At 48.3% G+C, this 230,686-nt stretch carries 202 protein-coding genes, 19 tRNA genes, 5 rRNA genes and 1 other RNA gene (2 of these 227 cut by a window edge); 83 read left to right on the forward strand and 144 right to left on the reverse strand.

Annotated features, from left to right (window positions below):
- The 9 genes from AB8599_RS12475 to AB8599_RS12515 form a co-directional block, all read right to left on the reverse strand.
- Positions 1-1,110: ribosomal RNA gene (locus AB8599_RS12475) — 23S ribosomal RNA — on the reverse strand; it reaches 1,783 nt to the left of the window's first position.
- Between the two features lie 420 nt (positions 1,111-1,530).
- Positions 1,531-1,606 (reverse strand) — tRNA-Val (locus tag AB8599_RS12480).
- Positions 1,607-1,636: 30 nt separating this feature from the next.
- A tRNA-Lys gene (locus tag AB8599_RS12485) sits at positions 1,637-1,712 on the reverse strand.
- Position 1,713: 1 nt separating this feature from the next.
- Positions 1,714-1,789, reverse strand: a tRNA-Glu gene (locus tag AB8599_RS12490).
- A gap of 90 nt (positions 1,790-1,879) precedes the next feature.
- Positions 1,880-3,424 (reverse strand): 16S ribosomal RNA (locus tag AB8599_RS12495).
- The 16S and 23S rRNA genes sit together here with 3 tRNA genes alongside, the layout of an rRNA operon.
- 611 nt (positions 3,425-4,035) lie before the next feature.
- Positions 4,036-4,476 carry a prepilin-type N-terminal cleavage/methylation domain-containing protein gene (locus tag AB8599_RS12500; protein ID WP_407331240.1) on the reverse strand — a complete coding sequence of 147 codons (441 nt, stop codon included), beginning with the start codon at positions 4,474-4,476 and terminating at the stop codon, positions 4,036-4,038.
- Positions 4,466-5,839, reverse strand: coding sequence for a hypothetical protein (locus tag AB8599_RS12505; RefSeq protein ID WP_407331241.1), 1,374 nt, complete (start codon positions 5,837-5,839; stop codon positions 4,466-4,468). The genes AB8599_RS12500 and AB8599_RS12505 overlap by 11 nt, the downstream gene beginning before the upstream one ends.
- A complete protein-coding gene (locus AB8599_RS12510) occupies positions 5,839-6,504 on the reverse strand; it encodes a prepilin-type N-terminal cleavage/methylation domain-containing protein (protein ID WP_407331242.1) in 666 nt (221 codons plus the stop codon). Before AB8599_RS12510 ends, AB8599_RS12505 begins: the two co-directional genes overlap by 1 nt.
- The gene (locus tag AB8599_RS12515; protein ID WP_407333218.1) at positions 6,501-6,995 is read right to left on the reverse strand and encodes a prepilin-type cleavage/methylation domain-containing protein; all 495 of its coding nucleotides are present in this window, start codon (positions 6,993-6,995) and stop codon (positions 6,501-6,503) included. Before AB8599_RS12515 ends, AB8599_RS12510 begins: the two co-directional genes overlap by 4 nt.
- Before the next feature lie 144 nt (positions 6,996-7,139).
- Between AB8599_RS12515 and AB8599_RS12520 the strand changes: the two genes are divergently transcribed.
- Entirely contained in the window at positions 7,140-7,583 is a 444-nt protein-coding gene (locus AB8599_RS12520; RefSeq protein ID WP_407331243.1) for a type IV pilin protein, read from the forward strand.
- Positions 7,584-7,628: 45 nt separating this feature from the next.
- On the opposite strand, the gene dnaJ is transcribed toward AB8599_RS12520, so the two are convergent.
- The 3 genes from dnaJ to grpE all read right to left on the reverse strand — a co-directional run bounded on the left by dnaJ (position 7,629) and on the right by grpE (position 11,616).
- The gene (dnaJ, locus tag AB8599_RS12525; RefSeq protein ID WP_407331244.1) at positions 7,629-8,780 is read right to left on the reverse strand and encodes a molecular chaperone DnaJ; all 1,152 of its coding nucleotides are present in this window, start codon (positions 8,778-8,780) and stop codon (positions 7,629-7,631) included.
- Between the two features lie 119 nt (positions 8,781-8,899).
- On the reverse strand, positions 8,900-10,813 hold the full coding sequence (dnaK, locus tag AB8599_RS12530) for a molecular chaperone DnaK (RefSeq protein ID WP_407331245.1): 1,914 nt from the start codon (positions 10,811-10,813) through the stop codon (positions 8,900-8,902).
- A gap of 197 nt (positions 10,814-11,010) precedes the next feature.
- The gene (gene grpE / locus AB8599_RS12535) at positions 11,011-11,616 is read right to left on the reverse strand and encodes a nucleotide exchange factor GrpE (protein ID WP_407331246.1); all 606 of its coding nucleotides are present in this window, start codon (positions 11,614-11,616) and stop codon (positions 11,011-11,013) included.
- Between the two features lie 306 nt (positions 11,617-11,922).
- Between grpE and nadK the strand changes: the two genes are divergently transcribed.
- The 3 genes from nadK (at position 11,923) to bamE (ending at position 15,126) form a co-directional block, all read left to right on the forward strand.
- Positions 11,923-12,804, forward strand: a complete 882-nt coding sequence (nadK, locus tag AB8599_RS12540; RefSeq protein WP_407331247.1) for an NAD(+) kinase — start codon at positions 11,923-11,925, stop codon at positions 12,802-12,804.
- 171 nt (positions 12,805-12,975) lie between these two features.
- Positions 12,976-14,643 carry a DNA repair protein RecN gene (gene recN, locus AB8599_RS12545; protein WP_407331248.1) on the forward strand — a complete coding sequence of 556 codons (1,668 nt, stop codon included), beginning with the start codon at positions 12,976-12,978 and terminating at the stop codon, positions 14,641-14,643.
- Between the two features lie 126 nt (positions 14,644-14,769).
- On the forward strand, positions 14,770-15,126 hold the full coding sequence (bamE, locus tag AB8599_RS12550; RefSeq protein ID WP_407331250.1) for an outer membrane protein assembly factor BamE: 357 nt from the start codon (positions 14,770-14,772) through the stop codon (positions 15,124-15,126).
- A 93-nt stretch (positions 15,127-15,219) separates the two neighbouring features.
- Here the strand turns inward: bamE and phoU are convergent, their stop codons facing one another.
- From phoU to AB8599_RS12570, 4 genes are read right to left on the reverse strand one after another with little or no spacing between them, the layout of a single operon-like run.
- Complete coding sequence (gene phoU, locus AB8599_RS12555; RefSeq protein WP_407331251.1) at positions 15,220-15,927, reverse strand: phosphate signaling complex protein PhoU; 708 nt, start codon at positions 15,925-15,927, stop codon at positions 15,220-15,222.
- A gap of 14 nt (positions 15,928-15,941) precedes the next feature.
- Positions 15,942-16,760, reverse strand: a complete 819-nt coding sequence (gene pstB / locus AB8599_RS12560) for a phosphate ABC transporter ATP-binding protein PstB (RefSeq protein WP_407331252.1) — start codon at positions 16,758-16,760, stop codon at positions 15,942-15,944.
- A gap of 25 nt (positions 16,761-16,785) precedes the next feature.
- Positions 16,786-18,432: a phosphate ABC transporter permease PstA gene (gene pstA, locus AB8599_RS12565; protein ID WP_407331253.1), complete on the reverse strand. Its 1,647-nt coding sequence runs from the start codon at positions 18,430-18,432 to the stop codon at positions 16,786-16,788.
- 56 nt (positions 18,433-18,488) lie between these two features.
- Positions 18,489-20,660 (reverse strand): phosphate ABC transporter permease, encoded by a 2,172-nt coding sequence (locus tag AB8599_RS12570; RefSeq protein ID WP_407331254.1) that lies wholly within the window; start codon positions 20,658-20,660, stop codon positions 18,489-18,491.
- 241 nt (positions 20,661-20,901) lie between these two features.
- Between AB8599_RS12570 and AB8599_RS12575 the strand changes: the two genes are divergently transcribed.
- Genes AB8599_RS12575 through ppx form a run of 3 tightly spaced genes read left to right on the forward strand, consistent with a single transcriptional unit; the run spans position 20,902 to position 25,027 of the window.
- Positions 20,902-21,414, forward strand: coding sequence for a glycine cleavage system protein R (locus AB8599_RS12575; RefSeq protein ID WP_407331255.1), 513 nt, complete (start codon positions 20,902-20,904; stop codon positions 21,412-21,414).
- Between the two features lie 15 nt (positions 21,415-21,429).
- Positions 21,430-23,526 carry a polyphosphate kinase 1 gene (ppk1, locus tag AB8599_RS12580; protein ID WP_407331256.1) on the forward strand — a complete coding sequence of 699 codons (2,097 nt, stop codon included), beginning with the start codon at positions 21,430-21,432 and terminating at the stop codon, positions 23,524-23,526.
- On the forward strand, positions 23,519-25,027 hold the full coding sequence (gene ppx, locus AB8599_RS12585) for an exopolyphosphatase (RefSeq protein ID WP_407331257.1): 1,509 nt from the start codon (positions 23,519-23,521) through the stop codon (positions 25,025-25,027). The genes ppk1 and ppx overlap by 8 nt, the downstream gene beginning before the upstream one ends.
- 135 nt (positions 25,028-25,162) lie before the next feature.
- On the opposite strand, the gene AB8599_RS12590 is transcribed toward ppx, so the two are convergent.
- The 5 genes from AB8599_RS12590 to sbcD form a co-directional block, all read right to left on the reverse strand.
- Positions 25,163-26,110 carry a PstS family phosphate ABC transporter substrate-binding protein gene (locus AB8599_RS12590; RefSeq protein WP_407331258.1) on the reverse strand — a complete coding sequence of 316 codons (948 nt, stop codon included), beginning with the start codon at positions 26,108-26,110 and terminating at the stop codon, positions 25,163-25,165.
- Positions 26,104-27,399 (reverse strand): phosphate regulon sensor histidine kinase PhoR, encoded by a 1,296-nt coding sequence (gene phoR, locus AB8599_RS12595; RefSeq protein WP_407331259.1) that lies wholly within the window; start codon positions 27,397-27,399, stop codon positions 26,104-26,106. The genes AB8599_RS12590 and phoR overlap by 7 nt, the downstream gene beginning before the upstream one ends.
- A 62-nt stretch (positions 27,400-27,461) precedes the next feature.
- Positions 27,462-28,151, reverse strand: a complete 690-nt coding sequence (gene phoB / locus AB8599_RS12600) for a phosphate regulon transcriptional regulator PhoB (RefSeq protein WP_016960564.1) — start codon at positions 28,149-28,151, stop codon at positions 27,462-27,464.
- A gap of 153 nt (positions 28,152-28,304) precedes the next feature.
- Positions 28,305-31,985, reverse strand: coding sequence for an AAA family ATPase (locus tag AB8599_RS12605; protein ID WP_407331260.1), 3,681 nt, complete (start codon positions 31,983-31,985; stop codon positions 28,305-28,307).
- Entirely contained in the window at positions 31,982-33,217 is a 1,236-nt protein-coding gene (sbcD, locus tag AB8599_RS12610) for an exonuclease subunit SbcD (RefSeq protein ID WP_407331261.1), read from the reverse strand. The genes AB8599_RS12605 and sbcD overlap by 4 nt, the downstream gene beginning before the upstream one ends.
- A 123-nt stretch (positions 33,218-33,340) precedes the next feature.
- Here sbcD and rdgC point away from each other — a divergent pair, with 123 nt between their 5' ends.
- The gene (gene rdgC / locus AB8599_RS12615) at positions 33,341-34,252 is read left to right on the forward strand and encodes a recombination-associated protein RdgC (protein ID WP_407333219.1); all 912 of its coding nucleotides are present in this window, start codon (positions 33,341-33,343) and stop codon (positions 34,250-34,252) included.
- 61 nt (positions 34,253-34,313) lie between these two features.
- Here the strand turns inward: rdgC and AB8599_RS12620 are convergent, their stop codons facing one another.
- On the reverse strand, positions 34,314-35,582 hold the full coding sequence (locus AB8599_RS12620; protein WP_407331262.1) for a peptidoglycan DD-metalloendopeptidase family protein: 1,269 nt from the start codon (positions 35,580-35,582) through the stop codon (positions 34,314-34,316).
- A gap of 269 nt (positions 35,583-35,851) precedes the next feature.
- Here AB8599_RS12620 and yegQ point away from each other — a divergent pair, with 269 nt between their 5' ends.
- Complete coding sequence (gene yegQ, locus AB8599_RS12625; RefSeq protein WP_407331263.1) at positions 35,852-37,249, forward strand: tRNA 5-hydroxyuridine modification protein YegQ; 1,398 nt, start codon at positions 35,852-35,854, stop codon at positions 37,247-37,249.
- Between the two features lie 3 nt (positions 37,250-37,252).
- Entirely contained in the window at positions 37,253-37,507 is a 255-nt protein-coding gene (locus AB8599_RS12630; protein ID WP_407331264.1) for a YfhL family 4Fe-4S dicluster ferredoxin, read from the forward strand.
- A gap of 29 nt (positions 37,508-37,536) precedes the next feature.
- Here the strand turns inward: AB8599_RS12630 and mepA are convergent, their stop codons facing one another.
- The 10 genes from mepA to rluD form a co-directional block, all read right to left on the reverse strand.
- Positions 37,537-38,379 carry a penicillin-insensitive murein endopeptidase gene (mepA, locus tag AB8599_RS12635; RefSeq protein WP_407331265.1) on the reverse strand — a complete coding sequence of 281 codons (843 nt, stop codon included), beginning with the start codon at positions 38,377-38,379 and terminating at the stop codon, positions 37,537-37,539.
- Positions 38,380-38,776: 397 nt separating this feature from the next.
- Positions 38,777-38,853, reverse strand: a tRNA-Asp gene (locus AB8599_RS12640).
- A gap of 105 nt (positions 38,854-38,958) precedes the next feature.
- Positions 38,959-39,074: ribosomal RNA gene (gene rrf, locus AB8599_RS12645) — 5S ribosomal RNA — on the reverse strand.
- A 248-nt stretch (positions 39,075-39,322) separates the two neighbouring features.
- A 23S ribosomal RNA gene (locus AB8599_RS12650) occupies positions 39,323-42,215 on the reverse strand.
- A 364-nt stretch (positions 42,216-42,579) separates the two neighbouring features.
- Positions 42,580-42,655, reverse strand: a tRNA-Ala gene (locus AB8599_RS12655).
- Between the two features lie 41 nt (positions 42,656-42,696).
- Positions 42,697-42,773, reverse strand: a tRNA-Ile gene (locus AB8599_RS12660).
- A 68-nt stretch (positions 42,774-42,841) separates the two neighbouring features.
- A 16S ribosomal RNA gene (locus AB8599_RS12665) occupies positions 42,842-44,386 on the reverse strand.
- 722 nt (positions 44,387-45,108) lie between these two features.
- Positions 45,109-47,682 carry an ATP-dependent chaperone ClpB gene (clpB, locus tag AB8599_RS12670; protein ID WP_407331266.1) on the reverse strand — a complete coding sequence of 858 codons (2,574 nt, stop codon included), beginning with the start codon at positions 47,680-47,682 and terminating at the stop codon, positions 45,109-45,111.
- An 83-nt stretch (positions 47,683-47,765) separates the two neighbouring features.
- The gene (pgeF, locus tag AB8599_RS12675) at positions 47,766-48,509 is read right to left on the reverse strand and encodes a peptidoglycan editing factor PgeF (protein WP_407331267.1); all 744 of its coding nucleotides are present in this window, start codon (positions 48,507-48,509) and stop codon (positions 47,766-47,768) included.
- Between the two features lie 2 nt (positions 48,510-48,511).
- The gene (rluD, locus tag AB8599_RS12680) at positions 48,512-49,489 is read right to left on the reverse strand and encodes a 23S rRNA pseudouridine(1911/1915/1917) synthase RluD (RefSeq protein ID WP_407331268.1); all 978 of its coding nucleotides are present in this window, start codon (positions 49,487-49,489) and stop codon (positions 48,512-48,514) included.
- Between the two features lie 195 nt (positions 49,490-49,684).
- On the opposite strand from rluD, the gene bamD reads away from it, so the two are divergent.
- The 3 genes from bamD to pheA all read left to right on the forward strand — a co-directional run bounded on the left by bamD (position 49,685) and on the right by pheA (position 52,584).
- Positions 49,685-50,416 (forward strand): outer membrane protein assembly factor BamD, encoded by a 732-nt coding sequence (gene bamD, locus AB8599_RS12685; protein ID WP_407331269.1) that lies wholly within the window; start codon positions 49,685-49,687, stop codon positions 50,414-50,416.
- Positions 50,417-50,797: 381 nt separating this feature from the next.
- Positions 50,798-51,139 (forward strand): ribosome hibernation-promoting factor, HPF/YfiA family, encoded by a 342-nt coding sequence (gene hpf / locus AB8599_RS12690; protein WP_407331270.1) that lies wholly within the window; start codon positions 50,798-50,800, stop codon positions 51,137-51,139.
- A 275-nt stretch (positions 51,140-51,414) separates the two neighbouring features.
- Positions 51,415-52,584, forward strand: a complete 1,170-nt coding sequence (gene pheA / locus AB8599_RS12695; RefSeq protein WP_407331271.1) for a prephenate dehydratase — start codon at positions 51,415-51,417, stop codon at positions 52,582-52,584.
- Positions 52,585-52,673: 89 nt separating this feature from the next.
- On the opposite strand, the gene tyrA is transcribed toward pheA, so the two are convergent.
- The 10 genes from tyrA to ffh form a co-directional block, all read right to left on the reverse strand.
- Complete coding sequence (gene tyrA / locus AB8599_RS12700) at positions 52,674-53,801, reverse strand: bifunctional chorismate mutase/prephenate dehydrogenase (RefSeq protein WP_407331272.1); 1,128 nt, start codon at positions 53,799-53,801, stop codon at positions 52,674-52,676.
- A gap of 5 nt (positions 53,802-53,806) precedes the next feature.
- A complete protein-coding gene (locus AB8599_RS12705) occupies positions 53,807-54,883 on the reverse strand; it encodes a 3-deoxy-7-phosphoheptulonate synthase (protein WP_407331273.1) in 1,077 nt (358 codons plus the stop codon).
- A gap of 274 nt (positions 54,884-55,157) precedes the next feature.
- Positions 55,158-55,541 (reverse strand): DUF2799 domain-containing protein, encoded by a 384-nt coding sequence (locus tag AB8599_RS12710; RefSeq protein WP_407331274.1) that lies wholly within the window; start codon positions 55,539-55,541, stop codon positions 55,158-55,160.
- A gap of 96 nt (positions 55,542-55,637) precedes the next feature.
- Positions 55,638-56,216: an HdeD family acid-resistance protein gene (locus AB8599_RS12715; protein ID WP_407331275.1), complete on the reverse strand. Its 579-nt coding sequence runs from the start codon at positions 56,214-56,216 to the stop codon at positions 55,638-55,640.
- A gap of 307 nt (positions 56,217-56,523) precedes the next feature.
- The gene (yjjG, locus tag AB8599_RS12720; protein WP_407331276.1) at positions 56,524-57,198 is read right to left on the reverse strand and encodes a pyrimidine 5'-nucleotidase; all 675 of its coding nucleotides are present in this window, start codon (positions 57,196-57,198) and stop codon (positions 56,524-56,526) included.
- A 187-nt stretch (positions 57,199-57,385) separates the two neighbouring features.
- The gene (gene rplS / locus AB8599_RS12725; RefSeq protein WP_407331277.1) at positions 57,386-57,739 is read right to left on the reverse strand and encodes a 50S ribosomal protein L19; all 354 of its coding nucleotides are present in this window, start codon (positions 57,737-57,739) and stop codon (positions 57,386-57,388) included.
- A 36-nt stretch (positions 57,740-57,775) separates the two neighbouring features.
- Entirely contained in the window at positions 57,776-58,522 is a 747-nt protein-coding gene (gene trmD / locus AB8599_RS12730) for a tRNA (guanosine(37)-N1)-methyltransferase TrmD (protein WP_407331278.1), read from the reverse strand.
- Between the two features lie 38 nt (positions 58,523-58,560).
- Complete coding sequence (gene rimM, locus AB8599_RS12735) at positions 58,561-59,088, reverse strand: ribosome maturation factor RimM (RefSeq protein ID WP_407331279.1); 528 nt, start codon at positions 59,086-59,088, stop codon at positions 58,561-58,563.
- A gap of 28 nt (positions 59,089-59,116) precedes the next feature.
- Positions 59,117-59,365: a 30S ribosomal protein S16 gene (rpsP, locus tag AB8599_RS12740; RefSeq protein WP_016958167.1), complete on the reverse strand. Its 249-nt coding sequence runs from the start codon at positions 59,363-59,365 to the stop codon at positions 59,117-59,119.
- Positions 59,366-59,589: 224 nt separating this feature from the next.
- Positions 59,590-60,966, reverse strand: a complete 1,377-nt coding sequence (gene ffh / locus AB8599_RS12745) for a signal recognition particle protein (protein WP_407331280.1) — start codon at positions 60,964-60,966, stop codon at positions 59,590-59,592.
- A 275-nt stretch (positions 60,967-61,241) separates the two neighbouring features.
- Between ffh and AB8599_RS12750 the strand changes: the two genes are divergently transcribed.
- Together AB8599_RS12750 and AB8599_RS12755 are read left to right on the forward strand one after the other, a co-directional pair.
- Positions 61,242-62,039: an inner membrane protein YpjD gene (locus AB8599_RS12750; protein WP_407331281.1), complete on the forward strand. Its 798-nt coding sequence runs from the start codon at positions 61,242-61,244 to the stop codon at positions 62,037-62,039.
- A 90-nt stretch (positions 62,040-62,129) separates the two neighbouring features.
- Positions 62,130-63,404: an HlyC/CorC family transporter gene (locus AB8599_RS12755; RefSeq protein ID WP_407331282.1), complete on the forward strand. Its 1,275-nt coding sequence runs from the start codon at positions 62,130-62,132 to the stop codon at positions 63,402-63,404.
- Positions 63,405-63,666: 262 nt separating this feature from the next.
- Here the strand turns inward: AB8599_RS12755 and AB8599_RS12760 are convergent, their stop codons facing one another.
- The 5 genes from AB8599_RS12760 to AB8599_RS12780 form a co-directional block, all read right to left on the reverse strand.
- Complete coding sequence (locus tag AB8599_RS12760; RefSeq protein WP_407331283.1) at positions 63,667-64,770, reverse strand: ABC transporter ATP-binding protein; 1,104 nt, start codon at positions 64,768-64,770, stop codon at positions 63,667-63,669.
- 4 nt (positions 64,771-64,774) lie between these two features.
- Positions 64,775-65,656: a carbohydrate ABC transporter permease gene (locus tag AB8599_RS12765; RefSeq protein ID WP_407331284.1), complete on the reverse strand. Its 882-nt coding sequence runs from the start codon at positions 65,654-65,656 to the stop codon at positions 64,775-64,777.
- A complete protein-coding gene (locus AB8599_RS12770) occupies positions 65,646-66,548 on the reverse strand; it encodes a carbohydrate ABC transporter permease (protein WP_407331285.1) in 903 nt (300 codons plus the stop codon). Before AB8599_RS12770 ends, AB8599_RS12765 begins: the two co-directional genes overlap by 11 nt.
- 136 nt (positions 66,549-66,684) lie before the next feature.
- Complete coding sequence (locus AB8599_RS12775) at positions 66,685-67,932, reverse strand: ABC transporter substrate-binding protein (protein ID WP_407331286.1); 1,248 nt, start codon at positions 67,930-67,932, stop codon at positions 66,685-66,687.
- Positions 67,933-68,011: 79 nt separating this feature from the next.
- On the reverse strand, positions 68,012-69,013 hold the full coding sequence (locus tag AB8599_RS12780) for a LacI family DNA-binding transcriptional regulator (protein ID WP_407333220.1): 1,002 nt from the start codon (positions 69,011-69,013) through the stop codon (positions 68,012-68,014).
- A 292-nt stretch (positions 69,014-69,305) separates the two neighbouring features.
- Between AB8599_RS12780 and AB8599_RS12785 the strand changes: the two genes are divergently transcribed.
- Entirely contained in the window at positions 69,306-70,541 is a 1,236-nt protein-coding gene (locus tag AB8599_RS12785) for a YbiU family protein (RefSeq protein WP_407331287.1), read from the forward strand.
- A 99-nt stretch (positions 70,542-70,640) separates the two neighbouring features.
- Here AB8599_RS12785 and AB8599_RS12790 read toward each other — a convergent pair whose 3' ends face one another.
- From AB8599_RS12790 to pncC, 21 genes are all read right to left on the reverse strand, one after another.
- Positions 70,641-71,249 (reverse strand): hypothetical protein, encoded by a 609-nt coding sequence (locus AB8599_RS12790; RefSeq protein WP_407331288.1) that lies wholly within the window; start codon positions 71,247-71,249, stop codon positions 70,641-70,643.
- Positions 71,250-71,400: 151 nt separating this feature from the next.
- Positions 71,401-72,954 carry a glutamate--cysteine ligase gene (gene gshA / locus AB8599_RS12795; RefSeq protein ID WP_407333221.1) on the reverse strand — a complete coding sequence of 518 codons (1,554 nt, stop codon included), beginning with the start codon at positions 72,952-72,954 and terminating at the stop codon, positions 71,401-71,403.
- Between the two features lie 133 nt (positions 72,955-73,087).
- Positions 73,088-75,925, reverse strand: a complete 2,838-nt coding sequence (locus AB8599_RS12800) for a M16 family metallopeptidase (protein WP_407331290.1) — start codon at positions 75,923-75,925, stop codon at positions 73,088-73,090.
- Between the two features lie 22 nt (positions 75,926-75,947).
- Complete coding sequence (locus tag AB8599_RS12805; protein ID WP_407333222.1) at positions 75,948-76,385, reverse strand: YqaA family protein; 438 nt, start codon at positions 76,383-76,385, stop codon at positions 75,948-75,950.
- Entirely contained in the window at positions 76,369-76,956 is a 588-nt protein-coding gene (locus tag AB8599_RS12810) for a beta-phosphoglucomutase family hydrolase (protein ID WP_407331291.1), read from the reverse strand. The genes AB8599_RS12805 and AB8599_RS12810 overlap by 17 nt, the downstream gene beginning before the upstream one ends.
- Positions 76,953-77,888, reverse strand: a complete 936-nt coding sequence (locus AB8599_RS12815; RefSeq protein WP_407331292.1) for an NADP-dependent oxidoreductase — start codon at positions 77,886-77,888, stop codon at positions 76,953-76,955. The genes AB8599_RS12810 and AB8599_RS12815 overlap by 4 nt, the downstream gene beginning before the upstream one ends.
- A gap of 155 nt (positions 77,889-78,043) precedes the next feature.
- Positions 78,044-79,342 (reverse strand): sodium ion-translocating decarboxylase subunit beta, encoded by a 1,299-nt coding sequence (locus AB8599_RS12820; RefSeq protein WP_407331293.1) that lies wholly within the window; start codon positions 79,340-79,342, stop codon positions 78,044-78,046.
- 16 nt (positions 79,343-79,358) lie between these two features.
- Complete coding sequence (gene oadA, locus AB8599_RS12825) at positions 79,359-81,143, reverse strand: sodium-extruding oxaloacetate decarboxylase subunit alpha (RefSeq protein ID WP_407331294.1); 1,785 nt, start codon at positions 81,141-81,143, stop codon at positions 79,359-79,361.
- A 37-nt stretch (positions 81,144-81,180) separates the two neighbouring features.
- Positions 81,181-81,426, reverse strand: a complete 246-nt coding sequence (locus AB8599_RS12830) for an oxaloacetate decarboxylase subunit gamma (RefSeq protein WP_407331295.1) — start codon at positions 81,424-81,426, stop codon at positions 81,181-81,183.
- 434 nt (positions 81,427-81,860) lie between these two features.
- Positions 81,861-81,937 (reverse strand) — tRNA-Arg (locus AB8599_RS12835).
- 46 nt (positions 81,938-81,983) lie between these two features.
- A tRNA-Arg gene (locus AB8599_RS12840) sits at positions 81,984-82,060 on the reverse strand.
- 46 nt (positions 82,061-82,106) lie between these two features.
- Positions 82,107-82,183 (reverse strand) — tRNA-Arg (locus tag AB8599_RS12845).
- A gap of 63 nt (positions 82,184-82,246) precedes the next feature.
- Positions 82,247-82,323: transfer RNA gene (locus tag AB8599_RS12850), tRNA-Arg, on the reverse strand.
- Between the two features lie 98 nt (positions 82,324-82,421).
- A tRNA-Ser gene (locus tag AB8599_RS12855) sits at positions 82,422-82,513 on the reverse strand.
- 46 nt (positions 82,514-82,559) lie between these two features.
- Positions 82,560-82,636: transfer RNA gene (locus AB8599_RS12860), tRNA-Arg, on the reverse strand.
- Positions 82,637-82,715: 79 nt separating this feature from the next.
- Positions 82,716-82,807, reverse strand: a tRNA-Ser gene (locus tag AB8599_RS12865).
- A gap of 212 nt (positions 82,808-83,019) precedes the next feature.
- Entirely contained in the window at positions 83,020-83,217 is a 198-nt protein-coding gene (gene csrA / locus AB8599_RS12870) for a carbon storage regulator CsrA (protein WP_016960259.1), read from the reverse strand.
- A gap of 481 nt (positions 83,218-83,698) precedes the next feature.
- Positions 83,699-86,281: an alanine--tRNA ligase gene (gene alaS, locus AB8599_RS12875; RefSeq protein ID WP_407331296.1), complete on the reverse strand. Its 2,583-nt coding sequence runs from the start codon at positions 86,279-86,281 to the stop codon at positions 83,699-83,701.
- A gap of 155 nt (positions 86,282-86,436) precedes the next feature.
- Positions 86,437-86,856: a regulatory protein RecX gene (locus AB8599_RS12880; RefSeq protein ID WP_407331297.1), complete on the reverse strand. Its 420-nt coding sequence runs from the start codon at positions 86,854-86,856 to the stop codon at positions 86,437-86,439.
- A gap of 29 nt (positions 86,857-86,885) precedes the next feature.
- Positions 86,886-87,932: a recombinase RecA gene (gene recA / locus AB8599_RS12885; protein ID WP_407331298.1), complete on the reverse strand. Its 1,047-nt coding sequence runs from the start codon at positions 87,930-87,932 to the stop codon at positions 86,886-86,888.
- 123 nt (positions 87,933-88,055) lie between these two features.
- Positions 88,056-88,544 (reverse strand): nicotinamide-nucleotide amidase, encoded by a 489-nt coding sequence (pncC, locus tag AB8599_RS12890; RefSeq protein ID WP_407331299.1) that lies wholly within the window; start codon positions 88,542-88,544, stop codon positions 88,056-88,058.
- A gap of 160 nt (positions 88,545-88,704) precedes the next feature.
- Here pncC and mutS point away from each other — a divergent pair, with 160 nt between their 5' ends.
- Positions 88,705-91,239, forward strand: coding sequence for a DNA mismatch repair protein MutS (gene mutS, locus AB8599_RS12895; protein ID WP_407333223.1), 2,535 nt, complete (start codon positions 88,705-88,707; stop codon positions 91,237-91,239).
- A 100-nt stretch (positions 91,240-91,339) separates the two neighbouring features.
- Here mutS and rpoS read toward each other — a convergent pair whose 3' ends face one another.
- The 10 genes from rpoS to AB8599_RS12945 all read right to left on the reverse strand — a co-directional run bounded on the left by rpoS (position 91,340) and on the right by AB8599_RS12945 (position 98,634).
- On the reverse strand, positions 91,340-92,326 hold the full coding sequence (gene rpoS, locus AB8599_RS12900) for an RNA polymerase sigma factor RpoS (RefSeq protein ID WP_407331300.1): 987 nt from the start codon (positions 92,324-92,326) through the stop codon (positions 91,340-91,342).
- A gap of 55 nt (positions 92,327-92,381) precedes the next feature.
- Positions 92,382-93,317, reverse strand: a complete 936-nt coding sequence (locus tag AB8599_RS12905; protein ID WP_407331301.1) for a peptidoglycan DD-metalloendopeptidase family protein — start codon at positions 93,315-93,317, stop codon at positions 92,382-92,384.
- 31 nt (positions 93,318-93,348) lie between these two features.
- The gene (locus tag AB8599_RS12910) at positions 93,349-93,969 is read right to left on the reverse strand and encodes a protein-L-isoaspartate(D-aspartate) O-methyltransferase (protein WP_407331302.1); all 621 of its coding nucleotides are present in this window, start codon (positions 93,967-93,969) and stop codon (positions 93,349-93,351) included.
- A gap of 12 nt (positions 93,970-93,981) precedes the next feature.
- Positions 93,982-94,731, reverse strand: a complete 750-nt coding sequence (gene surE / locus AB8599_RS12915; RefSeq protein ID WP_407331303.1) for a 5'/3'-nucleotidase SurE — start codon at positions 94,729-94,731, stop codon at positions 93,982-93,984.
- Complete coding sequence (gene truD / locus AB8599_RS12920; RefSeq protein ID WP_407331304.1) at positions 94,712-95,770, reverse strand: tRNA pseudouridine(13) synthase TruD; 1,059 nt, start codon at positions 95,768-95,770, stop codon at positions 94,712-94,714. The genes surE and truD overlap by 20 nt, the downstream gene beginning before the upstream one ends.
- Entirely contained in the window at positions 95,763-96,245 is a 483-nt protein-coding gene (gene ispF, locus AB8599_RS12925; protein WP_407333224.1) for a 2-C-methyl-D-erythritol 2,4-cyclodiphosphate synthase, read from the reverse strand. Before ispF ends, truD begins: the two co-directional genes overlap by 8 nt.
- Positions 96,246-96,275: 30 nt before the next feature.
- Complete coding sequence (gene ispD, locus AB8599_RS12930) at positions 96,276-97,001, reverse strand: 2-C-methyl-D-erythritol 4-phosphate cytidylyltransferase (RefSeq protein ID WP_407331305.1); 726 nt, start codon at positions 96,999-97,001, stop codon at positions 96,276-96,278.
- Positions 97,002-97,030: 29 nt separating this feature from the next.
- Positions 97,031-97,303 (reverse strand): cell division protein FtsB, encoded by a 273-nt coding sequence (gene ftsB / locus AB8599_RS12935; RefSeq protein ID WP_407331306.1) that lies wholly within the window; start codon positions 97,301-97,303, stop codon positions 97,031-97,033.
- Positions 97,304-97,495: 192 nt separating this feature from the next.
- The gene (locus AB8599_RS12940) at positions 97,496-97,999 is read right to left on the reverse strand and encodes a YbaK/EbsC family protein (RefSeq protein WP_407331307.1); all 504 of its coding nucleotides are present in this window, start codon (positions 97,997-97,999) and stop codon (positions 97,496-97,498) included.
- 8 nt (positions 98,000-98,007) lie between these two features.
- On the reverse strand, positions 98,008-98,634 hold the full coding sequence (locus AB8599_RS12945) for a LysE/ArgO family amino acid transporter (protein ID WP_407331308.1): 627 nt from the start codon (positions 98,632-98,634) through the stop codon (positions 98,008-98,010).
- Positions 98,635-98,756: 122 nt separating this feature from the next.
- Here AB8599_RS12945 and AB8599_RS12950 point away from each other — a divergent pair, with 122 nt between their 5' ends.
- On the forward strand, positions 98,757-99,650 hold the full coding sequence (locus AB8599_RS12950) for a LysR family transcriptional regulator ArgP (protein WP_407331310.1): 894 nt from the start codon (positions 98,757-98,759) through the stop codon (positions 99,648-99,650).
- 89 nt (positions 99,651-99,739) lie between these two features.
- Positions 99,740-100,438, forward strand: a complete 699-nt coding sequence (locus tag AB8599_RS12955) for an oxidative stress defense protein (protein WP_407331311.1) — start codon at positions 99,740-99,742, stop codon at positions 100,436-100,438.
- Between the two features lie 90 nt (positions 100,439-100,528).
- Here the strand turns inward: AB8599_RS12955 and serA are convergent, their stop codons facing one another.
- From serA to zapA, 5 genes are all read right to left on the reverse strand, one after another.
- On the reverse strand, positions 100,529-101,758 hold the full coding sequence (gene serA, locus AB8599_RS12960) for a phosphoglycerate dehydrogenase (protein ID WP_407331312.1): 1,230 nt from the start codon (positions 101,756-101,758) through the stop codon (positions 100,529-100,531).
- Between the two features lie 303 nt (positions 101,759-102,061).
- A complete protein-coding gene (gene rpiA, locus AB8599_RS12965) occupies positions 102,062-102,715 on the reverse strand; it encodes a ribose-5-phosphate isomerase RpiA (protein WP_407331313.1) in 654 nt (217 codons plus the stop codon).
- A gap of 116 nt (positions 102,716-102,831) precedes the next feature.
- Positions 102,832-103,434: a 5-formyltetrahydrofolate cyclo-ligase gene (locus AB8599_RS12970; protein ID WP_407331314.1), complete on the reverse strand. Its 603-nt coding sequence runs from the start codon at positions 103,432-103,434 to the stop codon at positions 102,832-102,834.
- Between the two features lie 38 nt (positions 103,435-103,472).
- Positions 103,473-103,656: non-coding RNA, 6S RNA (gene ssrS / locus AB8599_RS12975), on the reverse strand.
- A 13-nt stretch (positions 103,657-103,669) separates the two neighbouring features.
- Positions 103,670-103,978, reverse strand: coding sequence for a cell division protein ZapA (zapA, locus tag AB8599_RS12980; protein ID WP_407331315.1), 309 nt, complete (start codon positions 103,976-103,978; stop codon positions 103,670-103,672).
- A gap of 280 nt (positions 103,979-104,258) precedes the next feature.
- On the opposite strand from zapA, the gene AB8599_RS12985 reads away from it, so the two are divergent.
- The 3 genes from AB8599_RS12985 to AB8599_RS12995 all read left to right on the forward strand — a co-directional run bounded on the left by AB8599_RS12985 (position 104,259) and on the right by AB8599_RS12995 (position 107,324).
- Positions 104,259-104,834, forward strand: a complete 576-nt coding sequence (locus AB8599_RS12985; RefSeq protein WP_407331316.1) for a YecA family protein — start codon at positions 104,259-104,261, stop codon at positions 104,832-104,834.
- A gap of 73 nt (positions 104,835-104,907) precedes the next feature.
- Entirely contained in the window at positions 104,908-106,113 is a 1,206-nt protein-coding gene (gene ubiH / locus AB8599_RS12990; RefSeq protein ID WP_407331317.1) for a 2-octaprenyl-6-methoxyphenyl hydroxylase, read from the forward strand.
- Positions 106,113-107,324 carry an FAD-dependent 2-octaprenylphenol hydroxylase gene (locus tag AB8599_RS12995; RefSeq protein WP_407331318.1) on the forward strand — a complete coding sequence of 404 codons (1,212 nt, stop codon included), beginning with the start codon at positions 106,113-106,115 and terminating at the stop codon, positions 107,322-107,324. Before ubiH ends, AB8599_RS12995 begins: the two co-directional genes overlap by 1 nt.
- A gap of 205 nt (positions 107,325-107,529) precedes the next feature.
- Here AB8599_RS12995 and eno read toward each other — a convergent pair whose 3' ends face one another.
- The 5 genes from eno to rlmD form a co-directional block, all read right to left on the reverse strand.
- On the reverse strand, positions 107,530-108,831 hold the full coding sequence (eno, locus tag AB8599_RS13000; protein ID WP_407331319.1) for a phosphopyruvate hydratase: 1,302 nt from the start codon (positions 108,829-108,831) through the stop codon (positions 107,530-107,532).
- Positions 108,832-108,910: 79 nt separating this feature from the next.
- Entirely contained in the window at positions 108,911-110,545 is a 1,635-nt protein-coding gene (locus tag AB8599_RS13005; protein ID WP_407331320.1) for a CTP synthase, read from the reverse strand.
- Between the two features lie 139 nt (positions 110,546-110,684).
- The gene (gene mazG / locus AB8599_RS13010; RefSeq protein WP_407331321.1) at positions 110,685-111,503 is read right to left on the reverse strand and encodes a nucleoside triphosphate pyrophosphohydrolase; all 819 of its coding nucleotides are present in this window, start codon (positions 111,501-111,503) and stop codon (positions 110,685-110,687) included.
- An 86-nt stretch (positions 111,504-111,589) separates the two neighbouring features.
- The gene (gene relA, locus AB8599_RS13015) at positions 111,590-113,803 is read right to left on the reverse strand and encodes a GTP diphosphokinase (RefSeq protein WP_407331322.1); all 2,214 of its coding nucleotides are present in this window, start codon (positions 113,801-113,803) and stop codon (positions 111,590-111,592) included.
- Positions 113,804-113,864: 61 nt separating this feature from the next.
- Positions 113,865-115,181: a 23S rRNA (uracil(1939)-C(5))-methyltransferase RlmD gene (gene rlmD, locus AB8599_RS13020; protein WP_407331323.1), complete on the reverse strand. Its 1,317-nt coding sequence runs from the start codon at positions 115,179-115,181 to the stop codon at positions 113,865-113,867.
- A gap of 291 nt (positions 115,182-115,472) precedes the next feature.
- Here rlmD and barA point away from each other — a divergent pair, with 291 nt between their 5' ends.
- Positions 115,473-118,217: a two-component sensor histidine kinase BarA gene (barA, locus tag AB8599_RS13025; RefSeq protein ID WP_407331324.1), complete on the forward strand. Its 2,745-nt coding sequence runs from the start codon at positions 115,473-115,475 to the stop codon at positions 118,215-118,217.
- 58 nt (positions 118,218-118,275) lie between these two features.
- On the opposite strand, the gene AB8599_RS13030 is transcribed toward barA, so the two are convergent.
- From AB8599_RS13030 to AB8599_RS13040, 3 genes are all read right to left on the reverse strand, one after another.
- The gene (locus AB8599_RS13030) at positions 118,276-119,505 is read right to left on the reverse strand and encodes an NAD(P)/FAD-dependent oxidoreductase (protein WP_407331325.1); all 1,230 of its coding nucleotides are present in this window, start codon (positions 119,503-119,505) and stop codon (positions 118,276-118,278) included.
- A gap of 88 nt (positions 119,506-119,593) precedes the next feature.
- Positions 119,594-120,664: a methyltransferase gene (locus AB8599_RS13035; RefSeq protein WP_407331326.1), complete on the reverse strand. Its 1,071-nt coding sequence runs from the start codon at positions 120,662-120,664 to the stop codon at positions 119,594-119,596.
- 28 nt (positions 120,665-120,692) lie between these two features.
- A complete protein-coding gene (locus AB8599_RS13040; protein ID WP_407331327.1) occupies positions 120,693-121,088 on the reverse strand; it encodes a hypothetical protein in 396 nt (131 codons plus the stop codon).
- Positions 121,089-121,161: 73 nt separating this feature from the next.
- Between AB8599_RS13040 and AB8599_RS13045 the strand changes: the two genes are divergently transcribed.
- The 17 genes from AB8599_RS13045 to AB8599_RS13125 are packed head-to-tail and all read left to right on the forward strand — an operon-like array spanning position 121,162 to position 136,326.
- Entirely contained in the window at positions 121,162-121,974 is an 813-nt protein-coding gene (locus AB8599_RS13045; RefSeq protein WP_407331328.1) for a beta-ketoacyl synthase chain length factor, read from the forward strand.
- The gene (locus AB8599_RS13050; RefSeq protein WP_407331329.1) at positions 121,955-122,776 is read left to right on the forward strand and encodes a lysophospholipid acyltransferase family protein; all 822 of its coding nucleotides are present in this window, start codon (positions 121,955-121,957) and stop codon (positions 122,774-122,776) included. Before AB8599_RS13045 ends, AB8599_RS13050 begins: the two co-directional genes overlap by 20 nt.
- Complete coding sequence (locus AB8599_RS13055) at positions 122,757-123,014, forward strand: phosphopantetheine-binding protein (protein WP_407331330.1); 258 nt, start codon at positions 122,757-122,759, stop codon at positions 123,012-123,014. The genes AB8599_RS13050 and AB8599_RS13055 overlap by 20 nt, the downstream gene beginning before the upstream one ends.
- A 5-nt stretch (positions 123,015-123,019) precedes the next feature.
- Positions 123,020-123,277 carry an acyl carrier protein gene (locus AB8599_RS13060; RefSeq protein ID WP_407331331.1) on the forward strand — a complete coding sequence of 86 codons (258 nt, stop codon included), beginning with the start codon at positions 123,020-123,022 and terminating at the stop codon, positions 123,275-123,277.
- Positions 123,277-123,831, forward strand: a complete 555-nt coding sequence (locus AB8599_RS13065; RefSeq protein ID WP_407331332.1) for a hypothetical protein — start codon at positions 123,277-123,279, stop codon at positions 123,829-123,831. Before AB8599_RS13060 ends, AB8599_RS13065 begins: the two co-directional genes overlap by 1 nt.
- Entirely contained in the window at positions 123,831-125,198 is a 1,368-nt protein-coding gene (locus tag AB8599_RS13070; protein WP_407333225.1) for an AMP-binding protein, read from the forward strand. The genes AB8599_RS13065 and AB8599_RS13070 overlap by 1 nt, the downstream gene beginning before the upstream one ends.
- A 19-nt stretch (positions 125,199-125,217) precedes the next feature.
- Positions 125,218-125,571: a 3-hydroxyacyl-ACP dehydratase gene (locus tag AB8599_RS13075; RefSeq protein ID WP_407333226.1), complete on the forward strand. Its 354-nt coding sequence runs from the start codon at positions 125,218-125,220 to the stop codon at positions 125,569-125,571.
- Entirely contained in the window at positions 125,568-127,262 is a 1,695-nt protein-coding gene (locus tag AB8599_RS13080) for a glycosyltransferase (RefSeq protein ID WP_407331334.1), read from the forward strand. Before AB8599_RS13075 ends, AB8599_RS13080 begins: the two co-directional genes overlap by 4 nt.
- The gene (gene hutH, locus AB8599_RS13085) at positions 127,246-128,790 is read left to right on the forward strand and encodes a histidine ammonia-lyase (RefSeq protein ID WP_407331335.1); all 1,545 of its coding nucleotides are present in this window, start codon (positions 127,246-127,248) and stop codon (positions 128,788-128,790) included. Before AB8599_RS13080 ends, hutH begins: the two co-directional genes overlap by 17 nt.
- Positions 128,775-129,230 (forward strand): acyl-CoA thioesterase, encoded by a 456-nt coding sequence (locus AB8599_RS13090; protein ID WP_407331336.1) that lies wholly within the window; start codon positions 128,775-128,777, stop codon positions 129,228-129,230. Before hutH ends, AB8599_RS13090 begins: the two co-directional genes overlap by 16 nt.
- Positions 129,208-129,825, forward strand: coding sequence for an outer membrane lipoprotein carrier protein LolA (locus AB8599_RS13095; protein ID WP_407331337.1), 618 nt, complete (start codon positions 129,208-129,210; stop codon positions 129,823-129,825). The genes AB8599_RS13090 and AB8599_RS13095 overlap by 23 nt, the downstream gene beginning before the upstream one ends.
- On the forward strand, positions 129,809-132,103 hold the full coding sequence (locus AB8599_RS13100; protein ID WP_407331338.1) for an MMPL family transporter: 2,295 nt from the start codon (positions 129,809-129,811) through the stop codon (positions 132,101-132,103). The genes AB8599_RS13095 and AB8599_RS13100 overlap by 17 nt, the downstream gene beginning before the upstream one ends.
- Positions 132,100-132,681, forward strand: a complete 582-nt coding sequence (locus tag AB8599_RS13105) for a DUF3261 domain-containing protein (protein ID WP_407331339.1) — start codon at positions 132,100-132,102, stop codon at positions 132,679-132,681. The genes AB8599_RS13100 and AB8599_RS13105 overlap by 4 nt, the downstream gene beginning before the upstream one ends.
- A gap of 21 nt (positions 132,682-132,702) precedes the next feature.
- Complete coding sequence (locus AB8599_RS13110) at positions 132,703-133,911, forward strand: beta-ketoacyl-[acyl-carrier-protein] synthase family protein (RefSeq protein ID WP_407331340.1); 1,209 nt, start codon at positions 132,703-132,705, stop codon at positions 133,909-133,911.
- Positions 133,908-134,372: a hotdog family protein gene (locus AB8599_RS13115; RefSeq protein WP_407331341.1), complete on the forward strand. Its 465-nt coding sequence runs from the start codon at positions 133,908-133,910 to the stop codon at positions 134,370-134,372. The genes AB8599_RS13110 and AB8599_RS13115 overlap by 4 nt, the downstream gene beginning before the upstream one ends.
- A complete protein-coding gene (locus tag AB8599_RS13120; RefSeq protein ID WP_407331342.1) occupies positions 134,369-135,094 on the forward strand; it encodes a 3-ketoacyl-ACP reductase FabG2 in 726 nt (241 codons plus the stop codon). The genes AB8599_RS13115 and AB8599_RS13120 overlap by 4 nt, the downstream gene beginning before the upstream one ends.
- Entirely contained in the window at positions 135,091-136,326 is a 1,236-nt protein-coding gene (locus AB8599_RS13125) for a beta-ketoacyl-ACP synthase (RefSeq protein WP_407331343.1), read from the forward strand. Before AB8599_RS13120 ends, AB8599_RS13125 begins: the two co-directional genes overlap by 4 nt.
- A 76-nt stretch (positions 136,327-136,402) precedes the next feature.
- Here the strand turns inward: AB8599_RS13125 and acpS are convergent, their stop codons facing one another.
- From acpS to rpoE, 11 genes are all read right to left on the reverse strand, one after another.
- Entirely contained in the window at positions 136,403-136,783 is a 381-nt protein-coding gene (gene acpS, locus AB8599_RS13130; RefSeq protein ID WP_407331344.1) for a holo-ACP synthase, read from the reverse strand.
- Positions 136,783-137,514, reverse strand: coding sequence for a pyridoxine 5'-phosphate synthase (pdxJ, locus tag AB8599_RS13135; RefSeq protein WP_407331345.1), 732 nt, complete (start codon positions 137,512-137,514; stop codon positions 136,783-136,785). The genes acpS and pdxJ overlap by 1 nt, the downstream gene beginning before the upstream one ends.
- Entirely contained in the window at positions 137,511-138,224 is a 714-nt protein-coding gene (gene recO / locus AB8599_RS13140) for a DNA repair protein RecO (RefSeq protein WP_407331346.1), read from the reverse strand. Before recO ends, pdxJ begins: the two co-directional genes overlap by 4 nt.
- 27 nt (positions 138,225-138,251) lie before the next feature.
- On the reverse strand, positions 138,252-139,166 hold the full coding sequence (gene era / locus AB8599_RS13145) for a GTPase Era (RefSeq protein ID WP_407331347.1): 915 nt from the start codon (positions 139,164-139,166) through the stop codon (positions 138,252-138,254).
- Entirely contained in the window at positions 139,163-139,837 is a 675-nt protein-coding gene (gene rnc / locus AB8599_RS13150; RefSeq protein WP_407331348.1) for a ribonuclease III, read from the reverse strand. Before rnc ends, era begins: the two co-directional genes overlap by 4 nt.
- Before the next feature lie 11 nt (positions 139,838-139,848).
- Complete coding sequence (lepB, locus tag AB8599_RS13155) at positions 139,849-140,748, reverse strand: signal peptidase I (RefSeq protein ID WP_407331349.1); 900 nt, start codon at positions 140,746-140,748, stop codon at positions 139,849-139,851.
- A gap of 22 nt (positions 140,749-140,770) precedes the next feature.
- Positions 140,771-142,567, reverse strand: a complete 1,797-nt coding sequence (gene lepA / locus AB8599_RS13160) for a translation elongation factor 4 (protein WP_407331350.1) — start codon at positions 142,565-142,567, stop codon at positions 140,771-140,773.
- 76 nt (positions 142,568-142,643) lie between these two features.
- Positions 142,644-143,138 carry a SoxR reducing system RseC family protein gene (locus tag AB8599_RS13165; protein WP_407331351.1) on the reverse strand — a complete coding sequence of 165 codons (495 nt, stop codon included), beginning with the start codon at positions 143,136-143,138 and terminating at the stop codon, positions 142,644-142,646.
- The gene (gene rseB / locus AB8599_RS13170; protein ID WP_407331352.1) at positions 143,135-144,127 is read right to left on the reverse strand and encodes a sigma-E factor regulatory protein RseB; all 993 of its coding nucleotides are present in this window, start codon (positions 144,125-144,127) and stop codon (positions 143,135-143,137) included. The genes AB8599_RS13165 and rseB overlap by 4 nt, the downstream gene beginning before the upstream one ends.
- Before the next feature lie 5 nt (positions 144,128-144,132).
- Positions 144,133-144,753: an RseA family anti-sigma factor gene (locus AB8599_RS13175; RefSeq protein ID WP_407331353.1), complete on the reverse strand. Its 621-nt coding sequence runs from the start codon at positions 144,751-144,753 to the stop codon at positions 144,133-144,135.
- 30 nt (positions 144,754-144,783) lie between these two features.
- Positions 144,784-145,362, reverse strand: a complete 579-nt coding sequence (gene rpoE, locus AB8599_RS13180; RefSeq protein WP_016960308.1) for an RNA polymerase sigma factor RpoE — start codon at positions 145,360-145,362, stop codon at positions 144,784-144,786.
- 472 nt (positions 145,363-145,834) lie between these two features.
- Between rpoE and nadB the strand changes: the two genes are divergently transcribed.
- Positions 145,835-147,451: an L-aspartate oxidase gene (nadB, locus tag AB8599_RS13185; RefSeq protein ID WP_407331354.1), complete on the forward strand. Its 1,617-nt coding sequence runs from the start codon at positions 145,835-145,837 to the stop codon at positions 147,449-147,451.
- 103 nt (positions 147,452-147,554) lie between these two features.
- Here the strand turns inward: nadB and AB8599_RS13190 are convergent, their stop codons facing one another.
- From AB8599_RS13190 to AB8599_RS13200, 3 genes are all read right to left on the reverse strand, one after another.
- Complete coding sequence (locus AB8599_RS13190) at positions 147,555-149,363, reverse strand: methyl-accepting chemotaxis protein (RefSeq protein ID WP_407331355.1); 1,809 nt, start codon at positions 149,361-149,363, stop codon at positions 147,555-147,557.
- Positions 149,364-149,497: 134 nt separating this feature from the next.
- Positions 149,498-149,905 carry a protein YgfX gene (locus tag AB8599_RS13195; protein WP_407331356.1) on the reverse strand — a complete coding sequence of 136 codons (408 nt, stop codon included), beginning with the start codon at positions 149,903-149,905 and terminating at the stop codon, positions 149,498-149,500.
- Positions 149,877-150,137, reverse strand: a complete 261-nt coding sequence (locus tag AB8599_RS13200) for a succinate dehydrogenase assembly factor 2 (protein WP_407331357.1) — start codon at positions 150,135-150,137, stop codon at positions 149,877-149,879. The genes AB8599_RS13195 and AB8599_RS13200 overlap by 29 nt, the downstream gene beginning before the upstream one ends.
- Before the next feature lie 212 nt (positions 150,138-150,349).
- On the opposite strand from AB8599_RS13200, the gene ygfZ reads away from it, so the two are divergent.
- The 3 genes from ygfZ to AB8599_RS13215 all read left to right on the forward strand — a co-directional run bounded on the left by ygfZ (position 150,350) and on the right by AB8599_RS13215 (position 152,320).
- Positions 150,350-151,330 carry a tRNA-modifying protein YgfZ gene (ygfZ, locus tag AB8599_RS13205; RefSeq protein ID WP_407331358.1) on the forward strand — a complete coding sequence of 327 codons (981 nt, stop codon included), beginning with the start codon at positions 150,350-150,352 and terminating at the stop codon, positions 151,328-151,330.
- Complete coding sequence (locus AB8599_RS13210) at positions 151,320-151,796, forward strand: aminoacyl-tRNA deacylase (RefSeq protein ID WP_407331359.1); 477 nt, start codon at positions 151,320-151,322, stop codon at positions 151,794-151,796. The genes ygfZ and AB8599_RS13210 overlap by 11 nt, the downstream gene beginning before the upstream one ends.
- A gap of 320 nt (positions 151,797-152,116) precedes the next feature.
- Entirely contained in the window at positions 152,117-152,320 is a 204-nt protein-coding gene (locus tag AB8599_RS13215) for a DUF1107 family protein (protein WP_407331360.1), read from the forward strand.
- A gap of 130 nt (positions 152,321-152,450) precedes the next feature.
- Here AB8599_RS13215 and gcvH read toward each other — a convergent pair whose 3' ends face one another.
- The 7 genes from gcvH to tkt all read right to left on the reverse strand — a co-directional run bounded on the left by gcvH (position 152,451) and on the right by tkt (position 160,995).
- Complete coding sequence (gcvH, locus tag AB8599_RS13220) at positions 152,451-152,843, reverse strand: glycine cleavage system protein GcvH (RefSeq protein WP_407331361.1); 393 nt, start codon at positions 152,841-152,843, stop codon at positions 152,451-152,453.
- A 255-nt stretch (positions 152,844-153,098) separates the two neighbouring features.
- The gene (mscS, locus tag AB8599_RS13225) at positions 153,099-153,932 is read right to left on the reverse strand and encodes a small-conductance mechanosensitive channel MscS (RefSeq protein WP_407331362.1); all 834 of its coding nucleotides are present in this window, start codon (positions 153,930-153,932) and stop codon (positions 153,099-153,101) included.
- A 238-nt stretch (positions 153,933-154,170) separates the two neighbouring features.
- Positions 154,171-155,076: a small-conductance mechanosensitive channel MscS gene (gene mscS / locus AB8599_RS13230; protein WP_407331363.1), complete on the reverse strand. Its 906-nt coding sequence runs from the start codon at positions 155,074-155,076 to the stop codon at positions 154,171-154,173.
- Positions 155,077-155,247: 171 nt separating this feature from the next.
- Positions 155,248-156,324: a class II fructose-bisphosphate aldolase gene (gene fbaA, locus AB8599_RS13235; protein WP_407331364.1), complete on the reverse strand. Its 1,077-nt coding sequence runs from the start codon at positions 156,322-156,324 to the stop codon at positions 155,248-155,250.
- 226 nt (positions 156,325-156,550) lie between these two features.
- Complete coding sequence (locus AB8599_RS13240; RefSeq protein ID WP_407331365.1) at positions 156,551-157,714, reverse strand: phosphoglycerate kinase; 1,164 nt, start codon at positions 157,712-157,714, stop codon at positions 156,551-156,553.
- A 70-nt stretch (positions 157,715-157,784) separates the two neighbouring features.
- The gene (gene epd / locus AB8599_RS13245; RefSeq protein ID WP_407331366.1) at positions 157,785-158,813 is read right to left on the reverse strand and encodes an erythrose-4-phosphate dehydrogenase; all 1,029 of its coding nucleotides are present in this window, start codon (positions 158,811-158,813) and stop codon (positions 157,785-157,787) included.
- A 184-nt stretch (positions 158,814-158,997) separates the two neighbouring features.
- Positions 158,998-160,995 (reverse strand): transketolase, encoded by a 1,998-nt coding sequence (gene tkt, locus AB8599_RS13250; RefSeq protein ID WP_407331367.1) that lies wholly within the window; start codon positions 160,993-160,995, stop codon positions 158,998-159,000.
- Positions 160,996-161,395: 400 nt separating this feature from the next.
- Here tkt and metK point away from each other — a divergent pair, with 400 nt between their 5' ends.
- The 10 genes from metK (at position 161,396) to ruvX (ending at position 170,688) form a co-directional block, all read left to right on the forward strand.
- A complete protein-coding gene (gene metK, locus AB8599_RS13255; RefSeq protein WP_407331368.1) occupies positions 161,396-162,550 on the forward strand; it encodes a methionine adenosyltransferase in 1,155 nt (384 codons plus the stop codon).
- Between the two features lie 292 nt (positions 162,551-162,842).
- On the forward strand, positions 162,843-164,810 hold the full coding sequence (locus AB8599_RS13260; RefSeq protein ID WP_407331369.1) for a metal-dependent hydrolase: 1,968 nt from the start codon (positions 162,843-162,845) through the stop codon (positions 164,808-164,810).
- Positions 164,811-164,822: 12 nt separating this feature from the next.
- Positions 164,823-165,620, forward strand: a complete 798-nt coding sequence (locus tag AB8599_RS13265) for a metal-dependent hydrolase (RefSeq protein ID WP_407331370.1) — start codon at positions 164,823-164,825, stop codon at positions 165,618-165,620.
- Positions 165,586-166,428: an SDR family NAD(P)-dependent oxidoreductase gene (locus AB8599_RS13270; RefSeq protein WP_407331371.1), complete on the forward strand. Its 843-nt coding sequence runs from the start codon at positions 165,586-165,588 to the stop codon at positions 166,426-166,428. Before AB8599_RS13265 ends, AB8599_RS13270 begins: the two co-directional genes overlap by 35 nt.
- A gap of 22 nt (positions 166,429-166,450) precedes the next feature.
- Positions 166,451-166,939, forward strand: a complete 489-nt coding sequence (locus tag AB8599_RS13275; RefSeq protein WP_407331372.1) for a SprT family zinc-dependent metalloprotease — start codon at positions 166,451-166,453, stop codon at positions 166,937-166,939.
- Between the two features lie 124 nt (positions 166,940-167,063).
- Positions 167,064-167,759 (forward strand): deoxyribonuclease I, encoded by a 696-nt coding sequence (endA, locus tag AB8599_RS13280; RefSeq protein WP_407331373.1) that lies wholly within the window; start codon positions 167,064-167,066, stop codon positions 167,757-167,759.
- Between the two features lie 117 nt (positions 167,760-167,876).
- Positions 167,877-168,608 (forward strand): 16S rRNA (uracil(1498)-N(3))-methyltransferase, encoded by a 732-nt coding sequence (rsmE, locus tag AB8599_RS13285; protein ID WP_407331374.1) that lies wholly within the window; start codon positions 167,877-167,879, stop codon positions 168,606-168,608.
- A gap of 13 nt (positions 168,609-168,621) precedes the next feature.
- On the forward strand, positions 168,622-169,569 hold the full coding sequence (gshB, locus tag AB8599_RS13290) for a glutathione synthase (protein WP_407331375.1): 948 nt from the start codon (positions 168,622-168,624) through the stop codon (positions 169,567-169,569).
- 113 nt (positions 169,570-169,682) lie between these two features.
- The gene (locus AB8599_RS13295) at positions 169,683-170,246 is read left to right on the forward strand and encodes a YqgE/AlgH family protein (protein ID WP_407331376.1); all 564 of its coding nucleotides are present in this window, start codon (positions 169,683-169,685) and stop codon (positions 170,244-170,246) included.
- Positions 170,247-170,256: 10 nt separating this feature from the next.
- Positions 170,257-170,688 (forward strand): Holliday junction resolvase RuvX, encoded by a 432-nt coding sequence (gene ruvX, locus AB8599_RS13300; protein WP_407331377.1) that lies wholly within the window; start codon positions 170,257-170,259, stop codon positions 170,686-170,688.
- A 35-nt stretch (positions 170,689-170,723) separates the two neighbouring features.
- Here the strand turns inward: ruvX and AB8599_RS13305 are convergent, their stop codons facing one another.
- The 3 genes from AB8599_RS13305 to AB8599_RS13315 form a co-directional block, all read right to left on the reverse strand.
- Positions 170,724-171,479: an EAL domain-containing protein gene (locus tag AB8599_RS13305; protein WP_407331378.1), complete on the reverse strand. Its 756-nt coding sequence runs from the start codon at positions 171,477-171,479 to the stop codon at positions 170,724-170,726.
- A 116-nt stretch (positions 171,480-171,595) separates the two neighbouring features.
- Positions 171,596-172,717 carry a PilT/PilU family type 4a pilus ATPase gene (locus AB8599_RS13310; RefSeq protein ID WP_407331379.1) on the reverse strand — a complete coding sequence of 374 codons (1,122 nt, stop codon included), beginning with the start codon at positions 172,715-172,717 and terminating at the stop codon, positions 171,596-171,598.
- 2 nt (positions 172,718-172,719) lie between these two features.
- Positions 172,720-173,757, reverse strand: a complete 1,038-nt coding sequence (locus AB8599_RS13315; RefSeq protein ID WP_407331380.1) for a type IV pilus twitching motility protein PilT — start codon at positions 173,755-173,757, stop codon at positions 172,720-172,722.
- A gap of 26 nt (positions 173,758-173,783) precedes the next feature.
- Between AB8599_RS13315 and AB8599_RS13320 the strand changes: the two genes are divergently transcribed.
- The 8 genes from AB8599_RS13320 (at position 173,784) to AB8599_RS13355 (ending at position 180,674) form a co-directional block, all read left to right on the forward strand.
- Positions 173,784-174,491: a YggS family pyridoxal phosphate-dependent enzyme gene (locus AB8599_RS13320; protein ID WP_407331381.1), complete on the forward strand. Its 708-nt coding sequence runs from the start codon at positions 173,784-173,786 to the stop codon at positions 174,489-174,491.
- A gap of 68 nt (positions 174,492-174,559) precedes the next feature.
- Entirely contained in the window at positions 174,560-175,378 is an 819-nt protein-coding gene (proC, locus tag AB8599_RS13325; RefSeq protein WP_407331382.1) for a pyrroline-5-carboxylate reductase, read from the forward strand.
- A gap of 9 nt (positions 175,379-175,387) precedes the next feature.
- On the forward strand, positions 175,388-175,957 hold the full coding sequence (locus AB8599_RS13330) for a YggT family protein (RefSeq protein WP_407331383.1): 570 nt from the start codon (positions 175,388-175,390) through the stop codon (positions 175,955-175,957).
- Between the two features lie 3 nt (positions 175,958-175,960).
- A complete protein-coding gene (gene yggU / locus AB8599_RS13335) occupies positions 175,961-176,272 on the forward strand; it encodes a DUF167 family protein YggU (protein WP_407331384.1) in 312 nt (103 codons plus the stop codon).
- A gap of 64 nt (positions 176,273-176,336) precedes the next feature.
- Positions 176,337-176,774: a DUF4426 domain-containing protein gene (locus AB8599_RS13340; RefSeq protein WP_407331385.1), complete on the forward strand. Its 438-nt coding sequence runs from the start codon at positions 176,337-176,339 to the stop codon at positions 176,772-176,774.
- Positions 176,775-176,895: 121 nt separating this feature from the next.
- Entirely contained in the window at positions 176,896-177,495 is a 600-nt protein-coding gene (locus tag AB8599_RS13345; RefSeq protein ID WP_407331386.1) for an XTP/dITP diphosphatase, read from the forward strand.
- Positions 177,496-177,501: 6 nt separating this feature from the next.
- On the forward strand, positions 177,502-178,653 hold the full coding sequence (gene hemW / locus AB8599_RS13350; RefSeq protein WP_407331387.1) for a radical SAM family heme chaperone HemW: 1,152 nt from the start codon (positions 177,502-177,504) through the stop codon (positions 178,651-178,653).
- A 68-nt stretch (positions 178,654-178,721) separates the two neighbouring features.
- On the forward strand, positions 178,722-180,674 hold the full coding sequence (locus AB8599_RS13355) for a DUF3857 domain-containing transglutaminase family protein (protein WP_407331388.1): 1,953 nt from the start codon (positions 178,722-178,724) through the stop codon (positions 180,672-180,674).
- Between the two features lie 151 nt (positions 180,675-180,825).
- Here AB8599_RS13355 and AB8599_RS13360 read toward each other — a convergent pair whose 3' ends face one another.
- The 3 genes from AB8599_RS13360 to trmB all read right to left on the reverse strand — a co-directional run bounded on the left by AB8599_RS13360 (position 180,826) and on the right by trmB (position 183,391).
- Positions 180,826-181,587 carry a DUF2884 family protein gene (locus tag AB8599_RS13360; RefSeq protein WP_407331389.1) on the reverse strand — a complete coding sequence of 254 codons (762 nt, stop codon included), beginning with the start codon at positions 181,585-181,587 and terminating at the stop codon, positions 180,826-180,828.
- A gap of 67 nt (positions 181,588-181,654) precedes the next feature.
- Complete coding sequence (gene glsB / locus AB8599_RS13365; RefSeq protein WP_407331390.1) at positions 181,655-182,575, reverse strand: glutaminase B; 921 nt, start codon at positions 182,573-182,575, stop codon at positions 181,655-181,657.
- A gap of 99 nt (positions 182,576-182,674) precedes the next feature.
- Positions 182,675-183,391 carry a tRNA (guanosine(46)-N7)-methyltransferase TrmB gene (gene trmB / locus AB8599_RS13370; RefSeq protein ID WP_407331391.1) on the reverse strand — a complete coding sequence of 239 codons (717 nt, stop codon included), beginning with the start codon at positions 183,389-183,391 and terminating at the stop codon, positions 182,675-182,677.
- Between the two features lie 212 nt (positions 183,392-183,603).
- Here trmB and mutY point away from each other — a divergent pair, with 212 nt between their 5' ends.
- From mutY to AB8599_RS13405, 7 genes are all read left to right on the forward strand, one after another.
- Positions 183,604-184,695, forward strand: coding sequence for an A/G-specific adenine glycosylase (gene mutY, locus AB8599_RS13375; RefSeq protein WP_407331392.1), 1,092 nt, complete (start codon positions 183,604-183,606; stop codon positions 184,693-184,695).
- A 16-nt stretch (positions 184,696-184,711) separates the two neighbouring features.
- Positions 184,712-184,984 carry an oxidative damage protection protein gene (locus AB8599_RS13380; protein ID WP_407331393.1) on the forward strand — a complete coding sequence of 91 codons (273 nt, stop codon included), beginning with the start codon at positions 184,712-184,714 and terminating at the stop codon, positions 184,982-184,984.
- Between the two features lie 90 nt (positions 184,985-185,074).
- Positions 185,075-186,217: a membrane-bound lytic murein transglycosylase MltC gene (gene mltC / locus AB8599_RS13385; RefSeq protein ID WP_407331394.1), complete on the forward strand. Its 1,143-nt coding sequence runs from the start codon at positions 185,075-185,077 to the stop codon at positions 186,215-186,217.
- Between the two features lie 136 nt (positions 186,218-186,353).
- Positions 186,354-186,429: transfer RNA gene (locus AB8599_RS13390), tRNA-Phe, on the forward strand.
- 47 nt (positions 186,430-186,476) lie between these two features.
- Positions 186,477-186,552, forward strand: a tRNA-Thr gene (locus AB8599_RS13395).
- 36 nt (positions 186,553-186,588) lie between these two features.
- Positions 186,589-186,664, forward strand: a tRNA-Phe gene (locus tag AB8599_RS13400).
- 52 nt (positions 186,665-186,716) lie between these two features.
- Positions 186,717-186,792, forward strand: a tRNA-Asn gene (locus AB8599_RS13405).
- A gap of 149 nt (positions 186,793-186,941) precedes the next feature.
- Here AB8599_RS13405 and AB8599_RS13410 read toward each other — a convergent pair.
- Genes AB8599_RS13410 through AB8599_RS13465 form a run of 12 tightly spaced genes read right to left on the reverse strand, consistent with a single transcriptional unit; the run spans position 186,942 to position 198,864 of the window.
- Complete coding sequence (locus AB8599_RS13410; RefSeq protein WP_407331395.1) at positions 186,942-188,633, reverse strand: SpoIIE family protein phosphatase; 1,692 nt, start codon at positions 188,631-188,633, stop codon at positions 186,942-186,944.
- Between the two features lie 44 nt (positions 188,634-188,677).
- Entirely contained in the window at positions 188,678-188,977 is a 300-nt protein-coding gene (locus AB8599_RS13415; protein WP_407331396.1) for an STAS domain-containing protein, read from the reverse strand.
- 8 nt (positions 188,978-188,985) lie between these two features.
- A complete protein-coding gene (locus AB8599_RS13420) occupies positions 188,986-190,152 on the reverse strand; it encodes a methyl-accepting chemotaxis protein (RefSeq protein WP_407331398.1) in 1,167 nt (388 codons plus the stop codon).
- Positions 190,145-191,188 carry a chemotaxis response regulator protein-glutamate methylesterase gene (locus tag AB8599_RS13425; protein WP_407331399.1) on the reverse strand — a complete coding sequence of 348 codons (1,044 nt, stop codon included), beginning with the start codon at positions 191,186-191,188 and terminating at the stop codon, positions 190,145-190,147. Before AB8599_RS13425 ends, AB8599_RS13420 begins: the two co-directional genes overlap by 8 nt.
- Entirely contained in the window at positions 191,188-191,829 is a 642-nt protein-coding gene (locus AB8599_RS13430) for a chemotaxis protein CheD (RefSeq protein ID WP_407331400.1), read from the reverse strand. Before AB8599_RS13430 ends, AB8599_RS13425 begins: the two co-directional genes overlap by 1 nt.
- 43 nt (positions 191,830-191,872) lie before the next feature.
- The gene (locus AB8599_RS13435; RefSeq protein ID WP_407331401.1) at positions 191,873-192,724 is read right to left on the reverse strand and encodes a CheR family methyltransferase; all 852 of its coding nucleotides are present in this window, start codon (positions 192,722-192,724) and stop codon (positions 191,873-191,875) included.
- A gap of 2 nt (positions 192,725-192,726) precedes the next feature.
- Complete coding sequence (aer2, locus tag AB8599_RS13440) at positions 192,727-195,114, reverse strand: aerotaxis transducer Aer2 (RefSeq protein ID WP_407331402.1); 2,388 nt, start codon at positions 195,112-195,114, stop codon at positions 192,727-192,729.
- Between the two features lie 5 nt (positions 195,115-195,119).
- A complete protein-coding gene (locus AB8599_RS13445) occupies positions 195,120-195,593 on the reverse strand; it encodes a chemotaxis protein CheW (protein WP_407331403.1) in 474 nt (157 codons plus the stop codon).
- Between the two features lie 9 nt (positions 195,594-195,602).
- Positions 195,603-196,109 (reverse strand): chemotaxis protein CheW, encoded by a 507-nt coding sequence (locus tag AB8599_RS13450; RefSeq protein WP_407331404.1) that lies wholly within the window; start codon positions 196,107-196,109, stop codon positions 195,603-195,605.
- Positions 196,110-196,118: 9 nt separating this feature from the next.
- Positions 196,119-198,173, reverse strand: a complete 2,055-nt coding sequence (locus tag AB8599_RS13455) for a chemotaxis protein CheA (protein WP_407331406.1) — start codon at positions 198,171-198,173, stop codon at positions 196,119-196,121.
- Between the two features lie 22 nt (positions 198,174-198,195).
- Entirely contained in the window at positions 198,196-198,555 is a 360-nt protein-coding gene (locus AB8599_RS13460; protein WP_016959640.1) for a response regulator, read from the reverse strand.
- 30 nt (positions 198,556-198,585) lie between these two features.
- Positions 198,586-198,864: a lipid asymmetry maintenance protein MlaB gene (locus tag AB8599_RS13465; RefSeq protein WP_407331407.1), complete on the reverse strand. Its 279-nt coding sequence runs from the start codon at positions 198,862-198,864 to the stop codon at positions 198,586-198,588.
- Between the two features lie 370 nt (positions 198,865-199,234).
- Here AB8599_RS13465 and AB8599_RS13470 point away from each other — a divergent pair.
- Positions 199,235-199,310, forward strand: a tRNA-Phe gene (locus AB8599_RS13470).
- 57 nt (positions 199,311-199,367) lie between these two features.
- Positions 199,368-199,443 (forward strand) — tRNA-Thr (locus AB8599_RS13475).
- Positions 199,444-199,651: 208 nt separating this feature from the next.
- On the opposite strand, the gene mrcB is transcribed toward AB8599_RS13475, so the two are convergent.
- A complete protein-coding gene (mrcB, locus tag AB8599_RS13480; RefSeq protein ID WP_407331408.1) occupies positions 199,652-201,994 on the reverse strand; it encodes a penicillin-binding protein 1B in 2,343 nt (780 codons plus the stop codon).
- Between the two features lie 11 nt (positions 201,995-202,005).
- Complete coding sequence (gene hrpB / locus AB8599_RS13485) at positions 202,006-204,465, reverse strand: ATP-dependent helicase HrpB (protein ID WP_407331409.1); 2,460 nt, start codon at positions 204,463-204,465, stop codon at positions 202,006-202,008.
- A 183-nt stretch (positions 204,466-204,648) separates the two neighbouring features.
- On the opposite strand from hrpB, the gene sfsA reads away from it, so the two are divergent.
- From sfsA to panC, 7 genes are all read left to right on the forward strand, one after another.
- Positions 204,649-205,359: a DNA/RNA nuclease SfsA gene (gene sfsA / locus AB8599_RS13490; RefSeq protein WP_407331410.1), complete on the forward strand. Its 711-nt coding sequence runs from the start codon at positions 204,649-204,651 to the stop codon at positions 205,357-205,359.
- A gap of 131 nt (positions 205,360-205,490) precedes the next feature.
- Positions 205,491-205,940, forward strand: a complete 450-nt coding sequence (dksA, locus tag AB8599_RS13495) for an RNA polymerase-binding protein DksA (RefSeq protein WP_407331411.1) — start codon at positions 205,491-205,493, stop codon at positions 205,938-205,940.
- A gap of 78 nt (positions 205,941-206,018) precedes the next feature.
- A complete protein-coding gene (gene gluQRS, locus AB8599_RS13500; protein ID WP_407331412.1) occupies positions 206,019-206,891 on the forward strand; it encodes a tRNA glutamyl-Q(34) synthetase GluQRS in 873 nt (290 codons plus the stop codon).
- A 104-nt stretch (positions 206,892-206,995) separates the two neighbouring features.
- A complete protein-coding gene (pcnB, locus tag AB8599_RS13505) occupies positions 206,996-208,369 on the forward strand; it encodes a polynucleotide adenylyltransferase PcnB (RefSeq protein ID WP_407331413.1) in 1,374 nt (457 codons plus the stop codon).
- On the forward strand, positions 208,366-208,848 hold the full coding sequence (gene folK / locus AB8599_RS13510; RefSeq protein ID WP_407331414.1) for a 2-amino-4-hydroxy-6-hydroxymethyldihydropteridine diphosphokinase: 483 nt from the start codon (positions 208,366-208,368) through the stop codon (positions 208,846-208,848). The genes pcnB and folK overlap by 4 nt, the downstream gene beginning before the upstream one ends.
- A gap of 51 nt (positions 208,849-208,899) precedes the next feature.
- Positions 208,900-209,694, forward strand: a complete 795-nt coding sequence (gene panB / locus AB8599_RS13515; protein WP_407331415.1) for a 3-methyl-2-oxobutanoate hydroxymethyltransferase — start codon at positions 208,900-208,902, stop codon at positions 209,692-209,694.
- A 14-nt stretch (positions 209,695-209,708) separates the two neighbouring features.
- Entirely contained in the window at positions 209,709-210,587 is an 879-nt protein-coding gene (gene panC, locus AB8599_RS13520; RefSeq protein WP_407331416.1) for a pantoate--beta-alanine ligase, read from the forward strand.
- Positions 210,588-210,722: 135 nt separating this feature from the next.
- On the opposite strand, the gene AB8599_RS13525 is transcribed toward panC, so the two are convergent.
- Genes AB8599_RS13525 through AB8599_RS13535 form a run of 3 tightly spaced genes read right to left on the reverse strand, consistent with a single transcriptional unit; the run spans position 210,723 to position 214,084 of the window.
- Positions 210,723-211,493 carry an ABC transporter permease gene (locus AB8599_RS13525; RefSeq protein ID WP_407331417.1) on the reverse strand — a complete coding sequence of 257 codons (771 nt, stop codon included), beginning with the start codon at positions 211,491-211,493 and terminating at the stop codon, positions 210,723-210,725.
- Positions 211,490-212,413 (reverse strand): ABC transporter ATP-binding protein, encoded by a 924-nt coding sequence (locus AB8599_RS13530; protein WP_407331418.1) that lies wholly within the window; start codon positions 212,411-212,413, stop codon positions 211,490-211,492. The genes AB8599_RS13525 and AB8599_RS13530 overlap by 4 nt, the downstream gene beginning before the upstream one ends.
- Before the next feature lie 18 nt (positions 212,414-212,431).
- Positions 212,432-214,084, reverse strand: a complete 1,653-nt coding sequence (locus AB8599_RS13535) for a SulP family inorganic anion transporter (protein WP_407331419.1) — start codon at positions 214,082-214,084, stop codon at positions 212,432-212,434.
- A 207-nt stretch (positions 214,085-214,291) separates the two neighbouring features.
- Here AB8599_RS13535 and can point away from each other — a divergent pair, with 207 nt between their 5' ends.
- Positions 214,292-214,942 carry a carbonate dehydratase gene (gene can / locus AB8599_RS13540; RefSeq protein ID WP_407331420.1) on the forward strand — a complete coding sequence of 217 codons (651 nt, stop codon included), beginning with the start codon at positions 214,292-214,294 and terminating at the stop codon, positions 214,940-214,942.
- 60 nt (positions 214,943-215,002) lie between these two features.
- Here the strand turns inward: can and hpt are convergent, their stop codons facing one another.
- Positions 215,003-215,536 (reverse strand): hypoxanthine phosphoribosyltransferase, encoded by a 534-nt coding sequence (gene hpt, locus AB8599_RS13545; protein WP_407331421.1) that lies wholly within the window; start codon positions 215,534-215,536, stop codon positions 215,003-215,005.
- A gap of 245 nt (positions 215,537-215,781) precedes the next feature.
- Between hpt and AB8599_RS13550 the strand changes: the two genes are divergently transcribed.
- Positions 215,782-216,387, forward strand: coding sequence for a TetR/AcrR family transcriptional regulator (locus AB8599_RS13550; RefSeq protein WP_407331422.1), 606 nt, complete (start codon positions 215,782-215,784; stop codon positions 216,385-216,387).
- Positions 216,388-216,466: 79 nt separating this feature from the next.
- Here AB8599_RS13550 and AB8599_RS13555 read toward each other — a convergent pair whose 3' ends face one another.
- The 6 genes from AB8599_RS13555 to AB8599_RS13580 all read right to left on the reverse strand — a co-directional run bounded on the left by AB8599_RS13555 (position 216,467) and on the right by AB8599_RS13580 (position 222,626).
- Entirely contained in the window at positions 216,467-217,492 is a 1,026-nt protein-coding gene (locus AB8599_RS13555) for an ABC transporter ATP-binding protein (RefSeq protein ID WP_407331423.1), read from the reverse strand.
- Positions 217,489-219,120 (reverse strand): ABC transporter permease, encoded by a 1,632-nt coding sequence (locus AB8599_RS13560; protein WP_407331424.1) that lies wholly within the window; start codon positions 219,118-219,120, stop codon positions 217,489-217,491. The genes AB8599_RS13555 and AB8599_RS13560 overlap by 4 nt, the downstream gene beginning before the upstream one ends.
- A gap of 73 nt (positions 219,121-219,193) precedes the next feature.
- The gene (locus AB8599_RS13565; protein WP_407331425.1) at positions 219,194-220,210 is read right to left on the reverse strand and encodes a Fe(3+) ABC transporter substrate-binding protein; all 1,017 of its coding nucleotides are present in this window, start codon (positions 220,208-220,210) and stop codon (positions 219,194-219,196) included.
- A 166-nt stretch (positions 220,211-220,376) separates the two neighbouring features.
- Positions 220,377-221,606, reverse strand: coding sequence for an ammonium transporter (locus AB8599_RS13570; protein ID WP_407331426.1), 1,230 nt, complete (start codon positions 221,604-221,606; stop codon positions 220,377-220,379).
- A 20-nt stretch (positions 221,607-221,626) separates the two neighbouring features.
- On the reverse strand, positions 221,627-221,965 hold the full coding sequence (glnK, locus tag AB8599_RS13575; protein WP_002537421.1) for a P-II family nitrogen regulator: 339 nt from the start codon (positions 221,963-221,965) through the stop codon (positions 221,627-221,629).
- A 283-nt stretch (positions 221,966-222,248) separates the two neighbouring features.
- Positions 222,249-222,626, reverse strand: a complete 378-nt coding sequence (locus tag AB8599_RS13580; RefSeq protein WP_407331427.1) for a YacL family protein — start codon at positions 222,624-222,626, stop codon at positions 222,249-222,251.
- Between the two features lie 97 nt (positions 222,627-222,723).
- Between AB8599_RS13580 and AB8599_RS13585 the strand changes: the two genes are divergently transcribed.
- The 3 genes from AB8599_RS13585 (at position 222,724) to AB8599_RS13595 (ending at position 226,411) form a co-directional block, all read left to right on the forward strand.
- Positions 222,724-223,875: a sugar diacid recognition domain-containing protein gene (locus tag AB8599_RS13585; protein WP_407331428.1), complete on the forward strand. Its 1,152-nt coding sequence runs from the start codon at positions 222,724-222,726 to the stop codon at positions 223,873-223,875.
- A 124-nt stretch (positions 223,876-223,999) separates the two neighbouring features.
- Positions 224,000-225,265 (forward strand): GntP family permease, encoded by a 1,266-nt coding sequence (locus AB8599_RS13590; RefSeq protein ID WP_407331429.1) that lies wholly within the window; start codon positions 224,000-224,002, stop codon positions 225,263-225,265.
- A 12-nt stretch (positions 225,266-225,277) separates the two neighbouring features.
- Entirely contained in the window at positions 225,278-226,411 is a 1,134-nt protein-coding gene (locus AB8599_RS13595; RefSeq protein ID WP_407331430.1) for a glycerate kinase, read from the forward strand.
- Positions 226,412-226,579: 168 nt separating this feature from the next.
- Here the strand turns inward: AB8599_RS13595 and acnB are convergent, their stop codons facing one another.
- Together acnB and AB8599_RS13605 are read right to left on the reverse strand one after the other, a co-directional pair.
- On the reverse strand, positions 226,580-229,177 hold the full coding sequence (gene acnB / locus AB8599_RS13600) for a bifunctional aconitate hydratase 2/2-methylisocitrate dehydratase (RefSeq protein WP_407333227.1): 2,598 nt from the start codon (positions 229,175-229,177) through the stop codon (positions 226,580-226,582).
- 225 nt (positions 229,178-229,402) lie between these two features.
- Positions 229,403-230,686, reverse strand: partial view of a patatin-like phospholipase family protein gene (locus tag AB8599_RS13605; RefSeq protein WP_407331431.1) — the 3' portion only. It continues 987 nt past the right edge of the window; the window shows 1,284 of its 2,271 coding nt (coding positions 988-2,271); its start codon lies off the right edge, out of view; its stop codon occupies positions 229,403-229,405.

Here is a 230,686-nt window from a genome sequence, read left to right on the forward strand (position 1 = left end):
CGCAGGCCGACTCGACCAGTGAGCTATTACGCTTTCTTTAAATGATGGCTGCTTCTAAGCCAACATCCTGGCTGTCTGAGCCTTCCCACATCGTTTCCCACTTAGCGATAACTTTGGGACCTTAGCTGGCGGTCTGGGTTGTTTCCCTCTCCACGACGGACGTTAGCACCCGCCGTGTGTCTCCCGGATAGTACTTACTGGTATTCGGAGTTTGCAAAGGGTTGGTAAGTCGGGATGACCCCCTAGCCTTAACAGTGCTCTACCCCCAGTAGTATTCGTCCGAGGCGCTACCTAAATAGCTTTCGGGGAGAACCAGCTATCTCCGAGTTTGATTGGCCTTTCACCCCTAGCCACAAGTCATCCGCTAATTTTTCAACATTAGTCGGTTCGGTCCTCCAATTGATGTTACTCAATCTTCAACCTGCCCATGGCTAGATCACTCGGTTTCGGGTCTACTCCTAGCAACTCATTCGCCCAGTTAAGACTCGGTTTCCCTACGGCTCCCCTATTCGGTTAACCTTGCTACTAAAAGTAAGTCGCTGACCCATTATACAAAAGGTACGCAGTCACCCCACGAAGAGGCTCCCACTGCTTGTACGTACACGGTTTCAGGTTCTATTTCACTCCCCTCACAGGGGTTCTTTTCGCCTTTCCCTCACGGTACTGGTTCACTATCGGTCAGTCAGGAGTATTTAGCCTTGGAGGATGGTCCCCCCATGTTCAGACAGGATACCACGTGTCCCGTCCTACTCGTTTTCACGATAAAAGCATTGTCGTGTACGGGGCTATCACCCTGTATCGCTACCCTTTCCAGGGTATTCCACTAACACTTAAACCGCTTAAGGGCTAATCCGGGGTCGCTCGCCGCTACTGCCGGAATCTCAATTGATTTCTTTTCCTTCGGGTACTTAGATGTTTCAGTTCCCCGAGTTCGCCTCATACAGCTATGTATTCACTGCATGATACGTGCTTATGCACGTGGGTTTCCCCATTCGGAAATCGTAGACTCAAGTGGCTGTTACTGCCTTATCTACGCTTATCGCAAGTTACTACGTCCTTCATCGCCTCTGACTGCCAAGGCATCCACCGTGTACGCTTAGTCACTTAACCATACAACCCCAAGAGGTCTTTATGTATGGCAAACAACCAAGGTTGTTCCTAAGAACATGCTCAACTTACGTTGAACGGTTTTTCGCCGGACTCAAATATGTTCATCCCTCTCTAAGAGAAGAATGAAACCAAGAACACTTGAATGTGTTTGGTGTTAATTCCGAAGAATTAACGTTTTGAGAACTTTTGTTTCGTTACCTCTCGGGTAGAGAGATAAGAAACAGATTTCAATTTAATCCCTCTTTTTTCAAAGAAGCATTAAATCTACTAGTCAGCTTTCCAGATTTTTAAAGAGCATGTGTTTCTTCTCTCAAACAGAGAGTGGAACCACTTTCTAATGATTTTCGACGCAAAGATACGCACCCGATAACAAAACTTGTTTATTGGGCCTGCGATTCCGTGCAGAAAATTCTTAGAGAGTGGTGGGCGATACCGGGCTCGAACCAGTGACCCCCTCCTTGTAAGGGAGGTGCTCTCCCAACTGAGCTAATCGCCCACGATAGTTTTAATTCCCTCATGGAGAGAATGGTGGGTCGTGTAGGATTCGAACCTACGACCAATTGATTAAAAGTCAACTGCTCTACCAACTGAGCTAACGACCCGTGGCGTCCCATAGGGGAGTCGAACCCCTGTTACCGCCGTGAAAGGGCGGTGTCCTAGGCCTCTAGACGAATGGGACACTTTGCTTGTTTGGCATTTGGGATGCCAAACCACTCTTTACTTTTTTAACCTATACAATTTGTGTGGACACTTGCATCGATAGTATCGTTAAGGAGGTGATCCAGCCCCAGGTTCCCCTAGGGCTACCTTGTTACGACTTCACCCCAGTCATGAACCACACCGTGGTAAACGCCCTCCCGAAGGTTAAGCTATCTACTTCTGGTGCAGCCCACTCCCATGGTGTGACGGGCGGTGTGTACAAGGCCCGGGAACGTATTCACCGTGGCATTCTGATCCACGATTACTAGCGATTCCGACTTCACGGAGTCGAGTTGCAGACTCCGATCCGGACTACGACGTACTTTCTGGGATTCGCTCCACCTCGCGGCCTCGCTGCCCTCTGTATACGCCATTGTAGCACGTGTGTAGCCCTACTCGTAAGGGCCATGATGACTTGACGTCGTCCCCACCTTCCTCCGGTTTATCACCGGCAGTCTCCCTGGAGTTCCCACCATGACGTGCTGGCAAACAAGGATAAGGGTTGCGCTCGTTGCGGGACTTAACCCAACATTTCACAACACGAGCTGACGACAGCCATGCAGCACCTGTCTCACAGTTCCCGAAGGCACAAGTCCATCTCTGGTCTCTTCTGTGGATGTCAAGAGTAGGTAAGGTTCTTCGCGTTGCATCGAATTAAACCACATGCTCCACCGCTTGTGCGGGCCCCCGTCAATTCATTTGAGTTTTAATCTTGCGACCGTACTCCCCAGGCGGTCTACTTAACGCGTTAGCTCCGAAAGCCACGACTCTAGGTCACAACCTCCAAGTAGACATCGTTTACAGCGTGGACTACCAGGGTATCTAATCCTGTTTGCTCCCCACGCTTTCGCATCTGAGCGTCAGTCTTTGTCCAGGGGGCCGCCTTCGCCACCGGTATTCCTTCAGATCTCTACGCATTTCACCGCTACACCTGAAATTCTACCCCCCTCTACAAGACTCTAGCCTGCCAGTTCAAAATGCGGTTCCCAGGTTGAGCCCGGGGCTTTCACATCTTGCTTAACAAACCGCCTGCATGCGCTTTACGCCCAGTAATTCCGATTAACGCTCGCACCCTCCGTATTACCGCGGCTGCTGGCACGGAGTTAGCCGGTGCTTCTTCTGCAGCTAACGTCAAATTAATACGCTATTAACGTACTAACCTTCCTCACTGCTGAAAGTGCTTTACAACCCGAAGGCCTTCTTCACACACGCGGCATGGCTGCATCAGGCTTGCGCCCATTGTGCAATATTCCCCACTGCTGCCTCCCGTAGGAGTCTGGACCGTGTCTCAGTTCCAGTGTGGCTGATCATCCTCTCAAACCAGCTAGGGATCGTCGCCTTGGTGAGCCATTACCTCACCAACTAGCTAATCCCAACTGGGCCCATCCCGACGCGAGAGGTCCGAAGATCCCCCTCTTTGGTCCGTAGACATCATGCGGTATTAGCAGTCGTTTCCAACTGTTATCCCCCACGTCAGGGCAGGTTCCCAGCCATTACTCACCCGTCCGCCGCTCGTCATCTTCAAAAGCAAGCTTTTGAAATGTTACCGCTCGACTTGCATGTGTTAGGCCTGCCGCCAGCGTTCAATCTGAGCCATGATCAAACTCTTCAATTAGAATTTTGTTGTCACTCGAAAGTGACGCTCAATGAATACTGAATTACTTATTTGCCCTAAGGCAAATCTGCATTGACTGTGTTTCTTATTGGTTTCCACTTTTGAAAAAGTGAAATCAAAACAGCTCAAGGCTGATTTCCAATTCGATTGGGTCACTCAGTTCATTGATAAATCTTATGTCTATCAAATACGAGTGCCCACACAGATTGTATAGGTCAAATTGTTAAAGAACGTTGACTGTAGAAGCGACTCCGTGAAGGCGTCTTCTCATCGTCAGGGCTGCGAATTCTACGCTGCCAGGCGATGAAGTCAAGAAGAAATTTTGAGATTTTTCAACGTTGCTTTCGCAACCTTCAAAACGTCTTGTTGACCCCCTTCAACCGCGATAAGCACTGGGCTTTTCCGTTGAAGCAGGCGGGCATTCTACTGATTGAGTCGTTAACGTCAAGCGTTTATTTTCAATCAACTTTGAAGCCGTTTCGCCGTACCGAGTGGGCTGTTTGTTCCGTGTGGAGCAAGTCGCCGTGTCAGTGAGGTCGCATTATAGGGAGCGATTGAATCTTGGCAAGGGTGTTTTGCGAAAAACATCACAAAACAGAATTGTTCGCGCATTATTCAATCAAGTTGGTGAATTTTGATACTGTAACGGGTAGATTGACCTGTCGATTTATACCACTACGGTCTTTCCAGCTCACTTCCACCTTAAGAATTTTGGCATAAAGCTCTGCCACAGTGCTACCAGAAGGAGGGAGGTTAAGAGATGATTCATTAGATATAGACAACGTAAACGGGCTATCGTCATGAAGTGTCAGTACACAGGACTCGATAGTATCGAGCGTTTCGCCATTGCAATCAGAATTACCTGTCGTATTGATAGTTTGAAGCAGTGACGCTTGATTCTCTGCAATTCGTTTTGCTTCTATCATCATCGCCGCATTGCTTTTCTCTACTTCCATATAGCTATATAGCTTTAGCGTTCCAATACCTGACAACACCACCACTACGACAGAAACTAACACTTCAATAAGGGAAAAACCGCGATTAGAAGTCATGAATGCTGCCTCTTACTATTTTAGGCTGGCGGGGAAATTCTGGGTTTTCATCAGTGCTTGCGTCATATCCTGGCTTAAAAGCCCCAAACACTTTCGAAGTACTGTTTGCAACGTCTACAATATAGCTCCCTTTAGTCTCAAAAGATCCCCGAAACAGGAATGGAAGGTACCTCCAACTTTCAGGATCTAATCCAAGTGCATCAGCGTTTTTGAATTCAGCACATACTGTCGCCATTTTACCACTGGTGCAGGAAACGGTAGTAACAGGATTCCCGCCACCATCTAATTGAGGGTTTCCTTCGCTATCCATTACAACCTGAAATTCTAACCATGAATCAAGAAAGTTATCTCTTTCATAGTTAAACTGGAAAATAGAGCCATTAAAATTAGCTAATGCACCGTTGTAAGCGAGTACACCATCTTTCACAACAATTGAAACGGGCTTATTACTGTCACTAACTATCCCACTCAAATTGCAGTCACCATCGACCCAAATAGTCACTAACTTACCATCAGATTTTTCTACAGCATCACGCTTTTCGTTTATCAGTACGCCACATTGGTCTGCTATGTCGACCGTTAAAACGGAGCCATCTACGATTTGCGTTGTCTTCGTGCTAAAAGAAACATCAAACTTAGCTTTAATTTTTGCCCATTCACTTTTCTTCTCCTGAAATTTATCTTTAAACAGGTCCATATTTGGCTGAGAGTGCAAAATATCTGCTTCAAAGTCATTTTTCTTTCTAGTATTGGTGCCTACCGTTGTACTGAAGCCTTCTTTGCACTTTTCCAAATTAGTTTCTAGCAATTGAGACTCAAACGTAGCCGTCGAATTTCCCGTATCAATGATCACATCTCCACCCGCCACTATGGCTAGGCATTCATAGATGTCCAGCCCCCCGCCTTTTCCAACATGTGCTCCTTTTGCTGGCACCCAAGAGTTTCCGCCCTCTAAAATCAAACTACCTGATGTTTTGAAGGCTGATGCAGTCCCTCCTCCGCTATCAATAACAAAACCATACTCAGCAAAACCTGAAAACGAAGACAAAGACCAAGGGCTACCGACTCCTGATATAGATAGTTGGCTTCCTGTACTGCCTGCGCACTCATTCCTTAGTTTTGACTCGAAACTACCATCATTTAGAGCCGCTTGATTTGGCTCTAACTGCTCAAACACCGCGATCGCACAATCCAGCCCTGCTTTCGCTTTCGCTCGCTGCTCAGCATCAATCAGCAAATTTTGTGCTTTTTTAATTTCACCGTATCCTGAGCTTGCTACTGATACTGCAAATAATGCCACCATAACCAATACACCACTAACCACTGCCAGTGTCGCCATTCCTTTGTCTTTGTTCATCGTCATTACCCATCCACGTTAGGAACAGAAACAGTAAAAGACACTGCATCTGAAATAGCACTGTTTGACTTCAGTGAGGCGGATATTTTCACTTCGACTGATTGAAGCTTATTCGAACCAACAACAGCTTCGTAATACGCACGTTTGAAAGTTAAATCGGTAATTTCAAGTCGGTCATAGGTCATGTCTCGCCAATAACCGCTGTCACATTTCCAGTTGGTTAACGCTTTCCAGTTCTCGTATATTTCAATAACTGGGTTATTGTCAGGATCTTTCCCCAATCGATACCCCATCGCATCATCTTTGCCAGGCGTCATCACTCCAGCTCTTTTGTCATGGTTATAGGCAAAGCGAATACATGAGCCCTCAGTTAATTGATTGGCACTGTCATCAATAAGGATCGAGGAAGCCAATCCGGCCGCATCTTTAACAATAAATGGATTGGACGACGAGCAGTCGAAGCAGAACCCTGCCCTTGCGATATCATTTTTCAAGGTGTCGGCAATGAGGTTTAGCTGAGAACGTAAGAAATCTCGCTGTAAATGCGCAGATCCCATATTTGTACTCACCGAAAACAAAGCAATGGAAGAAGCCAAAACAACCAAACTCACGGTTAGGCCGACCATTAATTCAACTAAGGTATACCCAAAGACCTTTTTCCTCTTCATCATGAACAGGACTCCCAGCCGGTAACAACTGTATTGCTACACCCTTTTAAACCCGAATACTGGCGGATAAGAATTCCTGATTCCTTACCCGTTTCCGATCCTTTGGCAAGTTTCACTGTTTTATTAACAGAGGGAAGACCATTCTTTGGGGAGAAATGAAAAAGTTTTTCGGCGGATGAAGTAGCGGGTTCTTGAACCGTCACACTACCACCACTTTCAATGATGAATTTTTGCAACCCTTCACTGGCTGTGCAGCTAAAATCACCCACGTCTGATTTGGTGCTTAAACCAATACAACCATTCGCATCTTCAGTGACTGGTACATAATGAACGTAAATAATACTATGGCGTTTTATCGATTCTGACTGGCCAACCTCTAGCATGCTCAATAACTGGGTCGCTTTGCTTTCCACCACCGCGGCTTTATGCGAAGAAACATAACTTGGCACAGCAACCGCTGTGACCACCGCCAGAACTGATAGCGTAGTTATCATTTCAATCAAGCTAAATCCGCGTGTTCGATTCCAATTACCCACAACAAACGTCCAATGTCCTTAACGTAACTTGTCTGGATACTACCACATCGATAATTTAGCCCTTTGGATTGAATACAAATTTCCCGTATAGCGATATAAAAAATGATGCTGAGAAAACGAACATTACACACGGGCATGACATTGATCGAAATCTTAGTGACCGTCGCGATTGTTGGTGCTCTTGCCACCATCGCCATTCCAGCAATGGGTAATTATTTGATTAAGTCAGAACGAAGCCGAGTACAAGTCGATCTTTATCAACTTCAAGTTCACACTGAGCAGTTCTTCACTGAAAATAGTTGGAGTTATCCCGATGATACGACACTGATTTGCAGCAAATGCAAAGTGTCAGAAGAGTATGACTTTTCGATTGATACAAGTGGCACTGGCAACAACGCTTACGTTATCAAAGCTAAGCCGAAGGCGACATCCCGGCAAGACAACGACACCGACTGCCACACCATGGCAATCAATGCAGCGTCAGAGCAGGTAAACTTCAAAAAAGATGGGGTAGGTATTTCCGATAATAGTAAATGCTGGATATAAAAAAGCCGGCGAGTTTAACGTCGCCGGCTTTTCATTTGATAATTTTTAGCTTGTCAGGTCATCGAAGAATTTCTTCACGCCATCGAAGAAACCTTCCGATTTAGGCTTGTGCTTTTTGGCTGCACTGCCACCTAACGTTTCTTCAAATTCACGCAGCAATTCTTTTTGCTTGCTACTTAGATTGACGGGTGTTTCAACAACCAGCTTACAGATTAAATCACCTAAGCCGCCGCCACGTACTGACTGCACACCTTTACCACGCATGCGGAACATACGACCAGTTTGAGTTTCAGCAGGTACTTTCAGACTGACTCGACCATCAAGTGTTGGGACTTCAACTTCCCCACCCAATGCAGCCATAGTAAAGCTTACAGGCACTTCGCAATACAGGTTGTTACCATCACGCGTAAATATGTGATGGTCACGAACATGAACCTGAACATATAGATCACCAGCTGGTGCACCATATTCGCCAGCTTCACCTTCACCCGTTAGACGTATACGGTCTCCCGTATCAACTCCCGCAGGAATCTTGACACTAAGGGTTTTCGTTTTCTGTACGCGGCCTTGACCATGACAACTGCCACACGGATCTTTAATAATTTTTCCGCGACCATGACAGGTTGGACAAGTTTGCTGCACAGCGAAGAAACCCTGACGCATTTGCACCTGGCCTTGACCATGACACGTGCCACAGGTTTGTGGTGATGAACCCGGTTTCGCGCCACTGCCACCACAAGGATCACAGCTAACATACGTTGGGACATCGATCTCTTTGTTCACACCACGAACAGCTTCTTCTAGTGTGAGTTCCATGTTGTAGCGTAAATCAGCACCGCGTTGAGCGCGAGACTGACCACCACCACGACGACCGCCGCCACCAAAGATGTCGCCAAACACGTCGCCGAAGATATCGCTAAAGTCTGCATTACCGCCGCCACCGAAACCACCGCCGCCGCCCATACCACCTTGCTCAAAGGCAGCATGACCGTATTGATCATAGGCTGCACGTTTTTGCGCGTCAGTCAGGATCTCATATGCTAGTTTGACTTCTTTAAACTTATCCGTCGCCGTCTCGTCACCTGGGTTTTTATCCGGGTGAAACTTCATTGCCAGACGCTTGTACGCTTTTTTAATGTCGCGTTCACTGGCGTCACGGCTTACGCCAAGTACTTCATAAAAATCACGTTTTGACATGTTTTACTTGTCACCTGTTTTTAGACCAAGCGAACATTAACCCGCTTCGCATCATACAACTACGGGCGGAGGAGATCCCTCCTACGCCCGTGCGAAATAAAACGGCTAATTAGCTAGTCTTATTTTTTATCGTCTTTTACTTCTTCAAACTCAGCATCAACAACATCGTCGTCTTGCTTCGCTTGTGCACCGGCATCGTCAGTCTGAGCAGCTTGAGCTTTTTGCTGGGCTACTTCCATCAGCTTTTGAGATGCTGCAATAAGTGCCTGAACTTTTGCATCAATGGCTTCTTTATCTTCGCCTTTGCGTGCTGTTTCTAGCTCACTAATTGCTGCTTCGATTTTCTCTTTCTCATCCGCTGGCAGAGCATCGCCTGCTTCTTCAATTTGCTTACGTGTACCGTGTACTAGTTGGTCAGCTTGGTTGCGTGCAGTCACAAGTTCTTCGAACTTCTTATCTGCTTCTTTGTTCGCTTCCGCTTCCTGAACCATTTTTTCGATTTCGTCGTCGCTCAGACCACCCGATGCTTGAATAGTGATCTTCTGCTCTTTACCTGAGCTCTTGTCTTTCGCAGACACATGCAAGATACCATCTGCATCCAAATCGAAAGTCACTTCGATTTGTGGCATGCCGCGTGGAGCAGGGTTAATGCCTTCTAGGTTAAATTGCCCCAAAGACTTATTGTAAATCGATTGTTTACGCTCACCCTGCAGCACGTGAATCGTTACTGCACTTTGGTTGTCGTCAGCCGTTGAGAACACTTGATTCGCTTTAGTAGGAATCGTGGTGTTCTTCTCAATCAGCTTAGTCATTACACCGCCCATGGTTTCAATACCCAAAGACAGAGGTGTAACGTCTAGCAGAAGAACGTCTTTAACGTCACCAGACAATACGCCACCTTGAACCGCAGCACCAACAGCAACTGCTTCATCAGGGTTCACGTCTTTGCGTGGCTCTTTACCAAAGAATTCAGTTACTTTAGCTTGAACCATTGGCATACGTGTTTGACCACCAACCAAGATAACGTCATTGATGTCGCTCACAGACAAGTCTGCATCTGCAAGAGCAACTTTCAACGGCTCAAGAGAGCGAAGAACTAAATCTTCAACCAAAGACTCAAGCTTCGCACGCGTCACTTTAATGTTCATGTGCTTAGGACCATTCGCATCTGCCGTTACATATGGCAGGTTAACGTCGGTCTGCTGAGCAGAAGACAGTTCAATCTTCGCTTTCTCTGCGGCTTCTTTAACACGCTGCATAGCTAGCGGGTCTTTGCGCAGATCAATACCTTGGTCTTTCTTAAATTCGTCTACCAAGTAGTTGATTAGACGGTTATCAAAGTCTTCACCACCTAAGTGAGTGTCACCATTGGTTGCTAGTACTTCGAACGTCTTCTCGCCTTCAACTTCATCAATTTCGATAATAGAGATATCGAAAGTACCACCACCTAGGTCGTAAACCGCGATAGTACGGTCGCCGCCTTCTTTATCCAAACCGTACGCCAATGCAGCTGCGGTTGGTTCGTTGATGATACGTTTAACTTCTAGACCCGCAATACGACCAGCATCTTTAGTTGCTTGACGCTGAGCATCGTTAAAGTACGCAGGTACAGTGATAACCGCGCCAGTCACTTCCTCACCGAGGAAGTCTTCCGCCGTTTTCTTCATTTTTTTCAGAACTTCAGCCGAAACCTGAGGAGCAGCCATTTTCTGACCTTTCGCTTCTACCCAAGCATCACCGTTGTCAGCTTTCACAATTTTGAAAGGCATGATTTCGATGTCACGCTGAACTTCTTCGTCTTCAAAGCGACGACCAATGAGTCGTTTAATTGCATACAGCGTATTTTCTGGGTTAGTGACAGCCTGACGTTTTGCTGGCTGACCTACCAAGATTTCACCGTCCTGGGTGTACGCGATGATTGATGGCGTTGTGCGATCACCTTCCGCGTTTTCAATTACGCGTGGTTTGTCACCGTCCAGTACTGCTACACATGAGTTGGTAGTACCCAAGTCGATACCAATGATCTTACCCATTTTGGTTTTCTCCGAAATTCAACTTACGTCTATGTTGCGTTACCCCTTATATGGGGGTCGCGTTAGAGGGTTCAACCCTGCACAAGAAAAATTTTTTAATTTCTTTCGATGCCCAGTTAATAAGGGCAGGTTTAGCACTTTCAAGGGGGACAAATAAAAAAACCCGCAAAAAGCGGGTTTTTATTGAAAAGAGGCGATTATGCCTGCTCGTCTACATTTCCCGCCGCCGCTTTAGAAACCATAACCATCGCTGGGCGCACAACGCGACCATTCAGTTCATAGCCTTTTTGCATCACTAGCATAACGGTATTTGGCTCGTGCTCAGCACTTTCCTGAATAGACATCGCCTGATGGAATTCAGGGTTGAACGGTTCGCCATGAGGGTTCAGCTCTTTCAAGCCAAATTTCTCAATGGTTCCCTTCATAGTTTTCAACGTCAGCTCAATACCTTCCAACATAGGCTTGATGGCTTCATCGTTTTTGTCAGCCAATTCAACCGCACGCTCCATGTTGTCGATAACAGGCAACAATTCACCCGCAAATCGCTCCAACGCGTACTTACGCGCTTTATCAATTTCTTGTTCAGTACGACGACGCATATTTTCTACGTCAGCACGAGCACGTAATACGCTGTCTTGTTGCTCGCTAACCTTCGCTTCACTGGCTTCAAGTGCCGCTTCAAGCTCTGCAATCCGGTTGATCATTGCATCTGCTTCAGCATCTAGAATATTTTCATTTTTCACTTCAACAGTTTCTGCGTTTTGCAATTCGTCTTGCTGGATCTTGTTTTCTTCGTTGTTCATGCTATCTCCGACACAATACTCTGTGTTGAAACCCACATTGTGATGCAATGGGGCATCAATCTCGACGGTTTTGCTTATTATGGGGATGTATAGCCGTGTTTCAAGGCGTCATTTGCGGCAAAGTTGCACTCAAACGATCGAATGTTTATACCCCTAACATGAAAAAGGGCAATATTGATGAATATATCAGCACGTTTTCACCATGTTGATATTGGCTATTCAAGGCATTACAACGCTTGTTAACACGTACATCTCGAATGAATTTGGGTATATAATCAAGCCACTAGACAACGCAGGATCGATACGATGTCAAAGCGTTTTAAGACAATTGCTTTAGTGGGCAAACCGCGAAACCCCGAAGCCGTTGCCACACACGAAAATCTTTATTACTGGCTAACCAAACAAGGCTATCGCACCTTGGTCGACAATCGACTAGACAGTTACATCAATATTCCCGCAGAAGATTTTCACGATCTTCTTTCTATGGGCGCCAAAGCAGACCTTGCGATCGTGATTGGTGGTGATGGAAATATGCTGGGCGCAGCTCGGGTTCTTTCTCGTTTCGATATTTCAGTCATTGGTGTCAATCGCGGAAATTTAGGGTTTCTAACCGACATTGATCCTGACGCGTATGAAGAAACGCTTTCTGCCGTATTAGCTGGAGAGTTCGTCGAAGACCCCCGTTTTTTGCTTGAAGCTGAAGTACATCGACACGGCCAAATTAAAAGCCACAATGCAGCGTTGAATGAAGCGGTTCTTCACCCTGGTCAAGTCGCACATATGATCGAGTTTGAAGTTTACATCGATGATAACTTCGCGTTTTCACAACGCTCAGATGGACTTATCATCTCGACGCCAACAGGCTCAACGGCATACAGCCTCTCAGGCGGTGGCCCGATATTATCGCCTAGCCTTGATGCCATATCGCTAGTACCGATGTTTCCCCATACGCTTTCTAGCCGCCCACTCGTTGTTGACGCGAAACGCCACATCAAACTCGTGGTTTCTCCAGACAACGGAAGCACCTTGGAAGTAAGTTGCGACAGTCAGGTCTCGCTACCCGTCAACCCTGGCGATGAAGTGCATATCTACCGTAGTCCGTCGCAGCTAAAGCTAATCCACCCTAAAAACTACAACTACTACAAAACCTTGCGAACAAAACTAGGATGGTCAAGCAAGCTTTTCTAGCCCTTAATCGCCAATCGCCGAATAAAAACACAAAGAGCAGGCCAAATCTGCTCTTTTTTGTTATCCATATCACAAAATAATTCTAAGCTGCCCCCCTAACAACTTTACTGTATACAAACACAGTATATACTGTACGTACAAACAGGTGATGATAGATACAGGTATTCACACATGCTGGCGCACATTACGATTCAGAACTTTGCCATAGTTAAATCATTAGAGCTCGATTTCCAAAAGGGAATGACCACGATCACCGGTGAAACAGGTGCAGGTAAATCCATTGCCATTGATGCATTGGGGCTTTGCCTTGGCGACCGCGCAGATGCATCGATGGTTCGTCCAGGTGAAGATAAGGCAGAAATCGTAACACTCTTCCATCTGCAAAATAATCCAGCGGCACGTCGCTGGCTTGAAGATAATGAACTTGCAGACGGAGAAGAGTGCATATTGCGCCGGGTTATCACCAAAGAAGGCCGCTCACGTGCTTTCATTAACGGAAGTCCTGTTCCGGCCTCTCAGCAAAAATTACTCGGCCAACACCTCATAAATATTCATGGTCAGCATGCTCATCAGCTTTTGATGCGTAATGATTTCCAACTGACTTTGCTTGACCAATATGCAGGCCATCAGCATCTGCTAGTGACCATGAGACAGCGCTATCAAAACTGGCGTGCAGCCCGTAACGAACTCAAACAACTCGAGAAAAACAAAGAAGCCTTTGAGGCGCAAAAACAGCTTTTGGAGTATCAAGTCAAAGAGCTCAACGAATTAGCACTCGGTGAAACGGAGTACCCTGATCTTGAAGAAGAGCACAAGCGCCTTTCAAACTGCGGCGATATTGCAATTTGTAGTCAAAGTGTCATTCAAGCGCTGAGCGAAGACGACGACAACAACGCTCTTCATCTCTTGCAGTTTGCACAACAAAAGCTGGCTGAACTAACATCCATGGACAGCCAATTCACGCCGCTAATGCAAATGTTGGATGAGGCCTGTATTCAGGTTCAAGAAACCAGCCATGAGATCATTAGCTACATGGACCGACTGGATATGGATCCTGCTCGCCTGAGCTACCTTGACGATCGCATGGCAAGCATCATGCGCCTATCCCGCAAGCATCAAGTGCTTCCTGCTGAGCTCTATCAGGCCCATCAGGCGCTCGTTGCCGAATTAGACTCACTCAATGACAGTGATAACCAGATTGAACAGCTCGCGGCTGATGTAGAACTCAAGCAACAAGCCTGTCTTGCTGCCGCAGAGAAGCTCAGTAAGAGCCGCAAACGATACGCCAAAGAGCTGGATAAACTGATTTCGTCCAGCATGCATGAACTCAGCATGCAGCATGGCAAGTTCCATATTGACATCAACAGCCAACCAGAGAGCAATCTTTCACCTATGGGTGTCGATAACATCGAGTTTTTAGTTTCCACTAACCCCGGCCAGCCAATGCAAGCGCTGGGCAAGGTAGCGTCCGGTGGCGAGCTGTCGCGCATTTCTCTGGCTATACAAGTGATTACCGCTCAGAAAGTCGATACGCCAAGTTTGATTTTCGATGAAGTGGATGTGGGCATCAGCGGCCCAACAGCAGCCATCGTTGGGAAACTACTGCGCAAACTTGGCGAATCGACCCAAGTTATGTGTGTGACTCATTTACCACAAGTCGCAGGTTGCGGGCATCAACAAATGTTTGTCACTAAGACCAGTGATAAAGGAACAACGACCACCAGCATGATCCCTCTCGACATTACAGCACGCGTTCAAGAGTTGGCTCGTCTGCTAGGTGGTAGTGAAATCACAGAACACACACTGGCGAATGCCAAAGAATTGTTGGTGGCAGCATAGTGATTGTCAGAAAAGAAACTTTTTTCAAATAGCACGGTCGAACAACCAAGTTGAGAGAAGAGTTTTTTACTTCTCTCACTTGCTTGTTTATCATCGTCCCCTATTTTGGAAATGAAGTAAGAAGTCATGCATTGGAAACACGTCGTTGCGGTATCTCTTGTCCTTGCCAGCCTGACAGGTTGTTCTTGGGTTAATAAGCTGGTTTACCGTATAGATATCAATCAGGGAAACTACATCGACCAAAGTGCAGTTGAAGAACTCAAATTTGGCATGACCAAAGAGCAAGTCAAATTCTTACTTGGTCCACCAATGCTGGTAGAAGCTGGTTATCCAAATACTTGGTATTTCGTTCAGTGGCTGAAACCGGGTCATTCTGAGCCTGAGCAAAAAGAGTTAATTCTCTCTTTTGATGAAAGCGGTCAATTGATCGGCATGAAAGGAGACTTTCAGGCTGGTACGAGCTTTTTTGAAGTGATTCGATAATCTAGTAGCTAAAAAACCCGCATTAGCGGGTTTTTTTATGTCTATGGCATTCTGCTGTTTGCCAATAAACACGTATTTTAGAGTAACACTCAACTATTTGAGCATTTTCTCTAGCTGCTCTTTGTTGGTATGACGAATGTCCTTACCTTTGACAAAGTAAATGATGTACTCACAAATATTCTGGCAGCGATCACCCACTCGCTCGATGGCGCGTGCCGACCACATGACCTTCAATACATTCGGTATAGAACGAGGGTCTTCCATCATATATGTCATCAGCTGGCGAATAATCGCCTCATACTCTTTGTCAAGATGATCATCACTATGATAAACCTTCATTGCCGCATCCACATCCATACGTGCGAATGCGTCGAGCACATCGTGCAACATGCGAGCCGCTTTATGGCCTAGATTTTCTAGCGAAACCAAAAAAGGTTGCTGATGATTGGAGAAGTTATCCAATGCCATTTTTGCAATGCTGTCTGCGACATCACCGATGCGTTCAAGATCGGTAATGGTTTTAATGATCGCAATAACCAAACGGAGATCACCTGCTGTAGGCTGACGCTTGGCGATGATCCGCGTACACGCTTCGTCAATGGCCACTTCCATCGAATTTACTTTGTGATCTTCACGAATAACTTGCTTCGCGAGCTCTACATCTTGGTAGTGTATGGCCCTCAAAGCATCCGTTAACTGACGCTCCACCAGCCCCCCCATGGCAAGCACGTGTGTGCGAATAGACTCCAGTTCAGCATTAAACTGACCAGAGATATGGCGACTGAAATTGTGATTGTCCATCTACTCAGAATCCTTTAGCCGTAACGACCGGTGATGTAATCTTCAGTTTGCTTATTTTTGGGCGTCGTGAAGAGTGTGTCTGTGTCCGCGTATTCTACCAGCTTACCTAGGTTGATAAACGCTGTCTGGTCGGAAACACGTGCGGCTTGCTGCATATTATGCGTGACGATCACTACCGTGTATTTACGCTTCAGATCATTGATGAGCTCTTCAATGGTCAGTGTCGAGATCGGGTCCAGCGCTGACGTCGGTTCATCCAACAGCAATACCTCAGGTTCAATCGCGATCGCGCGCGCAATAACCAAACGCTGCTGCTGACCTCCCGACAAGCCAAAGGCATTGTCATGCAGTCTATCTTTCACTTCATCCCAAAGTGCTGCTGCGCGAAGAGAGCGCTCTACTGCATCATCCAGACTTCTTGCATTCTTTACACCTTGCAATCGCAAACCGTAAATCACATTCTCATAGATGGATTTGGGAAAGGGGTTTGGCCGTTGAAACACCATACCCACTTGTCGGCGCAAAGCTGGAACATCAACGCTTTCATCGTAGACGTTGGTGCCATGCAACAAAATTTCGCCATCAACACGACAGCCGTCAACCAGATCATTCATTCGATTGATACAGCGAAGAAGCGTTGATTTTCCGCAGCCAGAGGGCCCGATAAAGGCCGTCACTTTGCCTTTAGGAATGCGCATATTGATATCAAACAATGCCTGAGAATTGCCGTAATACAAGTTTAGATTTTGGATTCCCAGCGTTGTCTGCTCATCGGGAAGTGAGGACAAATCAATCGGACCGGGTAATCCTAAGTTGGCATTGATGGATAACATTTCGTCGTTTGTTCCTTTCCGGATCCTACAGTTCTTGTTCCAATGCGCGGTACTTTTCGCGCAAATGATTACGTATGGTAATAGCGGCCAAATTCAAACTTACAATCACTGTCACCAGAAGTAAGGAGGTCGCGTAAACCAGTGGTCTTGCCGCTTCAATGTTGGGGCTTTGGAAACCAACGTCATAAACATGATACCCCAAATGCATGAACTTTCTGTCCAAGTGCAAGAAAGGGAAATTCCCATCCAATGGCAGGCTTGGCGCCACTTTCACTACACCCACCAACATCAAGGGGGCCACTTCCCCCGCTGCACGAGCAATTGCGAGAATTAAGCCTGTCATGATGGCGGGGCTTGCCATAGGCAAAACGATACGCCACAAGGTTTCCGCTTGTGTGGCACCCAGCGCCATAGAGCCGTGACGCACAGACACTGGAATGCGCGTTAGGCCTTCTTCTGTGGAAACGATCACCACGGGTAGCGTTAAAATAGCCAGCGTCAACGACGACCACAAAAGCCCGGGAGTGCCAAATGTCGGGTTCGGCAATGTCTCTGAATAAAATAGGTCATCGATGTTTCCGCCAACAAAATAGACGAAAAAACCAAGCCCAAACACGCCGTATACAATAGAAGGGACACCCGCCAGATTCACCACAGCGATACGAATAATACGCGTAAACGCATTCTTGCCGGCATATTCATGAAGATACACCGCAGCCATCACCCCCAAAGGCGTAACCATCACGGACATCAGAAGCACCATCAGTACCGTGCCAAAAATCGCTGGAAACACCCCGCCTTCTGAGTTGGCTTCTCTGGGGTCTTCAGTAACAAAACGAACAATCTGATGCGCCCAGTGAATTAGCTTTTCGTGCCAACTCATCGCATTGGGATACCATATTGAAAGCACATCATTGAGCGGGACTTTCACTGACAGTCCAGACCGATCCTTGATGATAAGATAATCAAGGGAAAGTGCAGAACGCATCACGTTTAATGACGACGCTAAGGTTTGGTATCGCTCAGTGAGTGTCTCAATTTCATCAAGGATAATTTGAGGGACAGCTTGGTCGGCTTTCTTGTAGGTGCCAGCTTCCGAATTGAGCACGTTTAGTTGACGATTAACCTTCTCGATTTCACCTTGTTCAATGTGATGAATCGCTTCTCTTTGCTGATCAGCAATCTCGATTTTGTCTTCAAAAAACCTTGGCGTTACACCGCTCTCGACAACCTTTCCACGTTGCATGTACCCCGTCGGCACACCAAAAAATGCACCATGCTCAGTTCGTTCAATCACAGCAATATCAGGTCGAGGGGTTTGTGAGAGAATATTTTGTTCAAGTACAGAAACGAAGTCATGATCTTCTCGCTCACGGTTACCAATCTTAATTAAAAAGCGATTCTGCTCAGAATCAAAATTTGGCTTTAGTTTAACGCCAGCTTCCTTGAGCTGATTGGCAGACACAGATTCCACGCCATAAATTTCGCCAAACAAGGTTTCAGTACCTCGCTGGGTATCAACCTGAAACTCATAGACAGGAGCGGGCCAAAAAAAAGTGAGTCCTTTCCACCCAATCAAAAGCATCACGCCCAGCACGGCGACCAGGCATAAGCTTACCATCCCCGCTGTCATCCACACCCACGGCGAGCTTCTGTTGAGCCGCTTAAACATCACGACTCCTTGCTGGGAATATAGCCAATAGCAAGCAGGAATGATTAACGGACAAGTTACAACGCACGGTATTTATCTCGCAACTGCTGACGAACAAATTCTGCCACCGTATTAAATAGAAACGTAAAACTAAACAGAATAAATGCCGTGAGAAAAAGCACGCGATAGTGCGAACTGCCCACTTCAGATTCTGGCATTTCAACAGCAATGTTTGCCGAGAGTGTCCGTAAGCCTTCAAAAGGATTCCACTCCATCAACGGCGTGTTGCCCGTTGCCATTAAAACAATCATGGTTTCACCTACAGCACGCCCAAGCCCCATCATGACAGCAGAGAATATGCCAGGGCTGGCAGTAAGCAGCACAACACGAGTGAGCGTTTGCCAATGCGTTGCTCCTAAGGCAAGTGAACCATTGGTTAAATGACTCGGCACCGAAAAAATTGCATCTTCCGCAATGGTAAAGATGGTAGGGATCACGGCAAAACCCATCGCTAGACCAACCACAATCGCGTTACGCTGGTCAAAATTAACACCTAATACATCAGTAACAAACACACGACTGTCACCACCAAGGAAGGTATTTTCCACCCATGGGCCAATTGCAAATGCTGCCAATCCGATCAGTAAAATTAAGGGGATCAACACAAACAGATGCCCGCCTGCTGGCAGCCTCTGGCGCCAGTTTCGGGGCAATGATGTCCAAACAACCGCAGTCGCCAAAAAAGAAATTGGCATTGCGAAGAAGATGATAAACACCGCAGGAAGGTGCGTTTCAACAATAGGGGCAAGCCAGAGTCCAGCGAGGAAACCAAGAATAACCGTCGGTAATGCCTCCATGATTTCAATGGTTGGCTTCACCACTTTACGTAGTCCAGATGGCATAAAATACGCAGTGTAAATCGCACCGCCAACTGCGAGCGGAATCGCGAATATCAGAGCATAAGCAGCCACTTTTATGGTGCCGAAGACCACTGGTACAGCGCTGAGCTTTCCTTCAAACGCTTCGCTACCTGACGTGGACTGCCACACGTAATCAGGCTCACTGTAGCCTTCATACCAGACCTCTTTCCACAAAGAGGTAATGTTGACATCGGGGTGAGGGTTATCGACATCCAATACTGTGAGTATTTGATTTTGTTCGACCAACAATCGGTCTGCACGAGGTGAAAAACTCACTGCATCCACATGACTCGTCAGCGTCGGGAAATCAAAATTTTTCCATGTTTCGGTTGGAGCATGCCAAAGTGACAGCGCGCCGTTCCCCGCAAGGTTGGCGAAAACATTTCGATGCGCTTCGACGGCCAAATAACCGTTCTGAGTGGAAAACTCTCTCACCATGGTCAGTGTTCGCGTATTGGCTTTCACCACATCAAACCATTGCCCAATGCGACCATCAGCCAACCTCACCAACAAAGAATGTCCACCAGCCAGCAAGGTTATTGATTCTGGCAACTGTCCCGTCACCGTCTTAATGTTCACCGTCTCGCGCAAAGACACCTTTTTATCAGAAAGGTTGTAGACGTTAAGCTCTTCTCCCACCAATTCGAACAGCTTTCTGCCGTTTGGTGTCACTAATACCGTTGCATCACTTTCAGTGGGAATCGCAACACGCAATGACTCCTGACCCGATTGCTCGGCAATGAGATTTAAGGTGTCACCCACAATGCCCGCGATGACACGATCATCGCCATTTAATGCGAAAGAAACGCTGGTCACAGGCGCGCTGGGGTCGCCAAGTTTGACACGATCGAGGGATTGAATATCTGGCGTAAAACTGCGCACACCGTCTTTATAATGTGCAAGAAAACGCAGTCTCTGAAACGACACAGAACCGTCATCTAGACCATAAGCACTGACGCTACTCGAAGTATTCGGTGTAAAAAAGCTGGTTGGAGACGCGGCTAATTGCCTGCGGATCAATACATCACGCGGAGCGGTCAATGAAAATACTGTCAGATCGCCTGCATCGGAATAGCGGAAACCAATATGGCTATTTTCATCCATGCCGATTTGAACAGGGGCATCGGAAAAACCGACATCAAATTGCGGCCCCATTTTCACATCAGGGCTTTTGAGCAAAGGGAGAACAACGTAAGCGAGGTAGAAAAAAATCAGCAACAATGCAAATAACACCACAAGACCGCCCCCAGTGACAGATAGGCGAGCAAGCTTGTCTTTGAAACGTCGACGGGGATCTCCTTGCGTCAACGAATGGGTGGCGTTTGCCATTGGTACCTCTTTTTCTAAATTAAGCGGCCTATAATATTTCCATTTGATGACAAAAATGTGACAGCCTAGAAATATAGACCAAGTTGGGCATATGAAATAAATTTGTAATAAAACATGTTTAGCCTTCGCTAACATTGATGTGAGACACAGTTCGACAGCGCTCATTAATGCAGCAGTGGACACGCTTTCATGCAAATCTAATAATGAGATTTCATTCCGCTGTAGACGTTAAGGACCAACCATGAAGCAGTTAGTGATCACTCTGATCGGCACCGATCGCCCTGGCCTTGTAGAAAAGCTTTCTGACACCGTATTCAAGCATCACGGAAATTGGCAGGCGAGCAGCCTAAGTAAGCTCGCGGGTAAATTTGCGGGCATCATTCAAGTCGACATTAAAGATGATGATGCAAACGCGCTGTCACTTGCGCTCAATCGCATTCCCGATCTTGATGTTCTTATCGCCGATGCGCCCCATCAATCAGAACCAGACACCACAACACACTCTCTCACCGTCACAGGCAATGATCGCCCGGGTATTATTCAAGAAGTCACGAGAGAAATTGCAAAGTTTGGAATAAACATCAACAACCTAGAATCCAGCGCACAAAGTGCCGCTAACTCTGGCGGTGTCATTTTCACCGCTGATTTCGATTTAGACATCGCGAACACAACGTCATTAGATGATCTCGGTGAGGCACTGGAATGCCTATCTGATGATCTTATCGTGGAGTTTGACGTCAACGATATACAATAGTAGGAAAAGGGAAGAATGAGCGCTGATAAATACATCGACAAGGAACTAAGTTGGCTGTCCTTTAATGAAAGGGTGCTTCAAGAAGCGGCTGACAAGAATGTCCCCATTATAGAGCGTGTGCGCTTTCTGGGGATCTTCTCCAGCAATCTTGATGAGTTTTATCAAGTGCGCTTTGCCGATGTGAAACGTCGCATCTTGATTAATGAAGAGCAAGGTGTCCACAATAACGCCAAAGAGTTGCTCAGCAAAATTCAAGAGAAGGTACTGAAGCTTAACCAAGATTTTGACCACCTCTACAACGACATTTTGCTAGAAATGGCACGTCGACACATATTCTTGGTCAACGAACTTCAATTGACGGAATATCAGCAGAACTGGCTGAAAAGACACTTTGTCAGCAATCTTCTTCCCCATATCACGCCCATTATTCTTACCGACGACATGGATTTGCTCTCCTTCCTCAAAGATGCATATTCCTATCTGGTCGTTGAGTTAAAAAAAGAAGATCAAGAAACACGCTATGCGCTAATTGAAATTCCCACCGATGAAATCGAGCGTTTTATTAAGGTGCCGGAACCTAAGGGTCGGCGTCGACGTAAAACCATCATTCTGCTCGATAACATCATTCGACTCTGTCTCGATGAAATCTTCCAAGGTTTCTTCGATTACGACAGTATTGAAGCGTATGCCATGAAAATGACGCGCGATGCAGAGTATGACCTCACTAACGAAGTCGATCATAGTCTGCTTGAAAATATGTCCGACAGTTTGGATCAGCGTTTGACTGCACTGCCCGTGCGCTTTGTTTATCAACGCGACATGCCCAAAGCCATGGTCAAGTGCATCATCAAAATGCTGCGTATTTCGGACTACGACAGTGTGCTACCGGGCGCGCGTTACCACAATTTCAAAGATTTCATTGGCTTCCCCAACGTCGGTATGCGCTATTTGGAAAATCCACCGCTACCGCCGATAGAATCTGCCGATTTCCGTCAATCCGTTAACGCTTTTGATGCCATTCGCGAACGCGATGTACTGCTCTATTACCCTTACCACACTTTTCAGCACATGACAGAGTTGGTGCGCCAAGCCTCCTACGACCCTAAAGTGCGCAGTATTCGCATCAATGTTTATCGTGTCGCCAAAAAAAGTCGCATTATTAATTCGATGATTGATGCCGCCAACAACGGAAAGCGGGTCACTGTGGTCGTCGAACTCCAAGCGCGATTTGATGAAGAGGCAAACATCGAATGGGCGCGTGTGTTGACCGATGCAGGCGTCAAAGTTGTCTTTGGTACGCCAGGGTTAAAGATCCACTCCAAACTATGTTTAATATCACGTCGAGAAGAAGACGGACTGCGCGAATATGCGCATATCGGCACAGGTAACTTTCATGAAAAAACCGCCCGCCTTTACACCGACTTTTCCTTGTTCACGGCCGATAAATCCCTCACGACAGAAGTGCGTAAGGTCTTCAACTTCATCGAAAACCCTTATAAACCCGTCAAGTTCACCCAATTAATTGTGTCTCCACGCAACTCACGCAGCCGATTGTACCGGCTGATCGATCGCGAAATTGAACACGCAAAAGCCAAACGTAAATCCGGCATCACGTTGAAAGTGAATAATCTCGTTGATGTTGGCTTGGTGGACATGTTGTACAAGGCCAGCAGTGAAGGCGTGAAAATACGCATGATTGTGCGAGGTATGTGCTCGCTTATCCCCGGGGTTAAGGGGTTGAGTCAAAACATTCGGGCAATCAGTATCGTTGACCGCTTCCTTGAGCATCCTCGCGTCTTTGCTTTTGAAAACGGTGGAGAGAGAGACGTTTACATTTCTTCAGCCGATTGGATGACACGCAACATAGATAACCGCATTGAAGTTGCCACGCCAATCAAAGATGAGCGCTTGAAAGACCGCATTATGGATATCCTCGAAATTCAGTTTTCCGATCGTGCCAAAGCGCGCGTTTTAGACAAAGAAATGTCCAACGCCTACGTAAAACGCGGAAATCGCAAAAAAATACGCTCACAGATTGAAATTTACGATTACCTTAAACAAATGGAGAGAACTGAAAGACGACGGTTAGCGGACAAGCAGAAGAATGAGTGATACCACCAATACAGAAAAACCAAGAGAGATCGCAGCTATTGATCTCGGCTCAAACAGCTTCCACATGGTCGTTGCCCGGGTTGTCGGCCAAGGACTCCAAATTGTCAGTCGACACAAACAGCGCGTTAGGCTTGCCTCTGGCCTGGATAATCTTCAAAACCTCGACAATGCCGCGATTGACCGCGGCATTGAGTGCTTAGCCATGTTTGCCGAGCGCTTACAGGGGTTTGACGAAGAAAACGTGCGTGTTGCGGCCACCTTTACTTTGCGTGAGGCAAAAAACAGCCATGTGTTTTTGCAACGCGCACAGCATGCCTTCCCGTACCCCATTGAAATCATTCCTGGCGTTGAAGAGGCGCGACTTATCTATCTCGGAGTGAGCCATACGCAACCAGGGGAAGGGCGAAAATTAGTGGTGGATATTGGCGGAGGCAGTACCGAGTTAGTCATCGGTAGAGGCTTCAATCCCACCTTAGTAAACAGCAAACGAATGGGCTGTGTCAGCTTTAACGAGCGCTTCTTCAAAGACGGGCAAATATCGCATAAACGTTTCGCTGCAGCCCAATTGGCAACCGAGCTAAAGCTCGAGAGCATGGCGCACCAATATATTAAACATGGCTGGGAGGAGGCGGTCGGATCGTCTGGCACTATAAAATCAATACGTGAAGTGTTAATTGCCGATGGCCATGATGACGGCATTGTCACCCGCAAGCGCCTCGACAACTTAATTGATCAGGTGCTGAGTGTTAAATCAAGCGATGAATTAGCACTTCCTGGCCTCACGCCAGACAGACAGCCCGTTTTCGCCGCTGGCCTCGCCATTCTTTCTGGTGTGTTTCATGCGCTCAACATTGAAAAAATGGTGTTCTCTGACGGTGCTCTTCGAGAAGGGTTGCTCTATGAAATGGAAGAGCGGTTCCAACACAGTGATATTCGAAGCCGCACCGCTGCCGATCTCGCTGAGCGCTACCACATCGACCAAGAACATGCCGAACGTGTTCAGGAAATGGCTGAGAACTTATACTTACAAGCAGAGCCTCAACTGGGCTCTAAAAAAGCCGAGCTTTCCATCCTAATGAGTTGGGCCGCGCTATTGCATGAAGTGGGCTTGAGTATTTCACATTCCGGTTTTCACAAGCATTCTGCCTATATTCTGCAAAACACCAATTTACCGGGCTTCAACCAAGAGCAACAAACAGTATTGGCGACCCTGACACGCTTTCACCGTAAGACTTTAAAGTTAGGTGAGATGCCTGAGTTCGCCTTGTTCAAACTGAAACACATTTTCCCGTTGATTCGCGCGTTACGCCTTGCTTGCGTGCTCAATGTTCAACGCTCTGGCGATCCGCTACCGGAGGTGAAAATAGAAGCTGATAACGATCATTGGTCACTGGTTTTCCCGCAAGACTGGCTGAGCCAAAACCGATTGCTCGCGGCAGATCTAGAAACTGAACAGGCGTATTGGAGTGCGGCAGGCTGGACGCTCACTATTGCGAAATAAAGCCTGGAGGCGGTACGGGAAATAGCGACAAAAAAGCCGATGAAACGCTTGTTTCATCGGCTTTTTACTTGATGATTTTCATCTCTGGCAGCTATTCGTTGTCAATTTATTGTTGGGACATTCGTCGATGGCACATTACAGGCCCAAATTCTTCAATTGATCTTCAATGACATTATCAGGCAAAGGCACAAAGCCTTCACCGGCTGCAAGCGCCTGCCCTTGACGCGACAAAATGAGCTTAATAAACTCGGCCTCCATCGGCGCTAACGGTCTATTTGGCACCTTGTTAAGGTACACATACAAGTAGCGTGATAACGGATACACGCCAGTGGTGACATTATCAACATTTGCATACACAAGCTCACCATCTACATCTAGCGGTAACATTTTCGCGCCTGCTGTACGATACCCCACCCCTGCATAACCAACGGCATTTAGCGATGAACTTACCGACTGCACAACCGATGCTGAGCCGGGTTGCTCATTCACATCTGCGCGAAAGTCACCGTCACACAAGGCCTTGTCTTTAAAAAAGCCGTACGTACCTGAAACAGAATTTCTCCCGAACAGCTGGATGTTACGTTTCTCCCAGCTTCCACTGAGACCTAACTGGCCCCACTTCTCAAAACGCTCCGTTGAACCACAGCGCAACGTTTCTGAAAACAAGGCATCCACTTGGGTCATGTCCAGCGCTGTCAGTGGATTGTCCTGATGAACAAAAATCGCCATGGCATCAATGGCAACTTTGATGGCTGTTGGCGGATAACCATACTTGCGCTCAAAAAGCTCCACTTCGCGTGGACGCATGGCTCGACTCATAGTGCCAAACTGCGCGGTTGCTTCAATCAGGGCAGGGACTGCAGTCGACGAGCCCGATGTTTGGATTTGCACATTCACACTGGGGTAATATTTCTTAAATAGCGTTCCCCACTGGGTCACTAAATTGGCGAGAGTGTCAGACCCTACGGTAGATAAGTTGCCAGAGATATTGTCAGCGCGATGATAAAGAGGCAGATGATCATCGGCCTGCGCTACGTTGCCAAGCATCAACAAACCAATCAGGGCGATAACGCGTTTTAGCATGACAAACGCTCCGGCAAGGTGAACGAAAACACACTGCCTTGACCCAGTTTACTGTAAATCTCGAGTTCAGATTCGTGGTGATTCAGCGCATGCTTCACAATCGCCAACCCCAAACCACTGCCGCCCGTTTCGCGAGAACGCGCTTTATCGACGCGATAGAAGCGCTCCGTCAGACGATCAATATGTTGAGGTGCGATGCCCTCGCCACTGTCTTTCACTTCCAAACGAGGCCCTTCTGCTGTTCTAAACCAACGTACCGTGATTTTCGCGCTGGCTGGCGTGTGTTTAACGGCGTTATACACCAGATTAGAAATGGCACTGCGCAGTTGGTCGTCATCTCCTAACACGCTAAGAGAGTGGTCTACGTCAAATTCAAACTCATGCGCTTGATCGCCACTGAGTGCTTGCGCTTCTTTTTGCAATACATCCAACATGGCAGGAACATTTACTTTCTGATCAAGGGCAATTTTCACGCTGGCTTCGATTTTCGAGAGCGTAAGTAGTTGCTCAACTAAACCCTCCATGCGCGTCAATTGTTCTGTCATTACGCCATGTGCTTTTCCCCACATTGGTCCCACCAGCATGTCAGGGTCTTCAGCCATCTCCAGATAGCCACGAAGCACTGTCATGGGTGTCCGTAATTCGTGAGAAACGTTGGCGAAGAAGTTCCGGCGCATGCCTTCAAGCTGTTTGAGCTGAGTGATATCACGTACCACCATCAGATATTCGCCTTCCGCGTAAGGCATGGTACGAAACTCAAGAGTTTTAGATACATGAAGCGGTGAACGCATCTCAAACGCTTCCCCCAGTTCTGCACGGCTTAAGTACTCGATGAATTCAGGGGTACGGATAAGGTTGCCAATGTATTGCCCCGCATCATCAGGCATTCGGAAACCAAGCAGGTCTTGCGCCAGTTTGTTGCACCATACAATCGAACCATCATGCTCAAACACGACGACTGCATCAGGGAGTGATTCAGCACCGTTACGGAATCGGCGGATCAAATTCGCCAGTTCTTTTCGACGACGACGGTTACGTTTTTGTAGCCGGTAAATACCATTAAACAGCGGTGTCCAACTGCCAGAGCCGGAAGGCGGGGTAAGACTACGCTCTTTCCAGAGCCAATCAGAAAGCTTGAGTTGGTGGTAAAAATTCCATAGCAGAACCAGCACGGTGGCGAGAAGTAGTAGCCAAGGCAGACCACCAAAGAACCAGCCAATCACGAACCAAGGTAAATAAAAAAAAGCCAGCTCTAGAGCCAGCTTTTTCCATGTGAGTCTTTCGACCATTTATGTCTCCATCAGGCCATCCAGTGGCCAACGGACAGCAACATGAACGCTAATTTTTCAGTTTACGCACGCGTTGAGAAACGGTAGCCAGCACCGCGCACGGTTTGAACGAGCTTATCATGTCCGTCCTCTTCCAGTGCTTTTCTCAAACGGCGAATATGCACATCTACAGTGCGATCTTCTACATATACGTTGGTGCCCCAAACGTTATTAAGAAGCTGCTCGCGGCTATAAACACGCTCTTGATGGGTCATAAAAAAGTGCAACATCTTAAATTCTGTTGGCCCCATATCGAGCGGTTTTTCATTCGCGGTCACGCGGTGAGAGACAGGGTCAAGTTTTAACCCCTGCACATCAATCACGTCATCCAAAGAGGTTGGCGATACACGGCGCATGACCGCTTTCAATCTTGCCATTAGCTCTTTCGGTGAAAAAGGCTTAGTGATGTAATCATCAGCGCCGACTTCTAAACCGCGAACTTTGTCTTCTTCTTCGCCGCGAGCTGTCAGCATAACAACGGGGATCTGACGTGTCAGTTCATCGCGTTTAAGGTGTTTGATCAAGTTGATCCCAGATCCACCCGGTAACATCCAATCCATCAAGATCAGTTCAGGATAAGGCTCGCAGATTTTTTCCAGAGCACTGTCATAATCTTCTGCTTCTACGGCCTGATAGCCTTTTTGTTCCAGTACAAAGCACAGCATCTCGCGAATCGGTGCTTCATCTTCGACAACAAGAATCCGTCTTACCATTATTCCATACCCGGTTAACTTATGATTTATGGGCGCCATTATGTGATTCTATTATGACAGTTTTGTGACCTTTCGCGATGAATGCGTGTACAGACATCGCGAGATTATGTCGAATTATCCCTACACACCACGGAACATATGCTCTAGAGAAGATTACGCCTTCGAGACGCGATAGTCACATTCTAGCTCGCTAATTCCCAATCCTGTCTTCTTGGATACGCGCAATTGTGTTGGGATCCTTTCTTTCATCGCTTCGATATGACTGATCACGCCGATCATTTTTCCCGATGCATTCAGGTTATCGAGCGCATCCAATGCAATGTCGAGGGTTTCGCTGTCCAAGGTGCCAAAACCTTCATCCAGAAACAGGGAATCAATGCTGGTTTTATGACTTACCAAATCAGATAGCGCTAAAGCCAGTGCCAAGCTCACAAGGAAGCTTTCTCCGCCAGACAGGGTTTTGGTGTCACGCTCAATATCACCTTGCCAAGTGTCGAGCACACTGAGCTCCAATCCTTCACCTTGCTTACGGCTAAGCTGATATCGCCCATGAATACGTTCAAGCTGTCTGTTGGCGAGATACACCAAATTGTCCAACGTAAGCCCTTGGGCAAACTTGCGGAATTTATCGCCTTTTTGTGAGCCGATCAGCGAATGAAGATACTGAATGTCTTCGTAGTCTGCGCGAATACGCTCTATGTCGCGAAATAATGCTTGTTGGTTTTCGCGACGTTGCTTGTCAGAGGCGAGTGCGTGACTTAACTCACCACTTCGGCGCATAAGGGCATCCAGGCTTTCAGATTGATCAGTCAGCGCGGTTTCCACGATTTCAAATGGTGTCAGCCCCCACTCTTGTGCCCGCTCATGGGCGGCAACCTGATTGACATGTTCAAGGGCTTTTTTCAGAAGCACTTTAGCCCCCTCCAAAGCACTTTCCAAAGCACGCTTTTCATTGAGTAGCTGTTGTTTTTCCTCATCCGGCAGCAAAGCAGAATGGAATTCGTTTAGCGATTCAAACGGTGATGCTGTCAGACTGGCTTCCCACCCGGCAACATGGGCTTCCAACTCTGTTGCTAAGGTTTCCAGCGTCTGGGTTTGGGTAGCCACTTCTGCCTGAATGGCGCGCAAGTCCCCGAGGTATTGCTGGGCAAGGGCTTGTGCGGCTTTGTAGCTTTCTTCCTCTTGCGCTGATTTGGCTGTCATGCGGCGTTTTTCGTCATCCACCCGCTTATCACCGAACAGCTGAGCACGTTTGGCTTTCGCCACGTCAAGCTTATCTGACAGCGCATCAATATCGGCTTGCAGCGCGTTTAACTGCTCAGCCAGAGCATTATTCTCTTTCAGGCAATTTGAAAGTTCAGCCTCAAGCAAGACAACCGCTTTTTCCAACGCCTCTTTTTGCTGCTGGTTTGTCTCCCACGCATCGGCGTCTCGCTTTCTCGTCTCCAGCCAGGCTTGGAGCTCGCCATGAGGTGGCGCTTGGTAACCATTGTCAGCAATCTGCTTGCTCAGCACGCTTTCGAGCGTGTCAAGATAGTCGAGCTTCTGGCGTTTTTCATTAGCGAGCTTTTTGGCTTCCTGTTTTTTGCTCTCAATCGTCACAGCGACTATCGACAAGGTTTTTTCGATTGATTCCAAAGTACGCGCCGCCTCATCCCACTGCTGTTTCGCTTGCTGCAGGCTTTTCTCTTGGGCTTTCAGCGCGTTCAGGCGCTGGGTTAATTCATCGCGCTGATGGATTTGCAGCTCATTGAACTCAGTGAAAGCATCGCGCTGTTCGATAGTCAGGGTGACATTCATCGGCAATGCAGCTTGAGTCCATTTCTCACAAAGCACCATCTGTTCACGTTGGCAGCTATCTGATTGCCTTTGGATCTCTTCAACGTAAAGTTTTAAAGATTCGTACTTCTCTCTCGCTGTTTTGCCTTTTTCGTAAATCTCTTTTTTAGCCGCCTGCGCTTCGGTCAATTGACGCATTGAGTCGGACACACTGACCACTTCACCCAATAAGGCTGGATGCTCAGTGGAGCCACAAAGTGGACATGCCTCATTCGGATTCAACGTCGCTCGATAGTGAGCAAGATGCGCTTCCTGATCGAGAAGCTTTTGCAGCACGTCAATCAACTGCTCTTTATCTCTGAATTGCTGAGTTAACGCCGTGACGTCTTGAGCTAAACTTTTGCCTTGCTCTTTTTTCTCTGCCATCACTAAGTGCTTTTCCGCGATCTCTTTATCCAGATTCAGCCACTGTTGCTGCCATTGGCTTAACTGGAAATAAGTAGAAAGCTGCGCACTGAGTTGTTCACGCTGTTTATCCAGTACCTCAACATCCCCATTTTCAGTGACTTTGTTGAATGCGTGTTGCTGTACATCCCAAGCCTGTTTGGCTTGCTCGGTTCTTGCCAGCGCAGCCTGTTTTTCTTTCTCTGAACTTTCTGCTTTGGCAATTTCTGACTGCAGTTGAGCGGTAAGGTCGATGTCGTATAGGCTCAGCGATGCAATCGCATTTTGCTCCTGCGCGATCTGTTGGCCCATCTGCGCCCATTGGCCAAGGTGCTGTTTAAGCTGGCCCGCAAACTGATGGGTATTCAGATAAGTGCTTACCGCTTCCAGTGCCTGCTTTTTCAACTCAACGCTTTTTGAGGTTTTTTGCTGCGCTGAAGTCAATTCCTTCTGTTTGGCTTTCAATCCTGCCTGTTGCTGCAATAACTCCTGCTGGCGTTGAGATTGATGTTGGATTTCACTGTCCAGTGGCATAACTTGCTCGCTGATCAGGGTTTCCAACTCACCTTGTTGGGCTTTCGTCAGTGCCAGTGCATCTGACGCTTTTGACAATGCTTCATCCGCTTGGGCACGCTTTTCAGTGTTGGCTTTCAGCGTTTCCTGCTTGGAGGCCAAGTTTGCTGTTGCGGATTCAACGCTTTTCAGCGACGACTGCCAGCGTTCAAATGGCAAACGCAGTTTCTCCGCTGGCTCACTGTTAATCAATTTGTCTAATCGCGGCTTCGCTGCCTGCCAATTTGCTTCCGCAGATTGCTGCTGGGTTTCAGCTTGTTTTTTTTCCTGATGGCTTTTCTGGTGCTCTTTCCACCAGGACAGATGTGCAGTCAAATCACTTTGCTTTTCCCGCTCAATCTTGAGCAAGACTTCTTTTTCTTTCTGCTCATTTTCAAGCGCCTCCTGCTCCTCACTGCTCAGTAACTGCACTCCTTTTGCTTCGGCTTCTTTTTCGCTGAGTGCCGCCTTTGCCGCGGTATAGCGCTCATGGACTTTCTCTGAAATACGCCCGTAGATTTCGGTCCCTGTAAGCTCTTCTAACAGTTCTGCACGCTCGTTTTCTTTGGCATTGAGGAAAGCAGCAAATTCGCCTTGAGACAGCATCATGGATTTGGTGAATCGTGAAAAATCCAGCCCAGTCACTCGCTCAACCAGTTCGTTTTTTTGCTTTACTTGGGTCGCGAGCACTCTGTCCGTTTTAAGATCCACCAGCTCAACATCGGCTTGTTGCAGATTGCCATCAGCTTTGCCACGCGAACGTCGCATACTCCAAAAGGCACGATACGGATGACCTTTCACTTCAAACACAACCTCAGCGGAGCACTCGGCTGTACCGCGCGTCATGATTTCGTTGTTCGACGTGGTGATCATCCCTAAGCGGGGTGTTTGGTGATAGAGCGCCAGACAAATCGCATCCAGCAAGGTGGTTTTGCCCGCGCCTGTTGCGCCGGTTATCGCAAACAAGCCATTGTCGACAAAAGGAGGTTGAGTGAAGTCAATTTTCCACTCACCTTTTAGTGAGTTCAGATTTTTAAAATGCAGGCTCAAAATCTTCATTCGCTTGCCTCCACATGCTCTATCTCAGCAACAATTTGAGAAAACTGATTTTGGATACGTTTCATGCGAGCTTGTTCTTCTTCGCCTTCAAACACTTCAAGTGCCAATCGTTTTTGAAACACATCACCTGGAGTCAGTTCTGCCAGGGTTTCTTTTGCTTCTTGCGTCAGCGCTTGTGCTTTATGTCCGCGAGCACGTTGCAGTTGCAGCACGTCGACATTTAAGTTTTCAGTCAGTGCTTGAATGTGCTGTTGAAGATCAGAAAGGTAGTCTTGAACCTCAACTTCAATGTGTAGCCAAATAGGTTTTGGATCATCATGATCTTTTAACGCATTAAGCTGTACTTCAATGTCAGCCAATGACCCTTTTAGGACAGCCATAGGCTGAAACCTCGGCACGTCAATCAACTCAATGCTAACTCGTTGACTACCTTCAAACTCCACTAGAACAACTTGCTTCGCAAATTTAAGTTCATCAAAGCTCAAGGGAATAGGCGATCCGCAATAGCGAATGTGCTCTGATTTGGCGACAATTTGGGGCCGATGAATATGACCCAGTGCGATGTAATCTGCTGGCGGAAAACCGTCTGCGGCAAATCCATCAAGCGTACCAATATAAATATCCCGTACTGACTTTGAAGGGCTGACACCGAGTGCGGTTAAATGGCCGGTAGCCAAGATTGGCACATCCCATTGGTTTTCATCTCGTAGGTGAATCGCAGCTTGGTAAAGCGAATGATAATGGGATTTGATGGCATCACCCAATGCTTGGCGTTTATCCGAACCAGACTCTCCTGCCTGACTGGTAACCACATCTCGAGGGCGAACAAATGGCACGGCACACAAAATCGCGCCGACTGTTCCATCGGCTTGCTTGAGTTCAAGTAACTGATCTTGCAAATTGTCGCTGCTGTTCGCCACCACGTATGTATTCAGGCACGCCAATAGAGCCTTCGATTCTTTGAGGGTAGAAACAGAATCATGGTTTCCCCCTAAAACAATCAGCGAACATTGGCGCTGGCTGATCGCCACCACAAATTTGTTATAGAGTTCTCGTGCGTAACTTGGCGGTGCGCCTGTATCGAAAATATCTCCCGCCACAATGACGGCATCAATCTGATGTTGATCGATTTGATCTAGCAGCCAATCCAGAAAAGCCTGATGTTCGTGCTTTCTGCTTTTCGTGAAGAAATTTTGCCCTAGATGCCAATCAGAAGTGTGAAGTATTTTCATCGCCGTTCGTTTACTCGCTGTTTTAGATCTGCGCCAAATTGTACTCCATTTGGAGCGACATTCTGCTATGAATGCAATACCATGTGGCCTTTGTCATTACCGGATGGATAGAGACTCGCCATGATTTGGTTTAAGAATATTTTTGCCTACCGCCTTACTCGAGAGATCGATCTCGACCCTGAGCACATTGAAAAGCAGCTATCTGAGTTTCGTTTCACGCCATGTGGCAGCCAAGATATGCAAAAGTTCGGTTGGACGACGGCGTTAGGTAGACACGGCGATATGCTGACTCACGTCAGCGATGCCAATATTCTGATCTGCGCACGCAAAGAAGAAAAAATGCTGCCTGCGTCAGTGATCAAAGATTCGCTAAATGCTCGCGTTGAGGCAATGGAAACCGAACAAGGCCGTCCGCTGAAAAAGAAAGAAAAAGACAGCATTAAAGATGACATCGTGATGGATTTGCTCCCACGTGCATTTAGCCGCTTAAGCCAAACCTACGCGTTAATTATGCCAAAAACGGGCTTTGTGATTGTCGATGCTAGCAGTGCTAAAAAAGCAGAAGACGTCTTGGCGCTGCTTCGCAAATCGTTGGGTAGTCTTCCTGTTGTTCCTGTGGAAACCAACAAACCAGTAGAACTAGCGATGACTGAGTGGGTTCGCTCTAACGCCGCGCCAAAAGGTTTCACTATCGGTGATGAAGCAGAACTCAAAGCCATTTTAGAGCAAGGCGGCGTGATTCGCTGTAAGCAACAAGATCTGTCGAGTGATGAGATTCTGGCGCATATTGAGGCTGATAAGCTGGTCACTAAACTGGCACTCAACTGGCAAGATCGTATTGATTTAATGCTGTGTGATGACATGTCTATCAAGCGCATTAAGTTCTCGGAAGAACTACGCGATCAAAATGCGGACATTGACCGTGAAGATATGGCTCAACGTTTAGATGCAGATTTGTCGCTGATGTGCGGTGAACTAGGCGCATTCCTGCCAAACCTCTATGAGGAACTTGACGGCGTTGATAAAACCGAATAATTCAGTGAAATAGCACAGTTTGAATAGTAATACGGGGCATCATGATGATGCCCCGTATTTTTTATTTGAATTGCTGCGCTAACATCATTTTGTCAAACGCGGCGACTGATTTCTTAAAGTCAGTCATCTCTGCACGAGGCACGGATGTTGCCATTGGGATCTTGGCTTTCATCGGATCGACAGCTCGGCCACGACTCAGCAATTCATAGTGAATATGCGGCCCGGTTACTCGCCCGCTTCGTCCAGATAAAGCTATTTTCTGACCACGGCTAACACGCTGACCTTTACGCACCAATATCTTACTGTTGTGCAGATAACGTGTACGGAATTGGTTTCCATGATCAATAACCACATACTTTCCCGCATACGGGTGATTACGTACCATCACCACAACACCATCACCTGTAGATACGACTGGCGTTCCAGTAGAAACAGCAAAATCAGTGCCATTGTGCGGAGATACGCGCCCTGTCACTGGGTGCTTTCGCTTAGGATTAAAGTGAGAACTGATACGCTCTTTATACGTTGTAGGATAGCGCTGAAACGCACGCTGAAGGCTTTCGCCTCGCTTATCGTAATAGTTGCCATCGGTGTGAAGATAAGCCGTTATCGGCGCACCTCTGCGCTCGATGCGAATACCTTGTATTTCGCGCTGCCCACTTGGCTGACCATCAACAAACTGCTCAGCTCGAACGACTTCAAACTTGTCACCCGCACGGAGATCACGCGAGAAGTTAATTTTATCTTTGAGCAGACTGGTAATCACTTCCACATCGTTGTAGCTCAGTCCTGCTCGGCGAGCTGAGACTGAGAAACTTCCTTCAATATCACCAACAGCCACCGTCTGAATCCAGTTGCCAGGAACATCAATCTCTTCCAACTCATAAGAGCCATCATCTAAGAGCTTGTATTGAACCTTTTGAGCAATGTTGAATTCAAGCTCTAACTTTTCAAGGTGTTTACCACTGCCATCAACCCAAAAACGCAATATATCATTGGGCTTTAGTGTATCTATACGCAGGTGGTTTAAGTCAGCTTCCATTAGTTTCAACAAATCGCTGTAAGGAATCCCCAGCTTCATGAAAATTTCGCTGAGACTATCACCTGACTGAATGGTGTATTCATAGGCAGGGAGGTCGACAATGACTTCAGAGGGTGTTTCCAACGCGGCAAGCGATGGCATCACAGATTCCGAGATGTTGAGTGGGATGATTCGAATCGGGTCGTTTTTCATGTTAACGGACACCGCCATCGTCACAAGTGACAATCCCATCAAGCCAAGCATCGATTTAGACAGCTTACTAAACGTCTTGGGTTTCTTTTCGTACATCAATCCACTTCTCAAACTTCTGATTTTTGCTCGTTCAATGAGAACTATAGGTGACAGTATAATAAAGCACCGTACAATTCATTTCATCATAATGTCAATTTATGCGCTGCCAATGAGTAAGTTTGCAGACCATAGGAGAGACATTATTTTCTTCGATTGGTTTCCTGAATGAAACTGGCTATGTTAACCAGATCACAGTAAAATCGCCCGCTACCCCACATCAAGTTCGATGTGGCCTGACTTAGACTCAGAAAATAGAAGCCAAGAATATGTTTGTACCAGAACTTTTGTCGCCAGCTGGCAGCCTAAAAAACATGCGTTACGCTTTCGCTTATGGCGCAGATGCGGTCTACGCAGGCCAACCGCGTTATAGCCTTCGTGTGCGTAACAATGAATTCAATCACGAGAACCTTCAAATCGGTATCGATGAAGCTCATGCTTTGGGCAAGAAGTTCTACGTGGTATGTAATATTCAGCCACACAACTCCAAGCTGAAGACCTTCATTCGCGATCTGAAGCCCGTTGTGGACATGGGGCCTGATGCGCTGATCATGTCAGATCCAGGTCTTATCATGATGGTTCGTGAAGCGTTTCCTGAGATGGCTATTCACTTGTCTGTCCAGGCAAATGCCGTTAACTGGGCGACCGTAAAGTTCTGGAAAACCCAAGGCGTTGAGCGCGTCATTTTGTCGCGTGAATTGTCTTTGGAAGAAATCGAAGAAATTCGCCAAGAAGTCCCTGAGATGGAGCTTGAAATATTCGTTCATGGTGCACTTTGCATGGCGTACTCTGGACGATGCCTACTTTCAGGCTATATCAACAAACGTGACCCAAACCAAGGCACGTGCACCAATGCTTGTCGTTGGGAATACAAAGCCGAAAAAGCCACAGAAGATGAAACCGGACAAATCGTTGAAGTGCCAAGCACATCTGGCGTACAAATTCACGAAGTCGAAGAGCGCCCAGACAACACCTTGGGTCTAGGCAAACCCGTTGATGACGTTGTTCTGCTGAGCGAAGCACATCGCCCAGAAGAAAAAATGGCGGCGTTTGAAGATGAGCATGGTACTTACATCATGAACTCAAAAGATCTTCGTGCTATCCAGCACGTAGAGCGTTTGACCAAAATGGGCGTTCACTCGCTGAAAATCGAAGGCCGTACTAAGTCCTTCTACTACTGTGCACGTACTGCACAAGTCTATCGTAAAGCAATTGATGACGCGGTGGCGGGCAAGCCTTTTGATGAGACCTTGATGGGCACGCTAGAAAGCCTAGCGCACCGCGGTTACACAGAAGGGTTCCTTCGTCGTCACAACCACAGTGAATACCAAAATTACGAATACGGTTACTCTGTTTCAGACACCCAGCAATTTGTTGGCGAATTCACCGGCAAGCGCCGTGGTGATTTGGCTGAAGTCGAAGTGAAGAACAAGTTTGTTGTGGGTGACTCATTGGAAGTGATGACGCCAAGCGGCAATGTTATCTTCACGCTAGAAACAATGGAAAACCGTAAGAGTGAAGTGATCGACGATGCGAAAGGTAATGGTCACTTTGTCTTCATCCCTATGCCTGAAGACATGAACCTCGATTTTGGTCTGCTTATGCGCAATTTGGTTGCGGGTACCAATACCCGTAATCCAAACGCCATTGAAGTGGTGAGTGCGTAATCCATGGCGTTATTGATCACCGAGAAGTGCATTAACTGCGATATGTGCGATCCTGAATGCCCGAACGAAGCGATAACGTTTGGCGCTGAGATCTACGAAATTGATCCAGACAAATGCACTGAATGCGTTGGTCATTATGAAAAGCCAACCTGTCAGTCAGTTTGTCCTATCAACAATTGCATCATCATTGATCCTGAGAATCAGGAAACTAATGATGAACTCTTGGAAAAGTTCGTCAAACTGCAAGGCTTAGCCTAATCGAGAAAGCGCCTATGAAAGGCGCTTTTTTATTGCGATAAAACTATCTGACACTCGCTCGGCTTCACCTTAACTTTCTTTTTCTTCGTGACTGTCACTTTATTTTTTTTGCCATCGTCTGGCTTAGGACGCCAACTCATCAACTCTGACCCGCAGCCATCGCCTACTGGTATAGAATTTTGTGGTACGCATCCTAGATTTCCATCAGGACAATGAAGTCTCACATGCATATGATAATGGTGCCCCCACCATGGCCTCAGCTTTCTCAGCCATTCTCTGTCTTCCCACTCCATGCCGCAAAGCGTTTCTTTTATGACAGGATGGACAAAGACCCTTGCAACCTCGGGCTCTGAAGCTGCAACCTGAAAAAGAATCGCATGATCTTCCATCCAATCATCACGACGAATTGAGTAGTTTTTTAGATCAACCACACTAATAGGTGTTGGGCTTTCTAACGTTTGTTGGGTTAAGGATTCCGGCGCAAAACTCAACCAAATATCTGCATCCAAGCCTGTTTGATGACTTGAATGGCCGCTAGAGAAATTGCCACCTCGAGGCATAGAAATGTCAGCAATCATCAAATCGTCTAACCCAAACTTGTGCGTCTTTGAAGCAAGCTTTTTAAGGTAGGTCACCATATCTGGATGTGCGTAGTACCGTTGACGGGATGGGCGGATCACTTGATAACCTTGCCCTTTTAAAGGCAACGCTTCTGCGCCACTCAAGCATCCATTCGCATAGCTTCCTATAGACTGCTCACTGCCTTTTGATGGTTCAGAGACATCTTCCCATGGATTGGCCTGCGCTATAGTCACACAAGCACCAAGCAGGAAGAGACATATGAAAAGGATCATCAATAAGTTCTTCTTCATCTCACCCCTCATTACATTTGCCATCGATCCCATCCAAGCAGGCCGCATCTTTCAAATTGTTCAACCAGATTTGAGAGTTATAGCCTTAGAGGCATTGTTCTAAATAGAGATTGAGTATGAATACTCGAGAGTCACAATAACTAGAAAAAGTATTGTTATGGTTTAGGAGATTATCAAGCGCTGGTTAAGGAGACTTGTGGCTGAAACTTGCGAATATCAGACGATGAGCGCCCCGTCATTTCTGGCGAGGCTTCTTTTAATAAATGGTGGAGTGACCAGACTCAACGCGCACGGCAAGTGGGGCCGACCTCCCGGACGCAACCTAAAGTGCGAAGCACTTTTCTGGGGCGCAGATAGCAAAAAACCTCAGCATTTCTGCTGAGGTTTCTCTAATAAGTGGCGGAGCGGACGGGACTCGAACCCGCGACCCCCGGCGTGACAGGCCGGTATTCTAACCAACTGAACTACCGCTCCACACGGTGATAAACACCTTGGTGTCTATCCGATACACGCCGTTCAACGCGCGTATCTAACTTTTTGCCTTCATCTTTTTCTTAAAAAGATGAAAACGAATTTGAAGCCTGGCGATGTCCTACTCTCACATGGGGAGACCCCACACTACCATCGGCGCTATTACGTTTCACTACTGAGTTCGGCATGGGATCAGGTGGGTCCATAATGCTATGGTCGCCAAGCAAATTCTGTTGTTGTATCCCGCTTGTCAGGCTTCACTCTGGCTGCATTGCCTGCCTCCTTCACTCGGTCATGTACAGTCGTACACTTCCTCGCTCAGCTCGTGGGCGGCTTTGCCAGAATAAACCCTGCCTACGCTATCTCTATGGATAACGGCAAGATACTAAATCTGAAGAAAATCTGACTAGCCTATCTCTCAATACACATTCAATGTTCTTATCTGAGTCCGCTAAAACCCCTTGGGTGTTGTATGGTTAAGCCTCACGGGCAATTAGTATCAGTTAGCTCAACGCCTCGCAGCGCTTACACACCTGACCTATCTACGTCGTAGTCTCCAACAACCCTTTAGGACACTTATAGTGTCAGGGATGACTCATCTCGAGGCTTGCTTCGCGCTTAGATGCTTTCAGCGCTTATCAATTCCGAACTTAGCTACCGGGCAATGCCACTGGCGTGACAACCCGAACACCAGAGGTTCGTCCACTCCGGTCCTCTCGTACTAGGAGCAGCCCCTCTCAATCATCCAACGCCCACGGCAGATAGGGACCGAACTGTCTCACGACGTTCTAAACCCAGCTCGCGTACCACTTTAAATGGCGAACAGCCATACCCTTGGGACCGACTTCAGCCCCAGGATGTGATGAGCCGACATCGAGGTGCCAAACACCGCCGTCGATATGAACTCTTGGGCGGTATCAGCCTGTTATCCCCGGAGTACCTTTTATCCGTTGAGCGATGGCCCTTCCATTCAGAACCACCGGATCACTATGACCTACTTTCGTACCTGCTCGAATTGTCATTCTCGCAGTCAAGCGGGCTTATGCCATTGCACTAACCTCACGATGTCCGACCGTGATTAGCCCACCTTCGTGCTCCTCCGTTACTCTTTGGGAGGAGACCGCCCCAGTCAAACTACCCACCAGGCACTGTCCGCAACCCCGATTAGGGGCCAACGTTAGAACATCAAGCATACAAGGGTGGTATTTCAAGATTGCCTCCACACATACTGGCGTACGTGCTTCTAAGGCTCCCACCTATCCTACACATGTAGGGTCAATGTTCAGTGCCAAGCTGTAGTAAAGGTTCACGGGGTCTTTCCGTCTAGCCGCGGGTACACAGCATCTTCACTGCGATTTCAATTTCACTGAGTCTCGGGTGGAGACAGCGTGGCCATCATTACGCCATTCGTGCAGGTCGGAACTTACCCGACAAGGAATTTCGCTACCTTAGGACCGTTATAGTTACGGCCGCCGTTTACCGGGGCTTCGATCAAGAGCTTCTCCGAAGATAACCCCATCAATTAACCTTCCGGCACCGGGCAGGCGTCACACCGTATACGTCATCTTTCGATTTTGCACAGTGCTATGTTTTTAATAAACAGTTGCAGCCACCTGGTATCTGCGACTGCCTCTAGCTCCATCCGCAAGGGACTTCACCGGAGGCAGCGTACCTTCTCCCGAAGTTACGGTACCATTTTGCCTAGTTCCTTCACCCGAGTTCTCTCAAGCGCCTTGGTATTCTCTACCCGACCACCTGTGTCGGTTTGGGGTACGATTGCTTATAACCTGAAGCTTAGAGGCTTTTCCCGGAAGCATGGCATCAATGACTTCATCACCGTAGTGACTCGACATCGTGTCTCAGTGTTAACAGCGTCCCGGATTTACCTAAGACACCCACCTACGCACTTGAACTTGGACAACCGTCGCCAAGCTCACCTAGCCTTCTCCGTCCCCCCATCGCAGTTATAAGCAGTACGGGAATATTAACCCGTTTCCCATCGACTACGCCTTTCGGCCTCGCCTTAGGGGTCGACTTACCCTGCCCCGATTAACGTTGGACAGGAACCCTTGGTCTTCCGGCGAGGAGGTTTTTCACCCCCTTTATCGTTACTCATGTCAGCATTCGCACTTCTGATACCTCCAGCAAACCTTACAGTTCACCTTCAACGGCTTACAGAACGCTCCCCTACCCAACAACTCCGAAGAGTTGATGCCGCAGCTTCGGTGTATCGCTTAGCCCCGTTACATCTTCCGCGCAGGCCGACTCGACCAGTGAGCTATTACGCTTTCTTTAAATGATGGCTGCTTCTAAGCCAACATCCTGGCTGTCTGAGCCTTCCCACATCGTTTCCCACTTAGCGATAACTTTGGGACCTTAGCTGGCGGTCTGGGTTGTTTCCCTCTCCACGACGGACGTTAGCACCCGCCGTGTGTCTCCCGGATAGTACTTACTGGTATTCGGAGTTTGCAAAGGGTTGGTAAGTCGGGATGACCCCCTAGCCTTAACAGTGCTCTACCCCCAGTAGTATTCGTCCGAGGCGCTACCTAAATAGCTTTCGGGGAGAACCAGCTATCTCCGAGTTTGATTGGCCTTTCACCCCTAGCCACAAGTCATCCGCTAATTTTTCAACATTAGTCGGTTCGGTCCTCCAATTGATGTTACTCAATCTTCAACCTGCCCATGGCTAGATCACTCGGTTTCGGGTCTACTCCTAGCAACTCATTCGCCCAGTTAAGACTCGGTTTCCCTACGGCTCCCCTATTCGGTTAACCTTGCTACTAAAAGTAAGTCGCTGACCCATTATACAAAAGGTACGCAGTCACCCCACGAAGAGGCTCCCACTGCTTGTACGTACACGGTTTCAGGTTCTATTTCACTCCCCTCACAGGGGTTCTTTTCGCCTTTCCCTCACGGTACTGGTTCACTATCGGTCAGTCAGGAGTATTTAGCCTTGGAGGATGGTCCCCCCATGTTCAGACAGGATACCACGTGTCCCGTCCTACTCGTTTTCACGATAAAAGCATTGTCGTGTACGGGGCTATCACCCTGTATCGCTACCCTTTCCAGGGTATTCCACTAACACTTAAACCGCTTAAGGGCTAATCCGGGGTCGCTCGCCGCTACTGCCGGAATCTCAATTGATTTCTTTTCCTTCGGGTACTTAGATGTTTCAGTTCCCCGAGTTCGCCTCATACAGCTATGTATTCACTGCATGATACGTGCTTATGCACGTGGGTTTCCCCATTCGGAAATCGTAGACTCAAGTGGCTGTTACTGCCTTATCTACGCTTATCGCAAGTTACTACGTCCTTCATCGCCTCTGACTGCCAAGGCATCCACCGTGTACGCTTAGTCACTTAACCATACAACCCCAAGAGGTCTTTATGTATGGCAAACAACCAAGGTTGTTCCTAAGAACATGCTCAACTTACGTTGAACGGTTTTTCGCCGGACTCAAATATATTCATCCCTCTCTAAGAGAAGAATGAAACCAAGAACACTTGAATGTGTTTGGTGTTAATTCCGAAGAATTAACGTTTTGAGAACTTTTGTTTCGTTACCTCTCGGGTAGAGAGATAAGAAACAGATTTCAATTTATTCCCTCTTTTTTCAAAGAAGAAGTAAATCTACTAGTCAGCTTTCCAGATTTTTAAAGAGCAAAGTGATGTGTCTCTGAGACAGAGATGTCCACTTTCTAAAGACACTCGTGAGAATGTTTTTAAAGAGTGGTGGAGCTATGCGGGATCGAACCGCAGACCTCCTGCGTGCAAGGCAGGCGCTCTCCCAGCTGAGCTATAACCCCATAGGTATTACTTAGTACCAATTTCATCTAGGAAATGAAATTGGTGGGTCTGAGTGGACTTGAACCACCGACCTCACCCTTATCAGGGGTGCGCTCTAACCACCTGAGCTACAGACCCATCTAAGTAACGTTCTTTGCTTTTTCAACCTATACAATTTGTGTGGACACTTGCATCGATAGTATCGTTAAGGAGGTGATCCAGCCCCAGGTTCCCCTAGGGCTACCTTGTTACGACTTCACCCCAGTCATGAACCACACCGTGGTAAACGCCCTCCCGAAGGTTAAGCTATCTACTTCTGGTGCAGCCCACTCCCATGGTGTGACGGGCGGTGTGTACAAGGCCCGGGAACGTATTCACCGTGGCATTCTGATCCACGATTACTAGCGATTCCGACTTCACGGAGTCGAGTTGCAGACTCCGATCCGGACTACGACGTACTTTCTGGGATTCGCTCCACCTCGCGGCCTCGCTGCCCTCTGTATACGCCATTGTAGCACGTGTGTAGCCCTACTCGTAAGGGCCATGATGACTTGACGTCGTCCCCACCTTCCTCCGGTTTATCACCGGCAGTCTCCCTGGAGTTCCCACCATGACGTGCTGGCAAACAAGGATAAGGGTTGCGCTCGTTGCGGGACTTAACCCAACATTTCACAACACGAGCTGACGACAGCCATGCAGCACCTGTCTCACAGTTCCCGAAGGCACAAGTCCATCTCTGGTCTCTTCTGTGGATGTCAAGAGTAGGTAAGGTTCTTCGCGTTGCATCGAATTAAACCACATGCTCCACCGCTTGTGCGGGCCCCCGTCAATTCATTTGAGTTTTAATCTTGCGACCGTACTCCCCAGGCGGTCTACTTAACGCGTTAGCTCCGAAAGCCACGACTCTAGGTCACAACCTCCAAGTAGACATCGTTTACAGCGTGGACTACCAGGGTATCTAATCCTGTTTGCTCCCCACGCTTTCGCATCTGAGCGTCAGTCTTTGTCCAGGGGGCCGCCTTCGCCACCGGTATTCCTTCAGATCTCTACGCATTTCACCGCTACACCTGAAATTCTACCCCCCTCTACAAGACTCTAGCCTGCCAGTTCAAAATGCGGTTCCCAGGTTGAGCCCGGGGCTTTCACATCTTGCTTAACAAACCGCCTGCATGCGCTTTACGCCCAGTAATTCCGATTAACGCTCGCACCCTCCGTATTACCGCGGCTGCTGGCACGGAGTTAGCCGGTGCTTCTTCTGCAGCTAACGTCAAATTAATACGCTATTAACGTACTAACCTTCCTCACTGCTGAAAGTGCTTTACAACCCGAAGGCCTTCTTCACACACGCGGCATGGCTGCATCAGGCTTGCGCCCATTGTGCAATATTCCCCACTGCTGCCTCCCGTAGGAGTCTGGACCGTGTCTCAGTTCCAGTGTGGCTGATCATCCTCTCAAACCAGCTAGGGATCGTCGCCTTGGTGAGCCATTACCTCACCAACTAGCTAATCCCAACTGGGCCCATCCCGACGCGAGAGGTCCGAAGATCCCCCTCTTTGGTCCGTAGACATCATGCGGTATTAGCAGTCGTTTCCAACTGTTATCCCCCACGTCAGGGCAGGTTCCCAGCCATTACTCACCCGTCCGCCGCTCGTCATCTTCAAAAGCAAGCTTTTGAAATGTTACCGCTCGACTTGCATGTGTTAGGCCTGCCGCCAGCGTTCAATCTGAGCCATGATCAAACTCTTCAATTAGAATTTTGTTGTCACTCGAAAGTGACGCTCAATGAATACTGAATTACTTTTTTGCCCTAAGGCAAATCTGCATTGACTGTGTTTCTTATTGGTTTCCACTTTTGAAAAAGTGAAATCAAAACAGCTCAAGGCTGATTTCCAATTCGATTGGGTCACTCAGTTCATTGATAAATCTTATGTCTATCAAATACGAGTGCCCACACAGATTGTATAGGTCAAATTGTTAAAGAACGTTGACTGTAGAAGCGACTCTGTGGAGGCGTCTTCTCATCGTCAGGGCTGCGAATTCTACGCTGCCAGGCGATGAAGTCAAGAAGAGATTTTGAAATTTTTCAACGTTGCTTTCGCAACCTTCAAAACGTCTTGTTGACTCCCTTCAACCGCGACAAGCACTGGGCTTTTCGGTTGAAGCAGGCGGGCATTCTACTGATTGAGTCGTTAACGTCAAGCGTTTATTTTCAATCAATTTTGAAGCCGTTTCGCCATACTGATTTAGTGAGTGTTTCCTAGTTTGGAAGCCGCTCTCCGTGTCAGTGAGGTCGCATTATAGGGAGGTTTGAGATCTTGGCAAGAGCTTTTTCGAGAAAACGTCAACAAATAGACCTTTTTGGTCTGTAATTCATCAAGGCGGTTATAAAGCATCCTAATCTGTCACTTTTAGAATGAAAAAAACAAGAAAGAGGCTATTTCTAGCCTCTTTCTTTACTCTCTAATCGAACGAGTTATTGAATTGCTTTAATTTGATCATCTGCGACTACCAGTCGAACAGGTTTACCAGGTTTGATATCACCTTTCAGCATGGCTTGCGCCAATGGGTTTTCGATACTCTGTTGGATAGCACGTTTCAAAGGACGCGCACCATATACAGGGTCGAAGCCCGCTTGAGAGATCATCGTCAAAGCATCTTCACTAACTTCAAGCACCAAGTCTCGTTCAGCCATTCGCTTAGCAAGGTGCTCAAGCTGAATGCCAGCAATAGACTTAATATGTTCCTGAGCCAATGGATGGAAGACGACCGCTTCATCAATACGGTTAATAAACTCTGGACGGAAGTGTTTACTCACCACGTCCATGACCATCACTTTGATACCGTCGTAGTCCAGTTCACCAAAGTGCTCTTGGATACGATCAGAGCCCAAGTTAGATGTCATGATCACTACCGTATTGCGAAAATCGACAGTACGACCTTGCCCATCCGTTAATCGACCATCATCCAACACTTGCAGGAGAAGGTTAAACACATCTGGGTGCGCCTTCTCTACTTCATCTAACAAGATGACTGAGTATGGACGTCGACGAACGGCTTCTGTCAAATAACCGCCTTCTTCGTACCCCACGTAACCAGGAGGCGCACCAACCAGCCTTGCGACTGAGTGTTTCTCCATAAACTCCGACATGTCGATACGGACCATGGCGTCACTGCTGTCAAACATAAACTCTGCCAATGATTTACAAAGTTCAGTTTTACCCACCCCTGTTGGCCCTAAGAACAAGAAAGAACCAATAGGACGATTTGGGTCTGCAAGACCGGCTCGACTGCGACGAATCGCATTCGCTACAGAGTTAACTGCCTCTTCCTGTCCAATGACACGAGAATGAAGCTCGTCTTCCATTTGCAGCAGTTTTTCCTTTTCACCCTCAAGCATTTTAGCCACTGGGATACCGGTTTGACGCGACAGCACTTCAGCAATCTCTGCATCTGTGACTCGATTTCTTAGCAACGTCATTTCCTGCATCTCTGCTTGGCTAGCGAGATCCAGTTGCTTCTCTAGTTCAGGGATACGTCCATATTGCAGCTCTGACATTCGATTCAGATCACCCGCTCGACGCGCGATTTCCAAATCAGTACGTGCTTGCTCTAGTGCGCTCTTAATATGCTGAGTGCCGGACAAGGCCGCTTTTTCTGCATTCCAAACCTCTTCGAGCTCGGCGTATTCGCGTTCTTTTTCATCTATTTCTGTCTGCAATGTATCGAGACGTTTCTTACTCGCATCATCACTTTCTTTCGCCAACGCCTGTTGCTCAATTTTAAGCTGAATAAGGCGTCGTTCCAGACGATCCAATTGCTCAGGTTTTGAGTCAATTTGCATACGAATACTCGACGCTGCCTCGTCAATCAGATCGATTGCTTTGTCTGGCAACTGGCGATCTGAAATGTAACGATGAGACAAACTCGCCGCCGCGACGATTGCAGGGTCAGTGATTTCTACCGCATGGTGCAATTCATAGCGCTCTTTTAGGCCACGCAAAATAGCAACGGTATCTTCAACTGTTGGTTCATTCACCAGCACTTTTTGGAAACGGCGCTCAAGAGCGGCATCTTTTTCCACATACTGACGATATTCATCCAACGTCGTAGCACCAACGCAATGCAATTCACCGCGAGCGAGCGCTGGTTTGAGCATATTGCCGGCATCCATAGAGCCTTCTGCTTTACCGGCTCCCACCATGGTGTGGATTTCATCGATAAACAGAATGACATTACCTTCTTCTTTCGCCAGCTCATTCAAAACAGACTTCAAACGCTCTTCGAACTCACCACGGTATTTTGCACCCGCAACCAATGAACCCATATCGAGTGAAAGCACGCGCTTATTACGAAGCCCTTCCGGCACTTCACCATTAACAATACGCTGAGCAAGACCTTCAACAATCGCAGTCTTACCTACACCCGGCTCACCAATGATCACTGGGTTGTTTTTGGTTCTACGTTGCAGCACTTGGATGGTGCGACGAATTTCTTCATCACGCCCAATCACTGGATCCAACTTGCCCTGTTCGGCTTTCTCAGTCAGATCAACCGTGAATTTTTCCAATGCCTGACGCGATTCTTCCGCATTCGGGTCGTCTATTGATTGACCTCCACGCACTTTATCAATCGCCGCTTCCACTTTTTTGGTGGTCAGACCTAGGCTACGAAGTAACTCACCCAAAGGCCCTTTCTCTTCCACGGCAGCGAGGATAAATAGCTCAGAAGAGATAAATTTGTCTTTACGCTTTTGCGATAGCTTATCGCACATATTGAACAGTATGCCCATGCCATGAGATAGCTGGACATCACCGCCTGTACCAGTGACTTTTGGTAACTTATCTAATAGTTCACTCAGGCTAGAGCGTAATTGAGTGACATCAACATTAAGCAATGTCATCAACGGTCTGATGGTGCTGCTGTCCTGATTGAGGAGAGACACCATCAAGTGCACGGGCTCGATATATTGATGATCTCGCCCTAAAGCCAACGACTGAGCATCAGAAATGGCTAGTTGGAATTTGCTGGTAAATCGGTCAAGGCGCATAGCCCCTCCTCTATTTTTCGTCTAGGTTTGCCTAACGAAGGTGGGAGCGATTGTGACCGATTTCAAGTTATTTGGTGAACTTTTTATCGAATGTTTTCTGTAGAGATCCAAATACAGCTTGCCTGACGGCCTGTACGACTCTCTCGACGGTAGGAAAAAAAGCGTGAAGGTTCTGATACGGTGCAGTGCGTTCCACCGTAAACCTCTGTGATGCCAGCCTGAGCGAGACGACGTCGAGCAAGGAGGTAGATGTCCGCTAGCCAGCGATCTTTATGCGGATTGAATGCACTATCAGCACCAGCGTCTTTGGCAAGGAATTGCTCTCTGACCTCACCACCCACTTCGAATGCCTTAGCACCAATGGCAGGACCAAGCCATGCCATGACATCTTGAGGATCAGAGAATTTGGCCAAGGTCTCTTCTAACACACCATTGACCAAACCACGCCAACCAGCATGTGCAGCTGCCACTTCAGTGCCTGCTTTATTGCAGAAGAGCACAGGTAAGCAATCAGCAGTCATCACCACACAAACTTGGCCATATTCAGCAGTAAAAGAAGCATCAGCATCAGGAACCTGAGATGCTTCAGTTAGCGGCAATGTAACGACTTCTGTTCCATGCACCTGATTCAACCAACTCGGGGATGAAGGCATACACATGATTTCCGCCAATCGATGACGATTGACCAACACAGAATCAAGGTTGTCATCAACGTGAACTCCCAAGTTCAGACTGTCAAACGGCGGTTGGCTGATGCCGCCCGCTCGTGTGGTGCTCACCGCATTTACTGACAGTGGTGCAGGCCAGTCTGGCGTTATCCAATCCATGCTTAGTAATCCAAATCCCCAAGCTCTAGTGCGTCAGCGCGAAGCACTTCAGTCAGGTTGACCATGTCATCTGGGATTGGTGCATGCCATTCCATCATTTCCTTTGTTGTCGGATGCTCAATACGCAGCATGGCAGCATGAAGCGCCTGACGGTCAAAAGAACGTAATGTCTGAATCAATTCTGCACCCGCGTTTCGAGGCGGACGTGGACGACCACCATACAAATGATCCCCGATCAGTGGATGGTTCAGATAAGCCATGTGAACACGGATTTGGTGAGTTCGTCCCGTTTCCAAACGCACGCGTAAACGTGTGTGGGCACGGAAGTGCTCAACCACTCGGTAATGCGTGATTGCGGGCTTACCTAATTCTTGAACGGCCATTTGTGTTCGCTTGGTCGAGTGACGACCAATCGGCTTCTCAATGGTGCCGCCACCTGTCATGGTGCCCATTGCAATCGCCTCATACTCACGCGTGAATTTTTTGCGCTTTTGCAATGCACGAACCAATCGCGTCTGGGTTGGAACATTCTTCGCAACCACCATCAGACCCGTAGTGTCTTTATCTAGACGGTGCACAATACCTGCACGCGGAACCTCAGCTATCTGCGGGTATAGATGCAACAAGCCATTTAGGACTGTACCATCAGGACAACCGGCACCTGGATGCACAACTAAACCACGAGGTTTGTTGATCACCACAATGTCATCATCTTCATAAACGATGTTGAGTGGAATATCCTGAGCTTCCCAGCGCAGTTCATCTTCAATATCTGCTTGAACGACAATGGTTTCTCCACCCATCATTTTCAAGCGAGGTTTATTGGAGATTTCACCATCGACAGTCACTTTGTCTGCAAGAATCCATTCTTTGATGCGCGATCGGGAATAATCAGGAAATAACTCAGCCACCGCCTGATCAAGGCGTTGTCCTAGTTGATTCTCATTTACTGTACTGTTTAACTCTAACTGCTGTGCCATAACGAACTTTTTGATTCTCAATGAGACTAATACCGTATTACGCGATTTTCAGCCCTCGGGCTCGGTCACGTTTACTTATTGGTATTATATCTGGCCGATGGGTAGAATAACCTCTATCGGGCCATTGTAGCTTTTTGCGGCTGACTCCGTAATGGCAAAGGCAGAAAATATTCTCTCAAGGAAGCACCTGAAGTAATGAAACGCCTTACTCTATCCTCACTACTTGCCATTTCCGTGCTGGCTGGATGTTCAAGCACTGAAGACATCGTTCCTGATATTCCGCCATCTGAGCTATATCAGGAAGCTCAGATTTCACTCAACCAAGGCAGTTGGAACACCGCAATCCAAAAGCTGGAGGCGCTCGATTCTCGTTATCCTTTTGGCGCTTATTCAGAACAAGTGCAGCTTGACTTGATTTACGCATACTACAAAAACGATGATTTGGCCCTAGGCGAAGCAACGATTGATCGCTTTATGCGGATGAACCCTGGTCACCAAGAAATGGACTGGGTGCTATACATGCGAGGTTTAACCAGCATGGCACAAGACAGAAGCTTCATTCATGATGTAATGAGCATGGACAGAAGCGATCGCGATCCTGAGCCTGTACGTCGCGCTTTTGTGGATTTCCGTCGCTTATTGGATCGCTATCCGGACAGTGAATACGCTGCTGACGCGCAAAAACGCCTAGTCGCATTGAAAAATCGTTTAGCCGACTACGAGCTGGCTACTGCTGATTTCTATGTAAGACGTGAGGCATGGATTGCCGTGATTAACCGTTGTCAGCAGATCCAGCGAGACTTTCCTGACACTGATGCAGCGAAAAGATCATTGCCATTGATGTTACAAGCTTACGAAGAACTCGATCTTGAAGAGCCAGCCAAGCGTACTCGAGAACTGATTCAGCTAAATGGTGCCGGCGCTTAACGCGATGCATGAACGAAAAAAGCAGCCAAATGGCTGCTTTTTTTTATGATTCGATACCAGTACTAAATTGTGAAGCTTTCCATTTGACCCTCGGCCACTTCAAATGCGTGTGGTGATTTATCAATCACAAGGTTCTTTAGCACGAATAACCCCCCTAACATTAAGTGTTCGTTAGCGAGCTTATTCACTCATCTTGCAACACATTCAATCCTCACATCAAGTACTTTCTGGTAGTTTTGAATCAGAGTTAAAAACAGGATCACAATTAATTCTACCAACAAAAAATCAAACCAAAATAGTGACTCGAGTCACATTATTTATCTTACAGAAACGTAATCTGAAAGTGAGCCCATCAAAGGGCAAGCAAAAGAGGAAAGACCTATGAGAGTAGAAATTACTGGTAAAAACATCGACGTTACTGCTGCTATCCGCGCTCGAATTACAGCTCGTTTTGAAAAGCTGGAAAAATGGCAAGTCGCTCTCATTAACCCTCATGCAGTCATCAGTGAAGAACCCGGGCATAAATTTAAAGTAGAGGCTGGTGTTTCCGTTCCCGGCGCTAAACTGGTCGCATCCGCAGAACACGATGACATGTATGCAGCAATAAACGAAGTGGGTCAAAAATTAGAGAAGCAACTCAACAAACAAGCTCACAAAGGTGAAGCTCGCCGTGCCAGTCATACCGTCGATGTGCCGGAAGATGAAGAATCTGAAGTTGTATAAAGCTATTGAGGATTAAAAAGAATCAGCCCCGCTAATGCGGGGCTGATTCGTCTTGACATGACACCGCCAGCCCAATAAGGTTGATCAATATACAGCCAACTCAAATCACTATCGATGACACTGACAACTACATTCTTCTTTCGCTTTTTTATCCACACCTTTTGAGGTGAGGCTTAGGGCGAGCATCGATAACGACAGAATCCCGAAGCCTCCCTCTATCAGGGAGGCTTTTTTATGTCAGTCAGGGTCAGACAAAGAAACAACAGGGAAAGGGAATGAGTAAACCAACTATGTCACTGGATGAAATCCGAGAAAATGTCAGCCGAATCGACAAGCAACTGCTTTCGCTTTTGGCTGACCGCCGTAAACTCAGTTTGGAAGTGGCGAAAAGCAAAATTCAAACCCAGAAACCTGTTCGCGATGTAGAGCGAGAACAAGCGTTACTTGAGAAATTAGTTGATGATGGGCGTACTCATGATCTTGACCCACAGTATGTCACCAAGGTGTTTCACAGCATCATTGAAGACTCTGTGCTCTATCAACAAGCGTATTTGCAGCGCTTGGCAAACCCTGAAAATGAACAGCCTCTCGTCAGAGTTTCATTTCTCGGTGGAAAGGGCTCTTACTCAAACCTTGCAGCACGAAACTTCTTTGCTCGCAAACACACCAAGCTTGCTGAAATACAATGCCCTAGCTTTAAAGAAGTCATTGAAGTGGTGGAAAATGGCAACGCAGATTATGGCGTATTGCCTATCGAAAATACGAGTTCAGGCTCGATTAACGATGTTTACGACCAACTACAGCACACGCGATTGTCCATCGTAGGTGAAATTACGCAGCCTATTGAACACTGCCTTCTGACTTCGGTCGATACAGACGTTGAAAAGATTAACGTTCTCTATTCTCATCCGCAGCCGCATCAGCAATGCAGCGAATTTCTACGTTCGCTAGGTAACATCAAGCAAGAATATTGCTCCAGCACCGCCGAAGCGATGCAAGTTGTCGCTGAACTCAATAGCCCGAGTGTTGCGGCAATTGGCAATGCGAGCAGTGGTGAGCTTTACGGCCTTAAACCGCTCAAGTTTGGTATTGCCAACCAGCAAGAAAACCACACTCGCTTTATCGTCGTCGCTCGTAAACCTATCGACGTTACCGCCCTGATCCCGGCAAAAACCACCTTTATTATGTCAACCGCACAAAAAGCAGGTTCATTGGTGGAATGTCTGCTGGTGCTTCGTAACCACGGTATCAATATGACCAAGTTAGAGTCACGCCCTGTACTGGGCAATCCATGGGAAGAGATGTTCTACGTGGATGTGGAGGGCAATATGCGCACAGACATCATGAAAGATGCATTGGAAGAGCTAACCAAGCTGACTCGCTATATCAAAGTATTGGGCTCATACCCCATTGAGAATGTGGCCCCAACTGAAATTGATGTTTAACGGCCACACAATGTAATCATCACTTCCAAGCTAAAAAATAGAAAAGGAGCAATCGCTCCTTTTTTACTTGGTTGATGCACTTCAGACAACTAGCCCCGATGGGCAGTATCATTGGCTTGTCTGAGCAAATTCTGGCTCTCTTTCAAGAAGCGCGGCGCAAAATCACCAAACCAGCCATCAACTTGCTTAAAGGCTGAAATAAAGCCTTCTTTATCCTGCTTATCAAGTAATTCAATCGCTTCACCAAAACGAGCATGAAAACGCTTAATCATGTCAATGTTCTGCGTCGATGACATGATGATGTCAGCATAAAGCTGTGCATCTTGCGCAAATAATCGCCCAACCATTGCCAATTCCAAACGATAAATCGGTGAGCTGAGCGCAGTCAGTTGCGACAAGTTCGGGTTTTCTTCAGCCAAATGGAGGCCGTAGACAAACGAGGTAAAGTGGCGCAATGCTTGGATAAGCGTCATCCCTTGATCGTGCTCAATCGCACTAATGCGATGCAAGCTCGCGCCCCAGATACGGAACTGCTCAAGAAGCCACTGATACGCTTCTGGGTTGCGACCGTCACAATACACAATGACCTGCTTGGCAAGACTCGCAATATCAGGGCCAAACATAGGGTGCAGGCCAACGACAGGACCTTTGTGAGACTCCAGCATCGCCTGCAATGGCTCGCTTTTGATAGAGGTAAGATCAGCAAGAATACAGTCGTCAGGCAATTTACTCAGCTGGCGAATCACCGCATCGGTTCGGTGAATAGGAACCGTCACTACCACCATACCCGCATCCGCTAATATCACATCCGCGTTGTCCCAGTCTTGGCTGCCCAATACTTTGACTTCGTAGCCCGAAAGACGAAACAGTTTGCCGAACAACTTGCCGAGTTGTCCATTACCACCGACGATAACAACCGAGCGAAGCTCAGGGTTCAGACACTTAAAGCCCGAATCATTCTCGCTCGCATACGATTCACGCATGGTACGACGAAGAATGTCTTCAATCAGATCAGGGGGGATTCCTTTTGATTCAGCTTCCTTACGACGTGAAGCGAGCATCGCCGCCTCACGATCGGGTGCATAAATCGGTAAGCCATGTCGGCTTTTCACTTCGCCAACATCAGAAACCAGCGCGAGACGTCGCGCGAGCAACTCCACCATTTGTTTATCTACTTCATCAATCTGGTCCCGCAGCAGGGACAACTCTGCAACCATAAGGCTTAATTTCCTTTTAAACGCTGTTCCAAGAATGGGGTCAGTTCGTTGTGAGCACGACGCAACAGGGTTTCTGTATCCTGCCAGTCAATGCACGCATCAGTAATAGACACTCCGTAAGCCATCTCTTCACGCGGTAGATCCGCAGATTGATTTCCTTCATGGATGTTACTTTCAATCATCAGACCGATAACAGATTGGTTACCTTCACGGATTTGATGAAAAACATCTTCAGCGACAAGCGGCTGACGACGGAAATCTTTGCGAGAATTAGCATGGCTGCAGTCTACCATCAGAGAAGCTTCAAGCCCTGCCTGTTCCATCTCATTTTCGCATTCGGTCACAGAGACTGAGTCGTAGTTTGTTTGCTTACCTCCACGCAAGATGACATGCCCGTCTGGGTTCCCTTGCGTGGTGAGCAGCGCGACCTGCCCTTCTTTATTAATACCCATAAAGCGGTGACCCGATGAAGCCGCTTTCATTGCATTAATCGCGGTAGAAAGACTTCCATCCGTACCATTTTTAAAGCCAATAGGCATGGAAAGACCACTCGCCATTTCTCGGTGAGTTTGTGATTCAGTGGTGCGCGCGCCGATTGCCGCCCAACTAAAGAGATCACCAAGGTATTGAGGGCTAATTGGATCAAGCGCTTCCGTTGCTAGTGGCAGACCCATATCTGAAAGCGTAATCAACAACTTGCGCGCTTTATGCAAGCCCGCTTCAACATCGAATGAACCATCGAGATGCGGATCGTTTATCAACCCCTTCCAGCCCACTGTCGTGCGCGGCTTTTCAAAGTAAACACGCATGACGATGTAGAGCTGATCGCTAAGTTCCTCGGACAACGCTTTCAATTGTTTAGCGTAAGCAATAGCAGCCTCGGTATCATGAATAGAGCAAGGTCCACACACGACAAGCAAACGATGATCTTTCTTATGAATAATATTCGCGATGTCATCACGTGACTTAGAGATAAATGCCAACGTTTCTTCTTTTACCGGCAGTTTTTGGCGCAACTGCTCTGGCGTTATCAGTACCGTTTCATCCTGAATGTGTACGTTCGTCAGCAGATCTCTTTCCATAATCACTCTTCCCTTACTAATTCTTTTCACACGTAATCGTATTAAACAGCGTGGTTTTCGCTGTAGATGTCACACACCTTATCAATCTGAAGAGAGATTGCAAGCATTCGTAAAGATAAAGTAACAATGTAAATCTAAATTTACACGCTGTGATTTTTACGTGTAAATATAGTAAAGGAGGGTTATAGCCGTCGAACGGAGAGATAGAATGTGGAAACTAAAATGAACAAAGGCCACGGAGTGACCTTTGAGATGGAATCGAATTAACCGTCAATTAAAAGGTTTGATCAGCAGATTGAAAATCCTCAAAGCCACGTCGCCATTGCATCTGAAAGCGCATACCATCTTCTTGATTGGCACAGACACCAAGGTATTGCATGCCAGACAAACCAATGTCGTAAGCATTGTTTACATCGCAATAGCGATCAATACCTTCGTTATAACCTGCTTCATAATCGCCAACGTCTACATGTTGAACGCCCGCTTTACTTGCCAATTCATCCAGATCAGACATCGAACGAGAAGGTAAGCCTCGTACACCGTCGCGCTCACCTACCGCCTGCCAGTCACCTTTTTGAACCAATGACTCCGTTGCTTCGATATTCACACAACCAACCAACAGTAACGCCAGTAGCGACGTCAGGAATTTATTCAACATCCTGTTCCTCAAATTATTATTAAAACGGGAAAGGCTCACTATAAACCAATCCCTCTCGATTGACTGCGATTTACTGAAGCAATCAAGTGTTATCGATCAATTATCATTTATTTTCATGCTTTTGAGTTTGAATGACAAAGCAACAAACAGCACACCAAACACAAATGCGTAAGTTGCGATGACCCAAACCAATGCTGCCGCACCTGCGGCGGGATTGCTCATCAAAAAGCCGCCAAACAAGATAGAAATAATGCCGCCAACGATCAAAAGCCACTCGCCTGTAATTTCTTTACGAAGTCTGATAGCAGTAATGATTTCTAACACCCCTTTTACGATGGCCCAAACCGCTATATAGAAAAGCAAAGCAACGGCGGTCAGACCTGGTACGGCGAACGTCATGATCCCTGCAGCTATGCCGACAACACCCCAAAGCAATAGCACCACCCAATTGTCATGATCTTTTCGCTCAACCAAAGCGGTCCAAACTTGCAAACTGCCGTCTACAAACGCATAGATACCAAAGACCAATACCAAGGTTTCAATCGACTCGCCTGGCGGCAAGGTCCACATCATAAAACCAAAAATAATCGCGGCAATACCACGTAATAGCAACACCCACCAGTTACGGGACAATGCGCCAACCATTTGCTTCGCCAGTGCTTCTGTTGAATCCATCAACGATCTCCTTTATTGACTCTTCGATTGATATACCCAGACAAGGTCAAAATTAGCGGGTATAACCCAAGCAGAAAACCAAGCTAACAACGAATAACATAGCGTCGGTAAGATGCTGACTAACCCTAAGAGTGAAGACGGATTTACATCAGCCTGATGTTTTATCTTTGAAACCAAATGAATATTGCAGAAGAAAGGAAAAATTGCGGAGGTGAACAGAAACAGATTCACGAAGACAGACAGATAGATAGATAGATAGATAGATAGAGGCAGGCGACAAGCAACCTGCCAAAAGAAAAAGCCAATGTTAGCCAAGCAAGTCGCGCTTGATCTCTTGCCACGAGCGCGCCACATACGTTGGTGAAACCGATTCAGGCGTGGGTTTTCCCTCACTATTCAACCAATACGTATCGATACCCGCATTATAGCCACCAAGGATATCGGAATCAGGGTTGTCGCCCACCATCAAGATGCGCGACTTGTCAGGTTGACCCATTTTCTCAAACGCAAGCTCGAAAATAGCCACATCAGGCTTAGCGAGGCCCACCTCTTCCGAAATCACCACTAAGTCGAAATATTCGCCTAACTGTGTTTTTTCCAAACGAATTTGCTGAAGCTGGGTAAAGCCATTGGTGATAATACCGAGCTTAGCCTTTTTGGCGAGTGCTGGAATGATTTCACGCACGCCTTCAAGCGGCTGACACACATCCGCCATGGCATTCAAAAACTGGCGATTCAATTCTGCGGGGGAAACATCTAGTCTTTCAGACCAGAGAAGGAAGCGATCCTCTTGCAGCTTTTTTGCAGTGATTTCGCCGTTTTGGTATTTGACCCAAAGTGGCTTATTTACCGTTTGGTATTCAGCAAAATCTTGCTGAGAGAAATCGACACCAAGGTCGGCAAACAAGGCTTTTAGCCCAGCGAATGCATCAAATGAAAACAGGGTTTCATCAGCATCAAACAAAATCCAATCGTATTGCACGCGTAATCCTCCGTTGCGACAGAGCATTATACCCAAGCAACCTCAAAATGCTTGTTCATCATATTGAGGTTGTTTGGATATATAGAGGAAAAGGCGAGCCGAACATTTTGCCTTTGAACCCATAAAAGAAAAGCCCGCCAAATGGCGGGCTTTTTCTATCCCAAAAGGGATATAAACGCCGGAGCGATTATTTCTTAGTTAGACGCTCTTTGATACGAGCTGCCTTACCAGAACGCTCACGCAGGTAGTACAGTTTGGCACGACGTACTGCACCGCGACGTTTAACAGTAATGCTGTCAACAACTGGTGAGTGAGTTTGGAATACACGCTCAACGCCTTCACCGTTAGAGATCTTACGAACGGTAAATGCAGAATGCAGACCACGGTTACGTTTCGCGATTACAACACCTTCATAGGCCTGTAGACGTGAACGCTCACCTTCTTTAACTTTAACCTGTACAACAACAGTGTCACCAACGTTGAAGGCAGGGATATCTTGCTTAAGTTGCTCTTCTTCGAGCGCTTTGATGATGTTACTCATTTTCTATACCCTAGAATAAACTGATACTAAGTATGTTTAGGAACTTAAACTGTGTTCTTTAATGAACGCAGCAAGTAGTAATTCCTGTTCGTCAGTCAGAGCTAGGTTTTCCAGGAGCTCTGGTCTTCTGAGCCAGGTTCGGCCTAGCGATTGCTTCAATCGCCAGCGGCGTATGTCCTCATGGTTGCCAGATTTCAGTACCGCGGGTACTTCCAATCCATCCAACACTTCAGGACGTGTGAAGTGTGGGCAATCTAACAAGCCATTTGCGAAAGAATCTTCTTCCGCTGACGCAAAGTCTCCCAGCACACCCGGAACAAACCGAGCGACTGCGTCAACCAAGGTCATGGCAGGCAGTTCACCACCACTGAGCACAAAATCACCAATAGACCATTCTTCATCGACTTCGGTTTGTATAATGCGCTCATCTACCCCTTCGTAGCGTCCACAGATAAGAATCAAGTTCTCGTTCTGCGCCAACTCCTCAACACCCGCTTGGTCAAGCTTTCGGCCTTGAGGTGAAAGGTAAATCACTTTCGCCTTGCCTTTGGCAGTATGTTTGGCAGCGTGAATGGCATCGCGCAAAGGCTGTACCATCATCAACATGCCCGGGCCGCCACCATAAGGTCGATCATCGACCGTACGGTGCTTGTCGTGAGTAAAATCGCGGGGATTCCACGTTTCTACTTCGAGCAGGCCTTTTTTTACCGCCTGGCCAGTTACCCCAAAATCGGTAACAGCACGGAACATTTCAGGAAAAAGGCTGATAATACCAACCCACATCTTTCCGCTCCTATTGCTTTAAATGTTACCCGGGGATTTTAAAATCCAGGATCCCAGTCAACTTCGATCCGTTGAGCAGAGCGATCAATCGACTTGATGACTTGCCCATCGAGGAACGGCACTAGGCGTTCCTTCTGTCCAAAAGCATCTTTCAAGTTTGCAGTTACGACTAACACATCGTTCGAGCCAGTCTCAAGAATGTCAGAGACCTTACCAAGGTTGTAACCTTTGGTAGTGAACACTTCCATGCCGTAGAGCTCGCGCCAGTAGAATTCTTCATCTGACAGCGCAGGCAACGCTTCTGGGTTAACCGCAATTTCGGCATTCGTCATGACCTGGGCGTCTTCACGCTGATCCATGCCTTTCAGTTTGCCAACAAAACCTTGACCGTGGCGTTTCCAGTCTTCAAGACTAAATTCTTGCCACTCGCCATGCACCTTGATAAACCAAGGTGTGTAGTCGAAAATACTTTCAGCATTTTCAGTGTAAGAAAAAACTTTGAGCCAGCCACGGATGCCATAAGAAGCACCTAGCTTGCCTACTACAACCTTTTCTTGCTCACTCATTTCTTCTTTTAACCCTGACACTGATAAATTACGCAGCTTTCGCAGCGTCTTTGATCAGTCGTGCTACGCGGTCAGAAACAGCTGCACCTTCGCCAACCCAATGGGTAACGCGGTCCAGGTCCAAACGCAGTTTCTCTTCTTGACCTTGAGCGATCGGGTTGAAGAAACCAATTTTCTCGATGAAGCGACCGTCGCGAGCTTGGCGGCTGTCGGCAACAACGATTTGATAGAATGGACGCTTTTTAGCGCCGTGACGTGCCAAACGAATGGTTACCATATCGTCCTCTTTGCATTACTGAATTAAATTGGCCCTGCGTAAATACAGGGCCTCGTGCCAAAATAAAGCTCCGGAATTTTACGCTTTCTGTGATCGAATGCAACTGCTTTAGCTAAAAAAGCATCAGTGCAAATAAACAATCAACCACTTAGCAAATCCGGTTGCTTTAGTCTTTTAGACCTAGGTACTTCACATTCCTAGACCTTTAGTTACGTAGCATACGCTTAGCGAGGGAACATGCCACCGCCTCCGCCCATACCACCCATCATGCCTTTCATATTGCGCATCATGTTCTTCATGCCACCCTTTTGCATCTTCTTCATCATTTTCTGCATCTGAGTGAACTGCTTAAGCAAACGGTTTACGTCCTGAACTTGTGTACCAGAACCTGCAGCAATACGCTTTTTACGTGACCCTTTAATCAGGTCCGGACGCGTGCGCTCTTTTGGCGTCATGGAGTTGATGATGGCTTCCATTTGAACGAACATCTTGTCGTCTACTTGGTTTTTCACATCATCAGGGATATTAGACATGCCTGGCAGCTTATCCATCATGCCCATCATGCCGCCCATGTTCTTCATCTGCTGCAGCTGGTCGCGGAAGTCTTGCAGATCAAAGCCTTTCTTCTCTTTGAACTTCTTCGCCAGTTGTTCCGCTTTATCTGTATCAACATTACGTTGCAGATCTTCGATGAGTGACAGAACATCACCCATACCCAAGATACGGCTCGCAATACGGTCAGGATGGAAAGGTTCAAGCGCGTCGGTTTTCTCACCCACACCCAAGAACTTAATCGGCTTACCCGTAATGTGGCGAACAGACAGTGCCGCACCACCACGCGCATCACCATCAACCTTGGTAAGAACTACACCGGTCAGTGGAAGCGCATCGTTGAAAGCTTTTGCAGTATTTGCTGCATCTTGACCTGTCATGGCATCAACCACGAACAAGGTTTCTATCGGGTTAATGGCCGCATGAACGTTTTTGATTTCGTCCATCATGGCTTCATCGACGTGCAGACGACCTGCAGTATCGACAATCACTACGTCGTAGAATTTTAGTTTGCCGTGCGCCAATGCCGCTTTCGCAATATCCACAGGCTTTTGATCGGGCGTTGACGGGAAGAAATCGATGCCAACATCTGTTGCCAATGTTTCAAGCTGTTTGATCGCCGCAGGACGATATACGTCAGCGGAAACCACCAGCACTTTCTTCTTGTGGCGCTCTTTGAGCATTTTACCCAGTTTACCGACGCTGGTTGTTTTACCCGCACCTTGCAAACCTGCCATCAACACAACCGCAGGAGGCTGAGAGGCTAGATCCAACTCAGCATTGGATTCCCCCATCACGGCTTCAAGTTCAGTTTGAACTATCTTGATGAATTCCTGACCCGGCGTCAGGCTTTTAGAGACTTCAAGACCTACCGCGCTTTCTTTTACTTTTTTGACGAAGTCACGCACTACAGGAAGCGCAACATCGGCTTCCAGCAGCGCCATACGTACTTCACGCAGCGTTTCTTTAATATTGTCTTCAGTGAGTCGACCACGACCGCTGATATTCTTCAGCGTTCGGGATAAACGATCCGTTAAGTTCTCAAACATGTCCTACTCGCTCTCTACGCGACGGCACCACAGGGCTGATAGTACTCAGGTGGCGATCAACACAAAATTGCTGGGATTATAACTCATTATAAGCTTGTCTTACATGATGGCGATGACGATGACGATAGTTTTAAAGGCAACAGCTGTCACTTTCTATGTTGTTTGCAAGCGCTAAGACAGCTTACGCTTAAAAGATCAGCAGTGTTACATAGCGACTCTTAGCTGTGCAGGGTATACTAAAACCTTTATTTTTAAGCGATGTTGTTGAAAGACACATGGATATCTTAGTAGCACTCCTTGCCGCACTGCTTTATTTAGCGGCTCTTATGCAGATTGTTCCGGGACTTTCTGGCCCTAACCAGATCCCGGCAAAACGCGTTTTTCTGAGCGCTTGTGGTGCGCTCGCTCTCCATGCCTATCTGATATCAGATCTGATATTTGCCGATGGTGGCCAAAATCTCAGCATCCTCAATGTCGCGTCTTTAATCAGCTTTATTATTGCCGCAATCACTACTGGTCTTCTTTTCAAAATGCGTGTTTGGGTATTGCTGCCCGTCGTATACAGCTTTTCTGCCATTAATCTTACCGCTGCGACCTTGCTCCCAGGGGCTGTCATTTCGCACCTTGAAGCAAACCCACAGGTTCTTTTGCATATATCACTGGCCCTATTCTCTTATTCAACACTCATGATAGCCACGTTATATGCCATACAATTAGCGTGGCTTGATCATCAATTGAAGAGCAAGAAAAAGCTCATGATGAACCCTAATTTACCGCCACTGATGGCGGTAGAACGTCAGTTATTCAACATCATTTTGATTGGTGAAATTTTACTGACGCTAACGCTTATCACCGGCTTTGCATTCGTACACGATATGATTGCCCAAGGTAAAGCGCATAAAGCCGTTTTATCTGCCATGGCATGGTGTGTGTATGGCGGCTTGCTTTGGGGGCATTACCGTTCAGGGTGGCGTGGTCGCCGCGTTATTTGGATCAGTATTGTGGGCGCATTTTTACTGACCCTGGCCTATTTTGGCAGTCGATTTGTACGTGAAGTGATTATTGCTTCGTGATGACAGGGCTGAATTTTCACCATCGCGTTTGACAGCGACTCACATTCTTGCCCTTAATTAGGGCTACTTAAAAAAGAAGGAATTTGTAATTTGGACGACATATCGACGGGAACATTAGCTTCCCTATTGGTATTGCTCATCGTCGTTTCAGCGTATTTCTCCGGTTCCGAAACCGGAATGATGGCGTTAAACCGTTACCGACTTCGGCACCTTTCCAACCAAGGACACAAAGGCGCAAAGCGCGTAGAGAAACTACTCGCCCGTCCAGATAGGCTCATTGGGCTCATCCTTATCGGCAATAACTTGGTCAACATACTGGCTTCAGCGATTGCCACTATATTAGGCATGCGCCTGTATGGTGACTTAGGTGTCGCCATCGCAACCGGTGGTCTCACCTTGGTTATCCTCGTATTTGCAGAAGTCACGCCAAAAACACTTGCCGCGCTCTACCCTGAGCGCGTCTCCTACACCAGCAGCATCTTACTCAACATCCTAATGAAAGTGATGTACCCGCTAGTGTGGTTTATTAACGGCATTACCAATGGTTTCCTACGCTTGCTCGGCTTAACCACTAGCCATGATGGCAGAGACCACCTAAGCTCGGAAGAGCTGCGCACAGTGGTCAATGAAGCGGGGGGATTAATCCCTCGTCGTCACCAAGACATGCTGATCTCAATTCTTGAATTAGAAGAAATTACCGTCAATGACATCATGGTGCCACGCAACGACATCACTGGCATTAATGTTAATGATGATTGGAAAGCCATCATGCGCCAGTTAACGCATGCACCACACGGCAGAATGGTGCTTTATCGTGACAACATTGATGAAGTCGTCGGTATGTTGCGAGTGCGCGAAGCGTATCGCATGATGGTGGAAAATGAGTTCAACAAGGAAAACCTACTGCGAGCTGCGGATGAGGTTTACTACATACCCGAAGGCACACCTCTCAACGTACAAATGCTCAAGTTCCAGCGCAATAAGCAGCGTATCGGCCTTATCGTTGACGAATACGGTGACATTATCGGACTCGTCACATTAGAAGACATTCTGGAAGAAATTATTGGTGAATTCACCACATCACTTTCACCTAGCCTCGCGGAAGAAATCACTGCATTGCCAGACGGCAGTTACATGATTGATGGAACCGCCAACATTCGTGATTTAAACAAGAGTCTCAACTGGGAATTGCCGACAGATGGCCCTCGCACTTTAAACGGATTGATCCTTGAACATTTGGAAGACATTCCAAATAGCCAAGTCAGCATTGAAGTTGAAGGTCATCAAATGGAAATTGTCGAGGTGGCGGAGAACATGATAAAGCAAGTCAAAATACTGCCTGTGCCGAAAGGCGTGAAACTGTAACCCTTCCTTGGTTAAAACATATCTAAGCCAGTGAATCACTGGCTTTTTTCTTCTATCGCCCCACGCAATGACTCACATCTTACGACCGATCCTAGTACTGACTCGAAAAACCGGAAACCACATGTTTTTAATCTCCTCTGTATAAATCATTTGATGATATGCCAAGAACAACAATGCGTTTTCAACACGCTCCCTTTACAAAAAGCCCCATGCTGAGCAGCATGGGGCTTTTTAGCACGCCTTTTTTAACGCATATAGCGACTTACCGAATACGCATTCCCGTTTGCTTATCAAACAGCACCAGCTTTTCTGGGTTGAACGCAAAATGCGTGATATCACCCGGCTTTAAATTCGCATTTGCGGGCATTCTCGCCACCACCTCTTTGCCAGACAGTAAGGTAATCACATAGGTATCAGCACCTGTTGGTTCAGTGACATCCACCTTGCACAATAGCGTTCCTTCACCGCCCTGCTTACTATCAGAGATATCCTCCGGACGCACACCTAGGCTCACCGTTTTACCAACATAAGAGGCCAACTCAGAAAAACCACGGTTAAAGCTGACGACTTGCGCTTCCCCTTCATGCCCATGGATCTCAAGTTGAGTCTGCGAGCTATCTGATGCCTCTACCTTTGCATCAAACAAGTTCATAGAAGGACTCCCCATGAAAGTTGCCACAAACGTATTCGCTGGGTTGTCATACACCTCCGCGGGTGATCCAAGCTGCTGCACCTCACCATCTTTCATGACTGCGATTTTGGTTGCTAGCGTCATGGCTTCAATCTGATCATGAGTCACATAAACAATGGTGGCGTTTAAGCGCTGATGAAGACGTTTAATTTCCGTGCGCATGTCTACCCGTAACTTCGCATCAAGGTTAGACAATGGCTCATCAAACAAGAAAATTTTCGGGTCGCGTACCAGTGCACGCCCCATCGCGACACGTTGCCGTTGACCACCCGACAATTGACCCGGTTTACGCTTGAGTAAGTGCTCAATTTGCAACATGGCTGACACGTCACCAATCAAGCGTTCGCGCTCAGGTTTTGGTACGTGGCGCATTTCCAGACCAAACGAAATATTCTGCGCCACCGTCATGTTGGGATACAAAGCGTAAGACTGAAAGACCATCGCGATATCACGATCAGCGGGATGCAGCGTATTGATCATGTTGTCACCGATCATCACGTCGCCATCACTGATGCTATCAAGCCCTGCAATCATGTTCAGCAATGTTGATTTACCACAACCTGAAGGCCCTACTAGCACCAAAAAATCACCATCATCAATGGCAATATCAATACCCTTTAAAACCTCTATTTGTCCAAACCGTTTTTTTACGTTATTGAGCGTCAAAGATGCCATTGCATTATCCTTTTACTGAGCCCGCCATGAGACCGCGAACGAAGTAGCGCCCGGCCAGGATATAAACCAAAAGCGTGGGAAGTGCAGCAATCATGGCGCCAGCCATGTGCACGTTGTATTCCTTCACACCCGTCGAAGAGTTAACCAGATTATTCAATGCGACCGTGATAGGCGCAGTACCACCTGACGCAAACGACGCGCCAAACAGGAAGTCGTTCCAGATATTTGTGAACTGCCAAATGATCGTCACCACAATTATCGGGCCTGAACTTGGCAATAAAATGCGGAAGAACATTCTAAAGAACCCCGCCCCATCAATCATGGCGGCACGGATCAATTCACTCGGAAAGGCTTCGTAATAATTGCGGAAGAACAATGTCGTAAAACCAACGCCATAAATCACATGCACCAGCACCAAGCCTGCCGTGGTGTTCGCCAAACCAAGCGTGCCTAGAACCTGACTCATGGGTACGAGCACAACCTGAAAGGGGATGAAGCAGCCAAACAGCATGAGACCAAACACCCACCTGTGTCCTCTAAAACGCCACTTGGTCAGCACATACCCGTTCAATGCCCCTAATATGGTCGACATCAAGACACCTGGCACAGTGATCATAATGGAGTTCAAGAAGTACCCATTAATTCCCTCACAGGTCAGGCCAATGCAGGCTGAACCCCAAGCTGAAATCCAAGGTTCAATTGTCCAAACCTGAGGGAGTGCCAACATGTTGCCCTGACGAATTTCATCCAACTCTTTAAACGAGGTTACCAGCATGACAAACAAAGGAAGCAAGTACATGCAGGCGAACACAGTCAAGGTGATGTAAATCAACGCCCGCCAAAAACGTGCGCCTTGAAAAGGAGAACTGTTTTCCTTACTGCTCATGCTTTTTCTCCTTCAACTCGCTATAGAGATACGGCACGATAATCGCGGCGATGGTCATTAACATGATGATGGCACTCGCGGAACCCACTGCCATTTGGTTACGGGAGAAGGTGTAGGAATACATAAAGGTAGCAGGCATTTCCGTGGCATTTCCTGGGCCACCGCCTGTCAACGCAATGACCAAGTCATAGCTCTTTATCGCCATGTGGGCGAGCACGATGAAGGCACTGAGAAACACCGGACGTAGCTGCGGAATAATGATCCGTCGATACATTTGAAAGGCTGATGCGCCATCAAGTTGCGCGGCTTTCAGCATTTCACTGTCAATACCACGAAGGCCGGCAAGGAACATTGCCATCACAAAACCAGAGGTCTGCCAGACCCCGGCAATCACCACGGTGTAGATCGCCATGTCGGGATTGATCAGCCAATCGAAGCTAAAACTTTCCCAGCCCATCTCTCGCATGGTTTTCTCAAGCCCAAGCCCGGGATTGAGGAACCATTTCCACGCCGTACCCGTCACAATAAAACTCAGCGCCATGGGGTAGAGAAAAATGGGTCGTAATGCACCTTCTATACGGATTTTCTGGTCGAGCAAGATAGCGAGAAATAACCCCAGCGCACAGCAAATCACGATGTACAAAATACCGAAGATGGCGAGGTTTTCCAGCGCCACATTCCAGTTCAGGCTATTCCACAATTTTTCATAGGGCCGCAAACCATCTAGGTTGTAGTTGGGCAGCATGCGCGAGGTGCTAAAAGAGATGTACGTTGTCCATGCAATAAAGCCATAGACAAAGAAAAGTATCAGCGCGAAGGAAGGCGCGATGACGATTTTAGGGAGCAACTGCTGCCAAAATTGGCGAGAGCTGTACTTTCCAGGAGAAGACATAAATCGATCCTTGAAGCGAAGGGTAACAAAATGCGAGGTTCACGAGACAGGAGAAGCCTTCTATCTGAGGGAGATAGAAGGCGCATTCGACACACGAATGGTCACCCTCTCGTTCCTCGCTACTGCTATCGATTCCCTACTGCGCGTCTTGCACCGCAGAGACCAAAGCTTTTGTCGCTTGTTTGGAATCCATGCCACCATTGAAGTGATTAGTCACCACATCATAAACGGCATTTTTCACTGCTGCAGGTGCAGCGTGACCGTGGGCCATACTGCCGACCAAGGTATCATTTTTGTTGGCCTCAGCCAGATCGGCCATGCCTTTCTGACCGCAAGCGTCAAACGCTTCATTTGATACGTCAGTACGGGCTGGCACTGAGCCTTTCACCACGTTAAATGCCGACTGAAAGGTCGGCGACATAATGGCTTTTGCCATTTCTTGCTGGGCTTTTGATTCGCCCACATCAAACATCACAAATTGGTCAGCATTGAAGGTCACCATGCCTTGCGTGCCCGGCATACGGAAACACAAGAAATCTTCATTGGGTTTCATGCCCGCTTTGAGAAACTCGCCTTTGGCCCAGTCACCCATAATTTGCATGCCCGCTTTGTTTTCAATCACCATCGCAGATGCCAAGTTCCAATCACGACCTGGGAAGTTCTTATCTACGTAACCGCGAAGCTGAGACATACGATCAAACACCTTCACCATGGTGTCTGAACCTAACGCATCCGGATCAAGATCAATCATGGCCTTGCGATAGAAATCGATGCCGCCGGTCGTTAACACCACGCCATCAAACAGGGTTGCGTCTTGCCAAGCTTGCCCACCGTGAGCCAGCGGGATGTACCCTGCTGCTTTCAGTTTATCCAGCGCACTAATCAACTCGTCCCACGTTTGCGGCTGTTTGACACCCACTTCATCAAGCAACTTTTTGTTGGCCCAAATCCAGTTAGTCGAATGGACATTAACAGGTGCAGAAACCCATTTTCCGTCGTACTTAGAAAAGCGCTGCAATGCACTAGGCACTTTATCGTTCCAGCCTTCCGCTTCTGCAACACTGTTAAGGTTGGCTACCACATCTTCTGCGGCCCAATCTTGAATATCGAAACCCAGCATTTGCACCGCCGTCGGTGGGTTTCCAGACGTCACTCGAGCACGCAACACCGTCATGGCATTGCCACCACCACCACCCGCGACAGGCATGTCTTGCCAACCAATACCCTGCGTCGCAAGATCGTCTTTCAAAACGTTAAGCGCTGCCGCTTCGCCGCCAGACGTCCACCAGTGCAATACTTCTACATCTTCTGCCTGCACGACCGCTGCGGATAACAGCAAAGTACCTGCAAGTGGCAGGGTTTGAATCATGTTGCGTTTTCTCATGATAGTAGTCCCATTAGTATCATTGACCTGCGTTTACTGCGGCCTTCCTTTTGTTGTTGGGAAAACTTAGGCCAGTCCTCTAGCCTTTTCTTCCCGCCGAACAACATGACGAACGAATCACCAGTTCCACACCCACGAGGGCACTTTCGGGCACTTTTTGGTTCTCTCGCCATTGCTGTAATCTTTCACATGCCATCAGGCCAATCTCTTCTGCACTCACCCTTACCGTCGTCAGCGCAGGTGACATCAGTCGACTGTCTTCCAAATCATCAAATCCGACCACGGCTATGTCTTTTCCGGGGGTTAACCCTCGCTCGCGCAATGCGGTATACGCGCCGTAAGCCACCACATCCGTAAAACAAACAATCGCGGTGATCTCTGGTGCGCGGTCTAACACCCGGTTCAGCGCAATTTTCCCGCCTTGGCGCTTGGTCGAACTTGGCTCAATATCGCCAGGCATCACAGACAGGCCGGCTTCATCCATGGCTTGCATAAAGCCTTGCTTGCGCTCTTGATAATCAGATATCGCCTCAATCCCGCCAATAAACGCAATGCGCTGGTGCCCAAGACCAATCAAGTATCGGGTTGATAAAAACATTCCCAGACGATTGTCTGGCATCACCGTTGGCACTTGGGCCCCCACCACATCACGCATCAAGCACACGACAGGATGTGTGGCGTCCGCTAACGCATGCAGCCATTTGGCATCAGTATCTGGCGCAGGCGTAATAAAAAAACCCGCGACGTTGTGTTCTTTAAGCGAAGCCACCATAGCGGTTTGCCGTACCACACTTTCATTGATATTAACCACGACAGGCATAAAGCCTTGGCGCTCTAACTGCCCCTCAAGCGCAATGATGACTTGCGCCAAATAAGGATTAGCCAAATCGTTTGCCACAATGGCGACGAGATTTGACTCTTTGTTTCTCAGCCCTGCCGCGTCGCGGTTGTAGACATAGCCCAGCTGACCTATCGCCTGATTCACTTTTTCGACAGTTTCCGCTTTTACGCCAGCATTACCGCGAAGCACTAAAGAAACCGTGGATTTGGAAACACCCGCTGCCTTGGCAACATCAATCACAGTGGCCTTTCGTCCACTGGAATGTCGTGTTTTTTTACTCTCAGCCACGGTGGACGCCCCTCAAATTGTCAGATGCCATCCAATGAAAAAAGTTATCTTTCAATTACAAATATATGCGAGCTATTACAATGAAAGGTTAAAAAATAAACTGGAACGTTCCAATAAAGGTAGTATATTTGTGCAAATAGGTTGCAATAATGTTAAAAGCAAAGCCAAAAACAAGCGCCATGTCACGCGATGAAATGAGAGCTTGTTAAGGTATTCATGGATGTAAGACAGGAAAGGAGGGCGCATGGCTCTTTCCACACAAAATCTTCCCGAGCAAATTCGTGATTTTAAACGAGCATTGAAGGCGCAATGTCCCGACTACAAGCGCCGATTTGATGACATATCCAAAGCCATGGAAGCAGAAATTGCGCGTATTAAACGTGAAGAAAGTGAAGGCTCTGCCATCCCACAGTTTGCGTTTTCTGATATTGCAGAGGGTGGCTTTACCGACGAACAACGTCAGCGTGTGCATCAAGCGGGTTGCTGTATTATTCGCAACACCTTGCCCGAAGAAGAAGTGAGCAGCCACAACGATGCGCTTTCTCGCTACATCATTGAGAATGGCTACTACGAACACATACCGACCGTCGAAGACAATTATTTCAGTCAGCTGAAATCCGACAAACCACAGATCTTTGGGATCTATTGGTCTCCTGCCCAGATCTGGGCTAGACAGCATCCAAATATGGCAGTGGCTCGTCGTCATCTGAATCATTTATGGACATGGCAGGACAAGGGCAAAACCTTTTTCAACCCAGACTTGGAAGCCAGCTACGCCGATCGTGTCCGTCGGCGCGAACCGGGCGATGCCACGTTAGGCTTATCACCGCATGTGGACTCAGGCTCAGTCGAACGTTGGATAGAACCCCACTATCGCGAGGTCTACCGTGATATTTTTCAAGGTGACTGGCAGCAATACAATGCGTTTTATGGTGCTAATCGCATTGAAGTGGAAGAGTTCCCGTCGCCCGCTGTTTGCAGTGTATTTCGCACCTTTCAAGGCTGGGTCGCATTAACACAACAAGGTAAAGGCGATGGCACGTTACGCATGGTGCCATCGACACTCGCTATTCCTTATATGTTGCTCCGAGCCATTCAAGACGATGTGCCAGAAGATGATTTGTGTGGTGCAGCACCCGGGCGAGCGCTGACTGTTTTTGAGCAGTGGCATCCGCTGCTATTTGAAGGATTGGTGTCTATTCCGGTGGTGCGTCCAGGCGACACAGTGTGGTGGCATCCCGATACCATTCATGCCGTCGAAGATAAGCACAATGGCGATGGCTACAGCAATGTACTGTTCATCGGCGCGGCGCCGGATTGTGAGAAGAACCGCCACTTTTTAGAAAAGCAACGCAGCGCGTTTCTCAAAGGGGAGAGCTGCCCAGACTTTGCGCCCGAGCACCATGAGCGCGCCTATCAAGGCAGAGCCACAGAAGATGACCTGAGTGAACTCGGTCGACGCCAAATGGGATTTGATTGACTCGCAAAGCAATTAATCCGTTAGGCGAAAAACAAAACCAAAAAAGCGCCAATCACGGCGCTTTTTTCAATGGCATTGTCAGCGAACCTAAGCCTTTTGTTAGAAAGGCCACCAGCTGCGGTTAGATTCAAGCTCTGAGCGGCAGCTTTGCAATTGTGCGCCATAGGTCTTCGCCTGACGCTCTACTTTGCGCGCCACCTGCATCACCTGAGGCTTAGCTTTATACGAGCCGCGCTGAAACCCACCTCGCCCTTCGTGATACGCCAAGTACTGGTTGTAGGTATCCCATTTTGAGATCCCCAACTGACGCTGCGTCTCGCTGGTATACCAGCCAATGAACTGCATCGCATCACCAAAGTCGGTACGCGAACCACCGTTACTGGTGGCTTTCTGATAATCCGACCAAGCAGGATCTTGCGCTTGCGCATACCCATAGGCACTGCTGACACGCCCCCATGGGATCACCCAAAGTACGTAGTCTCTTGGCGGTAATGCATCATGTATATAAGAGCTCTCTTGTTTCACAAAAGCCATGGCGACATGGATTGGCGTTCCCCAATCGTCTTCCATGTCCACCGCATCTTCATACCAACCATCATATTGGCGGAAAATACTGCAAATGTTCTCAGGGCTTTTGGGTGGAGGATTGGCGCAGCCTACTAAAAATAATGAGGCGAGAAGTAATAGCCACCTAGGTGAAAAGTGCATAGTTGTTCCTATCTCACGAACCATCGACACGAAAAGTTAACCCTGAGCCCAAGCAACCTCAATATGCATATTCGGCGAGAGTTGTGTCGGCATAACAGATACAAAAACAGGCAGAGAGATCTGCCTGTTTTTCAGTAAAAATCGGAGTCTCTTAAAGCGATACACTATCACCAAAGTATTCAGCCAGATACTGTTCAAAGCTTATAGCGTCGCCTTGCTCCACATCTTTCTGCTTTTTCAAGCTAGCTTGTGCTTCTTCGCGAAATTGTGCTTCAGAGACAAGATGATACTCGCCTTGTGCGTAAAGCTCAGCGTTTTGTTTCGCTATCGCTAGGCCGACTTTTCCGATGCTTTCCTCTTCAACAATCGCGTGAAGCAATTGCGCTGACAAGGTTTTATTTGGCTCATCAAACCATGTCACCAGTTCACGACACACTGCCTGATATTTGTCGCCGCCATAGGCTTTGTCCATGACCACAGCCAGCTCTGCGAGATCGGCAAAGACGCGATGGCCCCATTCAGCCTGCGTAAGTTGCTCACCGTCACAACCAATTTGCAGCGTCAAACCCGGTTTGCGGCCTTCTAGCACCACTTTGTTCCAGTTTTGACGCCAGCATTGCAGCTCACACTCGGTCATTGGATCAGAGTCGCTCAATGCACACCACGTCACAAATAGGTCTAAGAAGTAAACCTGAGTCTCGTCAATACCCGTTGGGCTAAATGGATTCACATCCAATGAGCGAACTTCAATGTATTCAACGCCGCCACGCTCTAACGCTTCAGACGGTTTTTCGCCGCTTTGGGCAACACGCTTAGGACGGATCGGGGCATAAAGCTCATTTTCAATTTGCAGCACATTGGCATTCAATTGACGATAGCCAGCGGCATCTTTCACGCCTATTTTGGCAAACTCAGCCGACGGCGTGCGAATAGCAGCTCGAACCCCTTCAAGATACTGCTCTAGGCTGTTAAAACCAATTTTCAAGCCACTTTGGGCGCTGTTGGTGTAGCCTAAATCGCTCAAGCGCAAAGACGTCGCATAAGGCAGGTAGTAAGTACCATTGCCTAACACTTTGAAGTCTAAATTTGTGTCGGTTTGCTTGATAAACGAACCACACAGTGCAGGAGATGCGCCAAACAAATACGGGATCATCCAGCCAAAACGATAATAGTTTCGGATCAAGCCGAAATACGCGTCAGACACTGCTTCTTGGCGTGCATAAGGGCTTTGATCACCAAACTTCTGCTGCCAGAAACTTTCAGGGAACGAAAAGTTGAAATGCACACCAGAGATCACCTGCATCACACTGCCATAGCGAAGCTTAAGGCCCTGACGATACAAGGTTTTCATTTTGCCAACATTCGATGTGCCATATTGTGCCAAGGTGATGTCATCTTCATTGGCAACGTAACAAGGCATGGAAAGCGGCCACAATGATTCACCGTCCAACTCACGGTAGGTAAATCGATGAATATCCTGCAACTGCGTGAGCATGTCAGAGACCGAATACGTCACTGGCGTAATAAACTCCAGCAGTTGTTCTGCAAAGTCGGTCGTGATCCATTGATGGGTCAGTGCTGAGCCTAACGCTATTGGGTGGGCGGCAGATGACAGAGTCCCTTCTGGAGTGATACGCAATGCTTCGCGCTCCACGCCTCGGCCTATGCCTTTAAGCGTTTCTGGATGTTCAGAAAACGCTGCCAACCTTTGAGAAAAACTATTCAAGGCTGTACTCGTTTATATTTTGAAAGCAGTAAGATGACTAAGGATAATCACTCTCAACACCAAAAGCCATCTCACTGTTTTTACGGTTAGTCTAACCACCTATAAATATCGCTCAATTCTCAATCGATAAACGTTTTACAGGTAATCCCAATGTCGCAAGTGAAGGTTCAAGCTTGTTGGCATCACCAACAACAATGATTTGATAGTCATTTGGGTTGAACCACTCACGGGCTAGCGCATTTAACGTTGCCTTCTCAACGCTATCGATGATCGCCTTCTGCGTTGCTTTGTAATCTTCAGGCAATTCATGGCGCATGATGTTAGCGATAAGACCGGCCTTATCCCCCGGCGTTTCATAACTCAGCGCATCTTTTTGCCCTACCGCGAGACGCAGGAAATCAAGCTCTTCATCTGTAATGCCTAGCTCTGCCATGTCAGACAGTTCTCGTTGCATTTCTTTAACGGTATCCAAGGTGGTGTCTGCACGCACTTGCGCCTGAAAGACAATGCGACCTTTATCCTGATCACCCAGCACATAGCCACTTGCACCGTAAGTGTAGCCTTTGTCTTCACGAAGATTGAGATTCAAACGTGAGTTAAAGTTACCCGCAAGGTTAAAGTTAGCCAGTTGGGTTTTGAACATTTCTCCCGTGGCATCATAAGGCATGGCGTGACGTATCATCTGCACCACACTTTGCGGCGCGCTAGGCTTGTCCACCAACCAAATATTCGGTTCAGCGTACTGCTTCAGTTTTGCTTTTTCCGGTGTGTTTGCTTTCGGTCCCGTCCAACGGTTCAGCCCATTAATTTTCGATAAAAGCGTTTGCTTATCAATGTCGCCAACGGCAATCAGTCGAGTTGTATCCGGCGTATAGTTGTTGGCATAAAAAGCTTTCACATCATCCAGCGTCAAGCTGCTCAATGTTTCTCGCGTTCCCTCTGAAGGTAGTGCATGCCAAGGGTCTTTATACAAAACTTCACGGCGAGCCTGACTCGCCTGCCACTGTGGCGTTTGGTGGCTAAACTGAATGCTTTCAAGTGCCTGCTTTTTCAGTCGATCAAAATCCGCCTGATCAAAACGAGGATTAAACAGCATGTCGCCGGCAATCATCAGAGTTTCTTTGAGGTTCTTCGTCAATGATGACACGCTAACCGTAGTCCCTCGACTCGACGCACTGATGCTCACACTTGATCCTAAGCGATCCAGCTGAGCAGCAATTTCTTCACTGGTTTGATTCATTGTGCCTTCGGCGATCAAATCTGCCGTCAACGAAGCGAGGCCATTTTTCCCTTCAGGCTCCATCAAGGTGCCGGCAGGAAGAATAAGGTGCATCGCGACGGTCGGCGTTTCGTTTGATTCTGCCCCAGTAATTTGAATGCCATTGCCCAACTTCGAATGATAAAGCGTTGGCACATTCAAGGTCACTGACCCAGAAGGTTCCGGTATCACACTGCGATCGAAGGTCTCAGGGGTTTGTCGAGCATTAACCAAAACTGTGTTTATCTCTGGTTCTTGGGCTTTCGCTCTTACTGCGGTGAAGTTTTGCGGTTCCGCCTCTAGCGACAACTTACCTTTAGGCACCACAGACACGGTGACGGAGTGTTTTTGCCAAACAAACTGACGAAATACGGCTTCCACTTCCTTGGTGGTGACGTTATCAAGCTCGTTGAGCCACTGCGACAACCTGTCCGGTTCGCCATAGAAGGTTTCGTTGGATGCTAGTTGCGCCACTTTGCCATGAACACTTTGCAGACCAAATACGGCGCCCGCTTCGGCGCTGCCTTTGACTTGCTCAAGGTCATCTTGTTTGATGCCTCTAGCTTTCAGTGAACCCAGCACCTTGAACACATCGTCACGTACTTCTGTCAGGTCTTGGCCTTGGTTGCCAAGGACATACAGCTGAAACGTGCAGGCAAGCTCTGCACAATCTTGATAAGCACTCGCGCTGAGCACTTTGCCAGGCTTCACTAGCTCTTGATACAGCAAGCTGTTTCGCCCTTGCCCAAGAACTGACGCCAACATGTCCAGTGCGACAGTCGATTCTGCATCGGGATATTCCGTCGGCCAGCTCATCACGAGCATAGGTTGTTGAATTTTATCTTCAATCGTCACAAAGCGATCGCTATCAAGCGTTACTGGCCACTTATCAGCGTTAACAACATCCGGCCCTCGCGGAATGTCGCCAAAGTATTTTTCGACCCAAGCGAGAGTTTGCTCCACATCGATATCACCACCGATAGTGAGCGTGGCATTATTAGGGCCATACCAGCGCAAGAAGAATGCTTTTAAATCATCCACGTCGACACGATTAAGATCATCAACGTAACCAATGGTTGGCCAACTGTAAGGGTGTGTCGGTGGATACAGCGCGGCGGCTAAGGTTTCCTGCACCAACCCATACGGACGGTTGTCATAGCTCTGAGCTCGTTCATTTTTCACCGTATCACGTTGAATCTCGAATTTACGCTGCGACACCGCTTCAAGCAAAAATCCCATGCGATCGGACTCTAGCCACAGCATTTTTTCTAATTCGTTAGCCGGTACTGTTTCGTAATAATTGGTGCGATCTCTGTTGGTCGTGCCATTCACACTGCCGCCAGATTCAGTGACCAATTTAAAATGCTGCTGATCGCCAACATGCTTGGAACCTTGGAACATCATGTGCTCGAAAAAATGCGCAAAACCCGACTTTCCGGGCTCTTCACGGGCAGAGCCCACATGATAGGTCACATCCAGATGCACCAAAGGATCGGAGGTATCAGGATGAAGCAGAACAGTCAGCCCGTTATCGAGTTGATACTTTTGATAAGGGATGGTGGGAGTGCCGCTTTTAGCGTCGTGTTGCTCAATAAACGTGACACCCGAAGGTAGGGACTTTTCTGGTGAAGCCGAATAAACACCGCACCCAGACAGCGTAAGCACCGCTGCCGCAAGGATAAAATAACGCACACACTATCCTTTCAAAAATGAATTAGACAAACAGTAAACCTCGAGTCACAAGCGCGAGTATCAGATATCTGAGGGCTTTTCCTGCCCCAATCAAGACCCAACACCAACTTTGTTTCAGTCTCAGCCAACCCGCAGCCAAACAAAGAGGATCACCGATAATAGGTAGCCAGCTGAGTAGCAAGGTCCAATAACCATAATGCTGAAGCCAGCTAATGGCTCTTTGACCGTGTTTTTGCTCAAGGGTTCGCGCAGGAATAAAGCGCCCAATCCAATAGTTAGTCATGCCACCCAAGGTGTTTCCAAGGGTGGCAACTAGTACCAGTACACCAAGACTAAAACTCGATTGTTTAAGAAGAAATATCAGGTTCGCTTCTGAACCACCGGGAAGTAACGTCGCGCTGAGAAAACCGGTTGAAAATAATACCCACAGCGCGGAGTCACCACTAATCCAATCCAACATCGGTGACTCGAACATCAATAACATCCATGCCTGCTGCTGCCGCCGCATCAAAGCCAAACACCGCATCTTCAAAGACAAGGCATTTGCTTGGCGTGACACCCAGCAATTCAGCACAACGAACAAAAGTGTCCGGTGATGGTTTGTGTGCTGATACCTGATCAGCACCGACAACCACATCAAACAAATGAAGCAGTTCCGCTTTCTCAAGCATACGCGTGGCGATGTCGGTTAAGGTTCCGGTGCCTACCGCCATCGGTTTCTTACCCGCATAATGACGGGCGACGTCTGTAAACGGCAAGATTTCTAGGTGATCTTCCATGACCTCGCTAAAACACCGCGTCTTATGCGCAGCGAGTACCTCAGGGGCAATATCAAGATCAAGCTGCTCGATGAGTGATTTCGCCGTCAAAATCGTCGGACTGCCGCCGCGTGTGTGATACCAGCTTTCCGACACGTCAAAGCCAAAGTCTGCCGCGGTTTTCTGCCATGCCGCATAGTGACCTGGCATAGAGTCAAGCAAGGTGCCATCCAAATCGAAAATCAGCGCCTCATATTGGTCATAGCGACTCATTGCGGGATCTCCAGCAAAATCTTGCCGCGAGTTCGACCGGATTGAATATCCACGTGCGCTTGCACGCCATGCTCTAACGGATAGGTTTTGGCGATTTCCACGTGTAACTCTCCTGCTGCTACTTTTGCCAAAAGAGCATCCATTTGCGCGGGATTAGGTTGAACAAGCATACCTTGGGCTTCAATACCTTTGGTTTTGGCCGCATTGATGATTCGCTCAGCGGTAATGGTCGGTACCGTGACCACTCGCCCGCCTTGTTTCACACACGCTAACGCAGCCTCTCCAGCATCACCGCCCATCAAGTCAATCAACACGTCAACGCCACTCACCTGTGCATCAAGCGCTGATGCACGATAATCCAACGCCTTTGCACCGAGTTGGGAAACAAACTCAAGGTTGCCAGCAGAACACGAGGCATACACAACCGCACCAACCGCTTTGGCTAACTGGATCGCAATGTGACCCACACCGCCAGCACCCGCCAATATCAACACCGACTCACCTGATTTCACACCAGCAAGTTCGAGTGCTTGAAGGGCGGTAAGACCCGCAACCGGAAGTGATGCTGCTTGTTGAAAGGATACGGTTTCAGGTACGCGAGAAAGCGCATCGAGATTGGCGCAAAGATATTGGCCATATCCGCCACCTTCTACGATTCGTCCAGCGACACGATCCCCTGTCTGATATTGGCCAGCGCTCGCAACCACAGTGCCCGCGGCGTCAAAACCAGGAACCCAAGGGAGAGAATCTTTGATTTTCTCTGCGCCCCAGCCAAGTCCCGCTCGGGTTTTAGCATCAACCGGATTCACACCCGCATAAGCGACCTTCAGCAATACCTGCTCCTCTGTTGGCTCGGGTAGCTCAGTTTGTTGTATTTTCAGGGTCTCGGGTTCACCAAATGCGGTGATTGCCAGTTGAAGATTGTGAGTCATGCCATCATCCTTTTTGCACCATTAGTGCTTTTCAGTGTCATTAAAAAAGGCGAAAGACACAATGCCTTCCGCCTTTATTTCGTCACTTTGTCGCGTTGACCAAGCTTGTCACATTACCGCTATGTGCTTTCTCGCCTGCCAACTTGGTTGAGTATTTATCCCACCAAGGCAAGTAACACACCGGCAGCAACCGCCGAGCCTAATACGCCAGCGACGTTAGGGCCCATAGCATGCATCAACAGGAAGTTATGCGGGTTAGCATCCAAACCGACTTTGTTCACTACACGTGCCGCCATTGGTACCGCAGATACACCCGCAGCACCAATCAATGGGTTGATGTTGTCCTTGCTGTATTTGTTTAGCAATTTTGCCATCAACACACCAGCGGCAGTACCAATACTAAATGCCACCGCACCCAACACCAGAATCCCCAAGGTTTCTACGTGAAGGAATTGCTCGGCTTGAAGCTTCGAGCCCACAGACAAACCCAAGAAGATGGTCACAATGTTGATAAGCTCGTTCTGTGCCGTGTTTGAAAGACGATCAACCACCCCACATTCACGCATCAAGTTGCCTAAGCAGAACATACCAACCAAAGGTGTTGCCGATGGCAAGAAGATTATCGCCATCATCAATACCGCAAGCGGGAAAATAATCTTTTCCGTTTTAGAGACGTGGCGTAGCTGCTTCATCTCTATCTTGCGTTCTTCTTCCGAGGTAAACAGCTTCATGATTGGAGGCTGAATGATCGGCACCAACGCCATGTAGCTATAGGCAGCAACCGCAATCGCACCGAGTAAATCAGGCGAAAGCTTACTGGCGAGGAAGATAGCCGTTGGGCCATCAGCACCACCAATGATCGCAATCGATGCTGCATCGGCCAGCGAGAACTCCATACCAGGGATCAAGTTCAGCAAAATCGCACCGAACAGCGTCGCGAAAATACCAAACTGTGCCGCAGCACCTAGCCACAATGTGCGAGGATTAGCGATAAGCGCACCAAAGTCGGTCATTGCACCCACGCCCATGAAGATCAGGAGTGGCGCGATCCCAGACGCAATAGCGACACTGTAGAACGAGTAAAGCGTACCATTAGAGAACTTAGCGGCATGCGCCGCTTCATCGAGCGCTGTAATTTGATGAAGGCTCGCACCATCTATTGCGACCTTTATCGCTTCAGGATTCGCATCACCAATACCGAGTATGCGGGCGAATTCGCCCATCACATCTGGGCTCGCGGCATACAACGCATTTTGAATGGCATTGTTCGCCAAACCCACTTCGGGAATATTGGCAAGAATGGCACCGAAACCAATCGGCAATAGCAACAAGGGTTCAAACCCTTTGCGGATGGCTAAATACAGCAGCACACACCCAACAAAAATCATCACCAATTGGCCAATCTGGAAATTGGCAAGACCCGTGCCTTGCCAGAGGATCAACAAACCTTCCATGTTTTCCTCTATCCTCTTACGCTAGGCTCATCAATGGAGAGCCAACAGTGACTGAATCACCCTCTTTCACCATGACGTCTTGAACAATACCTGCACGAGCAGCTCGGATTTCCGTTTCCATTTTCATCGCTTCAAGGATGATTAACACGTCCCCTTCCTGAACTTGATGGCCTTGTTTGGCAATCACCTTGAAGATATTGCCAGCCAATGGTGCTGCAACGGCCTCTGTCGTCCCCGATGTTGGTGCAGGCGCAGCCTGTGGAGTAGCGGTTGGCGCAACAGATGTGAGCTCTCCTTGAGGGCCAACAACCACATCAAATACCTGACCATTAACTTGAACACTGTATGCTTCAGTATCGCCAGATGCAGCAGCCACTGGCGCTTGTACCGCAGTCGTCGCCACATCAGCTTCTGTACCTGGAGCAGGTTCAAATGCATCGGGGTTACCACGGTTTTTCAGGAACTTAAGGCCAACTTGAGGGAACAAAGCGTAAGTAAGAACATCATCCACCTGCGCCTCTGCCAGTAAAATGCCTTCTTCTTTCGATTTAGCAACCAACTCGTCCGTCAACAAGTGAAGTTCAGCTTCTAGCAAATCCGCTGGGCGACACGTGATAGGTTGAGCGCCATCAAGTACGCGCGCCTGAAGCTCAGCATTTACCTTAGATGGCGCAGCGCCGTATTCGCCTTTCAGTACGCCTGCAGTTTCTTTGGTAATGCTCTTATAGCGCTCTCCCGTCAACACGTTGATAACCGCTTGGGTACCAACAATTTGCGACGTTGGTGTAACCAGTGGGATATAACCAAGATCTTGACGTACACGTGGGATTTCTTCCAGCACCTCATCGAGACGATCTGCTGCGCCCTGCTCTTTTAACTGACCTTCCATGTTAGTCAGCATGCCACCAGGCACTTGGGCAATCAGAATACGTGAATCAACACCTTTGAGCTGACCTTCAAACTTGGCGTATTTCTTCCGCACTTCGCGGAAGTAGGCAGCGATAGGTTCAATTTTGTCGAGTTGCAAACCGGTGTCGCGCTCAGTGCCTTGCAGCATGGCAACAACAGTTTCAGTTGGCGTGTGTCCGTAGGTCGAACTCATCGAAGAGATTGCTGTATCAAGGATATCAAGACCCGCTTCTACTGCCTTAACAGCCGTTGCGGTAGAAAGCCCTGTGGTTGCATGACAGTGAAGCGCAAGAGGAATATCACAAGAGGCTTTAATGCGCTTGATGAGCTCTTCTGCTTCGTAAGGTCGAAGCAAACCCGCCATGTCTTTGATACAAAGAGAATGACATCCAAGATCTTCTAGACGCTTAGCAAGATCTGTCCACGTATCTAGCGTGTGATGCGGGCTCGTCGTATAAGACAACGTACCCTGCGCGTGCGCGCCAACATCGACCGCTGACTTAACGGCTCTTTCAAAGTTACGTACGTCGTTCATCGCATCGAAAATACGGAAGACATCCATACCATTAGCATGTGAGCGTTCAACAAACTTCTCCACCACGTCATCGGCATAATGGCGATAACCCAGCAGATTTTGACCACGAAGCAGCATCTGCATCGGTGTTTTTGGCATCGCTTTTTTCAGCTCACGCAGACGCACCCACGGATCTTCTCCGAGATAACGGATGCAGGAGTCAAACGTTGCACCGCCCCACGTTTCCAAAGACCAATAACCGACGTCATCGAGCGCCGCAGCAATCGGTAACATGTCATCAAGACGCATACGCGTCGCAAAAAGCGACTGATGGGCGTCGCGTAAAACGACATCTGTAATAGCGAGTGGCTTAGACATACGACATAACTCCTTGTAATTGTATGTTGCGCATCAGCTAACGCTGGCGACTACGATATTTATGTACAGCTGCGGAAATGGCAGCGATAGTATTCCCAGAAATTTGACCATTATTATTTTGATTAGGGGTGGTGGTCGAAGCGGCCTGAGGTGGCAACTCTTCGGGGACAAGACGTGACATCAGATTGACCAGAACGATCAAAATGGTGAGAAAAATGAAAACTACCGCCATGCCAGTTAACATGAGCGTGGCTGCTTGTTCGAGCGTGCTTCCCAAATCCATAGGTTTGTTCCTTCCTTTGAACCGATTAGCCTAAAGACCAACCAGCAACAACCATTCTCTCAGATGTGAGTAACATTTTATTGAGAATTTACTTATTCAGTTAAGTAATGGGTCAAAATACTAACAAATCACAATAATGACAATCCTGTAATACTGATCATTTCTGCCATTTTCGGCCTCTGACGCAATAAAAATGCACAATTGTTATCAACTTGTTAATGCCAATTGGTGCTCTATGGCATCACTATGTTACTAAAAAAAATGGAAAAAAAGAGAGTAATGTCAGCGAATTAAGGCTGGATTATAGAACTGATAAACAGTGTTTAGAGAGAAGTCACTGAAAGCGGGGAAATAGGGTATAAACAGAAGGAAGTTTGCTTTTTGAGATAATAGAAGAATAAGCAGTAAAAATGCATTTAAATGCAGAGAGAAGATGGTGCGCGTGGGAGGATTCGAACCTCCGACCGCCTGGTTCGTAGCCAGGTACTCTATCCAGCTGAGCTACACGCGCATCTTGGTGTTACACAACAAGCCTGTGGCTTATCGTTTTTAAATAGTGGTGCGCGTGGGAGGATTCGAACCTCCGACCGCCTGGTTCGTAGCCAGGTACTCTATCCAGCTGAGCTACACGCGCATCTTGGTGTTACACAACAAGCTTGTGGCTTATCGTTTTTAAATAGTGGTGCGCGTGGGAGGATTCGAACCTCCGACCGCCTGGTTCGTAGCCAGGTACTCTATCCAGCTGAGCTACACGCGCATCTTGGTGTTACACAAATCTTGGTCTTACACAATAAGCCTGTGACTTATCGTTTTTAAATAGTGGTGCGCGTGGGAGGATTCGAACCTCCGACCGCCTGGTTCGTAGCCAGGTACTCTATCCAGCTGAGCTACACGCGCACAGTGCTTTCTTCTTTCATAAAGCGTTCCTCTCAGCTACAAAAGGAACAGTGCCACCAATGAACATTACCTTGGGTAAATTCAGTGGTGGCAAAGAATGGCGGTGAAGGAGGGATTCGAACCCTCGATACGGGATAAACCGTATACTCCCTTAGCAGGGGAGCGCCTTCAGCCTCTCGGCCACCTCACCACACAAATTTGGTGCAATAACAAGTCAAACAACTCGTTACGTAAAATGGTGCGCGTGGGAGGATTCGAACCTCCGACCGCCTGGTTCGTAGCCAGGTACTCTATCCAGCTGAGCTACACGCGCAATATTTCTCAATTTGAGAAATGGTTTTCTTTGCTAGAGAAAACGTGTTGATTGTCATTTCTAACCACCAACAAAATAATGGCGGTGAAGGAGGGATTCGAACCCTCGATACGGGATAAACCGTATACTCCCTTAGCAGGGGAGCGCCTTCAGCCTCTCGGCCACCTCACCGTCTTGCGGAGGCACATATTACTTTGAGCCAGAAATATGTCAAACACTTTATCTGGAAAAAGCTGCAATCACGGTGCGTTTGCACACTTCTCCGCCATTCGCACTAGCGAGTGGACACAAAAGCATCCATTTGCGTTTTAAATGAACAACCTGTCTTTAGCAAAAAGGCCGATGAAATAATCGGCCTTTTGTAAAATACGACTGCGTAAAGCTTAGAAATTACCAGTGGTAGGCGTTGGATTGCCTTTTTCAGCCTGAATACGCATGTAGATCTCTTCACGGTGAACAGACACTTCTTTAGGCGCGTTCACACCAATACGTACTTGGTTACCTTTAACACCCAGTACAGTTACCGTTACTTCATCACCAATCATCAGCGTTTCACCAACGCGACGAGTCAAAATCAGCATTCTTCTACTCCTTGAGTAATTACAACTTTCTTCTTAGTTGAGTGTTTGGTCTTCTTACTGCACGAAGCAAACTCACGCGGCAGCTCAAGCTCCGAGATGGACAATCAACATCTTTCCTTCCTTGAGAGCATCCTTTACAGGCACCTGAAACAGCTATTCGGCGCCTTCACGGTTTTTCAATATGGCTTATTTCTCTGGCCAACTCCAGTTTGCCAATGAGAATTTAGCGATCGAATCCAGACATTGTGACTCCTGTGCACAGAAGATCACCTTGTAAGATACTGCACAGTAAAGAAAGTTCGTCTTCTCGGAAAAAATTCCGATGTATAAGACTTTATTTAAAAGCCTCATCCACTTTAAGGCGATGCACTATACAGAGTTCAAATAAAAGTGCAAAGAATAAACGCTACAAAGAATAGGGACAAAAAAAGGCTTCCCTAGGAAGCCTTTCTTTACACAGATTTTACAGTGCTTAAATACCCTATAGGCGCTCTGTCAGCCATGGTGTAACCGAGTCGAGCGCCGCAGGCAACGCTAATACGTCTGTACCGCCCGCTTGCGCCATATCTGGACGACCACCGCCTTTACCTCCGACTTGTTGAGCAACCATGTTGACCAACTCGCCCGCTTTCACTTTGCCAGTCAGATCTTTGGTCACACCAGCAATCAAACCAACTTTGTCGTCAGCAACGTTACCAAGGAATACAACACCACTGCCCATTTGGTTTTTCAAATCATCAACCATGGTACGCAGTGCTTTGTTGTCTGCACCATCTAGCTTGCAGATCAGTACCTTAATGCCGTTAATTTCTTGAACATTGTTGATTAAGCTTGCACTTTCTTGTGCCGCCAGTTTTTCTTTCAGCAGTTGGATCTCTTTTTCTAGTGCTTTCGCACGGCTTTGAGAGTCATTCACTTTTTGCGTGAATTCTTGCTGCTGACGATAGAACGCCTCTTCCGCGCCTTTGCCCGTCACCGCTTCAATACGACGAATACCTGCCGCAATGCCGCTTTCAGAGACAATTTTCAACATACCGATATCACCGGTACGATTGGCGTGAGTACCACCACACAGTTCGATTGAGAAATCGCCCATGCTCAGAACACGAACCTGCTCGTCATATTTCTCACCGAACAGCGCCATCGCACCTTTTGCTTTTGCTGACTCAATGTCCATCAATTCGGTGCTAACTTCATGGTTACGACGGATTTGCTCATTGACCATCGCTTCTACGGTGCGTAGCTCTTCTGGCTTCACCGCTTCAAGGTGTGAGAAGTCAAAACGCAGGCCTTCAGCGCGAACCAGAGAGCCTTTCTGTTGAACATGCTCCCCAAGCACGATACGCAAGGCTTCGTGAAGCAGGTGAGTCGCTGAGTGGTTAAGTGCAATGGCCTGGCGGCGCTCAGCATTCACATGAGCTTCAACGCTGTCACCGACCGTCAACGTGCCGTCAACCAACTTACCGCGGTGACCAATTGCTGCGCCGTATTTCTGCGTATCAATCACTTCAAACTTGCCAGCATCTGTCATCAAGAAGCCGGCATCACCACATTGACCACCTGACTCGGCGTAGAATGGTGTTTGATCAAGCACAATCACAGCTTCATCAGCGTTTGCTAAGGTGTCGGTTGCTAAGCCATCAACAAAGATGTCGGTGATCAAACCGCGACCTTCCGTCTCGCCGTAACCGGTGAACACGGAGTCACTTTCTACTTTGATAACAGAGTTGTAGTCAGTGCCAAACTGGCCAGCCTCACGTGCACGTTTACGTTGTGCTTCCATCGCAGCTTCAAAGCCTTCTTCATCGATGGTTAGATTGCGCTCACGCGCAACATCGTTTGTCAGATCAGCGGGGAAGCCGTAGGTATCATAAAGTTTGAAGACAGTTTCGCCATCAAGGATGTCGCCTTTCAAGCTCTCAAGTGCATCGTCCAAAATCGCCATGCCGCGATCCAGGGTGCGACCGAAGTTTTCTTCTTCAATCTTCAACACTTTCTCAACCAGGGCTTGCTGTTTCTTCAACTCTTCGCCCGCAGTACCCATGATCTCAGCCAAAGGACCCACTAGTTTGTAGAAGAATGCGCCTTTCGCGCCTAGCTTGTTACCGTGACGAACAGCACGACGAATAATACGTCGCAACACATAGCCGCGACCTTCGTTTGACGGCATCACACCATCAACGATCAAAAACGCACATGAACGTATATGGTCAGCCACAACGCGCAGAGATTGGTTAGACAAATCTTCGTAACCAATCACGTCAGCCGTTGATTTGATCAACGTTTGGAAAATATCAATTTCATAGTTTGAATGAACGCCTTGCATGATTGCTGCGATACGCTCAATGCCCATACCCGTATCTACAGACGGTTTTGGCAATGGCTCCATCGTGCCATCGGCATGACGGTTAAACTGCATGAATACGTTGTTCCAGATCTCGATGAAACGGTCACCGTCTTCTTCTGGTGAGCCCGGAGGACCGCCCCAAATGTGATCACCGTGATCGTAGAAAATTTCGGTACATGGGCCACAAGGTCCGGTATCGCCCATTTGCCAGAAGTTGTCTGACTCAAACGCCTTACCCCCTTCCTTGTCACCAATACGCACAATGCGATCCGCAGGAATGCCAATGTTCTCGTTCCACAAAGCGAATGCTTCATCGTCTGTTTCGTATATCGTCACCATTAAGCGGTCTTTTGGCAGTTTCAAAACGTCAGTCAGAAACTCCCACGCATACGCAATAGCGTCTTCTTTGAAGTAGTCACCAAAGCTGAAGTTACCCAGCATTTCAAAGAAGGTGTGGTGACGGGCAGTGAAACCCACATTTTCCAGATCGTTATGCTTGCCACCCGCACGAACACAGCGCTGCGCTGATGTTGCACGCGTATAGGCACGTTTTTCGGCGCCAAGGAAGCAATCTTTAAACTGGTTCATACCTGCGTTTGTAAACAACAGCGTTGGGTCGTTTGCAGGCACAAGCGATGAGCTAGGCACAATGGTATGCCCTTTGCTTTCAAAGAATTGGAGAAACGCAGTGCGAACCTCGTCGGTGCTCATGTACATTGGCTAATCCTGAAATTAGAGTTGTGGTAGTAACTAAATCGCCGTTAACAGCGAAATTACCAGAGTCAATTAGGGCTTATTGTAAACAACCTAACCAGTGGCGAAAAGAGGCAGAAAGAAGATAGCTCGCAGTGCGAGGCAAGAATGGCAAGGATTTAGCTTTCTTTTGACAGTGCGTAGTTGATTTGATCGAAACTAAAACCGCGGCTTTGCAGGTAGCGCGTCCACTTAGCACGTTGCTTCAAATCAACCTCAGGCAAGACGCCGTCAAGATCAGCAAAGCGACGAGTCGCTAATTCTTTCGCTAACTCATACCAATCATGCTGTTGATTTTCTTGCGCTGTTTCCAGCATAGGCGTGGTGATACCTTTGCGTTTGGCATCAAAGCAGATTCGCTGCCAGCCATGCCCTTTCGCCACACCATGGCGTAACGTAGCTTCGGCAAATCGCTTGTCATCTAGCCAACCATGATAATGGCAATGCTCAATGGCAGTATCGATGTCTTCTGGTGGGCACTGTTTCTGCGCCAATTTTTGGCGAAGTTCCAGTTCAGAATGATCGCGGCGGGCTAGCATGCCCACCGCTAATTCTCTCGCGCTTAAAGTCAGAACGCTTCGCCTTCTGGCTGTTTATCATCTTCTTTTTTTGCGCTTTCTTCTTTACCACCGCCCAACAACATATCGCGCAGTTTTTTGTCTAACTCTTGAGCAAGGTGTGGGTTCTCTTTCAGGTATTTACAAGAATTCGACTTACCTTGACCAATCTTGTCACCGTTATAGCTGTACCAAGCGCCAGCTTTCTCAACCAGCTTGTGCTTAACGCCCAAGTCGATGAGTTCGCCATAAAGGTTGATACCTTCGCCGTACATGATTTGGAATTCAGCTTGTTTAAACGGTGCTGCAATCTTGTTCTTCACGACTTTTACGCGGGTGTCGTTACCAACAATCTCGTCGCCTTCTTTGATAGAACCAATGCGGCGAATATCAAGACGAACAGATGCATAAAACTTCAGTGCGTTACCACCAGTAGTGGTTTCTGGATTACCAAACATCACACCAATTTTCATACGGATTTGGTTGATGAAAATCATCAAGGTGTTGCTGTTCTTGATGTTGGCAGTCAGCTTACGCATAGCTTGAGAAAGCATACGCGCTTGCAGACCCATGTGAGAATCACCCATTTCGCCTTCGATTTCAGCTTTAGGTGTCAATGCAGCAACGGAGTCAATGATGATAACGTCAACAGCGCCTGAGCGAGTCAATGCATCCGCAATTTCCAGCGCCTGCTCACCGGTATCTGGCTGTGAAACCAATAGGTTGTCGATATCAACACCTAACTTGCCCGCATAAACTGGGTCAAGTGCGTGTTCCGCATCGATAAACGCACAAGTCTTGCCAATTTTCTGCGCTTCCGCCACGACTTGCAGCGTTAACGTTGTTTTACCTGAAGATTCAGGACCGTAGATTTCAACAATACGACCGAACGGCAAGCCACCCGCTCCCAGCGCGATATCCAGTGACAATGACCCGGTTGATACGGTATCAATATCCATGGTGCGATCGTCGCCTAGACGCATGATCGATCCTTTACCAAATTGTTTCTCGATCTGGCCCAGGGCCGCGGCTAACGCCTTCTGTTTGTTGTCGTCCATTTGATTCTCCAACGGAAGCAATATTCGTTCAGATAACTGTTCACTTATGGGGCTAAGTATACTGTCCATTTATACAGTGTCTAGCCCTGTGTAAACTTTTTCTTTGCTTTCGTGTCACGTCTCTTATTTTTCAGCTTCTAGGTAACTGAGCAAACGGCACAAACTGTGGGCGATGGTGTTACGACGAATATCGTAACGTGTACCATCAAACAAGCAGGTCTCTGTCACGACCCCTTTCTTGGTCGCCCAACCAAAGCACACCATGCCAACTGGTTTTTCATCGCTGCCTCCCGTTGGGCCTGCAATGCCTGTGACTGCCAAAGCAAAATCAGCGTTGGCCGCTTTAAGTGCGCCCTCTGCCATTTGTGCGGCAACTTCTTCACTCACTGCCCCATGAGCAATAAGCGTTTCGTTCGATACCCCAACCAAATCCGTCTTCGCTTCATTGCTATAAGTAACAAACGCGCGCTCAAACCATGCAGAACTACCTGCAATCTCTGTCAGCATATAAGCAATACCACCGCCGGTGCATGACTCAGCAGTGGTCACCGTCTGTTGGTTCTCTTTCAGCCGCTCACCAATTTGTGTTGCCAATTTCACTAACTGTTTCATGCTTCCCTCTGACGGTCATATTTTTCATCATCTTCCAGTCATCGCGATATCGATACTTTACCCTGTCACCGCGATTCACGTATCCTTGTTACCTTCTCTTTACCTTTGTAATTTTGCAGGCCAGAACGTGACAGTACAAGCACTCGCTACTCACACGCCAATGATGCAGCAATACCTTAGAATTAAGGCGCAGCATCCTGAAGAACTTCTTTTCTATCGTATGGGTGATTTCTACGAATTGTTCTTTGACGATGCCAAGCGAGCTTCGCAATTGCTCGATATATCACTGACCAAGCGCGGTGCCTCTGCTGGCGAACCAATCCCAATGGCTGGGGTTCCCTATCATTCTGTCGAAGGCTACCTCGCGCGTCTGGTTCAGCTCGGAGAATCTGCTGCAATTTGTGAGCAAATTGGCGACCCCGCCACTAGCAAAGGGCCAGTTGATCGCCAAGTAGTGCGAATTATCACACCAGGCACTGTTTCCGATGAAGCCTTACTCAGCGAACGTGTTGATAACCTAGTAGCCGCCATTTATGCCAACGGTGAGCGCTTTGGGTATGCCACTTTGGATATTACATCAGGGCGATTCCTGCTCAGTGAACCCGCAACAGAAGAAGAAATGCAGGCCGAACTTCAACGTACTCGACCAGCTGAACTCCTCTACCCTGAAGATTTTGCCTTCCCTTCGCTGACCGCGATGAGCAAAGGCAGCCGTCGTCGCCCAATTTGGGAGTTCGATGTCGAAACGGCGAAGCAACAGCTAAACCAACAGTTTGGCACTCGTGATCTGATTGGTTTTGGCGTCGAAGGCTGCTCACTGGGTCTCGCTGCTGCGGGTTGCTTAATGCAATACGTGAAAGATACGCAGCGCACCGCATTGCCTCACATTCGCGCCTTGGTCAAAGAGAATAAAGATCATTCTGTCATTTTAGATGCAGCGACGCGTCGTAACCTTGAACTGACGCAAAATCTGTCAGGTGGCGTTGAAAATACCGTTGCATCTATATTGGACAAAACGACAACACCAATGGGAAGTCGCTTACTAAAACGCTGGTTACATCAGCCGATGCGTGATTTTTCAACCGTCAATGCACGCCTTGATGCCATCACCGCATTAAAAGATACGGGCATTTATGCTGACCTAGCCACAACGCTGCACCCCGTTGGCGATATGGAGCGTATTCTGGCACGTTTGGCACTACGTTCAGCACGCCCACGCGACATGGCAAGGCTTCGCGGCGCATTGCAGCAGTTGCCTGAAGTTGAGTCCCTGTTGGTGGAAGTAGAAAACAGTTCGATTGCACCGCTAAAAGCGGCATGTGAGCCAATGCCAGAACTCGTGCAATTGTTGGTAGATGCCGTCGTTGAAGCGCCACCTGTTGTGATTCGTGATGGCGGCGTTATCGCCCCGGGATATAACGCAGAATTGGATGAATGGCGTGAACTGGCTGAGGGAGCCACGCGCTTTTTAGAAGAGCTTGAGCGACGTGAACGTGAACAACATAACATCGACACCCTCAAGGTTGGTTTTAATCAGGTTCATGGCTTCTTTATTCAGGTTAGCCGAGGTCAAAGCCACTTAGTCCCTCCGCACTATGTTCGCCGCCAAACGCTGAAGAATGCAGAGCGCTACATCATTCCTGAGCTTAAAGCCCACGAAGACAAGGTACTAAACTCCAAATCAAAAGCCTTGGCGCTAGAAAAGAAACTTTGGGAAGAATTGTTCGACAAACTATTGCCGCATCTTGAAACCTTACAGAAAGTTTCAGACTCATTGTCAACACTGGATGTCATGGCGAACCTTGCTGAGCGGGCAGAAACATTGAACTACTGCCGCCCTACTTTGAGCGAAGAACGCGGGATTGACATCACAGGTGGTCGCCACCCTGTGGTTGAGCAAGTGCTGGATGCGCCGTTTATTGCAAACCCAACATCTTTGCGCCCCGAGCGCCGAATGCTAATTATTACTGGCCCAAACATGGGTGGTAAGTCGACGTACATGCGCCAAACAGCACTGATTACCCTACTCGCGCACATTGGCTCCTACGTACCAGCAGAAGCCGTGACTCTTGGCCCTGTGGATCGTATCTTCACCCGTATTGGCGCATCGGACGATCTGGCCTCTGGTCGCTCAACGTTCATGGTTGAGATGACCGAAACGGCAAACATCCTTCACAACGCCACAGAAAATAGCTTGGTATTGATGGATGAGATCGGCCGCGGCACCAGCACCTATGATGGATTATCGCTGGCGTGGGCAAGTGCAGAGTGGCTGGCAGAAAAACTCAAAGCAATGACCTTATTTGCCACCCATTATTTCGAATTGACCGAACTTTCAGGTCAAATTGAAGGCTTGGTTAACGTTCACCTTGATGCGGTTGAACACGGTGATGAGATTGCCTTTATGCACGCCGTTCAAGAAGGTGCAGCGAGCAAATCTTACGGTTTGGCGGTTGCAGGTCTTGCAGGCGTGCCTAAAACCGTCATTCAGCGGGCGAAAAACAAACTTCGTCAATTAGAAGCAAGCGGGCATGAGGTGGTGACAGGTGAAGCTGTTAAGCCAACCTCCATAGCACAACTTTCGCTTATTCCAGAGCTGAGCGAAACCGAAAAGGCGCTGGCAGATATCGAGCCCGATAACCTCACGCCACGACAAGCGTTAGATGCGCTTTATCGACTGAAAGCTCTTCTATAACTGGTCAGTTGAAATAGCGCCAATAAACGCAAAACACAAAAAAGCCCCTAACGGGGCTTTTTACTAAACACTTAGAAACGAAAAATAAGAAGAGAAGTGCTTAGTGCTCAGTATTGAACAGCGATTCAATGTTCAAACCTTGGTGGGTCAACATGTCGCGCAGGCGACGCAGACCTTCCACTTGGATTTGACGCACACGTTCACGAGTCAACCCAATCTCACGACCAACATCTTCCAATGTTGATGCTTCATGACCCAACAATCCAAAGCGGCGTGCTAGCACTTCGCGTTGTTTCGGGTTCAATTCTTGCAGCCAATGAACGATAGACTTTTTCATGTCATCGTCTTGCGTGGTAGTTTCAGGACCGCCTTCTTTTTCATCAGGGATGATATCTAGCAGTGCTTTTTCTGAATCACCGCCGATAGGGTTATCCACTGAGCTGATACGCTCGTTAAGGCGCAACATACGGTTGACGTCTTCAACAGGCTTATCAAGTTGCAGTGCAATGTCTTCTGCTGTTGGCTCATGATCAAGCTTTTGAGCCAATTCACGTGCAGTACGTAAATAGACATTTAGCTCTTTCACGACATGAATAGGTAGGCGAATGGTGCGAGTCTGGTTCATGATCGCGCGTTCAATCGTCTGACGAATCCACCACGTGGCATAAGTAGAGAAACGGAACCCACGTTCTGGATCGAATTTCTCAACCGCACGAATCAATCCCAAGTTACCCTCTTCCACCAGATCAAGCAGAGCAAGACCGCGATTAGAGTAACGACGAGAAATCTTCACCACCAAACGGAGGTTACTTTCAATCATACGTTTGCGAGCGGCTTCATCACCACGAAGTGCGCGTCGTGCGTACAGGACCTCTTCATCTGCCGTGAGCAGTGGAGAGTAACCAATTTCGCTTAGATAAAGTTGAGTAGCATCCAATGCTTTGGATGATGCAGAGAAGGAGACCGACTCTTCGACGTTTTCCGCTACTTCAGCAGTTTCAGCTTCACTATCAAGCTCCATTTGCTCGATATCAGCGTCTTCAACGACCGTGTCATCGACTTTCTTTGCGGTATTATTCTGACCCATAGCGCCTCCCAATTTTGGCGTAGCAGCATGACAGTACAGCAAAAACTGTCTCGGATTACCGTTTCGGCAGATACCTTAACGGATTCACCGATTTTCCTTTGTAGCGAATCTCGAAGTGCAACCGGACACTGTTTGTACCAGAGCTACCCATTGAGGCTATTTTTTGCCCCTTTTTGACATTCTGGCGTTCCGAAACAAATATGCGGTCGTTGTGTGCATAAGCGCTTAAGTAATCATCATTGTGTTTAATAATGATTAAGTTCCCATAACCGCGAAGCGCATTGCCCGCATAAACCACCTTACCATCGGCAGAAGCACTAATGCTTTGCCCACGTTTACCTGCTATATCGACACCTTTGTTTCCGAGCTCTGAGCTAGAAAACCCTGAAACGACACGTCCGCTTACTGGCCATTGCCAACTTATTGCTTTCGGCGTTCCTGGTGACTTATTTGCAGATTTATCAACAGATGGTTTGTTTTTTGTTACAGGCTGACTGTACTCCTTCACTTTTTGCTGTTCAACATTTTTCTTATTCTGTGAACTAGACTCAGGCTTTTTTTGCGAAGCGTATTTTTGATTATCTTTGCCTGTTTTAGCAGATGATCCTGTAGGGGGGGTTGGCGACTTTGTGACCGCGACGGGTGCTGCCGCCACTGCCACGGGCACAGCAGCGGGGATAATAGGAACGTCGCCTTTCTTGCCATACACAGGCGGGACGTATTTCTTTTGCCAGAGATCGAGTTTCTGTCCAGGGAAGATCGTATAGGGAGGTGCTAACTTGTTGGCGCTGATGATTTCTTTCACGTCTCGGTCAGTGATATACGCGATGTAGTAAAGGGTATCGCCCTTCTGCACCTTGTAATAACTGCCGCGGTAGCTTCCCCGCTCAATATCCCCATAGTCAGGACCCACACTAGAAACAGGCGCAGGGCTAGAAATAGAGCACGCAGACAAAAATCCCAACACAGAAAGAAAAACCAATACTTTCAACTGAATTGAAACCTCACCCACAAATACTTACCTAAGCCAAGTCACCAGCAACTAATGGGACAAAACGTACCGCTTCAATTGCTGTTGTTTCAAATTCATCACCAAAACGGGTGACTTTGTAAAGTGTCTGATCAGTCTCGCCGACAGGCACAATAAGGGTTCCGCCATCTGCAAGTTGCTCGCAAAGTGCCCGAGGCATGCTGGCTGCAGCAGCAGTAACAATAATGGCATCAAAGGGGCCTTTACTCGCCCAACCTTCCCAACCGTCACCATGTTTTGTCGATATATTATAGAGCTCAAGCTGTTTAAAACGGCGCTTCGCGACCATTTGAAGTTGCTTAATTCGCTCCACGGAATAAACATGCTCAACCAGTTGCGCTAGCACACATGTCTGAAAACCAGATCCTGTTCCTACTTCTAATACGCGACTGTCATAACGCAGCGTTAAGAGCTCAGTCATCTTTGCCACGATATAGGGCTGTGAGATCGTTTGCCCAAAACCAATCGGCAGTGCGTTGTTGTCATAGGCTTGATGAGCCATCGCCTCAGACACGAAGAGATGGCGCGGCAAACGCTCAATCGCACTGAGCACACGTTGATCTGAAATCCCTTGCTGACGCAATAGTTGAATAAGTGAATGCGAGTAATTCACCAATATCACCTTTTAAAGTTCCGTTGCATTTGTTGCCCATTGAGAAAGCGTGTCCAGCGTGTCATGCGCTGTTAAATCGACCTGTAAAGGCGTCAAAGAGACACAATTGTTTTCAATGGCATGGAAATCTGTACCCGGTCCTGCATCTTGCTTCGCACCCGGAGGGCCGATCCAGAAGATGGGCTGCCCACGTGGATCCGTTTGTTCAATCATGTCTTCTGCACGATGCCGCGCACCGAGGCGAGTGACCTGCCAGCCCTTCAATTCATCTAACGGGCAATCTGGCACGTTAATATTTAAAATACGATTACGTGGCAATGGGTTGTGCTGATCGAATAGCACTGCTTTTTTTACCACTTGTGCAGCAGTATGAAAATGCGTGGAGCCACAAAGGGAGACCGCTATCGCAGGCACGCCGAGGAAGAAACCTTCGGTCGCCGCAGCGACGGTGCCTGAATAAAGTACATCGTCCCCCAAATTTGCACCGTGATTAATACCTGCAATGACGAAGTCGACCTTTTCTTTGATCAAGGCATTGAGTGCCATGTGCACACTATCCGTCGGGGTGCCCTGCACTGCATACCGACGTTCACCCACTTCGCGAATACGCAGCGGCGCTTCCAATGTTAACGAGTTGGATGCCCCTGAACGGTTACGATCTGGTGCAACGACGGTGATTGTCGCTATTTCAGAGAGGGTTTCCGCGAGCACATTAATGCCTTCCGCAAACACACCATCGTCATTACTGATCAATATGTGCATCAGACTCTCCATCCATTGTGTCTTGAAGCAGCTCTCGCATCACCGCTGTCGCGAAACTTCCTGCGGGCAACGAGAAAGACACAGTCAATGTTCCTTCACCGTGAGTCCATGCCATGTCTTTCGGCAAAAGCATCAATGCGCGGCGATCATGTCGCATACGATTACTGCGAATAACCGCCAATAAGTCTGGTTCTTGATTGATAATCGCCTGCTCAAATTTACGTGCGTCAGCTTCTGTCGGCAACGCATTGTCTCCAGTCATCGGACCGGAAATTTGCCAGGCGCCTTTTTCAATAAGCTCATTGGCTTTATTGATATCCAATGCCATTTTAAGATGACCGGTATCATCGATCAGCATGTCTCCGCGCATGGGTGTATGCGCCATGCCCTGTTCAATACGTGCTGACAACACCAAGTTAAACAAATATGAACGAGCTGCAGACAGATAAAAACTGCGCTGGCTCTTGTCACGCACTCGGATTTTGTCTTGACCCCATTCACGCGCTGCGACAACGTTATTGCCGTTTCGGCCAAAACGCTGGCTGCCAAAGTAGTTTGGTACACCTTTGTCACGAATGTTGGTAAGACGCGCTTCGATCGCCTCATCACCTTCAAAATCTGTGATCACCAACGAGAAGCGATTACCAATCAAATCGCCGGGACGCAGTTTTTTATCGTGGCGCGTGGTTTCTAAAATCGCATCGATCCCTTCATGGGCTTCAAGGAATTCCGTTAAGTCAGGATCAGGCTGCCCGGGAAGGTGAACACTGAACCATTGCTCAGTGACTGCATGGCGGTCTTTCAGTCCTGCCCAGCTCACATCTCGTGATTTCACGCCACACGCTTTCGCTAATTCGTTCACCACGTACTTGGTGTTTTCACCAATCTTACGAATACGAACAAGGAAATGCTCGCCGTGCCCAACAGGCGTAAAGTCGAGGGTTTCGCTGACGAAAAAGTGCTCAGGTTGTGCTTTCAAGCGACCTGTCGCGGTTGGTTTACCGTGCAGGTAAGCCAAAGTTGTCATTACATCACTCATGAGATTCCTTACGGATAATGACGACGGCTTCACAGGCGATGCCTTCTTTGCGCCCAGTAAAACCTAATCGTTCAGTGGTAGTGGCTTTCACATTCACGTTACTGATATCCGTTTCGAGATCGTCGGCAATCGCTGCACACATAGCATCAATATGCGGTGCCATTTTTGGCGCTTGAGCCATGATGGTCACATCCAAATTGCCGATGACATATCCTTTGGCTTTCACTTTTGCGTAAACATCACGCAGCAAGAAACGGCTGTCCGCCCCTTCCCACTCTGCATCTGTGTCTGGGAAGTGACGCCCAATGTCGCCTGCTGCGATAGCGCCAAGCAATGCATCACAGAGTGCATGCAGTGCCACATCACCGTCGGAGTGCGCAATCAAGCCGTGCTCGTAAGGGATCTTGACGCCACCAATAACAACGGGGCCTTCTCCGCCAAATTTGTGTACGTCAAAACCGTGTCCAATACGCATCATTGTTTGTCCTCTTGATGTCTATCCCAGCTAGGAACGTTGCGTTAAGAAAAACGCGGCTAGTGCCAAATCTTCTGGCTGGGTGACTTTAATATTGTCGGCGTGCCCGACCACCAGCTTGGGTGACCCGCCCGCCAATTCGATGGCTGACGCTTCGTCCGTCACCGCTAATGATTGCTCAAGCGCACGCTGTAACGCTGCTAGCAATTGCTCGCGTCGAAACATTTGTGGTGTCAGTGCATGCCAAAGTTGCTCACGGCAGACGGTATGATCAACACGGCTATCTGTACCGGCACGCTTCATGGTGTCTCGCACTGGTGAGGCGAGCAATGCGCCATCATCATGGGACGCCGCCGCGTCAATCAGCGCATCGATATCTTGATGACGAACACAAGGCCTAGCCGCATCGTGAACCATCACCCAGGTCGCGTCAGTCGCATTGAGCCCTGCTAACACAGAATCTGCACGTTCTGCCCCGCCCGTCGTGACAACAACGCGAGAGTCGCTGACAAGCGACGTGGTTTGAAAGTATTCATCCTCTGCACCAATCGCAATCACCACTTTTGACACCTTAGGGTGTGCGAGCAAATAGTGCACCGTATGCTCTAGCAGGGTTTTATCGTCGATGGTGAGGTATTGTTTAGGGCAGGCTGCACCCATTCGTTTTCCAACGCCCGCTGCGGGCACAATAGCCACGACGTCAGAAACGACGGCGCTAGGCGAGCATTGGTTTTCATTACTTGCCGGGGTAGTCATGATTCTCTTCGTGTTATTAGGCGAGTGGATTAGTCGTTAACGATGCGGAAGAATGTTTCTCCCGGCTTGATCATGCCCAGTTCATTACGAGCACGCTCTTCAATCGCTTCTTGTCCACGCTTGAGGTCGGCGATCTCAGCAAACATCTGTTCGTTACGTTGATGAAGTTTATCGTTCGCTTGAGCGGTTGATTCCGCCACCGCACTCACATCGAGGTAGTCATCAATTCCATTTTTGCCCCACCAAAGGTGATATTGAAGCCATCCAAACAATACGATCAGCATGACTGTCAGCATTCGCATCGCATTTTCCTCACCATGATGAAACCCAGATAAAGCGTCGCGTACCTGCGTCGCCGAGAATAATTATAGAAGATAGCAATATTCCCACATTCGCCATTGCCACACCAGTAATGGCAACGACAAAGGTGTGAATATCAATAAATTGGACAAGGTTGAGTCATTAATTAACGGCTGACAATGATAACCATGTCATCACGTATTCATTGCCTGACTAAGAAGGTGAACAGGATTGGGGAGGGCTGAAAGTAAAATGGGTAAGTCTTTCGCCGCAAACGCAAAGGTAAATTCCGGCGGACCCGGTGTATACATTAACTCATCAAAGCCAAACAGCGTATCATCAACCAACAGCGGTATATGATCAGGCAGTCCAAAGGGACACACAGCACCTGGCACACAACCCAAAGTGGCTATCATGTCTTCGTTCGATGCGATGGAAGGACGTTTCCCCATAATACCCTTCACTTTTTTGCTGTCGAGTCGAGCTTCTTTGTAAGTGAGTAACAAGGCATACCCACCAGATTTAAACGACAAAAATAAGCTCTTAGTCGGTGTTGCCATCCATCCCAACCTAGCCCCGACTCGCTCGTCGGTGTCAAAATCCAAAATAGGCTCATGTTCCCATTGCTGATAGGCCACATCGCATGCGGTCATCAGAGCGATGTTCTTCTTCATGATCTCTTCGAGTGTTTGCGACATCTTCCCTCTCAACTCATCATCCATTTTTGCATGAGCAGATACGCTACATAGATCATCATGCTAGCAACCAGCACATCTATCATCTGACGCACACGCGGCTTCGATAACACGGGTGATAGCTTAGCAGCACCCAACGCAATACCATAAAACCATACAAACGACGCCAAAACCGTTCCAAACGCAAACGCATTGCGTTGTGCCGACTCAAGCTGCCCGCCAATAGAGCCAAGCACCACAACAGTATCGAGATACACATGTGGGTTCAGCAAAGTGACCGCTAAGGTGCTCAAAACAACCGAAACCATTGTTCGATTTACGGCGGCCACTGTCGCCGCTTCCTCATATTTACCGACCTGCCATGCCTGCCTTAGCGATTGGAAGGCATAGGTCAGAAGAAACGCGACGCCACCTAAGGTTACGATGTTCAGCAATATGTCATTGCTCGCCAACATGGCTCCACCACCAAACACACCGAGAAGGATCAACATGGCATCACAAATAAAGCATAGGGTGGCCACTATCACATGATGATTTTTTCGAATCCCTTGATTCAGTACAAACGCATTTTGCGCCCCAATAGGCACAATCATACTCAACCCTAATCCAAACCCTTGAAGCACGATGGCGCTGCTCATTGTGATACATCCTTGTTAGTCGTTAACTGTTATTGGTGCGAGAGCCATAAAATTAGTCTGGTGACAAAGGTAAGTAAATCTAATAATTTTAATGATAAATTAGACTTACTAATGTGATTATCATGAAAGGATTAGATTATCGCTGGGTAGAAGCCTTGGATGCTGTTATTGCCCATGGCGGTTTTGATAAAGCCGCAGATGCATTGTTCGTGACGCAATCCGCCGTCTCACAGCGCATTAAGCAATTGGAGAAGTTTGTCGCACAGCCCGTATTAGTGCGCGAATCGCCTCCGCAACCGACGGCCATTGGGAAAAAGCTGCTTGGGCTTTATCGACGCGTACAGTTGTTAGAAACAGAGTTACTGCCAGAGCTTGCCCCTGACGGTCTCTCTGCTGCCGTGACCGTTCCAATTGCTACCAATGCAGACAGTCTCGCCACTTGGTTATTACCAGCATTGGCACCACTAATGAAAGCACAAACATTAGAAATTAATTTGATTGTCGATGATGAAAGCCGAACGCTAAATCGCCTTCGCGCTGGCGAAGCCGTGATCGCCATCAGTACAGAGCCCTCTCCTCTTCAAGGTTGTGTGGCACCATTATTGGGAACCATGGAGTACGTCTGTGTCTGCACGCCGGCGTTTAAGGCGCAGTATTTCCCTAACGGTTTAAATACCCAAGCAGTGAGCAAAGCACCTGCTGTGGTGTTTGATCGCTTTGACGACATGCACACGCAGTTTGTGTCTGAGCGATTCAATCTGCCCACGGTGGGCTGGCGCAGCCACATGGTTCGTTCATCCGATGCTTTCGTCAATATGGCCAAGCTCGGCGTGGCGTATTGCCTGATCCCCAAGCTCCAGATTGAGCAAGAGTTGGCATGCGGCGAGCTTATCGATCTTTGCCCCGGCGATGGGGTGACACGCCATCTCTACTGGCACCACTTTGCCACCGAAAGCGGTATACTGGCGCAAATGACAAAAGCATGCTTAAGTTACGCTCGAACCGTGTTTCCCTAACTCGCGCTGCATGCCTTCTTCCGTTAGGGATAAACCATAGACTCTTGTGGTCAAACCGTGTTGAAACAGACAAAAATGGAAGCCTTCCTATGAAAAAGCATCTGATTGCCACACTGATTGGGGCAACTGTCGCCCTTTCTCCTTTCGCCTCTGCCGCCTCCCCCGATTTTCCGCATTTAGAAACCGTGGGTATTGGCGAAGTGGTTGCCATGCCTGATATGGCAAATATTGATGTTGCGGTCTCTCTTAACCGAACATCCGCACAAGCGGCCAAAAAAGCCTCTGACGATGCCATTGCCGCTTTACTTGAACGCCTTCAAAAAATGGGGATTGATAAAAAAGACATTGAAAGCGCCAACCTTTCAATTCAGCCCCAATACAGCTACCCGAAAAACAGCGAGCCTAAGCTTACGGGCTATCGAGCAAGTCGCACCGTTACGGTCACCGTGAAAGATTTGGCTAACCTTAATCGCGTATTAGACGGCGCGCTGGCTGATGGCCTTAATCGCGTCAATGGCATCTCATTCTCATCGAGCAAAGAAGAAGACTTAAAAGAAAAAGCCCGAATGGCTGCCATTGCAGATGCGCAAGCGAAAGCCGAGTCATTAGCCAAAGGCTTTGGTGAAACCTTGGCAGGAGTATGGGAGATTCGCTATGTAGATCAAACACCTATGCGCCCTGTCATGATGCGAATGGCGGAAGCCGCGGCGGACGTGAATGCCACCTATGAAGATGCAGAAATCACGATCACAGATCGCGTCAATGTGGTGTATGCACTCGGCGAGTAATAGCGAAAACGCTAGCAAAAAAATAAGGCCGCAATGATTGCGGCCTTATTTATGGGAGATAGGCGATTTGAGGGGGAACAAATACGTCTATCAGTGAAGGATACGTGCACGCAAGGTGCCATCGATCGCTTTCAGTTTCTCTAATGCCTTTTCTGAGTGCTCAGTTTCGACGTCGATCACAACATAACCAAACTCGGCATTGGTTTGCAGATACTGAGCCGCAATGTTGATGCCTTCTTCTGCGAAGATGGTGTTGATCTTGGTCAGAATACCCGGCTTGTTCTGGTGAATGTGCAACAGACGTGATGTACCGCTATGTTCAGGCAAAGACACTTCTGGGAAGTTAACACACGACAGCGTTGAACCGTTGTCAGAATACTTCACCATTTTGCCCGCGACTTCGATGCCGATATTTTCCTGCGCTTCTTGTGTTGAACCGCCGATGTGCGGCGTCAGGATCACGTTATCAAACGCTTGTAGCGGCGAGGTGAATGGGTCGCTGTTGGTTTTTGGTTCCGTCGGGAATACGTCAATCGCTGCACCACCGATATGGCCACTTTCCAGTGCACCACAAAGCGCATCAATATCAACCACAGTACCACGAGCCGCGTTAATGAAGACGGCGCCAGGCTTCATGCGTGCAAACTCTTCGCTGCCCATCAGATCTTGAGTCGATACCGTTTCAGGCACGTGCAAGGTAATCACGTCGCTTTTGTTAAGCAGCTCTGACATTGAACCCACTTGTTGCGCATTGCCCAATGAAAGCTTGTTCTCAATATCATAGAAGAATACGCGCATGCCTAGGTTTTCCGCCAAAATACCCAGTTGAGTACCTATGTGACCGTAACCAATAATACCGAGGTTTTTACCACGAGCTTCAAACGACTGATCTGCCGATTTAATCCACTCACCACGGTGCGCCTTGGCGTTCTTCGCAGGAATGCCACGAAGCAACAGAAGTATTTCACCAAGCACTAGCTCAGCCACACTTCGGGTGTTCGAGAATGGGGCATTAAATACTGGAATACCGCGCTTTGCAGCAGCATTTAGGTCAACTTGGTTAGTACCAATACAGAAACAACCAACTGAGACCAGTTTCTTTGCTTTTTCAAACACTTTCTCAGTGAGCTGAGTGCGAGATCGGATACCGACAAAGTGGGCATCAGCAATCGCAGCCTCAAGCTCTTCACCTGCCAGTGACCCTTTATGATATTCAATATTGCTATAGCCTGCGCCTTGCAACACTTCTATTGCCGTGGGATGAACGCCTTCAAGAAGAAGGATTTTTATTTTGTCTTTTTCAAGCGACACTTTAGCCATGCGGTTCTCATCCTTAAAAACAAACCAGAATTACAAAAATTGGTTTCGCCATCCAAGTGGCAGAGGGTATCGATCAAAACGTGGATGGACTGAACACTTTTCAGCCAAAATGGTCATCAACCCCTCACAATTAGTGACTAAGGTAACAAAAAGTTATTCGAAAGGGTAAGAATATTACGTTATAAAAGCGAAAAAAAACGGCGTCCAAAAGACGCCGCTAACTTATTGAGTTTCTTGTACGCAAACGTTTGGCTTTAACTTCAAAAAAAGTGAAAAGCTAAAGGGTTGCTCATGAACGAAAATTTAGCTTTTTACAACGCCATTCGGTGTGCCTTCAAGCACAACGTCAGCGCCACGGTTTGCAAATAAACCGACGGTCACCACACCCGCAATCCCATTAATTTTATCTTCGAGTTCTTTGGCATTGGTAATTTGAAGGTTATGTACATCCAATATCATATTGCCATTATCAGTGACACAACCTTCGCGGTAGCAAGGATCACCGCCAAGTTTGACCAGTTCGCGTGCCACATAAGAGCGCGCCATTGGGATCACTTCAACAGGCAATGGGAATTGACCCAGAACATCAACCTTCTTGGTGTCATCAATAATGCAGATAAACTTCTCAGCGATAGCCGCCACGATCTTCTCACGCGTCAGTGCTGCACCACCGCCTTTGATCATGTCGTTACTTGGGTTGATTTCGTCTGCACCGTCCACGTAGATATCCAAGCTCGCCACTTCATTGGCATCAAAGACTTGGATTCCGATCTTCTCAAGACGCTCAGTCGAAGCAACAGAGCTCGACACTGCACCTTTGATTTGCTCTTTCATGGTTTCAAGTGCATCGATGAAGTGATTAACGGTTGAGCCAGTGCCAACACCGACAATGCTGCCTTTGGTGACATATTCCAATGCAGCCCAGCCAGCCGCTTTTTTCATTTCATCCTGAGTCATGAGGATCTCCTGCTAATAAGGGGGAAAAACGCGAGGCCGATTATACAGATCTGTTTCGGCAAGTTGGGGATTTTTGCGCATCCAGATCTCGTTCTTGTCGATCAACTCTGATCGTGTCAGATCGACCATTGCCAGTGCATCGATGGCGTTAAGATCTCAGGCAGTGGGACATCCCACGCTTCAACGGGCAAAGCATCTACTTGCTGACAGTCATGCGCGATCCCCATGGGCTGTGCGCCTTGTTGAGTCTCATACCAAGATGCCAGCGTACGATCATAATAGCCGCCGCCCATCCCTAAGCGGTGTCCGCTTTGATCGAACGCGACCAGTGGCGTGCAAATCAGATCCAGCTTTTCAGCGGGCAACACATCACGTACATCGAGCTTGGGCTCAAGAATGCCGTAACGATTGGGAACAAGTGTCGAATACGGATGATAGCGAAGAAAGAGCAGGTGCCCTTTGCTGAAAGGATGGATTACGGGAAGATAAACCGACTTGCCTTGCGCCCAGCAATACTCGATGAGTGGTGCGGTATCAAGCTCGCCATCAACGGCAAGATACAAGGCGATATAGGTGGCGCTTTGTACGGTGTCGGATTGCTGAAAGCGCAACAGAAGCGCATCCGACGCATCCGTTTGCGCTTGTGCCGTCAATGCACGGCGTTGGTTCCGGATATGTTTGCGCAGCGTATTTCGCAGTTCGGAAGCAGTCGCTTTCATCGGCTGTCCTTGCCGTATTGCGGTGTGTATTTTGTGGGGAAGGCCCCAGAGTGCCGTTGGGAATCTTACGCCCTTGAACCCTGCGGTTCAAGGCGGATGGGCAGAACAGACCGTAGGCTTCTCGGTACGAGCCGAGCTTGCACAATAGCCTGTAACAACTCACCCTTAGATTTGCTTATCGGCTCAGGGACTCAGATCCACTGACGAACACTCCAGGGTCAAACAGGTAAAGCCCTTAGGCTTTCGACGCGCTGTGTTTTAACAACGCCTCTTCAATTGTTGTCTGTAACAGCGTGATACGCTGTTCCATTTCATTCTTTTCGTCAACGCCTTGTTTTCGCTCTGCTAACAACTCGTAGCAGACGTTCAGCGCCGCAATGGTGAGCAACTGCTCTGTATTCGTTACTTTAGTGCGCCCAGACAATTCATGCAACCGCTGATCGAAGTCGTTCGCCGCTTCAATCAATGCTTCTTCCTGACCCGCCGGACAGTTTACGCGCATCGTCTTGCCTAGGATTCGAATTTCAACAGCTTGCGTAGTCATTATCTTTTAGAGCTCCCTTCAAAGCGCGATGTCGCACCCTGAGTCACGGGCACAAACTATAGAAAATGGCGGATTAAACTGCAAGTTTATCCTATTGTCTTGCGTCTCTCGACGCACTGATTAGACGAAAAGTCGTCAATGTGATGAAAATCAGAGCTATTTTACTTTTATCTTCCACGTTTCCGTGGTCATACATGGACTTTTTCGGCTCAGATATTCAGTGACATTGCGCTAAGTGGTAGCATACGGCTTGAAATTAATGGCATCCAAGGTGGCCCTCGTGACTCAAGTAACTTTACCCGAATACAGCAACATTGCTACCACGCTTAAATCTGACAGTTTAGCCGTTACACCAGCTGAGATGCAGGGTCTGCTATGTGGCATGTTATGCGGTGGACTCGATCCAGAACTGGGCAATTGGATGCCAATGCTTTATGACTATACCAATGACGGTGCAGGTTGGCCCCATGAATCAAAAACATTGGCGGCCACATCACTCGGTCTTGCTCACCAGCAACTGTCAGCCGGTCAAATGGACTTTGAGCCACTGTTACCTGATGAAAACGCGCCGCTACTTGATCGTGGTGATGCGTTGACGGAATGGGTCAATGCCTTTATTGCAGGCGTTGGGTTGGCGGGCGTCACGGCTGGTAAGCTATCGGAAGATGGCAAAGAAGTACTGGCCGATCTGGCAGAAATTGCACAGCTAGGCATCGACGAAGACGACGACATGGAAGAGCAAGCCGTATTGCTTGAGCAAGTGATTGAGCACGTCCGCGTCTGCGCCATGACACTGCATGCCGATCTTGGCATCAAGTCGCAAAGTGATGAAGACAAAACGCCAACGCTACACTGAGATTAACACTCGCGGCTAAGCGCTCAACACATCACGTATTGGCCCCCATATAATGGCTGGAGATTGGTAACGAATGGACGCAACAGCGCCGTCAACACACTCATATGATGTTGTTATCGCAGGTGGTGCGATGGCCGGTGCGACACTCGCTCTGGCTATTGAGCGCTTAACGCAAGCGACGCTTTCTGTCGCAGTGGTCGAAGCCGCCATCCCGGACAATACTCACCCAGGGTATGACGCCCGAAGCATTGCTCTGTCCTACGGCAGTTGCCAATTGCTCAATCAGATCGGCGTTTGGCGTGGCGTGGCGCCCTTTGCTACCGCCATCAATACCATTCACGTCTCCGACCGTGGCCATTTTGGATTAACCGAAATGCACGCCGACAAAGAAGGTCTGCCATTTTTAGGCAACGTGATTGAACTTGCAGATGCGGGACGTGTATTCCATCAAGCCCTGAGTCAGTCGAAAAATATCTCACTGTTTTGCCCCGCGTTTGTCACTGACATTGCCCGTGCGACCGACAAGGTCACACTGACGCTCAACGACGGACAAACGCTCACCACTAAGTTGGTGGTAGCCGCCGACGGCGCACTCTCTTCATGCTGCGACATGGTAGGAATTTCCCGCCATGAGCATAACTTTGAGCAAGTGGCACTGATTGCCAATATCACCACCTCTTTACCGCATCAGGGCAAAGCGTTCGAGCGTTTCACTGAATCAGGTCCCGTGGCTTTATTGCCAATGTCGGAAGGGCGAAGCTCTTTAGTTTGGTGTGTCAAACCGCAAGATGTCCCTGCACTTCTCGAATTGTCTGATCAAGCGTTTGCAGACAAGCTCCAAGCCATCTTTGGTTGGCGCCTTGGTAAGCTATTGCATGTTGGACAGCGAAACAGCTATCCGCTGATTTTGCGCCAAGCCACGCAACTGATCAGCCACCGTTTCGCGGTTGTCGGCAATGCTGCACAAACCTTGCACCCTATTGCGGGACAAGGCTTTAACCTTGGGCTTCGTGATGTCATCACCTTGGCAGAAGAAATTGCTCGCGCACACAACGAACAACAAGATTGCGGCGACATGGCATTGCTGCAGCGCTATCTACAACGTCGAGAACCCGATAGGGATGCGACTGTGGCCATGACCTCTGGCCTTGTGCACGGCTTTTCCAACACGTCTGCGCCGCTTATCCTTGGGCGCAATTTAGGGCTGGCGGCCATGTCCGTCTTTAGCGGATTAAAAGCGCCATTGCTGCAACGCGCGATGGGACTGGTAGAACGATAATGAAAATGACAAATGTAGACATCGCCATCATTGGCGGCGGCATGGTGGGGTTAACTTTAGCGGCAGCTTTGGCTGATAGCGACCTTCGAATTGCTATCATTGAAGGCAAAGAACCCGAGCCTGAATTAAATGCCCTGCCCGACCTTCGCGTTTCGGCTCTGAGCCGCGCGAGTGAAAATATCCTAAAAAATATTGGCGCTTGGGAAGGCATTCTTGCTCGTCGTAGCAGCCCGTATCAAAAAATGTCAGTGTGGGAACAAGACAGCTTTGGCGCCATCGATTTTGATGCGATGGACATGGGGCAACCCAACCTTGGTTATATCGTTGAGAATCGTGTCATTCAGCTTGCGCTGCTAGAACGCGTGAAACAGCAACACAATGTGACACTATTCTGCCCAGATACATGCGCCTCCATGATGTTCGGTGAAACCGAAACGTGGCTAACCTTGGATTCCGGCAACGCCATCACCGCCAAATTGGTGGTGGGTGCAGACGGTGCGAATTCTTGGGTGCGAAATCAGCTCTCTATCCCACTCACACATTGGGACTATGGCCACAGCGCGCTGGTTGCCAACATACGCACCACAGAGCCTCACGACGGTGTGGCACGTCAGATATTCACACCAGACGGCCCTCTGGCCTTTCTGCCGCTTTCTGACCCACATCTTTGTTCCATTGTTTGGTCTCAATCCCCCGAGCAAGCCGACCAGCGATGCGCCATGCCAGATGAAGACTTTAACAAATCACTCACTGCCGCCTTCGATACACGCCTTGGGCTGTGTGCGGTGGAAGGTGAACGTGCTGCATTCCCTCTAAAAATGCGTTATGCGCGCGACTTTGTTGTCGATCGCGTTGCCTTGGTGGGTGATGCAGCCCACACTATTCACCCGTTAGCGGGCCAAGGCGTTAATTTGGGATTGTTAGACGCCACCACATTAGGGCAAGAGCTGGTGCGTTTGCACGATGAAGGCAAAGACATTGGCGAAAAAACCAACCTGCGCGCCTTTGAACGCTGGCGTAAAGCGGAAGCGGCACAAATGATTGCAGCCATGCAGGGCTTTCGCGATATTTTCTCTGGTGACAACCCAGCGAAAAAACTGTTTCGCGGAATTGGCTTGATGGCTGCCGCAACCCTACCGGGGATCAAAACGCAGTTTATTAAGCGAGCGTTAGGGTTAAGCGGAGATTTGCCAGAGTTGGCGAAGAAATAAGGTACTGGGTACTGGGTACTGTAATGCACAATGTTTTTGAGGGCCTGAGTGCGGTCAAGCTTTTCGCTTTTGCTCTTCCTAGGATCTAGGACCTGCTCTTCCTAGAACCTTATCTTCTTTATCCTACAAACAAAAAAACGGCTCCCGAGGGAGCCGTTTTCATATCTAAATCAGCATATCGCCGACTAAATGAAGTGCTAAGCGATTACGCTTGGCCTTTAACTTCTTTCAGACCGTTGAAAGGTGCGCGTTCGCCCAGAGCTTCTTCGATACGGATAAGTTGGTTGTACTTAGCAACACGGTCAGAACGGCTCATAGAACCCGTCTTGATTTGACCTGCAGCAGTACCTACCGCTAGGTCAGCGATAGTTGCATCTTCAGTTTCACCTGAACGGTGAGAGATAACTGCAGTGAAACCAGCGTCTTTCGCCATCTTGATAGCAGCCAGAGTTTCGGTCAAAGAACCAATCTGGTTGAACTTGATCAGGATAGAGTTAGTGATGCCTTCTTCGATACCACGAGCAAGGATCTTAGTGTTAGTTACGAACAGATCGTCACCCACTAGCTGGATTTTGCCGCCCAGCAGTTCAGTTTGGTGCTTGAAGCCAGCCCAATCAGACTCGTCCAGACCGTCTTCGATAGAAACGATTGGGAATTGCTCAACCAGACCAGCTAGGTAGTGGTTGAACTCTTCAGCGGTGAAGGTTTTGCCTTCGCCTTTCATGTTGTAGATGCCAGCTTCTTTGTCGTAGAACTCAGATGCTGCACAGTCCATAGCAAGAGTGATGTCTTTGCCTAGCTCGTAGCCAGCAGCAGCAACAGCTTCTGCGATAACTTCTAGCGCTTCAGCGTTAGATTTTAGGTTAGGCGCGAAACCACCTTCGTCACCAACTGCAGTGTTGTAGCCTTTTGACTTCAATACTTTAGCTAGGTTGTGGAATACTTCAGCACCCATGCGAACAGCTTCTTTCAGCGTTGCAGCGCCAACTGGCTGAATCATGAACTCTTGGATATCAACGTTGTTGTCAGCGTGCTCGCCACCGTTGATGATGTTCATCATTGGTAGAGGCATAGAGAATACGCCAGGTGTGCCGTTCAGCTCAGCAATGTGCTCGAACAATGGCATGCCTTTCGCAGCAGCTGCTGCTTTAGCGTTTGCCAGAGATACCGCTAGGATTGCGTTAGCACCGAACTTAGATTTGTTCTCAGTACCGTCCAGGTCGATCATGATCTGGTCGATTTCTGCTTGGTTTTTCGCGTCTTTGCCTTCTAGAGCGTTAGCGATTTCGCCGTTTACTGCAGCGATTGCTTTCAGTACGCCTTTACCTAGGAAACGAGCTTTATCGCCATCACGTAGTTCAAGTGCTTCGCGTGAACCGGTAGATGCGCCTGATGGAGCAGCTGCCATACCAACGAAACCACCTTCCAGGTGAACTTCTGCTTCTACAGTTGGGTTACCGCGTGAATCGATGATTTCACGACCCAGAACTTTAACGATCTTAGACATTGTGTTTCCTCTCATATGTCAATAGCTTAAAAATGCGAAAAGCGGCTGCACTACCTTCGCAACCGCCTTTTGTTCTCAGTTAGAGCTCACCACGCTGATTTTTACCTGCTGCTGCAACAAAGCCTTCAAACAAAGGATGGCCGTCACGTGGGGTAGAGGTAAATTCAGGGTGGAACTGGCACGCCACAAACCATGGGTGCTCAGGGTTTTCAATAATTTCAACCAGCTTCTTATCCGCTGACAGACCTGATACAACAAGGCCTGCTTCTTCAAGTTGCGGACGAAGCACATTGTTGACTTCATAGCGGTGACGGTGACGCTCGTGGATCGTTGCGTTACCGTAAAGCTCACGCGCTTTGGTTTTATCTTTCAGGTGACACAGCTGTGCGCCAAGACGCATGGTGCCGCCCAAATCGGATTTTTCAGTGCGTTCTTCGACTTTGCCTTCGCCATCCACCCACTCGGTGATCAGGCCAACAACTGGGTACTTAGTCGCTTTGTTGAACTCAGTAGAGTTCGCGCCTTCCATGCCAACAACGTTACGCGCATATTCGATCAGCGCCACTTGCATGCCAAGACAGATACCCAAGTAAGGGACTTTGTTTTCACGCGCGAATTTCGCTGCCAGAATTTTTCCTTCTACGCCGCGATCGCCGAAGCCACCAGGAACGAGAATAGCGTCCAAACCGTGAAGGACTTCTTCACCTTTGGTTTCTACATCTTGTGAGTCAACATACTTGATCTTCACAGTCAGGCGATTTTTCAAACCTGCATGTTTCAATGCTTCGTTAACGGACTTGTAGGCATCTGGCAGTTCAATGTATTTGCCAACCATACCGATAGTGACTTCACCGGTTGGGTTCGCTTCTTCGTAAATAACTTGTTCCCACTCTGTCAGATCAGCTTCTGGCGCTTCGATACCGAAACGCTTACAAACCAAATCATCCAAACCTTGTGAACGGATCAGTGAAGGGATCTTGTAGATGGAATCTACATCCTTCATTGAGATAACGGCTTTTTCTTGCACGTTACAGAACAGGGCAATCTTAGAACGCTCATTCGCAGGAATAACGCGATCGCTACGGCACACCAGAATGTCTGGCTGAATACCGATAGACAACAGTTCTTTCACAGAGTGTTGAGTAGGCTTGGTTTTCACTTCACCTGCCGCAGCAAGGTAAGGAACCAGTGTCAGGTGCATGAACATGGTACGTTCACGACCGAGCTCAACCGCCAACTGACGGATAGCTTCAAGGAATGGCAATGACTCGATATCACCCACCGTGCCGCCGATCTCAACGATAACAACGTCGTGACCTTCGCCGCCCGCAAGCACACGCTCTTTGATAGAGTTGGTGATATGAGGAATAACCTGGATGGTCGCACCCAAGTAGTCGCCTCGGCGCTCTTTACGCAATACATCTGAATATACACGTCCAGATGTAAAGTTATTGCGCTTAGTCATCTTGGTGCGGATGAAACGCTCGTAGTGACCCAAGTCTAGGTCAGTCTCGGCACCGTCTTCCGTAACGAATACTTCACCGTGCTGGGTTGGGCTCATGGTGCCCGGATCCAAGTTGATGTAAGGGTCAAGTTTCATCATAGTCACATTAAGACCACGTGCTTCTAGAATTGCTGCCAATGACGCTGCTGCAATACCCTTACCGAGGGAGGAAACTACCCCGCCAGTTACAAAAATGTAATTCGTTGTCATGCTAAACCTGAGAGTTGGATTTAGGGGAAATATTGGAAATCTGGACGGGACGACATGTTACCAGAGCCCGAAACTTCCCACAACGTGAAAACTATCACACGGCATACCGTTTTTTTTTGTCGTAAATCAAATCAACGATTCACGCGGGTTTGTTGCCTTCGTCACATTTCACTTTCTGCCACAGCATTTCTAGCTCATCTTGCGGAGTTTCCTGCAAGTTTTTACCATTTTCGCGTAATTTCATTTCAATTTGACGAAAGCGGTTTTCGAATTTTAAATTTGCCTGTCGCAGTGCTTTTTCTGGATTGGTGCCGACATGTCTCGCTAAATTGACCACGGAAAAGAGTAAGTCGCCCATTTCTTCATCGACGCGCGCCTGATCCACATCCACCATTAAGGCTTCTTCCATGACTTCTTCGAGTTCTTCTTGCACCTTTCCGGCAACCGGTCCGATGGCATCCCAATCAAACCCGACACTCGCGCAGCGTTTTTGCAGCTTGGCAGCACGCCCTAATGCGGGTAATGCGGTTGGTACGTCATCAAGAATGCTCAGTTCCGCGTCAGGTTCGGATTTCGCAGCACGCTCTTGGGCTTTGATACCTTCCCAATCCGCAGCTTGCAACGGATTGCCATCGGCATCTTTTTCGCCAAACACATGGGGATGACGGCGAACCAATTTGTCACAAATTGCGCCAACCACATCGTCGAATTCAAAGTCACCTTGCTCTTTTCCGAGTTGACTATAGAACACAATCTGGAACAAAAGATCCCCTAACTCGTCACGCACATCGCCCCAGTTTTGGCGCTCAATGGCATCGACTGTCTCGAAAGTTTCTTCGATGGTGTAAGGAATTATGGAGTCGAACGTCTGCTTTTTATCCCAAGGACATCCGTTTTCTGGGTCTCTTAGGGTTTCCATAATTTCGAGCAATTCTTGCATTCGCGACATTTTTTTCATGCCTATCTATCCGTTGTCAGTTTGTTTTAAACGGGCTTAATAAAAAGGGAAAGCCTTCGCTTTCCCTTTTTGCTAAACGTTAGTGTCTAGTGAAGCCGTTTCGCTTCATGCACGTCTTTGACTTGTTCAAGACGGGTGATCACTCGGCTGAGGACGTCTAAATCGCTCAACTCCAGATCAAAATCCATGATCGACATGTTTTGCTTGTAGTCGACACGGCTTTGCATCCCTGCCACTTTAACTTTGTCATTGGTTAACACAGTCGTCAGATCTTTAATCAACCCGTTGCGCTCGGACGCTAACACACGCACAGTGATTTGGTAGCTACCGATAAACCCACCGCCCCACACTGTATCAATAATACGCTCTGGCGCATGATGACGAAGCTCTGCCAGCTGCTCACAGTCTGAGCGGTGAACCGAAATACCTCGCCCTTGTGTGACGTAGCCTTCAATAGCATCACCAGGGATGGGCTGACAACAACGCGCGAGGTGCGTCATTAGGTTATCAACGCCTTCCACTACCACGGCGTCACGACGAGGCTTTTTCGGTGCTGCCGAGGTTTCCGTTTGTTTGAGTTTTTCGCGAAGCTGTTGGTCTTCTTCTGCCTTGGTCGGCTTATTCACCAAGGAGTTGATGTAATTCACCACTTGGTTGATGCGTAAATCGCCACTACCAACGCCCGCATAGACTTCGTCCAAGCTATTCATGTTGAAGCGCTTCATCGCCAGCGATGCATCTTTGCTGACTGCACCAATTTTCGCCAGTTCAGTATCGAGGATCTCTTTGCCCGCAATCATGTTCTTTTCACGCGATTGCTTGCGGAACCATGCGTTAATTTTGGCGCGAGCACGACCTGAATTAACGAAGCCCAAGCTTGGGTTTAGCCAGTCACGTGACGGGTTGGGTTCTTTTTGCGTGATGATTTCGACTTGATCGCCCATTTGCAGATGGTAAGTGAACGGCACGATGCGCCCTTCCACTTTGGTACCGATACAACGGTGACCCACTTCCGAGTGAATGTGGTAGGCGAAATCTAGCGGTGTCGCTCCAATGGGCAAGTCAACCACATCACCGCGCGGGGTAAAGGCATAAACGCGATCATCAAAGACTTGGCTTCGAAGCTCATCGAGCATTTCGCCCGAGTCAGACATCTCTTCTTGCCACGCCAGCAGCTTACGTAGCCAGGTGATTTTCTCGTCGTAACCACTGCGGCCACCCGCTGATGCACCTTCTTTGTATTTCCAGTGCGCCGCCACACCCAGCTCAGCATCATCGTGCATTTGCTTGGTGCGGATCTGAATCTCAACGGTTTTCCCTTCTGGCCCCAACACCACAGTATGAATTGACTGATAACCATTGGGTTTTGGATTAGCAACGTAATCATCAAACTCTTTGGGAAGGTGACGGTATTTGGTGTGCACAGCGCCTAGTGCGGCATAGCAATCTTGAAGCTGGTCGGCAATGATTCGCACGGCACGGACATCAAACAGCTCATCAAAGGCAAGGCTCTTTTTCTGCATTTTACGCCAGATGCTGTAGATGTGTTTCGGGCGGCCGTAGACCTGCGCATTGATGTTGGACGCGCTCATGGACTGCTGCAAATCGGTGACGAAGGTATCGATATACTCTTCGCGGTCAATACGTCGTTCAGCTAGCTGTTTGGCAATTTGCTTGTAGGTATCTGAATGCTGATAACGGAAGGTGTAATCTTCGATTTCCCATTTTAGCTGACCAATCCCAAGGCGATTGGCCAATGGCGCATAGATGTTCGCGCACTCTTTGGCGACGGCCTTGCGGACATTGTCGGGCTCGTTTTTCACTTCGCGCAGATAGCTTATCCGTTCAGCCAACTTGATCACAACACAACGAAAATCATCCACCATCGACAGCAACATGCGACGCACGTTATCCACTTGCGCTGCCGTCGCTTCTTCATTGTTGGCGTTCAAATGGCGAATAGACGCCATTTCCTGCACGCCATGCACCAGCTTTGCGATAGTACTACCATAGCGCTCTTTAAGCCGATCATAAGCCAGCAGGCCATCTTCAACTGCGGGGAAAAGTAACGCGGCAATCAAGGTTTCCTTGTCCATGCTTAAGGTGACAAGGATTTCAATCATTTCACGACCAAACCATAACGGCTGTGCCATGGCTTGCTCGTCGCCTAGCGTTTTGCAGTCATTGTAAGCGTCAATCAACGCCTGAGAGACATCTGCGTCTTGAGCGAGCCCATCTACCCAGCGTTCAAGCAAAAATTCTTTGTTGTCATTTAGGTGCGCGCCACGAATTGCGACCATTTCACTATCCTGTTTTTCTAATCCTTACCGGCAACCATCATGGTTGCCGGTTTCGAGCGACTTAGGCTTTGATGAACAGCGCCATCGACTCTAAGTGCCCGGTATGGGGGAACATGTCCAACATGCCCAATCTAGCCAATTTGTATCCTTTCTCGAGCAGTATTTGACTGTCTCTTGCCAGTGTTGCGGGGTTGCAAGAGACATACACGATACGCTCAGCACGTGATTGTGCCACATAAGGCATAACCCCTAAAGCGCCAGCACGTGCAGGATCGAGCAAAATTTTGCTGTAGCGCTGCTTGCCCCACACTGTCTTACTTGAATCCAACTCAAGGTTGGCGTGGTGGAACGTAACATTGTCTAAACCATTGTGCGTAGCGTTGTCGCTGGCACGTTGTACCATCTCTTCAACGCCTTCAACGCCCACAACCGACTCAGCTTTTCCTGCCATAGGTAAACTAAAGTTACCTAGACCACAGAACAAATCGAGCACCTTGTCATTGGTATTAAGGTCTAGCCAATCCAGCGCCTGCACGATCATTTTTTGGTTGATGTCGGCGTTAACCTGAATGAAGTCCTGCGGCTCAAACTTGAGTGACAATGTATCAAGTGAGTAATAAGGTGCCTCGCCACACAGGCGCTCTGCGCTAGCGTCACCTTGTTGCAGATACAAAATCAGCGCTTGCTCATCGGCAAACTGTTTAAGGGCGGCAATGTCTTCGTCATGCAGCGTCTTGATCGCACGCACCAACAACACGCGTCCGGCCTCAGACCCTACCAATTCGATGTGACCAATCACGCGGCGACCGCGCAATGCATCCAACAGTGAATAAACCTCAGGCAACAAAGTATCGAGTTGTTTATCTAAAACCGGGCAATGTGTCACGGTCACAATCTCTTTTGAGCTTCGCTGACGAAAGCCCATTTCTAACTCGCCGGCTTTACTGATTTTGACGCTCAATCGCGCTCGGCGTCGATAACCCAAATCCTCTGAACGCACAGGGGCGTCTTGGGTTAAATCCGCTGAGGCAAATTTTTTCATCAACTGAGAGAGAGAATTTTGCTTCGCTTTAATCTGCGCATCATGCCCAAGGTGCTGTAAGTTACAGCCACCGCACACACCGTAGTGAGCACAAAATGGTTCAACACGCTCAGCACTGGCTGTTGTTACTTTGATCAGTTTGGCACGGGCAAACTGACGTTTGTCTTCTGTCAGTTGCGCCAAGACCTCTTCGCCCGCTAATGCACCCGCGATAAACACCGGTTTTTTGCCGTCAAACGCCACGCCATCACCTTGATGGTCAAGACGCTCAACCGTGAATGCCTTGTGTTTGGTGTCGAGATTTTTCTTCTTCTGGGGCTGAAAAAAACGCGCCATGTTGATTTTCCAATGTCGGCCATCACCACCTTTTCCTCAGGTGGCTATGGCAATGAATCGTATATTGGCGGACAGCGGGTTGTGATAACCTGCTGAATTCTCGCCGACAGCTTTGGTGTACAGCCGTACCTAGGATTAGAATGTAGCCATAGGTACTGAATATGTAGGCACAAACAAATGGCTACTGAATAAATAGCCATGCAATAAACAACGAACAGTGACGTCATGATATATATGTCATGATCAGGTACGTCATCAAAATGACGGCAATTCTCCCACAGAACAAACAGCATGACCAAATACGGACTTCGCGCCAGAGTAATAACCCTTACCATTGCACCGACGCTGATCATCGGCATTTTGCTCAGTGGCTACTTTATCAAAAACCGCTATCAAGAGCTGGAACAGCAATTGAGCGTGGCCGGTCAGGCGATCATTGAACCATTGGCAATCGCCAGTGAAATCGGTCTTTCTAATGAAAGCCGCGAAAACGTGCGCCGACTCATCGGCCATACGCATCGCCAACACAGTCAGTACATTCGCAGCATTGCGGTGTTCTCAGGTCAAAATGACCTCTTCGTGACCTCGAACTACCATCGCAATCTCGATTTAATGGCCATCCCTGAAGGGCAACCGCTACCCGATCGTCTTGAAATCAGTCGATTACAAGACACCTTGCTGTTGCGAGCCCCCATTCGTGCGATTGGCGGTTTTAATAATAACCTGACGGAAGATCAAACCATCGGTTACATCACGATGGAAATGGATTTATCCACGGTCAAACTCAAGCAATATCAGGAAATTATTTCCGCAGGCGTCGTACTGATCCTTGGCGTCATTTTGTCAGGCTTTTTTGCTTATCGCTTGCTGCTTGATGTTGAAACACCGATCACCCAAATGATTAATATGATCGATCGAATTCGTCGAGGTCATCTCGATGTTCGGATTGAAGGCAAATTACTGGGCGAACTCGACACCCTAAAAAACGGCATTAACGCCATGGCAATCTCGCTATCTGAGTATCATTTAGAGATGCAACAGAGCATCGATCAGGCGACCTCAGATTTGCGTGAAACCCTCGAACAGCTTGAGATTCAAAACGTTGAATTAGATATTGCCAAGAAAAATGCGCAAGAAGCAGCCCGTGTGAAATCCGAATTTTTGGCCAATATGTCGCACGAACTGCGTACGCCACTCAATGGCGTGATCGGCTTTACGCGCCAGATGCTCAAAACCCAATTAAGCAGTAGCCAGCAAGACTACCTACAGACTATCGAAAAGTCCGCCAACAACCTGCTCACCATCATCAATGACATTCTGGACTTCTCAAAACTCGAAGCTGGCAAATTGTTGCTGGAAAACATCCCATTTGATTTTGAAGAGTCACTAGAAGAAGTGATGCGTCTGCTCGCGCCAATGGCACACGAAAAAGGGCTTGAACTGGATCTGCGCATTGACCCTCGCATTCCTTCTGGTGTGATTGGCGATCCGCTTCGTATTCAGCAAGTACTCACTAACCTTATTGGTAACGCCACCAAATTTACCGAGCGCGGTCATATCCGCATCAGCGTGGAACTGAAACAACAACGCGATGAGCAATTGGAGCTTCAGTTCGTTATCCGTGATTCGGGGATCGGTATTTCAGAACGTCAGCAAGCCCAGCTATTCCAAGCATTCCGTCAAGCCGATGCCAGCATCAGTCGCCGTTATGGCGGTACAGGCTTAGGCTTGGTGATCACGCAAAATCTGGTGAAACAGATGGGCGGCGATATCGGTTTCAGCAGTCGCTTACACCAAGGTTCAACGTTCTGGTTTACCTTGTCACTGATGAAAACCGACTTGCCATTGGTGCAGCCGATCGACAATGAAGCACTGGCCGGACAATCGCTGCTCTTGGTCGAATCAGACATTGAAAGCCGCCAATTAATGAGTGAGCGCTTATCCCAATTTGGCCTCAGCATTCGCAGCGTAGACACCCTTCCTGAGCAATCTGACCTCGTCTCTTGCGTGCTAATTTGTGTCGATGCCAGTAACGTTCCTTCGCCTGAGACCTTGATAGCCCAAGCGACTCATGCTGAAACGTTCAGTGACAAAGTCATTTTCTGTCTGCCGACTACAGAACTGGCACTATCAGAGCATTTGTTAAGTTCTGGCGTGAATGCATGCCTTGCAAAACCACTGTCAGTACGCAAATTGGTAGAGCTGCTTCAAGGTGAGAAACAAGCGCCTGAAGTGTTGCCTCCGGCGGTAGAGACCCATACCAACAAACTGCCGATGACCGTCATGGCGGTTGATGACAACCCTGCCAACCTAAAATTGATCACTGCACTGTTGAAAGAAAGAGTGACGAATGTCGTGACGGCACATGATGGCAGACATGCGGTAAATCGCGCCCGTTCGCAGCACTTTGATCTCATTTTGATGGACATTCAAATGCCCGAAATGGATGGCGTAACCGCATGCAAAGAGATTCGGCAATCGTCTTTGAATCACCAAACACCCGTTATCGCGGTAACCGCTCATGCCATGGCAGGAGAACGTGAACGTCTGCTTGAAGAGGGCATGGATGATTACCTCACCAAGCCGATTGAGGAGCATATTCTTGAACAAGTTCTTCACCACTGGACCCATCCGCACACCGGTGATGTTCAACCTTCTAGCCCGCTGATCAAAGCCAACAATGTCAGCTCATCACTTTGCATTGATTGGTCATTGGCGATGAAGCAAGCATCCGGTAAAGAAGCGCTCGCCAAAGAAATGCTGCAAATGTTAGTGCGCTCATTTGACGAGGTAGAAGAGAAGGTCAACCATGCGCTTGAGGGCGACAACATAGCGCTTTGGCCAATCATTCATAAACTGCATGGCAGTTGTGCCTACAGCGGTGTGCCAAGGCTAAAAAGACTTTGCTATGAGCTGGAGACACAGTTTAAACAAGGTGCTGACACTGACGACCTTGAGCCTGAGTTATGTGAACTTCTGGATGAAATGAACAATATTCGTGAGCAATCACCGCATTATCTGAACGACAACGGCTGATCAAAAAACGGCAGAAAAAGATATTTTCCTGCCGTTTCATCGCTGGCTCTCTGTTGGTTTATTCGGCGCAAATAGTCGCCAGTGTCTTCAAGCGTCTGACCGGTTCTTTGACGTATGGATTGTCTTCATCCCATGCGTAGCCAGCAAGTATTGAGCAAATCATCTGCTTAATTTTGGCATCAGGATTTGGATAGAAAATCACGTCCTGCAACGTCCCCTTGTACCATCCCTCAACATAGCAACGGAAAGTATCAATGCCTTTCAGTAGAGGCTGTTCGTAGGCAGTTGTCCAATCAACGTCCTCCCCCATCAACTGGCGCGATAAGACATCAACCGCCAGCTCAGCGGATTTCATCGCAATCGTCACGCCCGAAGAAAATACCGGATCAAGAAACTCCCCTGCATTTCCGAGTAACGCAAACTTGTCTGTCGCCAGCGTGGACACATTCGCCGAATAGCCACCAATCTGACCTGACGGATTCGGATACTCTGCATTGGCTAGCAACACGGCCAAACGAGGCTCTTCTGATGCGAGTTGACGAATGGCATCAATATGATTGTCAGGGTAACGCTCAAAAAATGCAGGCTCGCCGACAATGCCAAATGAACAGGTGCCATTGCTAAACGGGATCAGCCAATACCACACGTCCTGATTTTCGGGATGAACGGAAATCAGAATCTTCTCTCGGTCATATTGTTCATCATCAATGTGATCAACAATGTGCGTAAAAATGGCTTGGCGAGGAGGAAGGCAGGATGGCGTTTCAAGGTTTAACAGACGCGGAAGAACACGCCCAAATCCACTAGCATCAAGAATGAATTCAGCTTCAAGCGCATAGGCTTCACCTTTCTCGTTCTTCACGGTTAGGCATGGTTTAGGACCGTCCAGATCCACCGACGCTATCTCATGCTGATAGCGAATGGTTACGCCTTGTCGTTCGGCATCATCAGCCAGCACCTTATCAAAGGTGCCGCGCTGAACTTGAAATGTCGTGCCAATACCCGGTGAGAACTTGTCTGTGAAATCAAAACTGATATAGCGACCTTGGCGATTAAACGCTGCACCATTTTTGAATTGGAAACCCGCGTTGTTAACCGCATCAAGCATACCTGCCGCGCGAATGGATTCCATGCACGCTGGCAACAAGCTTTCACCGATAGAAAAGCGAGGAAATGTCGCCTTCTCAAGCACAATGACGTCGATGCCCTTTTGATTTAACAAAGCAGCTGCAATGGCACCGGATGGTCCTGCGCCAATAATCGCAACCTGAGTGATTTCCAAATTCAAACAATGTCTCCTTGGCTTTTTAATGCTTAATGCTTAATGCTTAATGCTTAATGCTTAATGCTTAATGCTTAATGCTTAATGCAGTGATTCAAACACGGGCTTTGAGTGTCAACAAAGTATGGCCTAAGCCAATATCATCGGTTCTTTCAACAACATCAAACCCTGCTTCTTCAGCAATCTGAACAAATTCTTCGCAACGATAGAAGCGACTGTTGCCATTTGCAAGGCAAGTAAAATACAACGAGGTCGCATTTAAGCTATATGCCGCAGCATCGTATTTTTGGGCATCCCAAAATAAATCCAAAATATAGACAGTGGCATCAAGCGCCATTGCCGCGCGAACACGTCGTAAAATACTGAGAATTTCCATCGGAGAGAAGCAATCTAAAAATTGGCTCATCCACCACACGTCTGCACCTTGAGGTAAGGGCTGCGACGCATCAAGCGCATTAAAAGCGTGCCCTTTAATTCGACCTTCCAAGCCAATCCGTTTGGCTTGTTCTTTTGCCATGGCAAGTTGCTGCGGTAAGTCAATGATAGTCACTTCAACTTCGCTGTCATATTGGCAGCATTGCGTTGCCCACTTCCCTGTATTGCCACCAATATCAAACAGCCTCTTGGGTGGTTCAGCGAAGACTTTTTTTAGCAACAACGGAAACGAACGATCAGAATAGAAGTGATCGAATTGAAACCAACTTTCTTTCGCTTTTTCAGGCAGCTGAGACAAGCCTTCGTAAATCGTACTCCAGTCACCCAGCTCTTTCAGACCGGCTGGCGTGCCTGTTTCAATCGACTCGGTAAGATGGCTCATCGCGGCGTAGCAAACGTCAGCGGTGAAATCCATGTTGGCACGCGTCATGCCGTCATGAAGCAAAAAATAGCCGAGATTCGCAAGGCGATATCGCGGTGCTTTCCACGTCACGATATGCGCACAAATGGCCATGTCTAACAACACTTTAACGCCATACTCAGATACACCCGTAGTCTTGGCTATATCCGTGGCTTCCAAGCCTTCATTGCCCGCTTCATCAAGGGCAGAAAGAATATTGAGATCACGCAACGTGCGTGCGGTATGAAAAACAATCGGCGCAAAAGCTAGCTTTTGCGCCTCTGTTTTCGCGTTCAATCCGTTATACGGATCTACTTCAAAAGATTTCACGCTAAAACCTACTACCTAAACGGTGTGCTTACGACTTCGATGCGCTCAGCACAGCTAATTTTTTACGGATATCAACATCCAGATTATTGATCCAGCGATTGTAGTTACGGTGAATTTTACCGTCACTGTACTTCAAGTTTTCAGAGTCGACATAATCAATCGAATAACTCTTGTCGCTATACAATACATCAATCACAGCACGATGAGAGCGAACAAACAATTCGCCACGGATCACGCCCGGTGACGTTTCTGTCATGACCCAACCACGATCTGCACCTGATGCTAAAATGGCTTGTTTCACCGATGCGGCTGGCACATTAAACGCCACGGGAACATTCTCTACATTCTTGATAGGCTGCACACGGCCACACCCAGCAAGCACAACAGAAACTGCCAATAAAGCTAGACATCTTTTAAAATTCACGACTGACTCCTTGTTATTGATTCAAACCCTTTGTTGCGTGTTTAACTGATTACGATATGATCGAGCATTAAACATGGATCAAGCAGACAATACCTTGATCGATCACATAATCACCGATGTTATAGCACCCGTCATGAGTAGTATTCAATTTAATCTGCGAAGTCTCACCGCACTTTCACCTGGTCTAGAAAATCAAGATGACTGGGCAAATTGGTGTCACAACGGTTATCAGTGGCCGACTGATTCGGGTATGCCGCCAACAAGCGCGATACCTGCGATGATGCGACGTCGCATGAGCAATATCAGCAAGCTGGCGGTGCAAATCGCTGCGCAATTAACTCAGCATGACTCCGTGAATTTTGCCGTGTTTTCTAGTCGGCATGGCGAACTTCAACGGACCATCACCTTGCTCACCGACATTCTGGCGGGGGAAGAAGCATCCCCTACCGCATTCTCGCAATCTGTCCATAATACCGCAGCCGGATTGTTTACCATCGCGACAAAACAAGCGGTGCCAGCAACGTCCCTGTCTGGTGGTGAAGATTCCTTTCACTATGCCCTCACTGAAGCGGCCATTTATTTGGCAGAAAACCCAACACATAAAGTACTGATCATCGATTTTGATGCCCCCTTGCCCGCCCCCTATACGCCATTTGAAATACACCATTTACCGCCTTATGCGCTCGGGATGGTTGTCGAACAGGGTGAGCAGATCACCGTTTCTCGCAAAAGCATGCCTGAAGATCGCTCCGAGGCTGCTCTGCCACAGGCATTAGCTTTTTATGCTAAATGCTTAAACTTAGAACCTGAGTTTAGTATTCAAAGTGCTCGCCAACGCTGGCAATGGAAGATAAAAAGGACGCAAAATGTGGCAATCGCTGAGTAAAGGTTGGCGCATTCTCGCGACCGGATTTTGCTTTAGCCTTTTTGGTTTAGGCGCGCTGTGCCTGACGTTTATTGTCTGCCCAGTCATGACCTTTTCAGCTCGCGATGCGCGAGAGCGAGAAAATCGTGTGCAGCGCATTATTCAACGCACATTTACTGCTTTTTGTCTCACCATGAAATACACGGGCGCGATTAACTTTCGGATTTCAGGGGCTGACGCACTGAAGGATGACAAGAACTGCCTTATCTTGGCGAATCACCCTAGCTTGATTGATTACGTCCTGATTGCTTCTCAGCTTCCACAGTGTGATTGCTTGGTTAAAGCCGCAATTTGGCGCAATCCTTTTATGAAGGGCATTGTTAAAGCCGCAGGCTACATTCCCAACAACAACCCTGACGATCTTCTGTCCCGCTGTGGTGAGCGTTTAAGCCAAGGCAATGTTCTTCTGATATTTCCTGAAGGAACACGTTCCAAACCAGGTATTACGCCCAACTTGCAGCGCGGCGCCTCACAAATTGCCGTGCGCACAAAAACAGACATCCGCATCATTCACATCACTGTCACGCCTAGCTTTCTCACGAAAGAGAAAAAATGGTATCAGGTTCCCGACATTCGCCCCTTTTTTCATGTGGAGGTGAAGGGTAAGATAGCCGCGAGTGAATTTACTGGCAGTGATGTAGCGGAACCAACAGCAGCTCGTCGTCTTAATCGAAGATTAGCAACCGAGCTCTTCCCCAATACTGAAAATTCCAAACATCAACATTCAACAAAAGAAGGCTACTGTGAATACACTACAAAATGATATTAAGACACTGATCATCGAGGCACTTAACCTAGAAGATCTGACTATTGACGACATCGACACGGATGCCCCCCTGTTTGGGGAAGGTCTGGGGCTGGACTCCATCGATGCACTTGAGCTTGGCCTAGCTATCAAGAAAGCGTACAACGTGGTGATCGATGCTGACGACAGCAATACTCGTGAGCATTTCGCCTCTGTCGCTAACTTGGCTAGTTTCATCTCTGCCAACAAAGCGTAGTAAGCATGACAGAAGTAAATAAAGCACAAATATTTGAACAAGTTCGCGATGCGTTAGTCGAGTTATTTGAATTAGCACCAGACGATATCACACCGGATGCAAACCTTTATCAAGAGCTCGATCTTGATAGCATTGATGCGGTCGATCTCGTGGTACATCTGCAAAACACCACAGGTAAGAAAATCAAACCGGATGAATTTAAATCCGTGCGCACTGTGCAAGATGTCGTAGATGCTGTTGCCGATCTATTAGCAACAAACTAATGAGAATCATCAGTGCCGTAGCAGGAATACTTCTTCTCGCTTACCCACTGGCGGTCTACGCAGGGTTATCCTATTGGGGCGCAGCCCCTCTGGCATTGCTTCTCATCGTTCTCTTTTTGTGCCGAATTGCTTCTGGTCAGCTCACAGGCTCCGGCCCGCTTAAACACTTAGCCCTTCTGACAGGTTCGATGGGTATCGCCCTCGCGTCACTCGGCTATTTGTTCAAACAACACGACTGGTTTCTCTACTACCCAGTGGTGGTCAACAGCGCGATGTTAGCTGTCTTCGCGCATAGTTTGACGCAACCACAAAGTATTATTGAGCAACTCGCAAGGCTACAAGAGCCGAATCTCCCCCCTTCTGGAGTTAACTACACCCGCAAAGTGACCAAAGTCTGGTGCGTGTTTTTTCTCTTAAACGGCACTATCGCGTGGCTCACTTGTTTCATGCCGCTGACTTACTGGACCTTATATAACGGTTTACTAAGCTATATTGCCGCTGGGGTGTTGTTTGCTGTGGAGTATTTAATAAGAAAAAAGGTTCAAACCTCGTGATTTCCTTGGCACCACTTTCAACGTTAGTTAGCACCACGGAGAGACCCCCAACCCATTGCGTCGCCTTCAATGAAGATCGTACCGAACGCAGTTGGTATGAATTCACTCGCGATGTCACGACTCTCAGCCACCAGCTAACGGCGTTACAGGAACAAAAGTGGGCGCTGGCGTTTGAAGACAGCTATCTCTTTGCCACCGCCTTTCTTGCCCTGTGTCATGCCAATAAATCGATCATTTTGCCTGGGAATTTACAGCCAGGGGCGCTAGCCGAACTGACCGAACACTATGATGGCATTCTTCATGACACGCGCGTCACGCCGCCGCAAGGTGTATCAGCGGTATCACTTCCCCATACTGACGCTCTCCTAGAGGCAGACAACGCGCCGCTACAATCTTTTGATAATATTCATTTAACCTTGTTTACGTCAGGATCTAGCGGCACGCCAAAAGCCGTTGAAAAATCGCTATTTCAATTGCAACAAGAGCTAAACCAGCTCGAGCAGCAATGGGGCAAGCAGGTTCACCACGCCACGTTCTTTAGCACGGTTTCCCATCAGCATATTTACGGTTTACTGTTTCGTGTGCTTTGGCCACTCTGTGCAGGTCGCCCTTTTATGTGCAGCGATTTGATCTATCCAGAGCAGGTCATTGCGCAAGCCAAACCTGACCATGTGTTGGTCAGCAGCCCTGCTTTACTAAAAAGGCTAGCCGATCAAACCGCATCAGGATCGTATGGTGCGATCTACTCATCCGGAGGCCCTTTACCTCATGATGCAGCCAAGCACAGTGCAATACGTCTTGGTGAGTTACCCATTGAGGTCTATGGCAGCACCGAGACAGGTGGTATAGGCTTTCGCCAACAAGATGAAGAATCTACACCTTGGCGCTTGTTTGATGGCATTCAGGCATCACTGGACGCAGAGGGCTGCTTGTCACTGCTTTCACCCTATATTGACCCACATAACTGGTATCACACCGCTGATATTTGCGACCTGATAAATGCTCAGCACTTCCTGCTGAAAGGACGAGCAGATCGCGTGGTGAAAATTGAAGAGAAGCGCGTTTCCCTGCCGGAAATCGAACAGCGCCTTTGTCAAAATCCATGGGTCATCGACGCAGCAGCATTGGTGTTATCTCAAGATGACAGGCAAGTCATCGGCGCAGCAGTGGTATTATCTGCGCAAGGATGGAAAACCTTAAATAGCATGGGCCAAGGCAAGTTCAAACTGTCGATGCGTCAGTCTCTCAGAGCATGGCTAGAACCTATCGCCATTCCAAGGCAGTTGCGATTTGTGCAACATATCCCGCAAAATAGTCAGGGTAAAAGGCAGCATCCACTCATTGAAGCCTTGTTCGCCGACCAATAGCATCACTGCATACAGGAAGATCATGCAACGAAAACCCACAGTGATCAGTGCTGATATCACTGAAAACTCAGCCACATTGACGCTCAAAATCGACCGGGCGCTCGAGGATTTTAAAGGGCATTTCCCACAATACTCCATCCTGCCCGGCGTTACACAGATCGATCTGGCCGTGAATTATGCGCGAGAATATTTTGGCTTGACCGGCTCATTTGGTGGGATGGAAGTGATCAAATTCCAAGAGCCTATCTTGCCAGACATGACAGTCACCTTGTCGTTAACTTGGGATGCTGAGAAACAAAAATTATACTTCCGATATGACTCTGGCCAATCTGCACATTCATCAGGCCGGATGCTATTGAGCGAATGTGAATGAACACCTATAACCCGTGCTTTTTGATCCCTTGCTACAATCACGGTGCAACGATTGGCGAGGTGGTTACCGCCCTGCATGCGTTCTCTCTGCCTGTCGTCATCGTCGATGATGGCAGTGACAACCAGACCAAACAGCAGCTTGCTCTGGTTGAGAAAAATACGGATGTTCATCTTCATACCTTGCAGGAAAATCAAGGTAAAGGCGGCGCAGTCATGGCAGGCATGCGCAAAGCCGCTGAACTCGGTTTTACCCACGCCTTGCAAATTGATGCAGACGGACAACACGACCTCACTGCTGTCCCAGAACTGATTGCCGCCTCAACCGCTAACCCTCTATCTCTGATTTCGGGCTGTCCGGTTTACGACGAATCCGTGCCCAAATCGCGGTTATATGGTCGCTACATCACCCATTTTTGGGTCATGATTGAAACCTTATCTACCTCCATCAAAGACTCAATGTGTGGCTTTCGCGCCTACCCGTTGGCACAAACCCTGGTCGTCATCGAGCAATCCTCTCCCGGTCAACGCATGGATTTCGACATCGAGATCATGGTGCGAATGTACTGGGAAGGCATAGATATCCGGTTCATTGATATTCGCGTCATCTATCCCGAAGGCGGCCTCTCCCACTTCGATGCACTGCGTGACAATGTGCGTATCAGCAAAATGCACACCATGCTGTTTTTTTCCATGTTGCCAAAAATCCCGCGCTTGCTGGCGATGAAAAAAAACAAAAACGCCCACTGGTCACGTCGAAAAGAACGCGGCACCATTTTAGGCATCAAAATACTGCTCAGCATCTACCGGATTCTTGGTAGAAAAGCATTCAGCCTTTTGCTACGTCCCGTCATGGTTTACTACTGGCTGACCGGAAAGGCAGCGCGAAGTGCATCTGAAGATTTTCTGCGTCGGGTTGGTGAATACTCACAGCAACACAATCTGCCCGAAACGCCAAACCTTACGTCTTATCGTCACTTGGTGTCGTTTGGCGAAACCATGATGGATAAGCTCGCCGCTTGGCAGGGCGACTTTGACGAAAGTCATTTGACCATTTCTGGTGCTGAACATTTTCAGCGTATCGTCGCCGAAAAACGTGGTGCAATTATGATTGGTTCACACCTAGGCAATATTGAACTTTGCCGTGCACTCAGCCGCCGTCATACCAAGGTAAAAATCAATGCACTCGTGTTTACCGAGCATGCCGAACAGTTCAATCGCGTGATGGACGAAGTCAATCCAAACTCATCGGTAAACCTACTCACCGTATCCAATTTAGGTCCAGACACAGCAATTATGCTGCAACAAAAAATCGACCAGGGAGAGTGGATCGTCATTGTTGGAGACAGAACCTCAGTCACGCGAGAAGGCCGTGTAGTCATGGCAGATTTCCTCGGCCAGCCCGCTCCCTTTCCGCAAGGACCTTTCGTATTGGCCGCAGTGCTGAAAGCGCCCGTGTTTCTTCTATTTGGGATCCGTGAAGAGGGCTGCAATAGCCCGCATTTCAACGTGTATTTCGAACCGTTTTATGACCCAATCCTCTTACCTCGAGGAAAGCGAGAAGAAGCACTTCAAGAGGTCGTCGAACGTTATGCAAAGCGGTTAGAGCACCACACACTCAAAGTACCGCTTCAATGGTATAACTTTTTCAATTTTTGGCAGTTAACGAGCAACGACAATGACACTCAACGCTGATAACACTATCGTATTTGGTGATGGCCCGCTTACCATCGAATCCGTGGTAGCCATTGCAAATGGTCACCACGCCGCACTTAATCATGATCCTGAGTTCTCAGCTCGCATTGATCGTGGCACCCAGTTTTTAGAGCGCCTATTAAAAGAAGAAGGGGTGATTTATGGCGTCACCACGGGATATGGTGATTCTTGCACCGTAGCGATTCCTCCTGAGCTGGTTAATGAGCTTCCACTTCACCTAACACGCTTTCACGGCTGCGGACTAGGGCAAAACCTCGATCATGTGCAAAGCCGCGCCGTACTGGCGACAAGGCTCAACTCCCTCACGCAAGGCGTGTCGGGTGTCAGCATGGACTTGCTCAATCAGCTAGTGACCTTGATCAACCAAGACATTTCACCGCGTATTCCGCAAGAAGGCTCGGTCGGTGCCAGTGGTGATTTAACGCCACTTTCTTATGTCGCTGCCACGCTGATCGGCGAACGAGAAGTTCTGTACAAGGGTGATATTCGCCCGACCGCCGACGTCTTTGCAGAATTAGGGATTGAGCCAATCACGCTGAAACCTAAAGAAGGCTTGGCGATGATGAACGGCACCTCAGTGATGACTGCTCTCGCCTGTTTAGCCTTTAAACGCGCCGAGTACTTGGTTCAACTGTCGACGCGTATTACTGCCATGGTGTCGCTGGCAATGCATGGCAACGACTTCCATTTTGATGAAGCGCTTTTCGCCGTGAAACCTCACCCTGGTCAGCAACAAATTGCACGCTGGCTGAGAGAAGATTTGCAAGCAGATCGTCCGCCTCGCAACAGCGATCGCCTGCAAGATCGTTACTCTCTTCGTTGCGCTCCACATGTCATTGGCGTCTTGCAAGATACCTTGCCTTGGCTCAGACAAATGATTGAAAACGAGCTCAACAGTGCCAACGACAATCCGATTATTGATGGCGACAACGAGCGCGTTCTTCATGGTGGACATTTCTATGGTGGTCACATTGCAATGGCGATGGACACACTAAAAACCGCGGTGGCGAACATTGCCGATCTGCTTGATCGTCAAATGGCGCAATTGATGGATTACAAGTTCAACAATGGCTTGCCCTTTAACCTGACGGGCGCAGAAGGCGATCGTAAACCGATCAACCATGGCTTTAAAGCGGTGCAAATTGGCATTTCAGCATGGACAGCCGAAGCGTTGAAAAATACCATGCCCGCCAGTGTGTTCTCTCGCTCCACCGAATGCCACAACCAAGACAAGGTGAGCATGGGAACCATCGCTGCACGTGATTGCTTGCGCGTACTGGAATTGACCGAACAAGTGACCGCAGCCAGCTTATTGGCATCAACCCAAGCGTTGGAAATTCGACGCCGTCACGGCGAATTGGATATGAGCCATTTCAGCCCAGCGTTGCGGGATATGACAAATAACGTGTTTCGTGATTTTGACTTTGTGGTTGAAGATCGCCCTCTGGAGCAAGATCTTCGTCGTTTCATTGAACACATTCAGCAACAGGAATGGGAGCTGTATTAATGCCTCAGGCGGCACTTGAAGCGGAAGTAACTCTGATCACGGCGTTTCAGGACGCCGATCCGATGGGCGTGATTTATCACGGCAATTATTTTCGCTTCTTTGAAGAAGCGCGTCGGGTCATGATGGAGAAAATTGATTACGGCTATTTGGCGATGATGGACTCGGGCTACATGTGGCCAATCATCGACACCGCCGTTAGGTATGTAAAACCGATACGCTTCAATCAAACCATTCGAGTGACCGCCAAGCTCTCTGAATACGAGAATCGACTTCGTACTGACTATGTCATCTATGATGCCGAATCGGGTACTCGCCTTACCAAAGGACACACCACCCAAGTGGCGGTGAGCATTGAAAGCGAAGAAATGTGCTTTGTATCGCCCCGTGCATTGACAGACAAATTGGAGGCTTATGGCCATGCTGCATCGTCTGATCGCTAAAGTTTTACCTTTGATGATGGTGCTAGCATCTCTGCCTGCCCATGCGTTTGATTTGCCGGATCTCCAGCAGCGCCTTGCTTCGTCTTCTATCGTGCGCGGGGATTTCACCCAAACGCGTGAAATCGCCCTGCTCGATATGCCCTTGCAGTCACAAGGCGAGTTCTTGCTCAGTGAAGAGGATGGATTGCTGTGGCAGCAACACTCCCCGTTTCCTGTTTCCTTGATTTTAGCGGGAGAAACTCTTCGTCAGCGCATTCCAGGACAAGCAGAGCAGGTCGTACACGCCAAAGATAATCCCATGGCATTCTATTTTAGCGAGATGTTTCTCTCTCTTTTTCACGCTGATACTCGCACACTGAAAACGCAGTTCGATCTCACGCTCACCGGGGATGAAAACCAATGGCAGCTTTCACTGGTACCCATTGCAGCTCCCCTCACTCAGGTGTTCAATAACATTGTGTTATCGGGTGGCGAGGACATTGAAACCCTGTCATTACATGAACTGCGTGGCGATAAAACCACACTCACATTTTCTGATATCCAACACGCGCCCACAACATTGAGCGACGAGGAACGTCGTGCCTTTAGCCACTAGAGCCATTGTTTGGCTGATCAGTCTGTGTGTGTTGATTGCGGCCGCTTTGTGGCAGCATCCATCGGCGACGCCGATGTTAGACACCAACATCCTCAACCTACTACCCAAAGATCAGCAAGATCCTATTTCGCAAAAAGCGTTTCAGCATGTCGCGCAGCAGATGGAGGATCAGGTGATTATCTTGGTTGGTCAATCATCGCAACAACAAGCGATTAGCGCCGCTGAATCACTGGCCACAAGGCTCTCCACTCTGCCGATTTTTCAGCATATTGACGGACAACTTTCTGCCAATGAACAAATGGCTTGGGTTCGCTCGCTCTCTCCCTACAAAGCGCAGCTTCTTACCCAGAAGCAACAGGTCACGCTACGCACCTCACCAGAACAACAAGTCACTAAGGTGCTTCAATCGGTGTACAACCCGTTTTCAGGGGTGACGGGCGCAGAGTTGGCAGACGACCCTTTCTTACTGTTTCGTGACTACATTCAATCTCTCAGTGCCCAAAATGGCCGCTTTACCTTGGTCGATGGTTACCTGACCACCACCCATAATGAGATGCACTACGTGCTGCTTCGCGCCACCCTAAGTGGTTCGTCCTACAGCATGGCGAATCAGACAATGCTGCCCTCGCTCATTGCCGCAGAAGAGGAGGTCGCACAACAATTCAATGCCGATATTCTTCATACAGGCGTCATTTTCTACGCCGCGTTTGGTACGGACAGCGCACGTTCAGAAATCAGCACCATTGGTGTAGGGTCACTGATAGGCGTACTGCTCTTGGTGCTGGTTGTCTATCGCAGTCTATTACCATTAGGCCTTACCCTGCTTTCAATCGGTTCAGGCATTACCACTGCCTTCGCTGTCAGCTTAATGGTGTTTGAACAAATCCATCTGTTTAGCTTGGTAATGGGGGCGAGCCTGATTGGGGTTTCTATCGATTATGCCTTCCATTTCCTGACCGAGCGCCTCGCCGCTGGACAGCAATGGCACCCGCGCAAAGGATGGGCAACCGTGCGTGTCCCCATCACCTTTGGCTTGGTGTCCACCTTGATTGCCTACCTCAGTATGTTGATCGCACCATTCCCGGGTTTACAACAGCTCGCTTTGTTTTCTGCATCTGGCCTAATTGGGGCATTCCTTGCTGTGATGTGCTGGTATCCCATACTCACGGCTTCGCCATCGCGAGATGTTGCGCTGCCGTTTTCACAGGCTTCTACACGCTACCTGCACTTGTGGAAACACGCGACGGTGCGCCGGGGCTTACCTTTGTTTACGTTGGCGATTAGCCTGTTAGGCATTGGCTTTGCGGACTACGATGACAACATTCAGCAACTGCAATCTTTACCCAGTTCGTTAAAAGCACAGGAACGTCGTATTCAAGCCATCACAGGATTGAGCAGTAGCCAACCCATGTTGTTAATCAGAGGAAACAGCGAGCAAGCGGTCATCGAATCTCTGTATCAGTTCACTCCAGCGTTAGATGAACTGAGAGCAAAAGGCGTAATTTCCGGTTTCCGCAATTTGGCCGATATGGTGCCGCCAGTGTCTGTGCAAAAAGCCAACTTGGCGCTGGTGCAAGCGCTGTATGACACGCAAGCACACTCGCTCGCCAAACAACTCGGTTTACAAAGTGCGCCCGTCGCCCCTGATAACTTCTCACCATTATTGCCAGAGTCATTTTTATCCTCACCCGTAGGCAAGGCTTTTTCGCCCCTTTGGCTTGGCGATATTGATGGGCAATATGCGGCCATTATCTTGCTACAAGAAGTGACCGATACTGCTCAGATCCAATCTTTGATAGAAACAACACCTTCCATCACTATGCTCAATAAAGCGCAGGACGTATCGTCACTGTTTGGTGAATACCGAACCCGCATCAGCATCCTCATGAGCCTGTCTGTCTTGGCGATTTTTCTGGTGCTTGCATGGCGATTCGGCCCACGCCAAGCCTGCCTAGTGTTATTGCCTCCCGTTCTTGCCGCAGGTGTCGGTTTGGCGGCAGGGGCGTATAGCGATGTGCCGATGAACTTGTTCAATCTTCTTGGATTATTTCTCGTACTAGGCATCGGCATTGACTATGCCTTGTTCTTCGCCGAGCAAAAGGACAGCGCGCGTGCATTGCTCGCCAACACTTTAGCGGCAGTGACGACCATTTTGTCATTCGGCCTGCTCTCGCTCAGCAACACCGAAGCTATTCATAGTTTCGGTATCACGGTATTGGTCGGCATTTTCATTGCTTGGCTTTTGTCTCCACTTGCCATCAAGAGTCGTTCACAATGAAAAAAACACACATCTTCCTTGGGCTTTTCCTCCTGCTTAGCCTGGCAGGATGTGCTGCCGTTCCCGAGGGCAATCAGGTCGAAATCGCTCCGAATACGTTTGTTTCACTGCCATCACCTGCTGATTTTGGCGGAACAGCCAACGTCAGCCAATTGATCACTGCCAACTGGAACGGCGAAACCAACACGCTTCCTGTCCAATTACAAATCAGCGAAAAACGCGTTGTCTTGGTTGGGTTTTCGAGTTGGGGAACGCGGATCCTTACCCTGTCCTATTCTGGCAATAAGATTGAAGAAGATACCTTGGCGGGATTGGGGGCAGTATTGCCTGACGGTCGACAAGTGCTGCTCAATATTATGTTAACGCTATGGCCTGCCGAAACATGGAAACCAGAACTTAACGCCATTGGGTGGCAAATGATTGAGCGCGAAAATCATCGTACGTTACTTGATCGCAACGGCGAAACCGTCGCTGAAATACAGTATGATGGACCCTTGTTAACTGGGAGAATACCAAGCACCATTCAGTTTGAACAATTGCGCCAGCACTATCAAATCACCATTAATACCCTAAAGTAAAACGGACTCAAACTCTTAGCGATGATGGCATCTAATCCACATAAAACGCCCGTTTATATCCATGCCTGTGGATCACATTCCGCACTGGGTCTCACGGAGCAAGACATACACTCAAGTCTCAGATCAGGTATCGGTCAAGGCATGGCTGGCGACACATTTCAGCTAAACGATGGTTCACGTGTCATTGTGGGCAGAGCCACCAATCCGCTACCCGTGATCACATCCGCCTCCCCGAACCAAAATACCCGCAATAACCAGCTCGCCTTATCTGCTTTGGCTCAAATCAGTGAGCAGGTAGAACAAGCGAAAGCGACCTTTGGTGCGGATCGTATTGCAGTCGTGGTGGGTTCGAGTACCTCAGGTATTTCGGATGGTGAAGTGGCGTTGAAACACCATGCCAAAAACGGCGAGCTCCCTGATGATTTTAATTATTATAAACAAGAACTTAGCAATCTTTCCGATTTTATCGCTGACCACTTTGGCTTAACGGGTTTGCATTACGTGGTCTCTACCGCGTGCTCATCCAGCGGTCGTGTTTTTCTCACCGCGAAACGTCTGTTAAAAGCCGGACTTGCCGATGCGGTGATCGTCGGCGGCGCGGACAGTTTGTGTGCTTTGACAGTCAACGGCTTTGATGGGCTAGATTCTGTCTCCAAGTCATTGTGTCGGCCTTTTGGCGAAGGGCGAGATGGCATCAACATTGGTGAGGCTGCGGCATTTATGCTGCTTTCCTTGACCCCACCGTCAGAGAGTGACATTCAGATTGCCTTACTTGGCGCGGGTGAAAGCTCTGATGCTCACCATATCTCAGCACCGGATCCTGAAGGCCGTGGTGCGGAAGCCGCAATGCAAGCGGCACTAACTGATGCAGGGCTCGCTGCCAGTGATATTGGTTACGTTAACGCGCACGGCACCTCAACGCCGCTTAACGATGCCATGGAATCCAAAGCAATCGTGCGTGTGCTCGGAGAGCATGTGCCAGTTAGCTCAACCAAACCGTTAACAGGACACACATTGGGTGCCGCCAGCGCCATCGAAGCCATGATTTGCTGGCAGATATTACGTCACAATCTCACGCTGCCTGTCCCCGCAGGGCAGCAGGAAAGAGACCCTCTGATAGCGCCGATTCGCCTTGTGCAGCATGGCGATACGCTCAAGCAAAATGCTATTCTGAGCAACTCATTTGCCTTTGGTGGCAATAACGTCTGCCTGATTTTTGGAAAACTATGAACATGCTTCCTTCGCTCGATCAGCTATTGCCTCATGAAGCACCAATGATCCTGATTGATTCGCTGATTGATGTGGGTGAGACACACGTGCATTGCCGTGTCACATCCCGCGCAGATAACCTGTTTTTCGATAAAAGCACACAAGCTATTCCGGGCTGGGTCGGCATTGAATTCATGGCGCAAACCGTGGCGACATGGTCGGGCTATCAAGCATGGAAAGAAGACAAGCCTTCACCAATAGGGTTTCTACTTGGCAGTCGCCGTTATCAAAGCAATCTGGCTGAGTTTCACGCCGGAGACGTGTTCGACATCCATGCTACACACATGATGGAAAGCAATGGTATGGCCGTTTTTAGCTGTCACATTGAACATCAAGGTGAAGAAGTTGCCCGCGCTCAACTCAATGCCTACATGCCATCAGAAGAAAAACTTCAAGAAATGATAAATAGGACGCCAAAATGAATCGAGATGTACTCGTTACTGGTGCCAGTAAAGGAATAGGACGAGCGATCGCTATCCAGCTGGCAAAAGACGGCTTTAACGTTGTGATCCATTACGGCCGCGATCTGGCGGGTGCAGAGGCAACACGAGCAGATGTCGACGCTGCTGGTGCACAATGTCGATTGATCACCTTTGATATTGCTGACCGTAAGCAGTGTCGCGATGTGCTTGAAGCCGATATTCAAGCCCACGGTGGCTACTACGGCGTGGTCAATAACGCGGGGGTAACCGCTGACACCGCCTTCCCTGCAATGACTGAAAGCGAATGGGACGGCGTGGTTCATACCAACTTGGACAGCTTTTACAATGTGCTGCACCCTTGCATCATGCCCATGATCCAGCGCCGTCGCGGCGGTCGCATTGTCACCATGGCTTCGGTATCAGGCATGATGGGAAATCGTGGACAGACCAATTACAGCGCGGCGAAAGCGGGCATTATTGGCGCATCAAAAGCACTCGCACTGGAGCTCGCTAAACGAAAAATTACCGTTAACTGCGTCGCGCCAGGTCTGATTGATACCGGCATGGTCGACGAACACGTCAAAGAGCACGCACTACCGCAAGTCCCAATGCGCCGTATGGGGCAACCCGAAGAAGTGGCAGGATTGGTCAGCTATTTGATGTCTGATTCAGCCGGATACATCACCCGTCAGGTAATCTCAGTCAATGGAGGACTGATATGAATCGCAGAGTTGTTATCACCGGTATGTCTGGTGTTACTGCGTTTGGCAACACGTGGCAAGACGTTCATCCCAAACTGAGCGCAATGAAAAATGCTGTGCGCTACATGCCAGATTATGAGCAGTATGACGGACTCAATACCAAACTGGCCGCACCTGTGTCAGATTTTTCATTGCCGCCCCATTACCCTCGCAAGAAAGTGCGAGGCATGGGCCGCGTCTCCCAAATGTCCGCTGTGGCCACTGAAAATGCCCTTCAGCAAAGCGGATTGCTGGGGAATGATGTGCTAACCAATGGTCAAACCGGTATCGCTTATGGCTCATCCACCGGCAGTACGCCTGCCATTGGCGCGTTTGGTGTCATGCTTAATGAGAAGACCACCAAGGCGATTACCGCAACGACCTATGTGCAGATGATGCCACATACCACCGCGGTCAATGTGGGGCTATTCTTCGGTCTTAAAGGGCGTGTTATTCCTACCAGTAGTGCATGCACCTCTGGCAGCCAAGCTATTGGTTATGCTTATGAGGCCATCAAACATGGTTACCAAACCGTGATGGTAGCGGGTGGTGCGGAAGAGCTTTGCCCAACAGAATCAGCGGTATTCGATACCCTGTTTGCCACCAGCCTTCAAAATGACAGCCCTGAAACGACCCCTCGTCCTTACGATACGGATCGTGACGGCCTTGTGATTGGTGAAGGCGCAGGTACCTTGGTACTGGAAGAGTATGAGCATGCGGTTCAACGTGGCGCGAACATTCTGGCTGAAGTTGTTGGCTTCGCCAGCAACTGCGATGCTTCTCATGTTACCCAACCGAACCGAGAAACCATGCAAATCTGTATGGAGATGGCGCTCGACAATGCCAACTTACCTGCGACAAAAATCGGATATGTTTCCGCGCATGGCACAGCGACAGAAAAAGGGGATATTGCGGAGAGTAATGCCACTGCGAATGTTTTTGGCAGCGCTACCCCTATCAGCTCCCTCAAAAGCTATTTTGGTCATACGCTGGGTGCCTGTGGTGCGGTTGAAGCGTGGTTGAGTTTAGAGATGATGAATGAAGGTTGGTTTAGCCCGACGCTAAACCTCGAAAATATCGATCCTGCATGTGGGCAATTAGATTATATTCGTGGTGAAGGGCGCGAGATTAATTGTGATTACATCATGAGCAATAACTTTGCCTTTGGTGGTATCAATACCTCTCTCATATTCAAGCGACACACGTCAGACTAATCTCTTTTTTACTGGCTAACAAAACGCCCGTGATATTCACCAATATCACGGGCGTTGTTGCTTATAAGTGTGCGTCTTATTTGTCGAGTAATACGGTCGCCACGGCATACCGTTTTTCGTCAGCAATCGTCAGTAGAATTTGCATGACACCACGTTCATCCGCAATTTGTTTGGCGACACCTGAAAACGTCACAACAGGCTTACCCAAATCGTCGTTACTGACATCGAAATCATGAAAAGTCACGCCACAGGCGATACCTGTGCCTAACGCTTTTGCTGCCGCTTCTTTCACAGCGAAACGCTTGGCCAAATAACGAGCCGGAAACTTGGTACTGCTGTACTGTTTCATTTCGCTATCAGTGAGCACGCGTCTTGCGAACGCGTCTCCGCTTCGCGCGATCACTTTCTCGAGTCGCTCGATTTCTACAATGTCAGTCCCTAAACCGACAACTGCCATTAACGACGCGCATCCTGCATAATCGCTTTCATGTCTGCGACCGCTTTTGGCAAGCCATCAAACACTGCACGACCAATGATAGCGTGACCAATGTTGAGCTCGTAGATCTCTGGGATTTTCGCGATAGGCGTAACGTTATGGTAAGTCAGACCGTGGCCTGCATTTACCTTAATGCCTTGATCTGCCGCGTAGCTCGCACCCGCTGCGATCTTCTTCAGCTCGGCTAACATCTCTTCTTCAGATTCGGCATCTGCATAACTGCCAGTATGAAGTTCAATAAACGGCGCGCCACACGCTTTTGCCGCATCAATTTGTGCGCGGTCAGCATCAATAAATAGGGAGACTTTAATGCCTGCCTCGGTCAGCGTTTGTGTCGCCGCTTTCACTTTTTCAAGCTGGCCAACGACATCCAAACCACCTTCAGTCGTCAGCTCTTCACGCTTTTCAGGCACCAAACAGACGTAAGCGGGCTTCACATCCAATGCGATAGCAACCATTTCGTCCGTCACGGCCATTTCAAGGTTCATGCGCGTTTGCAGTGTGTCTCGAAGGATATAGACATCGCGATCTTTAATATGGCGGCGATCTTCACGTAAATGCACAGTGATACCATCCGCGCCCGCACGCTCAGCAATCTCGGCCGCATGCACAGGATCAGGGTATTTGGTGCCACGTGCATTGCGAACGGTGGCGACGTGGTCAATGTTGACGCCCAGATAAATGGTATTCATTGCGTTAATTTCCTTGTTCTTAACGAAAATAGCTCTCTGCTTTTTAGAGGCTTGGAGCCAAGATAAGGCTTGAGTGCCAGCCGTGTAAAGCGCTTCGCCGCTTTTAGCTGATCTGCCGTTGAGAATTGCCGAGTCGCCAAGGCGTTCAAATCGCTGCCGGTGAACGTTAGATTGTTACTTTTCATCAATGACGCGACAAAGCCAAGTTGCTCTCGAAAAATATACGTCATGTTTTCGTCGACGGGTTCACCGCTACCAGCACAGTGGAGAAAATCGATGCCATACCCCAATGAGTCGAGTAAGGCGAGTTCAAAACGGCGCAACGCAGGTTCTGGGTTGGCGTGCTGCGCCAACTCCGTCAACGCGGTCACGTAATCGAAAAACAGCTGATGGTAGCCCGTTTCAGGTTCGACAACGCGGCTCAATATCTCATTGAGGTAAAAGCCGGAGAACAAAGCATTGCCAGCAAGGGGAATAGCTAGGCCCATCGCTTCCGCATGGCGAAGTGTGCGCATTTCACCGCGACCAGACCATTTCATCAATAAGGGGGTAAAAGGTTGGAGTGCACCTTTAAGGGGAGAGCGCTTACCACGGGCGCCTTTTGCCATGATGCTGACACGCCCGTGGGTTTCGCTGAATACATCTAGGATCAGGCTGGTCTCACTGTAAGGGCGTGAGTGCAGAACAAAGCAGCGCTGCAAGCCTTCCATATTGCTCCTGATGTATTTTAGTGGTGATTAAAGATCGTCGATGTAACCAAGACTGCGCAAGGCGCGCTCGTCATCTGCCCAATTCGATTTCACTTTCACCCAAAGCTCAAGATAGACCTTGCGCTCAAACAGTCCTTCCATATCCAGACGGGCTTCACGGCCGATAGTTTTGATTTTATCGCCACCTTTACCGATCACCATTTTCTTCTGGCTATTACGCTCAACCAAGATAAGACCGTTGATTTCAAACCCGTCTGTGGCTGGGTTGTAATCAAAGCGTTCGATTTCCACGGTCACCGAGTATGGCAATTCATCACCGGTAAAACGCATCAGCTTTTCACGGATAATTTCAGATGCCATAAAACGCTGTGAGCGGTCGGTGACGTATTCTTCAGGGAAGTACCACTCGCCTTCTGGCAAGTGCTGACGAACCAGTTTCTCAACCGCATCAATGTTGGTACCGCTCTTGGCAGACACGGGGATCATATCCACGAAATCCATCTTTTCGCTCAGTGCCTGCAGGTGCGGGAACAGCTCGCCTTTCTCTTTGACGTTATCGACTTTATTAATAAGCAAAACGGTCGGCAATTCCGACTTTTTCAGCTTATTCAATACCATCTCGTCGTCTTCAGTCCACTGCGTGCCGTCAACAAGGAAAAGTACCAGCTCAACATCGGTCAATGAACTGGCCGCAGCACGGTTCATCAAACGGTTTATGGTACGTTTCTCTTCAATGTGAAGCCCGGGTGTATCCACGTAAACCGCTTGGTAACCATCACGCGTATCAACACCCATAATGCGGTGACGTGTGGTTTGTGGTTTGCGCGAGGTAATAGACAGCTTCTGGCCAACCAAACGGTTGAGAAGCGTGGATTTGCCCACATTAGGGCGACCAACGATGGCAATAAAGCCACAGTGGTGAATTTGCAGTGTGTCTGTCATGAGTCCAGCTTTTGCAATGCCAGTTCTGCAGCCGCTTGCTCAGCCTTGCGACGACTGCTGCCTTTACCTACTACAGGTCGATCCAGACCTGCTACTTCGCACTCAACCGTAAATTGTTGGTTGTGTGCTTCACCGTGCACCTTTGTTACATTATAGGCTGGCAGCGGCTTTCGACGTCCTTGCAGGCATTCCTGAAGACGCGTCTTGGGATCTTTCTGGTTCACGCCTGGCATGATGGTATCAAGACGTTGCTTGTACCAACCCAGAATAATTCCACGTACCGTTTCCAGATCGCTGTCGAGATAGATAGCGCCAATGATCGCTTCTACAGCATCTGCCAGGATAGAGTCACGGCGGAAACCACCACTTTTCAACTCACCTGGACCTAACTGCAGCACGTCACCCAGTTCAAACTCGCGGCCCAATTCGGCCAACGTGTTACCACGTACTAGGGTTGCACGCATGCGGCTCATGTCGCCTTCATCAACGTTCGGGAAACGATGGTAGAGATCGTCAGCAATAACGAAACTCAAAATAGAATCGCCCAGAAACTCCAAACGCTCGTTATGTTTTCCATTGGCGCTTCGGTGTGTCAGGGCGAGACTAAGAAACGCCGCATCATTAAATTCATAACTGATGCGACGTTGTAATCTATTTGTAGGTGTTGTCATGTCTTTCCAAGTTATTCAATGCCACCGATACGACTAAATCGCACGCCGACAGGTACCCAAGACGGTAGGAAGCTATCGCCTTGTTCATCAAATTCAAAACTGATCCAAATAGCAACGGCTTTACCCACCAGATTGGCTTCAGGCACAAAGCCCCAGAAACGGCTGTCTTTACTGTTGTCACGGTTGTCACCCATGACAAAGTATTGACCTTCTGGCACAACCCACTCACCCAAACCTGGCGTCGGATAATACTGACCCGTTTGGTTTGGCATGTAAGGATTGACCAAAATTTGGTGCGGTTCTTCACCCAAGCGTTCTTGTGCTTGGATAAGATTCACGCCACGTTGAGTGAATTCACTTTTGTGAACGTCATCAATCGGCACCAACTCGCACGTCGCTTCGCCTTGCTTTTGAATGCACAGGCGCTTTTCTTCGCTGTAGCGAACCGTATCGCCCGGCATGCCAATCACACGCTTGATAAAATCAATGCTTGGCTGTGGTGGGTATTTAAACACCACCACATCACCGCGCTCTGGCTTACCTGTTTCCACTAACTGATGGCGGAAAACAGGGTCTTTCAAGCCGTACGCGTATTTCTCAACCAGAATAAAATCGCCCACCAACAAGGTTGGCATCATTGAGCCTGACGGAATTTGGAATGGCTCGTAAATAAACGAGCGCAATACCAACACCAAGCCAATAACAGGGAACACTGAAGCGCAAGTTTCCACCCAGCTTGGCTGAGGTGCGACTTGAGCAACCTGCTCTTCACTTAACTCACCGCTTTCCAGTTTGAGCGTCTCTGCCGCCTTTTGCTGACGGCGAGGTGCCCACTTGAATTTATCCAATGCCCAGATAATCCCAGTAAACAGGGTGACGAGCACCAGAATCAGCGAGAAAGTATTAGCCATTATGTTCCCTTAAATCCTTTTATTACTTATCTTTGCCTACGTGCAGAATCGCGAGGAAAGCTTCTTGAGGCAGTTCAACGTTACCGATCTGCTTCATACGCTTCTTACCGTCTTTTTGTTTCTGCAGTAGTTTCTTCTTACGACTGATATCGCCACCGTAACACTTAGCGGTTACGTTCTTGCGCAGCTGTTTCACGGTTGAGCGCGCAATGATGTGCGTACCGATAGCAGCCTGAATCGCGATATCAAATTGCTGGCGAGGAATGAATTCTTTCATTTTCTCAACCAGATCACGGCCTCGAGTTTGGGCATGATCTTTGTGCGTAATGATGGCCAATGCATCCACGTTATCGCCGTTAAGCAATACGTCAACACGAACCATGTTGGACTCTTGGTAACACTGGAAGTTGTAATCCAATGATGCGTAGCCACGTGAGGTTGATTTCAAACGGTCAAAGAAGTCGAGAACCACTTCCGCCATTGGAATGTCATATGTCAGCGCCACTTGGTTACCGTGGTAAACCATATCTACCTGCGTACCACGCTTCTCGACACACAAGGTAATCACGTTACCCAGGTATTCAGATGGCACCAAGATGTGGCAGCGGGCAATCGGCTCACCCATGATCTCTACGTCATTAGTCGGCGGTAACTTCGCTGGGCTATCCACATAGATAACATCACCGTTGGTCTTCTTCACTTCGTACACTACTGTTGGTGCCGTGGTGATCAGATCAAGGTTGTATTCGCGCTCTAGACGTTCTTGAATGATTTCCATGTGCAGCATGCCAAGGAAACCACAACGGAAACCAAAGCCCAGAGCCGCAGAGTTTTCTGGCTCATAGAATAGCGATGCATCGTTCAGGCTTAACTTGCCCAACGCGTCACGGAAGTTCTCGTAGTCGTCAGACGAAACAGGGAACAGACCTGCATAAACCTGAGGCTTCACTTTCTTAAAGCCAGGCAACGCTTTTTCTGCGCCATTTTTCGCTGCGGTCAGGGTATCACCGACAGGCGCACCCAAAATGTCTTTAATACCACAAACAACCCAGCCCACTTCACCAGTACGCAGACCTTGGGTGTCAGTTTGTTTTGGTGTGAAGATACCGATGCGATCAACGCCCCAGATTTGGCCGGTGCTCATCACTTTAATCTTGTCGTTTTTCTTCAGTTCACCATTTTTAATGCGAACCAAAGAAACCACGCCCAAGTAGTTATCGAACCATGAGTCAATGATCAGCGCTTGCAGCGGTCCTTCAGGATCACCTTCTGGCGCAGGGATACTTCTCACGATTTCTTCAAGCACTAAATCAACGCCTAAGCCTGTTTTCGCAGAACAGCGGACAGCTTCAGTGGCATCGATACCGACGATATCTTCAATTTCTTCAGCTACACGATCAGGATCGGCCGCTGGCAAATCGATTTTGTTCAAGATTGGAACCACTTCTAGGTCCATCTCGATGGCGGTGTAACAGTTAGCAAGTGTCTGAGCTTCAACGCCCTGACCCGCGTCAACCACCAGCAAAGCACCTTCACAGGCCGCCAAAGAACGTGATACTTCATAAGAGAAGTCTACGTGTCCTGGGGTGTCGATGAAGTTCAGCTGATAGGTTTCCCCATCATTGGCTGTGTAATTCAGCGTCACACTTTGTGCTTTGATGGTGATACCACGTTCGCGTTCTAGATCCATAGAATCCAAAACCTGTGCTGCCATTTCACGGCTTGTAAGACCACCGCAAACCTGAATTAAACGGTCTGACAGTGTCGACTTACCGTGGTCAATGTGGGCAATAATCGAAAAATTACGAATGTGCTTCATAGATGGTGTGACTAACTCGTTAGTGAAAATTGGAGGATCTCTCGATCAAGTGGCGGGATTCTACCGAAATTAACGGCTAGTCGCTATCATCAGTTGCGGCATTTATCACCGCCGCACTGCCAACTGCGCCGCCGAGGATGCGTAAAAGCGTCGGTGTGGTGCGCGTATCCTGCTCAAGCTTGTTCGAAAAATGACGTGCCACAGCTACGCCAGCTATACCGGCCAGTGCTGATGACAAAATAACGATGCCTTCGCCAATTGACATCAGAGTCGACAAATACTGACCCAATATCGCGCCAGCAATTGCAGACAATAAAGGCAAAATATAGACCAGCATTGCCGACTTGAGGACGGTTTGTTCCTCTAGACCGATTTCGATAAGGCTACCAACGGCAACTGATTTTACCGAAGGCACACGAATATCGAGGACCTTTCCCGGCAATGCATTGCTGACAATCCCTGTGCCACAACTGCTTTTTGATGCGCAGCTGCCACAGCTAGTTTTTTGCTGACAACGGACGGTTAGATAACCGTCCCCGTTACCAGTCACTTCAGCTAACGCCTTGATCATGGCGTTTGAGTCTCGTTCACTGCTGGAACAGCAGATGCGTCGCTAGCGGGCGATAACGTGACCGATTCTGCGACTTTTTTGGCCGTCGCTGGCGGGATCTCACCTACCACGGTAATCTCCGCATTGCCCACCACATGGCTGTGTAATGTACGACTGCCTTTGCGGACCAATTGCTCCCTCACTGACATTTTGTCTGCTTCCGCTAAGTAAACGGAAAAGCTGAACAATCCATCACTGAACATCTGACTTTCGACAGGGCGCTCCGTGATGAGCAAGCGGTGACGATTCTGATAAATCGGCATAAAGCCTTCAGGCAACCCCGTCACTTGCCACTTTAATATGGAATCAGAAGACTTGGGCACCTGCACCACAGGTGGCAACTCAAGCGCGGCCAGCGTGCTCATACCTTCGCTGATCTGTGGAGAAATCACCAAAGACAACGCGCGATATTGTTCAATAGGGTCGCCATCACGATCGAGCAAATCAGCACGCACTAGTAGCTTGCTGGCCTGATCAATCCACAACACATACGAATAACGTTCACCGTCTTTGGGAGATACACGGACGACATCACAAGGAAGACCCGCCTCGCGTGCGCGACCCAAGGGGACAAAATCATACATGGTCGAAAGGTGTTCAATATCTGCCTGCATAATGGCAGGAAGCGGCGCAATCATTTGACTGCTTTCAATGGTAAAAGGGTCGACACCCGGCTCGAAGTAACTGATTTCGTCGCCACGACGAATCACTTCGCGGGGAGGCCCACTCAGATAAGCGATATGACCAAATGATTCACCCTCCACCAGCGCATGACGGAAACGGAGAGGTTCGATGCTATTTTTACGCACCAAAATGTAGGATAGCTCGTAGTTCTGTTGCTCGGTGGCCTGGCCCATCTGATGCAGCAATGCCTCGGCGGGGTTTTCTTCCGTCGAGGCATTGGCGACCAGACTGACCAGTGCAACAACACCGATCAGGAAAGGTTTCATCAATATTATTTGCTCATTTCAGGTGTTAGCATCACGCCTTGATCAATGATTTCATCAGCATTGAGGCGCAACTGCAACTCATAGTCTTGGAACATCGCATTGACGCGACGACGCTGTTCCATCACCAAAGCTTCAGATGGGTTACTTTGCATCGAATCTCGGCTAAGGCTCACAGGCTCAGCCGAACCGCCTAACGGAATGGTTTGCAATACTGGCGGCTGAGCGCTGGCCAGTGTCGTGTTGGCATCAAAGCCACCATTATACTGCTGAACACCCACGATGACCGCGAGAGATACTGCAGCGGCCATGCCGACTTGTGTCAGCTGCTGCAACCAAGAAGGCATCGATTTTTTCGCTGCCTGAGGCGTTGGCTGAGACTCATGCAATGGCACCACATTGGGTGCAGCTTGCGAGCCATAGCTTGGTTCATCGTCTAACGCAGCAGCAACGCTGGCGGCGATATCCCAACTTGGATTCTTCGGCGCATCTCCACGCATCACATCACGCGTAACGGCAAAGCTTTTCCATGCTTCTTGCGACGACGGATCATTTTCTAGCGCGTCAATCAACGCCTGATCTATCTCGTTACCATCAAATAATGCAGAAAGGTTTTCTTTTTCAGCCATTTATTTCACCGTTTTCAACAGTTAATACTGTTACTGGTTCATGAGTGGGCGAACACGTTTGTCTACCGCTTCCCTGGCACGGAAAATACGCGAGCGTACCGTTCCTACCGGACAGTCCATTACTTCTGCAATCTCTTCATAACTCAAGCCGTCGATTTCACGCAGTGTAATGGCCGTTTTCAGATCTTCAGGCAGGGCTTCGATTGTACTAAACACCACCTGCTTCAACTGTTCTGACAACATAAGGTTCTCAGGGTTCGAAATTTCTTTCAGTGCACCACCATTTTCGTAATTTTCCGCTTCTTCAGCATCAATATCACTGGCTGGTGGACGGCGTCCTTGGGCGACCAAATAATTCTTCGCGGTATTGACTGCAATGCGATACAACCACGTATAAAAGGCGCTCTCACCTCGGAAGCCAGGCAAAGCTCGATAGGCTTTGATAAAGGCTTCTTGAGTAACATCTGGGACATCACCGCTATTGTTCACATAGCGAGAGATAAGGTTACTTACCTTATGCTGATATTTGATGACCAACAGATTAAACGCCTGTTTATCGCCGTTCTGTACGCGCTCTATTAAGGCTTGATCAGTTAACTGCTCGCTCATTCGAGCGCCTTCTCCTTATTATTGATACCAATATGCTTCTTTAACGTGATAACGCTATTCACACGATAAGCTTTTCACACGATAAAGTGTCACTGTAAAACGTCAGAAGACCGTCAGCACTTGGTATTTCTTTTCGCTCGTTGTCACTTTGCTGCCACTAAATATAAAAAATGACACGTCGTTAAAGAGTGAGCAAAGTGTATGAGTGATACGGTAATATAAAGTTCCCTAAAAAAGCGGGATTCGTTTCATGATCCGATCCAGCTCGCAAAGTCTAACAGATAGCATGGTGGCTTAGTAACCACTGCGTTCCGCCATCTTCTTTTCTGAGTGAAGATATGCCTGACCCAGTTAACATTCTACGGCTAGCCGGATTAGTGTAAACTGACCAAACCACCTGAATATCTCGTTGTTTCAAATGACAGCAGGCGGACTTGTTCAGCTTCATTTGAAAGAAAGGACTACATAATCAATGAGCAAACACCCAGAACACATCTGTGACGTACTGGTTATTGGCAGCGGTGCTGCTGGTTTATCATTAGCGCTGCATCTCGCGCCGACTCAAAAAGTCATGGTACTCAGCAAAGGACCGAGCAGCGAAGGGGCAACCTATTACGCACAAGGTGGTATTGCCGCTGTTTTTGACGAAAGCGACTCCATTGAATCACACGTTGAAGATACGCAGATCGCTGGTGATGGCCTGTGTGACGAAAGCATTGTGCATTTCATTGCGGAAAACGCCAAAGAGTGTGTGCAGTGGCTGATTGATGGCGGTGTGCCTTTTGATCGTGAAGAAAACAGCAGCAGTGACGAACCCAAGTTTCACCTTACGCGCGAGGGGGGACATAGTCATCGCCGCATTCTTCATGCTGCCGATGCAACAGGCATGGCAGTGCAAACCTCGTTACAACAAAACGTCTTGCAGCACCCTAATATCACGGTACTTGAGCGCCATAACGCCCTTGACTTGATCACGCGTAAGAAAATCGGCATTTCAGGTGCCAACCGAGTTCTCGGCGCGTATGTTTGGAACCGGGACCGTGAAGAAGTTGAAACGGTTCGTGCCAAGTTTGTGGTACTGGCAACGGGTGGTGCATCAAAAGTTTATCAATACACCTCCAACCCTGATGTCTCCTCTGGTGATGGTATCGCGATGGCATGGCGTGCAGGCTGTCGGGTCGCCAATTTAGAATTCAACCAGTTTCACCCGACCTGCTTATTCCACCCTGAAGCGCGAAACTTTTTGATCACCGAAGCACTTCGTGGGGAAGGTGCGTATCTGCGCCGCCCGGACGGTTCTCGTTTTATGCCGGACTTCGATGAGCGCGCGGAGTTAGCTCCTCGCGATGTGGTAGCCCGTGCGATTGATTATGAAATGAAACGTCTGGGTGCAGACTGCATGTACATCGATATCAGCCATAAAGACTCGGATTTTGTGATGAAGCATTTCCCGACCATTTATGAAAAGCTGCTCACTTACGGCTTTGATTTAACCACGGACGCGATTCCTATCGTACCCGCCGCTCACTATACCTGTGGGGGGGTGATGGTGAATAAGAACGGTCAGACCGATCTTCAAGGCCTGTATGCGATTGGCGAAGTCAGCTATACCGGATTGCATGGCGCCAACCGCATGGCCTCAAACTCACTATTGGAGTGTGTGGTTTATGCGTGGGCCGCCGCTATGCACATTGGCGAAAATGCCGCTGCTGCGGAAGTACCACCGCCATTGCCACATTGGGATGACAGTCTCGTCAGTTGCTCAGATGAAGAAGTGGTAATTCAACACAACTGGCACGAACTGCGCCTGTTTATGTGGGATTACGTCGGCATTGTCCGCTCAACCAAACGCCTTGAGCGCGCATTGCGTCGTATTGAGTTGTTGAAACAAGAAACGCACGAGTATTACAGCAATTTCCGTGTGTCCAACAACTTGCTTGAACTGCGAAATCTCTTGCAAGTCGCAGAGCTAATGGTGCGTTGCGCGATGGCGCGCAAAGAAAGTCGCGGCTTGCATTACACTCTTGATTATCCTGACAAACTAGAAAACAGCGGCCCCACTATTTTGGTGCCCGACTTCCCCTGCTAACTTGCCAACATAAAAAAGCCCTCAACGTGAGGGCTTTTTGTTGGCTTGAACTCAGTGAATCACCCCAAAGAGGCCATTCGTTGTGCCAATAAAAGGCGAGAAATCAAGAACGGAATGCCGCAATAGCAGATTCTAACTCTTTGCTTTGATCCGCGACGCGAGCAGCCGCACGTGCATTTTCACTGGTTGATGCCGTGTTCGAAGAGGTTATCTCTTGAATGGAGTGCACGTTCAGGTTCACCTCTTTCGCCACCATGCTTTGCTCTTCAATAGCTGCGGCAATTTGCGTGCTCATGTCCATGATTTGCTGCATATCAACAATGATATTATCAAGCTCTGTCGCTGCTTCTTCCACGTAACTCACCGATTGCTCGCTATCATGCTGACAAGAGGTAATACGATCGACAACGTGGTTAGTCTGCTGCTGCAATGACGATATCATGGTCGCAATTTCATCGGTTGATTTATGGGTACGCGTTGCTAAAGATCGAACCTCGTCCGCCACTACGGCAAAACCACGCCCCTGCTCACCTGCACGCGCCGCTTCTATCGCTGCGTTCAGTGCCAACAAGTTAGTTTGCTCTGAAATATCTTTGATCACATCGACCACACTGCCAATCTGCTGCGAGAGCGACACCAAGCTATGAATATCGCTGTTGGCAACACTGAGCCCTTCCGATAGCGTCACAATGGCACTGCGAGTGGCTTGAACGGTTTGATGACCTTTCTGTGCTCGCAATAAGCTTTGATCGGCATTGGACGCTGCCGCTTCAGTATTTGACGCAATTTCTCGAATGGTTGCTTCCATTTCGTTGACGGCGGTGGCGGCCATCTCCGCTTCTGAATGCTGCTTATCGAGGGAGATTTCAGCATGAGAACTGCGGGCTTGGACATCGGATGCCGTCGCATTCAAGGTTGTAATAGACATTTTCACACCCGCGATCAACGTCTGACAATGCTCAAGCACGGTATTGAAATCTGTTGCCACAACCGCGATTTCATCATTACCATCTGTTTTCGCACGCAAGGTTAAATCTCGCTCTGCTGCCACTTGCTCCATGGTGCTGGTCAAGGTTTTCAGGCGGCGCTGAATATCACGATTTAGCCAGATACTGATCGAAAGCAGCAACAAAGAAACCAACACCAACACCAACCCTGTGAATACGGCCAATGCACGTGTTGATGCATCCAGTTCGTCAGTTAGCTGCGCACGCATGGCATCGAAGTCCGCTTCTACCTGATGAGTCTGTTGGCGAATACTACCTAGCAATCCAGATTGATGATCCAGCCCCACCTTGCCTTTTAGTTGCATGTAGCGCTCAACCAATCCCTTTTGTTGAGTTAACAATGGCGTATTGACCCGAGAAGCTACGTCGCTCCATATCGCTTTGAATTCATCAAAACGCGCCGTTGATGTATCTGCCACCAGCAAGCGAACCAAGGTCACAAGATATTCAATCTCTGCGTTGTTTTGTTGTTGGTTGAGTAAAGCTGTATTGGTGGCAGTTAACTCGCCCCACGCTCCTGACTCCCGATTAAGTCCAAGCGCCTTGTAACCATCAGCAAGACCAACAAAGCCATCACGATAATGAGTCATGGCTTGTTTAACTGCGCCAATTTGTGGCAGGGTCAAATCCAATTCGTTGGCATCTTGCTGCAATTGCGCCAACGATTTATCAAACTCAATGACATTCGTTTCAAATTGTTCAATATATTTACGGTCCAAACGAGACAGAAAATCTTTTTCATTTCTTCGCAGATTGAGCAAACGAACTTCGAGATCGCCAACAAGCGTCAACTTGGTTTTCAAATCAACCATACGTTCAGATGCTTGCCAGCCGACAAGGGCAAACAAGACCAAAGACACCGCGGAAAATGCGGTCAGTGAATAAAGCTTGGTTCTAATTTTCATGTTACCCCTTCCCTATAAACTTCGTGGGTACAGCATACGGCAAGCGAATTAATGGCTGCGTAAACCGTTATCGGCGGGGTCAATGATTCGTTTAGGGATGACGTACGCTAAATATTCAATAAATGCGATGATCATCAACTTTTCAACACAAGACAGATCCGGCTGACGTGACGAAAACTGTCATACGTGAAGGCATCTGCGGCAAGTGGCAAACGAAGACGATGTTGATGACGTTCGAGATCCAAAACAATCAAGTGTCGACTAAACAGATAGATTCGTGCGACGTCATAATCTGTGCCGTGATAGCGGCAAAGACCGCTACTATGAAGTTGCATGTCGCCAGTGATTGAACCAACGTGCTTAAGGCGATGCCTCAAGTCAGACAATAAAAACACAAGCAGGAGAGTTTTGGCTTCAAGAGGAAGTACTGAGGCAGCAAAGAGAAGTGCTACCAATGAGGTATAAAGCGCAAACAGCCCCCAGCGCAACCACCGAGAGCGCTGGAGCCGTGTGCTAACGCAATTTGCTGCGGTTATGTGCAATGATTTTATCCGTCATCGCTGCATGTGCTGGCAACGCACTACGAGTATGTCCCATTAACCAAGAAAATAAATCTGGGTCATCACATTCAAGAAACGTGACGAAATCCTGTTTCTCTTCCTGGGTGAGATTATCAAAACACTCTTCAAAAAACGGCATAATGATCACGTCCAATTCCAACATACCGCGACGGCATGCCCATTTGATCCGCGGTTTATCTTCGGCGGTCAGCATGATTACCTCATTCAGTATCAATAAACATAACAGGCCAAATAGTATCAGTGCCCTTACTTGGGCGCTATTACTGCCGATGTCAGGGTGTTGACCTTGTGATCTAGGTAACTCACCCTTACATAAAGAGTTAAAGCTGAACATAAAGAGTTAATGCTGACATTCCTTGCAGACGGCATTACCATAACGAATCCGTTTTTTTAGCGAGAGACACCATGACAACTTGGTACCAAACGCATACTTTCCCTCGACTCCCACTTTCTTCAGACAGTGCACTTCCTCCACTGTCAGTGATCGCGCTGGACCATCTTGCCTTGATTACCGCAGTGGGTGCCGACACCATCAGCTATCTTCAAGGTCAACTGACCTGCGATCTGGTGTCATTGGAAAAGAATCGCTCAACCCTAGCCGCACAGTGTGACGCAAAAGGCAAAGTGTGGTCTGTCATGCGCCTTTTCCATCACGGTGAGGGCATCGCATATACCCAGCCTGCTTCAATCGCCGAAAAGCAGTTAGCTGAAATCAAAAAATACGCCGTGTTTTCTAAAGTCACCTTCACCCACAGTGAACAAGTACTCATTGGTATCGTTGGTGATAAAGCCGATAACGCCATGCAATCTCGCTTTTTGGGCGATGGCGACGTGCGCCCAACGCAAACTGGTACAGCGGTTCGCATTGAAGCTAATCGTTGGCTGTTGGCCATCGATGCGGAAGAAGCAAACAACATCATCCATGAAATGGGGGAGCGCGCAGAATTGAGCGACAGTAGCCTTTGGGATATGTGCGAACTTCGCAGTGCCATTCCCGCCATCACGGATGCCACCACTAATGAGTTCATCCCTCAGGCGCTTAACCTTCAAGCATTGGATGGCATCAGCTTTAAAAAAGGCTGCTACACTGGACAAGAAACCGTTGCTCGTGCCAAGTACCGCGGCATCAATAAACGTGCGGCGTATTTACTTCAGGGCGACGCTGACAAAGCGCCAAAAGCCGGTGATGTGTTTGACCGTAGCGTGGGTGAGAATTGGCGTACTGGCGGCACTGTTTTATCCGGCTATCGCTTTGATGATGGTCAGGCGCTTGCACTGGTCGTACTGCCAAATAACTTGGAAGAAGACAGTCAATTTCGCCTGCCAGACACTGATGCGTTATGGCACAAAGCAGACATGCCTTACAGCCTAGACGATGATGCCTGAGCTGAATACACCTATCGTTGTGATGCTGCGTGATAACGACATTGCACATCGCATACTGCCGCATCAACGAGCGGCCACCACGATATTAGACGCCGCAGAACAACGCGGCGTTGACCCTCGCCAATTGGTGAAATCTATGCTGTTGCGAGATATGGGCGGCCAGTACGCATTAGCCTGCTTGCCAGGCACTGCGTCGGTAGATCCGAAGAAAGTTAGGGCTCTATTGGGTTGTCGCCGCATGACCTGTGTCGACAGCACCCATGTTCAAAGCATTACTGGCTATTCGCCGGGCATGATCACCCCTATTGCAGTATTAGGGGCGATGCCGATTTTCTTCGACCCCACCTTAAATCAGTTTGAACAAGTGAACATCAGTAGCGGTTCGCCGTTAGCGGGGGTTGAGCTGGCCTATGACGACCTCGTTGCCTTGTGCCAGCCTAGGGTGGCAGACATTTGCCGAGAGTGAAACTCAAGAGTAAATAGCGCACCAGTAGCGCTAAGAATCTTTGGATTCACCAAACCATTGATCAAACCGTTCGCCAGCAAGTGCAAGATCCACGTGCCAGATAAGCAAACCAGGTGTCTAGTTATCTAGAATGTGACCCATCCCAAATTCATTAGCTTGAACCCTACTTTATTCGACCAAGTGTCTTAGCTGTCACATTGTGGTCATGCCCGCATCGTTATAATGCCGCCCGCCAAAATTCCAGAATTTATCACTGGAATGAAGGATGTTGGCTAGCCGTGCCGGGAGGCACAATAATAAAAGAATAAAAGGAACTGCGAATGCGGATGTTTAATCGTTATATCCCGACCCTCATTGCGAAGCACGTCTACAGGTTGTTTACAGGACGTATTCACATCGACGGCCGCGGAGATTTCGACTTTCATCAGGGAATGGTGCAGGCGCAATCAGACGCGGATTTTGAGCATTATCGAACCGTTAAGGAAATTAATGCAGAGATCCGACGCTTGAAAGAGCAGTGCTAATTATACCCAGCACCTCAAGGTGATGGATTTTGAATCGTCACTGAGAAATGAATAAGGGACAGCGCTTCAAACATTTCGCTTGATCAAAAACACCGCGCATAACGCGGTGTTTTTTATTGTTTCAGCTGGATTATTCTTCTTCATCCAGACTTTCCTGATACGCCTCCGCATCAAGGAGTTCATCTAATTCCGAGTCATCAGTGATACGAATTTGGAACAACCAACCATCACCATAAGGATCAGAATTCACGTATTCAGGCGACCCTTCCAACTCTTCGTTAATGGCGACGACTTCGCCAGTTAACGGGGCATAGATATCTGATGCTGCCTTCACAGACTCGGCGACCGCACAGTCGTCGCCAGCATCAACCGTGTCGCCCACCTCGGGTAAATCAACGAAGACCATGTCACCCAGCATTGCCTGTGCATGATCTGAAATACCCACGGTATAGATACCATCGCCTTCGGGTCTAACCCACTCGTGGGATGCCGCAAATTTTAACTCAGATGGGATATTACTCATAAATCACGTTCCTTCATAAATTTGTGCTGCAGAGTGTCGGTGACTTTAAAAAGCGCACAACATCAGATACGCAAGTTAGGAAAGCATTCGCCTAATCGCAAGAAAAATCACCACACAAGAAGCAATTGTTTTAACTCGATCAACCCTTGTCTCAATCAGTGATTGAGTAAAACTAAAGCAAGCTAGTTTATCCACAAACAAAAACGCCAATGACAAAATACTCTGCCATTGGCGTTGCGATCAAACAGCTAAATGTTAGCCTTCGCTTTTTTGCACATGAACATCCATTTGTGGGAAAGGAATCTCGATACCTTCCTCATCCAAGCCTTCTTTGATTGCTTGCAGCAAATCAAAGTAAACCGCCCAGTAATCGGCTGTGCGCACCCAAGGACGAACAACAAAGTTGACCGATGAATCAGCCAAAGCCACCACACCAATCGTTGGCTGAGGCTCAGCAAGAAGACGAGGCTCTGCTGCCAATATGCGTGTTAGCACATCTTTAGTTTGCTTCAAATCCGCTTTATAAGAGACGCCAATCACGAAGTCGATACGACGTGTGTCATGACGGGAATAGTTAGTGATTGGGCTAGAAATCACACCACCATTTGGTACAACAATCATTTTGTTGTCAGGTGTTTTCAGCACGGTCGAGAAGATTTGAATCGAATCAACTGAACCTGCCACACCACCGATTTCCACATAGTCGCCCGACTTAAATGGACGGAATGCAACAATCAGTACACCCGCAGCGAAGTTTGACAACGAGCCTTGAAGCGCTAAACCAACAGCAAGGCCTGCCGCACCAATAACCGCAACCACAGAAGCAGTTTGAACACCCAGCTTACCGAGTGCCGCGATCAGTACAATAATAAATAATAAGTAGCGAATAAAGGTATGCACAAACTCAACAACAGCATTGTCGAGTTCTTTTTTGCGCATCACTTTAGCGACAGCACCAGCAATCTTTTTAACGACCCAATTACCGATAATTAGAATAACGAGAGCGGAGATAACATTCACCGCGTATTGAAGTAGAAGGTCTTGGTTGGCAGTAAACCAACTCAAGGCTTCATTGGTTGCATTTTCCATTGCGATTCCCTTGATAGTAGTTGTGTTGTTTGGTCGATATCCCTGAGAGTCGACAACGAGAGCCTCTCATTTCCAGATCAATCCGCACCAGAAAAATCAGAGCAGAGTGTACAGTTTAAGCACTGAAAAATAGTGTCTCAAATTTAAAACATTCACACTGATCTATTTGTGACTTATCGGGATGACGCACATAAAAAAACCCTGTCGATAGACAGGGCTTGATTCAAATATGCTTGGCTTATGCCATTTCAGCTACCGGCTTGCTCTTCTCAGTGGCTTTAGCACCTGCCATGGCTGCGTGATAATGCACATCCATTTGCGGGAATGGAATCTCAATCCCCTCTTTGTCGAGGCCTTCTTTAATCGCCTGCATAAGGTCAAAGTAAGTTGACCAGTAATCTGCGGTATTTACCCAAGGACGAACCACAAAGTTCACCGATGAATCAGCCAGCGCAACCACACCCACTGTTGGCTCAGGCTCTGGCAATACACGTACATCTGCCTTCACAATGCGAGTCAGGACTTCCTTGGTTTTTTTCAGATCAGACTTGTAAGACACGCCAATCACAAAATCGATACGACGGGTATCATGACGTGAAAAGTTAGTGATCGGGCTTGAAATCACAGTTCCATTTGGCACAACAACCATTTTGTTGTCTGTCGTTTTCAGCACGGTTGAAAAAATCTGAATCGACTCAACCAATCCTGCAACGCCTGCCACTTCTACATAGTCACCAGACTTAAATGGACGGAAGGTCACAATCAATACGCCCGCCGCGAAGTTCGACAGCGAGCCCTGCAGTGCCAAACCAATTGCTAAGCCTGCAGCACCAATTACAGCGACAATAGACGCCGTTTCAACGCCCATACGACCCAGTGCTGCAATCAACACAATCGCAAACATCACATAACGAACCATGTTTTCGATAAAATCGACAACCGTCTGGTCCAGATTACGCTTTTTCAATACTACCGCCAAAGAGCCGGCGACTTTCTTCACTACCCAGTTACCAATAAGCAAGATAGTCAGTGCAGTCAGCACATTCATGGCATATTGAATCATCAATTCTTGGTTTGAAGCCAACCAGCTCATGGCTTCGTTTGCTGTTTGCTCAACAGCAAGTACCGCATTTTGTTCGGTCATCGTTTCTCTCACTAGTACAAAAACAAAACCACCTCACGCAATAGGAAACCATCAGGTGGCATCCAGGCGCGTGAGGTGGTTTGGGGTATGACTGAAATACAGTCATAAAAAAACCCGCTAAATTTAGCGGGTTTCTAGATCTTTTGTAACCCGTTTTTTTAAAAAACTAAATTACAGAACGTCGATTGCGTTCAAGTCAGCAAATGCTTTCTCAAGACGAGCAACCATAGAAGCTTGACCAGCACGTAGCCATACGCGTGGATCGTAGTACTTCTTGTTTGGCGCAGATTCGCCAGTTGGGTTGCCGATTTGACCTTGAAGGAACTCGCGGTTTTCAGCTTCGTAACGACGGATACCGTCCCACGTTGCCCACTGAGTATCAGTATCGATGTTCATTTTGATCACACCGTAGCCGATAGACTCTTGGATTTCTGCTTCAGAAGAGCCAGAACCGCCGTGGAATACGAAGTTCAGCGCGTTAGGTGCAATACCGAATTTCTCTGCACAGTAAGCTTGTGAATCACGCAGAATGGTCGGCGTCAGTACAACGTTACCTGCTTGGTAAACACCGTGTACGTTACCGAAAGATGCTGCGATAGTGAAACGTGGGCTGATTGCGCTCAGTTTCTCGTATGCGTATGCAACGTCTTCTGGAGAGGTGTATAGCTCAGACGCGTCCATGTGAGAGTTGTCTACGCCGTCTTCTTCACCACCAGTACAACCCAGTTCGATTTCCAGCGTCATGCCCATCTTTTCCATGCGAGCAAGGTATGCAGCACAGATTTCGATGTTTTCTTCTAGTGATTCTTCAGACAGGTCAATCATGTGTGAAGAGAACAGTGGCTTGCCAGTTTCAGCGAAGTGCGCTTCACCAGCGTCAAGCAGACCGTCGATCCATGGCAGCAATTTCTTCGCAGCATGGTCAGTGTGCAGAATAACTGGAACACCGTAAGAAGCAGCAACTGCGTGAACGTATTTTGCACCAGCAACAGCACCAAGGATTTGTGCACCTTGGCCTTCTAGTTTCACGCCTTTACCAACGAAGAAGCCTGCGCCACCGTTAGAGAACTGAACAACAACCGGCGCTTTAACTTTAGAAGCCGCTTCCAGTACGCCATTGATCGAGTCAGTGTTTACTACGTTTACCGCTGGAAGAGCGAACTTGTTCTCTTTAGCAATTTCAAACACTTTCTGTACGTCGTCACCAGAGATAACGCCAGGTTTTACAAAATCAAAAATCTTAGACATAACAATAGTCCTATTTACTCTGTAGTCTTTGAATGAATCAATACCAAGCTGGCCATATCCCGACCAACTCAGCTAAATCGGCAAACGTTTGCGATCAGCGCTGCGCATTGTACCCAAACGTCTCACCAAACACATTAATTATTGTCTTTGGTGTATGCATTTCCGCACGTAATTCTCGGCGAGAAACACATAAAAAAACGGAGGCTATTAACCTCCGTTTCATGAATTACGCTTTAGCGCGTGCTTCTAGCATTTCAACAGCTGGAAGTACTTTACCTTCAACAAACTCAAGGAAAGCGCCACCGCCAGTAGAGATGTAAGAAACGTCAGCTTTGATACCGAACTTGTCGATAGCTGCCAATGTGTCACCACCACCCGCTACAGAGAAGCCTGCAGACTTAGCGATAGCTTCAGAGATGCCTTTCGTGCCCGCTTCGAAGTTCTTGAATTCGAATACGCCAACTGGGCCGTTCCAAAGGATCGTTTTCGCGTTGCCGATGATTTCAGCAAGTGCTGCCGTTGATTGAGGACCTAGGTCGAAAATCATGTCGTCATCTTGAACGTCTGCAACGTTTTTGATTTCAGCTTCTGCGTTTTCGTCGAATGCTTTTGCACATGCAACGTCAGTTGCTACTGGAATCGCACACTCTTTCATTAGCTTCTTAGCAGTGTCTACTAGGTCAGCTTCGTACAGTGATTTACCCACGTTGTGGCCTTCAGCTGCGATAAAGGTGTTTGCGATACCACCGCCAACAACCAATTGGTCAGCGATTTTAGATAGAGACTCAAGCACAGTTAGCTTGGTAGACACTTTAGAACCACCAACAATAGCAACCAATGGACGCTCTGGGTTGTCCATCGCCTTGCCCAATGCTTCAAGCTCAGCAGCCAGAAGAGGACCCGCACATGCCACAGGCGCGAAAACACCTACGCCATAAGTAGACGCTTGTGCACGGTGCGCTGTACCGAATGCATCCATCACGAATACGTCACACAGTGCAGCATATTGCTTAGACAGTTCGTCTTCGTTCTTCTTCTCGCCTTTGTTAAAGCGAACGTTTTCTAGAACTACTAGCTCACCCGCGTTCAGCTCTAGGCCGTTCAGGTAGTCTTTTGCTAGTTTAACGTCGCAATCAAGCGCGTCGTTGAGGTAATTAACAACTGGTTGTAGAGAGAACTCTTCCGCGTACTCGCCTTCGGTTGGACGACCAAGGTGAGAAGTTACCATCACTTTTGCGCCAGCTTCTAGGCAAGTTTTGATGGTTGGGATTGACGCTAGGATACGTGCGTCAGAAGTTACTTTGCCGTCTTTTACTGGTACGTTCAAATCGGCACGGATAAATACACGTTTGCCAGCCAAGTCCAGATCGGTCATTTTAATTACAGACATTTTCGTCCTCTCTATAAAGTTGCAAAAATTAATAAATTTGCTTTAGCTCTTACGAAGTAAAAGCCGTGACTCAAGCCTTCGAGCCACTGGAAACTGCGTCCATGGCTAACGCGGTATCTAACATCCGGTTAGCAAATCCCCACTCGTTGTCGCACCACACCAGCATTTTCACCAAATTGTGGTTACTCACCCGGGTTTGCGAGCCATCGACAATGGCACTGTGGGGGTCATGGTTAAAGTCAATCGAGACTAATGGTGCCTCGGTATAATCAACGATGCCGTTCAATGTACACCGAGCAGCCTCTTCGAGTGATTGATTTACGTCATTAACTTTCACTTTTGTGTTAACTGTGACGCTTAAATCCATCGCCGTGACATTTATCGTAGGAACTCTAACTGAAATCGCTTCAAATTTGTCAGAAAATTTCGGAAATATTCTTCCAATTCCTAAATGTAATTTGGTGTCGACAGGAATAATAGACTGACTGGCAGCACGTGTGCGTCGCAAATCTGGGTGATATGCATCAATTACCTGCTGATCGTTCATCGAAGAGTGAATTGTTGTGATAGTGCCGGATTCAATACCGAACTTCTCATCAAGTACTTTTATTACCGGAACAATACAATTTGTGGTGCAGGAACCATTGGAAACAATACGATCACTGGCTTTCAAGGAGTCTTCATTCACACCAAAGATAATGGTGTTGTCCAAATCGTTACTCCCTGGGTGGGAAAACAATACCTTCTTCGCGCCTGCATCAAGGTGGGCTTGACCATGTTCACGATTGCCATAAACGCCAGTGCAATCGAGCACGATGTCGATGTCTAAATCACGCCAAGGAAGAAGGTTGATATCGCTAAGATGTAGGATGCGGATTTTATCGTCGCCGACAAAAAGAAATTCCTGACTGTTCGAGACCTTTTTAAAGAAGCGACCATGACTGGTGTCATATTGCAGAAGGTGTGCCATCGCATCAGGCTCTGCAAGTTCATTGACAGCAACGATGTCAATGTTATCTCTTCTGCCACTCTCGTAAAGTGCGCGGAGCACACTACGACCAATTCGGCCAAATCCATTGATTGCGACGCGTAATGCCATGTCCCTGATCATCTCAGTCATTAATGAAATGCGGCCGACAGTCTATCTCAAGCACGTAAAATACGCACGTAGAATGTGATTGGTCTCTCATCAATATTTCTGATTGATTGGTTCAAAAATCAAAAAGAAAAAGCCCCGCAAAAGCAGGGCTAGAAGGTTACGTTTTAACACCTAATATCGCTAGTTAAGCAAGCAACTCTTTCGCCGTCTCAACCACGTTTTCAACCGTAAAGCCGAACATCTTGAACAGCTCGCCTGCTGGTGCAGATTCGCCAAAGGTGTGCATACCGATGATACGGCCGTCGAAACCAACGTACTTGTACCAGAAGTCAGCAATACCCGCTTCAATCGCAACACGTGCGGTCACGTCTGAAGGCAGCACTGATTCACGGTAAGCCGCATCTTGCTTGTCAAACACGTCAGTTGCAGGCATAGAAACAACGCGAACTTGCTTGCCATCTGCAGCGATTTGCGCCGCAGCTTCTACCGCAAGTTCAACTTCAGAACCTGTCGCAATCAAAATAAGGTCAGGCTTACCTGCGCAATCTTTCAGGACGTAACCGCCCTTCGCGATGTCAGCCACTTGCTCAGCAGAACGATCTTGCTGCGCCAAGTTTTGACGCGAGAAAATCAGCGACGTTGGGCCGTCTTTGCGCTCAATCGCCAGTTTCCAAGCAACTGCAGATTCCACTTGGTCACACGGACGCCATGTGCTCATGTTTGGTGTTAGGCGGAGTGATGCAATTTGCTCAACAGGTTGGTGTGTCGGGCCATCTTCACCCAAACCGATAGAGTCATGGGTGTACACTTGGATGTTCTGAATTTTCATCAGTGCAGCCATGCGCATTGCGTTACGTGCGTATTCCATGAACATCAGGAAGGTTGCACCGTAAGGCACGAAACCGCCGTGCAGTGCGATGCCGTTGATGATCGCCGTCATACCGAACTCACGCACACCGTAGTGAATGTAGTTACCAGATGCGTCATCAGCGGTTACCGCTTTCGAGCCAGACCACATGGTCAGGTTTGAAGGCGCAAGGTCAGCAGAGCCACCCATAAATTCAGGCAACATAGCACCAAACGCTTCTAGCGCGTTTTGAGATGCTTTACGTGATGCAATGTTGGCAGGGTTTGCTTGCAAATCAGCGATGATTTGGTTCGCTTTCGCTTCCCATTCTGCTGGCAATTCGCCGTTTACGCGACGCTTGAATTCAGCCGCAAGCTCTGGATAAGCCGCTTCATAAGCTGCAAGTTTTTCATTCCACGCAGACTCTTTCGTCGCGCCCGCTTCTTTTGCATCCCATGCGCCGTAAACGTCAGCTGGAATTTCAAACGGACCGTGCTCCCAACCTAGTTGCTTGCGCGTTGCTGCGATTTCATCCGCGCCCAGTGGTGCGCCGTGACAGTCGTGTGTGCCTGCTTTGTTTGGTGAGCCAAAACCAATTACGGTTTTGGTACAAATCAGTGTCGGACGGCCTGTTTCAGCTTTTGCTGCTTCAATCGCTGCGTTGATTGCGTCAGCGTCGTGACCATCAACCGCAGGGATAACATGCCAGCCGTACGCTTCGAAACGCTGAGGTGTATTGTCAGTGAACCAACCTTCAACATGACCATCGATAGAAATGCCGTTGTCGTCCCAAAACGCCACCAACTTACCAAGGCCTAATGTGCCTGCAAGTGAACACGCTTCGTGAGAGATACCTTCCATCAAACAGCCGTCTCCCAAGAACACATAAGTGTTGTGGTCAACGATGTCGTGGCCTTCACGGTTAAATTGCGCTGCCAGAGATTTTTCTGCCATCGCCATGCCTACCGCATTGGTGATGCCTTGGCCAAGAGGACCGGTTGTGGTCTCGATGCCTGGTGCATAACCGTACTCAGGGTGGCCCGGGGTTTTAGAATGTAGCTGGCGGAAGTTTTTCAGATCATCAATCGACAGATCGTAACCCGTTAGGTGAAGCAGAGAGTAAATCAGCATTGAGCCATGACCGTTCGACAAAACGAAACGGTCGCGGTCAGCCCACTCAGGGTTTTGTGGGTTGTGGTTCATGTGATCGCGCCAGAGAACTTCGGCGATATCAGCCATGCCCATTGGGGCGCCCGGGTGACCAGAGTTGGCTTGTTGTACACCGTCCATGCTTAGTGCACGAATCGCGTTTGCTAAAACCTTGCGGGAAGACATGTCTGCTCCTGAGATCAATAGAGGTTTTGTGTTATATGCAATCAGGCACAATACTTTTATTTGTAAATGGCCAGATCGCAGAGTTCGGCGGGCTCGTATTGTCGCAAGACTCCCGTTCCTCTGCAAACGTTTTACATGGCTGATTTTATAGGGAACAGCGTCAATTTAGCCTGCACGTACTGCATCTATTTGTAATTGTGGGGTTAGCAACGCAAACGTTTACGTGTTAGACGGACAAACCGTGGGGTTGATTTATCAATCTCGTGACGTAGAATAGACGTCCAGATGGAAAAGCATCTATACATTTAAACGTATATTCGATATCAATTTTATACCAACGGCAGTCAGCACACGTTTAACACACTGCTGAAATTGGTATTCACTCATTAGGGAAAACGTTATGGCTAAGCACCTGTTCACTTCTGAATCTGTATCAGAAGGGCACCCAGACAAAATTGCAGATCAGATTTCTGATGCCGTTCTTGATGCAATTCTGGAGCAGGATCCAAAAGCACGTGTTGCGTGTGAAACCTATGTCAAAACTGGCATGGTGATGGTTGGCGGTGAAGTAACAACGTCAGCATGGGTTGATATCGAAGAAATCACGCGTGAAACCGTGCGTGATATTGGTTATGTCCATTCTGACATGGGCTTTGATGCTGATTCTTGTGCCGTATTGAATACCATTGGTAAGCAATCGCCTGACATCAACCAAGGTGTTGACAAAGCAGATCCTAAAGATCAAGGCGCTGGCGACCAAGGCATCATGTTTGGCTATGCGTGTAACGAAACTGACGTGCTGATGCCTGCTCCAATTACTTACTCACACCTTCTTGTTAAGAAACAAGCTGAAGTGCGTAAGAGCGGCAAACTAAACTTCCTACGTCCAGATGCAAAGTCTCAAGTCACCTTCCAATACGACCAAGGCAAAATTGTGGGCATTGATGCGGTTGTCCTTTCGACTCAGCATTGCGATTCAGTGACCACTGAACACCTTCGCGAAGCAGTCATGGAAGAAATCATCAAACCTGTACTGCCAAGCGAGTGGTTGAACAAAGAGACCAAATTCTTCATTAACCCAACCGGTCGTTTTGTTATCGGTGGCCCAATGGGCGACTGTGGTTTGACCGGTCGTAAGATCATCGTTGATACCTACGGCGGCGCAGCGCGTCACGGTGGCGGTGCATTCTCGGGTAAAGATCCATCAAAGGTTGACCGTTCTGCAGCATACGCAGCGCGTTATGTCGCGAAAAACATCGTTGCCGCGGGTCTTGCGGATCGCTGTGAAATCCAATTGTCATACGCCATCGGTGTCGCTGATCCAACATCTATCATGGTTGAAACTTTCGGCACTCAGAAAGTATCAGAAGAGATCATCATCGAAGCCGTACGTCAGCACTTTGACTTGCGTCCATATGGCCTGCAAGAAATGCTGGATCTGCTGCAACCTATCTACAAGAAAACAGCAGCTTACGGTCACTTCGGCCGCGAAGAATTCCCTTGGGAAAAAACCGACAAAGTGGCTGCACTGCGCGATTTCGCTAACATCAAGTAAGCGCACAGTAAAACAGCTTTGCACAAAGAGGTCTTCGGGCCTCTTTTTTGATCCTGCTTCCAACCATACCCCCACACTTCATGTCCCGTGATGCCATATAGATTTTAAAAAGCGATTTTTGCGTTGTAAAAACAGCGTGATAAATCGATACATCGTGTATCTAACAACTAATACAGTTTTTCAATAAGGATCAGCGATACGATAGAGTCGTTGTGTCCGGTTCGTTGTCCGTGTCATACAGATAACATGCATATTCTGCGAATTGCATCGTCAAAGATTAAGGAAAAATCGCATGACGGAGCTGCTTGAAAGACCGCTGGTTTTACCCTGCGGCTTAACACTAAAAAATCGTCTGATAAAGACCGCCACCGCTGAAGGGCTGTCCGATCGCTTTGGACGTCCAACTCTCCGGCTTTTGCGTCTTTATAAGCAATGGGCAGCCAGTGGTGCTTCAGCCATTATTACTGGCAATATCCATGTCGACAGCAACCACCGAGAGCAATGGCGCTCTTTGGTTATTGACACGCACGGGAGTCCCGCACGCTTTAAGATACTGACTCAACGTGTCCGCCGTGAACACTGCGCCTTGATCGCCCAGTTAAATCATGGCGGTCCGCAAACACCCAACGATATTCATCACCACCCGTTTTCGCCCAGTGACAGCAAGCCACCTTGGTATTTTCTAGACTATAACCCTGCTCGGGCGATGAGCCATGACGAAATCGAAAGTGTCATTGAGCAATTTAGTTCTGCGGCTCGTTTTTGTCACAATGCCGGATTCTCAGGCGTGCAAATCCATGCGGCACACGGCTATCTGCTCAGCGCATTTCTCTCACCTGCGTGGAATCACCGCACGGATAAATGGGGAAGCAATGCAACCGATCGGGCGCGTATAGTCATCCGTATTATTGAAGGTATTAAGAATCAGACAAACCATCAATTCGCGGTAGGCATCAAACTCAATTGCCGTGACTTTATCAAAGGCGGTACGACAGAAGAGGATTGCGCCGAAACCGTCCGATTGCTTTGCGATGCAGGCGCTGACTTCATTGAGATCAGCGGTGGCAGCTATCTCACCATGGCCATGTCTGGGCAAAAAGCCGTGAAGTCCAGTGCCTATTTTGCCGATTACCTGCCCAAAATCCGGCAGCAATGCAGCGTGCCATTGCTGCTAACAGGTGGTATTCGCGACAAAGAGACGATCGACAGACTTCTCGGCGATCACACCGCTGACCTGATCGGCATGGCGCGACCGTTTTGTCTGGTGGACCGCCCCATCGCCTTACTCAGAGCAGGTAAAACGCTGCCGGGGAAAGCGCCTTGCTCTTCAGCCTCAAAAGCGTGGAGAGGAAGCTTACGACGCCTACTTCCCTCCCTGGCCACCCTTGACCATTATCGAGAGCAAGCATGGTTTGCTGACACCCTTCATTGCAAAAGCCGACACCATCCAACCCTTTCTGCGTTGAGCCCCAAAAGCGCCTTGAATGCGTTTTATCAACGCGAAGAGCAGCATCGCCGAGATGCACCGCAATACACGCTCAATGCGTGGTGGGGAGGCAGGATCACGGAATCCATCGCCAATACTGCACTGGTCATCCCCGTCAGTTGCTTCGAGCAATTTTTTTGCGATGTTCTTAAGCAATGCCAACTCAACCTCGGTAAAGAAAATCAACACGAGGATTTCAAGCGCGCTCTGAACAGCCTCATTGAAGAAGAGTCAGCCCACTCTGCAAAACACAAAGCCATGAACAAAGCACTCAGTGAGATGGGTTATCCCGTTGAACAACTTGAATTGCAGATTGAAAAGCATCTCAACGCACTTCGGCGCAAGCCTCTCGACTATCAAGCCGCTTATGTTGCTGCGGCCGAAGCGCAGATCGCAGAGGTCAGCAAGCGCATCCTCGCTAAACATAAGCTCTATCAAGATATGCACCCGCCTTGGCGTCATTTTCTGGTTGAGCATGCCAGTGACGAAATTCAGCATCAGTGGGTCAGTGAAGCACTTGTCGAGCACATGGATGTTCCGCGCTGGACCCGCTTCAAAGCCACTGTCGATTTCAATCTCTACTCTCTGCTCAAGCTACGTTATGGCGTTTGGATGCTGTGCCGAAGTCGTCAATTTTCAAGAGTCAAAAGCACGCAAATCTTGCTCAGCACCGAATGGATACTCTGGAGTGGGCACAAACCTCTTGGCATGGCATGGCTAAAAGGTGCAGCCGATGCGCTGAAGCTCATCCCAAAAATCAAATCTCAACCTTAGGAGGGAAACCTTATGGATTCTGAAGAAACATTAGCGCTACCCACCGACCGATATTGGGCTGGTGGACACGGACGCTATAACACCTACATACTCACCGCCCTACTGGCAACGGTGCCCGCCTTCGAACGCTTTTTGTGTCGAACAATGGAAACCTACTTAGCCTCTGATAAGGTGACTGAAAGTGGCCGCCGCTTTGCCAATCAATTGCACATGGAAGAAATTGAACACATTGAAGAACACGATAGAGTATTCAATGCCCTCGCTGAACTGGGTTATCCCGTTGAGGACATCGCCAAAGACACTCAGCTTTGGTTAGACGAAGCCCTGGCTTCTCCACTCAATACACGCATGGCCTATGTGGCACTCGGCGAATACAATATTTCCAACGCATGCCGCGGAATTTTACGTGGTCACCCCATGTATGAAGGAGGTCATCGTCCTTGGTTGGATTACCAACTTCAGCATGCAGAAGAAGAGATTTCACACTACTCACTCTCTCTTGCTATCTGCCAACAACTAAAGATCCCAAAATGGGAATTCTTCCGCGCCTATGCCAAATATTCACGAAAAGGGACTTGGGCATTTATCTCTGCCATACGCCATATACAGCGACATGAAGGCTGTTCAATGGGCGATAAAACCAAGTTTTGGCTCTACTGGTATCGCACCCAGTACTTTTCTCGCAATCCGGTTTTCCTCGAAGTGACCGCAAAATCAATTCTGATTTTCAAGGAAGTGTACAAAAACCCTGAGATGCAAAACTGGGCGGAGCAACATGTCGAAAGTGCCAAAGAGAAATACGGAAACTAATGCACCGCTGATCCTGATAAGCGGTGGTGCTTCTGGGATTGGTCTCGCCGTAGCGCGATACTTTCATGCCCAAGGCTGGGCAGTGGCAACCCTTGACCGAAATCACAGAGACACCAACCAACAAGAAGGGGACTATCACTTTCAAGGTGATATGCGATGCCCAGAGTTCTTAACGCAAGCGTTGTTTGAAATCGCCCGTTTGCCTTTCCCCGTTAGTTTGGTTTTTGCCAATGTCGGCACCTCAGCCGCAGGTGCCTTTGAAAACATCCCTTGGCACAAACATCAGGAAGTGCTCGACACCAACCTTCGCGCCACCCTCGCCTTAACACATTTGGTGCTTCCCCTTCTGAGCGCTGAAAATCGAGCCTTGATTGTCTATTCCACGTCAGTCTCCGTGCTTCACGGCGTCCCCCAAATGGCCACATACAGTGCAACAAAAGCCGCCATTCACGCTTTTGCTGAAGCCTTACATATCGAACAAGAGCCGCACGGCATTCGAATCTCTACCCTCATGCTGGGCAAGTTTGATACACCAGCCAAACAAAAAATTCGCGTGTGGCATGCCGATGGCTCAAACCGAAAATGGGGAGGGTTTCGCTTACCCGGTAAAGCTGAGGGTCAAGCCTATAATAGAGAGCAATCGCCAGAGATCGTCGGCCCAACATTAATGCGGTATTATCAATCTCATCGACAAGGCATGTTGTTTCTGCCAACCTCTTTGTCGTTTTATTACCGTACGAGCCGACTGATACCGCAAGTAATGAGAAATTTTTATCGCCGCTATCTGAGTCTGAACCAAGAACAATAGGACAACACCCAAACCGAACCCCATGAATGAACTGGAATATCAAACGACCAAAGCCGTCGCACGCTGCATCGCTCAAGCTGAAGCCTACTTTCAGTGCGCTTTTCCTCTGCCCGACGTTCTGTTCAATCAACGCGGAAAAACCGCAGGAACCGCGCGGCTACAGACATGGCAACTTCGCTTTAATCCTGTACTGCTCAGAGAGAACTCACAGGCATTTTTTGAAGAAGTCGTCCCTCATGAAGTCAGTCATTTGGTGGTGTACGCCAAATTCGGTCGCGTCAAACCCCACGGCAAAGAATGGCAAGCGGTGATGCAGCAAGTGTTCGGTGTCGCCCCAAAAACCACACACAGCTTTGATGTGTCTTCCGTACAAGGTAAAACCTTTACCTATCAATGTGGTTGCGACCAAATCAGTCTTTCTATTCGCCGCCACAACAAAGTGCAGCGTCAACAAGTGCAGTATTTTTGCCGTCGCTGTAAGCAACGCTTAGCTTGGTCACAGGTTGCGTAACAAACTCATCTCATATTGATAACTCATTCAATTAGCACCATTTTAATGAGAACCCACTCGTAATAATCTGCAATAATTAGGTTACTCACTCTCAACACGATAATTCCAATCAATGATAAAAAACATGATGCTGATTTCGGCATTGCTGCTGGCCCCGCTAGCCGCGGCGGCTGAGCATCCCCAATCGTTCTCAAAAGCAAAGCGCATCGCGCAGAAAATCTATCTGGATGCACCTACCTCTTTTTATTGTGGCTGTGACATTGAGTGGCAAGGGAAAAAAGGGGTACCCGATTTAAACAGCTGTGGCTATCAGGTACGCAAACAGGAAAAACGTGCCAGTCGAATTGAATGGGAGCACGTGGTGCCTGCGTGGCAATTTGGCCACCAGCGTCAATGCTGGCAAGACGGCGGACGCAAAAATTGCGGAAAAACGGATGTGACCTTTCGCCTGATGGAAGCCGATCTACACAACCTTGTTCCTGCTATTGGCGAAGTGAATGGTGACCGCTCGAACTTCCGTTTTTCACAATGGAACGGCGACAAAGGCGCATTCTATGGTCAATGCCAAATGAAAGTCGACTTCAAACAACGCGTTGCAGAGCCCCCGGCACAAAGCCGCGGCGCCGTTGCTCGTACCTATAAATATATGAACCAGAAATACGATTTCCGCTTGGCCTCAGCACAAAGAAAACTCATGGATGCGTGGGACAAAACCTATGCTGTTTCTGAGTGGGAATGCGAACGCGACCGTCGTATCGCGCGTGAGCAAGGAAACCACAACCCATTTGTGAAATCATCTTGCGAGAAAGAAGGTCTTTAGCCCTGTATCTTGACCATCTATATATACAGAATACAGGGCGTATCGAGATGGCTTGGGTATAGCGCAACAGCGGCAGCGTGATACACTCAGCGCATTATTAACAAGAAAACGACCATCATGCGTATCCCTAGAATTTTCCATCCTGAATGTCTGCCTGACAGTGGTAGTGTGTCTCTCAGTGAGGACGCCGCCAACCATGTCGGACGCGTATTGCGAATGCAAACTGGGCAGGAAATCCTGCTGTTCGATGGCAGCGGTGCTGAATTTCCCGCAGTAATTGCACAAACCAGCAAGAAGTCAGTTGCTGTTGATGTGGTTGAGCGTGTTGAACGCAGCATCGAGTCACCACTGGATTTACACCTTGGTCAGGTGATAAGCCGCGGCGATAAAATGGAATTCACCATTCAGAAATCGGTTGAACTGGGTGTGAATGTGATTACGCCGCTCATTTCAGAACGTTGTGGCGTCAAACTCAATGCTGAGCGTTTTGATAAAAAACTGCAGCAGTGGCAGAAAATCGCTATTGCCGCCTGTGAGCAAAGTGGTCGTAATATCGTGCCAGAAATTCGCCCAGTCATGGCGCTGGAAGAATGGACCACAGAAGAATTTGACGGGCTGAAACTGAACCTTCATCCTCGTGCGAAATACTCGATCAATACACTGCCAGAGCCTGTACAGCGCGTTCGTTTGCTGATTGGCCCTGAAGGTGGGTTGTCAGCAGAAGAAATTGAAAAAACGCGGGAATTTGGTTTTGAAGAAACCTTATTGGGACCGCGCGTGCTGCGCACAGAAACCGCAGCATTAACGGCGATCACCGCCCTTCAAGTTCGCTTCGGCGATCTCGGTTAATTAAGGACAGTACATGATCAAACTGGGCGTAGTGATGGACCCAATCGAGTCCATCAATATCAAAAAAGATTCTTCCTTTGCCATGATGCTAGAAGCACAAAATCGTGGCTGGGAAATTCACTACATGCAGATGCACGACTTGTCTCTAGAGCAAGGAAAAGCACTGGCACGTACAAAAATCGTGACGCTGGAAGAAAACCCAGAGAAATGGTTTGAAGTAGTGAGCGAGCAAGAGATCGCACTGGCCGATCTTGATGCCGTTTTGATGCGTAAAGATCCGCCGTTTGATACTGAATATATATACGCAACTTACATTCTTGAGCGCGCAGAAGTGGAAGGTTGCCTAATCGTCAACAAACCGCAAAGCCTGCGTGATTGTAACGAGAAACTATTCACTGCATGGTTCCCTGAGCACACGCCGATCACTTTGGTGACGCGTCGTGCTGATCAGATCAAAGCGTTTCATGAAAAGCACGGCGACATCATTCTCAAGCCACTAGACGGCATGGGTGGTTCGTCAATTTTCCGTGTGAAGCAAGGCGATCCTAACCTGTCAGTGATCATCGAAACCCTGACGAGCCTTGGCAATACCTACTGCATGGCGCAAACCTTTGTACCCGATATCAGTAACGGCGATAAACGCATTCTGGTGGTCGATGGTGAGCCAATGCCTTACTGCTTGGCACGTATCCCTGCCAAAGGCGAAACCCGCGGTAATCTGGCTGCTGGTGGTCGCGGTGAAGCGCGCCCTCTGAGCGATACGGATTGGGCCATCGCGCGCGCGGTTGCACCGACCCTAAAAGAAAAAGGCTTGGTGTTTGTTGGTTTGGATATTATCGGTGACAAACTGACTGAAATTAACGTGACCAGCCCAACCTGCATCAGAGAGATCGAAGCCGCCTTTGATATCAATATCAGCGGGAAATTGATGGATGCGATTGAAGCGCGTCTTCAAAAATAATCCGCACACAGCCCCGTGCAGTTTCTACGGCACAGGGCTGACTTTCTCTCGCTTAGCACTCATACTCAAACAAATACCGTTGCGCCGACGCACCTCAGCCGTGGAAGGGCATTATGAACTTTAAAAACCATTTCCTCGTAGCAATGCCTAGCATGGAAGATGACCGCTTCAAGCACAGTGTTATCTACATGTGTGAGCACAATGAAGATGGTGCAATGGGGCTAGTGATCAACCAGCCCATCAACATCTCAGTCGCCAACATGCTGGATCAAATCGAGGTGGAGCGTGAACACCATCTCACCCACCCACTCAGCCTAGATCAACCTGTCTTGTTTGGTGGGCCAGTGTCGGAAGATCGCGGATTTGTTCTGCACAAAAACAGGCAAGAGTTCGGCTCTAGTATTCAACTGTCTGATTCACTGACTGTCACCACATCGAAAGATATTCTCAGTATCTTGGGCACCAACGATGAACCCGAACAATTCATTGTCGCACTGGGTTATTCCGGCTGGGACGCAGGGCAACTCGAACAAGAGTTGGCCGCAAACAGTTGGCTCACCATCGAAGCTGATCCTGCGGTTATTTTCGATACCCCCATCAATGAGCGTTGGGAAAAAGCGCTCAATCAACTGGGCATCAGTGCACTGAATCTATCGTCCGATATCGGACACGCATAAGAGACATCCAATGAGTAACATTCAAACTGTGCTGGGCTTTGATTACGGCACAAAAAGTATTGGCATCGCTATTGGCCAAACCATTACTGGTACAGCCCAACCGCTTAAGGCACTGAAAGCAAAAGATGGCATTCCAAGTTGGGACGCGATTGAAGCTATCTTAAAAGAGTGGAAGCCTGATTTGGTGGTCGTGGGGTTACCCCTTGATTTGCAAGGAGGCGAACTGGAAAGCATTACGCCTCGTGCACGCAAATTTGCTAATCGCTTAAAAGGACGTTTTGGTGTCAATGTCGAGCTACATGACGAACGCCTAACCACCACAGAAGCACGCTCTTCGCTATTTGAACATGGCGGCTATCGCGCACTGGGCAAGGGAAATATCGACTGCCAATCAGCGGTGATCATTGTCGAAAGCTGGTTTGAAAATCAGTACGGCGAGTAACGAAAGCAGCAAAATCAGTAACAAGCACTTCAGCGTCACAGCACGCTGAAGCCTACCTCAGGCAAGGCTTCGAGTGTCGGTCTGGCAAAGAAATAGCCTTGAAAGAGATCAATACCAAACGCTCTCAAGCAATCAAGCTCTCCTTGCGTTTCAACCCCTTCAGCAAGCACGTCACACCCCAACTCATGCAACATTTTCACCGTGTTGTGAACAATGACTTGTCGCGACAAGCTCGCATCAATATCGCGTATCAGCCCCATATCGAGTTTCACGATATTCGGAGTAAGATCTGCCAGCAAATTGAGCCCCGCGTAACCCGCCCCGAAATCATCCAGTGCCACGGAAAACCCTTGCTTTTGATAGTAATCAAAGATGACTTTGAGGTGATTGTTGTCGAGCACCTTCTCCACTTCGGTCACTTCAAACATGATATTTTCAATCGGGAAGCCGACGCGTTTGGCTTCTTGCAATGTAGTGCGAATACAACGCTCAGGCTGATACACGGCGTTGGGAAGAAAGTTAATGCTGAGTTTTTTCGTCAAGCCCAATTCGGCAGCAAGTGAAATGGCTTTCACACGGCAGGATTGATCGAAGAGGTAGCGATTATCGCCATTGACCTGTTGAATAATGGAATAGGCTGACTCACCGTTGACCCCGCGAACTAATGCTTCATAACCAAAAACAGTGCTATTTTTCACATCGACAATGGGCTGAAATGCCATGGTAAATTCAAAGCCAAGCGTCTTTCCCGTCATGCATTGTTCACAACGAGCGGTTTTGTTTTCATCCATGCTAGCGCCAAAGTAGAAGTAAAAAGACAGTGTAAAAAGTATAGGCACTGTCTTTAATTTCAGCTAGTTATGGCGGGGCAGCATGCCTCAAGTTGAAACGACAAGAACATCGCAAATTAGTTGTGCATTTTCTCGATGGTCACATCGGCAAGCGATAGTACACTGGAAGACTGCTCTGCCATTTTCATCATCAACTTCAATTCATTACGAGAATCTGCATGATGCAGTGCTTCGTCCTGAGAAATCTTACCGTCTTTAAACAAAGCAAATAAAGATTGGTCAAATGTACACATCCCTGCATTTTCGCCTTTGCTGATACTGGCTTTAAGCTCATGCAATTCGCCACGGCGGATCAGATCTGACACGTGTGAAGTATTAAGCAATAATTCGTAAGCACCATGACGACCTACACCGCTAATGTCGGGCACCAACTGCTGAGCTAAGACACCACGTAGGTTAAGCGACAAATCAAATAAGAACTGCTCTCTGCGCTCCTTCGGCACCAAGTGCAACACGCGCTCAAGTGCCTGATTGGCATTGTTGGCATGAAGGGTGGCGATACACAGATGACCTGTCTCCGCAAACTGCATGGCATATTCCATGGTCTCTCGCGTTCTAATTTCACCAATCATAATCATGTCTGGCGCCTGACGTAGCGAGTTTTTCAATGCCACTTCATAGCTTTCAGTATCAATGCCTATCTCGCGCTGGGTCACGATGCACTTTTTATGAGGATGGATAAACTCTATCGGATCTTCCACCGTCAGAATATGACCACTGCGATGTGTATTTCGAAACCCTAGCATGGCCGCCATCGACGTCGATTTCCCCGACCCTGTGGCGCCCACTATCAACACTAACCCGCGCTTCGCAATCGAGAGATCTTGAATCACATCCGGTAAACCCAGCGTTTGGATCTCTGGGATCTTCGTTTCAATACGTCGAATCACCATGCCTGGCAAATCTCGCTGCCAGAATGCACTGACACGAAAACGGCCCGACTCGGTGACCAAAGCAAAATTGGCTTCGCGTTCTTCCATGAACTTTTTATGCGTATCAGTATCCATGGCTTTTGATATCAAGGCCTTCACACCTTCAACATCTAACGTCTCACCGCTGGGCGTTAAGCTGCCATCAACACGCAGCATACAAGGCGCACCCACGGTGATATAGCAATCTGATGCACGTTGAGTGAGCATGGCGTCAAGCAATTGAAAAAGTGGTGTTTGGTCCGCCATCACTAAAAACCTGTCCCTGAACTATCTAATGCTTTGTTGGCTTCATTGCTATCAATCACACCCTGCATCATCAGGTTGCGCAGTGATTGCTCCATGGTTTGCATGCCCATGCCTGAGCCGGTTTGGATCATCGAATACATCTGCGCCACTTTGTCTTCACGAATCAGGTTTCGAATCGCAGGTGTTGCAATCATCACTTCATGGGCTGCCACTCGCCCGCCAGTAACCTGCTTAATCAGTTTTTGTGACACCACGGCGCGTAGCGATTCAGACAACATAGAGCGCACCATCGGCTTATCGGCACCGGGGAACACATCAATAATCCGGTCAATGGTTTTCGCAGCACTGGAGGTGTGCAAGGTGCCAAACACCAAATGACCCGTTTCAGCGGCAGTTAGCGCAAGGCTAATGGTTTCTTTATCACGCAACTCACCCACCAAAATAACATCAGGGTCTTCACGCAGTGCCGAACGAAGGGCGTTATTAAATGAGTGCGTATCACGGTGAACTTCACGCTGGTTAACCAAGCAGTTTTTCTGCTCATGAACAAATTCAATCGGGTCTTCAATCGTCAGCACATGGCGGTGTTGCTCGCGGTTAATCTTGTCCACCATCGCAGCCAACGTGGTGGATTTACCGGAACCTGTAGGCCCCGTGACCAGCACTAAGCCTTTTTGATAATTAACAAACTGCTCAAAAACCGAAGGTGCATTGATCGCTTCTAGCGTTGGGATCTTTGAGGGAATATTTCGAAATACCGCTGCGCAGCCGCGTGATTGGTGAAATGCATTAACACGAAAACGGCCAACAGATGCCAGTTCAAACGAGAAATCCACTTCAAGGTTTTGCTCAAACTCTCGCTGTTGAGCGTCGTTCATAATATCGAAAATGAGGCGGTGAACATCATTGTGTTCAAGGGCAGGTAAGCTAAGCTTTCGGACATCACCATCAACGCGGACCATTGGTGGAACACCCGCAGAAAGATGTAGATCTGAGGCATTATGTTTTACACTAAAGTCCAATAATTCAGTAATATCCATTAATCAGTTTCCTCGCAGAATTAGCCATGTGTAGTATCAAACAAAACCTAGAGCAGGTCACCCGCCAAATAGACAATGCCGCACAAAAATGCGGGAGAGACGCCTCTGGCGTGCAATTGTTGGCGGTAAGCAAAACCAAACCCATAGAAGCTATCGCACAAGCGATAGAGGCAGGTCATCGTCAGTTTGGCGAGAACTATGTGCAAGAAGGGGTGGATAAAATCCGTCACTTTCGCCCACTTCATCCGGATTTGGAATGGCATTTCATTGGCCCGATCCAATCCAACAAAACACGCTTAATTGCCGAGTATTTTGATTGGGTGCATTCCGTTGATCGCAGCAAGGTCGCACGCAGACTCAGTGAGCAACGCCCCGATGACATGCCGCCCTTGCACGTGCTTATCCAAATCAACACCAGCGGTGAAGCGTCCAAATCAGGCACTGGCTTTGACGATGTGAAAGCGCTAGCAAATGAAATCGATCAACTGCCCCGTCTTATCCTTCGCGGCCTAATGTGCATTCCTCAGCCAGAAAGTGATCACGATGCCCAAATGGTCGCCTTTGCGCCATTAATGGCATTGTTTGAAGAGATGAAAGCAACGCGACCAGACTTTGATACCCTCTCGATGGGAATGAGTGGCGACATGGACGCAGCCATTGCATCAGGAAGCACCATGGTTCGCATCGGCACCGCGCTATTTGGCGCACGTGATTACAGCAATCGTGGTGATTGAATTGTCAACGCCATACAAATACAGCCGGGAAGCCCACAAGCGCTTGCCAGACAAAAGGAATACATTTGATGGAACAACGCACTATTGCCTTTATTGGCGCGGGCAACATGGCTCGCTCAATCATTGCGGGTTTAATTCAATCAGGCTATCCCTCCTCACTGCTGACAGCCGTTAACCGCACGCCAGAGAAAAGCGCCGCCTTTCGCGATAGCTTCGGCATCAATGCCAATGAAGATGCCATTGCCAGTGCAAAGCAAGCGGATGTCGTGGTGCTGGGCGTGAAACCGCAAGGCATGGAAGAATTGCTGGCGAGCATGACGGAGATTGATTGGAGCAAAAAACTGGCTATTTCTATCGCCGCAGGGATCTCGGTGGCACGCTTGTCTGACATGGCAGGCACCCCCTTGAACTTGGTTCGTGTGATGCCAAACACACCTTCGTTGGTTGGGGAAGGTATGAGTGGGCTTTATGCTCCAGAATCAGTAACAGATTCGGATCGTCAGTTTGCTGGCGACCTGCTTCAAGCCGTCGGCAAAATCTGCTGGGTCAGCGAAGAATCAGGTATCAATGCTATTATTGCTGCCGCGGGCAGTGCACCTGCCTATTTCTTCTTGTTCATGGAAGCCATGCAGGCAGAGGCAGAGCGCCAAGGCTTTGATAAACAAACCGCACGCGCGTTGGTACAGCAGTCCGCGCTTGGTGCAGCTAAAATGGTGGTTGCCAACCCAGATATTGAACTGGCAACCTTAAGAGAACAGGTAACGTCAAAAGGCGGCACCACCGCTCAGGCACTGAGCGTATTTAATAACAATCAACTTTCAGAGACAGTTTCAGAGGCTATGCAAGCGGCTGTTCGTCGTGCTGAAGAAATGGAATCGCTATTTTAGGGCTAATTTATGAACTCAATGAACTTCCTCGTTTCAACACTGTTTGACCTCTACATTATGGTGGTGTTGCTCCGAGTTTGGCTGCAATGGTCACGCGCCGATTTTTACAACCCATTCAGCCAGTTTGTCGTTAAAGCGACGCAACCTGTGGTTGCTCCGTTGCGCCGAATGATTCCATCGATTGGTAACTTTGATTTGGCCACGGTACTGTTTGCCTATGTCTTGTGTGTCGCCAAGTTCTTCGCTCTGCAAATGATCGGTTCAGGCGGCGTACCATCGTTTGACTTCACCTACCTGGTGATTGGTTTGATTGCCTTGGTGAAAGCCGCTGGCGGTTTGCTGTTTTGGGTATTGATCCTCCGTGCCATCCTGAGCTGGGTCAGCCAAGGTCAAAGCCCAATCGAATTTGTCATGATCCAACTGACTGAGCCACTAGTGGCTCCTATTCGTCGTGTATTACCCTCTATGGGCGGTTTAGACTTGAGTGTGCTGGTATTGTTTATCGTGCTGCAGTTTTTGAACTTCTTCATTGGCGATCTACTTAGCCCTTACTTCGGTAATCTTTGGTTCGTCCTATAATCAATGAGTCCCACACGCACTGCATGGCTGGATAACGACGATCTCATCCTGAGATTGTATATCCAGCCTAAAGCCAGCCGCGATCAATGGATGGGCATACATGGTGAGGAAATTAAACTCGCCATTACTGCCCCTCCAGTTGATGGTAAAGCAAATGCCCACCTAGCGAAATTTCTCGCCAAACAATTCAAAGTCGCCAAAGGACATATCGACATTGAAAAGGGTGAGCTGGGTAGACATAAGCAAGTTAGGGTAAAAAATCCGGTCATCTACCCTGAGGCCATCAGTGATCTGATCGCCTCCTTCAAGCAGTAAATAGGTAAGCGCGCAGCTTCATGAACACACCGTGCGCTTGCATCATCAGACAAGGAACACTGTCATGAAAACGCTCCTCCTTTCCCTGATCAGCGCCGCGTTGATGTTAATGTCGCCGCTGGGTCACGCAGAACAAGCTAAAGATATTGGATCGTTGGAAGTGCATTATTCTGCACTCAACGCCAACTTCATTCCGCCAGCTGTTGCGAAGACTTATGGCATCAAGCGCAGCAGTACCAATGCATTGATCAACATTGCGATTTTAGACAAGAGCAAAGCGGGTAAGCCGGCACTCACAGCCAACATTACTGGCGATGCCCGTAACCTGCTCGGCACAACGAAGCCACTGACATTTCGAGAAGTGCGCGAAGGGGATGCCATTTATTATCTGGCTGAGTTTCGCTTTGCCAACGAAGAGAACGTGACCTTCAACATTGATATCAATGCCGCAGGAAATCGAAGTGGCAAACTGACCTTCCAGCAAACCTTTTACGACAACTAAATAAGGGGACTTGTGGACTCGTCTTGCTGATATCGAAAGATGACACCACGCGGCATTCCGGTATTATGGCGTCCATTCGTGGCGCCATTTTTTATCGGCGACCACCCAAGAGGAGACAAAGATGAAGAAAGTGGTTCTGGCGACAGGTAACGCAGGCAAAGTGAGAGAAATGGCCGATTTGCTGCAAGATTTTGGTCTGGATGTCATGGCGCAAAGCGAGTTCGCCGTGGTTGATGCCGAAGAAACCGGCACCACCTTTATCGAAAATGCCATCATCAAAGCCCGTCACGCAGCAAAAGAAACCGGCTTGCCCGCAATCGCTGACGACTCAGGTTTGGAAGTGGATTATTTGAATGGCGCACCCGGCGTATACAGCGCACGTTATGCGGGTGAAGGCAAAGGCGACCAAGCCAATCTAGAAAAGCTACTAGAATGCATGGCTGATGCACCAGATGATCAACGTTCTGCTCGCTTTCATTGTGTACTGGTTTACATGCGTCACGCGAACGACCCAACACCACTGGTGTGTCATGGTGTATTCGAAGGCACAATCGCCCGCGAAGCATCCGGTTCACACGGCTTTGGCTACGACCCGATTTTCTACGTGAAAGAACACGGTTGCACCTTGGCAAACCTTGAACCAGCAGTGAAAAAACAAATCTCGCACCGTGGTCAGGCGCTCAAGAAACTGTTCGCCGCAATGCGTGAAGAGAAGAAGTAATTCATCATGGCTGTTCAAATCCCATTAAGTCTTTACGTGCATATCCCTTGGTGTGTGCAGAAATGCCCTTACTGCGATTTCAACTCGCACACCCTCAAAGGTGAGATCCCAGAGCAAGATTACATCTCTGCTTTGCTGGACGATCTGCACAAAGACTTGGTTCGTTTTGATGGCGTCAGCGGTCGTCATCTGCACTCGATCTTCATTGGCGGTGGTACACCGAGCTTAATGTCACCCCAAGAGATCTCACGTCTTTTAAACGGTATCGACGCACTGATCCCGTTCAAAGAAGACATTGAGATCACCATGGAGGCCAACCCCGGCACCGTGGAAGCAGACAAGTTCATTGCTTACCAGAGCGTTGGCGTTAACCGTATCTCGATCGGCGTTCAGAGCTTTGACAATGCCAAGCTTGCACGCTTGGGTCGAATTCATGGCTCAGAAGAAGCCAAGCGTGCGGCCAAGCTAGCGCATGAGGCAGGATTGAACAGCTTTAACTTAGATTTGATGCACGGGTTGCCCGACCAAACCTTGCAAAGCGCCTTGAGCGATCTCAAGCAAGCGATTGAGCTCGACCCGCCGCACCTGTCTTGGTATCAGCTCACCATTGAACCCAATACTCAGTACTATTCGAAACCGCCCGTTTTGCCTGACGATGACGACCTGTGGGACATCTTCGAGCAAGGCCATCAGCTGCTTACTGATGCAGGTTATGTGCAGTACGAGACTTCGGGTTACAGCAAGCCGGGTTATCAGTGTCAGCACAATCTTAACTACTGGCGTTTTGGTGACTATTTGGGCATTGGTTGTGGGGCGCATGGCAAAATTACCTCTAGCACCAATACCATACAGCGCACAGTAAAAGTGAAACACCCGCGCGGATATCTCGATACTGAGAAAGAATACCTCAGCGAATTGCATATAGTGGAAGCTGATGAAATGCCGTTTGAGTTTTTCATGAACAGATTCCGCTTGGTTGAGCCCTGCCCAAAAGCAGACTTCTTTGCTCGCACAGGCTTATCACTGGATGTGATTGCGACACCCATTGAAAAAGCCATCGAACAAGGGCTGCTAAGCGAAACCGACACCCACTGGCAAGTGACAGCCAAAGGCCGCCTGTTCCTGAACGATCTTCTTTCCGTCTTCATCAACGAGTAAAGGCAGCACGAACGCTGCCTTGTCCCTGAGGCGCTAAAGCCCAGGTAAAGCTAAGGATAGCGTTGTAGATGAAGAAGTATCTGTTTGCCCTATTTGTGTTGATGTTATTGCCGCAAACCGCCCTTGCTGAAAAGGGGCTGTTTGCGCCACTCCCTGATTGGATTAAACCCATCGTCGACATTCCCGCGTTTGATCCCGCAGGCCATCACTATGATCAGCAGTTTCTACTGGTCGATAGACAACTTAATCTGGTCAGCCAATCCCCCGTTGAATACAAACGCTACACCAGCAAAGTCGTCTCCATTAAAGGGGTGGAATCTGGCTCACAGATCTCCATCGATTTTGATCCCAGCTACCAAAGCGTGGAACTACATCGTTTGGAAATCGTGCGTGATGGCCAAATCTTTGACCGAAAAAACACGGCTACAACCGCCCAATTCAAACGCGAAGTCGACTTGGACTCCCTGCTCTACAACGGTGATGAAACTCTGCATATTGTGCTCAATGATGTACAGGTTGGCGATATCATCGACTTTAGCTACACCCTTTCAGGCTTTAATCCGGTGTTTGGCAACAACCGAGAGTGGTATGTCAAAACAGGTTGGGCATCCACTGTCACACTGGTCAATGCTCGCATTTTAGTGCCGGAAAACAGCCCTATCACCGTCACTAATTTAGACAACAAAGGCAAAGGCACGCTCACAGAAACCACGCAAAAAACGGTGCGGGAATACCACTATCAAGAACAAAACGGCTTGTATGATTTTGATGAGCCTGAGCAGCCACGCTGGTACAACCCCTACCCCTATTTGCATGTATCTAGCTACAACAATTGGAAAGACGTGGTGAACTGGGCACTGCCTTTGTATCAAGCATCGCCAAGTGATAGTGACGTTCAAACATTAGCGAACAAAATCAAGCAAACACACCCTGACGATCTTGATCAGCAAGTCGTCGCAGCCATTCACTTTGTGCAAAACAACATTCGCTATTTAGGCATTGAAAATGGTATCGGCTCGCATCAGCCAAGACCACCGCGCCAAATCCTTTCGCAAGGCTATGGTGATTGCAAAGACAAAGCCCTGCTGCTGATTTCATTGCTTGGCGCCATGGACGTCAATGCCCACCCAGCATTGGTCGATACCTTTTGGCGAGATGAACTGCCACAGCAACCCGCAGCACCTTTCAGCTTTAATCACGTGATTGTGCAAATGGATTACAAAAACCAAACTTGGTGGATTGATGCTACCCGCACCCATCAGGGTGACCAGCTTAAAACCTTGGCACAATCAAACCTTGGCTATGCGCTGGTATTAAAACCGGACACGGATGATTTGATGGCGATGAATCCACCAGCCGCAGACGTTTCGCAAGAAGTCGAGCAACGCTACGTGGTTAATCATGCACGGCAGCAAAGTTACCTTACGGTAAAAACCATCTACCGTGGTTTTGAAGCTGAGCGCTGGCGTCGGTATCTCGAGTCAAAGCCACTGGGGGAGCTTGGCGAAGAATATGCCAATTACTATGCAGGCTTCTTTGGTGGGTTGGACTTTCTTCGTCCGCTAAGCGTTGAAGATGATAAGAACAGCAATGAAGTCACGGTCAATGAAGCCTATGTGATTGAAGATCTGTGGTCGAAAACCGATGATGTATACTCGTTTGTGATCTCAGCTGACATCGTTGATGACTACCTGACCAAGCCTGATCTGATTCGACGAAAAACACCATTTGGCTTTGGCAGTGAAGGCGCGATCAAACAAAGAATCAAGGTTAGCTTACCGGAAACGTGGAATATTGAACCATCAGACCACGCCATCAATAGCCCCTATTTCGAATTCAGAAGCACCGTTAAAGCCGTCTCAGGCCCTGGAGATGTGTTGCTCAATAAAACCTATGTTGAAGCAGATTATTACTATCACGCCAAAAAGCGCCACGTAAATGCCAGTGAATTGCGACAGTACATGCGACATATTGATGATGCGTGGCAAAGTGTTGAATATGAATTTAGCTATCGGCCTTAACCTTGATGTAAATGGGCCTAAGCCACAGCCGAAATACGTGCGTATGCCATGGATTTAAGATAAACAAAGACGGCAAAGCGGACAAAAAAGACATAAAAAAACGCGATGAGGAAGTTCACCGCGTTTTTCTCTGCTTTGGCCTCACGGCAATTTAGCGCACTGTTACCGTCTTCCAGCTTGAAAGTGCAGGGATCAAGGACGCGATTTCGGCTTCCTGAGCTTGCCACTGTGCAAAGCGTTGACACACGTCTTGTTGCACACTCAAGGTTCGATCACGTTGCAACTTCACTTCCTCAGCAAGCTTATTTTGTAACACCGCCATCTTTTTCGAAATGAACTGCATTTTATTGCCTTTGCCTTCACTCAGCATAGCAATGTCCATCAAACCACGGCTTGATACGGTCGCGATTAACTGTGGAATACTGGCTTCTAGCTCTCGTACCGCTAAAGTCAGCGCTTCGTGATTAAGCACGGGATCGCGATCGGGGGAATACAAAGAGGTGCTAACACGTTCTTGCAAATAATCGTGAAACTGACCAACTTCGCCACGTAACGTGCTTGTTTCGCCCAACTCTGTTGTGATCACGCCATCAAGCGCGAGCCAAGAGGTATGCAGTTCTTCCGACAAGGTGCGACCGATAAACGGCAAGTCATTACGGATAGTTTTATTATAAGCCGTCAAGGATGCTCGTTGCGCATCACTCAAGGCCACACGGTGAACGTCGAAGTAAAGATTCCCTTTGGAATCGATACGAAACATTTCGTTGTTGTTTTCTATCATCACATTGTCAGCATCAATGGCAATATTGCCATGAAGCTCAGGACGGCATAATTCTGCTACAGCAAAAAATGGCAACATGGCCAAAACAAAACACAAAACGCGCGAGGCGCAAGTCTGACTTTTACTACCCATATCTATTCTCCATCTCACCGGATAAACAAATAACGAAACCAGTCATTGGTCGTTATCCATCCAAGCGTTAGAAAATTGAACGACCGATGCGCTCGGCAAGCAGTTCTAACACCGCTGTTCCAGCCAATGAATTGCCTGATGGATCAAGCTCTGGCGACCAAACTGCAATGGACATTTCACCCGGTACAATCGCCACTATTCCACCACCTACACCCGATTTTCCGGGCATTCCTACACGGTAAGCAAACTCACCGGCACCATCGTACAAACCGCAGGTCGCCAACAAGGCATTGACCTGCTTACTTTGAGTCTGGCTGACAATTGTTTTTTCTGCGCCTAAAGGAAGTCCTTTGTTTGCCAGATAGTTAAACGTTTTCGCCAAATCAACACAGCTCATGCGCAGTGAGCAGTAATGAAAATAATTCGCCAACACTGGCATAACCGCATTGTCAAAATTGCCAAAAGATCGCATCAAATAGGCAATAGCAGCATTGCGGTCGCTATGGTCCATTTCAGACGTCGCCACTACTTTGTCATAGCAAATACGCTCGTTGCCCGACAACTGACGAACAAACTCCAACATACGTTGACGCGGCGCAGACAAACGACTGTAAAGCATGTCACACACCACCAGCGCACCGGCATTGATGAACGGGTTACGTGGGATCCCTTGCTCCATTTCAAGCTGGATCATCGAATTGAACGCCTGACCCGATGGCTCTTTCCCGACACGCTGCCAAATCTCTTCAGGACTATAGTTTTGCAGGGCAAGCGTCAGGCTCAATACCTTGGAAATCGACTGAATAGAAAACGGCTCATCCGCATCACCCGCCGTGATAATCTCACCATCGTTGTAACACACCGCTACCCCCAGCTTATTGGCTGAGACTTCCTTCAAGGCGGGAATATAGTCCGCCACACGTCCTTTCCCAATCAAAGGACGGACATCTTCCAGAATGCCGTTTAATAACTGCGGGGTGGGTTTCATGATTTACTCCAATGGTAAAAAAAGCCAACACGAGGTTGGCTTTTAAACATGCAGCGCTACATTACAACGCAGCGTGACAAGAAGGGTATGAATTTTGTCTTAATTAACGCGGGCGTATTTCATATCCCACACGCCGTGACCCAAACGGTGGCCACGCGCTTCAAACTTGGTCAGCGGGCGCTCATCAGGGCGAGGAATATAAGATCCATCCGTCGCGGTGTTCTTGTAGCCTGGTGCTACATCCATCACTTCAACCATATGCTCAGCATAGTTTTCCCAATCTGTTGCCATATGGAAAATACCGCCAATTTTCAGTTTACTACGTAGCATCTGTGCAAATTCTGGCTGCACGATACGACGTTTGTGGTGACGTTTTTTATGCCATGGATCTGGGAAAAACAGTTGAACCGTATCTAGACTCAGTTCAGGCAGCATGTGCTCGAACACTTCCACGGCGTCATGACACATCACGCGCAGGTTGGTGATGCCAGCATCACGCGCTGCCATCAAACAAGCACCCACGCCTGGGCTGTGCACTTCAATACCGATGAAGTTTTTCTCTGGGGCATTTTTCGCCATTTCAACCAGCGATGCACCCATACCAAAACCGATTTCAAGTACCACCGGATTGTCATTACCGAATACCTCAACCCAGTTCAACTTCTTCTCTTCGAAGTCGATACCCATGGTTGGCCAGCATTCGTTCATTGCTTGCTCCTGACCTTTGGTCAGACGTCCTTCTCGACGTACAAAGCTTCTGATTCTACGAAGAATTTTACCTTCTTCGGTCAGTTCGGTTTTGGTGACTTCAGTCATGGTCTTTTGCCTGCAATCAATAATGAAGAAAAGTTAAGCGGATCGCGCATTATCCAAAGATAACGTCTCGGCGCAAGCCTTGTCGGCTACCCGCTGAGATCTTTCTCTCTCCAACCCCAAGATCGCTGTCTTTTTCAGCAATCCCAGTCATTCGTTGATAGAATGCGCGACGAGAATCTATTCCCCATAAAGATAACAAAAGAGCAATCATAGTGAGTCAGTCTTTTTCCGATGCCATTTTGACGTGGTATGACAAATACGGCCGTAAAACTTTACCGTGGCAACAAGAGAAAACACCTTACAAAGTATGGCTCTCAGAGATCATGTTGCAGCAAACACAAGTGGCCACCGTGAACCCCTACTTCGAACGTTTCATGAAGCGCTTCCCCACCGTTACCGATCTGGCGGACGCCGAACTCGATGAAGTGCTTCACCTTTGGACAGGCCTAGGTTACTACGCAAGAGCGCGTAATCTTCATAAAGCCGCGCAGCAAATCGCCGAAACTTACCAAGGTGAGTTCCCAACTCATATTGACGATGTGTTAGACCTACCCGGCATTGGTCGCTCAACCGCAGGCGCCGTGCTGTCGCTGTCTCTTGGTCAGCATCACCCTATTCTTGACGGCAACGTGAAACGCACCTTGTCTCGCCATTTTGCTGTTGAAGGCTGGCCGGGGAAAAAGCCCGTTGAAAACCAACTTTGGGGATTGGCGGAAGAAAACACACCAGCAGAAGGCGTGCAGCGCTACAATCAAGCCATGATGGACATGGGCGCCATGATTTGTACGCGAAGCAAACCTAAGTGCGACATTTGCCCAGTCAATTATAGCTGCGAAGCCAATGCGCTTGGGCGTCAGGCGGATTTCCCCGGCAAAAAGCCCAAAAAGACCATTCCTGAGAAAGAAACCTGCTTTGTCTTGTTCCAATATGAAGATCAAGTCTGGCTTGAGCAGCGCCCACCCGCTGGGCTATGGGGCGGTTTATGGTGCTTACCAGAGACCCCAGAAACCGATGCCATACACTTCATTCAAAGTAAATTGCCGAGTAATGAGTTTGACACGCCTGAGCAACTGACCGCTTTTCGTCACACGTTTAGCCATTTTCACCTTGATATCGTGCCTTTTCGCGTCAAACTTCACAATAAACCCGAAAATATTGGGGAAAACGGGATCATGGAAGGGAAAGGCGGGCTTTGGTATAACTTAACCCAACCAGCCAAAGTTGGGCTTGCTGCCCCCGTGCAGAAGTTACTTGAAAGCCTAACGAGAGAATTTCAGACTTCGGCAAATGCCGGAAAATCATAATATTGGGAGCTTAATGATGAGCCGTACTGTTTTTTGCCAGCGCTTGAAGAAAGACGCAGAAGGATTGGATTTCCAATTCTACCCAGGCGAGATTGGCAAACGTATTTTTGACAATATCTCGAAAGAAGCGTGGGCACAGTGGCAGAGCAAGCAAACCATGTTGATCAACGAGAAGAAGCTCAACATGATGGAGCCCGACCACCGCAAACTGCTCGAAGAAGAGATGGTAAAATATCTATTTGAAGGTCACGATACTGTGATCGAAGGCTATACCCCACCATCAGAGTGAGTTTCTAGCTCACAGTTTTGCTTCAACATTTTGTAAATATAAGCATCCTGATTACGCTGATCATGGGTGCTTTTTTAACGTATGGACTCCATGAAAATTCTTCGCTTAGTGACGTCATTGCTGATTGTTTTTTCACTATCTGGTTGTAGCCGAGAAGTGATCGAATCTGTTTATCAGATCGATTACGACACCACTAACCGTTTTGCCAAAAATCTTGCTCCCTTGCCGGGACAATTTGAGAAAGACTTCGCCTCTCTCGATAAGTTAATCAACAGCTTTACTGGTGACATCGAAGTGCGTTGGGGGCAAAACGAAGTCTACGTATCAGGCAAAAGTGATTACGTGAAATACACAGATAACTACTTGAGCCGCGCACGAGTGGATTTCGCCAATGGCTTAGTGACCATTGAAACTGTTGCCACAACCCAACCTGCACAGCACCTGAGACAGGCGATCATCACCACTTTACTCACACCAAATGACCCTGCATCGGTTGATCTCTATTCCGCGGCAGACGTACAGCTTGAAGGGCGTCCATTCTTACAAGGACAGATTCTCGATCAAGATGGCAAAGAGATCGCATGGGAATGGCGTGCCAACCGTTACGCTGACTACCTCATTGAAAAACAGCTAAAAACCAAATCACTGCGCTTTCAGAAAGTGTTTTATGTGCAAATACCTATGGTGTCAGATCACTCTAATAAGCGACGCTACCAGTATGCCGACCTGATCCGTGATGCCGCAAAACGCTACGGGATCTCTGAAGAGTTAATTTACTCCATCATCAAAACAGAAAGCAGCTTCAACCCATATGCGGTGAGCTGGGCAAATGCGTATGGTCTGATGCAAGTTGTGCCAAAAACCGCCGGACGTGATGTATTCAATCTTGTGAAAAAACGCAGCGGTGAGCCATCACCGGAATACCTGTTTGATCCCGCCAAGAACATTGATACTGGAGCGGCGTATTTCTATATTTTGAAAACACGCTACCTAAAAGACGTGAGAGACCCGCTGTCGAAACACTACAGCATGATCTCGGCTTACAACGGTGGCGCTGGCAATGTGCTTAAAACCTTCCACAAATCTGACCGGAAACGGGCAATGAATGATCTTAATCGACTGCAACCGAACCAAGTTTATTGGGCTTTGACCAATAAACACCCATCTTCGGAGTCGCGACGCTACTTACAGAAAGTAACTAATTACCAAAAAGAGTTTCGCGCCATGCAGTAAAACCGTAGTAAACATCCGAAAAGCAGAGCGCTTTTAAATCAAAACGATGAAAAAGCCATCAAACAGTCCTATTTGGCGTTTTTTTTTCAAAAAGATGTTGACGGAAACCATCAAAATCCGTTTAATGCACCTCGTTGCCTCGATAGCTCAGTCGGTAGAGCAGGGGATTGAAAATCCCCGTGTCGGTGGTTCGATTCCGCCTCGAGGCACCATATTTAGTGAGATGGTGTTAAGTACGCAACGTTTCCAAGGTTTGTGTGCCGGCTTAGCTCAGTTGGTAGAGCAACTGACTTGTAATCAGTAGGTCACCAGTTCGACTCCGGTAGCCGGCACCATTATTTTGATATTGAGTTTATGACTCTCTTATCAAAGCCTCGATAGCTCAGTCGGTAGAGCAGGGGATTGAAAATCCCCGTGTCGGTGGTTCGATTCCGCCTCGAGGCACCATATTGCAAGAATGGTCATTGATTTAGCTTCGGCTTAGTGAGTGCCTAGCAATTCCCCCTTAGTTCAGTCGGTAGAACGGCGGACTGTTAATCCGTATGTCGCAAGTTCAAGTCTTGCAGGGGGAGCCACATTAAGAAACCTAGTCTTCGGACTGGGTTTTTTTTCGCCTTTATTTCAGGGCGCTGCCCTAAAAAAAGGGCAAACAAAAAAATCCTGCTCAACTGGCAGGACTTCTGTAAAGGTGGCACTAAGCGAGTTGGCTCGCCTATCCACTTCTCTAATTGTTGTATTCCATCCCTGATGCCAACTTATACGTGCCTCTCGCTGTTCGTCCTTCATCTTCATAGGTGAAGAAGTCGCAAAGCTCTGTGACCAATGCAATGCCGCGCCCACTGCGTGCGAGTGATTCTTCCACTGTGCTATCAACGTCATCAATCCAAAAGCCTTCGCCATTATGAGTGACGTAGAAACTAAGCTCACGCTTGGCGGGGTTAAATGAGATGCCCGCTTCCATATACGCAAAAGCATCAAGTTGCTCCAAGCGAGATTGACGTTCCATATAGTAATCTAGAAAACCATCGTCATCGGATTTCAAGCTGGACTCCAACTTCAGTAAGCCATGCTCCAGTGCATTGTTGGTAAGCTCAGAGAGCACAGTACACATCAAATCCAAATCGATATTGCTGCCAAGGGTTCCCTTGAGCATGCGCCTCACTTCACCGACAAGGTTCACTTTGCGTAACTCTTTGGCACCAAAATAGACATTGAGCTGTGCTGGAGAGCGGCGGTCATAGTAATCCGGATCACCCGGTTGCTGCTCGATACGGCTTTTTATTGGCGCGGTGAGTTCGAGCATCGACATATCATCACCGACTCCACCGCCGCTCGTAAACCGTGTAATATGCTCGCGTGTCAGTTCAATCACACTGTCGCAGGGCGATGAGAGCAGTGCTTCGAGCCCTTCTTCACCCAGCTCTTGCCCACCGGCATCTCGCGCTTCAATCACACCGTCGGTGAAAAAGAACAGCTTGTCTCCCACTTCCAATTTTAAGGCAACAAGATTGGCTTCAAACTCCTCTGGGTCCATCGCGCCCAATGCCATGTGCGCAGATGGCAGACGTTGTTTTATCTCGCCTTGGTTGTCCACAATATAACCATCTGGCATCCCCCCGCCCCACCACTTCACATCGAGCCCATTGGCTGATACTTCTACCAAATTGGCCGCCACTAGCATTCCTGGTGGTAAAAATGTTTTCAGGGTCGAATTCATCTCTTTGGCAATATCACCTAATGCAAAGCCGTTTTTTGTCATGGCGAAAAACGCTTTTGTTGCGGGGATAGAAGAAATCGCGGCGGGGAGCCCGTGACCTGTCGCATCAGCAAGGAGTGCATAAATGCCCCCCTGCGGCCTTGGCGTCACCAGGACAACGTCTCCGTTAAAGTTGGTGTAGGAACTGGTATAGAAATTCACCCCTTCGGCTTCCTGATAGCAGCCTTGCATCAGGTTACTGAAAATGGTTTCTGCCATTGTGTGCTCATACAGGGTATGAGCCTGAAAGTGTTTAAGTGCATCGCGCTGAACGGCAACTTCGTTATACAAGCGCACATTGCGACAGTGGGCACGAACTTTTGCCACAATGGTGGTACGGCTGATGGGCTTGGTAAGAAAATCATCCCCCAAGGTCATACAGCGGTTGAACGCATCGTTATCCGTAATTCCGGTCAGAAAGATGATAGGCAGATACGAGCTTTTGTATCGCATTCGGATCTGCTTTGCCGCCTCGAAACCGTCCATTTCAGGCATTAACACATCCATGATCACGATGTTGGGCAGTTCCTCCATTGAGTCAAGCATGTCCAGCGCCATTTTGCCGTTATCAGCAATAAACAGTTCATCGAACTCATCTTTAAGCACGTGCTCTAGGAAACATTGCAGTGAAACTTCGTCTTCAACGATAAGGACTTTCACACGCCATCCCCCTTAATGGATAAAACAACCGTTAAGCATTCCAATTACTCGATGATGAATTTCTTTTCGAATCGTGCAATCACCAAAACGCGTTTAATCTGAGGCATCGTATTCGTCAAACGAATATCCCCTTCCTTCTTGTTGAGAAAGGTTTGCATATTTAGCAACATACCCAGACCCGCACTGTCTATGTACTCCGTACCACGGAAATCAACCTCGATATCTTTTCCCTGACAATCTTGATACGCATCGCGAAACTCCTGTACCACGCTGAAGTCAAACTGCCCATTTACATGAATAACAACTGCTTTCCCGTCATTTCTTTCTTCACGACTGATAGCCATACCATCTCCTAAAACAATTCTATGTCACCTTCATCGGCAGACATTTGTTTCGCCGGAGCTCTCGCTGCAGAGCCCGCCAATTCTTCAATTTCATCAACAGCTTTGTGTAGCGCGACCCAATCGACATCATCGGCCGCTAAACTCTCAATAATCAGTGCGTTTAAGTCTTCCAAAATATGGAGGTTACTCAGAACGTGCTGCCCTTGCTGTGAAACGATGTCTGCGAATTGCAGCCCCTGAATACTCTTGGAGACTTCGCCACGAACCACTTCACCTTTTTCTGTGAGCTTGCCAATTTCTAGTGTGACCTGTTTGTTGACTTCTTGAACCCCAGTCAACAGGGATTCAATGCGTGTTTTTGACTCAATCGACGTCGTCATATCCAGTGTCGCAATCTCTCCGACAATCTTGCTAGTTTGCTTCACTGTGTCTTGAGCGAGGTTGATGTCTCTGTTGATTTGACTATTCAAACTCGACGTGCGGTTGGCAAGATCTCTCACTTCTGATGCCACCACGCCAAAGCCACGTCCAAGCTCTCCTGCCCTGGCTGCTTCGATTGCCGCATTGAGCGCCAACAGGTTCGTTTGATCAGACATCGCCTGCACTTGATCCAGCAGGTTAAATACCGCATCCAATTTTGCTGACATATCGTGAATACAGTGAATTGCCGTGATACTTTTCTCTGAAACCGTCACTAGCAATGCAATATATTGGTCGATCGCTTTCTCTGTCTCCGGCAATACCTTGCTCAAGTTAAATTCACTATCGGTATTATTGAGAAGCTCAACAATCATGTGCCTGGACAGTGCAGCCTGTTCACTCACCGCCCTCTCCATACCAAAGAAACTGGAATTGAGGTTATGAACAGAGTCGTTAATGACTTCTTGCTGGCGATCCAACTGCTCGCGAATCGGCACCAATTCAATATTCAAAATGCTATGAATTTTTTGCAAGATTGCCGTAGATTCGTCGGACACTGAATCATCGTCCTGCTGCGAATCATGCTTCTCTTGAGAAAGACTTCCCGCAGCTTGCTGTCGCCACAAATAAGCGATAGAAAGGATGACAATGACGGACGCTGCGACGCTCAACGGCGTTTGCTGCACAGTAAGAGGTGCGACGCTCGCAACAATGGCCACCAAAGCAATAAACGAAGTCGTTTTAGTTCTAACCATAAACTTTACCCACTAAGTATGTGGCAATTTTGTCTAACGGCAGTACCTGCTGCGCCGCCTCTATTTCAACCGCAGCTCTCGGCATTCCCCACACCACGGAACTGTTTTCATCTTGAGCCACGGTGAGAGCGCCCTCATGTCGCATTGCAAGCATACCTTGGGCACCATCTCGCCCCATTCCCGTCAACAGGACTGCTAACGATCGTCCACCTGCGGCTTCCGCCACGGAAGCAAACATCACATCCACAGAAGGTTTATGTCGCTGAACAGGCTCACTGTCACAGGTTGTGCAGTAGTAGCGACCGGACCGCTTTACCACTTTTAAATGCTGATCACCCGGTGCGACGTAGACCCGACCGCTCACCAAGGGAGCGCGATCTGAGGAGAGCTCTTCCACCTGAAGCCTAGATGCACGATTTAGCCTTTCTGCGAATGATTTACTGAATACCGCTTTTATGTGTTGAGTAATCACAATGGGAGGCATCATTTCTGGTAGGGCTTCAAGCACATTACGAATCGCTTCCGTACCGCCAGTGGACGCACCGATGGCGATGATGTCGTACGCCGCATTCAACTGACGACCCGACACGCTGATTTCAGACGGCGAGCGATGTACCGCGCCCGCGATATTCGCTGTCGCCGCCATTTTGACTTTTTCTACCACCAGCTGACGGTAGTTACTCATTTCTGACGCGACGTTTTCGGTTGGCTTGGGAAAGTAATCTACGGCCCCAATTTCTAGTGCCGCCAAGGTCGCTTCTGCACCATGCTGTGTCAGGGTTGAAATCATGACAACTGGCATAGGGTGAAGTCGCATCAAGTTACGAAGAAACTGAACACCATCCATTTTTGGCATTTCAATGTCTAACGTGATCACGTCGGGCTTAAGTTTTTTGATTTTTTCTCTGGCTTCATAAGGGTCAACCGCCACCCCCACAACTTCGAGTTGAGGATCTGAATTGATAACGTCACTAAGCAATGCTCTAAAAACAGCAGAGTCATCAACAATCAGCACTCTATGTACCCGTTTACCCATTAGAATAGCTCCGCACTTTCGCCATCGTCGCGTTTTGCTTCAGACACCAGACGGCGTTTATAATTAGTTTCTTCCGCTTCGACTTCACCGCGGTAGCCTCTGAGCTTTTTCACCCACGCCTTGCCAGTCATAGGGTCAAAGACGACTTTACGTGGAAACTCACTCCCTAAATCCTCTCCAACGATGTTCAAGCCTTCGCTTTGAACATAGTTACGAATGAAGGCTATGTTCTTTTCGCCAATATTTGCCTGCTTACCCATGACCATGCCGCCACCAAATAATTTCACGCGCAAACGGCTTTTGATGGCACCTTGCTGGATCATGGTGTTTATCAACAATTCCATTGCGTAGTTGCCGTAACGCGCTGCATTTGAACGCCACTGGGTCGGATCCCAGCCTTCGATGTTGTCTGCATCGCCAAACGGCAACATAAAATGGTTCATGCCTCCCAGCTCAATAAATGGATCCCATACGCAGGCGGAAATGCAGGAACCCAACCCCGTCGCTATCAGCTCACGTTCAGAAGTGACGTACACTTCTCCCGGCTGAATTTTCACCATCATCATTTGCTTACCGGGATGAAAAAAGCGCCTTGCTCCTGCCCCAATAGGGCAACCGGTAAGCTCCAGGATTTTATGCATACAACGCTCTGTTCGCCGTCATTTAGAACTCGCAGTCATACTATTACGGCTTGCGGAACATGGTTTGACCCAAGTTCTCAAATCGACTGCCCATTTGTCCGATGCTTTCAGAGTGACCAATGAATAAAATGCCGCCACTACCCAGTTTTTCCCAAAAGCGATATATAAGCTGCTGCTGCATATCTTTTTCGAAATAAATCATTACATTACGGCAAAATATTGCATCTAATGGCCCTTTGTGAGGCCAAGCAGCCGTTAAGTTGAGCTGCTTGAACGTGATCGCTTGCTGAACAGAGGGTTTCACTTTCAGCAACTCCTGCTTTTTGCCTTTGCCACGAATAAATCCGTGATGCAGCATGGCAGGAGGGATCACCTTGCTCGCGTCAATGCCATAGGTGCCATTTTTTGCCACCTCAAGCACTTGTGTATCCAGATCGGTCGCCAATATCTTGCAGTCATAGTTCGGTGTTAGCATTCCACTCGCGGCAAGCGTTGACACGATGGTGTAGGGCTCTTCCCCCGTAGAACACCCCGCAGACCAGATACGGATGCGTCGCTTTTTTTGGTTTTGCCATTCAGGAACCATGGTGTTAGCAAGAAAATCAAAATGATGCTTTTCTCTGAAAAACTGCGTTTTATTTGTCGTTAGGGAATTAACAAATGCAATTCTCTCGTCCATGTCACTGTTAACACGGGCGAAATAGTCACGAAAATTAGTAATCCCGGTACGACGAAGCCGTCTCGCGAGCCTTCCATAGACCATTGAGGTTTTACGCTCAGAGAGAGAAATCCCCGTTTCTCTGAGCATAAATGCCTGGATGAAAGCAAAGTCATCAGCAGTGAACTCAAACTCACGATGCTCTTCGATTTGACTCAGCGCCTGAATGGCATCCACTGTTAAAACTCCTCCCAATCATCGTCAGAAGCAGGCGCCGATGGTGCAGGTCCATTCGCCACTTTTTTCATTGCTGGCGCGGGTGGCGGCGCTTTCACCGACGGGGCTGAAGGCTGTTGGAAACTTTTCATTTGTCCTGCATTGGGGTTGTTAAGCCCAGTGCGCGTATTGTCAACTTGGAAGAAGCCGATGAGGTTGAGAAGCTCGCCACCTTCATCGCGAAGAGATTGGCTCGCAGCAGAGGCTTCCTCTACCAAGGCGGCATTTTGCTGTGTCATTTCATCCATTTTCACGATGGCTTTCGATATTTCATCAATGCCGGTTGCCTGCTCCTGACTGGCTGAGTTGATCTTACCAATCAAGGTCGACACTTCACCGACCGCATCAACAATCTCGTTCAGCATTTCACCCGATTCATCGACCAGGCGTGACCCTTCTGATACTTTTTCAACGCTGTCTTTAATGAGGTCTTTGATTTCTTTTGCTGCCCCTGCACTGCGCTGAGCAAGGTTACGAACTTCACCCGCAACCACGGCAAATCCTCGGCCTTGCTCACCCGCCCTAGCCGCTTCCACTGCCGCGTTGAGCGCAAGAAGATTGGTTTGGAAGGCAATTTCATCAATCACACTAATGATGTCTGAAATACGCTTACTGGCTTTGTTGATTTCACCCATGGCAGAGACGGTTTGTTTGACCACCTCACCACCTTTCTGTGCTTTTGTGCTCGCATCTTGTGACAAGCGATTGGCTGAATTGGCGCTCTCGGCATTTTGTTTCACCGTTGAGGTCATCTCTTCCATGCTCGCAGCGGTTTGTTCAAGGCTAGCGGCCTGCTCTTCCGTTCGCTCACTGAGGTCGCTGTTCCCTTCTGCGATTTCACCCGATGCCGTTGCCACACGCGCTGAGGACGCAGTGATTTTCTCAACCATGTCGCGCAGGTTCGTGATGGATGTGTTGACCGCATTGCTGAGTGCGGCAAAGTCGCCTTTGTAATCTTCCGGCATGTTAACTTTCAAATTACCTTCAGAGACTTTACTCATCACGTCACGACATTTATTCATGGGCTCTACCATGCTGTCTAGCAAGCCATTAATGCCTTCACTGAGGTTAGCCATAAAGCCGGAATATTTGTTGGTATCCATTCGCGAACCAAGCCGTCCTTCTGACGCATCTTGGATAAGTCCCTGAACATCACGCTGGCCCACCATTTGTTCGGTGATATCTTCCCATTGCAGCGCTGGCCCAATGAAGTTACCTGCTGAGTCATACATGGCGATACAGGTTAGCGTGAACTCCAGCTCGCCGACTTGAATGTTCGCGGTGTAAGGCAAGCGATCAGGGTTGCTTATGATTGCTCGCTGATGCGCGGGGTTTTTATGGAATATGTCGATGTTTTTCCCTTTAAGGTTATCGGCTTGGAAACCAGGAAAAAACTTACGCAGATCGTCTTCGCGCTTGCCCAGCAATTTCTTCAGTGCCGGGTTGTAGTAGGTAATGTTGCCTTCTTTGTCCGCCATCATAATATTGGTGGTCATACCCTCAACGGCTGACACCAGCCGGCCAACTTCGAGTTCCCTTTCACGCAACATAGAAACATCACGCCACTCAAGACTGTTACCAATGTAGTTGCCTTTCGCGTCAACAATGGCTGCCACGTTGAGCTCAATAGTGAGATCGGCAATGCTTATGTCTGTTTTATAAGGAAGATTGGCAGGGTTAGCCAGCAACTGGCGTTGATGTGCAGGGTTTTTATGAAACTCATCGATGCAGCGCCCCATCAGCCAATCACTGCTCGCGGTAAATCCTGACCACATTTGTTTGAAAGACGCTTCATGGGTTTTAAACAAAGACAGCGTTTGTTCATTGATATAGGTGATTTCCAAATCTCGGTTGATCAACACCATGGCCGTCAACGACTGATCGATCGCTGCGCGAAGGCGCGATCTCTCACTGTCTGCGAGGATCTTTTCGGTCACATCATCCCATTCCAACGTGTTACCCACATAATCGCCACTGGCGTCAATCACGGCGCCAACAACAAGACGAAGAGACACATCTCCTACCTCTATGATGGCTTCATGTGGCAAGTTAGCGGGGTTGGACAGTATTTGCCTTTGGTGAGCGGGATTTTTATGGAACAAATCGATACATGTTCCTTCGATCCATTCTTTTTCGGCACGGAAATTAGGCCACTTAGAGCGGAACAATTCTTCATGCGTCTTCAGCAATTCCACTGATTTCTTGTTGACGTAGAAGACTTTGAAGTCCCTATCAACCATCATCAATGCCGTCTGAGCGGTATCAAGCGCGGACACAATGTGCGCCTTTAATCCCTGCTCTTCTTGTGTGTTTTCAGTTACAGCTACAGGTTCTTTTTTCCACCAAGACATAATCGTCAATCCTCGCTAACCAGATCTGGCTGCGTTACTTCATGCAACACGTCGAAATCAAATAGTCGTTCAAGTTGAATTAGCACCACGTGCTTTCCACTGACTGAGGCAATTCCTTCAATGAATCGCTCGTCAATTTTCACAAAACTAGGTGCCGCCTTAATTTGACTCGCCGATAGCTGATATACCTCAGCAACTGCATCGACAATTATTCCCAAAGACTGCCCTTTTGCATTTCGGACAATCACCACCACCGTCGTTTTACTTAAAACGGAAGGGGCCATATTGAATCTTTGCCTGAGATCGATAATGGGAATGTATTCCCCCCGCAGCTCAAGCACCCCTAGCAAGTAACTCTCACTATTGGGCAGTTTTCTAATATCAGACCAACCACGAACCTCTTTCACATCAAGGATGTTGAGTCCGTACTCTTCGTCGTCTATCAAAAAACTCAGGTACTCCATCACCTCATCTGACATAACGCCTCCTTAATGAACAAGTCCTTCAATGCTGAGCAACGCATCGACATCCAATAAGCTCATCACTTGGGCATCCACATTCAGCAAGCCACTGACAAAAGGCATCACTTGTGAGTCGCCAATGGGCGGCATTAAACTCTTATCGCCGAGATCAATCACATCAGAAACCGCATCCACCACCACGCCCATCATTCTATTTCCGGCTGCCTCACCCGCTTTGAGAATCAACACCACGGTAGTCGGTAGATACTCGACCACACCGATGTTGAACCGAACGCGCAAGTCCATGATGGGCACGATCATGCCGCGTAGATTAATGACCCCAAGAACAAATTCGGGTGAGCGAGGTATCACGGTGGGCGATTCCCAAACGCGGATCTCTTCCACTGCCTGTATGTCGACACCGTACAATTCGTGCGCCAGATCGAAGCTGAGGAAATCGGATCCCTTCAGGCGGTCTTGACCTTCTACCGCTTCATCATTCACCTCTGTCGCCGCCAGAGCTTGATTTGTCATGCTCTCCTCCTACGCCGCTATGTGGCTGTTTGTATCGGCGACTCGACTCAAAAAGCCAGTCATCAGTCCCTGAATATCAAGAATGAGGGATACAGAACCGTCACCAAGAATGGTGGCACCCGAGACGCCATTCACACGGGTATAGTTAGACTCAAGGCTCTTAATCACCACTTGCTGCTGACCAAGCATTTCATCGAGCAAAAGGCCAACGCGGTTGCCACTCGCTTCAACCAGACACAACAATTGCTTGTCCAGTGCGCCCGACTCTCCCAGCCCAAACTCTTCTTTAAGGCGCAATATCGGGATGTTCTCATCTCGTAGCCGGTAAAGTTCGACGCCACCTGTGGCCACTTTCACGCGCTCAGATTCAATCTGGATAGATTCAATGATTGAGATCAGCGGCACGACAAATACTTGGTCGGCCAGCTTCACAAGTTGTCCATCAAGAATGGCCAGAGTCAGCGGTAAGCTAATACGGAAAACACTGCCCACATCGATTTCTGAATCGACCTCTATGTGCCCGCCCAAATCTTCGATGTTACGTTTCACTACATCCATGCCAACACCTCGGCCTGATACATCAGACACGACATCTGCCGTTGAAAATCCTGGCGCGAAGATCAGGTTGTATACTTGGTGATTGGTTAAATCATCCAGTGCGGTGTCTTGATGGATGAGCCCTTTTTCAATGGCTTTTTTCCATACCCTTTCTTTGTTCAAGCCTGCACCATCATCGCGGACTTCAATGACAATAGAGCCACCTTGGTGATAGGCATATAGCGAGACACGACCCGTTTCAGGTTTACCTTTCCCTGTTCGGATTTCTGGTGACTCCAATCCGTGATCAACGGCATTTCGCACCAAATGAACAAGTGGGTCCGTGATCCTTTCCAGCACGGTTTTATCAAGCTCGGTCTGCTCGCCTTCAATAACAAGTTCCACCGTTTTGCCAAGTTGAGCCGACAAATCGCGGATCAGGCGCGGGAAACGGTTGAATGCAAAGCTGATCGGCAGCATGCGGATATTGAGTACGCTTTCTTGCAGTTCTTTGGTGTTTTGCAAAAGCTGATCAAGCCCCGCTTGCAGGCGCTCAATTTTACTTTCTGAAAAATTCTGGCTGAGCTCAGTCAGCATCGATTGGGTAATGACCAGTTCACCCACGAGGTTGATCAAGTTATCGACTTTGTCTATCTCTACCCGAATGGAAGATACCGCGTCGGATTTAGCGGCGGCTTGTTTAGCAGCAGGCTTAGCCGCTGTAGGTTTTGCCGCGGCAGGCTCCGCTTCGACAGAAGGAGCATCAGCTTCAGTGCCTTCTTCTGGTTCTTTTTGAATGCGCGACATCGTCAAATCACATTCGTCTTCAACCCATTCGAAGATTTCTTCAATCGGCGCTTTATCAATGTGTCCATCGACAGTGATACGCCAACTGAGATAACACATCTCAGGCTCCATCTCACTGAGCGTTGGCAATGTGTCAGTCAAACATTCGACGTTACAGTGAACACCGAGATCAAAAAGCTCGCGAAGGATTCGTACCGGATCGTTGCCAGAAAAGAACATGTCTTTGTGCGGCGTGAAAAGAACGACCCAATCACCATCGCCTTCCGCAGCCGAGTCTGAAGGCGCCTCTATGCTTGCTTCAACTGCAGGCTTTGCTTGACCTGCATTGTCACCTTCGAGCAGCTTGTTGAGCTCATCGGTGAGTGCGTCTCTCAATACATGATCGAAGTCAGAGCTGGTTTCGTAAGCAATCAACATACTGTTGATGCAATCACCGCCCTTGAGAAGAAGGTCGATCGTGCTCGAGTCTAATCGCCGTTTTCCTTCCCTGGCCTCATCGAGCAATGTCTCCATGACATGAGTAAACTGGCTTATCTCATTGAGGTTAAAGGTCGCCCCACCACCTTTGATTGAGTGAGCCGCCCGAAAAATGGTATTAATAACATCAAGATCGATGTCACCATCAGGATCGAGTGAAAGCAGTTCTCGCTCAAGGATTTCAAGGTTCTCACGACACTCCTCGTAGAAAATCCGGCGCAGTTGGTCCATGTCCAAAGCCATAGTGATCTCCTTGCTTGAACACTTAGATAACGCGTTGCAACGTTTTCAGAAGGGTATCGGGATTAAACGGCTTCACAATCCAACCAGTTGCACCGGCGGACTTGCCCATGCTCTTTTTTTCCGCTGACGTTTCAGTTGTCAGCATGAGGATTGGCGTGAACTTATATTGAGGCACGGCACGAACTTGACGAACGAATTCGAGGCCATCCATGTTAGGCATATTTACGTCTGAAATAATGACGTCATATTGACCCGATTTGGCTTTTGAAAGTGCTTCAGCGCCATCGTTTGCAGTTTCCACTTGGTATCCTGCTTCTTTAAGCGTGTGGCTTACCATTTGACGAATTGAAACAGAATCGTCTGCAGCTAATATCTTTCGCATACTGTCACCCTGATTGAACTACGTGAAAAACTATTCAGCAAAATCGCCCAAGCCTAACGGCTCAACCAATCCCAATGTCTTCGCTGCCCCTACTAATTCCCCCGATGCGCCTTCCCACTTCCATTCAATGGACTGGTTGTGACACAGAATTTTGGCGGTTAGTAAAAGCTGCAGCCCCGGAGCATCAACGCGTGATACCTCACTACCATCGACTAGCAAGTTTTCAGACTGCTCCAATTCGACTTGCAGGCGGTCTTTGAGACCCATCACCTGCGTGATGTCTAATTGTTCTCCCAATGAGAATCCCATCGCAGAATTCCTTCCAATTCCTGTTGACTTACGTCGGAAATATTTATGTCTCTGTAAGTGTAGCAATAATGGGAAAAATGGAAGATTTTTAGTCAATTGGATTTAAATTGAGATAAAAAGAGGAGGGTTATTGACAATTTTGACAACTGATTATTTTGTATACACATGAATTAGAAGGTAATTTTTTAGATTCAATGTAGTAGAAGATACTTCGCGATGACTTTACCGAGCACGAAAACAGAGAAAATGGTCAAACAAAAATCACAGTGGTCGGATTAGCAACAAATCAAGCAAAAAAGCAGCAGTCAGACAATATGAGTGCGAAATTATTTTGACAAGAACGCGCCTCTCCTATTTAATAGCGCTCGTTGCCTCGATAGCTCAGTCGGTAGAGCAGGGGATTGAAAATCCCCGTGTCGGTGGTTCGATTCCGCCTCGAGGCACCATATTTAGAGAGATGGTGTTAAGTACGCAACAGTACACAACGTTTCCAAGGTTTGTGTGCCGGCTTAGCTCAGTTGGTAGAGCAACTGACTTGTAATCAGTAGGTCACCAGTTCGACTCCGGTAGCCGGCACCATCTAAAAACGAAAAAGCCTCGTCATTGACGAGGCTTTTTTGTATCTGGATTTTGGGTTCTGAGCCCTAAGCCCTAAAGCCCTAAGCCCTAAGCCCTAAAGCCCTAAAGCCCTAAAGCCCTAAAGCAGCTTATTCCCTCAAGTTTACAAGCGAACATTCGCTTTCTTTTCCCGCTTTTTCTAAGGCTTAGGACCTTTTCTTTATATCTATCAATCAAACAAACTATTAAACCAACCCACCGGATCCGGTTTATCACAACGCTTGCGCCAGTACCCTTTTGGATCCCACATCGGTAGTTTTTGCTTGCTGAAGCAATCTGTCACGTATTGCCCCTTCTGCACTTGATACGGCACGCTGGCGACTTCTGAGGGCCAATTCAACACCAGCTTTTCTGGCTGCCTTGCCATGATGTAATCCGCATAAACACGTAATGCCCCCGAGGATCCTGTCAGCTTAGTCGACTTATTGTCATCACGGCCTAGCCAAACTGTCACCACTTCTCGTCCATCAATGCCGACGTACCAACTGTCGCGATTGTTATCAGTTGTTCCCGTTTTTCCTGCCAATGCCGCCCACGCAAGAGATGTATTGAGATACCTTGCCGTGCCTTCTTTCACCACGTGTTTCATGGCGTACATAGTCAGCCAACTGGCTTGTTCAGGCAGAGTTTGGCTCGATTTCGGCCAGTTGCGATAAAGCACTTGTCCTTCTCGGGTTACGACTGCGCGTAGCGCTGTCAGCTCAGCCTTACGCCCTCCACTGCCCAAGGTCTGGAACATTTGCGTGACTTCCATTGGCGTTAAGGTGAATGCACCTAGCAGAAGAGACGGAACTCGGGTGATCTGATCAGGGTTCACGCCCAGATCATTAAAGGCCGACACCACCTTATCTAACCCCAAAGCCAAACCCAGATTAACCGTAGGTACGTTGTAAGAATGCACCAACGCTTGCAGCAAAGGCACTTGACCACGATATTTTCTGTCATAGTTACGCGGACGCCATTCACTGCCTTGATCGCCTTTGAGTACCAAAGGTTTGTCATCGAGTGGTGTTGCTAAGTTATATTTTTCGGGTTGCGCCAATGCCGCTAAGTAGACGGCAGGCTTGGACAGCGAGCCAATCTGGCGACTGCCATTCAGGGCACGGTTAAAACCCGCATAGCCGGGACGACTGCCACCGACCATGGCGCGAATTTCCCCGCTTTGGCGATCAGCAATCACTACAGCCGCTTCCAGTTCATCGCCCGCGACCTTTTTTAGTTCCTTGACCTTGTTCACCACGGTCTTTTCAATCAACGACTGAGACAGAGGATCTAAGGTACTGAAGACTCGAAGGCCGCTTTCAGGGTTGAAATTACTCCCGACTCGCTCGCGAATTTCACGAGTGAGTTGTTCAAAGTAAGCGGGCTGCCTGCTATTCAGGCTTGGCGATGTCTGCACATCAAGTTTACGCGCAGCGGCTTGCGCATATTGGTTAGCGGTGAGTGCACCGTTTTCCATCATCATGCGTAAGATGAGATCGCGACGCTCTTGCGCTCGCTCAGGATAACGCCAAGGGTTGTAATAAGACGGCCCTTTTACAATACCGACCAACAAGGCCAATTGATCAATGCGTAATTCTTCAATCGGACGACCAAAGTAGAGCCTTGCCCCTAACGGAAAACCATGCACGGCTTGTCCACGTGCTTGCCCTAAATAGACTTCGTTGAGATAGGCCTCAAGAATTCGGTCTTTGCTGTATCGATAATCAAGAATAATCGCTATATAGGCTTCCTGTACTTTGCGCCACAGGGTGCGGTCTCGGGTGAGGAATAAGTTTTTCGCAAGCTGTTGGGTCAAGGTTGAACCACCTTGCACGGTGCGCCCCGCTTTGAGGTTGACCAACATGGCACGGGCGATGGCTAACGGCGAGACACCATCATGGTGGTAGAAATCGCGATCTTCGGTTGTGAGCAAAGCATCAACCAAAAATTCAGGGAAACGCTCACGAGGCATGAAGATACGTTGCTCGTCAGTGTTGGACTCCATCATGCCGAGCAGTTTTGGCTCAATGCGCAAATAGCCGCGTTGTTTGCCGCTATCGAGTTGCTTAATCGAGGTCACACCTTGTGCATCAAATGTCAGCATCACGTGCTGTGCACTCTCGGGGCCGTCTTCAAATTCGAAAGGGCGACGAATGATTTCGACGCGGGTTTTAGACGCGGAGTATTCCCCCGCGCGAGTCGGTGAGCGAACCTTGTTGTAATTCAAGAGGTCGAGTTCGCGCTTCAACGTTGTGATGTCGACGGAATCCCCCGGCGCTAGGTGCAGTACACGTCCATAAACCACCGCAGGCAGTTGCCAGATCTGTCCGTCAAAACGGTCTTGGATCTTTCCATCAAGGTAAATACCCAGAATAGCGAGCGCTGCGAGGCCTACCAACCCTAACTTTAAGCCCAAAGACAGCAGTTTCTTTCCCCAACCTTTTGACGGTGGCGTTTTTTTCTTCTTGGCAGCGGACGTAGTAGGTTTACGCGTGCGGCTCGTCGTTTTCTTGGGAGTCTGTTTAGTCATGAAAGTGGCTTTTAAGCATCCGGTTTAAAATGTCGTTTGGTTAATGTGGTCGGCTGATGACTCGCTGGGTCATCAGGCCAAACATGCTTCGGGTATCGGCCTTTCATCTCTTTTTGCACCTCACGGTAAGTACCTTGCCAGAACCCCGCTAAATCTTGGGTGATCTGTAAGGGGCGTTGTGCGGGGCTCAGCAATTCAACCAGCAAGGTCACTTTGCCATCAGCAATCGCTGGAGACTGGGCTTGACCGTACATTTCCTGCATACGCACCGCGAGCGTCGGCTTTTGATCGGTCTGATAACGAATTGCGTGTCGACATCCCGTTGGCACTTGATAAGTTTCTGGCAATAATCGGTTCAACTCTTTGGCCGTCGCCCAACCAAACCAGGCTTCCAGTGCGCTAAAGGTATCGACCTTTTTCAAATCCTTCATCGAACGTACGCCAGCCATAAAGGGGGCTAGCCATTTATCCACTTCTGCCAATATGCTTTCGTCATCAAGTGCAGGCAGTGTGATCGGCAGTTGCCATGCCTGCGCACAACGCGCACGTACCAACAGGCTTTCAGTTTTCTTCGGCAAATCCAAACACGCTAAGCCTTTTCGCTTGATGGCTTGCAGCAAGGCTTGCGTCATCATCTCATCATTTCGCTGAATGATGGGTTTACGCGACAGAATAATCTCGCCGCAGCACACTTGCGTTTCCGCAACCAATGCGCCTTTTTTATCATCCCAGTCTACCCACTCTCGCTCAGAAAACAGTGAAGGCAACAGGGTTTGCAGCGTTTTGAAGTCAGCTCGGCATGCAGTGAAAATTCGGCTATCACCCTGAGACACACTCATGAGATCAACAGCGATCAGTGCTTCTTCACCCGAGAGCGGATGATCAGCATCGATCTGCGCACCATGACCGTTACTGAGTAAGAAGCGACCGTTGTTTCCACGGGATTTAGCAATGCGATCAGGCCACGCCGACGCAGCCAGCACAGGCAAGATATGTGGGTTAATGTCTGAGGACAATGTTGCCCCCAAACGACCTGCAAGCTGAGATGCTCGTTGTCGATGCGGCCCTTTCTGCGCGGCAATCATGGAAAGTTGCAATCGCAAATCAGGCTCTGTCTTCCCACGAAGGGGCTCTTCTGCCCAAGCAGCCAGCCAACATGCCGTTGAGATAGCGTCATCCCCCAGCATGTTGGCGGTATAAAGCATGGCACCGAGTCGTGCATCTGTGCCAAACGCCACTACCTTTTTGCCTTTGGCAGTAAGTGCACTATTTGTATCCAGTACGCCCAATTGCTGAAGTAGCTTAACGGCTTGCTGCCAATGTGGCGTGGGCGGTACGTCAAGCCATTGCAAATCTTGCGCGCCACAGCCCCACAGCACCACCTCCAACACCAGTTGCATCAGATCGCTGGTGACAATTTCAGGATCAGGCACGGCTCGCATACGCTGGAAAGTCTCTTCACTATATAGACGAAGGCAAATACCCTCAGATAATCGCCCTGCTCGTCCCATTCGCTGAATGGCGGATGAGCGAGAAATTTGAACCGTTTCCAGCTTGGTGATCCCAGATTTTCGATTAAACCGTGCAACACGCTCCAAACCTGAATCCACCACTAAGCGAATACCTTCAATGGTCAAACTGGTTTCGGCAATATTGGTCGCCAATACCACTTTACGTTTGCCATTGGGCGCAGGCGCAATCGCGTCTTGCTGTTCGTTGGCGGAAAGCTGCCCATATAAAGGACAAATCATCACATTGCTTGGCACTATTGCTGCCAGCGCACTGGCGGTGCGTTTGATTTCTGCCACACCCGGCAGGAAGACCAGTGCCGATCCTTCCTCTTTATCTAAGAGTTTTGCTATCGCACTGGCAGCGGCACTTTCATAACCATACTGACGAGCAATGGTGTAGTAACGTGCTTCAACAGGAAAGCTTCGACCTTCAGAAGACACCACTACCGCATCTGGTAACAACGTATTCAACGCCTCGCTATCGAGCGTGGCTGACATTACCAGCAAAGTAAGGTCATCGCGCAGCCCAGCTTGAACATCCAGTGAGAGTGCTAACGCCAAATCAGCGTGTAAACTGCGCTCATGAAATTCATCAAAAATCACCAAGCTGACGCCCTCAAGCTCTGGGTCAGATTGGATCATTTTGGTCAGCACCCCTTCGGTGACAATTTCAATGCGGGTTTTGTCACTCACATGGGTTTCACCGCGTACGCGTAAACCAACGGTTTCGCCCACTCGCTCCCCGCGCTGAGATGCAAGAAAGCGAGCAATATTGCGCGCAGCAAGACGACGAGGCTCGAGCAGGATAATTTTCCCGTCAAAAACCTTTCGTTCCAAGAGGACCTGTGGCAAACGTGTTGACTTACCCGCCCCCGGTGGCGCTTGTAAAATCACATGTGAATGGGTGTGCAATGCAGATATCACGTCATCAAGGACGCTATCGATGGGGAGCTGTGACAAATCAAAAGCCTTTGTGTCAGAATTACCCGCAGAGTATATACCCGAGCAAGCTCAATATGCATGTTGCGCTCACCAGAGTATGACCATCAAAGGAAAGACGACGATGACATGATGTTAATTGCCCGAATCATTGGACATAAATAACACAACATCGCTTTTCGCATTCGCTCATCAAGGACACCCATGAAATTTGAACCCGCTTTACAGTCAGCAACCCTGCTTCGACGCTACAAACGCTTTCTGGCTGATGTGCAATTAGCCGACGGCAGTGAACGCACCATACACTGTGCTAATACTGGTGCAATGACAGGCTGTGCGGCTCCTGGCGACAAAGTGTGGTACTCCACGTCAGACAACCTAAAGCGAAAATACCCCAACAGCTGGGAGCTGACTGAAACAAAAGCGGGCCATATGATTTGCGTGAATACCGCACAGGCGAATCGCTTGGTAATAGAAGCAATAAAAGCAGGTGTCGTAAAAGAGCTTGATGGTTACCCCACTCTTCGTACTGAAGTAGCGTACGGGGAAGAAAAGAGCCGAATTGATATCTTGTTGCAGTCTCCCACGCAGGAAGACTGCTATATAGAAGTGAAAAGTGTCACATTACTGGAAGACAATCATCAGGGCTATTTTCCCGATACTGTTACCACTCGCGGTCAGAAACACCTCAGAGAATTAGCAACCTTGGCGCAACAAGGCAAACGCGCCATTTTGTTCTTTGCAGTACTTCACTCTGGTATTGAGAGGGTTTCACCAGCAAAACATATAGATGCAGTCTATAATCAGTTACTTATAGAAGCTGAGTCGCTTGGTGTGGAAATTCTGTGTTATCAAGCCTCTCTCTCATCAGAGATGATGAGCATAAAAAATAACGTCCCGTTCTCCCAGTATTGAGAAAAAATGTAGACATCTTCACACTGGGATTGCATGAGGCAAAAACAAAGATTGCCTCACTATTGGGTTTCTGATATAGATACCGCCCTCTTTTGACCAAGCAGGTCAGGGTGTATTTAGGAGAACGCTTAATGCCAGAAAGCAAAGTTAAAAGATCGCTAGGCATCCTGGCTACGGCTGGGTTAGAACCTTACCAAGAGAAGGCTGGCGAGGAATACATGAATGATCAGCAAGTTGATCATTTCCGTAAGATCCTCCAAGCGTGGCGCAACCAGCTCAGAGTAGAAGTTGACCGTACTGTGCATCATATGCAAGACGAAGCAGCAAACTTCCCTGATCCTGTAGACCGTGCAGCGCAGGAAGAAGAGTTCAGCCTTGAGCTGCGTAACCGCGACCGCGAACGCAAGCTGATCAAGAAAATTGACAAGACATTGCAACGTCTGGAAGACGACGATTTCGGATTCTGTGATTCATGTGGCGTAGAGATCGGCGTTCGCCGTCTTGAAGCTCGCCCAACCGCAGATATGTGTATCGATTGTAAAACCTTGGCAGAGATCAAAGAGAAGCAAATGGCAGGCTAAGCCTACCGCTTCATCGAGATTAATGGCAAAAAGGGAGCGGATGCTCCCTTTTTCCTATTTATGACAGGCTAAATCACCATGCAATACGTCGGGCGCTTTGCCCCTTCTCCGTCAGGCCCTCTTCATTTTGGCTCTCTGATTGCTGCACTTGGCAGTTATTTGCAAGCTCGCGCCAATCAAGGTCGCTGGCTAGTCCGTATAGAAGACATCGACCCACCTCGTGAAGTGGAAGGTTCCGCTGATGCAATTTTACACACGTTAGACGCCTACGGTTTGCACTGGGACGACAAGGTGTTGTATCAACATACCCGCTATGACGCCTATCAATCACAAATCGAAACGTGGCTGACTAACGGAAACGCTTACTATTGCCAATGCACCCGTCGACAAATTAAAGACGCGGGTGGTATTTACCCTGGCACATGTCGCCAAAGGTCGCTCGATAGTGAGCACTCTGCAGTGCGCATTTGTATTGATAATCCTGTATGCGAATTCATTGACGTCAAACATGGCGCAATCAAGCTCGATGGCGCAATGGCATCGGAAGATTTTATAATCAAGCGTCGTGACGGCTTATTCGCTTATAATCTTGCTGTTGTCTTGGATGATATTTTTCAGGGTGTGACCGAGGTTGTCAGAGGTGCCGATCTGATCGAGCCGACAGGCAGACAAGTTTCTCTTTATCAGAAACTCGGCGCATCCCCTGTCAGTTATTTGCATTTGCCACTTGCACTCAACGCAGACAGGAATAAGCTTTCTAAACAAAACCACGCACCAGCAATCGACAATGCAAATCCTGGTCCTGCATTAGAGGCGGCATTGGCCTTTTTGGGTCACCCGATCCCTGTCGATTTACATGGTGCGAAAGTGGAAGAATTATTGCTCTGGGGCATCGAAAATTGGCAGATCAATAAATTGCCAGCAGCCACAGAAGTGATTACAGCTTTCTAAAATACGAAGGCGTGATATATGATATGCCGTCGTTTTTATAGACCGACCTGTCAAATACGAGGTGAATTATCTTTAATCGAGTTACCAGCTTTTGCCGTAAGGTATTGAATCGCGATAATAAAACGCGCGAGATCACCGACCTGAAGCTTGAAGTTATTCCTCGCCAAGAGCACGGTATATCAAGAAAAGGTATCAGCGAAAATGCGCTGAAAGTGCTTTACCGCCTAAATAAAGCGGGTTTTGAGGCATATCTTGTTGGCGGCGGCGTGCGTGATTTAATGCTAAATACGCAACCAAAAGACTTCGATATCGCAACCAATGCGACCCCGGAAGAGGTACGTAAGCTTTTCCGTAACTGCCGCTTGGTCGGCCGTCGCTTCCGTCTTGCCCATATTCTGTTTGGACGAGATGTCATTGAGGTAGCAACGTTCCGTGGACACCACGGCAGCGAAAAAGGCGACAAAGGTGAGAAGGGCGAGAAAAGTGCCAGTCAATCCAATGACGGCATGCTGCTACGCGATAACGTTTACGGCACCATAGATGAAGATGCGCAACGTCGTGACTTCACGGTTAATGCCCTTTATTACAACATCGACGATTTTTCTGTGCGCGATTATGCGGGCGGCGTTGAAGATCTCAAAAACCGCGTGATACGCCTAATTGGCGATCCAGAAACGCGCTACCGCGAAGATCCTGTTCGTATGCTTCGCGCTGTGCGCTTTGCTGCCAAACTGGATATGACCGTCAATGATGCTACAGCGGCGCCAATTCCTGCGCTGGCTCATTTACTGCGTGATATTCCCGCTGCCCGTTTGTTTGAAGAAAGCCTGAAACTGCTTCAGTCTGGCCATGGTTTAAAAACCTATCAGTTGCTGCGCGATTTCAATCTATTTACGCCGCTATTCCCGATCTTGGCCGAGCATTTCACCGAAGATCGCAATAGCAAGTGCGAACAAATGATAGAGCTTGTTCTGAAATCGACTGATGAGCGTGTTGCCAGCGAACAACGTATCAATCCGGCCTTTATGTTTGCCGCGATGCTTTGGTACCCGCTAGAAACCCGCGCGGAAGAAATCGCCTTTGAAAGCGGTCTTAGTTACTACGATGCCTTTATGGTAGCAGCGAACGACATCTTGGATGAGCAAGTCAAAAGCATTGCTATTCCACGTCGATTTACCGCCATGATCCGAGACATCTGGCAACTTCAGCTTCGTCTAAGCCGTCGCTCTGGCACTCGCGCCTACAAACTGCTGGAACAAAACAAGTTCCGTGCTGCGTTTGATTTCCTTGAGATGCGCGGTGAAGTGGAAGGTGGGCAGCTAAAAGAGTTGGCAACCTGGTGGGATGACTTCCAAAAGGCAGACCGTGATGGACGTAACGACATGGTGCAAGTGCTGAACAAAGCCAGTTCAGTGAAAAAAGTACGCCGTCGTCGTAAAGTCAAGCCACGTCGCCGGAAACCGACCCAAGAATCATGATCCGAGCTTACATTGCGATAGGCAGTAATCTGGGCGAGCCGGTAGAAAAAGCACAAAATGCCATTGCGGCACTTTCGCAACTACCGGACAGCCAGTTCATCGCCAGTTCATCGCTCTATAGCAGTAAGCCGATGGGCCCCTCAGACCAACCCGACTACGTAAATGCAGTGGTGGCTATTGACACCAAACTGCTTCCGTTGGATCTTCTTGATCACACACAACGTATTGAGTTGGTGTTTGGTCGAGAGCGCAAAGATGAGCGCTGGGGACCTCGAACACTGGATTTGGATATTCTCCTTTATGGTGATCTCCAATTGGAAAGTGAACGGTTAACCGTTCCACACTACGGGATGAAAGAACGAGAATTCGTGCTTTTCCCTCTCGCCGAAATAGCCCCTGACTTGCACCTGCCCGATGGCAGTGCTGTCGCCGATTTAGTCGCCGTCACGGATAAGAACGGCCTGACAACCATCGCGTAGCACGAAAGCCTCAGCAATCAACATCACAGCAAGCAGGGTTTGGGAGACGATATGAAAAAAATTACGATTAATACCTTAATGGCATGGAAGCAGGAAGGACGTAAATTTGCCACTGTAACTGCTTACGATGCCAGTTTTGCCCAACTGTTCGAAGAGCAGGAAATACCTTTACTGCTGGTTGGTGATTCACTTGGCATGGTTTTACAGGGTAAAAGCGACACCCTGTCTGTCTCTGTCGAAGAAATTGCTTACCACACCCGCAGTGTTCGTGCAGGAAGTCCAAACTGCCTATTAATGGCTGACATGCCATTTATGTCTTTCTCCACACCAGAGCAAGCCTGTATTAATGCGGCTGAGCTGATAAAGGCTGGCGCTAACATGGTGAAAGTGGAAGGCGGTGCTTGGCTAGCCGATACCGTGACCATGCTGACTCAACGCGCTATACCTGTGTGTGCCCATCTTGGTCTAACACCTCAGTCCGTCAATATTTTTGGTGGATTTAGAGTGCAAGGGCGTGACGAAGCCAAAGCCGAGCAAATGGTGCAAGATGCATTGGCACTAGAGAAAGCCGGCGCACAAATCATTTTGTTGGAATGTGTGCCAAAAGCGTTAGCCGCACGTATCACTGACGCCGTTCGCGTCCCAGTGATCGGCATTGGCGCGGGCAACGCGACAGATGGACAAATTCTGGTCATGCACGACATGTTTGGCATTTCAGCTAACTACATTCCGCGCTTTTCCAAAAACTACCTCGCGAGCACAGGCGACATGCGTCTGGCTGTTTCGCGATATATCGAAGAAGTTGCAACTGGCGAGTTTCCTGGCCCAGAGCAGACGTTTAATTAAGGAATGCTGAATTTATGCAAGTGATCGCTGACATTGCCCCACTACGAGATCAGATCCTTCAATGGCGTCGTGACGGGCAGCGAATTGCTTTTGTCCCAACCATGGGTCACCTTCATGATGGTCACCTTACCTTGGTTCGACGCGCGCGTGAAAACGCAGATGTTGTCGTGGTCAGCATCTTCGTTAACCCAATGCAATTCGACAAAGCAGACGATTTAGCCGCCTATCCTCGTACCTTGGATGAAGATATTGCCAAGCTCAACACCGAAGGGGTAGAGATTGTCTTTACACCATCACCTGAATTAATGTATCCCAATGGTATGGAACACCACACGTTTGTGGATGTGCCGAGCCTTTCGGGCATTCTTGAAGGCTCATCGCGCCCAGGACATTTCAAAGGCGTCGCGACGGTCGTCAGCAAACTGTTTAACATGGTCCAGCCTGACGTTGCCTGCTTTGGTGAGAAAGACTACCAGCAACTCGCCGTCATCAACAAGATGGTGACCGACCTTTGCATGCCTGTTGAAATCATTGCAGTTCCTACCGTGCGCGAAATGGACGGTTTAGCCATGAGCAGCCGCAACACTCGCTTGACGGTCGATGAACGCCAACGTGCACCTGTGCTTGCTAAAACATTACGTTGGATAAGCAGCCAAATGCGCGGTGGTCGTACTGATTACAGCGAATTGGTGCTTGATGGTAACGACCAACTTCGAGCTGCAGGCTTGGAACCTGATGACATCTTCATCCGCGATGCGCATACGCTACTGCCAATTACTGAGCAATCATCAAAAGCGGTGATCCTCGCTTCATGCTTACTTGGGCAGGTACGACTCATTGACAATCTCAGTGTGGACTTAGCCCCACCAGTCAGTGACGACAGCGAAGAATAATCTCGATAGCAATATCTTATTATTTGTCTGATTCTGTGGTTACCTCAGTAACAGACGCCAAAAAAACCGCCGAAAGGCGGTTTTTTTTCTTCAAACGCATCAGTAAATGCGAACTCAAGTTGCGGTTTCAGATAACTAGCTTCTTAAACCAATACCTCGACTAATCAGGTACCACGCGATGGTATACAACACAGCAATCGCACTAATTAGCACGGCGAATGACGTATAAATACTCACGTCTGACACGCCCAAGAAGCCGTAACGGAAAGCATTCACCATATACACAATAGGATTTAGCTTCGAAACGCTTTGCCAAAATTCAGGCAACAGAGACAGCGAATAGAATACGCCACCAAGGTAGGTTAACGGTGTAAGAATAAACGTTGGAATAATACTGATGTCATCGAACGTTTTCGCATACACAGCGTTAATCAAACCACCGAGAGAAAACAAAATCGATGTGAGCAACACGGTCGCGACTATCACGCCAAGGTGCGCGATATGCAGATCGACAAAAAACATTGAGACCAATGACACGATAAGCCCCACCGCCAAACCACGGCTCACACCGCCACCCACATAGCCCGCGATAATGATGTAATTCGGCACAGGCGCGACCATTAACTCTTCAATGTTGCGCTGCATTTTGGTGCTAAAGAAGGACGAGGCAACATTGGAATAGGAGTTAGTGATCACCGACATCATGATCAAACCTGGCACAATGTACGCCATGTAACTAAAACCGCCCATCTCACCGATGCGGCTACCAATAAGGTTACCGAAGATGACGAAATACAAGGTCATGGTGATGGCTGGCGGCACTAAGGTTTGCACCCAAATACGGCTATATCGCGTAATTTCTTTGATCAGTAGACTTTTAAAGGCGACCCAATAGGCTTTGTTCATACTAATGCCCCTTCGCTGTTGCGTACTAAATTCACGAAGAGTTCTTCCAATCGGTTCGCTTTGTTTCGCATAGAATGCACTTGGATACCTTGTTCTGACAACTGTGCAAACACGGTATTCAATCCCGTGTTTTTATGAACTTCCACTTCCAATGTGTGGCCGTCAATTTGCTGCCACTTTACATTTTCCAAGCTCATCACCTTGCTGTCTGGCGCAAGGTCTAACACGAAGGTTTCCACATCCAGTTTTTTCAGCAACATCTTCATCGATGTGTCTTCCACTAACTCTCCACGGTTAATAATGCCGATATTTCGACACAACATTTCCGCCTCTTCGAGGTAATGGGTAGTCAAGATGATGGTGATACCTTGCTCGTTGATTTCCTTTAAAAACGTCCACATTGAGCGACGTAATTCAATATCAACACCTGCCGTGGGCTCATCAAGGATCAGGAGCTTAGGCTCGTGCATCAATGCACGCGCAATCATCAACCTACGCTTCATACCACCAGATAGTGTTCGAGAAGGTTCATCACGCTTCTCCCACAAATCCAACAGCGTTAGGTACTTCTTCGCTCGCACTTTCGCTTCGGCACGTTCAACGCCGTAGTACCCCGCTTGGTTGAGTAGGATTTGCTCAACTTTTTCGTATTGGTTGAAGTTAAACTCTTGCGGCACTAAACCTAGCTGCTTTTTAGCTTCAACAAGATCAGTGTCGATGTCATAACCGAAAATCTTCACCTTTCCGGAAGTCTTGTTCACCAGTGAACTAATGATGCCTATGGTGGTGGATTTTCCGGCGCCATTAGGGCCGAGCAAAGCATAGAAATCACCTTGCTGCACGGAAAGGGAAACCCCTTTGAGTGCTTTCACATCGGTGCCATACACTTTGATCAGGTTGTCTATCTCAATTGCTTTCATAAATAGTATTTAATTCTTTTAAGGCATGACTTCCGTTAACCGCTTCGCGGCATGCAGTGCGTCGTGACGAGAGTTGAACGTGTGCGCATCACTGATCCAATCCCCCACATGAAGACGTTCCAATTGTTCTCTTGTTTGTTGATGAGGACATAAAAGGAAAACGGTGCAGTTCACTTCACGGGCATCTTTGATGGCATTTTCAAGGGCAAGACCAACAGTCATATCAATCAAAGGCACATCGCTCAAGTCCAATATCATGACGCGGTATTCACCAATTCGAGCATGTTGCCGCGAAATAGCTTTCGATACGCTGAATATCATTGGGCCTGACAGATAGAAAAACAACACCTTTCCATCAGAACTATCTAATAAAGCTCTCTCGTCTTTAGTAAGGGGCACATCGTCATCATCGGCATCACTGATGGCTTTCACTTGCTTGGCCTGTTCTCGGCTTAAACGTTCAATCACAACAATGTTTGAAATGAACACCCCGAGCCCCACAGCCACAATCAAATCAACAAACACTGTCAGCCCCATCACGCCATACATGATGGCAGTTTGATGCAAACTCACCTTGTGTGCTCGCTGTAAGAAGCTCCAATCAAGAATGTTGATGCCGACATACAAGGCGATACCCGCCAGCACGGCCATTGGAATAGGCTCAGTCAGAAAGCCAGCCACCAATACCACGGCGGCGAGGATCAATGCACGAACAATCCCTGACAGCGGCGAGCGTGCGCCCACCTGTACATTGACCACAGTGCCCATGGTGGCGCCTGCGCCCGGTAATGCACCGAACAGACCTGAAATCATGTTTGCAATGCCTTGACCACGCAGCTCTTTGTCTGAGTTGTGCTCTTCACGGGTCAATGAGTCTGCAATAACAGCAGTCAACAAGGTATCAATACAACCAAGCGTACCCAGCACCAGGGCATCAATCACCATGGTGGTCAGTATTTCTGGCGTAAAGGTTGGCAACACAATAGACGGCAAACCAGTAGGAATCTCACCGATTCGGCGAATAGCGTCGAGGTCAAACAGCAGCAAAGAAACAAGTGTCACCACCACCAACGCGACCAACTGTGCTGGAACGTAACGGCGGTATTTTTTAGGGAAATAGAAAAGAATGGCGAGAGTGGAAAGACCAAGAAAGAGTTCTTTGAAGCTCAAATTAGCAAGCGTATCAGGGAAGGCCTTCAGCGTTCCTATCACCCCTCCAGGCGGTGCTGCCTGCCCCATAAGCGGGCTGATTTGTAGCAAAATGAGAATGACACCAATACCCGACATAAATCCGGATATCACACTATAGGGCATTAAGGTGACGTATTTACCGAGTTTGAGTGTACCGAGAAGCACCTGAAATGCACCGGCCATCATGACCACGGTAAACGCCATGGCCATCCCTGTTTCAGGATAACGCGCCATCATCGACGTCAATACGGCCGTCATGATCACCGTCATTGGGCCGGTGGGTTCAGAGATCAGGCTCGACGAACCACCAAACAGCGCCGCAAACAAGCCGACAAGAATAGCGCCCCATAAACCCGCTTCAGCGCCAGCTCCCGACGCAACACCAAAAGCGAGTGCGAGAGGTAAAGAAATAATCGCGGTTGTTACACCACCAAAAATATCGCCTTTTAGGCTCCATTGTTTGAATCGGTCAAAATTCACAACTTGCTCCCTTTTATTACTTCCTTTTCGGCAAGCCACCGAATTGCGACGTCAGTATACCGATGAAACACGATTAACGGGATCTGTTATACCAATGCCAATGCTGGTAAGAGGAGCTAATATGTTGAGAAGGAAGTGTTAAATTGTATCTAAATATGATCTTTAGTGGTGTATAGTGTCGCGCGGCGCAAGTTTTGGGGGGCCAATATGGCACAGATAAAGCAACTTTTTGCGAATAACCTGAAATGGTCGAAAACCATCAAGGAAGATAGCCCGGCTTATTTTGCCGAGCTTGCTCAATCACAACATCCCGAATACCTATGGATTGGTTGCGCGGATAGCCGAGTACCAGCAGAGCGACTAACAGGCCTAGATTCTGGTGAGCTTTTTGTTCACCGAAATGTTGCCAACCAAGTTATTCACACCGATTTGAACTGCTTGTCTGTTGTTCAATACGCTGTGGATGTCCTGCAGGTCAAACATATCATTATTTGTGGGCATTACCGATGCGGTGGTGTTCATGCAGCTATCGAAAACCTTGAGCTAGGCCTAATTAATAATTGGCTACTTCATATCCGCGATATTTATCGTAAGCATAGAAGCTACTTGGGTGCACTTAGCCTTGAGGAGCAAGGGAATAGACTTTGCGAAATCAATGTTGCAGAACAGGTGTATAACCTTGGCAACTCAACGATTCTTCGCTCGGCGTGGGAACGCGGTCAAGATGTGAAAATTCATGGCTGGTTCTATGATATCAGCGATGGCGTGCTGAAAGATTTAGGCATGAATGCCAATAGCCTTGAAACGCTAGAGGTGGTTTACGAAAATGCGATGGCTGAGTTGGTTCCTAACAGATAACCAAAATCATGAAACACATGAATACAAAAAAGCGACCTTCTCGGTCGCTTTTTCATGCCATCAATCTTCCAATGGAACGACTTTGCCAATGTATGGCAGGTGACGATACTTTTGAGCGTAATCGATACCCACACCCACAACGAACTCATCGGGGATCTTAAAGCCATACCAATCAACATGGACATCTACTTCGCGACGTTCAGGTTTATCAAGCAAGGTACAGATGCGAATCGATTTAGGCTCACGGATAGACAGGATTTCACACACTTTGCTCAATGTGTTGCCTGTATCAATGATGTCTTCCACTAAAAGCACATCTTTGCCCTTAATGTCATCATCCAAATCTTTCAAAATACGCACATCACGCGTACTTTCCATTGCGTTGCCATAACTAGAAGCCGTCATAAAATCAACGCAGTGCGGCAACTCTATAGCGCGAGCGAGATCCGCCATAAAGACAAATGAGCCACGCAACAAACCCACCATCACTAAATCTTCAGAGCCTTTATAGTGTTCTGTAATTTCAGCGCCAAGCACTTTAACGCGCTGCTGGACTTCCTGCTCTGAAATCATCACTTCTACAGTATGTTTCATTATAAACCTCGACGGTTTTCCGCCTAACTACCTGTGTAAATGAGGTCGAGTATTCTATCACTGTGCAAACTCGACGCCTACTCTCGATACACGTCAAAATTTCGACGCTTTATATGGACAGTTCATTGCCATGCAACTTGTTGCTGTTGTACGCTTTGCAAGCAGTTGTTAAATAGCATATTAAACCTACATAAAAGTTGCAGATTGCAAATATTATTCGCACGTAAAAGTTGGCAGGAACCAGGATGGCTACTTCAAGTGGACGTACACGAACCCGATTGTCGCCGGAGCAGAGAAAAGAACAACTGCTCGGATATGCGCTTGAGGTGTTTTCAAAGCGCGGCATCGGACGCGCAGGGCATGCAGACATCGCCGATATGGCAGGCGTCTCCGTGGCTACCGTATTTAACTACTTTTCAACCCGCGAAGAGTTAGTTGATGTCGTACTCAATCAAGCAGAAAAAGAGTTTCAACAACTCATCTCCCGAAACATTCAACTGGGTAACGGCGATGCTCACGCATCCTTATCTCACGTTGCATCGGCATTAATCAATGCGGCATTAGAAGATAAAGAATGGCTAAAAGTCTGGTTTGAGTGGAGTACATCCATTCGTGAGGATATTTGGCCAAACTTTGTCAATGGCAAGAACCTTGTATTGGAGCAATACGCCAGTTTGTTTGAACAAGGCATTGAATCAAAAACATTGCCTGCTAATCGAGAGCCTATGGAAATGGCTCGTATGTTCGATGGCGTTTGTTACATCCTCTATTTACAAGCCCACCAGCAACCTGACAAGGATGCATTAGATCGTCAGGCTGAAGGCTATATCGATATGCTTTGCGGTAAGTAACGCTCAGTGAAGTAACAAAACCGGCCAATGGCCGGTTTTCTTTTGTCTTACAATGCATGCTGCATGTGCTAAACGCTCATCACGAAGCAAACAGCACGGGCGGATGCGGCCGAATATTCAGGCTTACAGTGTCACCCATTTCAAGCAACTGGTTTGAATACACCATCAATGTCTGCTCATTCACCTTCACCAGATATCGGCTACTATCTCCCATAAACTGCGCATCTATCACAACACCGTCTCCCGCTGCATCTTGCGAAATAGTGAGGTTTTGCGGACGAATGAGCCACTCAAGCATCGTCTCATGTTCAGCGTGCTCAATCGGCCACTCACCAAATGGGGTACTCATCGAGTTATCACCATTCAGTGATACGGGTACATACGAACCGTGACCAAGAAAGTCAGCAACAAAACGGCTGCTTGGCTGGTAATACAAGGTGGTGGCATTGCCGTATTGCTCAATCACCCCTCGATTCATCACTGCCAGTTTATCTGCAAAGGCAAACGCCTCTTCTCGGCTGTGGGTTACAAAGATGGCAGTAACCCCCTGCTCTTTGAAAATCTTACGAATTTCCTTGATCAGACTGTGGCGAACTTGTGTATCTATGTTTGAAAACGGTTCATCCAGCAATAAAAGATCTGGCTTACACGCCAGTGCACGAGCAATCGCAACGCGTTGCTGCTGACCGCCAGACAATTGGTGTGGATAGCGACTTTCGAGCCCTTCGAGCTTCACCAGCACCAGCATTTCTAGCACGCGTGCCGTCACATCTGTTTTCTTCCAACCGGTTAAACCGAAAGAAACGTTTTCAGCCACGGTCAAGTGAGGAAACAAGGCATAATCTTGAAAAATCATGCCGATGTTACGCTGCTCAGGCGGAACATTGAGATGATCATCCACGATCGGGCGGCCATTAATAGTCATCTTTCCGCTATCTAACGGCAACAACCCCGCAATCGCTTTTAGCAGGGTGGTTTTGCCACAACCACTGGCTCCCAACAAACAGACAATCTCGCCTTTTTCGACGTTAAACGACAAGTCGCTCAACACTGCCTGACCATTGTAACGACAGATTAAATTGCTAACAGTTAGCGCATCACTCATGAGCGGCTTTGCTCCAAAGAACGGTTAATCATGATCAAGGGAATTAGCCCTACCAGCACCAAAAGCACCGCGGGCAGTGCAGCATATTCAAGATGCTCATCCGAGGCATAATTGAATACGTAAGTCGCTAGCGTTTCGAAATTGAACGGGCGCAACAATAGCGCGGCGTTAAGCTCTTTCATCGACTCGATGAACACCAACAACATCGCAATCAAACACCCTCGACGAATCAAGGGTAAATGCACACGTTTGATCATACCGCCCACGTTACAGCCCATGGTACGTGCCGCCATATCTAACGACGGTGACACTTTCGCGAGGCTAGACTCTACGCTACCAATCGCCACGGCACTGAATCGCACCACAAACGCCATTAGCAACGCGAACATGGTGCCTGAGAACAGCAAACCAGGCCTGCCCCACTCCATGGCTTTAGCAATGTCATTAATCAGGTGATCGGCACTGGTCAAAAATATCAGCACACCAATAGCCAGAACGGTGCCGGGTACCGCGTATCCAAGAGAGGCCATGCGCAGCGGAATGTTGCTGGCCGCACTGCCCGCAAGACGACGATAGAAATTGACCATCAGCGCGATGACCAATGCGGCGGCAGCTGCAATCGTCGACACGTATAAGCTATTGGCACTGTATTGTGCGAAGTCTTGAATCGAGCTACTTGCATGGTAGTCCCACGCGTAAATAACCAATTGCGCCAACGGTGCCATAAACGCGATCACAAACAATCCCCAGCACCATATTGTTGCGAGGAATTTGTACGTTCCACGCAATGGCGTTTTGGCAATTTTGTCTGGCGACACATTCTGGCTAAACAGTTTTTGCTTGCGGCGACTGTAACGCTCGGCGCTTATCAGCAAGAAAATGACCACCAACATCATGGCCGATATTTTTGCTGCCGCATTAAGGTTGGAATACCCCAGCCACGTATCGTATACCGCAGTCGTTAATGTGCTCACGGCAAAATAACTGACGGTACCAAAGTCTCCAAGCGCTTCCATCGCCACCAAAGATGCCCCCACCGCGATGGCTGGACGAGCAAGAGGCAAAGATATACGAAAAAAGCTTTGTATCGGCGAGCATCCCATTAAGCGAGCAGATTGGGTGAGCGTTAAGCTTTGCTCCATAAACGCGGCACGAGCAAGTAAATAGATATAAGGATGCAGCACCAATGCCAGCACAAAACACGCACCCGGCAAGGTTCTTAAATCGGGAAACCAATATTGCGCTGCGGTTGTCCACCCAGTTATATCTCTAAGAAACATCTGAATGGGGCCGGCAAAATCAAACCAATCGGTATAGATATAACCCACGATATAGCCTGGCATGGCAAGCGGTAGTACAAGTGCCCACTGGAGCCAGCGATCACCAGGTATTGAATAATTGGCCATTAGCCAAGCAGACGGGATGCCCATCAGCAACGACAAACTCACCGTGCCGACAACCAAGAGGGCGGTATTAAGGGTATAGGTACCCATTACCGTTGACATGAGGTGACCAAACACTTGGTCGGATTCACCTATCGCGGTATAGAAGATCGCTAAAATGGGCAAAACCAGCAGTAAGGACAATACCCAACTGCTGGTTTTCAAAAATCGGTTCTGTTCTAACATGCCTACTACAAATTGGCGTCAGAGTTCAGCAAGGGGGAACACTGTTCCCCCTTAACCGTGTAGAGTGAAGTGATTACAAATCAAACTTCGTTTCATCAAGAAGCTTCATCGCCTTCTCGTGATTCTCTGCAACGGTTTCCAGAGGCAGTTTGTCTGCACGGTAATCGCCCCATGATGCCACCAGCTCAGAGCTTGATACGCCCGGCTTCACTGGATCTTCATAGTTCAATTCCGCGTACATTTTCTGTGCCACGTCTGACGTCAAAAACTCCATCAGTTTTTGCGCATTATCTTTATTAGGTGCGAATTTCGCCATGGCCATGCCACTCACATTTACATGAGCGCCTTGTGCGTTTTGACCTGGGTAGTTCAGGTAAACTGCTTCGGCCCACGCCAACTGCTTTTCATCAGCCAGCATTTTGCCAAGGTAGTAACTGTTGCCCAGAGAAATGTCACACAGACCTTCTGAAATGGCTTTAACTTGCGCTCGGTCGTTGCCCTGTGGCTTACGTGCCAAGTTTGCTTTAACGCCTTCGAGCCATGCCTTTGCTTCTGCTTCACCGTGATTTGCGATCACAGATGAAACCAGTGACACATTGTATGGGTGTTTACCTGAGCGAGTACAGATTTTTCCTTTCCATTCAGGCTTAGCGAGATCCATGTAGTCAAAATCGTTGCCTAATTTACCGACACGGTCACGTGAAGAGTAAACACTGCGAGAGCGCAACGTCAGTGCAAACCAGCGGTCATCGCTATCACGAAACTGCGAAGGAACGTTTTCATCAATCAAGGTGCTATCAACAGATTGAACCAAATCCTTGTTAACCAATTCTTTCAAGCGAGCGATATCAACTGTCAGCAATACATCTGCTGGGCTGTATTCACCTTCTTGTTGAAGCTTTTCTGCCAAACCTTCTTTTGCAAACTTAACGTTTACTTTAATACCGGTTTCCTTGGTGAAGGCATCTAGCATTGGCTCAATCAAAAATGGCTGGCGGTAAGAATAGACATTCACTTCTTCCGCAGCGTTTGCCGCGCCTGCGCCCAAAACTCCTAGCACCAGTGCCGATGCTGACAGCAATTTTTTCATTCCTTGGCTTTCCTAAACTGTAATGAGAACGTTTATCAATGCGATTAGTATACACATCCTTATTTGCTGCGCAACAAAATGTGCGTGAATATAAAGTAAAAAAAAGCCCCGCATTCAATGCGGGGCTCGCTGTGAGGTTAAAGCTAACTCGTTTAACGCTGAAATGTTATCTCACGCTGACAAATTCAGGGTAAGCATCCACACCACAATCGTGGAAGTCCATGCCTTCAAGCTCTTCTTCCTCGGTGACACGGATACCCATGGTGGCTTTCAGTACAGACCAGACCACGAGGCTTGCACCAAATACCCAAGCGAAAATAACCGCCGCACCGAACAGCTGAGCACCAAACGATGCATCTGCATTGCTGAATGGCACAACCATCAAGCCGAACAGACCACATGTACCGTGTACCGAAATGGCACCTACCGGGTCATCAATCTTCACTTTGTCTAGACCAACGATACTAATAACAACTAATGCACCTGCCAAGCCACCAATAACCAAGGCCGCCACTGGCGATGGTGACAATGGGTCAGCTGTGATGGCGACCAAGCCTGCCAATGCGCCATTCAGAACCATGGTCAGGTCAGCTTTGCCCCACGTTGCTTTACAGACACCCAGCGCAACCAAAGCACCTGTCGCTGCCGCAGCATTGGTATTCAAGAAGATTTGACCCACCGCTGTTGCGTTTTCAAAGTCTGAAATCATCAACTGTGAGCCGCCGTTAAAGCCGAACCAACCGAACCACAGGATAAAGGTACCCAAGGTTGCCAATGGCAGGTTTGAGCCTTGAATTGGATAGATTTGACCGTTCTTGCCGTATTTGCCTTTACGAGCACCTAGCAGCAACACACCCGCCAATGCGGCAGACGCACCTGCCATATGAACGATGCCTGAGCCAGCGAAATCGCTAAAGCCTGCTTCTGACAAGAAGCCACCGCCCCATGTCCAGTAACCTTCCATTGGGTAAATAAAGGCAGTCAGAATCACTGAGAACACCAGGAAAGCCCACAGTTTCATGCGCTCAGCAACCGCGCCAGAAACCACAGACATTGCCGTTGCAACGAAGACGACTTGGAAGAAGAAGTCTGAAGCCAGAGAGTGATCCGCGCCTTCGCTTTGTACGCCAATCAACATACCTAATGACGGCAACCAGCCACCTTCAGAGTTATCGACATACATGATGTTGTAGCCCACCAAAAGGTATGTAGTACAAGCGATGGCATACAAACACACGTTTTTAGTTAGTATTTCAGTGGTGTTTTTTGAACGAACCAAGCCCGCTTCTAACATGGCAAAGCCTGCGGCCATCCACATTACCAGCGCACCAGAAATCAAGAAGAAAAAGGTATCGAGTGCATAACGCAACTCTGTAACAGTGGTTGATAATTCCATTTTCAATACTCCCTTAAACCTTAAATTGCTTCCGCATCCATCTCGCCCGTACGAATACGTACCGCTTGCTGGAGGTCATAAACAAAAATCTTTCCATCACCAATCTTGCCGGTCTGCGCCGCCTTGCTGATTGCTTCGATAATCTCATCGACATTTTCGCTGTGCGCTGCAATTTCCAGCTTCACTTTCGGCAGAAAATCGACTTGATATTCTGCGCCGCGATACAGCTCTGTGTGTCCTTTTTGACGACCAAAGCCTTTCACTTCAGATACTGTCATTCCATCAACACCGACTTCGGCGAGTGCTTCACGCACGTCATCGAGCTTAAATGGCTTGATAATCGCATTGATAAGTTTCATTCCCGTCTCCTTGAAGAACCATATTTAAGATGTTCTGTACAAATACATAACAAATCACGTGCCAGTTTTTATTATTAATAAAATACAATGAGTTAACTTAATATCAGTTTGAGCGGGAATTCTTTATGCACTAATTTGGTGCGCAGTGTTCACTAATTTCATGCAAGGAATGACGTGCGGGAAATTGATGCACCAATACATGGCGAAGGGAAAAGCAGACAAGGATTAGAAAGGAAATTGGGCATACAGCAGCAATGTGCTGTATTACCCTTAAATCATACTGTTAGCGACCGTATCGACGAATAAAGTCTTGCCATGCCTCTAGCACCAAAAGAAGATCTTCTGGTCCGCAAACTGACACGCTTTCTTCTTCATAAGCATGAAAATCATGCTCTGGCATTTCTTCATCGTGGTTTTCCAGCATTGCATTGGCTTGCACCACGGCTTCTTCTTGGGTCAGTTGCAACAAGAACACTTTACCCGGGCGATTCCACTCGCCTCCGTGTTCAATCACACGGTTAAGGTTTTCCAAAACCCTATCAATTTCAGCGTGATCTGTTGCCAGCTCATCAATTAACCAACGCCCCAGAGCTTCATGCCCCATAGAGAGAGTGACATGAAAGCTGTCGTCTAAAGTATTGCGTCGAAATTCGTAATCCACGTGCTATCCTCGATATCACAACCTTTGCCAGTCGCAGGAATGCTAGGCACGCTGGCAAGTTAGAAAAGTTTGCTCATTTTCAGGATCTCGTCACGCAATGCAACTCAATACCATGATCGCGCGTCAAATCGTCGAACGTGCAATGAAAATCATCGGTCACTCCGTCAATGTCATGAATGAGCAGGGTCTTATTATAGGCTCCGGTGATCCTCATCGCCTGCATCAAAAGCACGAAGGCGCATTATTGACACTGGCAGAGAATCGCGTGGTTGAAATTGATGAAGCAACATCAAATTCTCTCAAAGGTGTTCGCCCAGGAATTAACTTACCTGTCATGTTCAATGGCAATGCCATCGGGGTAGTTGGCATCTCCGGCCCTCCAGAGACAGTGCGAAGTTATGGCGAACTGGTCAAGATGACCGCTGAACTCATTGTCGAGCAAGCCGCACTGATTTCACAAATGCAATGGGACAAGCGTCATCGCGAAGAATTGGTTTTGCAGCTTATTCGCGAATCTGAACTCAATGAGCGCCAGTTACTCTCCATTGCTCAGCGCTTAGAGCTGAATTTAGAACAACCTAGGGTTGCTGCCGTGGTGAGGCTTATCCCCAACAAAGCCAATGCACTCTCTTTAGAGCATCTTCAATCTATGGTTCACATGCTCGAAAATCCGGAACGGGATAACCTAGTGGGTATCACTTCAGTCTCTCGTAACGAGATTGTCGTCCTCAAGCCTATATTGACGAACAATGGTGAGTGGTCTCACCAATCCGAACAGAAAAAAGTACGGGCTTTACTCAAACGAGTCAGTTCTCAACAGGCTTTCCGCGTTCAGATAGCTTATGGCGGTTACTTTCCTTCTTTTCATGGGCTTGCTCGTTCTTTTCAGACAGCGAGCGCAACACTAGCCACAAGCAGACAGCATGAAAGCGTGCTTTACTACGAAGATCATACTCTTCCGGTCTTACTCAGCGCGATGCCGGAAGACGATTGGCGTACGCGGCACCTCAATGAGCCCATGACATTGCTGGTCAATAAAGACGGTCGAGGCGCGCTCATTAAGACCCTGGCTTCGTTTTTTGAACAGAATTGTGATTTAGTTCAAACGAGCGAAAATCTTCATATTCACCGCAACACTCTGCGCTATCGCCTACAACGCATATCTGAAATAACGTCTTTAGATATCAATAAATTAGAGGATAAAACACACCTCTATTTATCCTTCTTGAAATGGCAGCAAAAAACCTAAATATGTGCAAACGCACAAATTTTTGCGTTTTTTACCCGCCAACATCTGGTCGTTTGCCTAAAGCTTGATACTGACAGTCAACGTACAGTGTCGACAGTTTTTCGTTTCAGCCGAGAAGTATGAGATGACCGAAGTATCTACCTTGGGCGCCCTCGCTGCCCTGATTGTTTCTATTACCCTGATCTTAAGAAAAGTTCCGCCAGCTTATGGCATGATCATTGGCGCTTTAGTGGGCGGTTTGGTCGGTGGTGTTTCATTAACCGAAACCGTGTCACTCATGATTGGTGGCGCACAAGGGATAGTCACTGCTGTTCTGCGTATTCTCGCAGCTGGCATATTGGCTGGCGTGCTGATCGAATCTGGCGCAGCAACCACCATTGCCGAAACCATCGTTAAAAAAGTCGGTGAAACACGCGCCCTGCTAGCATTGGCTGTAGCGACCATGATCTTGACGGCTGTCGGCGTGTTTGTTGATGTGGCAGTTATTACCGTCGCGCCCATTGCGCTGGCGATTGCGCGCCGTGCCGACCTTTCCAAAATGGCTATTTTGCTCGCAATGGTCGGAGGCGGTAAGGCGGGCAACGTGATGTCACCAAACCCAAATGCCATTGCGGCGGCTGATGCATTCAATGTTCCCCTGACATCCGTGATGGCTGCTGGTGTCATTCCAGGTCTATGCGGGATGATCGTAGCTTACTTCATCGCATTAAAACTGAAAAACCGGGGCAGCAAGGTAGAAGCCCATGAAGTGGTAACTGTCGACCTAAGTCGCCTACCATCTTTCGCCACCGCCATGGTCGCGCCGCTAGTCGCAATTTCATTACTGGCACTTCGCCCTATCGCGGGTATCAACATCGACCCGCTTATCGCCTTGCCATTGGGTGGTTTACTAGGTGCGCTAGCCATGCGCCGCGCACGTGATACGAATCACTTTGCTGTATCAGGGCTGAATCGTATGGCACCTGTGGCTGTCATGCTCCTAGGTACAGGTACTTTGGCGGGCATTATCGCGAATTCAGGCTTAAAGAACGGTCTGATTGACCTGCTCACTACGTCAGGTCTGCCTTCTTATCTGCTTGCACCGTTCTCAGGCGCACTCATGTCCTTGGCCACCGCCTCCACAACTGCCGGTACTGCAGTAGCGAGCAGTGTCTTTGCCAACACTATCCTTGAGTTAGGTGTACCCGCATTGGCAGGCGCTGCGATGATCCATGCTGGTGCAACGGTATTTGACCACATGCCACACGGTAGCTTCTTCCATGCCACGGGTGGTGCGGTTCATATGGATATGAAAGAACGTTTGAAATTAATCCCTTACGAGTCCGCTGTCGGTTTTGTGATTGCTCTGGTCTCTACGTTGATATTTGGTGTGTTTGGCCTGTTTGTATAAGGAAATCTGCTAATGAAAATTGTTATTGCCCCTGATTCATACAAAGAAAGTCTTTCAGCCATGGATGTCGCGACAGCCATTGAGTGCGGATTCCGACGCGTGATGGAAGATGTAGAGATCGTTAAGCTACCGATGGCAGATGGCGGTGAAGGCACGGTGCAATCTTTAGTTGATGCAACGGGTGGACACATCGTCGATGTGAGCGTCACAGACCCTTTAGGCCTGCCTGTTGACGGCTTCTTTGGTTTACTCGGTACTGGCGAGACTGCCGTGATCGAAATGGCCGCGGCTTCCGGCCTACATTTAGTGCCCTCTGCTCAGCGCAATCCACTCCAAACCACCAGCTATGGTACGGGCGAGCTAATCAAAGCGGCACTGGATCATGGTGCAAAACACTTGATCGTCGGCATTGGCGGCAGCGCCACTAATGATGGAGGTGCAGGGATGGCACAGGCATTGGGTGTAAAACTGCTAGACAAAGATGGCAATGCCATCGGTTATGGCGGTGGCTCGCTGGCCAGCCTACATTCCATCGACATGACAGATATAGACCCACGCCTTGCCAGTATTAAACTGGAAGTGGCCTGTGATGTAGACAATCCTTTATGTGGTGAAAAAGGTGCATCAGCAATTTTTGGCCCTCAGAAAGGGGCAACGCCAAGCATGGTCGATACCTTGGATGCCAACTTGTCACACTATGCGGATGTAATAAAAGCGCAGCTAAACCAAGATGTGAAAAACAGCGCTGGTGCGGGTGCAGCGGGCGGCATGGGCGCAGCATTGTTGGGGCTCTTCAACGCCGAGCTTCGACCGGGTATTAATATCGTCATGGATGCCGTGGATTTGTCAGCACACGTTAAAGATGCCGATCTCGTGATCACTGGCGAAGGCCGTATCGACAGCCAGACCATTCACGGTAAAACGCCGATTGGCGTCGCTCGCTGTGCCAAGCAATTTGGCGTACCCGTTATCGGTATTGCAGGCAGTATTACCCAAGACAGTGTGGTGGTTTACGATCATGGCATAGATGCCCTGTTCAGCGTGGTATCAGGCGCATGCACGTTGGAAGACGCACTGGCTAACGCAAAAGAAAATGTTGAACTAACGGCAGAAAACGTGGCGAGAATGATAAAAATGAGGTTCTAGGAAGAACAGATCCTAGTGCCAAGGAAAAGCTTTAGAGCAATGAGAAATTTAAACATTAACTCAAAGCCCTATGACACAAGACCGATTTATCTCAGAGACAAAAAAGCCTCCACGTCAGGAGGCTTTCTCTTATCTAGCGTCTCGTTTCTCGAGACTCACCACTGATGCTTATACAGCGGTTTGGATAATCACTTCATCCGCTTTCTTGGTGTATTCATCCATACGATGGAAGTTCAGATAACGATACGTATCGGCTGCCGTTGCATCGATTTGCTTCGCATACTCTAGGTACTCTTCAACCGTTGGAATACGGCCAATAATCGCACCTACAGCAGCAAGCTCTGCAGAAGACAGATAAACATTCGCACCAGTACCCAGACGGTTCGGGAAGTTACGGGTAGAGGTAGAAATCACGGTCGCTTTATCAGCCACACGCGCTTGGTTACCCATACACAGTGAACACCCTGGCGTTTCGATACGCACACCCGCACGGCCAAAGATGCCGTAGTAGCCTTCTTCCGTTAGCTGATCACGGTCCATCTTCGTCGGTGGAGCAACCCACAAACGGGTCGACAAGGTGCCGCCAAATTTCTCAAGCAATTTGCCTGCTGCACGGAAGTGACCAATGTTAGTCATGCAGCTACCAATGAAGACTTCGTCAACTTTGTCGCCAGCAACATCAGACAGCAAACGCGCGTCATCAGGGTCGTTAGGTGCACACAGAATTGGCTCTTTAATATCCGCCAGATCGATTTCAATCACTTCTGCATATTCTGCGTCTTTGTCCGCTTCCATCAGTTCTGGATTCGCCAACCATGATTCCATTGCCGTGATACGACGCTCGATGGTACGGCGATCGCCATAACCTTCGCTGATCATCCACTTCAACATCACGATGTTTGACTGAAGGTACTCTGACACAGATTCTTGCGACAGTTTCACCGTACAGCCAGCAGCAGAACGCTCTGCAGATGCATCTGAAAGTTCAAACGCTTGCTCAACCGTGAGATGCTCAACACCTTCGATCTCCAGAATGCGACCAGAGAATGCGTTGATCTTGCCTGCTTTTTCTACGTTAAGCAGACCTTGCTTAATCGCAAAGTAAGGGATCGCATGAACCAGATCACGCAGTGTGATACCCGGCTGCATATCGCCTTTGAAACGCACCAAGATTGACTCAGGCATATCCAACGGCATCACGCCCGTCGCGGCAGCAAACGCCACCAAACCAGAACCAGCAGGGAAAGAAATACCCAGCGGGAAACGGGTGTGCGAGTCACCGCCAGTACCGACGGTATCAGGCAGCAGCATACGGTTCAGCCACGAGTGGATAACACCATCACCTGGACGCAGTGCAACACCGCCACGGTTCATGATGAAATCAGGCAGCGTGTGGTGAGTCACAACGTCAACAGGTTTCGGGTACGCTGAGGTGTGGCAGAAAGACTGCATCGTTAGGTCAGCAGAGAAACCAAGGCACGCCAGATCTTTCAGTTCATCACGGGTCATAGGACCTGTGGTGTCTTGAGAGCCTACTGTGGTCATCTTCGGCTCACAGTAAGTACCAGGGCGAATACCTTGAACGCCACATGCTTTACCTACCATTTTCTGACCAAGGGTAAAGCCCTTATCAGATTCAACAGCAGGCAATGGACGGCGGAACACGTCAGACGGTGAAAGATTCATCGCTTCGCGAGCACGGTCAGTCAAACCACGACCGATGATCAGCGGAATACGACCACCTGCGCGCACTTCATCGTACAGCACGTCAGTTTTCAATGAGAAGGTAGACAACACGTTATCTGTGCCGTGGCTGCATACTTCGCCTTTGAATGGGTATACGTCAATCACATCACCCATGTTCAATTTAGCAACGTCTAGCTCGATAGGCAGTGCGCCTGCATCTTCCATAGTGTTAAAGAAGATAGGTGCGATTTTACCGCCAAGACAGAAACCACCCGCGCGCTTATTAGGCACGTTTGGAATGTCATCGCCCATAAACCAAAGCACAGAGTTAGTTGCAGATTTGCGCGAAGAACCCGTACCAACAACGTCACCGACGTAAACCAGTTGATGGCCTTTTTCTTTCAGGGCTTCAATTTGCTTGATGGGACCTACAACGCCCGCTTGATCAGGTTCGATACCTTCACGAGCGTTTTTCAGCATCGCCAGTGCGTGCAATGGAATGTCTGGACGAGACCAAGCATCAGGGGCTGGGGACAGGTCATCAGTGTTCGTTTCACCGCTCACCTTAAATACGGTCAGCGTAACTTTTTCAGGTACATTTGGCTTGGAAAGGAACCACTCAGCGTCAGCCCAAGATTGCATCACTTGTTGAGCGTAAGCGTTGCCTGCTTTGGCTTTTTCTTCGATGTCATAGAAAGAATCAAACACAAGCAAGGTGTGAGAAAGTGCTTTAGCCGCGATTGGCGCTAACGCGTCATCTTCCAGCATGGCAATCAATGGCTCGATGTTATAGCCGCCTTGCATCGTACCGAGCAGTTCAACCGCTTTTTCTTTACTAATTAATGGTGAGCTCGCTTCGCCTTTCGCGACAGCAGCCAAAAAGCCAGCTTTTACGTATGCGGCTTCATCAACACCCGGTGGAATGCGATTTTCAAGCAGGTCGACAAGGATAGCTTCTTCGCCTGCAGGTGGGTTCTTGAGCAATTCGATTAGGCTTGCGGTTTGCTCCGCATCAAGTGGTTTAGGGACAATACCCTGAGCAGCACGTTCTTCGACGTGTTTACGATAGGCTTCAAGCACGACGTTTTCCTCATTTTGCGGTCCGACCATCGCGGCCAGACATCCTTGGAATTAAGCTCGGCTTGCAGGCACTTTAACGAAACGTAGGGTAACTATCTTTCTATAGTGCCTTGCATGACGAAGCTGGCATGTTATCAGTTTTTAACCAAATTTTAAATTCCAGCGACGGAATGAAACATTTGATTTAATGATGAGAAAGGGAAACCCTCCCTTCCTCTTGGGCCTTTAAAAATCAGTCCCGACTATAAAATAGAACGAATCAAGATCATTTTCTGTACGACCATAGGCGACAATGATAGGGCCTAAAGGTGAATCAACCCCCGCAAATATACTGCCTGCGGTGTAAAACGGTACATCTTTTAGCGAAAAGTCTGGGTTGTTCCACACTCCGCCATACTCAAGCGAAGTTCCTAAATAAACAGGAGATTTAAACAAACCAAAGTCGTTATCCAGCAGACGATATCGATAAACAACTGCACCAAAAGCGATATTGTTTGCCCACAACGAGTCTCGCGGTATACCTGACAGGTTGAGGAACCCCCCTAATTCATGAGGTTCAATGGCAACGCTTCCGACTCGCGCATTAATGGTGCCGTACTTGGCTTTACCATAAACGGTATGTTTACCGATGTTCTTTGCGTAAATGCCCTCGATATTGAGCACACTGGCTTCGGCAATCGCTCGCCCTTCGCTGCTGTCTAATTGATCTCTTGCGTAGCCCAACGACATATTAAGATAGCCGCCACGATTCGGAAAAACACGATTATCCAACGCATCTAACGTCACACTGATATAAGGCATTGCGCGCTGATATTTGAGTTCAGATAACCCACCTGCCAACTCTTCTTCACCATCGATATACCGATAACCCAGCATAAACTCACCCCAAAGCTGAGGTTGCCAACCTATACCAATATCTGCGATGACCTCACTGTAACGAGCATCCAAGGTGAATGTATCTTCGCCCAAATTGGGTTCATCAGAGCGGTAATACGCATCTCGCTCCCGCACTTCCAATCCACCAAGCACTTGCGCAAAGTAAAGCTGATCGGCAGAAAACGGGAGATACAACTCTGCCTGTGCGCGCTTGTCCGTGCCCAGTTCAAAGAGCGTTCTTAGCTCTGCACCATAATCAGTAAGCCCTGTGCTGTTGATACTGACACCGGCAGAGAAATTGGTATCCGACTCAAAGTTATCTTCTAACGCAAAGCGGAAGTCGACAAAGTTAGGCCCCCAGCTTTTTTCTTTGACATCGACCACCAACACATTCTCCTCACCCTGTTGTTCAAGGTGGTAGCGAACCGTTTCAAATCGGTCTAAGGCATAGAGATTCTGGACTGATTGTTCAAGTTTGCCTGAATCCATCCTCCCCGTTTCGAGCGACAACCTCGCTTTGAGGACATCATCTGAAAAGCTGGTATCGTTATTAAGGACAATACTGTCGACGGACAGGATGTCACCATAAGTCATCAATCGACGACGACGCTGCTTTTCCTCAATGTAGGTCTG

Origin of the sequence: Enterovibrio litoreus, assembly GCF_045679545.1 — a bacterium.
GTDB lineage: Bacteria > Pseudomonadota > Gammaproteobacteria > Enterobacterales > Vibrionaceae > Enterovibrio.

What these genes read in the sequence shown, in the direction of transcription:
- AB8599_RS12500 (WP_407331240.1), bottom strand. Translation starts at nt 4,476, where the DNA reads ATGACTTCTAATCGCGGTTTTTCCCTTATTGAAGTGTTAGTTTCTGTC.
- AB8599_RS12505 (WP_407331241.1), bottom strand. Translation starts at nt 5,839, where the DNA reads ATGACGATGAACAAAGACAAAGGAATGGCGACACTGGCAGTGGTTAGT.
- AB8599_RS12510 (WP_407331242.1), bottom strand. Translation starts at nt 6,504, where the DNA reads ATGATGAAGAGGAAAAAGGTCTTTGGGTATACCTTAGTTGAATTAATG.
- AB8599_RS12515 (WP_407333218.1), bottom strand. Translation starts at nt 6,995, where the DNA reads ATGATAACTACGCTATCAGTTCTGGCGGTGGTCACAGCGGTTGCTGTG.
- AB8599_RS12520 (WP_407331243.1), top strand. Translation starts at nt 7,140, where the DNA reads ATGATGCTGAGAAAACGAACATTACACACGGGCATGACATTGATCGAA.
- dnaJ (WP_407331244.1), bottom strand. Translation starts at nt 8,780, where the DNA reads ATGTCAAAACGTGATTTTTATGAAGTACTTGGCGTAAGCCGTGACGCC.
- dnaK (WP_407331245.1), bottom strand. Translation starts at nt 10,813, where the DNA reads ATGGGTAAGATCATTGGTATCGACTTGGGTACTACCAACTCATGTGTA.
- grpE (WP_407331246.1), bottom strand. Translation starts at nt 11,616, where the DNA reads ATGAACAACGAAGAAAACAAGATCCAGCAAGACGAATTGCAAAACGCA.
- nadK (WP_407331247.1), top strand. Translation starts at nt 11,923, where the DNA reads ATGTCAAAGCGTTTTAAGACAATTGCTTTAGTGGGCAAACCGCGAAAC.
- recN (WP_407331248.1), top strand. Translation starts at nt 12,976, where the DNA reads ATGCTGGCGCACATTACGATTCAGAACTTTGCCATAGTTAAATCATTA.
- bamE (WP_407331250.1), top strand. Translation starts at nt 14,770, where the DNA reads ATGCATTGGAAACACGTCGTTGCGGTATCTCTTGTCCTTGCCAGCCTG.
- phoU (WP_407331251.1), bottom strand. Translation starts at nt 15,927, where the DNA reads ATGGACAATCACAATTTCAGTCGCCATATCTCTGGTCAGTTTAATGCT.
- pstB (WP_407331252.1), bottom strand. Translation starts at nt 16,760, where the DNA reads ATGTTATCCATCAATGCCAACTTAGGATTACCCGGTCCGATTGATTTG.
- pstA (WP_407331253.1), bottom strand. Translation starts at nt 18,432, where the DNA reads ATGTTTAAGCGGCTCAACAGAAGCTCGCCGTGGGTGTGGATGACAGCG.
- AB8599_RS12570 (WP_407331254.1), bottom strand. Translation starts at nt 20,660, where the DNA reads ATGGCAAACGCCACCCATTCGTTGACGCAAGGAGATCCCCGTCGACGT.
- AB8599_RS12575 (WP_407331255.1), top strand. Translation starts at nt 20,902, where the DNA reads ATGAAGCAGTTAGTGATCACTCTGATCGGCACCGATCGCCCTGGCCTT.
- ppk1 (WP_407331256.1), top strand. Translation starts at nt 21,430, where the DNA reads ATGAGCGCTGATAAATACATCGACAAGGAACTAAGTTGGCTGTCCTTT.
- ppx (WP_407331257.1), top strand. Translation starts at nt 23,519, where the DNA reads ATGAGTGATACCACCAATACAGAAAAACCAAGAGAGATCGCAGCTATT.
- AB8599_RS12590 (WP_407331258.1), bottom strand. Translation starts at nt 26,110, where the DNA reads ATGCTAAAACGCGTTATCGCCCTGATTGGTTTGTTGATGCTTGGCAAC.
- phoR (WP_407331259.1), bottom strand. Translation starts at nt 27,399, where the DNA reads ATGGTCGAAAGACTCACATGGAAAAAGCTGGCTCTAGAGCTGGCTTTT.
- phoB (WP_016960564.1), bottom strand. Translation starts at nt 28,151, where the DNA reads ATGGTAAGACGGATTCTTGTTGTCGAAGATGAAGCACCGATTCGCGAG.
- AB8599_RS12605 (WP_407331260.1), bottom strand. Translation starts at nt 31,985, where the DNA reads ATGAAGATTTTGAGCCTGCATTTTAAAAATCTGAACTCACTAAAAGGT.
- sbcD (WP_407331261.1), bottom strand. Translation starts at nt 33,217, where the DNA reads ATGAAAATACTTCACACTTCTGATTGGCATCTAGGGCAAAATTTCTTC.
- AB8599_RS12620 (WP_407331262.1), bottom strand. Translation starts at nt 35,582, where the DNA reads ATGTACGAAAAGAAACCCAAGACGTTTAGTAAGCTGTCTAAATCGATG.
- yegQ (WP_407331263.1), top strand. Translation starts at nt 35,852, where the DNA reads ATGTTTGTACCAGAACTTTTGTCGCCAGCTGGCAGCCTAAAAAACATG.
- AB8599_RS12630 (WP_407331264.1), top strand. Translation starts at nt 37,253, where the DNA reads ATGGCGTTATTGATCACCGAGAAGTGCATTAACTGCGATATGTGCGAT.
- mepA (WP_407331265.1), bottom strand. Translation starts at nt 38,379, where the DNA reads ATGAAGAAGAACTTATTGATGATCCTTTTCATATGTCTCTTCCTGCTT.
- clpB (WP_407331266.1), bottom strand. Translation starts at nt 47,682, where the DNA reads ATGCGCCTTGACCGATTTACCAGCAAATTCCAACTAGCCATTTCTGAT.
- pgeF (WP_407331267.1), bottom strand. Translation starts at nt 48,509, where the DNA reads ATGGATTGGATAACGCCAGACTGGCCTGCACCACTGTCAGTAAATGCG.
- rluD (WP_407331268.1), bottom strand. Translation starts at nt 49,489, where the DNA reads ATGGCACAGCAGTTAGAGTTAAACAGTACAGTAAATGAGAATCAACTA.
- bamD (WP_407331269.1), top strand. Translation starts at nt 49,685, where the DNA reads ATGAAACGCCTTACTCTATCCTCACTACTTGCCATTTCCGTGCTGGCT.
- hpf (WP_407331270.1), top strand. Translation starts at nt 50,798, where the DNA reads ATGAGAGTAGAAATTACTGGTAAAAACATCGACGTTACTGCTGCTATC.
- pheA (WP_407331271.1), top strand. Translation starts at nt 51,415, where the DNA reads ATGAGTAAACCAACTATGTCACTGGATGAAATCCGAGAAAATGTCAGC.
- tyrA (WP_407331272.1), bottom strand. Translation starts at nt 53,801, where the DNA reads ATGGTTGCAGAGTTGTCCCTGCTGCGGGACCAGATTGATGAAGTAGAT.
- AB8599_RS12705 (WP_407331273.1), bottom strand. Translation starts at nt 54,883, where the DNA reads ATGGAAAGAGATCTGCTGACGAACGTACACATTCAGGATGAAACGGTA.
- AB8599_RS12710 (WP_407331274.1), bottom strand. Translation starts at nt 55,541, where the DNA reads ATGTTGAATAAATTCCTGACGTCGCTACTGGCGTTACTGTTGGTTGGT.
- AB8599_RS12715 (WP_407331275.1), bottom strand. Translation starts at nt 56,216, where the DNA reads ATGGATTCAACAGAAGCACTGGCGAAGCAAATGGTTGGCGCATTGTCC.
- rplS (WP_407331277.1), bottom strand. Translation starts at nt 57,739, where the DNA reads ATGAGTAACATCATCAAAGCGCTCGAAGAAGAGCAACTTAAGCAAGAT.
- trmD (WP_407331278.1), bottom strand. Translation starts at nt 58,522, where the DNA reads ATGTGGGTTGGTATTATCAGCCTTTTTCCTGAAATGTTCCGTGCTGTT.
- rimM (WP_407331279.1), bottom strand. Translation starts at nt 59,088, where the DNA reads ATGAGTGAGCAAGAAAAGGTTGTAGTAGGCAAGCTAGGTGCTTCTTAT.
- rpsP (WP_016958167.1), bottom strand. Translation starts at nt 59,365, where the DNA reads ATGGTAACCATTCGTTTGGCACGTCACGGCGCTAAAAAGCGTCCATTC.
- ffh (WP_407331280.1), bottom strand. Translation starts at nt 60,966, where the DNA reads ATGTTTGAGAACTTAACGGATCGTTTATCCCGAACGCTGAAGAATATC.
- AB8599_RS12750 (WP_407331281.1), top strand. Translation starts at nt 61,242, where the DNA reads ATGGATATCTTAGTAGCACTCCTTGCCGCACTGCTTTATTTAGCGGCT.
- AB8599_RS12760 (WP_407331283.1), bottom strand. Translation starts at nt 64,770, where the DNA reads ATGGCATCTTTGACGCTCAATAACGTAAAAAAACGGTTTGGACAAATA.
- AB8599_RS12765 (WP_407331284.1), bottom strand. Translation starts at nt 65,656, where the DNA reads ATGAGCAGTAAGGAAAACAGTTCTCCTTTTCAAGGCGCACGTTTTTGG.
- AB8599_RS12770 (WP_407331285.1), bottom strand. Translation starts at nt 66,548, where the DNA reads ATGTCTTCTCCTGGAAAGTACAGCTCTCGCCAATTTTGGCAGCAGTTG.
- AB8599_RS12775 (WP_407331286.1), bottom strand. Translation starts at nt 67,932, where the DNA reads ATGAGAAAACGCAACATGATTCAAACCCTGCCACTTGCAGGTACTTTG.
- AB8599_RS12785 (WP_407331287.1), top strand. Translation starts at nt 69,306, where the DNA reads ATGGCTCTTTCCACACAAAATCTTCCCGAGCAAATTCGTGATTTTAAA.
- AB8599_RS12790 (WP_407331288.1), bottom strand. Translation starts at nt 71,249, where the DNA reads ATGCACTTTTCACCTAGGTGGCTATTACTTCTCGCCTCATTATTTTTA.
- AB8599_RS12805 (WP_407333222.1), bottom strand. Translation starts at nt 76,385, where the DNA reads ATGTTGGATTGGATTAGTGGTGACTCCGCGCTGTGGGTATTATTTTCA.
- AB8599_RS12810 (WP_407331291.1), bottom strand. Translation starts at nt 76,956, where the DNA reads ATGAGTCGCTATGACCAATATGAGGCGCTGATTTTCGATTTGGATGGC.
- AB8599_RS12815 (WP_407331292.1), bottom strand. Translation starts at nt 77,888, where the DNA reads ATGACTCACAATCTTCAACTGGCAATCACCGCATTTGGTGAACCCGAG.
- AB8599_RS12820 (WP_407331293.1), bottom strand. Translation starts at nt 79,342, where the DNA reads ATGGAAGGTTTGTTGATCCTCTGGCAAGGCACGGGTCTTGCCAATTTC.
- oadA (WP_407331294.1), bottom strand. Translation starts at nt 81,143, where the DNA reads ATGTCTAAGCCACTCGCTATTACAGATGTCGTTTTACGCGACGCCCAT.
- AB8599_RS12830 (WP_407331295.1), bottom strand. Translation starts at nt 81,426, where the DNA reads ATGGATTTGGGAAGCACGCTCGAACAAGCAGCCACGCTCATGTTAACT.
- csrA (WP_016960259.1), bottom strand. Translation starts at nt 83,217, where the DNA reads ATGCTGATTTTGACTCGTCGCGTTGGTGAAACGCTGATGATTGGTGAT.
- alaS (WP_407331296.1), bottom strand. Translation starts at nt 86,281, where the DNA reads ATGTACATGAGCACCGACGAGGTTCGCACTGCGTTTCTCCAATTCTTT.
- AB8599_RS12880 (WP_407331297.1), bottom strand. Translation starts at nt 86,856, where the DNA reads ATGCTAGCCCGCCGCGATCATTCTGAACTGGAACTTCGCCAAAAATTG.
- recA (WP_407331298.1), bottom strand. Translation starts at nt 87,932, where the DNA reads ATGGACGACAACAAACAGAAGGCGTTAGCCGCGGCCCTGGGCCAGATC.
- pncC (WP_407331299.1), bottom strand. Translation starts at nt 88,544, where the DNA reads ATGAAACAGTTAGTGAAATTGGCAACACAAATTGGTGAGCGGCTGAAA.
- mutS (WP_407333223.1), top strand. Translation starts at nt 88,705, where the DNA reads ATGATGCAGCAATACCTTAGAATTAAGGCGCAGCATCCTGAAGAACTT.
- rpoS (WP_407331300.1), bottom strand. Translation starts at nt 92,326, where the DNA reads ATGGGTCAGAATAATACCGCAAAGAAAGTCGATGACACGGTCGTTGAA.
- surE (WP_407331303.1), bottom strand. Translation starts at nt 94,731, where the DNA reads ATGCACATATTGATCAGTAATGACGATGGTGTGTTTGCGGAAGGCATT.
- truD (WP_407331304.1), bottom strand. Translation starts at nt 95,770, where the DNA reads ATGAGTGATGTAATGACAACTTTGGCTTACCTGCACGGTAAACCAACC.
- ispF (WP_407333224.1), bottom strand. Translation starts at nt 96,245, where the DNA reads ATGCGTATTGGACACGGTTTTGACGTACACAAATTTGGCGGAGAAGGC.
- ispD (WP_407331305.1), bottom strand. Translation starts at nt 97,001, where the DNA reads ATGACTACCCCGGCAAGTAATGAAAACCAATGCTCGCCTAGCGCCGTC.
- ftsB (WP_407331306.1), bottom strand. Translation starts at nt 97,303, where the DNA reads ATGCGAATGCTGACAGTCATGCTGATCGTATTGTTTGGATGGCTTCAA.
- AB8599_RS12940 (WP_407331307.1), bottom strand. Translation starts at nt 97,999, where the DNA reads ATGTCGCAAACACTCGAAGAGATCATGAAGAAGAACATCGCTCTGATG.
- AB8599_RS12945 (WP_407331308.1), bottom strand. Translation starts at nt 98,634, where the DNA reads ATGAGCAGCGCCATCGTGCTTCAAGGGTTTGGATTAGGGTTGAGTATG.
- AB8599_RS12950 (WP_407331310.1), top strand. Translation starts at nt 98,757, where the DNA reads ATGAAAGGATTAGATTATCGCTGGGTAGAAGCCTTGGATGCTGTTATT.
- AB8599_RS12955 (WP_407331311.1), top strand. Translation starts at nt 99,740, where the DNA reads ATGAAAAAGCATCTGATTGCCACACTGATTGGGGCAACTGTCGCCCTT.
- serA (WP_407331312.1), bottom strand. Translation starts at nt 101,758, where the DNA reads ATGGCTAAAGTGTCGCTTGAAAAAGACAAAATAAAAATCCTTCTTCTT.
- rpiA (WP_407331313.1), bottom strand. Translation starts at nt 102,715, where the DNA reads ATGACTCAGGATGAAATGAAAAAAGCGGCTGGCTGGGCTGCATTGGAA.
- AB8599_RS12970 (WP_407331314.1), bottom strand. Translation starts at nt 103,434, where the DNA reads ATGAAAGCGACTGCTTCCGAACTGCGAAATACGCTGCGCAAACATATC.
- zapA (WP_407331315.1), bottom strand. Translation starts at nt 103,978, where the DNA reads ATGACTACGCAAGCTGTTGAAATTCGAATCCTAGGCAAGACGATGCGC.
- ubiH (WP_407331317.1), top strand. Translation starts at nt 104,908, where the DNA reads ATGGACGCAACAGCGCCGTCAACACACTCATATGATGTTGTTATCGCA.
- AB8599_RS12995 (WP_407331318.1), top strand. Translation starts at nt 106,113, where the DNA reads ATGAAAATGACAAATGTAGACATCGCCATCATTGGCGGCGGCATGGTG.
- eno (WP_407331319.1), bottom strand. Translation starts at nt 108,831, where the DNA reads ATGTCTAAGATCGTTAAAGTTCTGGGTCGTGAAATCATCGATTCACGC.
- AB8599_RS13005 (WP_407331320.1), bottom strand. Translation starts at nt 110,545, where the DNA reads ATGACAACGAATTACATTTTTGTAACTGGCGGGGTAGTTTCCTCCCTC.
- mazG (WP_407331321.1), bottom strand. Translation starts at nt 111,503, where the DNA reads ATGAAAAAAATGTCGCGAATGCAAGAATTGCTCGAAATTATGGAAACC.
- relA (WP_407331322.1), bottom strand. Translation starts at nt 113,803, where the DNA reads ATGGTCGCAATTCGTGGCGCGCACCTAAATGACAACAAAGAATTTTTG.
- rlmD (WP_407331323.1), bottom strand. Translation starts at nt 115,181, where the DNA reads ATGGCGCGTTTTTTTCAGCCCCAGAAGAAGAAAAATCTCGACACCAAA.
- barA (WP_407331324.1), top strand. Translation starts at nt 115,473, where the DNA reads ATGACCAAATACGGACTTCGCGCCAGAGTAATAACCCTTACCATTGCA.
- AB8599_RS13045 (WP_407331328.1), top strand. Translation starts at nt 121,162, where the DNA reads ATGGATCAAGCAGACAATACCTTGATCGATCACATAATCACCGATGTT.
- AB8599_RS13050 (WP_407331329.1), top strand. Translation starts at nt 121,955, where the DNA reads ATGTGGCAATCGCTGAGTAAAGGTTGGCGCATTCTCGCGACCGGATTT.
- AB8599_RS13060 (WP_407331331.1), top strand. Translation starts at nt 123,020, where the DNA reads ATGACAGAAGTAAATAAAGCACAAATATTTGAACAAGTTCGCGATGCG.
- AB8599_RS13065 (WP_407331332.1), top strand. Translation starts at nt 123,277, where the DNA reads ATGAGAATCATCAGTGCCGTAGCAGGAATACTTCTTCTCGCTTACCCA.
- AB8599_RS13080 (WP_407331334.1), top strand. Translation starts at nt 125,568, where the DNA reads ATGAACACCTATAACCCGTGCTTTTTGATCCCTTGCTACAATCACGGT.
- hutH (WP_407331335.1), top strand. Translation starts at nt 127,246, where the DNA reads ATGACACTCAACGCTGATAACACTATCGTATTTGGTGATGGCCCGCTT.
- AB8599_RS13090 (WP_407331336.1), top strand. Translation starts at nt 128,775, where the DNA reads ATGGGAGCTGTATTAATGCCTCAGGCGGCACTTGAAGCGGAAGTAACT.
- AB8599_RS13095 (WP_407331337.1), top strand. Translation starts at nt 129,208, where the DNA reads ATGCTGCATCGTCTGATCGCTAAAGTTTTACCTTTGATGATGGTGCTA.
- AB8599_RS13105 (WP_407331339.1), top strand. Translation starts at nt 132,100, where the DNA reads ATGAAAAAAACACACATCTTCCTTGGGCTTTTCCTCCTGCTTAGCCTG.
- AB8599_RS13110 (WP_407331340.1), top strand. Translation starts at nt 132,703, where the DNA reads ATGATGGCATCTAATCCACATAAAACGCCCGTTTATATCCATGCCTGT.
- AB8599_RS13115 (WP_407331341.1), top strand. Translation starts at nt 133,908, where the DNA reads ATGAACATGCTTCCTTCGCTCGATCAGCTATTGCCTCATGAAGCACCA.
- AB8599_RS13120 (WP_407331342.1), top strand. Translation starts at nt 134,369, where the DNA reads ATGAATCGAGATGTACTCGTTACTGGTGCCAGTAAAGGAATAGGACGA.
- AB8599_RS13125 (WP_407331343.1), top strand. Translation starts at nt 135,091, where the DNA reads ATGAATCGCAGAGTTGTTATCACCGGTATGTCTGGTGTTACTGCGTTT.
- acpS (WP_407331344.1), bottom strand. Translation starts at nt 136,783, where the DNA reads ATGGCAGTTGTCGGTTTAGGGACTGACATTGTAGAAATCGAGCGACTC.
- pdxJ (WP_407331345.1), bottom strand. Translation starts at nt 137,514, where the DNA reads ATGAATACCATTTATCTGGGCGTCAACATTGACCACGTCGCCACCGTT.
- recO (WP_407331346.1), bottom strand. Translation starts at nt 138,224, where the DNA reads ATGGAAGGCTTGCAGCGCTGCTTTGTTCTGCACTCACGCCCTTACAGT.
- era (WP_407331347.1), bottom strand. Translation starts at nt 139,166, where the DNA reads ATGACAGACACACTGCAAATTCACCACTGTGGCTTTATTGCCATCGTT.
- rnc (WP_407331348.1), bottom strand. Translation starts at nt 139,837, where the DNA reads ATGACAACACCTACAAATAGATTACAACGTCGCATCAGTTATGAATTT.
- lepB (WP_407331349.1), bottom strand. Translation starts at nt 140,748, where the DNA reads ATGGCTAATACTTTCTCGCTGATTCTGGTGCTCGTCACCCTGTTTACT.
- lepA (WP_407331350.1), bottom strand. Translation starts at nt 142,567, where the DNA reads ATGAAGCACATTCGTAATTTTTCGATTATTGCCCACATTGACCACGGT.
- AB8599_RS13165 (WP_407331351.1), bottom strand. Translation starts at nt 143,138, where the DNA reads ATGATCAAGGCGTTAGCTGAAGTGACTGGTAACGGGGACGGTTATCTA.
- rseB (WP_407331352.1), bottom strand. Translation starts at nt 144,127, where the DNA reads ATGAAACCTTTCCTGATCGGTGTTGTTGCACTGGTCAGTCTGGTCGCC.
- AB8599_RS13175 (WP_407331353.1), bottom strand. Translation starts at nt 144,753, where the DNA reads ATGGCTGAAAAAGAAAACCTTTCTGCATTATTTGATGGTAACGAGATA.
- rpoE (WP_016960308.1), bottom strand. Translation starts at nt 145,362, where the DNA reads ATGAGCGAGCAGTTAACTGATCAAGCCTTAATAGAGCGCGTACAGAAC.
- nadB (WP_407331354.1), top strand. Translation starts at nt 145,835, where the DNA reads ATGAGCAAACACCCAGAACACATCTGTGACGTACTGGTTATTGGCAGC.
- AB8599_RS13190 (WP_407331355.1), bottom strand. Translation starts at nt 149,363, where the DNA reads ATGAAAATTAGAACCAAGCTTTATTCACTGACCGCATTTTCCGCGGTG.
- AB8599_RS13200 (WP_407331357.1), bottom strand. Translation starts at nt 150,137, where the DNA reads ATGCTGACCGCCGAAGATAAACCGCGGATCAAATGGGCATGCCGTCGC.
- ygfZ (WP_407331358.1), top strand. Translation starts at nt 150,350, where the DNA reads ATGACAACTTGGTACCAAACGCATACTTTCCCTCGACTCCCACTTTCT.
- AB8599_RS13210 (WP_407331359.1), top strand. Translation starts at nt 151,320, where the DNA reads ATGATGCCTGAGCTGAATACACCTATCGTTGTGATGCTGCGTGATAAC.
- AB8599_RS13215 (WP_407331360.1), top strand. Translation starts at nt 152,117, where the DNA reads ATGCGGATGTTTAATCGTTATATCCCGACCCTCATTGCGAAGCACGTC.
- gcvH (WP_407331361.1), bottom strand. Translation starts at nt 152,843, where the DNA reads ATGAGTAATATCCCATCTGAGTTAAAATTTGCGGCATCCCACGAGTGG.
- mscS (WP_407331362.1), bottom strand. Translation starts at nt 153,932, where the DNA reads ATGGAAAATGCAACCAATGAAGCCTTGAGTTGGTTTACTGCCAACCAA.
- mscS (WP_407331363.1), bottom strand. Translation starts at nt 155,076, where the DNA reads ATGACCGAACAAAATGCGGTACTTGCTGTTGAGCAAACAGCAAACGAA.
- fbaA (WP_407331364.1), bottom strand. Translation starts at nt 156,324, where the DNA reads ATGTCTAAGATTTTTGATTTTGTAAAACCTGGCGTTATCTCTGGTGAC.
- AB8599_RS13240 (WP_407331365.1), bottom strand. Translation starts at nt 157,714, where the DNA reads ATGTCTGTAATTAAAATGACCGATCTGGACTTGGCTGGCAAACGTGTA.
- epd (WP_407331366.1), bottom strand. Translation starts at nt 158,813, where the DNA reads ATGGCATTACGCGTCGCAATCAATGGATTTGGCCGAATTGGTCGTAGT.
- tkt (WP_407331367.1), bottom strand. Translation starts at nt 160,995, where the DNA reads ATGTCTTCCCGCAAGGTTTTAGCAAACGCGATTCGTGCACTAAGCATG.
- metK (WP_407331368.1), top strand. Translation starts at nt 161,396, where the DNA reads ATGGCTAAGCACCTGTTCACTTCTGAATCTGTATCAGAAGGGCACCCA.
- AB8599_RS13260 (WP_407331369.1), top strand. Translation starts at nt 162,843, where the DNA reads ATGACGGAGCTGCTTGAAAGACCGCTGGTTTTACCCTGCGGCTTAACA.
- AB8599_RS13265 (WP_407331370.1), top strand. Translation starts at nt 164,823, where the DNA reads ATGGATTCTGAAGAAACATTAGCGCTACCCACCGACCGATATTGGGCT.
- AB8599_RS13270 (WP_407331371.1), top strand. Translation starts at nt 165,586, where the DNA reads ATGTCGAAAGTGCCAAAGAGAAATACGGAAACTAATGCACCGCTGATC.
- AB8599_RS13275 (WP_407331372.1), top strand. Translation starts at nt 166,451, where the DNA reads ATGAATGAACTGGAATATCAAACGACCAAAGCCGTCGCACGCTGCATC.
- endA (WP_407331373.1), top strand. Translation starts at nt 167,064, where the DNA reads ATGATGCTGATTTCGGCATTGCTGCTGGCCCCGCTAGCCGCGGCGGCT.
- rsmE (WP_407331374.1), top strand. Translation starts at nt 167,877, where the DNA reads ATGCGTATCCCTAGAATTTTCCATCCTGAATGTCTGCCTGACAGTGGT.
- gshB (WP_407331375.1), top strand. Translation starts at nt 168,622, where the DNA reads ATGATCAAACTGGGCGTAGTGATGGACCCAATCGAGTCCATCAATATC.
- AB8599_RS13295 (WP_407331376.1), top strand. Translation starts at nt 169,683, where the DNA reads ATGAACTTTAAAAACCATTTCCTCGTAGCAATGCCTAGCATGGAAGAT.
- ruvX (WP_407331377.1), top strand. Translation starts at nt 170,257, where the DNA reads ATGAGTAACATTCAAACTGTGCTGGGCTTTGATTACGGCACAAAAAGT.
- AB8599_RS13305 (WP_407331378.1), bottom strand. Translation starts at nt 171,479, where the DNA reads ATGGATGAAAACAAAACCGCTCGTTGTGAACAATGCATGACGGGAAAG.
- AB8599_RS13310 (WP_407331379.1), bottom strand. Translation starts at nt 172,717, where the DNA reads ATGGCGGACCAAACACCACTTTTTCAATTGCTTGACGCCATGCTCACT.
- AB8599_RS13315 (WP_407331380.1), bottom strand. Translation starts at nt 173,757, where the DNA reads ATGGATATTACTGAATTATTGGACTTTAGTGTAAAACATAATGCCTCA.
- AB8599_RS13320 (WP_407331381.1), top strand. Translation starts at nt 173,784, where the DNA reads ATGTGTAGTATCAAACAAAACCTAGAGCAGGTCACCCGCCAAATAGAC.
- proC (WP_407331382.1), top strand. Translation starts at nt 174,560, where the DNA reads ATGGAACAACGCACTATTGCCTTTATTGGCGCGGGCAACATGGCTCGC.
- AB8599_RS13330 (WP_407331383.1), top strand. Translation starts at nt 175,388, where the DNA reads ATGAACTCAATGAACTTCCTCGTTTCAACACTGTTTGACCTCTACATT.
- yggU (WP_407331384.1), top strand. Translation starts at nt 175,961, where the DNA reads ATGAGTCCCACACGCACTGCATGGCTGGATAACGACGATCTCATCCTG.
- AB8599_RS13340 (WP_407331385.1), top strand. Translation starts at nt 176,337, where the DNA reads ATGAAAACGCTCCTCCTTTCCCTGATCAGCGCCGCGTTGATGTTAATG.
- AB8599_RS13345 (WP_407331386.1), top strand. Translation starts at nt 176,896, where the DNA reads ATGAAGAAAGTGGTTCTGGCGACAGGTAACGCAGGCAAAGTGAGAGAA.
- hemW (WP_407331387.1), top strand. Translation starts at nt 177,502, where the DNA reads ATGGCTGTTCAAATCCCATTAAGTCTTTACGTGCATATCCCTTGGTGT.
- AB8599_RS13355 (WP_407331388.1), top strand. Translation starts at nt 178,722, where the DNA reads ATGAAGAAGTATCTGTTTGCCCTATTTGTGTTGATGTTATTGCCGCAA.
- AB8599_RS13360 (WP_407331389.1), bottom strand. Translation starts at nt 181,587, where the DNA reads ATGGGTAGTAAAAGTCAGACTTGCGCCTCGCGCGTTTTGTGTTTTGTT.
- glsB (WP_407331390.1), bottom strand. Translation starts at nt 182,575, where the DNA reads ATGAAACCCACCCCGCAGTTATTAAACGGCATTCTGGAAGATGTCCGT.
- trmB (WP_407331391.1), bottom strand. Translation starts at nt 183,391, where the DNA reads ATGACTGAAGTCACCAAAACCGAACTGACCGAAGAAGGTAAAATTCTT.
- AB8599_RS13380 (WP_407331393.1), top strand. Translation starts at nt 184,712, where the DNA reads ATGAGCCGTACTGTTTTTTGCCAGCGCTTGAAGAAAGACGCAGAAGGA.
- mltC (WP_407331394.1), top strand. Translation starts at nt 185,075, where the DNA reads ATGAAAATTCTTCGCTTAGTGACGTCATTGCTGATTGTTTTTTCACTA.
- AB8599_RS13415 (WP_407331396.1), bottom strand. Translation starts at nt 188,977, where the DNA reads ATGGCTATCAGTCGTGAAGAAAGAAATGACGGGAAAGCAGTTGTTATT.
- AB8599_RS13420 (WP_407331398.1), bottom strand. Translation starts at nt 190,152, where the DNA reads ATGGTTAGAACTAAAACGACTTCGTTTATTGCTTTGGTGGCCATTGTT.
- AB8599_RS13425 (WP_407331399.1), bottom strand. Translation starts at nt 191,188, where the DNA reads ATGGGTAAACGGGTACATAGAGTGCTGATTGTTGATGACTCTGCTGTT.
- AB8599_RS13430 (WP_407331400.1), bottom strand. Translation starts at nt 191,829, where the DNA reads ATGCATAAAATCCTGGAGCTTACCGGTTGCCCTATTGGGGCAGGAGCA.
- aer2 (WP_407331402.1), bottom strand. Translation starts at nt 195,114, where the DNA reads ATGTCTTGGTGGAAAAAAGAACCTGTAGCTGTAACTGAAAACACACAA.
- AB8599_RS13445 (WP_407331403.1), bottom strand. Translation starts at nt 195,593, where the DNA reads ATGTCAGATGAGGTGATGGAGTACCTGAGTTTTTTGATAGACGACGAA.
- AB8599_RS13450 (WP_407331404.1), bottom strand. Translation starts at nt 196,109, where the DNA reads ATGACAAATCAAGCTCTGGCGGCGACAGAGGTGAATGATGAAGCGGTA.
- AB8599_RS13455 (WP_407331406.1), bottom strand. Translation starts at nt 198,173, where the DNA reads ATGGCTTTGGACATGGACCAACTGCGCCGGATTTTCTACGAGGAGTGT.
- AB8599_RS13460 (WP_016959640.1), bottom strand. Translation starts at nt 198,555, where the DNA reads ATGCGAAAGATATTAGCTGCAGACGATTCTGTTTCAATTCGTCAAATG.
- AB8599_RS13465 (WP_407331407.1), bottom strand. Translation starts at nt 198,864, where the DNA reads ATGGGATTCTCATTGGGAGAACAATTAGACATCACGCAGGTGATGGGT.
- mrcB (WP_407331408.1), bottom strand. Translation starts at nt 201,994, where the DNA reads ATGACTAAACAGACTCCCAAGAAAACGACGAGCCGCACGCGTAAACCT.
- sfsA (WP_407331410.1), top strand. Translation starts at nt 204,649, where the DNA reads ATGAAATTTGAACCCGCTTTACAGTCAGCAACCCTGCTTCGACGCTAC.
- dksA (WP_407331411.1), top strand. Translation starts at nt 205,491, where the DNA reads ATGCCAGAAAGCAAAGTTAAAAGATCGCTAGGCATCCTGGCTACGGCT.
- gluQRS (WP_407331412.1), top strand. Translation starts at nt 206,019, where the DNA reads ATGCAATACGTCGGGCGCTTTGCCCCTTCTCCGTCAGGCCCTCTTCAT.
- folK (WP_407331414.1), top strand. Translation starts at nt 208,366, where the DNA reads ATGATCCGAGCTTACATTGCGATAGGCAGTAATCTGGGCGAGCCGGTA.
- panB (WP_407331415.1), top strand. Translation starts at nt 208,900, where the DNA reads ATGAAAAAAATTACGATTAATACCTTAATGGCATGGAAGCAGGAAGGA.
- panC (WP_407331416.1), top strand. Translation starts at nt 209,709, where the DNA reads ATGCAAGTGATCGCTGACATTGCCCCACTACGAGATCAGATCCTTCAA.
- AB8599_RS13525 (WP_407331417.1), bottom strand. Translation starts at nt 211,493, where the DNA reads ATGAACAAAGCCTATTGGGTCGCCTTTAAAAGTCTACTGATCAAAGAA.
- AB8599_RS13530 (WP_407331418.1), bottom strand. Translation starts at nt 212,413, where the DNA reads ATGAAAGCAATTGAGATAGACAACCTGATCAAAGTGTATGGCACCGAT.
- can (WP_407331420.1), top strand. Translation starts at nt 214,292, where the DNA reads ATGGCACAGATAAAGCAACTTTTTGCGAATAACCTGAAATGGTCGAAA.
- hpt (WP_407331421.1), bottom strand. Translation starts at nt 215,536, where the DNA reads ATGAAACATACTGTAGAAGTGATGATTTCAGAGCAGGAAGTCCAGCAG.
- AB8599_RS13550 (WP_407331422.1), top strand. Translation starts at nt 215,782, where the DNA reads ATGGCTACTTCAAGTGGACGTACACGAACCCGATTGTCGCCGGAGCAG.
- AB8599_RS13555 (WP_407331423.1), bottom strand. Translation starts at nt 217,492, where the DNA reads ATGAGTGATGCGCTAACTGTTAGCAATTTAATCTGTCGTTACAATGGT.
- AB8599_RS13560 (WP_407331424.1), bottom strand. Translation starts at nt 219,120, where the DNA reads ATGTTAGAACAGAACCGATTTTTGAAAACCAGCAGTTGGGTATTGTCC.
- AB8599_RS13565 (WP_407331425.1), bottom strand. Translation starts at nt 220,210, where the DNA reads ATGAAAAAATTGCTGTCAGCATCGGCACTGGTGCTAGGAGTTTTGGGC.
- AB8599_RS13570 (WP_407331426.1), bottom strand. Translation starts at nt 221,606, where the DNA reads ATGGAATTATCAACCACTGTTACAGAGTTGCGTTATGCACTCGATACC.
- glnK (WP_002537421.1), bottom strand. Translation starts at nt 221,965, where the DNA reads ATGAAACTTATCAATGCGATTATCAAGCCATTTAAGCTCGATGACGTG.
- AB8599_RS13585 (WP_407331428.1), top strand. Translation starts at nt 222,724, where the DNA reads ATGCAACTCAATACCATGATCGCGCGTCAAATCGTCGAACGTGCAATG.
- AB8599_RS13590 (WP_407331429.1), top strand. Translation starts at nt 224,000, where the DNA reads ATGACCGAAGTATCTACCTTGGGCGCCCTCGCTGCCCTGATTGTTTCT.
- AB8599_RS13595 (WP_407331430.1), top strand. Translation starts at nt 225,278, where the DNA reads ATGAAAATTGTTATTGCCCCTGATTCATACAAAGAAAGTCTTTCAGCC.